General features: G+C 38.0%; 199 protein-coding genes, 2 tRNA genes and 1 riboswitch (2 of these 202 only partly in view). Of the genes, 86 read left to right on the forward strand and 115 right to left on the reverse strand.

Features of this window, described 5'->3' with window-relative positions; translation table 11 throughout:
* On the reverse strand, positions 1–211 hold the 5' portion of the coding sequence (gene recF / locus HQN86_RS14165; RefSeq protein ID WP_172661876.1) for a DNA replication/repair protein RecF. It extends 893 nt beyond the left edge of the window; only the first 211 of its 1,104 coding nucleotides appear in the window; its start codon is at positions 209–211; its stop codon lies off the left edge, out of view.
* A 226-nt stretch (positions 212–437) separates the two neighbouring features.
* On the opposite strand from recF, the gene HQN86_RS14170 reads away from it, so the two are divergent.
* The 6 genes from HQN86_RS14170 (at position 438) to HQN86_RS14195 (ending at position 4,890) form a co-directional block, all read left to right on the forward strand.
* Entirely contained in the window at positions 438–1,106 is a 669-nt protein-coding gene (locus HQN86_RS14170; protein ID WP_172661565.1) for a tetratricopeptide repeat protein, read from the forward strand.
* A 109-nt stretch (positions 1,107–1,215) separates the two neighbouring features.
* Entirely contained in the window at positions 1,216–1,707 is a 492-nt protein-coding gene (gene ribH, locus HQN86_RS14175; protein ID WP_172661566.1) for a 6,7-dimethyl-8-ribityllumazine synthase, read from the forward strand.
* A gap of 217 nt (positions 1,708–1,924) precedes the next feature.
* Positions 1,925–2,257, forward strand: coding sequence for a bacillithiol system redox-active protein YtxJ (ytxJ, locus tag HQN86_RS14180; RefSeq protein ID WP_099440663.1), 333 nt, complete (start codon positions 1,925–1,927; stop codon positions 2,255–2,257).
* Positions 2,258–2,513: 256 nt separating this feature from the next.
* Positions 2,514–3,392, forward strand: coding sequence for a lipoyl synthase (gene lipA, locus HQN86_RS14185; protein ID WP_108205081.1), 879 nt, complete (start codon positions 2,514–2,516; stop codon positions 3,390–3,392).
* A 66-nt stretch (positions 3,393–3,458) separates the two neighbouring features.
* Positions 3,459–4,010 (forward strand): RNA polymerase sigma factor, encoded by a 552-nt coding sequence (locus HQN86_RS14190; protein WP_172661567.1) that lies wholly within the window; start codon positions 3,459–3,461, stop codon positions 4,008–4,010.
* A gap of 1 nt (position 4,011) precedes the next feature.
* Entirely contained in the window at positions 4,012–4,890 is an 879-nt protein-coding gene (locus tag HQN86_RS14195; protein WP_172661568.1) for an anti-sigma factor, read from the forward strand.
* Positions 4,891–4,895: 5 nt separating this feature from the next.
* On the opposite strand, the gene HQN86_RS14200 is transcribed toward HQN86_RS14195, so the two are convergent.
* From HQN86_RS14200 to HQN86_RS14215, 4 genes are all read right to left on the reverse strand, one after another.
* Positions 4,896–5,831 carry an NAD(P)H-hydrate dehydratase gene (locus HQN86_RS14200; protein ID WP_172661569.1) on the reverse strand — a complete coding sequence of 312 codons (936 nt, stop codon included), beginning with the start codon at positions 5,829–5,831 and terminating at the stop codon, positions 4,896–4,898.
* Positions 5,832–5,835: 4 nt separating this feature from the next.
* Complete coding sequence (gene uvrA / locus HQN86_RS14205) at positions 5,836–8,679, reverse strand: excinuclease ABC subunit UvrA (protein WP_172661570.1); 2,844 nt, start codon at positions 8,677–8,679, stop codon at positions 5,836–5,838.
* Positions 8,680–8,769: 90 nt separating this feature from the next.
* Complete coding sequence (locus HQN86_RS14210; protein ID WP_317171711.1) at positions 8,770–9,813, reverse strand: ferredoxin--NADP reductase; 1,044 nt, start codon at positions 9,811–9,813, stop codon at positions 8,770–8,772.
* 103 nt (positions 9,814–9,916) lie between these two features.
* Positions 9,917–10,705, reverse strand: coding sequence for a lytic transglycosylase domain-containing protein (locus tag HQN86_RS14215; protein WP_172661571.1), 789 nt, complete (start codon positions 10,703–10,705; stop codon positions 9,917–9,919).
* 328 nt (positions 10,706–11,033) lie between these two features.
* Here HQN86_RS14215 and HQN86_RS14220 point away from each other — a divergent pair, with 328 nt between their 5' ends.
* Complete coding sequence (locus HQN86_RS14220) at positions 11,034–12,503, forward strand: pseudouridine synthase (RefSeq protein WP_172661572.1); 1,470 nt, start codon at positions 11,034–11,036, stop codon at positions 12,501–12,503.
* A 7-nt stretch (positions 12,504–12,510) separates the two neighbouring features.
* Entirely contained in the window at positions 12,511–13,623 is a 1,113-nt protein-coding gene (locus HQN86_RS14225) for a lactonase family protein (protein WP_172661573.1), read from the forward strand.
* Positions 13,624–13,694: 71 nt separating this feature from the next.
* Here HQN86_RS14225 and bshA read toward each other — a convergent pair whose 3' ends face one another.
* The 3 genes from bshA to tilS form a co-directional block, all read right to left on the reverse strand.
* Positions 13,695–14,840 (reverse strand): N-acetyl-alpha-D-glucosaminyl L-malate synthase BshA, encoded by a 1,146-nt coding sequence (gene bshA / locus HQN86_RS14230; RefSeq protein ID WP_172661574.1) that lies wholly within the window; start codon positions 14,838–14,840, stop codon positions 13,695–13,697.
* Positions 14,841–14,937: 97 nt separating this feature from the next.
* Positions 14,938–15,420 (reverse strand): hypothetical protein, encoded by a 483-nt coding sequence (locus tag HQN86_RS14235; RefSeq protein ID WP_172661575.1) that lies wholly within the window; start codon positions 15,418–15,420, stop codon positions 14,938–14,940.
* Positions 15,421–15,505: 85 nt separating this feature from the next.
* Positions 15,506–16,831 carry a tRNA lysidine(34) synthetase TilS gene (gene tilS, locus HQN86_RS14240; RefSeq protein WP_172661576.1) on the reverse strand — a complete coding sequence of 442 codons (1,326 nt, stop codon included), beginning with the start codon at positions 16,829–16,831 and terminating at the stop codon, positions 15,506–15,508.
* Positions 16,832–16,914: 83 nt separating this feature from the next.
* On the opposite strand from tilS, the gene HQN86_RS14245 reads away from it, so the two are divergent.
* Positions 16,915–19,209 (forward strand): OstA-like protein, encoded by a 2,295-nt coding sequence (locus tag HQN86_RS14245; RefSeq protein ID WP_172661577.1) that lies wholly within the window; start codon positions 16,915–16,917, stop codon positions 19,207–19,209.
* On the opposite strand, the gene rdgB is transcribed toward HQN86_RS14245, so the two are convergent.
* The gene (gene rdgB, locus HQN86_RS14250; RefSeq protein WP_216854428.1) at positions 19,181–19,762 is read right to left on the reverse strand and encodes an RdgB/HAM1 family non-canonical purine NTP pyrophosphatase; all 582 of its coding nucleotides are present in this window, start codon (positions 19,760–19,762) and stop codon (positions 19,181–19,183) included. The genes HQN86_RS14245 and rdgB overlap by 29 nt on opposite strands.
* Complete coding sequence (locus tag HQN86_RS14255; RefSeq protein WP_172661579.1) at positions 19,762–20,334, reverse strand: DNA polymerase III subunit psi; 573 nt, start codon at positions 20,332–20,334, stop codon at positions 19,762–19,764. Before HQN86_RS14255 ends, rdgB begins: the two co-directional genes overlap by 1 nt.
* Positions 20,335–20,444: 110 nt before the next feature.
* On the opposite strand from HQN86_RS14255, the gene HQN86_RS14260 reads away from it, so the two are divergent.
* The 3 genes from HQN86_RS14260 to HQN86_RS14270 all read left to right on the forward strand — a co-directional run bounded on the left by HQN86_RS14260 (position 20,445) and on the right by HQN86_RS14270 (position 23,431).
* A complete protein-coding gene (locus HQN86_RS14260) occupies positions 20,445–21,035 on the forward strand; it encodes a hypothetical protein (protein ID WP_172661580.1) in 591 nt (196 codons plus the stop codon).
* A 63-nt stretch (positions 21,036–21,098) separates the two neighbouring features.
* Positions 21,099–22,463: a peptidylprolyl isomerase gene (locus HQN86_RS14265; RefSeq protein WP_172661581.1), complete on the forward strand. Its 1,365-nt coding sequence runs from the start codon at positions 21,099–21,101 to the stop codon at positions 22,461–22,463.
* A gap of 5 nt (positions 22,464–22,468) precedes the next feature.
* Positions 22,469–23,431 (forward strand): AAA family ATPase, encoded by a 963-nt coding sequence (locus tag HQN86_RS14270; RefSeq protein WP_172661582.1) that lies wholly within the window; start codon positions 22,469–22,471, stop codon positions 23,429–23,431.
* Position 23,432: 1 nt separating this feature from the next.
* Here HQN86_RS14270 and HQN86_RS14275 read toward each other — a convergent pair whose 3' ends face one another.
* The 7 genes from HQN86_RS14275 to mutL form a co-directional block, all read right to left on the reverse strand.
* The gene (locus tag HQN86_RS14275) at positions 23,433–24,317 is read right to left on the reverse strand and encodes a glycerophosphodiester phosphodiesterase family protein (RefSeq protein WP_172661583.1); all 885 of its coding nucleotides are present in this window, start codon (positions 24,315–24,317) and stop codon (positions 23,433–23,435) included.
* A 104-nt stretch (positions 24,318–24,421) separates the two neighbouring features.
* Positions 24,422–25,279: a nuclear transport factor 2 family protein gene (locus HQN86_RS14280; RefSeq protein ID WP_172661584.1), complete on the reverse strand. Its 858-nt coding sequence runs from the start codon at positions 25,277–25,279 to the stop codon at positions 24,422–24,424.
* A 78-nt stretch (positions 25,280–25,357) separates the two neighbouring features.
* Complete coding sequence (gene cysS / locus HQN86_RS14285) at positions 25,358–26,818, reverse strand: cysteine--tRNA ligase (protein WP_172661585.1); 1,461 nt, start codon at positions 26,816–26,818, stop codon at positions 25,358–25,360.
* A gap of 18 nt (positions 26,819–26,836) precedes the next feature.
* Positions 26,837–27,949 carry an endonuclease/exonuclease/phosphatase family protein gene (locus tag HQN86_RS14290; RefSeq protein ID WP_172661586.1) on the reverse strand — a complete coding sequence of 371 codons (1,113 nt, stop codon included), beginning with the start codon at positions 27,947–27,949 and terminating at the stop codon, positions 26,837–26,839.
* A gap of 33 nt (positions 27,950–27,982) precedes the next feature.
* The gene (locus HQN86_RS14295; RefSeq protein ID WP_172661587.1) at positions 27,983–28,843 is read right to left on the reverse strand and encodes a rhomboid family intramembrane serine protease; all 861 of its coding nucleotides are present in this window, start codon (positions 28,841–28,843) and stop codon (positions 27,983–27,985) included.
* Positions 28,836–29,579, reverse strand: coding sequence for a rhomboid family intramembrane serine protease (locus HQN86_RS14300; RefSeq protein WP_172661588.1), 744 nt, complete (start codon positions 29,577–29,579; stop codon positions 28,836–28,838). Before HQN86_RS14300 ends, HQN86_RS14295 begins: the two co-directional genes overlap by 8 nt.
* A 6-nt stretch (positions 29,580–29,585) precedes the next feature.
* Entirely contained in the window at positions 29,586–31,472 is a 1,887-nt protein-coding gene (gene mutL / locus HQN86_RS14305) for a DNA mismatch repair endonuclease MutL (protein WP_172661589.1), read from the reverse strand.
* A gap of 192 nt (positions 31,473–31,664) precedes the next feature.
* On the opposite strand from mutL, the gene HQN86_RS14310 reads away from it, so the two are divergent.
* Both HQN86_RS14310 and HQN86_RS14315 read left to right on the forward strand, forming a co-directional pair.
* Entirely contained in the window at positions 31,665–33,482 is a 1,818-nt protein-coding gene (locus HQN86_RS14310; RefSeq protein WP_172661590.1) for a serine hydrolase domain-containing protein, read from the forward strand.
* A gap of 124 nt (positions 33,483–33,606) precedes the next feature.
* On the forward strand, positions 33,607–34,173 hold the full coding sequence (locus HQN86_RS14315; protein ID WP_172661591.1) for a DUF1579 domain-containing protein: 567 nt from the start codon (positions 33,607–33,609) through the stop codon (positions 34,171–34,173).
* 86 nt (positions 34,174–34,259) lie between these two features.
* On the opposite strand, the gene HQN86_RS14320 is transcribed toward HQN86_RS14315, so the two are convergent.
* On the reverse strand, positions 34,260–35,222 hold the full coding sequence (locus HQN86_RS14320; RefSeq protein WP_172661592.1) for an isopenicillin N synthase family dioxygenase: 963 nt from the start codon (positions 35,220–35,222) through the stop codon (positions 34,260–34,262).
* A 246-nt stretch (positions 35,223–35,468) separates the two neighbouring features.
* On the opposite strand from HQN86_RS14320, the gene msrA reads away from it, so the two are divergent.
* Positions 35,469–36,068, forward strand: a complete 600-nt coding sequence (msrA, locus tag HQN86_RS14325) for a peptide-methionine (S)-S-oxide reductase MsrA (RefSeq protein WP_172661878.1) — start codon at positions 35,469–35,471, stop codon at positions 36,066–36,068.
* Positions 36,069–36,157: 89 nt separating this feature from the next.
* On the opposite strand, the gene HQN86_RS14330 is transcribed toward msrA, so the two are convergent.
* Positions 36,158–37,141: an outer membrane beta-barrel protein gene (locus HQN86_RS14330; protein ID WP_172661593.1), complete on the reverse strand. Its 984-nt coding sequence runs from the start codon at positions 37,139–37,141 to the stop codon at positions 36,158–36,160.
* Between the two features lie 223 nt (positions 37,142–37,364).
* Here HQN86_RS14330 and HQN86_RS14335 point away from each other — a divergent pair, with 223 nt between their 5' ends.
* Positions 37,365–37,997 (forward strand): NAD(P)H-dependent oxidoreductase, encoded by a 633-nt coding sequence (locus HQN86_RS14335; protein WP_172661594.1) that lies wholly within the window; start codon positions 37,365–37,367, stop codon positions 37,995–37,997.
* A gap of 198 nt (positions 37,998–38,195) precedes the next feature.
* On the forward strand, positions 38,196–40,916 hold the full coding sequence (locus tag HQN86_RS14340; protein ID WP_172661595.1) for a carboxypeptidase-like regulatory domain-containing protein: 2,721 nt from the start codon (positions 38,196–38,198) through the stop codon (positions 40,914–40,916).
* Positions 40,917–40,922: 6 nt separating this feature from the next.
* On the opposite strand, the gene HQN86_RS14345 is transcribed toward HQN86_RS14340, so the two are convergent.
* The 4 genes from HQN86_RS14345 to HQN86_RS14365 all read right to left on the reverse strand — a co-directional run bounded on the left by HQN86_RS14345 (position 40,923) and on the right by HQN86_RS14365 (position 46,688).
* The gene (locus tag HQN86_RS14345; protein ID WP_172661596.1) at positions 40,923–42,470 is read right to left on the reverse strand and encodes a PspC domain-containing protein; all 1,548 of its coding nucleotides are present in this window, start codon (positions 42,468–42,470) and stop codon (positions 40,923–40,925) included.
* Positions 42,470–42,835 carry a PadR family transcriptional regulator gene (locus HQN86_RS14350; RefSeq protein ID WP_048907523.1) on the reverse strand — a complete coding sequence of 122 codons (366 nt, stop codon included), beginning with the start codon at positions 42,833–42,835 and terminating at the stop codon, positions 42,470–42,472. Before HQN86_RS14350 ends, HQN86_RS14345 begins: the two co-directional genes overlap by 1 nt.
* A gap of 407 nt (positions 42,836–43,242) precedes the next feature.
* Positions 43,243–44,385, reverse strand: coding sequence for a putative sensor domain DACNV-containing protein (locus HQN86_RS14360; protein ID WP_172661598.1), 1,143 nt, complete (start codon positions 44,383–44,385; stop codon positions 43,243–43,245).
* A 23-nt stretch (positions 44,386–44,408) separates the two neighbouring features.
* Positions 44,409–46,688 carry a TonB-dependent receptor gene (locus tag HQN86_RS14365; protein ID WP_172661599.1) on the reverse strand — a complete coding sequence of 760 codons (2,280 nt, stop codon included), beginning with the start codon at positions 46,686–46,688 and terminating at the stop codon, positions 44,409–44,411.
* Positions 46,689–46,809: 121 nt separating this feature from the next.
* On the opposite strand from HQN86_RS14365, the gene HQN86_RS14370 reads away from it, so the two are divergent.
* Genes HQN86_RS14370 through HQN86_RS14380 form a run of 3 tightly spaced genes read left to right on the forward strand, consistent with a single transcriptional unit; the run spans position 46,810 to position 49,093 of the window.
* Positions 46,810–47,478 carry a metal-dependent transcriptional regulator gene (locus HQN86_RS14370; RefSeq protein WP_172661600.1) on the forward strand — a complete coding sequence of 223 codons (669 nt, stop codon included), beginning with the start codon at positions 46,810–46,812 and terminating at the stop codon, positions 47,476–47,478.
* A 10-nt stretch (positions 47,479–47,488) separates the two neighbouring features.
* Positions 47,489–48,775 (forward strand): DUF2130 domain-containing protein, encoded by a 1,287-nt coding sequence (locus HQN86_RS14375; protein WP_172661601.1) that lies wholly within the window; start codon positions 47,489–47,491, stop codon positions 48,773–48,775.
* A 9-nt stretch (positions 48,776–48,784) separates the two neighbouring features.
* On the forward strand, positions 48,785–49,093 hold the full coding sequence (locus HQN86_RS14380; protein ID WP_172661602.1) for a hypothetical protein: 309 nt from the start codon (positions 48,785–48,787) through the stop codon (positions 49,091–49,093).
* Between the two features lie 6 nt (positions 49,094–49,099).
* On the opposite strand, the gene rlmF is transcribed toward HQN86_RS14380, so the two are convergent.
* On the reverse strand, positions 49,100–50,044 hold the full coding sequence (gene rlmF / locus HQN86_RS14385) for a 23S rRNA (adenine(1618)-N(6))-methyltransferase RlmF (RefSeq protein WP_172661603.1): 945 nt from the start codon (positions 50,042–50,044) through the stop codon (positions 49,100–49,102).
* Positions 50,045–50,147: 103 nt separating this feature from the next.
* Between rlmF and HQN86_RS14390 the strand changes: the two genes are divergently transcribed.
* The 11 genes from HQN86_RS14390 (at position 50,148) to HQN86_RS14440 (ending at position 60,276) form a co-directional block, all read left to right on the forward strand.
* Entirely contained in the window at positions 50,148–50,495 is a 348-nt protein-coding gene (locus HQN86_RS14390) for a diacylglycerol kinase family protein (RefSeq protein ID WP_172661604.1), read from the forward strand.
* A 3-nt stretch (positions 50,496–50,498) separates the two neighbouring features.
* On the forward strand, positions 50,499–51,224 hold the full coding sequence (gene recO, locus HQN86_RS14395; RefSeq protein ID WP_172661605.1) for a DNA repair protein RecO: 726 nt from the start codon (positions 50,499–50,501) through the stop codon (positions 51,222–51,224).
* Between the two features lie 114 nt (positions 51,225–51,338).
* Positions 51,339–51,416: transfer RNA gene (locus HQN86_RS14400), tRNA-Val, on the forward strand.
* A gap of 75 nt (positions 51,417–51,491) precedes the next feature.
* Positions 51,492–51,569, forward strand: a tRNA-Val gene (locus HQN86_RS14405).
* Positions 51,570–51,795: 226 nt separating this feature from the next.
* Positions 51,796–54,522 carry a TonB-dependent receptor gene (locus HQN86_RS14410; RefSeq protein ID WP_172661606.1) on the forward strand — a complete coding sequence of 909 codons (2,727 nt, stop codon included), beginning with the start codon at positions 51,796–51,798 and terminating at the stop codon, positions 54,520–54,522.
* Positions 54,519–55,280 carry a GLPGLI family protein gene (locus tag HQN86_RS14415; RefSeq protein ID WP_172661607.1) on the forward strand — a complete coding sequence of 254 codons (762 nt, stop codon included), beginning with the start codon at positions 54,519–54,521 and terminating at the stop codon, positions 55,278–55,280. The genes HQN86_RS14410 and HQN86_RS14415 overlap by 4 nt, the downstream gene beginning before the upstream one ends.
* 232 nt (positions 55,281–55,512) lie before the next feature.
* Positions 55,513–56,763 carry a hypothetical protein gene (locus HQN86_RS14420; protein WP_172661608.1) on the forward strand — a complete coding sequence of 417 codons (1,251 nt, stop codon included), beginning with the start codon at positions 55,513–55,515 and terminating at the stop codon, positions 56,761–56,763.
* A 42-nt stretch (positions 56,764–56,805) separates the two neighbouring features.
* Positions 56,806–57,264 carry a lipocalin family protein gene (locus HQN86_RS14425; protein WP_172661609.1) on the forward strand — a complete coding sequence of 153 codons (459 nt, stop codon included), beginning with the start codon at positions 56,806–56,808 and terminating at the stop codon, positions 57,262–57,264.
* Between the two features lie 8 nt (positions 57,265–57,272).
* Complete coding sequence (locus tag HQN86_RS14430; RefSeq protein ID WP_172661610.1) at positions 57,273–58,115, forward strand: helix-turn-helix domain-containing protein; 843 nt, start codon at positions 57,273–57,275, stop codon at positions 58,113–58,115.
* A gap of 130 nt (positions 58,116–58,245) precedes the next feature.
* A complete protein-coding gene (locus HQN86_RS14435; RefSeq protein ID WP_246269615.1) occupies positions 58,246–58,848 on the forward strand; it encodes an ankyrin repeat domain-containing protein in 603 nt (200 codons plus the stop codon).
* A gap of 9 nt (positions 58,849–58,857) precedes the next feature.
* Positions 58,858–60,276 (forward strand): amidohydrolase family protein, encoded by a 1,419-nt coding sequence (locus tag HQN86_RS14440; RefSeq protein WP_172661612.1) that lies wholly within the window; start codon positions 58,858–58,860, stop codon positions 60,274–60,276.
* Positions 60,277–60,283: 7 nt separating this feature from the next.
* On the opposite strand, the gene HQN86_RS14445 is transcribed toward HQN86_RS14440, so the two are convergent.
* Positions 60,284–61,108, reverse strand: coding sequence for an NHL repeat-containing protein (locus tag HQN86_RS14445; RefSeq protein ID WP_172661613.1), 825 nt, complete (start codon positions 61,106–61,108; stop codon positions 60,284–60,286).
* A gap of 179 nt (positions 61,109–61,287) precedes the next feature.
* On the opposite strand from HQN86_RS14445, the gene HQN86_RS14450 reads away from it, so the two are divergent.
* The 8 genes from HQN86_RS14450 to HQN86_RS14485 all read left to right on the forward strand — a co-directional run bounded on the left by HQN86_RS14450 (position 61,288) and on the right by HQN86_RS14485 (position 70,464).
* On the forward strand, positions 61,288–61,662 hold the full coding sequence (locus HQN86_RS14450; RefSeq protein ID WP_172661614.1) for a transmembrane 220 family protein: 375 nt from the start codon (positions 61,288–61,290) through the stop codon (positions 61,660–61,662).
* 11 nt (positions 61,663–61,673) lie between these two features.
* Positions 61,674–62,384: an EboA domain-containing protein gene (locus HQN86_RS14455; protein WP_172661615.1), complete on the forward strand. Its 711-nt coding sequence runs from the start codon at positions 61,674–61,676 to the stop codon at positions 62,382–62,384.
* Between the two features lie 10 nt (positions 62,385–62,394).
* Positions 62,395–63,381, forward strand: a complete 987-nt coding sequence (locus HQN86_RS14460) for a TatD family hydrolase (protein ID WP_172661616.1) — start codon at positions 62,395–62,397, stop codon at positions 63,379–63,381.
* 11 nt (positions 63,382–63,392) lie between these two features.
* Positions 63,393–64,280, forward strand: coding sequence for a UbiA-like protein EboC (eboC, locus tag HQN86_RS14465; RefSeq protein ID WP_216854408.1), 888 nt, complete (start codon positions 63,393–63,395; stop codon positions 64,278–64,280).
* Between the two features lie 16 nt (positions 64,281–64,296).
* Positions 64,297–65,475, forward strand: a complete 1,179-nt coding sequence (locus HQN86_RS14470; RefSeq protein WP_172661617.1) for a 3-dehydroquinate synthase — start codon at positions 64,297–64,299, stop codon at positions 65,473–65,475.
* 2 nt (positions 65,476–65,477) lie between these two features.
* The gene (gene eboE, locus HQN86_RS14475) at positions 65,478–66,686 is read left to right on the forward strand and encodes a metabolite traffic protein EboE (protein ID WP_172661618.1); all 1,209 of its coding nucleotides are present in this window, start codon (positions 65,478–65,480) and stop codon (positions 66,684–66,686) included.
* A 1-nt stretch (position 66,687) separates the two neighbouring features.
* A complete protein-coding gene (locus HQN86_RS14480; protein ID WP_172661619.1) occupies positions 66,688–68,040 on the forward strand; it encodes an alkaline phosphatase family protein in 1,353 nt (450 codons plus the stop codon).
* A gap of 72 nt (positions 68,041–68,112) precedes the next feature.
* Positions 68,113–70,464 carry a phosphocholine-specific phospholipase C gene (locus tag HQN86_RS14485; RefSeq protein WP_172661620.1) on the forward strand — a complete coding sequence of 784 codons (2,352 nt, stop codon included), beginning with the start codon at positions 68,113–68,115 and terminating at the stop codon, positions 70,462–70,464.
* On the opposite strand, the gene HQN86_RS14490 is transcribed toward HQN86_RS14485, so the two are convergent.
* Positions 70,461–70,778, reverse strand: a complete 318-nt coding sequence (locus HQN86_RS14490) for an isoleucyl-tRNA synthetase (protein WP_216854409.1) — start codon at positions 70,776–70,778, stop codon at positions 70,461–70,463. The genes HQN86_RS14485 and HQN86_RS14490 overlap by 4 nt on opposite strands.
* Before the next feature lie 158 nt (positions 70,779–70,936).
* Between HQN86_RS14490 and HQN86_RS14495 the strand changes: the two genes are divergently transcribed.
* The 4 genes from HQN86_RS14495 to HQN86_RS14510 all read left to right on the forward strand — a co-directional run bounded on the left by HQN86_RS14495 (position 70,937) and on the right by HQN86_RS14510 (position 72,841).
* Positions 70,937–71,278, forward strand: coding sequence for an ArsR/SmtB family transcription factor (locus tag HQN86_RS14495; RefSeq protein WP_172661621.1), 342 nt, complete (start codon positions 70,937–70,939; stop codon positions 71,276–71,278).
* Positions 71,265–71,750: an SRPBCC family protein gene (locus HQN86_RS14500; protein WP_172661622.1), complete on the forward strand. Its 486-nt coding sequence runs from the start codon at positions 71,265–71,267 to the stop codon at positions 71,748–71,750. Before HQN86_RS14495 ends, HQN86_RS14500 begins: the two co-directional genes overlap by 14 nt.
* Positions 71,751–71,860: 110 nt before the next feature.
* Positions 71,861–72,130: a hypothetical protein gene (locus HQN86_RS14505; protein ID WP_048907616.1), complete on the forward strand. Its 270-nt coding sequence runs from the start codon at positions 71,861–71,863 to the stop codon at positions 72,128–72,130.
* Positions 72,131–72,361: 231 nt separating this feature from the next.
* Positions 72,362–72,841, forward strand: coding sequence for an FKBP-type peptidyl-prolyl cis-trans isomerase (locus tag HQN86_RS14510; protein ID WP_172661623.1), 480 nt, complete (start codon positions 72,362–72,364; stop codon positions 72,839–72,841).
* 301 nt (positions 72,842–73,142) lie between these two features.
* Here HQN86_RS14510 and HQN86_RS14515 read toward each other — a convergent pair whose 3' ends face one another.
* Entirely contained in the window at positions 73,143–73,865 is a 723-nt protein-coding gene (locus HQN86_RS14515; RefSeq protein WP_172661624.1) for a peptidase associated/transthyretin-like domain-containing protein, read from the reverse strand.
* 355 nt (positions 73,866–74,220) lie between these two features.
* Between HQN86_RS14515 and HQN86_RS14520 the strand changes: the two genes are divergently transcribed.
* Positions 74,221–74,811 (forward strand): GIN domain-containing protein, encoded by a 591-nt coding sequence (locus HQN86_RS14520; RefSeq protein ID WP_172661625.1) that lies wholly within the window; start codon positions 74,221–74,223, stop codon positions 74,809–74,811.
* 9 nt (positions 74,812–74,820) lie between these two features.
* On the opposite strand, the gene HQN86_RS14525 is transcribed toward HQN86_RS14520, so the two are convergent.
* The 3 genes from HQN86_RS14525 to HQN86_RS14535 form a co-directional block, all read right to left on the reverse strand.
* Positions 74,821–75,645 carry an SGNH/GDSL hydrolase family protein gene (locus tag HQN86_RS14525; RefSeq protein ID WP_172661626.1) on the reverse strand — a complete coding sequence of 275 codons (825 nt, stop codon included), beginning with the start codon at positions 75,643–75,645 and terminating at the stop codon, positions 74,821–74,823.
* Between the two features lie 166 nt (positions 75,646–75,811).
* Entirely contained in the window at positions 75,812–76,618 is an 807-nt protein-coding gene (locus HQN86_RS14530) for a phytanoyl-CoA dioxygenase family protein (RefSeq protein ID WP_172661627.1), read from the reverse strand.
* A 252-nt stretch (positions 76,619–76,870) separates the two neighbouring features.
* Entirely contained in the window at positions 76,871–77,650 is a 780-nt protein-coding gene (locus HQN86_RS14535; RefSeq protein WP_172661628.1) for an SDR family NAD(P)-dependent oxidoreductase, read from the reverse strand.
* 43 nt (positions 77,651–77,693) lie between these two features.
* Here HQN86_RS14535 and HQN86_RS14540 point away from each other — a divergent pair, with 43 nt between their 5' ends.
* Positions 77,694–78,548 carry a PAS domain-containing protein gene (locus HQN86_RS14540; RefSeq protein WP_172661629.1) on the forward strand — a complete coding sequence of 285 codons (855 nt, stop codon included), beginning with the start codon at positions 77,694–77,696 and terminating at the stop codon, positions 78,546–78,548.
* Between the two features lie 55 nt (positions 78,549–78,603).
* Here the strand turns inward: HQN86_RS14540 and HQN86_RS14545 are convergent, their stop codons facing one another.
* From HQN86_RS14545 to HQN86_RS14590, 11 genes are all read right to left on the reverse strand, one after another.
* Positions 78,604–81,231 carry a zinc-dependent metalloprotease gene (locus HQN86_RS14545; RefSeq protein WP_172661630.1) on the reverse strand — a complete coding sequence of 876 codons (2,628 nt, stop codon included), beginning with the start codon at positions 81,229–81,231 and terminating at the stop codon, positions 78,604–78,606.
* Between the two features lie 232 nt (positions 81,232–81,463).
* Complete coding sequence (locus tag HQN86_RS14550; RefSeq protein ID WP_172661631.1) at positions 81,464–82,036, reverse strand: thermonuclease family protein; 573 nt, start codon at positions 82,034–82,036, stop codon at positions 81,464–81,466.
* A gap of 41 nt (positions 82,037–82,077) precedes the next feature.
* Positions 82,078–82,902 (reverse strand): universal stress protein, encoded by an 825-nt coding sequence (locus HQN86_RS14555; protein WP_172661632.1) that lies wholly within the window; start codon positions 82,900–82,902, stop codon positions 82,078–82,080.
* A 163-nt stretch (positions 82,903–83,065) separates the two neighbouring features.
* On the reverse strand, positions 83,066–83,935 hold the full coding sequence (locus HQN86_RS14560; protein WP_172661633.1) for a DUF4397 domain-containing protein: 870 nt from the start codon (positions 83,933–83,935) through the stop codon (positions 83,066–83,068).
* A gap of 18 nt (positions 83,936–83,953) precedes the next feature.
* The gene (locus HQN86_RS14565) at positions 83,954–86,722 is read right to left on the reverse strand and encodes a TonB-dependent receptor (protein WP_172661634.1); all 2,769 of its coding nucleotides are present in this window, start codon (positions 86,720–86,722) and stop codon (positions 83,954–83,956) included.
* A gap of 80 nt (positions 86,723–86,802) precedes the next feature.
* Positions 86,803–87,759: a cytochrome-c peroxidase gene (locus HQN86_RS14570; RefSeq protein ID WP_172661635.1), complete on the reverse strand. Its 957-nt coding sequence runs from the start codon at positions 87,757–87,759 to the stop codon at positions 86,803–86,805.
* 21 nt (positions 87,760–87,780) lie between these two features.
* Positions 87,781–88,446: a YceI family protein gene (locus HQN86_RS14575; protein WP_172661636.1), complete on the reverse strand. Its 666-nt coding sequence runs from the start codon at positions 88,444–88,446 to the stop codon at positions 87,781–87,783.
* 76 nt (positions 88,447–88,522) lie between these two features.
* Positions 88,523–89,266, reverse strand: a complete 744-nt coding sequence (locus HQN86_RS26745) for a peroxiredoxin family protein (RefSeq protein WP_216854410.1) — start codon at positions 89,264–89,266, stop codon at positions 88,523–88,525.
* On the reverse strand, positions 89,158–89,832 hold the full coding sequence (locus HQN86_RS26750) for a hypothetical protein (RefSeq protein ID WP_216854411.1): 675 nt from the start codon (positions 89,830–89,832) through the stop codon (positions 89,158–89,160). The genes HQN86_RS26745 and HQN86_RS26750 overlap by 109 nt, the downstream gene beginning before the upstream one ends.
* A gap of 24 nt (positions 89,833–89,856) precedes the next feature.
* A complete protein-coding gene (locus HQN86_RS14585) occupies positions 89,857–91,173 on the reverse strand; it encodes a peroxiredoxin family protein (protein WP_172661637.1) in 1,317 nt (438 codons plus the stop codon).
* 516 nt (positions 91,174–91,689) lie between these two features.
* A complete protein-coding gene (locus HQN86_RS14590; RefSeq protein WP_172661638.1) occupies positions 91,690–92,826 on the reverse strand; it encodes a cysteine desulfurase family protein in 1,137 nt (378 codons plus the stop codon).
* An 84-nt stretch (positions 92,827–92,910) separates the two neighbouring features.
* Positions 92,911–93,022, reverse strand: a riboswitch (SAM riboswitch).
* A gap of 322 nt (positions 93,023–93,344) precedes the next feature.
* On the opposite strand from HQN86_RS14590, the gene HQN86_RS14595 reads away from it, so the two are divergent.
* Complete coding sequence (locus HQN86_RS14595) at positions 93,345–94,568, forward strand: sterol desaturase family protein (protein ID WP_216854412.1); 1,224 nt, start codon at positions 93,345–93,347, stop codon at positions 94,566–94,568.
* An 87-nt stretch (positions 94,569–94,655) separates the two neighbouring features.
* On the opposite strand, the gene HQN86_RS14600 is transcribed toward HQN86_RS14595, so the two are convergent.
* From HQN86_RS14600 to HQN86_RS14615, 4 genes are all read right to left on the reverse strand, one after another.
* Entirely contained in the window at positions 94,656–97,028 is a 2,373-nt protein-coding gene (locus HQN86_RS14600; RefSeq protein ID WP_172661639.1) for an ABC transporter permease, read from the reverse strand.
* A gap of 207 nt (positions 97,029–97,235) precedes the next feature.
* Positions 97,236–97,940: a DUF3823 domain-containing protein gene (locus HQN86_RS14605; RefSeq protein WP_172661640.1), complete on the reverse strand. Its 705-nt coding sequence runs from the start codon at positions 97,938–97,940 to the stop codon at positions 97,236–97,238.
* An 18-nt stretch (positions 97,941–97,958) separates the two neighbouring features.
* Positions 97,959–99,983, reverse strand: a complete 2,025-nt coding sequence (locus HQN86_RS14610; RefSeq protein WP_172661641.1) for a RagB/SusD family nutrient uptake outer membrane protein — start codon at positions 99,981–99,983, stop codon at positions 97,959–97,961.
* Positions 99,984–100,004: 21 nt separating this feature from the next.
* Complete coding sequence (locus HQN86_RS14615) at positions 100,005–103,130, reverse strand: SusC/RagA family TonB-linked outer membrane protein (RefSeq protein ID WP_172661642.1); 3,126 nt, start codon at positions 103,128–103,130, stop codon at positions 100,005–100,007.
* 180 nt (positions 103,131–103,310) lie between these two features.
* Here HQN86_RS14615 and HQN86_RS14620 point away from each other — a divergent pair, with 180 nt between their 5' ends.
* Complete coding sequence (locus HQN86_RS14620) at positions 103,311–105,851, forward strand: Kelch repeat-containing protein (RefSeq protein WP_172661643.1); 2,541 nt, start codon at positions 103,311–103,313, stop codon at positions 105,849–105,851.
* Between the two features lie 3 nt (positions 105,852–105,854).
* Here HQN86_RS14620 and HQN86_RS14625 read toward each other — a convergent pair whose 3' ends face one another.
* Both HQN86_RS14625 and HQN86_RS14630 read right to left on the reverse strand, forming a co-directional pair.
* Complete coding sequence (locus tag HQN86_RS14625) at positions 105,855–108,086, reverse strand: GH92 family glycosyl hydrolase (RefSeq protein WP_172661644.1); 2,232 nt, start codon at positions 108,084–108,086, stop codon at positions 105,855–105,857.
* Positions 108,087–108,217: 131 nt separating this feature from the next.
* Positions 108,218–108,766: a GNAT family N-acetyltransferase gene (locus tag HQN86_RS14630; RefSeq protein WP_172661645.1), complete on the reverse strand. Its 549-nt coding sequence runs from the start codon at positions 108,764–108,766 to the stop codon at positions 108,218–108,220.
* A 217-nt stretch (positions 108,767–108,983) separates the two neighbouring features.
* On the opposite strand from HQN86_RS14630, the gene ileS reads away from it, so the two are divergent.
* From ileS to HQN86_RS14655, 5 genes are all read left to right on the forward strand, one after another.
* A complete protein-coding gene (gene ileS / locus HQN86_RS14635) occupies positions 108,984–112,376 on the forward strand; it encodes an isoleucine--tRNA ligase (protein WP_172661646.1) in 3,393 nt (1,130 codons plus the stop codon).
* 5 nt (positions 112,377–112,381) lie between these two features.
* Positions 112,382–112,765 carry a TraR/DksA family transcriptional regulator gene (locus tag HQN86_RS14640; protein ID WP_068891888.1) on the forward strand — a complete coding sequence of 128 codons (384 nt, stop codon included), beginning with the start codon at positions 112,382–112,384 and terminating at the stop codon, positions 112,763–112,765.
* Positions 112,765–113,367, forward strand: a complete 603-nt coding sequence (locus HQN86_RS14645; RefSeq protein WP_048907639.1) for a lipoprotein signal peptidase — start codon at positions 112,765–112,767, stop codon at positions 113,365–113,367. The genes HQN86_RS14640 and HQN86_RS14645 overlap by 1 nt, the downstream gene beginning before the upstream one ends.
* A gap of 86 nt (positions 113,368–113,453) precedes the next feature.
* A complete protein-coding gene (locus HQN86_RS14650; protein ID WP_048907640.1) occupies positions 113,454–114,158 on the forward strand; it encodes an SIMPL domain-containing protein in 705 nt (234 codons plus the stop codon).
* A 110-nt stretch (positions 114,159–114,268) separates the two neighbouring features.
* Complete coding sequence (locus HQN86_RS14655) at positions 114,269–114,583, forward strand: hypothetical protein (protein WP_048907641.1); 315 nt, start codon at positions 114,269–114,271, stop codon at positions 114,581–114,583.
* 78 nt (positions 114,584–114,661) lie between these two features.
* Here the strand turns inward: HQN86_RS14655 and serS are convergent, their stop codons facing one another.
* Positions 114,662–115,933: a serine--tRNA ligase gene (serS, locus tag HQN86_RS14660; RefSeq protein ID WP_172661647.1), complete on the reverse strand. Its 1,272-nt coding sequence runs from the start codon at positions 115,931–115,933 to the stop codon at positions 114,662–114,664.
* Between the two features lie 77 nt (positions 115,934–116,010).
* Here serS and rsmI point away from each other — a divergent pair, with 77 nt between their 5' ends.
* The 3 genes from rsmI to lnt are packed head-to-tail and all read left to right on the forward strand — an operon-like array spanning position 116,011 to position 119,045.
* On the forward strand, positions 116,011–116,721 hold the full coding sequence (gene rsmI, locus HQN86_RS14665; protein ID WP_172661648.1) for a 16S rRNA (cytidine(1402)-2'-O)-methyltransferase: 711 nt from the start codon (positions 116,011–116,013) through the stop codon (positions 116,719–116,721).
* A gap of 48 nt (positions 116,722–116,769) precedes the next feature.
* Positions 116,770–117,426, forward strand: coding sequence for a PH domain-containing protein (locus tag HQN86_RS14670; protein WP_172661649.1), 657 nt, complete (start codon positions 116,770–116,772; stop codon positions 117,424–117,426).
* Positions 117,426–119,045, forward strand: a complete 1,620-nt coding sequence (gene lnt / locus HQN86_RS14675) for an apolipoprotein N-acyltransferase (protein ID WP_172661650.1) — start codon at positions 117,426–117,428, stop codon at positions 119,043–119,045. Before HQN86_RS14670 ends, lnt begins: the two co-directional genes overlap by 1 nt.
* On the opposite strand, the gene HQN86_RS14680 is transcribed toward lnt, so the two are convergent.
* A complete protein-coding gene (locus tag HQN86_RS14680) occupies positions 119,046–120,686 on the reverse strand; it encodes an NAD+ synthase (protein ID WP_172661651.1) in 1,641 nt (546 codons plus the stop codon). It lies immediately after the preceding gene.
* Positions 120,687–120,724: 38 nt separating this feature from the next.
* The gene (locus HQN86_RS14685) at positions 120,725–121,387 is read right to left on the reverse strand and encodes a porin family protein (RefSeq protein WP_172661652.1); all 663 of its coding nucleotides are present in this window, start codon (positions 121,385–121,387) and stop codon (positions 120,725–120,727) included.
* Positions 121,388–121,449: 62 nt separating this feature from the next.
* On the opposite strand from HQN86_RS14685, the gene gldB reads away from it, so the two are divergent.
* Together gldB and HQN86_RS14695 are read left to right on the forward strand one after the other, a co-directional pair.
* The gene (gene gldB / locus HQN86_RS14690; protein WP_172661653.1) at positions 121,450–122,493 is read left to right on the forward strand and encodes a gliding motility lipoprotein GldB; all 1,044 of its coding nucleotides are present in this window, start codon (positions 121,450–121,452) and stop codon (positions 122,491–122,493) included.
* Between the two features lie 6 nt (positions 122,494–122,499).
* The gene (locus HQN86_RS14695) at positions 122,500–123,291 is read left to right on the forward strand and encodes a patatin-like phospholipase family protein (protein ID WP_172661654.1); all 792 of its coding nucleotides are present in this window, start codon (positions 122,500–122,502) and stop codon (positions 123,289–123,291) included.
* Here HQN86_RS14695 and HQN86_RS14700 read toward each other — a convergent pair.
* The 7 genes from HQN86_RS14700 to HQN86_RS14730 are packed head-to-tail and all read right to left on the reverse strand — an operon-like array spanning position 123,275 to position 130,189.
* The gene (locus HQN86_RS14700; protein WP_172661655.1) at positions 123,275–124,003 is read right to left on the reverse strand and encodes a 2-phosphosulfolactate phosphatase; all 729 of its coding nucleotides are present in this window, start codon (positions 124,001–124,003) and stop codon (positions 123,275–123,277) included. The genes HQN86_RS14695 and HQN86_RS14700 overlap by 17 nt on opposite strands.
* Before the next feature lie 16 nt (positions 124,004–124,019).
* On the reverse strand, positions 124,020–125,099 hold the full coding sequence (gene gcvT / locus HQN86_RS14705; protein WP_172661656.1) for a glycine cleavage system aminomethyltransferase GcvT: 1,080 nt from the start codon (positions 125,097–125,099) through the stop codon (positions 124,020–124,022).
* Between the two features lie 40 nt (positions 125,100–125,139).
* Positions 125,140–126,342, reverse strand: a complete 1,203-nt coding sequence (locus tag HQN86_RS14710; protein ID WP_172661657.1) for a glycosyltransferase family 4 protein — start codon at positions 126,340–126,342, stop codon at positions 125,140–125,142.
* A gap of 18 nt (positions 126,343–126,360) precedes the next feature.
* Entirely contained in the window at positions 126,361–126,972 is a 612-nt protein-coding gene (locus tag HQN86_RS14715) for a ribonuclease HII (protein ID WP_172661658.1), read from the reverse strand.
* A gap of 34 nt (positions 126,973–127,006) precedes the next feature.
* Entirely contained in the window at positions 127,007–128,098 is a 1,092-nt protein-coding gene (locus HQN86_RS14720) for an ABC transporter permease (RefSeq protein WP_172661659.1), read from the reverse strand.
* Positions 128,098–129,234, reverse strand: a complete 1,137-nt coding sequence (locus HQN86_RS14725) for a glycosyltransferase family 2 protein (RefSeq protein WP_172661660.1) — start codon at positions 129,232–129,234, stop codon at positions 128,098–128,100. Before HQN86_RS14725 ends, HQN86_RS14720 begins: the two co-directional genes overlap by 1 nt.
* Positions 129,212–130,189 (reverse strand): hypothetical protein, encoded by a 978-nt coding sequence (locus HQN86_RS14730; protein ID WP_172661661.1) that lies wholly within the window; start codon positions 130,187–130,189, stop codon positions 129,212–129,214. The genes HQN86_RS14725 and HQN86_RS14730 overlap by 23 nt, the downstream gene beginning before the upstream one ends.
* Before the next feature lie 43 nt (positions 130,190–130,232).
* Here HQN86_RS14730 and ruvC point away from each other — a divergent pair, with 43 nt between their 5' ends.
* On the forward strand, positions 130,233–130,799 hold the full coding sequence (gene ruvC / locus HQN86_RS14735; protein WP_172661662.1) for a crossover junction endodeoxyribonuclease RuvC: 567 nt from the start codon (positions 130,233–130,235) through the stop codon (positions 130,797–130,799).
* On the opposite strand, the gene HQN86_RS14740 is transcribed toward ruvC, so the two are convergent.
* From HQN86_RS14740 to HQN86_RS14785, 10 genes are all read right to left on the reverse strand, one after another.
* On the reverse strand, positions 130,789–131,652 hold the full coding sequence (locus HQN86_RS14740) for a DUF4349 domain-containing protein (protein ID WP_172661663.1): 864 nt from the start codon (positions 131,650–131,652) through the stop codon (positions 130,789–130,791). The two genes, ruvC and HQN86_RS14740, sit on opposite strands and share 11 nt — an antisense overlap.
* Positions 131,653–131,817: 165 nt before the next feature.
* Positions 131,818–132,033: a hypothetical protein gene (locus HQN86_RS14745; RefSeq protein WP_172661664.1), complete on the reverse strand. Its 216-nt coding sequence runs from the start codon at positions 132,031–132,033 to the stop codon at positions 131,818–131,820.
* 84 nt (positions 132,034–132,117) lie between these two features.
* Entirely contained in the window at positions 132,118–132,999 is an 882-nt protein-coding gene (atpG, locus tag HQN86_RS14750; RefSeq protein ID WP_172661665.1) for an ATP synthase F1 subunit gamma, read from the reverse strand.
* Between the two features lie 26 nt (positions 133,000–133,025).
* Positions 133,026–134,600, reverse strand: coding sequence for a F0F1 ATP synthase subunit alpha (gene atpA, locus HQN86_RS14755; RefSeq protein WP_172661666.1), 1,575 nt, complete (start codon positions 134,598–134,600; stop codon positions 133,026–133,028).
* Between the two features lie 62 nt (positions 134,601–134,662).
* Positions 134,663–135,211 (reverse strand): ATP synthase F1 subunit delta, encoded by a 549-nt coding sequence (gene atpH / locus HQN86_RS14760; protein ID WP_172661667.1) that lies wholly within the window; start codon positions 135,209–135,211, stop codon positions 134,663–134,665.
* A gap of 34 nt (positions 135,212–135,245) precedes the next feature.
* Complete coding sequence (locus tag HQN86_RS14765; protein WP_172661668.1) at positions 135,246–135,740, reverse strand: F0F1 ATP synthase subunit B; 495 nt, start codon at positions 135,738–135,740, stop codon at positions 135,246–135,248.
* Positions 135,741–135,832: 92 nt separating this feature from the next.
* Positions 135,833–136,045, reverse strand: a complete 213-nt coding sequence (gene atpE / locus HQN86_RS14770) for an ATP synthase F0 subunit C (RefSeq protein ID WP_048907663.1) — start codon at positions 136,043–136,045, stop codon at positions 135,833–135,835.
* Positions 136,046–136,086: 41 nt separating this feature from the next.
* Positions 136,087–137,208, reverse strand: a complete 1,122-nt coding sequence (gene atpB, locus HQN86_RS14775) for a F0F1 ATP synthase subunit A (RefSeq protein WP_172661669.1) — start codon at positions 137,206–137,208, stop codon at positions 136,087–136,089.
* Positions 137,209–137,225: 17 nt separating this feature from the next.
* Positions 137,226–137,612 carry a hypothetical protein gene (locus HQN86_RS14780; RefSeq protein ID WP_172661670.1) on the reverse strand — a complete coding sequence of 129 codons (387 nt, stop codon included), beginning with the start codon at positions 137,610–137,612 and terminating at the stop codon, positions 137,226–137,228.
* A 53-nt stretch (positions 137,613–137,665) separates the two neighbouring features.
* The gene (locus HQN86_RS14785; protein ID WP_172661671.1) at positions 137,666–137,884 is read right to left on the reverse strand and encodes an AtpZ/AtpI family protein; all 219 of its coding nucleotides are present in this window, start codon (positions 137,882–137,884) and stop codon (positions 137,666–137,668) included.
* 106 nt (positions 137,885–137,990) lie between these two features.
* Here HQN86_RS14785 and porW point away from each other — a divergent pair, with 106 nt between their 5' ends.
* From porW to uvrC, 3 genes are read left to right on the forward strand one after another with little or no spacing between them, the layout of a single operon-like run.
* On the forward strand, positions 137,991–140,768 hold the full coding sequence (gene porW / locus HQN86_RS14790) for a type IX secretion system periplasmic lipoprotein PorW/SprE (RefSeq protein ID WP_172661672.1): 2,778 nt from the start codon (positions 137,991–137,993) through the stop codon (positions 140,766–140,768).
* Between the two features lie 2 nt (positions 140,769–140,770).
* Positions 140,771–142,993 (forward strand): penicillin-binding protein 1A, encoded by a 2,223-nt coding sequence (locus tag HQN86_RS14795; RefSeq protein WP_172661673.1) that lies wholly within the window; start codon positions 140,771–140,773, stop codon positions 142,991–142,993.
* Between the two features lie 24 nt (positions 142,994–143,017).
* On the forward strand, positions 143,018–144,814 hold the full coding sequence (uvrC, locus tag HQN86_RS14800) for an excinuclease ABC subunit UvrC (protein ID WP_172661674.1): 1,797 nt from the start codon (positions 143,018–143,020) through the stop codon (positions 144,812–144,814).
* Positions 144,815–144,939: 125 nt separating this feature from the next.
* Here uvrC and porN read toward each other — a convergent pair whose 3' ends face one another.
* The 6 genes from porN to HQN86_RS14830 all read right to left on the reverse strand — a co-directional run bounded on the left by porN (position 144,940) and on the right by HQN86_RS14830 (position 151,559).
* Positions 144,940–145,821, reverse strand: a complete 882-nt coding sequence (gene porN, locus HQN86_RS14805) for a type IX secretion system ring subunit PorN/GldN (protein WP_172661675.1) — start codon at positions 145,819–145,821, stop codon at positions 144,940–144,942.
* Between the two features lie 6 nt (positions 145,822–145,827).
* Positions 145,828–147,366 (reverse strand): type IX secretion system motor protein PorM/GldM, encoded by a 1,539-nt coding sequence (gene porM / locus HQN86_RS14810; RefSeq protein WP_172661676.1) that lies wholly within the window; start codon positions 147,364–147,366, stop codon positions 145,828–145,830.
* Between the two features lie 46 nt (positions 147,367–147,412).
* Positions 147,413–148,225: a type IX secretion system motor protein PorL/GldL gene (gene porL, locus HQN86_RS14815; protein ID WP_172661677.1), complete on the reverse strand. Its 813-nt coding sequence runs from the start codon at positions 148,223–148,225 to the stop codon at positions 147,413–147,415.
* Positions 148,226–148,265: 40 nt separating this feature from the next.
* The gene (gene porK, locus HQN86_RS14820; RefSeq protein WP_172661678.1) at positions 148,266–149,633 is read right to left on the reverse strand and encodes a T9SS ring complex lipoprotein PorK/GldK; all 1,368 of its coding nucleotides are present in this window, start codon (positions 149,631–149,633) and stop codon (positions 148,266–148,268) included.
* Positions 149,634–149,794: 161 nt separating this feature from the next.
* Complete coding sequence (locus HQN86_RS14825) at positions 149,795–150,565, reverse strand: uroporphyrinogen-III synthase (protein ID WP_048907674.1); 771 nt, start codon at positions 150,563–150,565, stop codon at positions 149,795–149,797.
* Between the two features lie 16 nt (positions 150,566–150,581).
* A complete protein-coding gene (locus HQN86_RS14830; RefSeq protein ID WP_172661679.1) occupies positions 150,582–151,559 on the reverse strand; it encodes a DUF4271 domain-containing protein in 978 nt (325 codons plus the stop codon).
* A 278-nt stretch (positions 151,560–151,837) separates the two neighbouring features.
* Between HQN86_RS14830 and HQN86_RS14835 the strand changes: the two genes are divergently transcribed.
* Positions 151,838–152,647, forward strand: a complete 810-nt coding sequence (locus tag HQN86_RS14835; protein WP_172661680.1) for a helix-turn-helix domain-containing protein — start codon at positions 151,838–151,840, stop codon at positions 152,645–152,647.
* A gap of 207 nt (positions 152,648–152,854) precedes the next feature.
* Here the strand turns inward: HQN86_RS14835 and HQN86_RS14840 are convergent, their stop codons facing one another.
* Positions 152,855–153,751, reverse strand: coding sequence for a LysR family transcriptional regulator (locus tag HQN86_RS14840; RefSeq protein WP_172661681.1), 897 nt, complete (start codon positions 153,749–153,751; stop codon positions 152,855–152,857).
* A 132-nt stretch (positions 153,752–153,883) separates the two neighbouring features.
* On the opposite strand from HQN86_RS14840, the gene HQN86_RS14845 reads away from it, so the two are divergent.
* Genes HQN86_RS14845 through HQN86_RS14855 form a run of 3 tightly spaced genes read left to right on the forward strand, consistent with a single transcriptional unit; the run spans position 153,884 to position 156,284 of the window.
* Positions 153,884–154,867 (forward strand): c-type cytochrome, encoded by a 984-nt coding sequence (locus HQN86_RS14845; protein WP_172661682.1) that lies wholly within the window; start codon positions 153,884–153,886, stop codon positions 154,865–154,867.
* Positions 154,868–155,329 (forward strand): DsrE family protein, encoded by a 462-nt coding sequence (locus HQN86_RS14850; protein WP_172661683.1) that lies wholly within the window; start codon positions 154,868–154,870, stop codon positions 155,327–155,329.
* 34 nt (positions 155,330–155,363) lie between these two features.
* Complete coding sequence (locus HQN86_RS14855) at positions 155,364–156,284, forward strand: molybdate ABC transporter substrate-binding protein (RefSeq protein ID WP_172661684.1); 921 nt, start codon at positions 155,364–155,366, stop codon at positions 156,282–156,284.
* An 18-nt stretch (positions 156,285–156,302) separates the two neighbouring features.
* On the opposite strand, the gene HQN86_RS14860 is transcribed toward HQN86_RS14855, so the two are convergent.
* The 3 genes from HQN86_RS14860 to HQN86_RS14870 are packed head-to-tail and all read right to left on the reverse strand — an operon-like array spanning position 156,303 to position 161,059.
* The gene (locus HQN86_RS14860) at positions 156,303–157,784 is read right to left on the reverse strand and encodes a family 43 glycosylhydrolase (protein ID WP_172661685.1); all 1,482 of its coding nucleotides are present in this window, start codon (positions 157,782–157,784) and stop codon (positions 156,303–156,305) included.
* 33 nt (positions 157,785–157,817) lie between these two features.
* Positions 157,818–159,362 (reverse strand): glycoside hydrolase family 172 protein, encoded by a 1,545-nt coding sequence (locus HQN86_RS14865; protein ID WP_172661686.1) that lies wholly within the window; start codon positions 159,360–159,362, stop codon positions 157,818–157,820.
* A 14-nt stretch (positions 159,363–159,376) separates the two neighbouring features.
* Positions 159,377–161,059: a hypothetical protein gene (locus HQN86_RS14870; RefSeq protein ID WP_216854413.1), complete on the reverse strand. Its 1,683-nt coding sequence runs from the start codon at positions 161,057–161,059 to the stop codon at positions 159,377–159,379.
* 151 nt (positions 161,060–161,210) lie between these two features.
* On the opposite strand from HQN86_RS14870, the gene HQN86_RS14875 reads away from it, so the two are divergent.
* The 7 genes from HQN86_RS14875 to HQN86_RS14905 all read left to right on the forward strand — a co-directional run bounded on the left by HQN86_RS14875 (position 161,211) and on the right by HQN86_RS14905 (position 170,474).
* Positions 161,211–163,703, forward strand: coding sequence for a glucosidase family protein (locus HQN86_RS14875; protein ID WP_216854414.1), 2,493 nt, complete (start codon positions 161,211–161,213; stop codon positions 163,701–163,703).
* A 158-nt stretch (positions 163,704–163,861) separates the two neighbouring features.
* On the forward strand, positions 163,862–165,805 hold the full coding sequence (locus HQN86_RS14880; RefSeq protein WP_172661687.1) for a prenyltransferase/squalene oxidase repeat-containing protein: 1,944 nt from the start codon (positions 163,862–163,864) through the stop codon (positions 165,803–165,805).
* Entirely contained in the window at positions 165,795–166,991 is a 1,197-nt protein-coding gene (locus HQN86_RS14885) for a site-2 protease family protein (protein ID WP_172661688.1), read from the forward strand. Before HQN86_RS14880 ends, HQN86_RS14885 begins: the two co-directional genes overlap by 11 nt.
* Positions 166,992–167,036: 45 nt before the next feature.
* On the forward strand, positions 167,037–167,195 hold the full coding sequence (locus HQN86_RS14890) for a hypothetical protein (RefSeq protein WP_172661689.1): 159 nt from the start codon (positions 167,037–167,039) through the stop codon (positions 167,193–167,195).
* Positions 167,196–167,271: 76 nt separating this feature from the next.
* Positions 167,272–168,480, forward strand: coding sequence for a carboxypeptidase-like regulatory domain-containing protein (locus HQN86_RS14895; protein WP_172661690.1), 1,209 nt, complete (start codon positions 167,272–167,274; stop codon positions 168,478–168,480).
* 59 nt (positions 168,481–168,539) lie between these two features.
* Positions 168,540–169,685 carry a radical SAM family heme chaperone HemW gene (gene hemW / locus HQN86_RS14900; protein WP_172661691.1) on the forward strand — a complete coding sequence of 382 codons (1,146 nt, stop codon included), beginning with the start codon at positions 168,540–168,542 and terminating at the stop codon, positions 169,683–169,685.
* A 3-nt stretch (positions 169,686–169,688) separates the two neighbouring features.
* Positions 169,689–170,474, forward strand: coding sequence for an SDR family oxidoreductase (locus HQN86_RS14905; RefSeq protein ID WP_172661692.1), 786 nt, complete (start codon positions 169,689–169,691; stop codon positions 170,472–170,474).
* Positions 170,475–170,595: 121 nt separating this feature from the next.
* Here HQN86_RS14905 and HQN86_RS14910 read toward each other — a convergent pair whose 3' ends face one another.
* Positions 170,596–173,754 (reverse strand): glycoside hydrolase family 2 TIM barrel-domain containing protein, encoded by a 3,159-nt coding sequence (locus HQN86_RS14910; protein ID WP_172661693.1) that lies wholly within the window; start codon positions 173,752–173,754, stop codon positions 170,596–170,598.
* A 148-nt stretch (positions 173,755–173,902) separates the two neighbouring features.
* On the opposite strand from HQN86_RS14910, the gene HQN86_RS14915 reads away from it, so the two are divergent.
* On the forward strand, positions 173,903–175,216 hold the full coding sequence (locus tag HQN86_RS14915; protein ID WP_216854415.1) for a DUF3472 domain-containing protein: 1,314 nt from the start codon (positions 173,903–173,905) through the stop codon (positions 175,214–175,216).
* Between the two features lie 40 nt (positions 175,217–175,256).
* On the opposite strand, the gene HQN86_RS14920 is transcribed toward HQN86_RS14915, so the two are convergent.
* Positions 175,257–176,522, reverse strand: a complete 1,266-nt coding sequence (locus HQN86_RS14920; protein ID WP_172661695.1) for a DUF1501 domain-containing protein — start codon at positions 176,520–176,522, stop codon at positions 175,257–175,259.
* Positions 176,523–176,541: 19 nt separating this feature from the next.
* Positions 176,542–178,425, reverse strand: a complete 1,884-nt coding sequence (locus HQN86_RS14925; RefSeq protein WP_172661696.1) for a DUF1800 domain-containing protein — start codon at positions 178,423–178,425, stop codon at positions 176,542–176,544.
* A gap of 288 nt (positions 178,426–178,713) precedes the next feature.
* On the opposite strand from HQN86_RS14925, the gene HQN86_RS14930 reads away from it, so the two are divergent.
* The 6 genes from HQN86_RS14930 to HQN86_RS14955 all read left to right on the forward strand — a co-directional run bounded on the left by HQN86_RS14930 (position 178,714) and on the right by HQN86_RS14955 (position 185,565).
* On the forward strand, positions 178,714–179,595 hold the full coding sequence (locus tag HQN86_RS14930; protein ID WP_172661697.1) for a cupin-like domain-containing protein: 882 nt from the start codon (positions 178,714–178,716) through the stop codon (positions 179,593–179,595).
* A gap of 152 nt (positions 179,596–179,747) precedes the next feature.
* Positions 179,748–180,629: a cupin-like domain-containing protein gene (locus HQN86_RS14935; RefSeq protein ID WP_172661698.1), complete on the forward strand. Its 882-nt coding sequence runs from the start codon at positions 179,748–179,750 to the stop codon at positions 180,627–180,629.
* A 96-nt stretch (positions 180,630–180,725) separates the two neighbouring features.
* The gene (locus HQN86_RS14940; RefSeq protein ID WP_048907737.1) at positions 180,726–181,823 is read left to right on the forward strand and encodes a vWA domain-containing protein; all 1,098 of its coding nucleotides are present in this window, start codon (positions 180,726–180,728) and stop codon (positions 181,821–181,823) included.
* Between the two features lie 31 nt (positions 181,824–181,854).
* Entirely contained in the window at positions 181,855–183,354 is a 1,500-nt protein-coding gene (locus HQN86_RS14945; protein ID WP_172661699.1) for a sigma 54-interacting transcriptional regulator, read from the forward strand.
* Between the two features lie 22 nt (positions 183,355–183,376).
* Positions 183,377–184,654, forward strand: a complete 1,278-nt coding sequence (locus HQN86_RS14950) for a metallophosphoesterase (RefSeq protein ID WP_172661700.1) — start codon at positions 183,377–183,379, stop codon at positions 184,652–184,654.
* A 23-nt stretch (positions 184,655–184,677) separates the two neighbouring features.
* On the forward strand, positions 184,678–185,565 hold the full coding sequence (locus tag HQN86_RS14955; RefSeq protein ID WP_172661701.1) for a UbiA prenyltransferase family protein: 888 nt from the start codon (positions 184,678–184,680) through the stop codon (positions 185,563–185,565).
* Positions 185,566–185,572: 7 nt separating this feature from the next.
* On the opposite strand, the gene HQN86_RS14960 is transcribed toward HQN86_RS14955, so the two are convergent.
* Genes HQN86_RS14960 through HQN86_RS14970 form a run of 3 tightly spaced genes read right to left on the reverse strand, consistent with a single transcriptional unit; the run spans position 185,573 to position 189,876 of the window.
* Positions 185,573–186,262 carry a response regulator transcription factor gene (locus tag HQN86_RS14960; RefSeq protein ID WP_172661702.1) on the reverse strand — a complete coding sequence of 230 codons (690 nt, stop codon included), beginning with the start codon at positions 186,260–186,262 and terminating at the stop codon, positions 185,573–185,575.
* Positions 186,263–186,305: 43 nt separating this feature from the next.
* Positions 186,306–187,973, reverse strand: a complete 1,668-nt coding sequence (locus HQN86_RS14965; RefSeq protein ID WP_172661703.1) for a sensor histidine kinase — start codon at positions 187,971–187,973, stop codon at positions 186,306–186,308.
* Positions 187,974–187,983: 10 nt separating this feature from the next.
* Positions 187,984–189,876 (reverse strand): S9 family peptidase, encoded by a 1,893-nt coding sequence (locus tag HQN86_RS14970; RefSeq protein WP_172661704.1) that lies wholly within the window; start codon positions 189,874–189,876, stop codon positions 187,984–187,986.
* A 315-nt stretch (positions 189,877–190,191) separates the two neighbouring features.
* Between HQN86_RS14970 and HQN86_RS14975 the strand changes: the two genes are divergently transcribed.
* Genes HQN86_RS14975 through rfbC form a run of 3 tightly spaced genes read left to right on the forward strand, consistent with a single transcriptional unit; the run spans position 190,192 to position 192,881 of the window.
* Positions 190,192–192,000, forward strand: a complete 1,809-nt coding sequence (locus tag HQN86_RS14975; protein ID WP_172661705.1) for a tetratricopeptide repeat protein — start codon at positions 190,192–190,194, stop codon at positions 191,998–192,000.
* Positions 192,001–192,015: 15 nt separating this feature from the next.
* Positions 192,016–192,318 (forward strand): DUF4286 family protein, encoded by a 303-nt coding sequence (locus HQN86_RS14980; RefSeq protein WP_172661706.1) that lies wholly within the window; start codon positions 192,016–192,018, stop codon positions 192,316–192,318.
* Positions 192,319–192,326: 8 nt separating this feature from the next.
* A complete protein-coding gene (rfbC, locus tag HQN86_RS14985) occupies positions 192,327–192,881 on the forward strand; it encodes a dTDP-4-dehydrorhamnose 3,5-epimerase (protein WP_172661707.1) in 555 nt (184 codons plus the stop codon).
* A gap of 86 nt (positions 192,882–192,967) precedes the next feature.
* On the opposite strand, the gene HQN86_RS14990 is transcribed toward rfbC, so the two are convergent.
* The 20 genes from HQN86_RS14990 to HQN86_RS15085 all read right to left on the reverse strand — a co-directional run bounded on the left by HQN86_RS14990 (position 192,968) and on the right by HQN86_RS15085 (position 213,022).
* The gene (locus HQN86_RS14990; RefSeq protein WP_172661708.1) at positions 192,968–193,810 is read right to left on the reverse strand and encodes an OmpA/MotB family protein; all 843 of its coding nucleotides are present in this window, start codon (positions 193,808–193,810) and stop codon (positions 192,968–192,970) included.
* A gap of 85 nt (positions 193,811–193,895) precedes the next feature.
* Positions 193,896–194,558: a DUF2461 domain-containing protein gene (locus HQN86_RS14995; RefSeq protein WP_172661709.1), complete on the reverse strand. Its 663-nt coding sequence runs from the start codon at positions 194,556–194,558 to the stop codon at positions 193,896–193,898.
* A complete protein-coding gene (locus tag HQN86_RS15000) occupies positions 194,555–194,953 on the reverse strand; it encodes a DUF983 domain-containing protein (protein WP_172661710.1) in 399 nt (132 codons plus the stop codon). Before HQN86_RS15000 ends, HQN86_RS14995 begins: the two co-directional genes overlap by 4 nt.
* Positions 194,937–195,191, reverse strand: a complete 255-nt coding sequence (locus HQN86_RS15005) for a hypothetical protein (protein WP_172661711.1) — start codon at positions 195,189–195,191, stop codon at positions 194,937–194,939. Before HQN86_RS15005 ends, HQN86_RS15000 begins: the two co-directional genes overlap by 17 nt.
* A gap of 56 nt (positions 195,192–195,247) precedes the next feature.
* Positions 195,248–195,820 (reverse strand): DUF420 domain-containing protein, encoded by a 573-nt coding sequence (locus HQN86_RS15010; protein ID WP_172661712.1) that lies wholly within the window; start codon positions 195,818–195,820, stop codon positions 195,248–195,250.
* 21 nt (positions 195,821–195,841) lie between these two features.
* Complete coding sequence (locus tag HQN86_RS15015) at positions 195,842–196,549, reverse strand: SCO family protein (RefSeq protein ID WP_172661714.1); 708 nt, start codon at positions 196,547–196,549, stop codon at positions 195,842–195,844.
* A complete protein-coding gene (locus HQN86_RS15020; protein WP_172661715.1) occupies positions 196,549–196,908 on the reverse strand; it encodes a cytochrome C oxidase subunit IV family protein in 360 nt (119 codons plus the stop codon). Before HQN86_RS15020 ends, HQN86_RS15015 begins: the two co-directional genes overlap by 1 nt.
* A gap of 20 nt (positions 196,909–196,928) precedes the next feature.
* Positions 196,929–197,636 (reverse strand): cytochrome c oxidase subunit 3, encoded by a 708-nt coding sequence (locus HQN86_RS15025; RefSeq protein ID WP_099440523.1) that lies wholly within the window; start codon positions 197,634–197,636, stop codon positions 196,929–196,931.
* Between the two features lie 30 nt (positions 197,637–197,666).
* Positions 197,667–198,257: a cytochrome c oxidase subunit 3 gene (locus HQN86_RS15030; protein WP_172661716.1), complete on the reverse strand. Its 591-nt coding sequence runs from the start codon at positions 198,255–198,257 to the stop codon at positions 197,667–197,669.
* A 6-nt stretch (positions 198,258–198,263) separates the two neighbouring features.
* A complete protein-coding gene (gene cyoE / locus HQN86_RS15035) occupies positions 198,264–199,142 on the reverse strand; it encodes a heme o synthase (protein WP_048907755.1) in 879 nt (292 codons plus the stop codon).
* 11 nt (positions 199,143–199,153) lie between these two features.
* Complete coding sequence (locus HQN86_RS15040; protein WP_172661717.1) at positions 199,154–200,218, reverse strand: COX15/CtaA family protein; 1,065 nt, start codon at positions 200,216–200,218, stop codon at positions 199,154–199,156.
* A gap of 85 nt (positions 200,219–200,303) precedes the next feature.
* A complete protein-coding gene (locus HQN86_RS15045; protein WP_172661718.1) occupies positions 200,304–202,193 on the reverse strand; it encodes a cytochrome c oxidase subunit I in 1,890 nt (629 codons plus the stop codon).
* Between the two features lie 20 nt (positions 202,194–202,213).
* Positions 202,214–203,455 (reverse strand): cytochrome c oxidase subunit II, encoded by a 1,242-nt coding sequence (locus HQN86_RS15050; protein ID WP_172661719.1) that lies wholly within the window; start codon positions 203,453–203,455, stop codon positions 202,214–202,216.
* A gap of 68 nt (positions 203,456–203,523) precedes the next feature.
* Entirely contained in the window at positions 203,524–204,738 is a 1,215-nt protein-coding gene (locus HQN86_RS15055; RefSeq protein WP_172661720.1) for a quinol:cytochrome C oxidoreductase, read from the reverse strand.
* Between the two features lie 14 nt (positions 204,739–204,752).
* Positions 204,753–205,343, reverse strand: coding sequence for a c-type cytochrome (locus HQN86_RS15060; protein WP_306413930.1), 591 nt, complete (start codon positions 205,341–205,343; stop codon positions 204,753–204,755).
* Positions 205,336–205,872, reverse strand: coding sequence for a DUF3341 domain-containing protein (locus tag HQN86_RS15065; protein WP_048907761.1), 537 nt, complete (start codon positions 205,870–205,872; stop codon positions 205,336–205,338). The genes HQN86_RS15060 and HQN86_RS15065 overlap by 8 nt, the downstream gene beginning before the upstream one ends.
* Positions 205,873–205,874: 2 nt before the next feature.
* Positions 205,875–207,347: an NrfD/PsrC family molybdoenzyme membrane anchor subunit gene (gene nrfD, locus HQN86_RS15070; RefSeq protein WP_048907762.1), complete on the reverse strand. Its 1,473-nt coding sequence runs from the start codon at positions 207,345–207,347 to the stop codon at positions 205,875–205,877.
* Positions 207,348–207,370: 23 nt separating this feature from the next.
* The gene (locus tag HQN86_RS15075) at positions 207,371–210,448 is read right to left on the reverse strand and encodes a TAT-variant-translocated molybdopterin oxidoreductase (protein WP_172661723.1); all 3,078 of its coding nucleotides are present in this window, start codon (positions 210,446–210,448) and stop codon (positions 207,371–207,373) included.
* Positions 210,449–210,495: 47 nt separating this feature from the next.
* Positions 210,496–211,788 carry a c-type cytochrome gene (locus HQN86_RS15080; RefSeq protein ID WP_246269619.1) on the reverse strand — a complete coding sequence of 431 codons (1,293 nt, stop codon included), beginning with the start codon at positions 211,786–211,788 and terminating at the stop codon, positions 210,496–210,498.
* Positions 211,789–212,041: 253 nt separating this feature from the next.
* Positions 212,042–213,022, reverse strand: a complete 981-nt coding sequence (locus tag HQN86_RS15085; RefSeq protein WP_172661725.1) for a deoxyhypusine synthase family protein — start codon at positions 213,020–213,022, stop codon at positions 212,042–212,044.
* A 279-nt stretch (positions 213,023–213,301) separates the two neighbouring features.
* On the opposite strand from HQN86_RS15085, the gene HQN86_RS15090 reads away from it, so the two are divergent.
* Positions 213,302–214,432 carry a BamA/TamA family outer membrane protein gene (locus HQN86_RS15090; protein WP_172661726.1) on the forward strand — a complete coding sequence of 377 codons (1,131 nt, stop codon included), beginning with the start codon at positions 213,302–213,304 and terminating at the stop codon, positions 214,430–214,432.
* Here HQN86_RS15090 and HQN86_RS15095 read toward each other — a convergent pair.
* Complete coding sequence (locus tag HQN86_RS15095) at positions 214,429–215,229, reverse strand: O-methyltransferase (protein WP_246269621.1); 801 nt, start codon at positions 215,227–215,229, stop codon at positions 214,429–214,431. The genes HQN86_RS15090 and HQN86_RS15095 overlap by 4 nt on opposite strands.
* Before the next feature lie 17 nt (positions 215,230–215,246).
* On the opposite strand from HQN86_RS15095, the gene HQN86_RS15100 reads away from it, so the two are divergent.
* The gene (locus HQN86_RS15100; RefSeq protein ID WP_048907765.1) at positions 215,247–216,116 is read left to right on the forward strand and encodes a transglutaminase-like domain-containing protein; all 870 of its coding nucleotides are present in this window, start codon (positions 215,247–215,249) and stop codon (positions 216,114–216,116) included.
* Position 216,117: 1 nt separating this feature from the next.
* Here HQN86_RS15100 and HQN86_RS15105 read toward each other — a convergent pair whose 3' ends face one another.
* The 3 genes from HQN86_RS15105 to HQN86_RS15115 form a co-directional block, all read right to left on the reverse strand.
* Complete coding sequence (locus HQN86_RS15105; RefSeq protein ID WP_172661727.1) at positions 216,118–217,032, reverse strand: alpha/beta hydrolase; 915 nt, start codon at positions 217,030–217,032, stop codon at positions 216,118–216,120.
* 2 nt (positions 217,033–217,034) lie between these two features.
* A protein-coding gene (gene prfB, locus HQN86_RS15110; RefSeq protein WP_152542455.1) for a peptide chain release factor 2 occupies positions 217,035–218,109 on the reverse strand; the annotation gives its coding sequence in 2 pieces (ribosomal slippage) (positions 217,035–218,048 and positions 218,050–218,109; 1,074 coding nt in all).
* Between the two features lie 77 nt (positions 218,110–218,186).
* Positions 218,187–218,690, reverse strand: coding sequence for a DUF937 domain-containing protein (locus HQN86_RS15115; protein ID WP_172661728.1), 504 nt, complete (start codon positions 218,688–218,690; stop codon positions 218,187–218,189).
* 169 nt (positions 218,691–218,859) lie between these two features.
* On the opposite strand from HQN86_RS15115, the gene pgi reads away from it, so the two are divergent.
* Positions 218,860–220,509, forward strand: coding sequence for a glucose-6-phosphate isomerase (gene pgi, locus HQN86_RS15120; RefSeq protein ID WP_172661729.1), 1,650 nt, complete (start codon positions 218,860–218,862; stop codon positions 220,507–220,509).
* Between the two features lie 166 nt (positions 220,510–220,675).
* Positions 220,676–221,221, forward strand: a complete 546-nt coding sequence (locus tag HQN86_RS15125; protein WP_172661730.1) for a DUF4251 domain-containing protein — start codon at positions 220,676–220,678, stop codon at positions 221,219–221,221.
* Between the two features lie 13 nt (positions 221,222–221,234).
* Here the strand turns inward: HQN86_RS15125 and HQN86_RS15130 are convergent, their stop codons facing one another.
* The 8 genes from HQN86_RS15130 to secA all read right to left on the reverse strand — a co-directional run.
* A complete protein-coding gene (locus tag HQN86_RS15130; RefSeq protein ID WP_172661732.1) occupies positions 221,235–222,341 on the reverse strand; it encodes a glutaminyl-peptide cyclotransferase in 1,107 nt (368 codons plus the stop codon).
* On the reverse strand, positions 222,322–222,684 hold the full coding sequence (locus HQN86_RS15135; RefSeq protein ID WP_172661734.1) for a YraN family protein: 363 nt from the start codon (positions 222,682–222,684) through the stop codon (positions 222,322–222,324). The genes HQN86_RS15130 and HQN86_RS15135 overlap by 20 nt, the downstream gene beginning before the upstream one ends.
* A complete protein-coding gene (dnaG, locus tag HQN86_RS15140; RefSeq protein WP_172661735.1) occupies positions 222,684–224,657 on the reverse strand; it encodes a DNA primase in 1,974 nt (657 codons plus the stop codon). Before dnaG ends, HQN86_RS15135 begins: the two co-directional genes overlap by 1 nt.
* 46 nt (positions 224,658–224,703) lie before the next feature.
* Entirely contained in the window at positions 224,704–225,369 is a 666-nt protein-coding gene (locus HQN86_RS15145; protein ID WP_172661737.1) for an SGNH/GDSL hydrolase family protein, read from the reverse strand.
* 54 nt (positions 225,370–225,423) lie between these two features.
* On the reverse strand, positions 225,424–226,368 hold the full coding sequence (locus HQN86_RS15150; RefSeq protein WP_172661738.1) for a hypothetical protein: 945 nt from the start codon (positions 226,366–226,368) through the stop codon (positions 225,424–225,426).
* Between the two features lie 175 nt (positions 226,369–226,543).
* Positions 226,544–227,731, reverse strand: coding sequence for a M20 metallopeptidase family protein (locus tag HQN86_RS15155; protein ID WP_172661740.1), 1,188 nt, complete (start codon positions 227,729–227,731; stop codon positions 226,544–226,546).
* The gene (locus HQN86_RS15160) at positions 227,715–228,167 is read right to left on the reverse strand and encodes an SPOR domain-containing protein (protein WP_172661741.1); all 453 of its coding nucleotides are present in this window, start codon (positions 228,165–228,167) and stop codon (positions 227,715–227,717) included. Before HQN86_RS15160 ends, HQN86_RS15155 begins: the two co-directional genes overlap by 17 nt.
* 68 nt (positions 228,168–228,235) lie before the next feature.
* Positions 228,236–230,686 carry the 3' portion of a preprotein translocase subunit SecA gene (gene secA, locus HQN86_RS15165; RefSeq protein WP_172661742.1) on the reverse strand. It continues 864 nt past the right edge of the window, so the window shows 2,451 of its 3,315 coding nt (coding positions 865–3,315); its start codon lies off the right edge, out of view; its stop codon occupies positions 228,236–228,238.

Genomic DNA, 230,686 nt, shown 5'->3' on the forward strand with positions numbered 1-230,686 from the left:
GTATTAAAAAAAGATCCTCGGCTGTTTTAATCTGTTGACTGTCAATTGGATTAAAATAACCCTTACAAAGGCATAAATAATGTATTGCATCCAGCAAATTAGTTTTACCGGCGCCATTGTTTCCCACAAACGCATTTACTGTTTTGGAAAAACTAATACTAGCATCTGCGTAGTTCTTAAAATTTAGGAGTGTAATATTCTTTAACCACATATTATCTGAAGCCAAAGTTACCGTTTAGCTTTGTTAAATCGGGTCGATACATGCCTATTTATTTACCCACAAACTTTCCCCATTTTGATGGCAGTTTAACATGCCTCAGCAACATATTGGTTCTAATTAACGCTCAGTTCATTAAACTTTATTTAAATACTCAAAAAAGAGGTTGATACTTTAATGTAAAAATGTATTTTTGCAGTCCTTAATTTTTTTAAATAAAATGTCCACAACAGAAAAAGAAATAAATCAACAGGTAAGAAAGGGTTCTTTTTTACAAGAAAACTCAAAAAGCCTTTTGTTCATTGCAGGTGCTATCATTGTACTAATTGGAATTTACATCTGGTATCAGAATGTTTATTTAAAAAACAGAGCGGAAGAAGCCTCAGCTAAAATGTATAAAGCAGAGCAATTCCTTGGTGTAGACTCATTAGCCAACAAAGCTATAAACGGCGAAGGTGGTTATCCAGGATTTGAAAAAATTGCTGATGAATACGCGAATACTAAATCGGCCAACCTTGCTAACCTTTATTTAGGCGGCATCTATTTACGTAAAGGTGAATACAAAAAAGCAATTGAATCTTTAGGTAAATACTCTGATACAGGAAGCCCTGTTGCTGATCCTTTAGCATTAGGTTTATTAGGTGACGCTTACAGCGAACTAAAAGACTACAAGCAAGCCATCACTTATTATAAAAAAGCTGCTGATAAAGCAAGCAACAAATTCACCTCTCCATTGTTCCTTAAAAAACTAGGTTTAGTTTATGAAGTTCAAAAAGACTACAAAGGTGCTGCTGATGCTTACAACAAAATTAAAACACAGTATCCTCAAAGTCAGGAAGCTCAAATGATAGACGAATATATTGCACGTGCAGAAGCACAGGTAAAATAAGATATTATAACATTATAGTAAAAGGCCGGTACATATGTACTGGCCTTTTTTGTGCACTTCCTTACTTTTCAATTAAAAATCTTTTATGATTTTTCCCTAGCTTTGCCCCATGGCAACACAATTAAAGAACCTGTCTGATTTTTCTCATACAACAGTACCAAACGGAAGCGCTTTTAAGATAGCTATAGCAGTAGCAGAATGGAACGCAGAAATTACCGGAAGCTTATACAATGGCGCTTTGGAAACACTAACTAAACATGGTGTTACCCAAGAGAATATCCTATCAATTGCAGTACCGGGTAGCTTTGAACTAACATCCGCAGCTGATCTGCTTTTACAAAAACATAAGGACCTTGATGCGGTTATTTGCCTTGGCTGTGTAATACAGGGAGATACCAAACACTTTGACTTTATTTGTGATGCAGTTGCAAACGGTATCACTCAGGTAAGTGTTAAACATAGTAAACCTGTAATATTTGGTGTATTAACTACCAATGATCAGCAACAAGCTATAGATAGAGCCGGTGGTAAACACGGAAATAAAGGTGATGAGGCCGCTATTACCGCTTTAAAAATGGCTGAGCTTTTGGCAACAGTCTAAAATTACTTTGATACTTTCTTCGAAAAGCTGTAGATTAGAAGAATATATCAATTAAAGATCATACAGATGAAGAAAGTAGCTATTTTATTACTTGGCGTATTTTTTGCCATATCTGTTTTAGAGGCATGTTCTAACAGGCTTTGTCCGGCTTACAATTCGTATCCGGAAGGCAAGAGAAGAAGATGATAACTAAGGCTAAACTTTAGAAAGATATTAGATGCAGTGGAAAAACATTACTGATTTAACTCAAATCAGCGAAATAAAACAAAAAGAAGGTTACAGTTTAATTTTTAAACACAGTACCCGCTGTTCGGTTAGCTCTATGGCTAAGCGACGTTTTGAATTGGACTGGGAAGTATTACCAGCTGATACTTCACTGTATTTTCTTGACCTGATCAGCTATCGCGACATCTCTGCAGAAATAGCTGAAATTTTTCAAGTGCACCATGAATCTCCTCAAATACTTTTGATCAAAGATGGAGATTGTATTCTGGATGCTTCTCATAGTGACATCTCTGCAGACGAAGTTGCAGAAGTGATCAACAACTAGCAAATCTACTTTAGAAGTTAAAAGAAACCCTTTTCCGGGCAGGCTAACGCATGCCTTATATTGCCGTTACACATTGTTTATCAACAATTTACACATCGTTTATACAATCTTTTATTGCTTAAGCATTGTATAAGCATTGTATAAACCCCAATACAAATCTGATTATCAGATATTTATGTAGGGTTAAAAAATAACATTACACCAGGTAAACATTTCATTTTTGCAACAATTCAAACCTATTGCTTAACTTTGTACCATGATCGCACTTCCGGTTGTTTCAGAAAACCCAGTACAACGTAAACCAGATTGGCTTAGAGTAAAGCTTCCTGTTGGTAAAGAATATGCACAAGTTCGTAGTCTTGTAGACACTCATAAGCTACATACGATCTGCGAAAGCGGTAATTGCCCCAATATGGGCGAATGCTGGGGCGCAGGCACGGCTACCTTTATGATCCTGGGAAATATTTGTACACGTTCTTGTTCCTTCTGTGCTGTAGCCACAGGCCGACCTTTAGCCGTTGACCTTGACGAGCCAAACCGTGTGGCCAATTCAGTTAAACTGATGCAGGTAAAACATTGCGTTATTACTTCGGTAGACAGAGATGATTTAAAAGATGGTGGCTCTATTATCTGGGCAGAAACCCTACAGGCAATTAGAAGAGAAAGTCCTGAGACTACTCTTGAAACACTTATTCCGGATTTCAGAGGGGTATGGGACAACTTGTACCGTGTACTGGAAGAAAGACCTGAGGTGATGTCACACAATGTTGAAACGGTTAGACGTTTAACCAAACAAGTGCGTATCCAGGCAAAATACGATAGAAGTTTAGAATGTCTGAAACGCATTTCGGAATTTGGATTAAGAACTAAAACAGGCATCATGCTTGGTTTAGGTGAAACAGAAGATGACGTTTTAGAAGCAATGGATGACCTAGTAGCTAATGGAGTTCATATTTTAACACTGGGCCAGTATCTGCAACCTACACGTAATCATCACCCTGTGATAGACTGGATTCATCCAGATCAGTTTGCTAAATACAAAGAAATAGGATTGGCTAAAGGATTAAGGTATGTAGAAAGCGGCCCTCTGGTACGTTCTTCTTATCATGCAGAGAAACACTTATTTGATTTTTAACTCCCGGTTAATTAAAAACAAATTCTCCTTTCATCTTGTTGTAGTTTCTGTATATTAGCAAAACCCTTGGGAACTACAAAAAAAATATCGCTATCTGAAGAAGAGCTGGTTAGTAAACTGAAAAGTCGGGATACTATAGCTGTTCAGGCATTGTATGACATGTACTCTGGTGCATTGCTAGGTGTTATCTCAAGGATTATTCTACAAACTGAAGTAGCTGAAGATCTGTTACAAGAAACCTTTATAAAAATCTGGAACTCTGCAGATAGCTACGACAGCTCTAAAGGCCGACTATTTACATGGATGATGAACATTGCACGCAACTTAGCTATAGACAAGTTACGCTCAAAAGATTTTAAAAATTCAGGTAAAAACCAAGATATAGAAAATAACGTAGATTTCATTGACGCACAAAAAGAGGTTACCTTTAATGCGGATATTCTGGGGATAAAAGATATGGTTACCGCGCTTAAACCCGAATTTAACGATGTATTAAATATGGTGTATTTTAAGGGGTACACACACGTAGAAACGGCAGAAGAATTAAATTTACCATTAGGTACTGTAAAAACACGTATCAGAATGGCTATTATGGAATTAAGAAAGCATTTTAACTAAAGTGGAAGAAGTAAAAGCATATATTGAATCAGGCATACTTGAACTTTACGTTCTGGGGCAATTAAATGCTCAGGAGCAGAAAGAAGTTGAAGCAATGGCATCAAAATATCCTGAAGTAAAACAGGAAATTGAAGCCATTGAGATTGCTATGGAACAATATGCGCTTGAAAATGCGATAAGTCCTTCTATTGATCTGGAGAGCAAAATTCTTGAAAAAATAGGCGTTACTAAAAGTCCGGAAAAAACCGAGTCTTTACCAGAGCCTGTTAAAGTAGTTGAACCGATAAAAGATGCGGTAATTGTACCATTGAACACCGCTCCTTATGAGTCTAAAATAAAATCTTTACGAATTGCACTTGTAGCATGTATTGCGCTTTTAGCTGTAAGTATTGTTGCGCTTTACTCTGCACACAATCAATTAGGCGATGCCAAAGATCAGATTGCTGCCTTAAACCTTAACAACGAGAAATTTACAAGTACTGTTAATTTCATGAAGCAAAGCAATGCTGATCTGCAAAAGATCATTGATATGAACAATGATCCGGATTGGAAAACCGTAAAACTAGCTGGAACTGTTATGGATCCGAAAGCGAAAATGACTGTTTACTGGCATGCAAAAGGTAAACATGTAATGGTCGACAATTCTAAAATGGATTTACCTGCCAATGATCAGCAACATCAATATCAACTTTGGGCTATTGTAAATGGCAAACCTGTTGATTTAGGTGTATTTGACGTTAAAGCAGATTCTACTCATATTCTTGTGGCCATGAAAGAAATTGGCTCTGCTGCTGCATTTGCAGTAACGCTAGAGAAAAAAGGTGGCAGCGTAAGCCCTACCATGAATCAAATGATTGTAATAGGCAACGTTTCGATCTAACAATTTTAACCCAGAAAATCTTTTACAGTTTTTGGAAGTTGCATTGCAACCTGTGATGCAGTTACATTAAAAACATCTGCAGCCAAATCATCGCCTGCTTTGCCATGAAAATAGCATCCTAATATTGCGGCATCCTTTGCAGGATAACCTTGTGCAACATATGCGGTAATTATTCCGGTAAGCACATCACCCATACCACCCTGTGCCATTGCAGGGTTACCAGTGGAATTAATAAGTACTTCACCTCGCTGGCTCACAATAAAAGTATATTGATTTTTAAGAACAATCACTATGCCTAGCTGTATCGCTTTTTTTCGTGCAGTCTGTAGCCTGTCCCACCAATTCGTATGCTTGCCAAATAAATTATCAAATTCCTTTAGGTGGGGTGTTATTATGGAGTGTTTTTCTATTACAGCCAACAGATCCGGACGCGAAGCTAATATATTTAAGGCGTCTGCATCTGCAATAAAGTCTCTTTTTAGGGCAAATAACTGCGCCAGTGTCTGTTCAGCTTTTGCTCCTTTACCTAAACCAGGGCCTATAGATATGGCATTATACTTAGTTAGTGCTTCATTTTTTAGCAGTGCCTTCCTTTTTACAAACATTACTTCCGGTAGGGATGTATTCAACGCCACCAGGCCGCTTTCGGGCATTGAAGTGGTAGTCAGCCCTGCTCCTGCATAAAGGCAGCCCTTAGAGGCCAGCAACGCAGCTCCCATAGTTTGGGGAGCACCTGCAATAATTAATGCATGCCCATAAGTGCCTTTATACGAAAATGCTGTTCTTTCTTTAAACAACTTTTTGATATCATCAGGCTGTATAAGGCGATATGGAGATGTTTCTTCTTCTTTAGTATTTTGTTTACCCAGACCCGTTCCTACCACCTGCACTTTGCTGTGCGGATCTGAGTCTGGAATGAAAGAATCTAAAAAGATAGCCATATGCTTAAAGTCCCATTTCTTTTTTCAAAAACTTACCGGTAAGGCTTATTGGGTTTTGAATTAATCCTTCTGGTGTGCCCTCAAAGATAATTCTGCCTCCACCTATACCGCCTTCTTCACCAAGGTCAATAACCCAGTCGGCAACTTTTACAACATCCAGGTTATGTTCAATAACAAGTACTGTATTTCCCTTTTCAACCAATTCGTTTAGTACACCTAACAATACATTGATATCTTCAAAGTGCAAACCCGTAGTTGGTTCATCCAGAATGTAAAAAGTTCTTCCTGTATCTTTTTTAGAGAGTTCTGTAGCCAGTTTTACACGCTGCGCTTCTCCTCCCGATAAAGTTGTTGATGATTGCCCCAGGGTGATATATCCTAAACCAACATCTTTAAGTGTTTTAATTTTGCGATAAATAGAAGGCATGTTCTCAAAGAAGTCGCATGCCTCTTCTATACTCATGTCCAATACGTCGCTGATAGATTTACTTCTGTAACGTACTTCCAGCGTTTCGCGGTTATATCTTTTTCCTCCACACTCTTCACATGGCACCTGTACATCTGGCAGGAAGTTCATCTCTATAACCTTCATTCCTCCACCCTGACAGGTTTCGCAACGCCCCCCCTTTACATTGAAAGAGAAGCGGCCAGGCTTATAGCCTCTTATCTTGGCTTCAGGCAGCTGAACGTACAGATTTCTGATATCTGAAAATACACCTGTATAGGTGGATGGATTAGAACGTGGCGTACGACCAATAGGTGCCTGATCTATTTCGATTACTTTATCTATTTCTTTTAAGCCGTTAATCCTTTCGTACGGAAGCGGATGTTTTTTTGCTCTAAAGAAGTGATGGTTTAATATGGGATACAGTGTTTCAGTAATTAAACTTGATTTGCCACTGCCAGATACTCCGGTAACTGCTATAAACTTGCCTAATGGAAAATCAACCGAAACATCTTTTAAATTGTGGCCGCTTGCCTTAATGATGGAAAGCTTGTGTCCATTTCCTTTTCTGCGTTTGGCAGGCACCTCTATCCCCTTTTTACCATTTAGATAAGCGGCAGTTAAGGTATCCGATTTCAGGATTTGAGCTGGTGTTCCCTGCGCAACAATTTGGCCACCATGGGCTCCTGCAGCAGGGCCTACATCAATTACATGATCTGCTTCCAGAATCATGTCCTTATCGTGTTCAACAACCAACACCGTATTACCAAGATCCCTAAGATTTTTAAGGGCTCCTATTAAACGCTCATTATCACGCTGATGCAAACCAATACTAGGCTCGTCCAGAATATACATTACATTCATTAACTGCGACCCGATTTGGGTAGCTAACCTGATTCTTTGTGCCTCACCGCCAGAAAGTGTACGTGCAGTACGATCTAACGACAGGTAATTTAAACCAACATCTGTAAGGAAGCCTAATCTGGCGCGTATCTCTTTAAGAATTTCTTTGGCAATAATGTTTTGCCGCTCGGTAAGTCTGCTCTCTACATCTACATACCAGTTTTTAAGGCTGATGATGTCCATTTCGGCAAGCTCAAATATGTTCTTACCATCAATTTTAAAGTTCAGGCTCTCTTTCTTTAAACGCGCGCCATTACATACAGGGCAGGTTTTTAGTTTCCGGAAGCTCTCCATATCATCAACTCCTCCCTCACCCTTCCGCTCTTGCTGCTCTTCTAACAGCTTAATAATTCCATCAAATGAGATTTGATAGTTCTGAACGTTCCATTTATTATACTCTACGGCTACACTTAATAATTCGTGAGTACCATTTAGAAGAATATTAATATTCTCTTCTCCAAGTTTTTCAAGTGGAGTTGAAAGCGAGAAATTATATTTTTTTGCAAGTGCCTTTAAAACCTGAAATACCCATACTTCCCGGTATTCGCCTAACGGGGCTAATCCTCCATTTAGAATACTTAGTTTAGGATTCGGCATCACCGACTCTTTATCAATTACAAATATGTATCCTAAGCCGTCGCAATTCTCGCAAGCTCCATAAGGAGAGTTAAAAGAAAAACTATTTGGCTGTGGCTCATCGTAAGAGATGCCCGTTGTTGGGCACATTAAAAAACGACTGAAATGAGACACATTGTTTGCCTTATCACTTATTTTGATGATTCCCTTTCCTAAACGCATAGCGGTTTGGAGTGAATCCTGAAGTCGTTTTATATCTTTCCGGTCTATTACAAGCCTGTCTACAACAATTTCAATGTCGTGGATCTTGTACCTGTCAACCTGCATTTTAGGTGTAATATCCTGTATATCGCCATCGATACGCACTTTAACGTATCCTTGTTTACGGATTTGTTCAAAAAGTTCCCGGTAGTGGCCCTTACGACCTTTAACAACGGGTGCCAGGATATTTACCGGCATGTCATCAAACTTATTGAATATGTTATTAAGGATCTGATCTTCGCTCATACGCTCCATCTTCTCACCTGTATTGTAAGAAAAGGCATCAGCTGCGCGGGCATAAAGTAAACGCATAAAATCATAGATCTCAGTAATTGTTCCTACAGTAGATCTTGGGTTCTTACTTGTCGTTTTTTGTTCAATTGCAATAACCGGACTTAAGCCCGAGACTTTATCTACATCAGGTCTTTCCATCCCCCCCATAAACTGGCGCGAATAGGCACTAAAGGTTTCCATATACCTCCGTTGTCCCTCGGCATAAATGGTATCAAATGCCAACGAGGACTTGCCGCTTCCACTTAAGCCTGTAATTACAACAAGCTTATTTCTGGGAAAGGAAACATCTATATTTTTAAGGTTATGCACCCTGGCACCATACACTTCTACATCTTTTTGCTCGCCCAGGTCAATGGTATTTTTGCTCATATATATATTAAAAACAATATGGATATCTGATGATTAAGATAACAATTTTAAAGGCACAAAGGTAAGCCATTATAAGGAAAGATTATCTATTTACCAAACTATGGTTGTGTCATTTTCTGTAGGATGGCCTGTACAGACCAGCACCCTGCCCGCCGCAATTTCATCATCCATTAAAATTTCGTTATAATCCATACGTACACCGCCTTTGACGCAATTTGCAGTACATGTACTGCAGATTCCAGCCTTACAACTGTACGGCACATCTATATTTTGTTCAAGAGCGGCATTAAGTATCGTCTTATTATAGGGCACCGAAAGTCTGTATTCCTGCCCTCTAAGGTTCAAAACCACAGAGTAGGTATTTGTATCTTTTACTTCCTTTTCCGTAGTATCGTCTTCATCTACTTCATCCTCCGGCATTACAAAAGTTTCTCTTTTGATCTGACTGATATCGAATCCCAGGTTAAGCAGGGTAATGCGGCAGGTAACCATATAGTCTATTGGCCCGCAGGTATAGAATAAAGCGTCTCTTTCATTAAACTCCATGTATTCCTTAACTATTTTTTCTATAAGAAACACATTTAACCTGGCCATCATCAGATTCTGCGATTGGCTTGATACGTAAATAATCTTAAACCTATCGGGATAGTTTTTCTCCAGCTCATTAAGCTCATCGTAAAAAAGTGTTTCAGCTGGCGAGCGACTACTATATATAAGGATGAGCTTCGAACGGCTTTCTTTTACCAGAGCCGTTTTAATAATAGCGAAAAGCGGTGTAATACCTACCCCTGCGCCAAAAAGGAAAACAGTTCTTTTTAGCTCATCTTGCGGCGGGTAAGTAAACAAACCATTGGGTTGCATAGCATACAAGATATCTCCAACTGCTGTTCTATGATGCAATAGTCTCGATATTTCACCGTTTTCTACCCGTTTTATAGCAATAGCAAGTGGTTCATCAACATCAGGAGAACTACATAGAGAATACGACCTCCTAAGCGCTCTTCCTTGAATATCAAAAACTAATGTTAAAAATTGGCCGGCTAAGTATTTTGGTTTTAATCCATCCAAAACATCGAATGTAAGAACCAGTGTTTCCCCCGGCCCATACTTCATATTTTGTATACGCAATTTCATCGCTCCCATCATAGGGCAGTAAATTAGTAATTTTCATATAAAACAAAAAGCCGTTCCAATAATTTGGAACGGCTTTCCCCATTTGCACGTGTCTTTTCTCTTTCTAATTTATAGAACTTTGGGCATTACCCCCGTTCAAAGCTAATAATGCTCTTGGAGCTCTATAGCCATGACGAACAGGATCTTCCACTATCTCTTTCATGGAAATCAATTTATAAACATAACCGCCTGTTTCACGGTTTAATTTCATTTTGAAATAATTATCCTGATTTTGTCTGTCTATTTGTCTTCTCATGTGGCCATCACCTACATTATAGGCTGCTGCCACAAGCGTCCAGCTATCAAAAATACCATAAAGCTCTTTGATGTATTTAGCCGCTGCTATAGTTGATTTACGTAAATTCTGACGCTCATCTACTCTTGAGTTAACTTTTAAACCGTATGTACGGGCAGTTGCAGGCATAAATTGCCAAAACCCTGAGGCACCTTTTGGTGACACACCCGCTTTTAATCCTGATTCTACTAAAGGAACATATTTAAAATCCTCTGGAATGCCGTAAGCGGCAAGGATTGGTTCTATCACAGGAAACCATTCTGCCGCTTTTCTATGCAGGCGATTGGTCTGTAAATTGTCGAAGCTAAATTCTGCTAGAATTCTCTTCATTTTGCGTTCCACTTTGGCATCCCCTAGTGGTAGTGTTTCTTCTGCGAAACTCAATTTAGCCATCAGAGATAATGGCTTTTCATTTTGTGTTACTGTTGTATCTTTTTTTGTTGTTTTTTCTTCTTTTGAAAGACTTTTTGCTGCTTGGGGCATGTTGTAAGCAAACACTTTTGCCATAACCAGTAATGAAATTATTACCGTACATGTTATTATGTGTTTCTTTATCATTTTCCTCCTTTTTTTGGTTAATAATATAAAACGCCTGCAAACATACAACATATTGACCTAATTATCAAGCTTTTATGAAAAACACTTCCAAAATCAAGGTTTAAACTGCCGTGAGGCTAGATTTTTTTGGTTCAGGTTACGCAAGAGAAAAAATGCGAAAAACTAAGCATTTTCGATTCCAAAACCAGTCAGTAAAACCTCCAAAACCAACCTATAAAGGAGCTCCGCATTTTCTGAAATATTACGGTTTATCTACACTTAAAATTGTGAATTAGAGCAATTTTAAGTAAGTTTGCACCCGCATAAATTATGCGGTTAAAAGCGTATCATGATAAAAAACAACAACAGGAACAGTCGGGATGACAAGTCCAAACCGGGAAACCGAAGCACAACTGGCAAAAGACCAAGTGGAACAGAGAGTTCTTACAAAGGAAAAAGCAAGTTTGATGATAGAGAAGGAAAAGATAATAAATTTGGTGCGTCGAAAGACTTTAAGCCAAGAACACCAAGAGACGGAGACAGCAACAGAGATTATAAGCCAAGAGAGGGCGACAGAAAGGATTTTAAACCTAGAGGAGGAAAAGACGGAGACTCTAGAGGCTTTAAACCAAGAACTGAGAACGACTCAAAAGATTTCAAATCAAGAGGCCCAAGAACATCGGGTAGTGATTTCAAACCAAGAACACCAAGGGATGGTGATTCAAAAGGATTTGCCCCTAGAGGTACAGCAGGTAAAGACTTTAAGCCAAGAACACCAAGAGACGGAGACAACAGAGACTACAAGCCAAGAGCTTATAAAGAAGGTAGCTCAAGAGAAACTCCTCCAGGCGAAAAAACTCGCAGTTACATAAAGAAAGATAATTTTAGTCCTGCTGGCGATAAGCCTTTCAGGAAGTTCGATGATAAAAAAGGACAATCGTCTAGAAGTACTGACAGCAGACCATTCAGAAAAAGAGAAGGAGATGGCGCGAAATCTGACTTTCAATCTCGCCCTGATCGTGCAGAGCGCGGCGGACGTCCAGAACGTTTCGATAAAGAAACGGTTATGCGCAGCAGGAAATCTCCTGTTATAAAAGATGACGGCTTAATCCGTTTAAACAGATACATCGCAAATTCAGGAATTTGTTCCCGTCGTAAAGCCGATGAGCTTATTGCTGCCGGCGTAGTTTCTGTTAATGGAGTAGTTGTTTCTGAATTAGGTCAGAAAGTTGATCCTTCGAAAGATGAGATCCGCTATAATGGTGAATTGTTAAAACGTGAGAAAAAGGTTTATGTGCTTTTAAACAAACCTAAAGATTACATCACCACTACTGATGATCCACAAGAACGCAGAACTGTGATGCAACTTGTTGAAAAAGCAAGTAGAGAACGTATTTATCCTGTTGGAAGATTAGATCGCAATACTACTGGTTTGTTATTAATGACAAACGATGGTGATCTTGCCGACAAACTATCTCACCCTAAAAATGGCATTACAAAAATCTATCACGTTGAATTAAGCAGGAGTTTAAGTCAGGGCGATTTGAATAAAATTCAGTTTGGGATTGAACTTGAAGATGGTATAATTAAACCAGATTCAGTATCTTACGTTGCCGGTGGCACCAAACGCGAGGTTGGTATCCAGATCCATAGTGGTAAAAACAGAATTGTGCGCAGGATTTTTGAACACCTGGGCTACGATGTTGTTAAACTGGATAGAGTTGTTTATGGTAATTTAACCAAGAAGGATCTTCCACGTGGAAGATGGCGTTTCCTTGAAGAACATGAATTAATCCAGATCAAACATCTGATTAAATAATTTAAACATGAGAAAATCTTTCCTTTTACCCATTATCCTTTTAGCGATGCAAAGTTGTGCACAGAAAAATGATTACAATTTAATAATTGGAACATATACCAATACGGGTAAGAGCGAAGGAATTTATACTTATGATTTTGACACCAATACTGGTGAATCTAAACAGTTAAGTGTTACAAAAGGTGTTGAAAACCCAAGTTACCTTACCTTAAGTGCAGATAACAAATTTGTTTACGCTGTAAACGAAACTGGAAAAACAAGCGCGGTAAGCGCATTTAGTTTTGACGCTGCAAAAGGTGACCTTAAGTTTTTAAACAAACAGGCTACGAATGGTGATGATCCTTGTTATATTGTTGCCGATGAGAAAAATGTAATCTCTGCCAATTATTCTGGAGGTAATGCTTCTGTTTTCGGCATTGAAAGCAATGGCTCATTGGGTGCATTAAAACAAATTGTTCAGCACTCTGGAAAAAGCGTTAATAAAGACAGACAAAATAGTCCTCATGTGCACATGGCGTTTTTTACACCAGATCATAAATATTTAATTATTAATGACCTTGGAACAGATAAGGTTTACTTATATAATTACAATATCAATGGTACTAATGATGTTCTTACTCCTCATGATAGCGTAGCAATAACACCCGGTGCCGGACCAAGACACATCACCTTTAGTAAAGATGGTAAGTACGCGTACCTGATTCACGAAATGGATGCCGGAATAACAGTTTTTAGCTATACTAACGGATCACTAGAAAAAATACAGGAAACTAAAATAACTGAAGAGGGGTTTAGCGGGGAAAATGGTGCGGCAGATATTCATATCTCTCCGGATGGCAAATTCTTATATGCAACTAACAGAGGAAGCGAAAACAACATCACTTTCTTTGCTATTGAAAAAGGAGGCTTGCTGAGCAAAAGAGGTCAAATCAGCACTTTGGGTAAAGGTCCAAGAAATTTTTCGATTGATCCTACCGGAAAGTATCTGTTGGTTGCTCATCAGTATACAAACGATGTAGTGGTATTTGAACGCAATACACAAACCGGCGAATTAAAAGATACAGGAAAGAGAATTGCTGTTGGAGCTCCGGTTTGTTTGGTTTTTGCACCTAAGAAATAAAATCATTAAAAGAGGGTGATCATTATTCATGATATACCCTCTTTTACTTTTCAAGCTACTTCTATAATTAATTATACCGCTTTTAGTTTATGCTGCGCCTCAATAACCTTGTTATAATAGTTAATATAAGCTGGCAATATTTTCTTAAGATCAAAATCTTTCGCCCTTGTTAAAGCGTTTTCTTTGAACTGCTTTAATACATCATCATTTTCCAGGATATGAATTGCTTTTGAAGCCATATCATCAATATCACCAACATTACTCATATACCCGCAAAAGCCGTCAATATTTAATTCCGGTAATCCACCCGCATTTGAAGTAATAGCAGGGACTTTGCAAGCCATAGCTTCAAGTGCTGCCAAACCAAAACTCTCAGACTCTGAAGGCATTAGAAACAGATCAGAAACAGAAAGAATTTCTTCTATTGCATCTTGCTTTCCTAAGAATCGAACGTGTTCACAAATCCCAAGGTTTCTGCAAAGCTGTTCATCATATGCGCGTTCGGGCCCATCACCTACCATTAATAATTTTGAAGGAATTTTAGCCTGAATCTTTTGAAACATTCTAATCACGTCAGCCGTACGCTTTACTTTTCTAAAGTTCGAGGTATGAATTAATATACGTTCGTTGTTAGGGGCAATTGCTTTTTTAAAATGATCTTTTGGCTTTAAACTAAATCTCGAAAAATCAATGAAGTTCGGAATCACCTGAATTTCATTAGTAATTTCGAAATGCTTCTCTGTGTCATCTTTTAAGCTTTGTGAAACAGTTGTAACCCCATCTGATTTGTTGATAGAAAAAGTAACTACCGGTTTATAGGTTGGATCTTTACCAACAAGTGTAATATCTGTACCGTGCAGCGTGGTTACAAATGGAATGTTAATGCCGTAAGTTTCTAAAATTTGCTTTGCCATAAACGCAGCGGATGCATGTGGAATTGCATAATGAACATGCAAAATATCCAGTTTTTCGAAACGCACTACATCCACCAGTTTACTGGCCAATGCTGATTCGTAAGGTGCATAATCAAATAATGGATAATCTCTAACTGATACTTCGTGATAGAATAAGTTTTCAGAGAAAAAGTCTAGCCTGGCTGGCTGACTATATGTGATGAAATGTACCTGATGACCTTCGTCGGCAAGCGCCTTGCCTAATTCAGTAGCAACTACACCACTACCTCCAAAAGTCGGGTAACAAACGATACCTATTTTCATGAATATTTTTTTACGATGCAAAGTACACTACTTAAATTGAGCTTTGTGTTAAACAATTGCAATTATTTAAGTTTTTGATCGGCTCAAAAGATTTGATTTAAGATTTCATCTCGGCTTGTATCACGAGATACATTTCATTAGGTCTTTGCGTACCAATGTAATATTCAAATCCATCAGTATCTGTAAGCACAACAGCGTCTTTCCCGGATGAATAAAAACGAATACTTCCCTTCCGGTGAAGGTTATAAACAGGGTTATTGAATAAGTAATTACTATAAGTATCTTTTCTTACTTTAACTATTGAATTCAGATCTATTTCTACTCTTTTAGCAGACCACAAGCCGTCTATTATGATTTTTTTATGCTCAATAATGGTTTTGTATTGAATTAGAAAAAGCAACGCTATTGAAACTCCAATGATACCAAATCCAACTACAAGAAATAAATCCTGGGTATTATCTCTATCTCGTTCATATACATAGGCAGCGAAGCAAAATGCAGCCATAACTAACCTGATACAGATCCTGATATAGTCACGTCCTATGTACTGTTTTTCAAAAAAAGCGTAGCGATTGCTCATTTATGTAAATTTCAATAAAGTTACTTTTTTTTTATTTCCGTAGTACCCCTATCTCTGTTAAGATTGTTTAAAAAATGTAATATGATTATTTCAGATCGAATATAGCCACTTTTTTTGTGGCCGATGTCACCTTGTATCTATCATCTTGCCGCATACCACCCAGCCAAATAATTTCGCCGTTTCCGTTTATCAGAATAGGGACACCAGCCTTCTCTGCAAGCGGGATTTTCTCATCAATAAAAAAATCGCTTAAGTTTTTAAAGAACTTCATACCTAGCGGCATAAACTTATCGCCAGATTGCCAGGGTCGCACCACTAAAGGAAACATGAGCTTATCAGCATCTACAAATGCCCTTTTGGTACTCTTTTCAAAATATGGTTCATCTATGAATGACATTAATATCTTATGCTGCGACAGATTTACGCTTTGATCGTTAACATGAATAAATGCCAATTGCTGATTTTCTTCAACAATAGGATTTAATATCAAATCATCCCTATCGATGGTAATTCTATGAGAACTGCTATAGAAAGAGGTCCCACTTTGCTTGTTTAGCGCCTGCAGCAGTTCTATCACTACAAGTTCCGAGAAACCAAAGGGCCTAAGCAGTTCAAAAATTAACAACCGCTGCGGCTTCAATGCTTTGACCTTGGCAATTGACAAGTGCAGGCTATTTTGTTTTTCGACAAGCAAGTCCTCCCTTAGTTCGGAAACTGCTTTTTGCAACACAAGCTCCGTTTCAGAAAACCGCTGAATATTTTGTTCAAATGTTTGCTCCAGATTAGGATTAATCTCTTTAAGATGAGGGATAACCTTTAGGCGAATTTTATTGCGGGCATAGTCTACAGATAAATTTGAACTATCTTCTACAAAATCAATATTATGCTCTGCTATTAATTCATTAATTTGCTCACGCGAAAGAAATAGCAGGGGCCTGATGAGCTTATCTCTTTTAGGGAAAATGCCATGCAACCCGGCTATCCCTGTTCCCCTCGTTAAGTTTAACAATACGGTTTCCATGGCATCATCCTGGTGTTGTGCAAGAGCGATGAAATTATAGTTATTAGATTCCCGTATCTCTTCGAACCAATTGTACCGCAAATCTCTGGCGGCCATTTGGGTAGATATTTTATGCGCTGCAGCGTAATTTTTAGTTTTGAAGTGGGTTACATAAAATGGCACTTCCAGGGAGTTGGCGAGCATTCGTACAAAGCTTTCGTCTCTTTGAGACTCATCTGCCCTTAAATTAAAATTACAGTGTGCTATACCAAAATCAAAACCAGCGAGTTTAAAGAGATGGGCCATTAAAACAGAATCCTTCCCACCACTAACGGCAAGCAGTATCTTGTCGCTAGCAATGAAGAGTGAATTATGGCTTATAAAATCTTTAAAGTTTTGAATGGGTAACATCTTTCAAAAATATTTAATTAAAATGGTAAGCAAAAAACTAACTTTGTAAAGTGCAGAAAATACGCTTTTTCATTATCTTTTTCATGTTTCCTTTCTCTTTGCTAGCGCAACAGAGAACCAAGATTATTTTGAAGGATGCCAGAATAGGAAATACAGATGGAAAGAAAAACATTTCTTATCTGAAGTATCCAGTATTTATTCATGAAAATGCTACGTTAACTTGTGACAGTGCTGTTTTTTATCAAAACGACAATGTTTTTGAGGCATTTAAAAACGTCCATATTAATCAGGGAGATACCATAAATATCTACTCTGATCATTTAACATACAATGGAAATACTAAAATTGCCCACTTAACCAGTAATGTGCGTATGATCGACAAGGAGTCTGTTCTTACCACTAATGTGCTTGACTACAATATGGCCACCAAGGTTGGAACATATGTAGAAGGAGGCAAAATTGTTAATAAAGATGTGACCTTAACGAGTAAAAACGGCTACTACTTTTCTAATAGCCGAGATTCTTACTTTCGTTATAATGTTGTAGTGGTAACACCACAAAGCACAATTAAATCAGACACATTAAGGTACAATACCCTTACCAACTGGACCTATTTTTATGGCCCTACAAATATAAAAGGTAAAGAAGATAACCTATATACCGAAAATGGCGCATACAACACCAAAACTGAATATGCTTATTTTGGCAAGAAGAACTTATACACCAATGGGACTAAATCTTTAAAAGGAGATAGTTTATACTATGATGGTATAGCAGGATATGGTAAGGCTGTTAGGAATATCATCTTTAAAGATACTGCCGACAAAACGGTTCTTTATGGTCAATTGGGTTATTACTACAAAATAGACGAGCGTACTGTTGTAACCAAAAATGCGTATGTAGGTATGGGGACAAAAGACTCCATAACAGTAAACAACAAGTTACAGCCAGATAGCTTATGGTTGGGTTCGGATACATTAGAAACTCAAATGGTACTTCAAAAAACTTTGAAGTTAATTGAATCACCGGTACTCAAACAAAACAATGAATTGGGTGATCCTGAGAAACCACAGAAGAAAGGTGAATCACAAGCACCCGGTATGACGGCCGAGGAAATTGGAATAGCAAAGAAATCGGAGAAAAAAGAAGCAAAAGAAAAAGCGAAAACTGCTAAAAGAGATAACAAAAATACAAAACCTGTTGATTCTACGGCAATTAAAGCAGCTAAAGATAGCCTGCTAGCAAAGGTTTCCTTACCCAAGGATAGCCTTTCTAAGGATAGTATTGCTCAAAAGAAACCCGATACTTCATTAATTAAGGATTCTTTAAATGCGGCAAAAGACCCAGTTAAACCTATAAAGGCAGCGATTTCAGGTAAAAAACCTGATAGTCTAAGTAAAAAAGCCGATAGCCTGGCAAAATCAGGAAATGTAGTGAAGAAGATTAACGCGGCCATTAAAACCACGGATAGTTTAGTAAAGAAAAATATTAAGGATTCAATACCACCTAACCCTTTGGATACGGTAAAAACACGTTCCATTAAAGCTTATCATAATGTAAGGGTTTACAAATCCAATATGCAGGCTAAAGCAGATTCTCTATTTTATACAAGTGCCGATTCCACTTTAAGGTGGTACGGAGACCCTATTTTATGGTCGCAGAACTCTCAACAAACCGGAGACACTATTTACCTTCGCTTAAAAAACAATAAGCTTAATACGTTACAGGTAATTGATAATGCATTTCAGGTGAATGTAAATGCGGATTCCGCAAGGTTTAATCAGATAAAAGGAAAACTCATTACTGCTTTCTTTAAAGATGGAGAATTAAGCACCATGTTTGTGGATGGAAATGCAGAAAGTGTTTATTATAACAGGGGAAAAGACAGTGTATACACCGACATGAACCAAACTGTAAGCAGTAGAATAAAGATCTTGTTTAAAGACAAAGAAATAAGTCATATTCTTACTGTTAAAGAACCCGAGGGAATCAGGGTGCCTATTACTGAACTAAAAGAAGATGTTTTGTTAACAGGATTTACATGGAAACCTGAACTTAGACCGCTTTCTAAAAAGGAAGTAATAAGTGGGAAACCTAAAACAAAACCTGCTGCATCTAAAAGCCCGGCAGCAGGGGCAAAAAAACCTGGAAGCCCGACAGGCAAAGCACCCAATAAAGCTGAAGTAGCCAAAAAAGGATTAATTAAAACTGCTTCAAAAGAACTTGTTAAGGCTGCCTCCAAAATTGATTCAGCCGCAATAGATTCAGCAAAAGCTATTATTGCTCCAATTAAGAATATCTTACCCTTAAAGCCCGATACCAGTAAGAAACCTGATACTGCTAAAAAAATTACACCTGCTCCTTTAAAAAAGCAATAAGCTTTTTCATCGCAATTGCCCTGTGACTGATCTCATTCTTTTCCGTCATGCTCATTTGCGCAAAGGTCCTATCGTAGCCAATAGGCATAAATATTGGATCATAACCAAATCCTTCATCTCCTATTGGAGTTTGTGTAATGTTGCCATAAACAACCCCTTCAAAAAGATAGTTCTTATTATTTTGGTTTAAAGAAATAACGGTTTTAAAATGGGCCTTTCTATTCGTTTTACCTTCCATCTTTTTTAGTACAAGATTAAGGTTTTCAAGATCATCTCTAACTCCTGAGTACCTGGCCGAATAGATTCCAGGTTCATTGTCTAATGCCTCAATCTCCAATCCGCTATCATCAGCAAAACAATTCAACTTAAAATTATCAGTTACATAACTGCTTTTAAGCTCTGCATTCTCTGCAAATGAGTTCCCTGTTTCAGGGATATCAACATCACAGCCAATATCTTTAAGATTTAAAACTTTATATTGATTTACAAGGAGTTTACCAATTTCTTCTGTCTTATGCTTATTGTTGGTAGCAAACACCAATTCAGGTAGCATCATAGTCCCAGTTGTTTCAAACTACCCCATAATACTTTCTTTCCATTTGCATCTTCATCCAGTTTTTGGAGCGCCGAAGAAAAGATAAGCTTTACTTCTCCTTCAGTTACTACTGTGTTTTCAGGATGCTGCTTTAATCCAAGTTGCTGAGATGAAACACCAAATGCAAATACAATGACACTCGAAAAACGAGCCTTCAATTGCTCATAGCTTGCTTCTTTATACTTGGCGTAATTAAGCAACGCGAAATCACTAGCGGTTAGATTTATTGATTTTACGATCTTTCTTAACAATTCCCTACCCCTTTCATCACTAACGTCATTATGCTCATCGTATACCAAAATCAGTATATTACGGTTATTATTACCTAAAAATTTAAACTCAGGTTGTACTTTAACTAAGGGAATTATTGGTTCATTAACAATTAAAGGCTGAGCAGGTGAAGATGCTTCATCTTTTACATAAACTTGCACTTCTTCATTTAACGTCCCCTCAGGCTCTTTAACCAGGTAAATATCATCCGTAAAAAATAAACGCAGACCTTCTCCGTCAGTTGTAAGTTGGCTCACCATTAATGATAATTTTATTGAAAATCTTTTTTCTGTTAAAATTAGTTAAATATCTCATTATAGTACCTTTATTTATTACTTTTATGCCTTAAAATTTATACCATAAGTCTTTTGTGAGAAAAGTTTACTGTTCCATTATCATCAGTCTTTTTATTACCGGTGCATTTGCTCAAAATGTGGCTGTAGTTAATGGAAAACCAATAAGCAATAAAGAGTTTATGTGGGTATATAAGAAAAATCATTCCGGCAACGGAAATGCGACGGCTGAAGATTTACATGCTTATCTAACCTTATATGTAAACTTCAAACTTAAGGTTACTGAAGCCAGAGAGTTGGGTCTGGATACGGACACAGGCTATCTTGCCGAGGTAAAAAACTATGAACACGCATTGCGTACACAGAAAAGAATATCGAAAACAAAACCAGAATATCTTTTCATAATGAATGAATATAAAGAAGCGGTTTTAATGTTTAATATCTCTGAAATAAAGGTATGGAACCAGGCGCAGAATGATGAAAATCAGCTCCGCATTTTTTATGATAAAAACAAAAGCGTTTATTTGCAAAGTTCTTTTGATGAGGTTAGAGGGCAGGTAGTCACAGATTATCAGCAGGAACTGGAGAATGAATGGATAAAAGCACTAAGAAAAAAATATCCTGTAAAGATTAATCAGGACGAGATAAGAAAATTGGCTAAGCCATGAGCTTCACGCCAATAGCACAGATAATATTAGATTTGCAAAAGAATATAATTGAACAACCATAGAATGAGGAAATTTTTAGTAACAGCAAGCGGATTGATTTGTTTGTTTTTCAACGTACAGGCTCAAAAGAAAAATATAGATAAAGTTGTTGCTGTATTAGGTAATAACATCATTTTACTATCAGATTTAAATCAACAATATGCACAATACTTAAATTCAGGAAATCCTGATGATGATAAAGTAAAGTGCTATATATTGCAACAAATGCTTGCTCAGAAACTACTTAAACAACAAGCAGAAATTGACTCTGTTGTAGTTGAAGAAGCCCAGGTTGATGAGGAAGTTGAAAAACGTATGCGTTATCAGATCCAGCGCGCAGGTGGACAAGAAAGATTGGAACAGTTTTTAAATCGCTCTGTTCTTCAGTATAAAGATGAGATCAGACCTGACATTAAAGAGCAGTTGATCTCTAATAAAATGCAGCAAAAAATAACTCAGGATGTAAACATTACACCGATTGAGGTTAAACGTTATTTTGATTCTTATAAAAAAGATAGTCTTCCTGATATTCCTACTGAATTTGAAGTTGGAGAAATTGTACTTCATCCAAAACTTACAAAAGCAGAAAAGCAAAAATTCTATGATAAAATTGATGCATTAAGGTTAAGAGTGAAAAGTGGTGAGGATTTTGCATTCCTTGCTAAATCTTATTCTGAAGATACAGGTTCAGCTGCTGAGGGTGGTGACCTTGGATTCTTCGATCGTACCAGAATGGTGAAAGAATTTACAGCTTGGGCATTTAAATTAAAACCAGGTGAAATGTCGCCGGTATTTGAATCAGAACACGGCTTCCATATTCTTCAGGTTATTGAACGCCGCGGAGAACAGGTTCAGGCACGCCATATTCTTATACGTCCGGAAACTACACCGGCCAGCTTAGAAAGAACTAAATTACAAGCCGATACCATTTACAAAAATATCGTAGAGAAAAAACTTCCATTCTCTACCGCTGCTTCATTATATTCTGATAACAAGGAATCTCAATATAATGGTGGTATGATATTATATGCAGATAACGTTACTGCCAGAACTACATTTATCCCAGCGGATAAACTAGATCCAAAAGTATTTGTTGTTGTTGACACAATGAAAGTAGGCGAAGTTTCTCAGCCTGTTTCTTTCACAGATCCAGATGGCAAACAAGGATATAAGATTCTTTATTTAAAATCTAAAATCCCGCCACATAAAGGAAACCTGGAACAGGATTATTCTAAATTCAAAGAGAAAGCACAACAGGATAAAATCGATAGAATGCTAAGTGAATGGTTCGAAAAAAGAAGAGAAAACACTTACATCAGAATTGACGAAGATTATGATGATTGTGATGAATTGAAAATTTGGACTAAAAATTCAACTGCTAAAAAATAACGCGTATGCAGTTTGAAAATGATATAAAGGCAGTAGATGCGTTGCATCAAGCTTATAATAACATTAGAACCGAAATAGGGAAAGTTGTTATAGGTCAGGAAGAGGTGGTAAAATCTGTTTTGATTTCCATCTTCAGTAATGGTCATTGCTTACTGGTTGGCGTTCCAGGGCTTGCCAAAACGTTGCTTGTTCAAACTGTTGCAGACGTAATGGATCTTAACTTTAACAGGATTCAATTTACCCCAGATCTAATGCCCAGCGATATTATCGGTGCGGAAATATTAGGTGAAGACAGAAATTTTAAATTCATAACCGGACCTATATTTTCAAATATAGTTCTTGCAGACGAAATCAATAGAACGCCACCAAAAACTCAGGCAGCTCTTCTTGAGGCAATGCAAGAGAAGGCTGTCACAGCAGCGGGACAAAGGCATGTATTACCAAATCCATTCTTTGTGCTGGCTACTCAGAACCCTATTGAGCAAGAAGGCACATACCCTTTGCCTGAGGCTCAACTAGATCGATTCATGTTCAATGTTCTACTCAGCTATCCTACATTCGCTGATGAGCTTACAATAGTAAAGAACACGACCAGCAACAACGACGTTAAGCTTAAAAAGATAATAGACGCCAAACAGATTCAGTATTTCCAAAAATTAGTAAGAAATATTCCTGTTGCAGACAATGTAATCGAATATGCCGTAAAGCTGGCAAGTAAGACCCGTCCTCATACAGCCTTGGCTACTGAAGATATTAATAAATATATAAGCTGGGGCGCAGGCCCAAGGGCATCCCAATTCCTTGTTATCGGAGCAAAATGTCACGCCGCGATATCGGGGAAGTATTCACCGGATATTGAGGATGTTCAGGCTGTTGCTGAAGCTATTTTACGCCACCGTATTGTGCGTAACTATAGAGCTGAGGCTGAAGGATTATCAATTGAACAGATCATTAAAAACCTGTTTTAGGTTAATTTTCTTCCAGTACCTTTTTATAAATATTAGGGTAATCAGTAACAACCCCATCTACGCCCAACCCGATTAGGTACTTCATATCTTTGATTGAATTTACTGTCCATGGTATAATCTTAACACCTGCCTCATGGCAGCGTTCTACCAGTCCCTTACCTACTAATACTGAATAAGGGCTATAAACAGTTGGCTTAAAGCCAAGGTCAGCTATATTCACCTCAAAATCAATCTTTTCATCAATTAGCAAAGCTGTTTTTATTTTGGGATAATTTTCGTGCAGATATTGTAGCGTTCTCACATCAAACGATTGTATGGTTACTCGTTTAGTTAGTTTCTTTTTAATCACGATCTCCATAATCAAGTCAACAAATTCTGCCGGTTCCGGATGGAACTCATTATCTCCTTTAGGAATAGTTTTGGTTTCTATGCTAAAATTAGGTTTTGGCAATTTTTTCTTTTTTGCATAACTCTCTACAGAATCTATGGTCTCTTCCAAAAGTGGTTTATAAGCTTGCATTTTTTCCTGATATGGGAATCTGCTATGTACCTTACTTCCAACATCAAATTTTTTGATATCAGCATAATCCATTTTATACATGTTATAACTCTTTTGGTTTTTGAGGGTTATAGGTTTTCCATCAGGACTAGTACTAATTTCAAAATTAAAATAGGGCTCTTGAGACAGTACTACCTTTTTATCTTTAGAAATCACCACATTCATATTTAGGGTATTAACACCCAGATCCAATGCCCTTAGCATACCAGGGATTGTATTCTCAGGCATTATTCCGCGCGCACCGCGATTACCTTGCAGATCGAATTTCTGCGCCATTGTTTGAAGAACGGTAATTAATATTGCTACTAATAGTATAATTTTTCTCATTTGCTTTACGATATAAAAGAAAAGGTTTCTTAAATCAACTCTTTAAGAAACCCTTTCGTGATAAATATGATTTATAAAATAACGCTTTCTCCCGCTACATGTTGTTAACGTTCTGCAGGTGCAAATACCATTGCAACAAGGTTCCAGTTAAAATCAGCCTGACGTTCATAAATAAATACATAGTTGAAGCTCTCTCTTAAATCAGCTTTATAATCTACTGTTGCAACACCATATGTATAGGCCAAATCACCTCCATCGGCTTTATCCACCTTTGTAGTTTTTAACGACACCTTACTCATCATGCTATTTAAAAATGCAATTGCTTTATCCTTGCCAATAATAGGTTCATAACCTGGAAACAAAACTCTTGCATCCGAATTTAAGAATCCCGCAAAAGCCGATACCCCATAAGATTTAAGGGTAGCACTTAGGGTCTTTTCTGTAGTAGCTATTATATTCGCTCCTGTTGCACGTTCTTTATCATTTAAAAACTTTGGTTTATGAAAATCCTTTGGTTCTATAAACTCTTCTGTTACCTTATTTAATGGTTTATTATGTGTTGTACCAAGGTCTAAGACAAGTTCCCATTTCCCATTAACGGCCTTCCATATTGAAAGGTATTGTCCATAAAGGGTTTCTTTTCCGGCTAAGGTAAAAGGTCCTGTGGTAAACCCCCAGTCTCCACTTCTTGATACTTTTGCGTACACTGGTGTCCAGCTTAAGTCTTTAGTATCGTCTTCAGTTGCATAAAATGTTCTGGCGTTTACAGGGTTGGGTCTGAAAACCAAGCCATCAGCGGCTGAATATGTAGTAAATGCAGTTTTTGCACCATTTTTTGCCAGGTTCGCGGCAAAATCTTTCTCTGCTTTAACAAGTGATTTAGTGCTTCCATCTGATTTTTGAGCGTAAGCACCAATCGTCATGGATGCAACAGCAATTGTATAAAGAAATTTATTCATCATCGTTTTTAAATAGTTTCTGTGCTAAGATAAGGGTTGAGTAATTTTTTCCTTTAAAAAGTAATTAACAATTACACAAAATTAGATTTTATTCCAGGTTGTTCCATCTTTACTGTCTTTCAGTTGGATACCCATGCTTTGTAAACCCAATCGTATCTTGTCTGATGTAGCATAATCTTTATTCTCCTTAGCCCCTTTTCTTATGTCTATAACGAGATCAAGAACTGAGTTTAATTCAGTGTTTGAAGTCTCTTCGTCCTTCAATCCAAAAACATCAAAAACGAAATCATTCATGAGTTTTTTTAGTTTTTCCAGCTCAACCTCAGATATGTTGCCTTTTCCATCATGAACGGTATTAATAATACGTACTGCTTCAAATAACTCCGCAATAACAACCGGACTATTAAAATCATCGTTCATTGCTTTTACACAATTGTTAAATATTGGTTCTATCTCAAAATCACTATTTGCTGAAGGAGTTAGCTTTTCCAATAAATTCACGGCATTCATCAATCTTCTGAAACCTTTTTCAGAAGCATCCAAAGCTTCATTGGAAAAATCCAAAGTACTTCTGTAATGTGCCTGAAGGATGAAAAATTTAACCGTCATTGGGCTAAACCCTCTTTCAAGTAAAGGATGGTTTCCTGTGAATAGTTCCCCAGGTAAAAATCCATTGCCGGCACTTTTAGACATACGTGTGCCATTTACAGTAAGCATATTGGTATGCATCCAGTATTTTGCGGGTTGTTTATGACTGCAAGCCTCCGATTGTGCAATTTCATTGGTATGATGAGTAGCAGCAAGGTCCATACCGCCACCATGAATATCAAATTCATCTCCTAAGTATTTTGCACTCATAGCCGAACATTCTATATGCCAGCCCGGAAAACCAACACCCCATGGTGATGCCCAGCGCATGATTGTTTCAGGCTTAGCTTTTATCCATAACGCAAAATCTAACCTTCCATGCTTTTCGTCCTGCCCACCCAATTCTCTTGTATTGGCAAGCATATCTTCCAGATTTCTGTTGGTTAATATGGTATAATTATATTCCTCACTATATTTTTCTACATCGAAATAAACTGTACCGTTTATCTCATAAGCATAGCCGTTCTTTATGATCTCCTTAATCATTTCAATCTGCTCAATAATATGACCAGTTGCAGTAGGTTCAATACTTGGAGATAGTGTATTAAACATCCTTAATACATCATGGAAACCCAGCGTATATTTCTGAACAATCTCCATTGGTTCCAATTGTTCAAGTTTAGCTCTTTTAGCAAATTTATCATCTCCTTCATCCCTATCCCCTTCCAAATGGCCGGCATCAGTAATATTCCGTACGTAGCGTACTTTATAACCACTGTATTTCAAATATCTGAATATTAGGTCGAAAGATATAAAAGTGCGACAATTCCCTAAATGAACGTCACTATAAACAGTAGGGCCACAAACATACATTCCTACATTAGGGGCATTAAGGGGTTCAAAAAGTTCTTTCTTACGTGATAAGGTATTATAGAGCTGTAAGCCTGTATTCATTTTGCAAATGTAAAAATTTTAAGGGTTTAATCTCAAATCGCTGCGAACGGGAAAATGATCAGATAGTTTAGCATCAATAATGCGGTAATTGATCACTTTAATATCTTTAGTTGTAGCAATATAGTCAATTTGAAAATTAGGGAATTTACCGTTATATGTTCTTCCAAGGCCAGTGCCTTGTTCTTTAAAAGTATTATTTAATGATTTTGTAAGTTGCGTTACTGCGTAAGATGCTGGAGTATCATTAAAATCACCTGCAATTAAGAAAGGGGTTTTACATGTTTCCATGTGATCTTTCATAATATCAACCTGGCCACTTCTCTTAACAAAAGCATTTTTAAGAAGCGTTAAAATTCGTTTCGAAGGCACAAGATCCGCATCCATCTTTTGCGTAACCTTATCTATATAACTATAATCTTGCTTATCGAATGAAATGGACTGCAGGTGCACGTTGTAAACCCTCAGTTTTTGCTTTTTAATCATTATATCAACAAAAATACTGGCATTGCCTCCAAAATTTTCGCCGAAGACAATGGTACCTTTGTCCTTTATGGGATATTTTGAAAATATAGCTAAACCAGTCGCCTCGTAATCGTTCGCAGAAGAAGGCACAAAATAGTAGTATGGTGTTTTTAATATTCTTTTTAAGCTATCAGTGATATCATAAGGGCCTTTACGACGGGTAAAATACTCCTGAAAGCAAATGATGTCTGGATTTTCATTTCTTATAAGTTCCAGCATCTGTTGTTTCACCGATTCAATATTATCTAGCCCATAAGGTTTAAAGCTATGAACATTATAGGTCATCATTCTTACATGCTCAGGTTTCTCTTTGGCTTGTTCACCTGACTTGCCAAAGACCCCTATTGTTGCTGTTAAAGCTCCCCAGCCTACAAAAATCAATACAATCGTTCCAATCGCAAAGGTCCATCGCTTTCTAATACACCACCATGCGATCATGAAGATATTGAAGAGCAGAATAAAAGGATATGCCAAACCAAAGAAGGGAATGTATTTATATTCACGCGGATCAAATCTACCAGCTAAAAAACCAAGCACTAAAGTAATTGCCAAAACAACAGCTGCCAGGCGAACTACTTTATCAATAAATGTTGGTTTATTTTTCTTCATTAATCTATACTTTACCCCTTCTATAAGCCCTATTTAATGTTTACTGGCTTTAAATAAAGTCTCCTTTTCTTCTTTTGTTAATTTATCATATCCCGACTTAGAAATTTTATCTAAAATCGAATCTATTTCTCGTTGATCAACCGATGACTCTTTTTTCTTAATAGATGGTTTGGCTCCATTATTTTTAACCACTCTTAACTTAGGCTTTTTCTTAAAAAGATTACTCCAATCTGTTCCCTTCTGAAGTACTTTAATATATGTAAAACCTATAATCGCTCCTCCAATATGAGCAAAGCTACCACCTGCATTCGCAGAGGTGGTTCCTATTAAATCTAACACGATGTATGCTATTGCAAGATATTTCAATTTAACATCGCCAAATAACAATAACCTAATACTATAATCAGGTACTAGTGTAGCTGTTGCTACAATAATAGCCATAACTGCCGCTGATGAACCAATTATAACTTGTCCGGAAATCCCACTAATAAATACCGGAAAGATATTAAAAGCCAATGCGAACAATATGGCTCCTGCAAAGCCGCCCGCTAAATACACAAAGTGGAATTGACGCGGTTTCAGAAAATCTAAGAAGATTCTTCCAACCCAATACAACCACAACATATTAAATAGCAAATGGAGAAAACCTCCGTGAAAAAACTGATAGGTAAGGATGGTATAAAACCTTACAGGAAGCTTTGCTAATGAAGCAGGAAAACCAAAGTACTCTCCTATTATTGCATCGAAATTAACACCATTGCCCGAAAGAAAAAACGGAACATTTATGATCGCGACAATTACAAAAACAAACGTATTTATACCTATATATAAATACGAAGGATTGCCTGAGTGAAATACTTTGTTCTTTAAATCCTGAAATACACTGTTATTCATAATATCTATAGAATCTATTATTGTCCTTATCTTTCCAAAGCTTAACTAAAATAAAACCTAGCAGTGCACCTCCTAAGTGTGCATAATGGGCTATTGAATCTCCTGGAATTTTTGCCACTCCAAGGGACAACTCCATAATGATGTAAACTGGAATAATGTATTTTGCCTTTACTGGAATCGGGATAAACATAATGTACAGTTCGGTATTTGGATATAACATTCCAAAGGCAACAAGAAGCCCAAAGATAGCACCCGAAGCACCGACCATTGGTCCACCATATATGCCCAGAAGCATGTTGGCTTGTTGTTCTGACAATCCCGCAATGTTTATGTTTCCTTGAATATATCCGCCATTTATACTGAGGTCCGTAATTGGATTATTCATGACGGAACCTGTAATGTGATATACTTCATACGCTTGAACAGCCATTTGCAGAGCAACTGCCCCAAGTGCCGTTATGAGGTAAAAGTTAATAAAACGTTTCGCTCCCCACCTGCTCTCTATAACACCACCAAAGGTGAATAAGGCAAACATGTTAAAGAAAATATGCATAAAATCCCCATGCATAAACATATAGGTGATCAACTGCCAGCCTCTGAACAACTCTGAATCAAAATAAAATACCCCAAATAAGGAGGTTAGATTAATAGATGTTAAAATATACTTAGCAGCAAAGAAAATTATATTGATAATCAACAGGTTCTTTACAACAGGTGGTATATGGATGTTATTCATTCTTTATTATTTATCAAATTTTTTATCAAGTTCTGTTAGTCCAATTGTTTGAATAACCGGCTTTCCACTTATGCTAAAGTTAGGAGTTTTACACGCAAAAAGCTGCTCAATAAGCATATTCATTTCTGCTTGCCCTAATACTGTTCCACTTTTGATAGCACTGTTTCTTGCCATACTTCGTGCCAATGCATCTCTTTTATCCAGCTTCAATTCCTGTTGCGAATTTTTAAACCCCTCTATCAGATGTTCGAATAATTGAGTTTCATTTATATTACTGCTTCCAAGATCAACAGGAATCCCTTCAATAACTAACGTATTTTTACCAAATTCTCTTACCTCAAAACCCAAACTTTTTATGTCATCAAGTAAACTTTTTGCCAACTCATAATCATTAGGGCTTAAAGTAACCGTTTGCGGGAATAAGCTTTGCTGTGATGCCCCTTTTCTATCTTCAAGATGCAAAATAAAACGTTCATACAAAACCCTTTCGTGTGCTGACTGCTGATCTATTAGCATAAGACCAGATTTAATCTGCGATATAATATAGCGGTTATGAAGCTGCATCAGTTGCTTCTGCACAGGAACAAATTGATCATCGCCCTCATTACCAGGCAAATCAAGAGACGACTGCTGAGCAGGATTGTGATTTGCGATTTCATAAAGAGAACCCCAATTTTTTGTACTTGTCGGCATTTTACCACCTCCCGATCCATAGCTTTTAGGAAAACTTGCGTAAGAAGAATCCTGACTATAGGATGAATCTCTTGCTGCCGGTTTATCTGCCGCAAAAGGGTTAAAATCAGGATTAAAGCTAATGCTCGGTGGTACTATTTCTTCGGGCGCTTTATGGGTTATCATACTGCTAAATCCGGTTTCCTGATCAAAATCTATGGTTGGACTTATGTTAAACCGCCCTAATGATCTTTTTACAGCAGAGTGCAAAATCGCATATATCGACTTCTCATCCAGGTATTTAATTTCTGTTTTTGTAGGGTGCACATTCACATCAATCTTTGAAGGATCGATGTCAATAAATAACACATACAAAGGGAAGTTATCATCCGGTAATAATTCTTCATAAGCCCTGTTCACCGCATGATTAAGGTAAGCATCCTTAATAAACCTATTATTTACAAAAAAGAATTGCTCACCGCGTGTCTTTTTAGCAAACTCGGGTTTACCTATAAATCCTTTTAAGTTAATGATAGAGGTTTCCTCTTCAACAGGGATTAACCGTTCATTATAATTATTACCAAATAAATGAACTATTCTTTGTTTTAAAGCAGAAGCTGGCAGTCTATAAATTTCAACGCCGTCATGATGAAGGCTAAAAGCAATACCTGGATTTGCCATTGCTACCCGTTGAAACTCATCAATAATATGACGCATTTCTGCCGGATTACTTTTTAAGAAATTCCTTCTGGCGGGTGTATTATAGAATAGGTTTTTTATACTGATACTTGTTCCCTCAGCCGAAGCCACTGGTTCCTGCTTAATAAAGGTGGCACCTTCAATCTCAATTAAAGTCCCTATTTCATCTTCATGCTTGCGGGTTTTCATTTCAACTTGTGCAATGGCCGCAATAGATGCCATTGCTTCCCCTCTGAAGCCCATGGTCCTGATCGCAAAAAGATCTTCGGCTTTACGTACTTTTGAGGTAGCATGACGCTCAAAGCACATACGGGCATCTGTAACGCTCATCCCGCACCCGTTATCTATAACTTGTATCAATGCCTTTCCGGCATCTTTAACAATCAATTGGATTTTATTAGCTCCCGCGTCTATAGCGTTCTCTAATAGCTCTTTTACTGCCGATGCCGGGCGCTGCACCACCTCTCCTGCTGCAATTTGATTGGCAACACTATCGGGTAAAAGTTTTATTATATCTGACATTTATATTCCTTGGTAAAGGTTGCTAATTTATGCAAAATAAGCCTCATATCGGCTCTTCTTTTCAGATAATTGATGAGCATTGACCAGATATTACCATAAAATTACCATTATATTTACATCGCGATCCGCGCATCAAAAAGTTAAAAATTACGTTTGTAAGAACAAAACTACATTAAGGGAGAAAATACACCTATGAGAAAAAATAACCTGGCAGGTATCATTGCAATTAGTTTCCTCGCCCTATTTACATTCACAGCCTGTGCTCAGGACCATAAACAAAACGAACAAACACTTGCTATTTTAAATAGTATCGAGAGCAACACAACCCTCTTAAATAACCATGAAAATGTAATCCCCCTGCTAAATCTTGACAAAAAAAATATAGCATCTGTTAACCTCGGATTTGCCAGTCAAATTATATTTGACAGTCTTTTAAATAAATACGCCAAAATTACCTCACTCTCTTCTGCCAATTATCAGAATTCAGCCGCTTTAAACGACCTCGAAGATGATCTGAAATATTTCAATATCGTTATTATTTCTCTTCCGTCCGCAGCAGCTAATGACGCCCGTAACATTAATTTCATTCAAAGTTTAAGCAGTAACAAACAAGTTATTGTTTCTTTATTCGGGGATGGACGAGCCCTTTCTTCCCTTGATGCAATTAAAGCCCCAATTGTGTGGACTGATCAAAGCACACCTTTGGCAGCTGCTATTACACCTCAGGTAATTTTTGGAGGAATTGGTGTTACCAAAAAGCTTACCGCCAACTTTTCAGCCAAGTACACTGCAAACTCAGGATTCACGACCCTTCCAATCCGTTTAAAATATACACTCCCGGAAGATGCGGGTATAAATACTGATAACTTAAGAGAGATTGACAATATTGCCAGTGAAGCTATTAATGCACGGGCTACTCCGGGGCTTGTAGTATTGGTAGCTAAAGATGGGAAAGTGGTTTTCAATAAAGGTTACGGGACACACACTTATGATGACAAAAGCACGGATAAGGTTACCGACATATTTGATCTGGCCTCTATAACCAAAATTACAGCAACTACTCCAACTGTAATGCGCCTGTTTGAAGAAAAAAAGCTTAAACTGGATACAAATATAGGAGCCTATATCCCTAAGGCCAGAACAACGCCAATGAACAACATCCAGGTAAGAGAGGTTATGCTTCATCAGGCAGGGTTCATTCCATATATTCCATTCCATGATGCCATCAAACCCACTGATCATAGTCCAGATTCTTCGGCTGCCTATCCAACAAAAGTGGCCGATGGATATTATGTAAGAAAGGATTATTTTAAAGACATAATGTGGCCTAAAATGTTAAATGCCCCAATCAGAACCAGAGGCAAATACGTATACAGTGATATTAGCATGTATGTAATGAAGGATATTGTAGAGCGCATCAGCGGAAAACCGCTAAACGAATACGTTAGCGAGAATTTCTATCAACCCCTCGGCATGCAAACAGCAGGTTTTCTACCTCGAAACAGATTCAGCAGAGAGCAAATCATCCCAACTGAGAACGACACTTATTTCAGAAAAACCTTATTAGTAGGATATGTTCATGATCAGGGGGCGGCATTAGTTGGTGGCGTGTCAGGACACGCAGGTTTATTTGCAAGTTCAAATGATATGGCTATTATGTACCAAATGCTGCTTAACAAAGGCACCTATGGAGGTCAGCAGTATTTTAAACCTGAAACAGTAGATATGTTTACTCAAAGACAATCAGCAGTTAGCAGACGCGGATTAGGATTTGATAGATGGGATCCGGATTTGACAAAGAAATACCCTTCAGAACTTGCATCCTCACAAACTTATGGACATACAGGTTACACCGGTACGTGTGTATGGGTTGATCCATCAAGAGGCCTTGTTTACATATTTCTTTCAAACAGAGTAAACCCTTCTGTAACCGATAAACTAAGCACAATGAAAATCAGAGGAAGAATTGAGGATGCAATAATTAAGGCGGTTGACAAGGGCGTAAAATAGCCAACTAACCTTCTGAATCTCAAATAAATGTATAAATCACTACACAACTTTGTACATTTAAATACCACAGCTCATATAGAGGCGTTTTTTTCGTAAATTAGGTATAACCTAAAATCATATAGTTATGAAAAAAGTATCAATTATTGCGGTTCTGCTAATGCTTATCGCAGTAGGCAGAGCCCCAGCTCAGGACGACGCCATGATGAAAGCCTGGGAGGCCTACATGACACCCGGTGATGTACATAAAATGATGGCCAAAGATGATGGCACATGGAATGCAGAGGTAAGCATGTGGATGAGCCCCGATGCCCCGCCAGCAAAAAGTACAGGCTCTTGCACAAACACCATGATCATGGGTGGACGTTATCAGCAGTCGGCCTTTAAAGGAACCATGATGGGAAAGCCTTTTGAAGGTATGGGACTTATGGGATATGATAATGCAAAAAAAACATTTGTTAGTTCCTGGGTCGATAATATGGGCACTGGAATTATGAATATGGAAGGAACATGGGATGAGGCTACAAAGTCTATTACGCTTAAAGGAAAAACTGCTGATCCAATGACAGGCAAGGACCTGGATGTTCGAGAAGTATATAAAGTAATTGACGATAAAAACCATCTGATGGAAATGTACATGACCACTGATGGCAAGGAAATGAAAACCATGGAGATTAAATTTACCAGAAAATAAGAATTTAATCCGGGTGATATTCCACAATAAGGGCCGGTTTTGCTTTGAAAGATTGCAAAACCGGCCCTTATTGTGGAATATCTAATTTATTTTTTTAATCCAATTTCTCTCAATCTTTCATCAAGATACTCCCCCGCAGTCATGTCATCATAAACCTTGGGATGCTCAGCATCTATGCAGGATTCCAGACTTGTTAAATCCATATCAGAACGAGGATGCAAAAAGAAAGGAACCGAAAACCGCGAAGTTTTCATCAGTTCTCTTGGAGGATTTACAACCCTATGTGTTGTAGAACGAAGTTTATTGTTTGTTAACCTTTGCAGCATATCTCCTACATTTACCACAATATCAGTATGGCCAGCTTTAATAGGCAGCCATTCGTCACTGCGTGTTAACACCTCCAGACCATCTGCACTTGCCCCAATCAACAAAGTGATAAGGTTTATATCTTCATGAGCACCTGCACGAACTGCATCATCCGGTAAAGCATCCGGATCCTGAATAGGAAAATAATGAATTCCTCTTAAAATTGAATTACCATTATGAACATGCTTATCAAAATAATCTATTGGAAGCCCTAGATAAGTAGCAATTGCACGCAACAAATGCTTTCCATTCCCCTCCAGACGCTGGTAGATCTCTCTTGTAACTTCATTAAATTCCGGGATCTCTTCAAGATACTCATTATCCGGATATTGACTTTTAATAGGATCACCATCCATAACCTCCTGTCCAATTTGCCAGAATTCTTTTAAGTCAGCTGTTTTAGCTCCTTTTGCTGTTTCTTTACCGGCGCTGGTATAACCACGTTGACCAGCAAGTTCAACTCTTTCATATTTTTTCTTTTGCTCAACAGAAAGATTAAACATAGATTGTATATTCTTATACAGCTTTTCGATTAATTCCTGACTTACCCCATGATTAGTGATGGTTACAAAACCAGAATCATTAAATGCCCTGCCCAATTCGTCAGAGAATTTTTTACGCTGTTCTTCATTTCCATTGATGTATGAACCAAGGTCCAGACAAGGAATATAAGGTGTTGACATAGTGATTTATTTTTATGAGTAATAACAATCTAATTTAAGAAACAATTGTTAATAAACAGTAAAGGCACATCGGCAACACATATAACATTCTGCAAGTAAATACCTTAAGTTATTCACAAGATCAAGGACAAAATAAGATTATCAGGTAATTGTAAACTTAGAATCAAATCAAATTAATTAAAAACTATGTACCTTCCTGCTACGTAATTTTACATGAAAGATGATTTTCAAAATTGTATTCGAATTATGAGAAATATATTAATTATGGCTATAATCCTTTTGTCGGCAGGCGGTGCCAATGCGCAATCTAAAGGCCTGCAAAAAGCGACATTTGGTATGGGATGCTTTTGGTGCTCAGAAGCGCTATTTCAGCGTTTAAATGGAGTTACAAATGTTAAATCAGGATTTGAAGGGGGTAATGTTGCTAATCCATCATACGAAGATGTATGTACCGGAGCTACTGGTCATGCTGAAGTAATTGAGGTCACTTATGATCCTGCTAAAATAAAATACGATGAACTTCTTGAAGTATTTTGGAAAAGTCATGATCCAACTACCTTAAATCGGCAGGGCGCAGATGTTGGCACTCAATATCGCTCAGTTGTCTTTTATCATAATGAAGAGCAAAAAGCGCTGGCAGAAAAATATAAAAAGGAATTGAATGATACCAAAGCCTTTGGCAAGCCAGTTGTAACAGCTATCAATAAGGCATCTACATTTTATGTAGCAGATGGATATCACCAGGATTATTTTAATAAAAATGGGAATCAACCGTACTGCCGTCTTGTAATTTTACCAAAGGTGGAAAAACTCGAAAAGATATTTAAAGCAAAGCTGAAACATTAAAAAGCTTTTTCTAATAATTGAGGAGAGTGTCCAAAATGTAAGGTCGACATGACGGCAGAATGTCGACCTTACACTGGAATATAGTAATACTATATTCCAATTTTAAGTCCAACGTTTAACCCTAATCCACCAATGTTAATATACGAGCGTAAATCATCTGAAGGTTTAGTAGGATCATAATTAGGCTGTCCTTTAACATTCATTGTAGAATTAATGGTTTTATGATAGTTAACCTCTCTATCTCCTTTTGGTTGATCCTCTAGCGTCAGTTGTTTTGACCCCGCCGGAGTGTTTGTGGCATTAACAACTACAGTTGCTGTTCCATCGTAACTTCTAAGTTCTTTATCTTTACCGCCAACCGAAATATTACGATACTCTATTTCTGAGAATAAACTTATATTATTTCCAATCTTATAATCAAATCCTAAAGCGCTTTGAAATCCTATTGTTGGTTTCGGATTGATGTGCTCTTCTCTTGCCAGAACAAGAGTTGTACGAGTACCCGGAGGAGACACCGTTCCTTGAGAAGCTGCAATCTGACCAGTCTGATCATTAACTGAAGTATTGATTTGTAAATATCCTCCAACAGGAATGATCACCCCAATTTTACTATATGGCTGGAATTTCCCTGTATTCGGAATTCGGAAAACTAATGCTGGTGTTACGTCAAATGCTTTTACTTTACCCACAGCATGCAGACTTAACACATTTGTTCCGTTATTTATTACCGTTTGCCTCAGCATATCCTGCTCTTCACTCTTAAAATAATTAACTCCCACTTCCAGACCAATAATTTTATTAAACTGATAACCGCCAACCAGACCTGCCCTAAAACCTTGTCCAAAAGACCCTGTCAATGCTGTTTCTGAGGTTGTTGTCGTTGCACTTGCACCAGTTCCGGTAACGGTTGTTGTTTTGTCTCTTGCTAATTGCCCGTTTATTGCTGGAAACTCAACAGGAGTAACTTTCATAAAGTAACTACCCGTCGGTTTAATGTAAAAGCCTTTTTCTTGTGCTAATGAAGACAGAGAGGCAGTGGCTAGTAATACTGCTGATAGAAGTAACTTTTTCATAGTAGATTAAATTTGGTATATGCATTCACTTTTATCTATGCATGCATAGTAATTAACGTATGAAACCAGAAAAAAGTTTGTTATCATTTTAAAGTCATAAGCTTCAGTATTTTTTTTTGTTTTGACTAACGTAACTACATTTGCTAACACTGTTATTTTTAAAGCTCATGTTAGAGTTAAAAATAAGTGCTAAACGATAAAAAAATAAACTAAGATTTTCAATATGAGCTCAATAGAAGCCTTAAACTGGCGATATGCCACAAAAAAAATGAATGGTGAAAAAGTTTCACAAGATAAAGTTGATCAGATTCTTACAGCCGCACATTTAGCTCCAACATCGTCAGGCTTACAACCATTTAAAATTATTGTAGTTACCAACCCTGAACTAAAAGAAAAAATTAAGGCCGTAGCTTACGGACAATCTCAGATTACTGATTGTTCTCACTTATTAATCTTTGCTGCCTGGGACAATTACACCGAAGAACGTATCAAAGCGGTTTTTAACCATACCAATAATGAGCGCGGATTACCTGAGTCAGCAACTGCTGACTATGTAAATAAACTGATAGGTATCTATACCTCAAGAACCGAAGAAGAAAACTTTAACCATGCAGCCAAACAATCATACATTGGCTTTGGAGTTGCTTTAACCGAAGCTGCTTTTCTAAAAGTTGACGCTACTCCAATGGAAGGCTTTGACCCTGCAGAACTTGATGAATTATTAGGTTTAAGAGAACGGGGATTACGTAGTACGACCTTACTTCCATTAGGATATAGAGATGCCGGTGGCGATTGGTTAGTAAACCTTAAAAAGGTTCGTACCCCCTTACAAGATTTTGTAATTGAATTCAAATAACATAGTTAAGTTGCGGAATTAGATTCAGCGTAACAAAAAAATTAAGGAGATCCTGAAACCATATTCAGGGTCTTTTTTTTGTCTTAATACCCAGTATTAAATAGCAATGATATGTCAAAATATGTTAAAGATGCACTGTAACTAACCTATTCAATTCATAAATGAATATATTAGCATGATTAACAGCATACCATTTTGATGAGATTCGTAAAATTTGTAATTGCCCTAATATTATTTTCAACTGCACTGCAGCTTTCTTCATATGCACAGCAAGACAGTATTGTTTTAGATAACATCATGAATAAATCTAAAAAACTTGCGGAAGAACGTCCGACAGAAAGGGTTTATGTTCATTTTGATAAACCTTATTATAGCGTAGCTGATACCATATGGTTTAAAACGTATTTAACAATGGAACAAAATCTTCCTTCCATACTAAGTAAAATCGTTTATGTTGATGTAATAAACAGTAGGGATTCTTTAGTTCAAACCATAAAACTACCCGTTGTAAAAGGAGTGGCCGCTGGGAATATACCTCTCACCCCTGGTACTTATAAACAAGGAAACTATTATATAAAAGCATATACTTTATGGATGCTAAACTTTGGAGAAGACTTTTTCTTTAGCAAAACCATCCCTGTAGGTGAGGCAATTGATAAACAATTGATTACTCATTTTAGCTATAAAACTACTCAGACGGATAAAAACCAAAACATTGAAGCAATAGTCCAATTCAAAAACAGTGAGAACATTGCTCAGGCAAATAAAACAGTAAACTGGAAGGTAACTTCTAATTTTGATGTGGTTAGTAAAGGCAAAGGCACAACCGACCAGAATGGGATTTTAAGGATAAAGATTGATTCCCGTAAAGAACCTATTACAAGTGGCGAACTTATAACCGACATGACTTTAAGCGAAACGAATATAGTTACTTCGAACTTTAAGCTTAAACCAGCTAAAAGTGACAACGATGTTCAATTTTTCCCGGAAGGTGGAGATTTAATTAACGGCGTAGCCACAAGAATTGCTTTTAAGGCCATCAACGGATCTGGACTTGGTGTTGAATTAAAGGGTACAATTACCGACAATGGAGGCAATACGCTTACCAACTTTACTTCAAGCCATTTAGGTATGGGCTCCTTTTATCTGAATCCAGAGAATAATAAAGTCTATACAGCAAATGTTACGTTTAAAGACGGTACCACCAAGAGCATTGAATTGCCAAAGCCAGTTGCTTCGGGCATTACACTTCAGGTAAGCAATACAGATCCATTAGCTTTAGGCATCAAAATATTTGCCAACGAAACATATTTTGAAGCGAACAAAGGAAAAATGGTATTTATTGTAGGATCCAATGGTGGAATTGTTTACTACGCAGCAAAAACCAAGTTAAATAGCCTGGTTACAAATGCCAAAATTCCGAAAGACAAATTCCCGGCAGGCATTACTCAAATTACGCTTTTCTCTGAAGCAGGTGATCCAGTTAGTGAGAGATTAGCATTCAATTATCCAAAAAGTACCATAAGCGTATCCTTAAAAACTGATTTAGCAGCCTATAAACCCAGACAAAAGGTAAAAATGACCGTAACAGCAAAGAACGGCGCAGTACCTATTGAAGGAAATTATTCTATTTCTGTTACCGATGACCAAAAAGTTCCTGTTAATGAAGATAATGAAATAACTATTTTAAGCTCACTGTTATTAACCTCTGATTTAAAAGGCTACATTGAAAAACCAAACTATTATTTCAATAAGCCGGATGAGAAAAAGATAAGTGATCTGGATGTACTTATGCTTACGCAAGGTTATCGCCGTTTTAATTTTAAAGATATCATGACCGCGCCGTTCCCACCGCTTACCTTATTGCCTGAACAGGATATGAGAATCACAGGTACATTAAGAGATCGTACGGGTATGCCTGTTAGAAAAGGTGCATTAAGACTAACTGTCACAGGAAGTAAATATTCTGCAGAGGCATTAACCAATAACACAGGTGTATTTGCGTTCCCTAACCTTAACATCCCAGATTCATCAGAAGTAGTAATAAATGCAAAATATAACGCCAATGGCTCAAGCTTAATGATATTGCTTGATGGACAAATGGCCCCTCCTGTTTCCAAAAATCCTAAACAGATTGATGAGGTTGTTAATATAGACAGCGCGTTAGCGCCCTATTTAAATAACAGTAAAAAGCAGTATAGCTACCTCCGCACACTTAAAGAGGTAAAAATTGAGGGTGCTAAGGCCAAAAGGCCAAGCCATGCAGATTATCCATCTTTATCCGGGTTGAGCAATATTACAGGAACAACAATAGATGGTGATCGTTTTCAAGGATGTAACACATTCGCACTATGTTTGCAAACACAGGCAATGGGCCTAACATTTTTTGAGAACAATTTCTATGTAACCAGAGATTATAATCAAGGTAACAAAACACCGGTTCAAATTTTTATTAATGGTACACCTAGCGATTATTTTGCGTTAACTGCTGTTCAATCTTCTGAAGTTGAGTCTGTAGAGATATTTCCAAGGGATGAATTAGGAACAGTAAACAGACTTTATGGCACCAATGGAGTATTAGTCGTGAATATGAAAAAAGCTCCTAAAGGCACAAAAATGAGTTTAGCTGAATTTAAAAAACTTATGCCCGAAGCTAACCTGTTAAAGTTTAGCCCTAAAGGATTTAGTACACAAAGAGAATTCTATTCACCTAAATATGTAAATGCAGCCAGCACCTATAATTTTAATGATTTGCGCAGTACAATTTACTGGAACCCTAAAGTAGTTACAGATACAACAGGGGTATTATCGCTAGATTATTATAATGGTGATGGAAACGGAACCTATAGAGCTGTAATTGAAGGGGTAGACAAAGATGGAAATATATCCCGCTCCGTCTACCGCTATACGGTTAAGTAATTAGGATTATTCCCCGCTGTTTTCTGTCTCTTCGTGTTCGCATTTGATACCGGCGTCGGTCATTTTCCAAACGGTGAACTCACTGTTTGAATCATGATCACAATCCCAATAGCCATAACCATCCAGATAACGGCTAAAGTTTTTGCTTATGTTTAACCTGGTTCCAACAGGAACTTTTAATGTAAGCTCAACCTCTTGTCCGCGCCAATTACCTGCTTTAACAAATTGCAACATTGGGCTAAAGGTTAGCAAAGAATCATGTTGCAGGAAATCGTAGTGGATATTCTGCGCATTTTTTAATGCCATTTCAAAGGTTTTACCCCTCGCTTTATAATATTGGCTTAATGAGGGCTTTCCATTTTCACTTTTCTCAATATTTAACCTGATGTTTCTTGGCGCATCAAAGTTATGATCAAGATCAGTTAAAATTCTGCGTCCATTATAATTTCCTGGATCTATGCTGTAACGTAAGCTGTCTTCTTTTGTAAAGAATCTTGTTCTATCAATATTTAATGTATACGTCTGAAATGGTTTTACTTCACTCACTTGTGTAAATTCAGCACCTTCTTTAAACTCAGACCCAATTTTAACTACATAAAATGAAGTTACTGCTACTCCTGCAAGCCAGATTATCAATAGTCCAAATGAAAGTGACTTATTAACTGGTCTGCTGTTAAAAGCTACCCTAATAGAAAAAAGAACCAGCGCTAAAACCGGAATCATAAAAACCAAAAAGGCTGCAATAGCCGATGCAGTTATATACTCATGATTTATAATGTTGAGCGGGAACATCTGATAAACATTTGAATCCCACATACCTAATAAAGCTGCCAGGGCTACAATAAGGAATAAGATAATTAATGATCCAAAAGCAATAATACCAGCAGCAATAATTTTGAATATAACCTTACCGGTTCCATTAATAAAATTACCCAAAACATCAAGAAACTCAGCTATAAAGCCTCTGGACTGATGCACCAAAGGCTGCAGATAACTATTAGCAAATCCTTTTAAGTTTGCCTCCTCGCCCCTCATTGTCATTTTCTCAGCCTTAGTAACAGCCCTCGGTATCATAATCCACAATACAACGTAAGCTAATATTCCAGATCCACCCAGAAAAATTGTAGCAATAGCGATAAGTCTAACCAAGCGTGATTCTACATCAAGGTAGTGGCTCAAGCCAGAACATACACCAGCAATCATTGCCTGATCAGTATCTCGGTAAAGTTTTTTCACACTAAAATGAGGAGGGCTAGCGTACTCTTGAGTTTCCTCTTCTTCTTCTTCCGACGATTCAAAATCTTTAACTGAACCCATCTGGGCAGTAACTATCTGAACGTCCTGAATATTAATCACCTGCCTTTGCTGATTGGTCAATATTTCTGCAAACATCTCTGCAATTCTATTTTCTATATCAGTTACAATTTCAAAATCATCTGCATTCTTCGCGAAATGCTGTTTTACTTCATTTAAGTAAACTGTAAGCATTTCATAGGCGTCCTCTTCTATATGAATGATGGAGTTGCCAATATTTATGTTGAGTGTCTTCTTCATTACTTATTAATATTTATTTGGTCGTTGGTATCATTATCTGCAACTTTCTTTGAAGTATTTATTGCGTACGACAGTTCCTGCCACGTAGCGTCGAGTTGGCTAAGTATAGATTTGCCTTTTTCTGTAAGCAAATAGTATTTTCTGGGTGGACCAGAGGTAGATTCTACCCAATTATAGCTCAACAAGCCATTATTTTTTAAGCGGGTCAGCAAAGGGTACAATGTCCCCTCAACAACAAGCAATCTTGCTGATTTCAACTCAGCTATAATATCCGAGGCGTAAATTTCACCTCTGGATATGATAAGAAGCACACAGTATTCCAGTATGCCCTTTCGCATTTGCGTTTGCGTATTTTCTGCTATCATAATACAAAGTTATATGTTTTATATAGTAATATGCAATACATAGTACTATATAAAAACAAATTTAAGGTACATCTTTCTGATTTACAGATAAATAATTTTAAAACGAAGAGTAGAATATAACTGAAAAACGGAAAATATGAGTAGAGATATCAACCAAAAATCAAAGTTATTAACATTTTACCCTCTAAGCGCTAATTTGGCTCACAGTTTGCAATAATCAATACATCTACTTGAAAACCATCTATCTATGTTAACAAAAACTTTTTCCTTATTTAATATATTCGCCAGGCGAAAAGAGGAGGCACCCCCTAAAGAATTGACCAGAAAACAATGGATAGATGCAGATCGGATTGTAATGATCGTTCTATTTCTAAGTGTTATTATTGGCGCAATTATTTTTTCTTAATTTACAACAACAGCGTATCTATTCTGTGAGCCTGTACCCTATCCTGATATTCGGACCAGGTATAAATGGTAAAATGACCATCCTGAGAAGCAACTAATGCTGTAGCATCTCTTTGATCATGAACAAATTGAGCAGCTGAAAGATGCCTTGTTCCGCCTACCTTAGAAGGATGGATTACTACGGCATCACCACCGGTTATCGGTTCTGAAAAAGAAATCTCATCAACATTATCCTTTCCTTTTGCCCGTCCTATTTTGGCTCCAAAAGCCAGCAGTTCATATTGATTGCTGATAACAGTTGCTCCATCCACCGCAGTTAAACCCGCAAGATGTTCTACTTCTCTTTTCAATGCAGTTTGCCAGAAAATCTGACTAGCCTCTTTACGATCTTGTTGCAACAACTTGGATAGACCTGTAAAAGACGGCTGCACATAATATTGAATAGGTTTGATAATGGATTGCAACCAATTACTGGTTTCACCTGGCACTACCAGCAAAGTCCCCCCTCTTCCATGTGCCCTCATAGAAACAGCAAGCTGGATTAGTACATTAACAGAATCATTCCAATAAGAAGGGGCGGTAAGATCCAGCAATGATAAAAGCATTGGCGGGCAATCCGGTACACTTGTACTTTGTCCGTCAACCATTTTGACCTGGTCACCCTTAAGAACTGCAATGTTTGTAAATTTTCCAAACCCATAAATCCTTCTATGCTTAATTACAAGCAATGCAGGTTCAGAAACATCAAGTACAAAACAAAAATTAGGAATACTAACGGTAGTTCCCCAAATATAAAGTGCCCCATCCTCTTCCCAAACGCCAAGATGTATCCCCGCACGCTCTATGCCCGGTGCCAGCTTAGTTAAGGTGCCCGGATTTAAAGGCAATCTATTTTTAAATAATAATGGGTTGCCCGCTTGCTGCGGAGGTAAAAATGCCAATGATATTTTTGGAGAATGTCCTTCTTCTTTACGTAAACTTGCCCAAAAAGTCGCATCAATTATAGCTTCAACTATATCTGCTGTAGGTAAAGGTGCGAGATCGTCCTCTCCACTATCTCTGGCAGCAGCAAGATGTGCGGCAAAAATAGCCTCAACTTTAGGGGCAATAATCCGTGCTGCCTGATAGGTAGATTGATAGATCATGCCATAAAGTTAAGGTATTCGATTTATTTAATTGTATATCTAATGCCAAAAAATCCCCGTATTCCTTGATTCGGGCCGTAAACATAACTTGGATCAAAAGTAAGCCCATATGGGTTTTCAGCAGTAACCATTACCTGGCCGTTTTTGTCGAGTTCCACATGTTTATCAAAGGGATCATTAGCTCTCGCAATTATGAAAGGATTGCCTTTGTTTGGAGTCCAGTTTAATAGATTTTTTATTCCACCATATAGTTCAAATCTATTGAATCCACTAAATGTGAATTGAATATTTTGTATGCTCCAGACTGGTGAAAATTCTTTCCTTGGATCAAGATCACTTAGCAATGGTAAACGCATAGGGCTGTAAACATTTCCTGTGTAGTCAATAGCAAGATTAAATGGTTTGATTTTGTATGAAATGGCCCAGTTTCCTGAAAATTTTTCTGTAAGAATTTGTTGCTTCTTAATTCCATGTTCAAAACTGGCAACATCCTGATAAGTTGCCCCAACTATAACCTTCAGTCCGTTGTTAAAAGCCACATCAACATTAGCACTTAATCCTTTACTTACGGCATAACCATCTAAATTATCATAAATAATCTTATTAGGATCTGTATCAAAATCGCCTATGATCCTGTTGTTAAAATAAGTATAAAATGCTGAGCCTTCAAGACCTAAAAAAGTCCCGTTATCTGTATATATTTTCTTTAAATAATTAAGATTTACATTATATGTCTTTTCAGGTTTAAGCTCATTCGGTATCTCTACAGTTCTGGCTCCTGTTAAGGCAGCATGATCTTCAGTAAAGATGTTTACCACTCTAAAGCCGGTCCCTGCATTTAATCTAAGAATATTATTATCATCTATGCTCCATTTATAAGCAACCCTGGGCGTAAAAATATTTCCATGAACAGAATTATAGTCATACCTAAATCCTGCAAGAAATTTATGCTTTGCGCTTAGTGTTATTTCATCCTGAATAAAAATTCCCGGGAGCCAGGTATTTTTTGCAATCTCCTGGTTAAGGCCAGTGGTTGCCGCAGTATTATCATCATAAAAAGTATACCTTAAAGCTGTCCCAAGCAAAAGATCATGATTGTGAATCTTCTTATCCCAGGTAAGTTGGGCAAACCCTATTTTCTGTTCGGCAATATAAGATGTTGTTCCATACCTGCTATCCTGATTATGTTCATTATACGAAAAAGCCAGAAATATCTTCTCTTTTACCGGCAACTGATAATTTCCAATTAATTCCCAGCGTTTGGTATAAATGCTTTCACCATAAACCTGATCTCCTCCCCTAAATGACTTGTTCCATTGCATTTCTCCTCCCCATCTGTCCTCATACATATACCTTGCGCCAAGCGTAAATATTCGTTTGTTTTTCCTTTCAAAACTCCATTTCTGGAATACAGAGATACGATCCTGAAGCGTCACATCTGTGAAGTTATCATGATTGTGATCTACCGGATTGCCATATTTAAAATAATTCACCCCTGTTAATGCGATGGCCTTTTTCCCGAGGTTGAATTTAAATCCAAGATCAGCATTGTATTCCTGATAATCGGTGGCAAAAAAATCTGCAGAGAGCAGCGGTGCATTTTCAGGCTTTTTTGTAATGATATTGATTAAGCCTCCAACTGCCTCGCTACCATATAAAGACGATGCAGGTCCTTTAACAATTTCAATCTGTTCTACCAGTGAATTCGGAATTCCTGAAAGTCCATAAACAGTCGAAAGGCTACTTACTATTGGCATTCCATCAATTAAGATCATGGTATAAGGTCCTTCAAGACCATTAATATGAATATCACCGGTATTACAAATATTGCAGTTTAGCTGTGGCCTTACTCCATTTACGTTCTGGAGCGCCTCAAAAATACTAGGTGTAGGATTCTTTTTAAAGTACCCTGGCGTATAGACTTCTACCGGAACCGGACTCTCCAATCTCTTTACTTCCTTTAAAGTTCCCGTAACTACAACCTCATCTAAATCATTTTGAAGGTTGCTGAGATCAAAATTTAAAACTGATGACTCATCGTTCCTTAATGTAATGGTTTTAACCATTTTCCTAAACCCTATTGCCGATGCCTGAATCCTATAAGTGCCCGATTTAACTTTACTAAGTGTATAATTCCCCATACTATCAGTTTGAGTGATTAGTTGAGTCCCCTCTATCTTAATATTTACGAGAGCTAAGGGTAGCGCTTCAGAAATAATTTTACCACTAATGCTTCCGGTTTGGCCCATGGCATTAATAACAAACAACATAGAAAGAATTGAAAGTAAAGTTTTGCTAAACATATTTTTATATTAATCTAATAGTTAAATAATTTCAACAAAACTAATAAAGTTAGATTAGTCTAACAAATATAATTTGACATTTATTATTTTTATTTCCTTTATAAAGCGATAAGTTTGTACTATGCTATCTTATACAGAAGAAAACTATTTAAAAGCCTTATTAAAACTGAGCTTTCAGAACGAAGAAAGGCCCGAGGCAGGCACCAATGAAATGGCAGCTTATTTAGGTGTTAAACCTGCTACTGCCACAGATATGTTAAAAAAGCTGAAAGAGAAAAATCTGGTTACTTACAAAAAGTATGGCAAAATATTACTTACAGATATCGGCAGAAAAAACGGCATCGCCATTTTAAGAAAGCACAGACTCTGGGAAACATTTTTATATGAGAAACTGGATTTTAGCTGGGATGAGGTCCATGAAGTTGCTGAGCAACTGGAACATATACAATCAGCTAAATTGGTAGATAAGCTGGAAGAGTTTCTTAACTTCCCGGAATTTGATCCACATGGCGACCCAATTCCAAAAGCAAACGGGGACATGCCCGCCATTGCAAAAACGTTATTATCAGAGTTAAATGCTGGCCAAAACTGCAAAGTGGCAGCTGTTAAAGATACTTCTACTCTATTTCTTCAATATTTGGAGAAATTGAAGATAACCATTGGTACCAGGATAAAAGTACTTGAAGTGATTGCTTTTGATGGGTCATTGAATATTCAGATTGAAAACGAAGAGCCCAGAAGCGTATCTATGAAATTTGCAGAAAGTTTATTTATTAACCAACTTCCATAACACCCATTATATGTCAACCGAAATAAAATGTCCTAATTGCGCGCATACTTTTCCCATTGAAGAGGTGATGGCTGAGGAATATAAAAAAGACCTCAGAGAGAAGATGGTTACCTTTACCAAACAAAAGGAAGATGAATTTGCTAAAAAGCAAAATGAATTTCAAGCGTTGCAAAAACAGCAGGAACTTGCTTTTGAGCAGCAGCAAAAAAAACAAGCGGCAGCTTATGAGCAAAAATTAAGCGAAGAAAAAAAGCAGCTACAAACCGTGCTCGAAGAAAGCTTGCGCAAAAGTATAGCAACAGATTTCGAAAACAAGCTGCAAATGCTTGATAATGCCAACAAAGAGAACGAAGAAAAATTAAAATCTGCCCGCGCTAAAGAGCTTGATTTCCTGAAAAAGGAACAGGCAATGAAGCAAAAGGAAGAAGAAATGGAGCTTCAGCTACAGCGTAAACTACAAGAGCAGCGCGCTGATATGACGGAACAGATCAGAAAGCAAGAGGCCGAAAAAAACAGCATAAAAGAGACCGAACATCAACTGAGGGTAAAAGAACTGGAGAAACAGCTCGACGATCAGAAAAAACTGGCAGAAGAGATGAAGCGTAAAGCAGAACAAGGATCTATGCAGTTACAAGGCGAAGTACAAGAACTAATTTTAGAAGAATTACTTAGAAATGCATTCCCTTTTGATCTGGTATCTGAAGTAGGTAAAGGAGTAAGAGGAGCCGACTGCGTTCATCATGTCAGAAATCAATTTGGGCAGGAATGCGGTAAAATTATCTATGAAAGTAAGCGCACTAAAGATTTCTCGATGGAATGGATTGAGAAATTAAAGAAAGACATGCGCAGTATGGGAGTTGATGTTGCAGTTATAGTTACCCAAACCTATCCAAAAGGAATGGACTGTTTCGGCGAAAAAGATGGTGTTTGGATCTGTTCGTTTGATGAAGTTAAAGCCGTTTCCTATATCCTTAGAGATGGAATTGTGAAGCTGTTCAGCGCTTCAAAATCTCAAGAAAACCGTGGAGATAAAATGCATATGCTGTATGATTATTTAACCAGCAATGAGTTCTCTGAGCAATGGAAAGCCATTAGAGAAGGTTTCATGAGCATGAAATTATCTATCCAAAGAGAACGCGATGCTATGGAAAAACTATGGAAAGCCAGAGAAAAGCAACTAGAAAAAGTACTGCTAAATGCAGCACACATCAGAGGTTCAATTGAGGGCATTGCCGGAACAGATAGTATACAGCTAAGCCTTACAGATGACGAAGAGGATCCTTTACTGTTAGAATAAATCTGGCTTATGATATACGCGAAAAAGAAAGTACAACAGACTGCTCATTTGGCCGCCCAAACGGCCAAAATTATTGCAAATGTAAAAGAGCTTCAGGAAAAGAATCTATTAAGGATTGAAGGAAACGAGGTATATGTATATCCTGAAATCCTTAAGGATAAACCAACAGCATTAAATTGGATTAAATGCCTTCATCTGTATTGTATGCTAAAAAAGCGTTTTAAAGAAAGTGATTCACTTTTCTTTAAAGATTATACCACTGGAGAACAAATTGGCGCTTACAAAAACAAGAAGGCGAGCGTCACTATTTTCACTTAAATCCAGTTACAACCATCTGCTTTTGCGCCAGTTTTCTTGTTTCTCAAAATCCATAAACGTCCAGGCCACAAACCGACTGATCTTTTGTCCTTGTGCCATTTCTATTGTTCTAACTTCAAATGCGTTAAAATTCTGAATCGCTTTATAAATAAAAGGAAGGTTACTGCTCTTTGAAACTAAGGTCGAGAACCATAGACATTGATTTGCAAAAGAAGCACTCTCCTCTATCATTTTTCTAATAAATCCGACTTCCCCTCCTTCATACCAAAGCTCTGTATTTTGTCCCCCAAAATTCAGTGTTACCTCTTTGCCTTTTTGCTTACCCAAATTTTGCAATTTCCGTCTTGTGCCAGATTGAGCCTCTTCGGCAGAAGAATGAAAAGGTGGATTACACATGGTGAAATCAAACAGATCCTCTGGCTTGATAACCCCTTTAAAAATATGATGTTTATTGCTCTGTGGCCTGCAAGTTATAGCATTTGTCAGTTCCGGATTTGATGCAATAATTGCTTTAGCCGCTTTTATGGCTCCGGAATCTATTTCGCTCCCCACAAAGCTCCAACCATAGTCCTGATGACCAATAATCGGATAAACACAATTAGCACCCAATCCAATATCTAACCCTCGAACTGATTTTCGCGTTGGTATTATCCCATCATTAACAGAAGCAAGCAAATCTGCCAGATAATGCACATAATCTGCCCTACCCGGTATAGGTGGACAAAGATATCCGGCCGGAATATCCCAATACGAAATACTATAGAAATGCTTAAGAAGTGCTTTGTTAAGACTTTTAACAGCCTCAGGATCAGAAAAATATATAGATTCGTCTCCATATGAATTAACTGCAACATAGTTTTTCAATTCCGGATAGCTTTTAATCAACTCGGGAAAATCGTACCTGAAGCGATGTTTATTTCGTGGATGGAGGGATGTTTTTTCTGCTGACATTCGTATAAAAATTATCCAAAGTTAAGCGTTCTGAGTAAACAATTGGATATATTAGAAAGCATGACGTACTTTGCATGTATAATTTTTCAATTTTGAAGGTACTATGCTAAAGTTTATCAAGGGATTTGGGTATGCGTTTTCGGGTATTGGTTATGCCTTTAAAACACAGCTTAATTTTAAATTTCATATTGCGGCCCTCCTTGTAACGGCCATTGCCGGGTGGTATTTTGCATTATCTATAAATGAATGGCTTTGGATAATTGCCGCTGCCGCTATTGTTTTAATAACAGAATTGTTGAATACGGCTATAGAAGTACTTGTTGATTTGGTTTCGCCAAACTTTAATCCCAAAGCAAAGATCATTAAAGATGCAGCTGCCGGGGGTGTATTGATTGCAGCTATTGGTGCAGCTATAATTGGCTTGATCATCTTTATTCCTAAAATTTTTTAGGTCATGTTGCATAAAACCAGGGGGATTGTTTTAAAAACTACACTCTATAGTGAAAGCAGTGTAGTTGTACAAATCTTTACCGAAAAGTTTGGCATCCAATCGTACATGATCAATGGCGTTAAAAAACCCAGGGCAAAGATCAGAATGAATATGCTCCAGCCATTGCATCTTGTAGATATGGTGGTTTATCATAAAACCAATATTAGTATACAGCGTGTTTCGGAACTCAGGCCATCTCCTGTTTTTAGTAGTATTCCTTATGATATCATAAAAAGTACAATGGCAATCTTCCTAAATGAAGTATTGTACAAGAGCATAAGACAGCAAATGGCAGATGAGCATCTATTTGATTTTATATTTAGTGCTATTTGCTGGCTCGATGAAAACAGCGAAACAAACGTAAATTTCCACCTTGCATTTTTGCTTAAACTATCAAGGTATTTGGGGTTTGCGCCCAGTATGCAAACTAAAAGCGACCAGAGTTATTTTGATTTACAGGAAGGAGAATTTAAGTCGATGCTCCCTGTACACCCCCACTATTTGGAAAAATCTGATGCAATTCTCTTTATTTCCCTGTTTACTTCACCTTTTGAAAAAATAAATCAAATAAAATTAGAAAATAAAACAAGAAGATTCATTTTAGATAAAATATTGATTTACTACACTTTACATACGGCATCTTTTGGAGATATTCGTTCGCATCAAGTTTTAGAGGATGTACTCTCTTAAAATATTACAAAAGTTTTGGAGTTTTAAATTAGAGGTGTATATTTGCACTCCCTAACAATTAGGGATTAATACAGCTTACTCGGCTGGCCTTTTAGCAAAAGAGTAGAACCAAAGGGGAGATTAGCTCAGCTGGTTCAGAGCACCTGCCTTACAAGCAGGGGGTCACTGGTTCGAACCCAGTATCTCCCACCAAAACCTAACGAGGATTCGAAGGTTATTAACAACAGCTTACTCAGCTGGTTTTTTAAACAAAAGAGTAGAACTAAGGGGAGATTAGCTCAGCTGGTTCAGAGCACCTGCCTTACAAGCAGGGGGTCACTGGTTCGAACCCAGTATCTCCCACCATAATGGACAACCTAGATAATTCCGGAGTTGTCCTTTTTTTTTGCCCTCGCAATTCCTTGTTCGCTTTTAAATACCAGAATAAATTAGTGTAAAATCCGTTGGAAGTAACTTTTCTGTGATTATTGATTTATGTTCCATCTAAATGCCTGTAAAGCACATGAATGCATCTGGAAGAATTTTTAAACTTACTTTTTAGTTATATATTGGGTTAACCAAATATGCTCTCATGAAAATTCTGCTCGCATTGCTTGCTGTCTGTTGTATCTTTACTGTTCCCACTGCCGCACAAAATTCCTTTGCCGTTAAAGGTTTGGTTATCGACACGACTACACTTGTTAAAATTCACGAAGCAACAGTTATAGTGCTTGATGATCAGGATTCGATTCTGCAAAATTTCACCTATAGCAATAAGGGAGCTTTTGAACTTAATAACCTAAGGCCGGGTAAATTTCTAATTATGGTTACTTATCCGGATTACGCAGATTTTGCTGAACATTTTACGTTAGATGAAGCAAATCCGGTACACGACTTTGGAAATATCGGGATGATCTTAAAATCGAAACTGCTTAATGAAGTTATTATTAAAGCGAGGGTAGCTGCCATTAAAATAAAAGGTGATACCACAGAATTTGATGCCGCTGCTTACGCAACGCAAAAAAACGCAAAGGTAGAAGACCTGCTGAAACAACTACCAGGAATGAGGATCAATCAAAGTGGTGTTATCATTTTTCAGGGCGAAACTGTAAGTAAGATCCTTGTAGACGGTGAAGAGTTTTTTAGTGACGACCCCTCTCTGGTAACTAAAAATATAAGAGCCGATATGGTAAGCAAAGTACAGGTTTACGATCAGAGAAGTGAACAGGCAAAACTTACAGGTATTGAAGATGGTGTAAAAGTTAAGACGATCAATGTTATACTTACAGAGGATAAGAAAAAAGGCCTTTTCGGTAAAGCCGACGCTGGTTACGGCACGGATGGCTATTATACGGCTCAACTCATGGCGAATAAATTCAGTCCTAAACAGAAGGTCTCGGTTTATGGGAATATTGGCAATACCGGAAAGGTGGGGTTGAGTGGAGAAGATAATAACAAATTTGGCGGTGGTTATAGTCAGGGTGATTATGGGGGCAATGGGATTCCTTTGGCACGTGACGCCGGTGCGCATTACAATAATAAATGGAACAAAGACAAGCAGTCCATCAACGTGGACTATAAAGCAGGTGCATTGACTACCGATGCCCTTTCCAGTACTATAAGTCAAAACAACCTGCCAGGTAATTTTAATACAAGCAGCAGCGATGGCATGAATCACCGTTACAACTTTAACCAGTCCTTCAATGGCAGATTCGATTCTAAAATTGATTCAACAGCAGATCTCAATACTTATATTAATACGTACAGCAACAAAGGCGATAACAAAAGTTATCAAACGGGTTCGACCTTGCGAGGCAATGGTATTCTACAAAATGCAAATACAAATTCAACAATAGGTGAGAACACATTTGAATCCTTTACAGCCAACGCAAAGTATACAAAACGGCTTAAAAAGAAAGGCAGGAGTATTTCCATTAACACTGGGGGCTCATTTGATCGGAGCAATAGCAAAAGCAATCTGAGGTCTGAATTGAGCTATTATAATGAATTGGGTTTATTAGACAGTACAAGTACCATCGATCAGTTTAAGCCCATTGTTTCAAATACAAACAGGCTTTCGGCCGGTTTTTCGTACACTGATATGCTAACTAAAGCTATTTCGATTACCACAGGATATAATTTTTCCAGAAGTATCAACACCAGCGACCGGAGATCTTTCAATCTATCGGATGACAACCGGTACGAAGAGCTTGATTCTGCATTTAGCAGCGATTTTAAGTTGGTAAACCTGACAAGTTTATACAGTTTAAGTGCAAATTATTCATCAGGCAAGTTATCCGCAGGTGCAAGTGCCAGTCTTACAGATGCCAGCTATAAACAGGAGGATCAATTTATTGATTTTGTGATGGATCGCAAGTTCATCAACCTCCAGCCGGGGGCATATCTGTACTATCAGCTAAGCAAGGCGGCGTCACTCTCTTTAAACTACAATGGAAGCACCAATCAGCCCTCTTACTATCAATTACAGCCGCTACGTCAGAATAGTGATCCGCTAAACATAAGTCTGGGCAACCCGGATTTGAAACCTTCCTTCAGCAACCGCTTTTCTTACAATTACCGGGTCTATCAGCCAACCCTAGATCAGGGAATCAACTTTAACGGAAATTACAGCTTTACTACTAATGCAATTGTAAGTAACAGAGTTACTGATTCAGCTGGAGTAAATACTCTTAGTTACTCAAATCTAAGCCAGGGCAGGCCCAATTACTGGAACATGTTCGCTCAACTATATGGACATGCCACAAAGCTTGATTTTATACTTTATATTAGCCTTAACGTTAATGGAAATACCTATTTTAACTATGTAAACAATACGCTGAACAAGACCAGTACGGTAGAATATAAACCACAAATCGACATAGGTAAAAATAGGGCTACATATTCCTATAGTTTTAGTATAGGATCAAATTATGTGGTCAGCTCATCCTCGCTGCAATCTGTGAATAATAACAGGAAAGGTTTTTTTAGCAGTGCCAGCTTTTATACCAAACTTCCCTATGATTTTTTTATAGGAGCAGATGCGCAATACAACTACATGGCCAAAAATCAGTTGTTTAACCGTGATTTTGAGCGGCTTATTGCCAATGCTTATTTTGGAAAGAATTTCCTTAAAGAGGAAAATCTGAAATTGATGATCAGAGGAAATGACTTGTTTAACCAAAATACAGGATATGAACGTTACAGTTCAGCAAATGGCTTTACTGAGTCAAGAAATACAACCATACGCAGATATTTCATTCTATCTTTAACCTGGGACTTTACAAAGTTTGGTAAATCACTTCAAAAACAACAACCATGAAACAGTTAATTATTCTACTGATTTGCATGTTCACTACAAAAAGTATTTCTGCTCAAAATAAACATTTTGTTACCAGCGGAATAATAGAATTTGAACGAACCATGAATATGTTTGCACTGGTCAAAAAGAAAGTGACAAAACACAGTACGGAGAATAAAGTTTACTATGAAAAGTACTTGCAAACTGAGCCTCAATTCAGGGTACTGAAGAGTAGCTTGACGTTTAATACCAGTAGTTCTCTTTTTATGCCTGTGGCCGCAAAAAATGTTCATTGGTGGTATGATACCCCAATGGCTAATCAGGTCAATATTGTATTTTCTGACTTGAAAAATGGAATGAGCACCATTCAAAAGGAATTCTATGAACGTACTTATCTTGTGAAGGATAACTTGCGGAAAATTAAATGGAAGATGACCGAGGAAAAACGAATAATTGCTGGTTATGAATGTCGAAGAGCCAACGGACTGATGCTCGATTCTATCTATGTGGTTGCTTTTTACACAGAAGAGATTCATATACCAGGTGGTCCCGAGTCCTTCAACGGACTGCCTGGAATGATACTGGGTGTTGCTGTTCCACATGAAAATGTGACCTGGTTTGCAACCAAGGTTACAGAAGCTAATATTGATCCGAAAACTATTGAGCCACCAAAAAAGGGCAAGGCCGTAAATAATGAACAAATGCATGATGAGATTATGAAAGCGTTAACGAACCAGGGAGATCATGCAATTGTTCAACTTAAAGGACTTTTGCTATAAAGTTGTAATATTGCATCCATCCTTATCGATTAAACACCCCGTTATCTTTAACAGTACTAAATCCCGATGTGGCTTCATTCAAGTTGCAGTACAAGTCCATGTTTTTATCCGAAAAACATGGACTAGACATGGACTTACCATGGACTCAACATGGACTTTGGAATAATATAACTTATCAATTATTTAGTTGTCATTATTAGTACTTTTACTAATAATAGCGCAACTAGATGAAATGAAAAGAAAACTATCTTTAATTGAAGGGACCATGTATGCAGGCGGCCAAACAGCTGTGAATGTTGTTTCCTCTGTTACAATTAAAGGTACGGTTCAGGAATCTGAATTACATGCCTCACTATTAAAGATTCAAGCCAGGCACCCATTGCTAGGCAGTAATGTTTGGGAAGATGAGGCAGGTATCCCTTATTTTGTTGAACAGAATCCGGTTCAAAGAATCGGCCTCCGCATAGTTAACCGACAAACAGACCAGGATTGGGAAAGGGAATCTATCACAGAATGCCTTACCCCATTTAACACTAAGAATGATACTTTGGTTAGGTTGGTGTGGTTAAAATCAGAAAGTGTTTCTGACCTGATTGTTGTGGGCCATCATTGTATATGTGATGGCAGATCTATCCTGAACCTTATGGATGAAACGTTGTCTTTGTTAGGAGATCCGGAAAAAGAAATAGGTACCTATAAACCCTTTTCCTCTATACAGGATTTTATTCCTCCCGAAATCCGGGAAAGCAAGGCAAACAAATTAAAGATTCAATTATTTTCTAAAGTTGCAAAGCTTGCCTTACTTGCGGTGGCCTTTAAAAAAGAGATTAAAAGAGAAAAACCATTTTTTTTACATTGGAAACTTAGCAAAGAAGAATCTTCCCTAATTATTGAAAAATGCAAATCTGAAGGGGCTTCTGTCCACGATGCACTAAGTGTGGCATTTTTAAGAGGGTTTAAAGAAATTAAACCCATAAAATCGCATTCCAGACTTTATTGCGCAGTAGACATGCGGAAGTTCCTGCCAGAAGTTAAAAGCAATATGCTCTTTGCTTTTCCGGCAATGGTTGGGCTCAATCTTTCGAACAAAAAAACCGATGGTTTTTGGAACCAAACCCGTGAATTTAAAAATGGCCTGGCAAAAAAAATAGATGAGATGAATGTAAATACCGTATTGCTATACAGCGAGTGCCTTTTGCCTTCTTTACCAAGAATGACCAGATATGCCAAGGCTGATAAAGGAGCCCATGATTTTACCCTTTCAAACATGGGAAAAGTAAGCATAAACGAAAAATATGGTGCTCTTGAAATCGAATCTTTGCAATCCCCTTCAACAATTTTTCCGTTCGGTAATCCAACAACTCTGTTTACAACTTATTTTAAAGGTCAAATTGATTTGATATTCACATCTGATGAGCATTTTATAAAACGGGAAGATGTGTTAGCCTTAAAAGAGAGTGCATTCAGTACGATCATAAAATAATTATTTATATTTAAATAACGTTGAAACTAACGAGATCAAACCATGAAACTATTAAAATTAATCATCCTTTCCGCAGTTACATTAGCCTCCTGTTCTGGGCAGACAGAAACCAAAAAATCATCTGAGCAATCTATAAACGGAACCTGGAAACTTATATCCGCAAAAGTGATAACCAAAGGTGATACCGCAAATACTTTTCCTGTAGAAAATCAGGAGATGATTAAAGAATTTAATGATACTCATTTTTCCTTTTTCAAGCATGATGTTAACAAAGGAAAGGGCAAAGGAGCTATTTTCGATGCGGGTAGTGGCACATATACGTTAAATGGAGATAAATACGAAGAACATCTTCAATACTGCAGCTTTAGAGATTGGGAAAATCTGAAATTCAGTTTTACATTAAAAATAAGTAATGATACATTGGTGCAACGTGGTATTGAAAAAATAGATAGCCTGAATGTTAACCATGAGATCGTAGAAACCTACGTTAAGTTACACTAGGATAAGGTATGTTATTACCTACGGTGGGCATCGAACAGATCTTTAAACTTCCTTACACAGGGGAAGACTTTAAGTTACTACGCCACGATCCTATTAACATGCCCTCCATTCCTCATGCGCATAAGCATGATTTTTACATGCTCCTTATTATAGATCAGGGTAGTGGCACGCATACCATAGATTTTAAAGAGCATATCGTTCATAACAAAATGGTGTTTTTCCTTGCACCCGGGCAGGCCCACCAATGGGAGCTCTCAGAAAAAACATCTGGTTATCAGTTAATGTTTTCGCAGAAGTTTATGCTTCCCGGGAGTCTAAGGTTGCCATTTTTCAATTTGTCGTCCTCTCCTGTTCTGCCCCTTAAAAATAATCAATACCCGGATCTTGTTCAGGAGCTAGAGCTAATATTGAAGGAATTGACTACCCCCAGACAATTTGAAACTGAACTAATTCAAACCAGATTACAAATTGTATTGATTTTATTGAAAAGATGGTATTCAGACTGCTTTGATCTGCAGGACTCTACTACCGACAATCGCCTGATTAACAATTTCCTTGCACTTCTCGATAAGCACTACGCTGCGCATAGCGAGGTATCATTTTATGCTGCAGAGCTACACGTTACTGCTAATTATCTGAATCAGATTTGCAGGAAAAAATCAGGAATAACTGCCGGAGACCTTATTCGAGAGCGCATTTTGCTCGAAGCAAAAAGAATGCTAACGTTAACAAACCTTGATATTAAAGAGATTGCCTATTCTCTTGGGTTTAACGACACCTCTTATTTCTCCAGATTTTTCAGGAAAAATACGAGTGTTAGTCCTCAGCAATTTCGGAAAACAAATAATTAGTACCCTTATTATGATAATCAGTCCTATTTAGCTGAGGCTTTAAGAACTAAATTTGCATATGAATTTCCGAATCTTATCTGTCATAATCCTTACTTGCATTGCGATGAATGCTTGTTCGCAGAAAAAAAACATGGAGCAAAACGAATTAGAGGTTTTCAAAATCATAGCGGCAAACGACAGCACTAAGCTATCGCAATGGCTTTCTGTAAATAAGAACGTTGAGCTGCGAAATAGCAAAGGGGAAACACCTTTAATGAATGCTACTTACAGCAATCGCATTACGCTGGCAAAAATGCTGATCGATGCCGGAGCTAATGTAAACCAGCAAGACAATATGCTAAACAGCCCTTTTCTATACGCCGGCGCTTCCGGTTATCTCGAAATACTTCAGCTTTGCTTAAAAGCGGGAGCTAACTATAAAGTATTTAATCGGTATAATGGTACTGCATTAATACCTGCATGCGAAAGGGGTCATATTGCAATAGTTACTGAATTACTAAAAGACAAAAACTATCCTATTGACCATATTAACCGATTAGGGTGGACAGCATTACTGGAAGCCGTTATTCTTGGTGATGGAAGCGATAAGTATATAAAAATTGTTCAGCTTCTGGTAAATGCCGGCTGCGACATTAGTATTAAAGATAAAGAAGGCGTTGATGCACTTAGCCACGCCAAAAAAAGAAATTTTAAAGAAATAACAGCTGTCCTTGAAGAAGCAGCTAAGAAATAATACTTCCTAATGAAAAAACTAATATTCTCTATCCTCTTCTGTTTATCGGCCTCTGGTGTATTCTCACAGAAAAAAGACGCTGATATAATTATCAAATCTGCAAATATCATTGATGTTAAAACAGGCAAAATAATTTCCGGAAAAGCCGTAGCTATTAAAGATGGGAAAATCATTAACGTATTTAATGAAAAGCTGATCAGCGGATACAATTCAAAACAAATATTGGATGCAAAAGGCAAGTATCTGATGCCTGGCCTTTGGGATATGCATATGCACTTTGGTGGTGGCGATTCTTTAATCAATGAAAATAAGAACCTGTTACCGCTATTTCTGGCTTATGGCATTACAACCATACGTGATGCAGCAGCTGACATTAGCCCTAGTGTATTACAATGGAGAGATGAAATTGCAGCAGGGAAACTACTTGGTCCATCCATTTTCACCTCTGGACCTAAACTAGAAGGGTATAAATCTGTTTGGAAAGGTGATATTGAAGTAGGAAATACTAAAGAGATAGAGCAAGCCCTGGATTCTTTACAAAAAATGCGTGTCGATTTTGTTAAAATAACAGATAATACGTTAAAACCCGATCTCTTTTTAGAAGCTATAAAACTAGCGCGTAAGCGTGGATATCGGGTGTCGGCACACATCCCAAGTGCCTTAACAATGGAACAAATAGCAAATGCAGGTTTAAGTTCTGTTGAGCATTTGGGCTATGCACTTAAAGCCGGATCAAAAGTAGAAAAAGAGATCTCAGCTGAAGTTGCAGCAGGCACCCTGAAAGGTAAGGCGTTTAACCAAAAAGTTATGGAAACTTTTGATGAAACCGCTGCCTTATCAACTTACAGAAATATGGCTAAGCATGGCATGTATGTTACGCCAACGCTTTCCCTAAACTATATCCTTACCTATTTTGAGAAAGACAATTATAAAAATGACAGCTACCTGCAGTACATAGGAAAAGGGTTACAAAAAACTTATGAAGGCCGTGTAAAAAGAGTTGAGCAAGATGATGCAGAAGCTATTGCTTTCAGACATCAGCTGTTTGAAAAAACCGTAACCACACTCCCGCTTCTGGAAAAAGCAGGTGTAAAAATATTAGCCGGTACGGATGCAGGTTATCTAAATTCTTACGCTTACCCTGGTATTGGTCTCCATAAAGAATTAGAATTGCTTGTGAAATATGGTTTAAGCCCATTACAGGCTTTACAGGCATCTGTTATCAATTCACCAGATTTTCTTGGCAAAAAAGAGTATGGTAGTATTGCTGAGGGGAAAAAAGCAGATTTACTATTATTAGACGAAAATCCTTTGAGCAATATAAGTGCTACTCAAAAGATCTTCGCTGTGATAACTGCAGGCAAAGCACTTGACAGAAAGACACTTGATGATATGCTTGAACAAGTTAAGCAATTAAGTACACAATAGAAGGAATCTATTTTAACTGGTAAGCCATTATGCTCTTCTTGTAAAAAGTAGGGATATAAACTATTTTTTTAACCGGATCGTATCCAATATCAGCAGTGTTTTTCTTTTCCAGATGCGTATCCAACAATAGTTCGGAAGTGCCATTGGCAGATACATAATAGATATAACCACCCCAACATGAGAATAAGAAATCGCCATTGCCAATTGGCTCAATTCCGTCTCCACCAAAAGGCAGTCCTGCAATCTTGATCATCTCTTTCTTTGCATTGGCCTTTAAAAGGTTCTTGCCCCCACCAGCGATATAAAGATCGTCGCCAACTGCTTTGAGTCCATTAACACCATCTATATTTTCCATATAAACAACGTCTTTATTGTTAATGATCTGATGGATTCTTTTTGTCCGGGAATCTGAAACATACACCACGCCTTTATCGCTAACCGTAACGTCATTTAAGAACTTAGATCCTTCTATTGGTATAGTCAGCTCAACTTTACTTGTAGGGATGTCGATCACTACCACATCAGTCAAATCAGCAACATACATTTTGCTGCCATGTATTGCAAGCCCTTTTGGGGAGTTAAGTCCGGTAATCCAATCCAGATTAATCACCTTTCCGTTCATATCCAGTTTGCCTACCCCACCTATTCCATCCTTATTATCGGGGCTATTTCCCATTATTGACACATACAATACTCCGGCCTTAACATCAGGCAATACAGATTCAGGCAGATTAATTATACTGTCTGTTTCCCATATTTTTTCCAGTTTGTGCTGTGCATTAACACATAGAGCCAGCAACATTACAAAAGATAAACTCAAAAAATTCTTCATAACAATTTCCTTAAAATAGAGACTTTACCAATGAAATTACATAAAAACCAACACATTGAAAGTAATATTTTTGTGTACCCTATTTCTTTTTTTACAATACGACCTTATTAAATCGAGTTAATTATCTGTTTATTTGTATTTGTTAATTAAATACACACACAAATTTAATCTTCATTGTTATGCTACTTAGCATTTTAAACTCTATTTTTTGCATCGCGTTTATACTATTTGCGTATGTAAACCTTAATGACAAAGACTCATGGCTTTGGGTGCCTATCTATATGGTGGCTTCCATTTGTTGTGGATTTGCCATTTTTAATCTTTTTTATCCCATCGTATATCTTGTTGCCATATCTTTCTATCTTATTTACGCAATCATCCTCTTTTTTGCAAAAGACGGAGTGCGTGACTGGATAATGAAGTACCGAAGCCCAAGCTTAGTTGAGAGTATGCAGGCCACCAAGCCTTATATAGAGAAAACCAGAGAGTTCTTTGGTCTTCTGATTATAAGCGGTGCACTTGCCATCAACTATTTTGTAGCTGTCAATTTATAAAAAAGAACATCATGCTTTTGATAGATATAGAAGGGATAAAAAGCCTTAATGATCTTTTTCTGCAAATCATTAAACAAAACCTTAGCAGTGATGCCTTGTTGTGGTTGGAGAATAAGATTGAATTGATTAAGACAGAAGAAAAATCAATGCAATTAAACCTCGCCTTTTCGCATCTGCCACGTTTGGCCGGAAAAAAGCCGATAGAGGTACAGACAGAGGATGAGGAAAAAATAGATGGGCTACTACCCGGTTTTTCGTTAAATGGGTGGACTGCCGACAGGCTTTCTCGTGTTTGGCTATTGATGCAGGTTCCAGATGAGCATAAAGAAACCTATATCAAAAAGATAAACGGGTTGTTTATTGCCTCTGAAATGAACGAGCAAATTGCACTTTATTCTGCCTTGCCATTTTTAGCTTATGCTGAAGAATGGGTAGCCAGATGTGAGGATGGAATACGCAGTAATATTGGCACCGTATTGGAAGCCATTATGTACCACAACCCATACCCTGCTCATTTCCTTTCAGAAGGAGCATGGAACCAATTGGTGCTGAAAGCATTTTTTACAGAGAAAGACGTTAATCACATCATTGGATTAAAAGAGAGATCCAACCAGGCATTATCGGATACTTTAAGCGACTATGTACAAGAACGTTTAGCCGCTCACAGAACTGTTAATCCGGAGATATACAAATTGATAGAACAAAAAAATCAGAAAATATAAATTTTGAATTATGTGCTGTAATGATAATTTTCAGGAAAGAAATGAAGGAGAAAAAATTCAAACTTCTCTTGATTTAAATGACATCAGCGGGATGAAATTTTTTGACCCGCATGTACACATGACCTCACGTACTACAGATGATTACCAGGCTATGGCCGATGCAGGTATTGTAGCTTTAATAGAGCCGGCTTTTTGGCTGGGTCAGCCGCGTACAGGAGTAGACAGTTTTACCGATTATTATAGCAGCCTTATTGGTTGGGAAAGATTCAGGTCGTCACAATTCGGTATTAAGCATTATTGCACCATAGGCTTAAACTCTCGTGAGGCCAATAACGAAAAACTGGCAGAACAAGTAATGGAAATACTTCCTCACTTTATTTTTAAAGAAGGGGTAGTTGGTATTGGCGAAATTGGTTTTGATGATCAGACTGCTGCCGAAGAAAAATATTTCCGTTTGCAATTGGAACTGGCAAAAGAATCAGGGTTGCCTGTGCAGATTCACACACCACACAGAGATAAGAAAAAAGGCACGCAACGTAGTATGGATATTGCGATAGAACATGGACTTTCTCCATATTCGGTAATTGTAGATCATAATAACGAGGAAACTGTTAAGGAAGTTCTGGACAGAGGCTTTTGGGCCGCATTTACCATTTATCCTTTTACCAAAATGGGCAATGAGCGCATGGTAGAGGTGGTAAAACAATATGGATCTGAAAGAATCATGATCAATTCAGCAGCAGACTGGGGCATTTCGGATCCACTTGCAGTACCTAAAACTGCGGCATTAATGAAAAAATCGGGAATTAGCCTTACTGATATTGAACTGGTTAGTTACAGAAATGCTATAACAGCATTTGCACAAAGTGGACAAATTGATGAGAACGATTTTATTTCAGTTAAAAACATCGATCAAAGTCAGAAATTTGAAAGCAATTCGATTTTGCGTGGGGGGCAACAACCAAGAATAGATAAAAATTCTATCATCATTTCCTAATTAGGTATACATTGAAAAAACTATTAGGATATATAAGGCTAATGCGGCCTGCAAATGTTGTTACTTCTGTTGCAGATGTACTGGCGGGCATAGCTATTTCGGGTTCCTTTTCATTAACGGGATGGAGCACTTTACAGCTACCTGTTATACTGCTTTGCATCTCAACAATAGGTTTGTACAGTGGCGGCATTATCTTTAATGATGTTTATGATGCCGATCTGGATAAGATAGAACGTCCGGAACGCCCAATCCCAAGTGGATTAATAAGCAAAAAAGCAGCAACTATTTTTGGCGCAGTATTCTTCTTTATAGGAATTGCGGCAGCCAACCTTTTTGGCACCACAACATCAGTACTTGCAGTGTCTATTATGATTGCATGCCTTACTTATAACAGATGGGCTAAACATCATTCCATATTAGGCCCATTAAATATGGGGTTATGTCGTGGATTAAACCTATTGCTAGGCGTAAGTATTATTAGTTCTCAGGTGCAACAATGGTGGTTTTTAGCCCTTGTACCTATTATCTATATTGCGTCTATTACCATGATTAGCAGAGGTGAAGTACACGGAGGAAGTAAAAAGATGCTTTATTTTGCTGCGGTACTTTACGCTATTGTAATTGCCAGCATTCTTTTTTTCGCCACCACAAAAGGCGATATACGCATCACATTGGCATTTATTGTACCTTTTGCTTTAATGATATTCATGCCTCTGTTAAAAGCCATACAAAATCCAATAGGCCCAAACATAGGCAAAGCAGTAAAAGCAGGTGTTATTGCATTAATATTAATGAATGCTGCCTGGGCTAGCGTCTTTGCCGACTGGAAAGTAGCCCTATCAATTGTTATTTTATTACCATTATCAATATTACTAAGTAAAGCATTCGCTGTTACTTAGTCAGGAATTTTCAACTATGAGTTATTTAGAACAGTCGTTTAGTGTAAAATTTGAGTATAAAATATACTTCACTGCTTCGCTATTTGATACAGGCAATCCTATCTTGGCAAACTTCTTTAAGGAGAAGCCTTCAGAGGCCTTGCGCAAAATATTTTTCGTATTGGACAAGGGTGTTGCCGATGCTCATCCTGACCTTGTACCGTCAATTAAAACTTACTTTGAACAACATAAAGATGTGCAGCTGATTAAGGACATCATGATTGTTCCGGGCGGAGAAGCATCAAAAAATGATACTGCACTTTTTGACCAACTGGTTGAAGCAGTGAATGTTTATGGAATTGACAGACATTCGTACATTGCTGCCATTGGAGGAGGCGCTGTACTTGATCTTGTTGGTTATGCGGCTGCAGTTTCGCACCGCGGTATTAAACATATCCGTATCCCTACAACTGTACTCTCGCAAAACGATTCTGGTATTGGTGTTAAAAATGGCATCAATTACAATGGTAAAAAGAACTTTCTTGGCACTTTTGCGCCGCCATCGGCAGTATTTAACGATGACCAGCTTTTGCTTACGTTAAGTGACAGAGATTGGCGTTCGGGTATTTCTGAAGCAGTAAAAGTTGCCCTTATCAAAGATCCCGAATTCTTTTACTGGATTGAAGATAATGCGGCACAACTGGTTGCACGGGATATGGATACGATGAATTACCTGATCAAACGTTGTGCTCAATTGCATTTAAACCATATTGCCGGTGATGATCCATTTGAAACAGGATCGGCCAGGCCACTAGATTTTGGCCACTGGAGTGCGCATAAACTGGAGCAGCTAAGTAATTTCAGCGTTTTACATGGTGAAGCTGTGGCAATGGGTATTGCTTTAGATAGCACCTATTCTTTCCTGACAGGAATGCTAACAGAAGAAAAATTACAGCGCATATTAAGTGTACTGCTTCACCTGTCTTTTGATATTTCTAATCCATTTATCCAGATTAACGATACTGAATCTCCAATACTTCGTGGATTGGCAGAATTTCAGGAACATCTTGGCGGCAAACTTACCATTACCCTGCTTACTGATTTGGGTACCGGGAAAGAGGTACATCAGATGGATCACCAGTTATTGATAGAAGCGAGCAACTATGTTTTAAACTTTACCAGTACACACGCTGGTTTACCTATAAGTAACCAATAATAATGAAAGTCAACACTGGCCATTTAACCTATTGCACAAACATACATCCGGGCAAAAACTGGGATGATGATTTTAAAGCGTTACAAGAGAATTTCCCTGTGATCAAACAATCTGTTTCACCAAACGGACCACTTGGACTAGGACTTAGATTGTCAAATATCTCTAGTCTTGAATTGATTAAAGAAGATGCTTTGGCTGAATTTAAGCAGTGGCTTAAGGAAAATGCCGCTTATGTTTTTACCATGAATGGTTTCCCTTACGGAGAATTTCACCGCACAGTGGTTAAAGAAGATGTACATACACCTGACTGGACAACAGACGCGCGCAGAGAATATACTATCAGACTTTTTAATATACTCCAATCTCTATTACCTGAAGGTATGAATGGGGGGATTTCAACATCGCCACTTAGTTACAGGCACTGGTTTAAAACTGCTGACGATTTTGCACAGGCAAAACGCACTGCTACCTTGAATGTAATAGAGGTTATAAAAGAACTTATTAGAATTAGCGAGCAAACAGGCAAAATCATGCACCTTGATCTGGAGCCTGAGCCTGATGGCATACTTGAAACCGGAAGAGAATTTATAGACTGGTTTGAGAATGATTTGCTGCCACTTGGCATTCCGGCAATTGAAAGTTCATTTAATGTTGCTGGCATTGAAGCCGAATCATTAATTAAAAAACACCTTTGCCTTTGCTATGATGTTTGTCACTTTGCTATAGGCTATGAAGCTCATGATGAGGTTCTAAAAGAACTTGAAGCAAAAGGCATTAAAGTAGGCAAAATACAGATCAGTGCTGCTTTAAAAGCAAATCTTGATAAATCAGAAGCAGATAGAGAAATCATAAAGAACAGCTTTCAGACGTTTAATGAGCCAACCTATCTGCATCAGGTAGTTGCCTTAAAGAAAGATGGTGGGCTGATTCGTTATTCGGACCTTACTCCTGCTCTTGAAGACTTTGAGAACCAGGAAGCCACACAATGGAGGGCACATTTCCATGTACCAATATCAATTAAAGAGATCGGATTATTACAATCTACTCAGGATGATATTACCACTGTTCTGGAACTTCAAAAGAATGCCCCTTTTACTGACCATTTGGAAGTAGAAACCTATACCTGGGAAGTATTACCGGAGCAATTAAAATTACCGATTGCCCAATCTATCAGTAATGAACTGAACTGGGTAATTAAAACAAATGTTTAAGATGAAGAAAACTGTAGTAATAGATGTTGTTGGCTTATCCTCGAACCTTATTGGCAAGCATACCCCCTTTTTAGAACAATACATAAAAGATAAAAACCTTGGTGCAATAGCACCAATGCTACCGGCTGTAACTACCAGTGTACAATCAACTTATTTAACAGGAAAACAGCCAACAGAACATGGTGTTGTCGGGAACGGATGGTACGACCATATGGATTCGGAAATCAAGTTCTGGAAGCAATCAAACAAGCTTGTGCTTGCAGAGAAGATCTGGGACAAGGCAAAAAAAGAAGATCCTAATTTTACTTGCGCCAATATGTTCTGGTGGTACAACATGTATTCAAATGCTGACTACAGTGTAACTCCACGTCCAAACTATTTAGCTGATGGCAGAAAACTTCCTGATTGTTATTCAGAACCGGCAGAACTACGCGATATTTTACAGGATAAATTAGGTCAGTTTCCGCTTTTTCAATTTTGGGGACCAGGTGCAAATATAAAGTCTAGCCGATGGATTGCTGATGCATCTATGATTACTGAGGATCTTTACAATCCTACCCTTACCTTAATATATTTGCCACATCTGGATTATTGTCTGCAAAAATTCGGCAGTGACTTTGATAAAATCAGCAAAGAACTGGGCGAGATAGATGAATTGGTAAAGGACCTGGTAACATTTTATGAAAAAAAAGGAGCCAATATCATTATTCTATCCGAATACGGGATTGTTCCGGTAAGCAAACCGATTCACCTAAACAGAATCTTTAGAGAAAACGGGCTGTTGCAGATTCGTGTAGAGCGAGGTTTAGAATTATTAGATGCGGGTGCTTCTAAAGCATTTGTGGTTGCGGATCATCAGGTTGCACATGTTTACATCAATGATCCGACGGTAACCAACCAGGTAAAAACTATTCTTGAAAAAACCCCTGGCATTGCTATGGTTTTAGATAAGGAAGGCAAAAAGAAATATGGAATGGACCATGAAAGGGCGGGCGACTTTGTATTGGTTGCTGAACCGGCAAACTGGTTTACTTATTATTTCTGGCTTGACGACGCAAAAGCTCCTGATTATGCCAGGTGCGTAGATATTCATAAAAAACCAGGGTATGATCCTGTTGAAATGTTCATGTCTTCTAAACCGCGTGCGGCATACAAGCTATTAAGAAAAAAAGCAGGTTTCCGTTATGTAATGGATGTTATTCCATTAGATGCCACCTTAATTAAGGGCTCACATGGCAGCATCAACACACCTGCAGAGTTTCACCCTGTTTTAATTACGGATCAAAAGCTAAACAACAGCAATGTACAGGCGACGGAAATTCATGACCTGATCTGGAAAGCACTAAAGGGGTAATTCTATCGGTTACCAACTTATTTCTATTCTTATTACATTTGGTTCAAACACACAACATACAAATGAACCACTATGAACTCAAGAAGAGACTTTCTTAAAAAAGCTGCCCTATTATCTGGAGCAGTGGGTTTACCCAATGTAATTCCTATGTCTATCCAAAAGGCAATGGCAATCGAAGCAGATCCCGGATCTACATTTTATGATGCAGAGCATATTGTAATCCTGATGCAGGAGAACCGCTCTTTTGATCATATGTTTGGTAAGCTCAAAGGTGTTCGTGGCTTTAATGATCCAAGAGCTTTTACACTTCCTGATAAGGATAAGGTCTGGTTACAAAAAGATAATGAGGGTAAAACCTATGCCCCGTTTCATGTAGACATTAATAAAACAAAGATTACCTGGCAAGGTGGGCTGCCTCACTCCTGGTCGGACCAGCTTGCTGCCCGAAACAACGGCAAGTATGATAAATGGGTACCTGTAAAATCACTTATGTCTTTAGGATATTATGACAGGACAGATATTCCTTTTTATTATTCAATGGCCGAAGCCTTTACAATTTGTGACCATAATTTTTGCTCATCTCTTACCGGCACTACTCCAAACAGGTTATTTTTCTGGACAGGTAACATTCGGCCTGAATTAAACGGGAGTTCGGTAGCAGCTGTAAACAATTCTCAAGCAGAATCAAGAGACGGTGCTTTTGTAGACTGGGATACATTTCCAGAGGTATTAGAAGATAATGGCATTGATTGGAAGATCTACCAAAATGAAATATGGACAGCAGATTTACAAGGTGACAATGTAGATGATTGGTTAGGTAATTACGGGGACAATGCAATTGAGTATGTAAAACGCTACAACGTTAAGCTTGCGGCATATTTCAGAAAGAATGGTGATTCGACAAGTAAGCCTGCCCTCACTGCAGCACAGGTAACCGAAAAATACAATAAGCTATCTACCCGTGAAAAGAATTTAATAGACAAAGCATTTGCCAGCAATATAAATGCGCCGTTTAACTATCTGGAACTTGCTCCATTTACCTTTACTAATGACCAGGGACACGAAGAAACCATCAGCATCCCGAAAAACGATATCTTCCATCAGTTTCGCTCTGATGTTGACAATGGCAAACTACCCACCGTTTCATGGCTGGTAGCTCCGCAAAGATTCTCTGATCATACCAGTTCACCGTTGTATGGAACGTGGTATGTATCTGAAGCGCTTGACATTTTAACAAAGAACCCCGAAGTATGGAAAAAGACAGTTTTCATCCTTACATATGATGAAAATGATGGATACTTTGATCACATCCCTCCATATGTAGTTCCAAAACCTAACGACCCATCGAGTGGAAAAGTTTCTGAAGGAATTTCTGTTGATGCCGATTATGAGCTAGAAAAAGATAGCCCTATTGGATTAGGTTATCGTGTGCCAATGATCATTGCCTCTCCCTGGAGCAAAGGAGGCTATGTAAATTCGCAAGTTTTTGACCACACCTCTTCACTCATGTTTTTAGAAAACATACTTAGCAAAAAAACCGGGAAGAAAATTCGCAGTAATATGATTAGCAGTTGGAGAAGAGTAATTTGTGGCGATCTGACATCAGCTTTCAGGCCTTCAACAGGGATGTCATCTGTTGCACCAGCACCTTTAAAAAGAGAAGAAGTTGTTACCAATATTCAAAATGCAAAAAATAAGCCGGCACAGGTTAAGCCAAATCCTTTATCAAAAACTGAAATAGCTTCAGGGGCTTATTTACCTCAACAAGAACGAGGAACAAGTAAGGCTTGCGCTTTACCGTATCAACTCTTTGCAGAATGTAATCTTGATAGTTCTAAAACCAAAGTAGAACTTTGGCTAGAAGCAGGCAGAGGCAATTTCGGGCAAAAAATATTGCCTGTTGGAGCACCCTTTAATGTATACACCACTAATCTATACAACGGGCAGGCAGGAAAGACCTGGGCATATGCAGTAAAAAATGGAGACAAAATTTTAGACCGCCTAACGTTGCAAAATTTTGGGGATGGGCAATATGATTTATGTATAAGTGCTCCTAATGGTTTTTTCAGAGCGTTTAAAGGTGATAAAAATGACCCTTCGCTAAAGGTTAACTGCCATTATGAGGTTAAAGGGTTTTTAAGTAAAAAGCCAAGTGGCAACATTGAACTTATTCTTGAAAATGAGGGTGATCAGGATTTAAAGATAAATTTAATCGACAATGCTTATAAAAGCGATGCCACCAGATCGATATCATTAGGTACGAAAAGTAAAAAAACTTTAATTATTGACCTTCAAAAGAGTTCAGGTTGGTATGATTTTACAATTCAATTAGAGGGTTACAATGCATTTTCAAAGCAATATGCAGGACATGTTGAAACAGGAGAAGATTCGATAACGGATCCATACATGGGTGGGGTGGTTTAAGCCTCTCCCATTTTTTCGTTTACCACAACTTTTTCAGTTACAGGTTCTTCAGTTGTGGATACTTGTGCCTCTGTTGCAACCATTTCTTCTTGTATTTCAGGATCAAGTTCTACACACCCTTCTTTATCTTTTTTTGCAAAAAGAATTGGATAGATGAGCATCAATGCTCCTGCGATAAATAAAATGCCTGCAAACGACAACATGTAATTACTTGATTCCACTTTGTTCACACTCATCACTTTATAAGCAATTAGCGCCAGTATGCCCAATATAAAGGCAATTACTGCTTTCTGAAGTTTTAGCGTTTTAATCATGACCAGAGGGTATTAAAATAGTTTTAAATAGTGGACAAAAATCAAACCATTTTCATAAAGCATCTAAAAAGGTAAGGTCGTCGCTTTGAATTTATTTTTTCAAAAATATTTGCGCAATCAAATGATTGCATCTATATTTGCAACCATATAGTTGCAAAATGATAACAAGAAGAGATGTATTTCAAGCCATCGCTGATCCTACCCGCCGCGAAATTATTCAAAGAATAGCACAAGAGCCTTTGAATCTCAACGCTGTAGCTGAGGCTTTCAATATTAGTAGACAAGCAATATCCAAACACATACAAATCCTCACTGAATGTGGATTAGTAGTAATTAAGCAGGTAGGCAGAGAACGATTTTGTGAGCCTCAGCTTGATAAACTAAATGAAGTGGCTGACTGGGTTGAGCAATCCAAGAAACAATGGGTCAGCAAATTTGAAAAACTAGACAATTACCTACAAACAATACAAACTAAACAGAAAGAAGATGGGACAATCTAAAAAAGAACTTTTCATTACGCATCTTTTTGATGCCCCACGTGAACTTGTATTTAATGCCTGGACAGATCCAGAGCAATTAAAACACTGGTATGCACCTGATGGCTGTACCATCGAATTCAAGTACATCGATGTTAAGGAGGGTGGTACCTTTCACTCCTGTATTCATGATCCTATACATGGAGATTGTTGGATAAAGGGCGTCTACGATCAGGTTATATTTCCCGAAAAACTAGTTTTCTCAATGATTCTTACGAATGAAAACGGCGAGTCAATAGCATCTGTTGCTGCCGGAAAACCTGAAGACTGGCCAGAAGAAACCATTACTACAGTGACTTTTACCTCAATTGGAAATCAGACAAAATTAGCTATCCATCAAACTGTTTCTGAAGAGGACGCGAAACAAACAGGTGCTTATCAAAGCTGGATCAAAATGTTTAATAAATTAAATGATCTAATCGCGATTAAAAAGTAAAAGCATAAGGATTTATAGAAATATAACATTTAGCTGTCACAATGCAGCTATAAATGCCTATTTATCATAGCAATAGATATATTCTATGTATCTTGTGCGTTATTCAAAATATGAGCGAAATTATAAACGAAACGCAGGTAGGAACTACTGACAAGAAAAAACTGGCTTTTGAAGAAAAGCTTCAAGAGATTGATAATAAATATTCTAGATGGTTTGGTACAAAGAACAACCCATTTACCGGAGCACCGGATAAGATTAACAACTATTTTCGTTATTTCTATACCGCTGAAGGTGAAATTCAACTTTACTTAAAAGATGGATTACCTCTGGAAATAGGTAAAGATTGCAGAAATGCATTCAAAGCTGTTTTTAACAACTAATACCCTAAAATCTAATTCACAGCTTTATTTTTTTAACGCTGAGACAATATCAATGATATTTCATCCGGCTCTGGTTTCACCAGGGCCGTTATTTTAAATCCATTTTTTTATAACTCGTTCCAGCTCTCTGATCAAAGTATTTATCAAACAGTTAAAAGACCGATATTTGCTTTTGCTAAAACGACTTATTAACTTCAAGTAATGATTTAAAAAAACATATATTTGATTATCATGACCAAAATAAACCATTTATTACTTTTCATCTGCATGGCAGGATGCCTTGTAGCTTGCAAAAAGGATTTCCCCGAGGACGACCGTGATCCGTATGCTCAACTTGCATTAGATACTGTAGCCATAAGAGCCTTTATTATAAAAAACAATATTAATGCACAAAAAGACTCAGAAACAGGAGTGTTTTATCAAATTATTGAGAGAGGAACAGGTAATATTACCTATAAGGATACAACAAACATAACAGCAAATTATATAGGCAGATTATTAGATGGAACAGAATTTGACACCAAAACAGGTGCTAAATTTAAACTAAGCGATGCAATCTATGGCTGGCAAGTGGGCATTAAGCAAGTTCAAAAAGGTGGTAAAGTCAGAATACTCATTCCTTCAATTTATGGTTTTGGAAATATACAGAATGGTCCGATCCCTGCAAATTCCATATTAGATTTTACCATGGAAATCACAGATCTAAAATAAAACCAAATATTAAAATATTTATCAAATCATTAAAAGGAGGCTATGGCCTCCTTTTTTATGCATAGAATTATCATAGTATTGTCATTTGAAAAATTACTTAGTGTATTTATTACACTATCTAAAAATAATTCTTACATTTGTATTGTTAATACAGCGTAGCTGATTATTAAACGATTAAAACAGACAATGGTGCGATTATTGTCTTAAAGAAAAAGATCCCGTTCATACTGGGTTTATATTTGGTTAAAAAGAGGTAGTGCTTGGATAAGACTACCTTTTTTTTGTGCCTTATTTTTAAGGTTTAGTTCTTCTTTTCTTTAAACGTCTTCAAATCCGACTTGATCTTCAACATCAAATTGTAATCAGATAGCTCCAATAACTCTTCTTTAGTCGGCCTGTATCGTTCTATAAATAAATCAAGAGAATCGCTCTCGAGCTTAGTAAGCGATGAAACAAAAGACTTTCCAAATCTTGAATCTATGTAAGCCTTTTTTTCATCTTCATGAAGTCTTTTCTTTAGCTTATTCTGAATATCATTTTTCCGCCCTAATAACCTTACCAATTGCAATACGTCAATCTTTACAAACTCAAACCGGCCCCTGGGTTGATAAGAATTTATAAAAACATCTTTAATACCAATAGGTTTATAATTGAACTCTCTTGCAAAATCTTTCCTTAGTTTTAGTGAATCTGCTTTGTGATTCCGTTGACCAAAAATAACAACTTCTTCAAGGTCTAAAGAAGTTGGTTTAAGTCCAATTGTCATTAGAGGAGACTTCCAATCTTTTACAAGAACATATCTTCTTTCATAGCCTATTCCTGAAAACCATACAGTATCTGCTGCAGAGGCAATTAATGAAAAATCACCAGTAGCGCTACTTATCTTTTTTGCATATTTTAATTGTATTGAAATACCGCCGAGCGGGCGTTCTGTTTGGATATCTATTACTTTACCTTTTATTAGCTGCGCAAAAACACCCTGACATAACAACATGAAAAACAAAAAGATAGAACTTCTTAGCATTACATTTTCCATTTATAAACGAAACTAATACATTCTGTAGAAACAGGTAAAATTTTAACAGTATTTAACTGATGACAATTCCATGATAAATAAGTGTTTAAACATTTATTACATTTGCCCCCGAGAGCGTTAATTTAAAGGGGGTAAGTCGAAAGGCCTATCCCCTTTTCTTATTTTAAACCATTTCTGGTCGCAAACAATTCTATAATTTTCTTTTCTAGTTGGTCGATTCCTTTTGACCGTTCGTCGTATTTTTAATGCCCCATGGTATAAAACAGATAATAGCTGTGCAACTTTTTTATTGACGGATGCATCTTATTGATAAATAATCAAAGAATCTTAAATACACACCGTCATGAAAACCCTTACAAAAACTCTATTTGCTTCTGCGTTTACAGCAATCATTTTAACATCTTCCGCTATCTCAACTTTTGCTGCAAATCCCAGTCCTCAACTACTTTCATTTAAAACAGGCACGATTACGTTTAACAAGGTTGTTATTAGTGGAAATGTAAAAGTCATTTTAGTGAAAGGCCCGGAGGAAGAAGTCAGAATTGACGAATACTATAATTCCTCGAAAACCACAATCGCCAGAAAAGGTTATAATCTACTAATCAATTCTACCGATAGGTATCCTGTTACCATTATAGTTACAGTAAAAGATTTAAACAGAATTCAGGCATCAGGTAATGCATCAGTAGTTACCAGAGGTGAACTTAATCTTACTTGCTTGCAAATCTTTTTAAATGATAATGCTACCGCCAACGTAAGAACCAATGCGAACAGCATGTATACCATTCTTAAAGGAGAATCGACTTTAAAATTAAGTGGTACTGCAGATTCACATACTTATATAGCTAATAAGATCGAAAACATAAGCTTTGAAAACTTTGTTTGCCAGAAAACAGACAGGCTAACTAACGAGTTAATAGCTTCTAAACAATAAATTGGCCTTTTAATATTTCTTCATGATTTTAACTAGCATATCCGCTATGATCTGATAACCTTTATCTGAGGGATGTAAGCCATCGAAAGTATTGTCACTTGCTTCTATCGGATAAGGGTATTCATCAGTATCAGGATTAAAAGGAATATCCTTAAAATCAGGATAGCTATAATTCTTATAAACTCCTGTTTCAGGATCTTTTAATCTTTTATACTTTACCAGGGTTTTTAACTCCATGCCACTTTTATTATATAAGTCCACTACTTTATAATGTTCATGACGGCCAATTTCATTAACAGCATCTGCAAACTGCGATAGCATCTGTCCTTTTTTCTCCTTATAAGAGCCCCATGCGTTATTGTGACTATTTGCTATGTATACAAAATCTACACGTTGCATTGGAGTAATCAGAATAATTTTGGCATCAGGATTAAGGGTTTTAAGCTTGTTAATAATGATGCGATACGAACCGTAAACTGTTTTGAGACCAGTGCTATTGATATAGTCATTTAAAGTTCCTAATGGTTGGCCTGACCACCAATCGTTTGTACCTAAAAAAACTGAATATACATCGGATTTCTGGAGGCCAAGATTTTCGATTTCCTTGGCAATACCAACAGCTGTCCAACCATTATGGCCCTGATTAATGTAACGAATATTAGGCAACTTGCTTACCACCCTGGTCATGTAACCGCTGGTAACCCGGTTACCCGTTTCGTCCTGATGTTCATTTAAATAGGTAATGGAGTCACCAATAGCAGTCCATGTAATTTCCTTCTTGGTAAAAGATCCAAGAGTAACAACAATGGTAAGCAGCAATAATATTCTTTTCATTTGAGATCAAATTAACATTTACTTTATAGTAAACATAAGAATAAAATACGATTGCAATCTATCTTGCTATGCTTCTTTTATATACCGTTTTTACAAACAAAATAGGCTTATCCAGTCGGCCCGACCTTATCAAATAATTTATGATGATTAAGAATAACATGACTACTTATTTAACAATACCTGCAAAACGCTGGTAAAACACGGTTGGACTATTTTCATTTTTAGGAGCATATTTGCCTGCAATAATTGGAATGTAAATTACCCTTCTACGACTTTGCTCACCAATTACTGTAGATTGTGCAACACGATGCCATAATCTTCCATCGTGGATAGTAAGATCGCCCACCTCAGGTACCACTGCAATTTCTTCAGCATCTTCATCGTGGTCAAGAAAATATTTTTTTCTGAAAAGCATTTGATAAAGTCCTTGCTTGTGCGTACCTGGAATTATTCTTAAACCTCCATTTTCAGGTTCCAGATTATTCAGATGTATTCCCACATTAAGCATCGGATTTAGCTTTTGCCCATAAAAAACATCTCTTAAGCCATCAGTGTGCCACCCCATTTTTGTGAATTTACTATCCGGGCCATTTACATAATGATTAAAAACCATTCCGTCTTTTTCGCTTTCGCCTAATCTGGCACCTGCACCAGCAAGTTCAAGTAAACCATTTAGTCTTGGATCAAGTAAAAGACCACTAAAGGCCGAATGATGCTGGTTAATAAATGCAAATCGTTGCACTATAGAAGAGCCATCGAGATCACGCCCATATTTAATTGGAACGCCATTAACTTTACTTACATCCTTTTCTAACCATTTTTTTTGCACTTCCAGAGAAGCATCTACAATTGATTTTACAGTTTGAGGTGTTATAAAGTTTTTGAAATGAATAAAGCCGTTTGTATTAAAAAAGTCTTTCTGCTCAGCGGTTAAAGTTTCAGCTAATGAAAACTTTGGATATGAAGTTGCCATAGGTATATTTTATAAAAAATTAAAAGAAGGTATTATTTGAAATCAGAGGTGGGTGCATGCGACCCTAAGAAATTAACAGCAACAACACTGCATGGGCTTCATGATCTGAAGCATTGCCATGGGGTGATTTAATGAAAAGTTGTTATCTGTTTTAATAGACATAGTCTATGTGTTTAGTAGTTTATTTTACAAACATATAAAATATATTGAATACCAAGCATTTATTTTTAAAAAATATTTTCTGATTCCGGATTATTTGATTTTATAGATGCCGGCTGTTATCTTCTCAATAAGTGATTTTGGTAAAACTCTATTCGCATATGCCGATATAATATTAGTGAAACCAGGTATTACTTCTGCTTTCCGATTTAACATCGCTTTAACCGCAATCTCCGCAACAACATCTGCATCCATATTAAATTTTTCGGCGATATCGTTAATAACTGAGAGTCCTGCCCTCTCGGCAAAACCAGTTCCAACAGGCCCCGGACTAATACACGTTACTGATATGGATGAATCTTTAAGTTCATACCTAATGGCCCTGCTAAACGACAAAACATATGATTTAGACGCCGCATACATCGCCAATGTAGGCACTGCCTGATACGCTGCCGTACTAGAAACATTAAGCACATAACCTTGCTGGTTTTGTCTTAAAATTGGAAGCATATAATAAGTAAGTTCGGTGAGTGCCGTTACATTAAGTTGTAACATATTTAACTGTTCATCTATAGAAAGGCTTTCAAATTTGCCCCAAACGCCAAAACCAGCATTATTAACAAGGGCTGAGACAGGAAAAGCATTGTCAGTACACCATTCCGTTACGCGCTTTGCAGCTCCGTGTACAGACAGATCTAATGCGAAAACTTCCACACTAACATTATACTGGCTGGAAAGTTCCAGTTTAAGTGCATTAAGTTCAGGAGCCGACCTTGCCACAAGTAAAAGATTAAACTTTCTTTTGGCTAACGAAATGGCTATTGACCGTCCTATTCCTTTACTTGCTCCTGTTATTAATGCGAATTGATTCATAAGGCTAAAAATGTAAATTTACAATAAATCAGCTCTAATTATTTTGAAAAACAACGCACTAATCAGAATCGTCATCACTTATCTAATTTTAGGTGGAACATGGCTACTTATAGGTTCGCAATTTATCGGTTGGCTTGATCGGCAATACCCGGCAACTGATTTAAGGAACTTATACTACCTTAAAAACTTTATATTTTTAATTGGCACTGCTATAGCGGCAGTAATAGGCTTAAACTACCATTATAGTAGCCTTTTAAATACAGAAAGAAGATATAAAAATGAACTTATTGCACATGAGAAACAGTTAAACGATCAAGTCCTCCTATACAATACGGTTACCAGGGCCACCAATGATGTGATATGGGATTATGACATAGCCAATGACAAATTAACCTGGATGAGTGGGTATAAAGAGATCTTTGGGCATGAAGACAATGAGGTTATTCACAATTCCTTCTGGGCTATGTCGCGGGTACATCCCGACGATCAGGCCCGTATCATTTATGAATTTGAGAAAATCATAAAAACAAAGGGGAACAAGTGGAAAGCAGAATACAGATACCTTTGTCAGGATGGCAGTTACAAACATGTTTTTGATCGCGGCTATCTAATCTTTGATGATTCCGGCAACCCGCTTAGAATGCTTGGAGCAATGCAGGATATAGATGTAAGGGTAAAACATGAAGAGCAGCTCATAGCTCAGAATGAAAAGCTAAGAGAAATTGCCTGGCACAACTCTCACGAAGTAAGACGACCTCTATCTAATCTGCTAGGACTTATCCCTTTATTAAAGGATTCAATTGGCGACCAGGAGACCCTTACGGGCTTAGTTAATTTTCTAGAAATCTCGGCAGGAGAATTGGACAATGCTGTATTGAAGATCAATGACCAAATTTAATAAAGAAGCCTGCACCGATATCGGCGCAGGCTTCTTTATTAAAGCAATTACAAATTTATTTAACTGCCAAAGCTTTATCAATTAAAAAAGTCAGGTTTGTACGGTGAGCTTTAGTTTGTTCATTTGTTGAAACCGCACCACCAAGCTGGGTTTTTACCTTTTTTAAGGTAGATAATGCCGCAGCTTTACTTGCATTATCATATCCTCCAGGTGAAGAAACGATGCTTGCTGAAGCTTTTATAAATTCAGTCTGTAGGTTTTGACGGAATAGATTCACATTCGATTTAAGATCTGCAGCAAAAATATCATTCGCCAAATCGTTCATTACACTTGCTACAGAATATGTGTTACCATAAAGCCCACTATTGTTTATTCTCGTCAACGTATTTGGATGTAGAATTTGGGCAAGCGTACTTAACTGTATAGACATGAATGTATTCTGAGGCTTAAAGTCCTCATTACTTCCAAAAAATCCAAATCCACGTCTCTGAATTTGAAGATAAGGGAATAGTGGGCTATCTGCATCAAAAGCATTAGGAGCAAACACATATTTACCCAACAGTGCCATTGCCTTTTTTTGATAAGCAACAGGAACAGGCGTAAATGGGGCAACAGTAGTTTTCTGTCCCACAAAACTTCTATCTACATAAACACCGCCAACGAAACGGCTTATCGCCGCTGCAATACTTGCGCGTTGTCCGTTAAGCTGCTGATAGCGTAAGCGTAACTCCTGATAGCTCTGACCAGTTCTGCTAAAACGAGACTTCAGCTTTGGCATCATTGTGTTAATCAATTTAAACCTATCCTCTCCGTAAGCAACCATGTCATTAGTCTGATCATTAACATTCACTCTTGGATCGATACCACCTCCAGGGCTTCTCATGTCATCTGCATCATTACCAAAGGCAAGCTGTGGATCTGTACTGCGGCTTAAAATCTTATTTAGTCCGGCCTCTTCTTCCGACTCGCTAAATGGAGTATAGCCATACTCTATTGCCCATAAATCATATGGACCCGCTTTAGTGGTATAATAATCACCTTGTTTACTACGATCGCTGCTTACATTGATAGCAGGATAATCCATTACAGATCCTTGCAATCCAATTTTACGGGTAAGCGCTACATCATTCATTTGAGCAGGGGTTAACATTTGACTGGCTTTCATATTGTGATTAAGTCCAAGCGTATGTCCCATTTCGTGCATGATAAGATAGTATAAGAATTGTTTGTGCATTTCACGGACAGTTTCTGCTCTTTTTGCTTCTGGAACATCAGCATCCAACGCTTCAATTGCTGTTAAACCAGTCTGATACTGCATACTTAGCTCCTGGGCCAATGTACAAGAAGCCATATGGTTTTTATCGAAACTATGCCCTTGACCTGATTTTGAAGAAGCAGCCTCAATAGGATTTTCCCAAGGCAGCTTTAAAGCAGAATTTCCACCGTTATAAAGATCGTCTGTAATAATTGTACCTGCTCCAGAGCGCCATTCAACAGTAATGTCGGCGCCTAAAATCTGGCCAGTTAATGGGTTATAAAAACTTGGGCCTATTGCACCATAAGAAGGATATGCCGAAGATACCCAACGGATTACGTTGTAAGCAATATCTGCCGGATCCCAGCTAGCCGTATCAGGCATTTCTTTCATTACAACAGCATTCTTGAAACCCGCTTTCTCAAATGCTTCATTCCATTTCTCACCTGCCTCTTTTATAATCGGGCGATACTCCAGCGGGGTAGTATTCTCAATCCAAAATACAATTGGTTCTACCGGTTCGCTTAATGCCGCCGACGGATCTTTCTTTTTAAGGTTCCAGCGGCTAATAAAATCTTTATATGGTGCAGGTGATAAAGAAGTCAGGTTATCTACTTCGGATCCAAAATAACCTACCCTTGGATCATCACGACGGGCGCGGAAATCATTCTTAGGAACTTCAAGAAAAGAATGCTGCATTTTAACCCTTACATAGCGGGCATCAGTAATGTCTTTTCCTCCCCCGTTTAAAGGCACAGGGTTATCATAAGCAAGTTCCACAACTACGTCTGTATTTCCCGGGAATGAGCGTATCTTTTGGTACTTTGATTTAGAGGTATTTAGGTTTCCAAGATTAAATACAGCTCCCGGAGGCAAAGTTGGAGGAAAAACCGGTTTAACGGGATCCAGTTTGTCTCCAAGAAAAAGACCGTCTACAGCAATCAGGTAGCCTAAAGAATCTTGTGCAGCTACCTTATCACTATAAAAAACTGCATCTGATACGTCAACATCTGCTGATTTACTTACCGGATTTGCCTTATCGTAGTAAAAATTAGTATTCTTTTGAAGAAGCTCAATTTTATCATCAGATTTCTGGATATAAAACAACCAGGTAGTTCTGATCATATTTTGGTTAAGAAACAAAGTTGTTGGCCCACCCATCGAGAAACTTTGATAAATGTAATTCTTGCCTAACTGATCTTTCTTAATATACATCTGAAGGCTACCCGTTACGGTATCTCTATACATCGAAAAAAGACCGTCAATCTTTTTACTTGATTTTATTTTGTCATTTATTGTTGGTTTAGCAGGCTTGGCCATCGCTTTTTTTAGCGAATCAGCGGCAAGCTCTTTTTTCTTCTTTTTTTGGGCAAAAGCGCCCCCTGCCAAGAATAATACCAGCGTGAGCAGTGTAATGGTTCTTTTCATATGAAATAATAGTTTGTTTTTGTTACGAATTTATCTTGTGTATGATGCTTTCACGCAATAAATGTTACTAAAAATATGAATTTTCAGGCAAAAAGAATATGTCAAAATCGCTTTTCAGAAAATTAATCTACTTGTTCTTTAAACGAGGTATTAAAAAAGGCATGTTTGTTCCTTAATTAAACAATCTTAAATTATCCTGTTAGTTGTATGCCTGACAAATAAATCTCGATCACTAAGCTCTTAAACGATAATTAATACCCAGAATAATGAACATTATAACAAGCCCACCAATTACATAGCGGTTCTCATATAGGTCTATTTGGGTAATGTTGCTTATAGGAGTAGTTACTGGAATATTTTGGGGTTCGTTTCTTTCGGCTTCAGTATACTTCCACATTCCCAGCAACTGATCTTTTGCTTCGGCTTCAGCATCAGTGTACACCGCAGCTCGGTCAAAACGAAACTTAAGTAAAGCGTAAGCATATCCTTCACGGATCATTTGCTCATTTATATCCACTCCACTAAGCACAACATATCTCAACAATCTCGAGTATCTGTCTCTGTCTTTTGACTTATGGTCGCTTGTTAGTTCAATATCTCTTCCTTCAATCAGCTCTGCTAAGTGTTCCTTTGCTTCAATGCCATAAAAATCCTTCATTTCAGGCGCATTTATACCTATTAACCTTACCCGCTCGCCTGATTCAGTTACGAAAGTATCACCATCAACAACACGCTTAACCTTTGTGAATTGTCCAAAGCACAGACTATGGCTTGCAACAATTAAAAACAGAATTATATACTTCATTTGAAGCGGCAATGATAAGCATAAAAAAATTCTGATTCAACTTAGGAAATTGGGAGCGAAAGCAAGGGTATTTTTAATCCTGAAGCCATTATGCGTGTTTTACTCCGGTGAATAATAGAAGCCCAGAACCCATATTTTTTTGGCACCATAATCAATAGATCAGCTCTGAAATCGATAATTTCTTTTTCTATTTCCTTGATCACCGCATTGGAATTTACGTTCTTATAATAGTAAGAAATGCCTTCAAGTCCATCATCAATGGCACTTACTTCCGGTAAAGAAGCGTTTAGTGTTTTTAATTCTTCAACCTTCTGACTTACATTAAAAACTTCAACCTCGGCGTTCAGTGCTATTGCCAGTTCTTTAATATTGGCAAGTACTTTTTCTGATATACCTCGCAACACATCACAAGCAAAAAGCACATTTTTGGTGCCCTCAAACCTGGCTCCCAGCGGAACAGCCATAACCGGCAGATTGAGTTTCTTAATTGCCGATGTTGTGGTGTTACCCCAAAGATCCTGCTCCAAAGTTTTAGTATTCATCCCCAATACCACCAGGGCAGCCTGATGCTTGTCTATTAAGCTTTTCAGCGCCTCCTGAACAAAGGAGAGGTTTGATTCATGTTCTACCTCTATATCGTAATCGATAGATAGAGATAGTGCTCTTTCAATTAAGCGAATCTCATTATCCGTTATCAATTTTTGTATGCTGGCTGCCGGCAAAAGGGTATTTGCAGCATGAGTAGGAATTACAAAAGAATTGTAAAGGATAAGCTTTGCATTATTATGTTTGGCAATGGCAGCGGCATATTCTACAGCGTTCTCAGCTACTTCCGAAAAATCTGTGGCTACAATCAGGGGGTTCATATATAAAGTATTAATTCTTTATAAATTTAGGCATATACTACTTTATAAAACAGCCCGAACCCAGGTTAAACCGTTATTTTACTTTAATCTTAGATTTCAATTGTAACATAGCAATGACGGAGTGCACTAGCACACTCCGTCATTTCGACTGCTTTAACCAATGTTACTTGCTATGTGTAATTATGGTTGCACTTAGCCCGGCTCCGCCAGGGCTTCCATTTATAAAGATGGTGTATATCTTTCCGGCCTCAAAAGTTATGTTAGATAACCCACTGCCTGCAATAGGTAATACTGCCTGAGTCGTATTGTTCTTAACCTCAAGATTCTTAGATGCAACAGCATCAATTTCCTTAAAGGGGCCAAGCGTTTTCCAACTCAAACCCGGTATGGTGGCCGGAGCCTTCCCATTTGCATCATAGGTTATAATGGTCTGATCGCCAAAATTGCCATATGCAACATTTGAAAAAACTGCACCACTACCTACTAAAACTAAATCTACATTCGGTGCATCAGGAGAAAAGTTTGCAAACCGCACTTTTGCCTTACCAGAAACCGGCGCTGTTAAATCATCATACACCAATACCAGACTATCCCTATTTCCAGGATTCAATTTACTGGGCTTACGTTTGGCAACCGCGAATAAAGTATGATAATAGCTCGCAATAGGACCATTAGGAGCTGCAAAAGAAGCTTTATCAGTTTCCTGTACAAAAGTGGCACTCCCTCCAAATACATATGATGATTTATAGCTCGTGTTACTCCCCTCGGTAGTATTGTATTGTACTTTTCCATATTGGGTGTCCACATAATTGGTTGCCGCATTATGAACAATCAAAGTGGTATTTATCTGCCTTGTAAAGTCAAGAAAGTTAATAGGTGCTGTAATAGACAATGCATTTACCAGTTTAACTTTAGCACTTAGAGGTGGCCTGTCGGCATTATCCGAATCCAGGTATTCCGTTTTTTTGCAGGATGTAGACACGATAGCAATTACACCCAATATCCCTGCGAACTTTATATTTAAAAATTTCATGATCTCTGTATTTTATAATTAGAACTTAGCCGATAATCTTACAAATGGCTGTATACCTGTATTTGTTCCAGCTTGTGTACCACCTGGGCCCGGATTGCGTGTAATATTGCTTCCTGGCGCAGGAATACTATAATCACCCAGAACATTGAATAAGTTATTGGCACCCACAGTTGCCTGTATGGTAGGGGTTATTCTATATCCCGCAGATATATCTGCTATCCAGATCGGACTAAAAACCTGATAGTAGTAATCTGGTTTAGGGAAGTTAGCATTAAGCTGGGATACCGATGTTACCGATCCAAAATACACTGCCCGCACTAAAAAATTAAACTTATCAAGGTTATAAGTTCCCTGCAAGGTTATTTTCTTCGATGGGATATTGTTTGTTACCCTTGCTTTCTCCGATTCATCAAAAATTATATATCGGTAAGCTTCCAATCCTTTTGGTGTATTTACTTTGGTCAGCTTAGTATCTAAAAAGTTTGCACTGGCAAGGAAAGTAGCATTTGCCCCATTATTGAACAGGAACTTGTAGCTTCCGGTTAGCTCAATACCCTTTGTACTGGTGCTAAATGAATTGTAAAAAAACTTTGCCTGTATGGTACCTGTTTGTACAAATAAGGCCCTAACATCGGCAGGCAAATTGGTATCAGTTGCCGAAAAGCGCCCGGTATTACCAACTCTGTCTTTAATATCAATCTGGTATGCATCTACAGTAAGTTCCACATTTGGTATTGGCGATGCGGTTAAACCGGCCGTATATCCCTTAGATCTTTCTGCTTTTAGTTCCGGAATCCCCAATGCTTTTGTAGCCGGATTTACATTGTTTGCGGTAACCTGATCTATGGCTACGCCATTTTGAAAAGTTGTAGAGGTTTCAGTATAATAAAACTGCGCAAGGTCAGGCGCCCTAAATCCAGTGTTTATTGATCCTCTTACCCCAAGCCAGTCGGTAACACTATAGCGTGTTGCACCTTTATAAGTAAACACACTTCCAAAATCTGAATAATTCTCGACACGTACCGCACCAGAAAGTAACCATTTTGAAGTAACATTTAACTCCAAATCTAAATACCCTGCAGAAATAGATCGGTTTACGTTCACCTCATTCGATGGGCGAAAACCTGCATGGATCTGCGAACCTGGCGATAGGCCGTTTAGTGGCGTTAACCCTAAAGAAGTGGTATAAGGAATACCACCCGCTGTTGTATCTACTCCATAAATTGCCCTCAAATCTCCTTTTGAATATGAGGCTTCCTCACCAGCAATGATCTGATAGCTCTCTACACGGTATTGACCGCCAAATGCCACATTAAGCCCTTTTAGCACTTTTTCAAAATAGCGACTAAAATCCAGACTGGTTGTATTCTGGCTGGCGTTATAACTACCTGCATCAAACTTACGGGGTGTACGCTGGCCCAAACTTGCGTTCAAAGAGTTGCTGATCACATTCCCAAAATCATTAATGCCATACACATTTGAAATGTCAACTTTCCAGTCTTTTACCTTTGCTTTTACGCCCAGGGCAAACGACTTATCAGAAATGATGTTATCCATTGCCGGTAAAAACCCATCGGGATATATAAAGGTATTGTTGCGCTCAGTCCAACCCGGCAAACGGTACACCGCTGTAAACTGTGAATTACGGTGGCTAATACCTCCAAATGAGTACAACTCCACATCTTCCTTTAAAGGAACAGAAGCATTAAAGAAAAGTAATCCATCTATGGCTTTATTTGTACTGCCACGCTGATCAAAATAATGCCTGTCAATACCTCTGCTGGCTATTATGGCATCATCAATTTCTTTTGTATAGATCTGATCAAATCCCCTTGTATTGGCACCACCACCATAGGCAGGCCCTATATATAAGCCTGCATCATCGTTTCCAACAGGCAATGATACTGCCTGGGTAGCAAACTCTCCGGTTACGTTCAAAAAGCCGCCTTTATTTCCTAGCTTAACCCCATAATTACTGCTGGTCCTTGTGGTTAATCCATCTCCCCGTCTGCGCGCACTTGCAGTTGAGCTGAGCGACAGCTGATCAGTACTTTTCTTTAAAACTATATTAATAACGCCGGCAATAGCATCAGAACCATATTGGGCCGCAGCACCATCACGCAGTATTTCAATTCTTTCAATAGATCCTGTCGGAATGGAATTAAGATCATAGCCCGTTGCTCCATTCCCTAATCCACCCCAGCTGATGTTTGAACTTTTATGTCTTCTTTTTCCATTAATCAATACCAATAACTGATCTACACCAAGCCCCCTAAGCTGCGCTGTTGATGTTGCCGAAGCGGCATCTCCCCCACCTGAAACAGAGGAGTGGAATGATGGGGATACATACTGCAATAATTGGGTAACGGTTACCTGCGGTGCCGATTCCTGAAGTGCCTTTATATCAATAATATCTACAGGGTTTGCTGAGGTAAGCTTAGTTCTGTTTGCATTGTTTGAACCAACAATATTTACCTCACTCAGTGAGCTTGATGAAGGCTTAAGACTAATATTTATCACCTCCTTGCCATCAATTTCTGCCTCTTGTGTTTCATATCCGATGTAAGAAAAGATCAATATCCGACCATTCTTAATAGTAACCTGGTAACTTCCATCCTCTTTTGTGGCAGGCCCCTCATCAAGCCCTTTTACCCTTACCGAAACTCCGGGTATAGGCAAATTATCGTCTGCTGAGGTAACTACCCCCTTGATTATGCGCCTTTGCGCATATAAATTTTGCCCATAAAAAAAGCTAAAGAACAACAGTACCGGTATAATTTTTTTCATTATGATTTAGTTAAGTTTAGACAAAAGGATACCCCCTACATGCATTTAAGCATATATTACATTTTGTCAGTTATATGTTTTTACTTGTTCAACAGGAACCTGTCGTCGGTAAGCGCACCCAGAAAAGCTACAATATCATCCATTTCCTGGCCTGATAGATTCAAGGGTTTATCCAATGATAAATCCCTGTTAATACCATCTTTAACCACTACCGACGGATTGTTGTAGTATTCTACTACGCTTCGTAAAGTTTTAAATTTGCCGTTATGCATGTATGGAGCTGTTAATGCCACATTACGTAAACCGGGTATTTTAAACTCTCCCAATACAGTACTGTCCTTTGTTATGCTGAACCGGCCGGCATCATTCAAAGTTTTTCCGTTATACAAGCCGATATTTTTAAACCTATCGGCTGTAAAATCTTCACCTGAATGACAGTTGTTACAATTCCCCTTACCTATAAACAGAAGTCGTCCGCGTATAGCGGCTTCTGACATGGCGTTGTCATCTCCATTTATATATCGGTCATAAGGGCTATTGTTTGTTTCCAGCGTCCGTTCAAAAGCAGCCAGTGCTTTCAACAAATTATCTTTATTTGGCGCTGTTTTAAATACTTTTTTAAAAGCGTCTGCATAGAATTTATCGTTATTAAGTCGTTCAATTGCCTCATCAATGGTTAAGCCCATTTCATCAGGCGATGTTATTGGCCCTAAAGCCTGTTCCTCAAGCGATGAGGCACGGCCATCCCAAAAAAAATGAGTACGGCCAGATAAGTTGGTTAATCCCGGAGAATTCCGGGATGTAAGTTTTCCTCCAATACCTTTACTAAATACTGCAGTATCAGCAAAAGCAAATTCCGGTCTGTGGCACGACGAACAATTAATTGTCCGGTCTTTCGATAATATGTTATCAAAAAACAGCTTACTGCCAAGTTGCTCCCGGGTCTGTATCTCGTCGCTACCCGACATGAAACTTAACTGGGTTATCAACAGGAAAACAAAGGCTATCAGTATAAGTATGGTATTTCTTTTTTTCATGATTATTGTAAAGTCATGCAATTATTGAGCATTGGCTACTAGTGCCACGTCGATATCAAAATCATCATAGATCACTTTATCGCCAAGGTTTTCGAAGAAGTTTTTAGAGCGGAACTTAATGTCGTATTTGGTACGGTCTATAGTTATCTTGGCATTAGCAGTTAACTTTTTACCATTTACTGCAATTGTTGCCGGGAAACTCACATCGTTGGTTATCCCTTTAATGGTTAGTTTGCCCTTAACATTGTACTGGTTACCTGTAGTTTTGGTGGCAGAGCTGATTACAAAATTTGCTTTAGGAAACTTCTCTGCACTAAAAAAGTCCTCACTTTTAAGATGTCCAACCAATTTTGCATTTGCACTTTCATCAGTAAGGTCAGCATTGGTTATGGTACGGGTATCAATGTCAAAGCTCCCCGCTTTTAAAGTATTATTCTCTACTGTAAAACTACCGTTGCTTACTTTAACAGATCCACTATGTTCGCCTGTAGCCTTTTTTGCCAGCCAGGTTAATTTACTGCCTTCATTGTCGACTTTAAACACCAATGCTTTAACAACAGCGCCTTTTCCAGGCACCATTTTTTTAGCAGATAAAATTGTTTTGTTAGCGTTTGTTGGTTTTACAGCTCCTGTAAGAACCAATAATGAAGTTGCAGTAATTGCAGAAAGAGTTAGTATTAATTTCATATTCTTTGTTTAATTATTTAGTGGTTTTAAATCCCCTGGTACAAACCTTAGTCTGCACCAGGGGGAGGGATTTCTATTATTTTCCTTTTAAAGTATCATTAGATTTTGCTGATGCATTCGAAGGCACTTCTTCTGCAATCAGTACATCCAACAGATCATTAAACTTCTTTTCGTACTCTTTATAGTATTTACCGGTTACTGTGCCCGTATATCCTGTATAGATCTCGCGCACTTCACCTTTTCTATCTATAATTATGGTAGTTGGAAAAGCAATGAATTTGTTCAGCGCAGGCAGTTTCTGAGATACCACCTTTTTATCTGCAAGGCCACCAAATAAAATGTCATATTTAACATCATACTTGTCTCTTAATTTACCAAGTGTATACTGTGCATATTGCAAGCTATCTTTTTGCTCAAAACCAATAGCAATAGCCTCTACGCCACGCTTTTGATTTTTATTAAACCATGGCGAAAGAAATATAGTCTGATCAGTACAGTTAGGGCACCAGGTACCAACGATCTCAACAATAACCACTTTGCCTTTGTATTTATCATCACTTAAGGATACAGGTTTACCTGTCAGATCAGGAAAAGTAAAGTCAAGCTTTTTATACCCTTCCTTTAAAAAGGTAAGCTTATATGGATCGGGCAATTCAGCCTTATCATCCTTTACCCCATCAAACTTGGTATTGTCGTAAATCCCTGCCGATATTACACCACTGATTGTGCCATCAGCATTAATTTTACCTTTATAAATTTTAGGGCTTGGACCCGTAAAACCCGACAAAACAAATTCATCGCCTTGTACGGTGCCTTCCAATTCACGACTATCGCCTGTAAAATTACACCGGTAAGTTTGTTTCCATTTTGCTTTAACAAGGCCACCTTATTAGGAACCTGCTCTTTAGAATAAAACTTCAGTTCCCATTTACCACTAATGTTTGCAACCGGTGCAACGTCCTTACCAGGTTCAACAAAGCGGTAATTCTTACCATGTTCTGCTGTAAATGGTAACGAGTTACCTCTAAAACCCGGCACCAGACTTCGGTACTCTCCACTTAGTGTTCCATCATCTTCTATTTTGGCAACAAGTGCTGCATCATAGGTATTCATTTTAATAAAAATCGAATCCTTACCCAGCCGGGTTACATGGAAATCATCGCGTCTGGTTCCATTTAATAGTGTAAATGTACCGTGCTCCAGATCTTTCCCTTTAAATTCGAAATTAAATGGTACCTGAGTTTCACTAACATTAAAAACACCCCGCCAAACTCCCTCTTTAATTACTTTCCCCGCATGGTTCTTATCTAAGGCCCATACAGATACGCCTAAAAGCAAGCCCAGGGAGAGTAATAATAATTCTTTAAAAAAATTGCGCTTATTCATCGTTTAAGTTTTATGGTTATACTATTATTTACCTTTTAAGGTGTTACTTGTATCCGTGGCTTGTGCCGTTGGTTCAGGTTCAGCCAATAATTCGTCTAGCACTTTATTAAATTTCTTCTCATAATCATCGTAATACTTACCTGTTACAGTACCAGTATATCCGGTATAAATTTCTCTTACCTCACCTTTTCTGTCTATGATTATAGTAGTAGGAAAAGCAATGAACTTGTTAAGTGCAGGGAGTTTTTGAGCTACCAACTTTTTATCGGCAAGGCCACCAAAAAGTATGTCATACTTGATATCATATTTATCTCTCAGTTTTCCCAGCGTATATTTAGCATACTCCAAACTGTCTTTCTGTTCAAAGCCTATTGCTATGGCTTCTACACCACGCTTTTGGTTTTTATTAAACCATGGCGACAAAAACACTGTCTGATCTGTACAGTTAGGGCACCAGGTACCAATAATCTCTACAATAACTACCTTGCCTTTATACTTGTCATCGCTTAGCGAGACAGATTTACCGTTCAAATCAGGAAAAGTAAAGTCAAGCTTTTTATATCCTTCCTTTAAAAACGTTAGTTTATAAGGATCTGGTAAATCGGCAACATTGTTTTTGGTTGCATCAAATTTGATGTTCTTATAAATTCCAAAACCCTGCTCTCCGGAAAGGGTTCCATCTTCATTTATTTTTCCTTTAATAATGAAAGGGCTAGGGCCTGTAAAACCAGATAAAGCAAATTCATCACCTTGTACAGTACCTTCAATTTCGCGGCTATCGCCAACAACGGTCATTATCACGCCGGTAAGTTTATTGCCCGATTGCTTTAATACGGCAATAGAAGCCGGAACTGCTTCTTTACTATAAAGCTTAAGCTCCCATTTACCGCTTAAATCTGCTTTTGGCTTCACGTCTTTTCCCGGCTCAACAAAGCGATATGCCTTGCCATATTCTGCAGTAAAAGGAAGTGCATTTCCTCTAAAATTAGGCACCAAACTTCTGTATTCGCCAGTTAGCCTTCCATCATCTTCTATTTTGGCTACTAAAGCAGCATCATAGGTGTTCATTTTAACGAATATGGAGTCTTTGCCAATTAGCTGTACATGGAAATCATCGCGACGCGTGCCATTTAAAAGGGTAAACACTGCATGCTGAGGGTCTTTTCCTTTTAGTTCGAAATTAAAGGGAACCTGCGATTCGCTTACGGTAAATACGCCGCGCCATACGCCTTCTTTAATAAATTTTGCAGGTTCAGGTTTAGTTCCTGCAAGTGCTGCACCACTCAATAAAATACCTGCCGACAGGCATTTAGCTTTAAATAGATAATCTTTTAAGTTCATTGTATAGGGTTTTTTAGGTTGTTTAAGAGAATTTTGGGCATAACGATTCCTGCCTCAATAGCCTGGCTATTAGATTCTGACGAATAAATTCAAGAAAATCAATCAGGGAATGCTGTAGAAACTACATGCACATACAACAACAGAATTTTAAATTTTTCATATCACTAGTTAATTTATATTTCTAAAAATCATTTTTTAGAAAACTTTATAAATCATCTATTAATGGTGGAGTTACTAGATGTTGGCAATAAAAATCATCTACTAAGGGGTGGAGCTTTATTAGATTGATGTAAAGGTAATGCTTAGAAATAACAATTCAAAAAAAATCTACTAATTTAGTAGTATTTATTTTTTATGTTATAATTGGCCCTTCTATTGGCCGTTATTGTATATTGTTAAACGTTTATTAATTAACATCCCGGCGTGTTGCAGAAAGCGAGCTGAATGAACTTTCCACCATTGCATAAAGCCACGCAATCTACACAGCCAGGATGTTAATTTTTACCATTAAGCTCATTATATGGTTACCACATTATAAATTGCAGCGAGCCTTTCAACGGTGTAATCTATTTCTTCTATGGTATTATACTTACTAAATGAAAAGCGAACCGTATGACGGGATGGATCTGCATTAATTGCTTTGAGCACATGCGATGCCGACCCTGTAGAGCAGGCACTTCCTCCAGACACAGAAATATTATTCAGGTCCAGATATCCCAGTAAGTCATCAGCACCTTCATGTTGTGGCAGGCTAACACTTAAAACGGTGTAAAGGCTCTTACCCGCATCGCCCGAATTTCCATTAAACTGTACCCCTTCAATTTCGGCCTTCAATTTAAAGATCATCCTGTCTTTTAGTTTCTGTATATACCTTGCGTGTTCATCAATATCACGATATGCAATTTCCAAAGCTTTTGCCAGGCCAATAATTCCATGAATATTTTCAGTTCCTGCACGTAGCCTGCGTTCCTGAGATCCGCCATGGATTAACTTCGAAAGCTGGATCCCATTTTTACAGTAAATAAATCCTACACCTTTTGGCCCATGAAATTTATGTGCTGATGCAGCTATAAAATGTGCTTTCAATTTTGACAGATCATGGCGATAGTGTCCAATGGTCTGAACCGTATCTGAATGAAAAATAGCGTTGCTGCTACAACAGAGCTCGCCAATTAATTCAATGTTGTTTAAATTCCCGATTTCGTTATTGGCATGCATTACCGATACCAATGAGCGTTCCTTATTTTTTAATAGTTGTTGTAGATGTTCAATATCAAGGTTTCCCTTATCATCCGTATTTATAAAGCTTAGGCTTATCTCGCCACGCTTTTTAAGTGCTTCTAATGTATGCAGAACTGCATGATGCTCAAATGGAGTAGTAATTACATGTTTAACCTGCTCAGAATACACACTTGATAATATAGCTGTGTTGTCGGCCTCAGTACCGCCACTTGTAAAAATAATTTCATTAGGTGCAGCATTTAAAAGATCGGCTATGGTATTTCTGGCATTTTCAATAGCGCTTTTTACAATCCTTCCATCTTCATGATGTGATGATGGATTGCCAAAATACTCTAACAGGTAAGGGATAATTTCCTTATAAACCTCTTTGTCCAGTTGGGTGGTTGCAGCATTGTCTAGATAAATTCTCATTTCTTCCTCCTCTTTTTTAATTAATCGTTTATAATTAATCATTCTGTGATGTCAGCTTATGCAGAAGAGGTACAACTCTTTACCATTTTATCTTTCTCCGCATTAGCGGAGCAGGAATTAGCACCTTTTACAAGCAAAGCTGGTACAGGTTGCTAAGACGTCGTAGGGCCTTTCCCTCTGTCTTTCTGGATAAGTAAATTACAAGAACAACTATTGAGTCGCAAATGTATAAATAAAAACTACTAATTTACTAGACTTTATTAAAATAAATTTTAATCCTTGATATTGGCCTGCTTAACCTCAAAAAAAGGCTACTTCTAAAGCGCTGATAATTAAGCTATTATTAGGGTTCGTACAATGCTTAAACAATCGTTACACAATGGCAAAACAATAGATATACAATTTTGGAATGTATAAACCTTGCATAAGGAAACTGAATGGTTCGTTAAAATATAGTTTAAAATAAATACTACCAATTTAGTAGTATTTATTTACATTTGGCTAAGAGGAATTAAATTATGATTAGTCATTTTAACTATTTAGCCTTTGCTATCCCAGCTTTTTTTGTGTTTCTTTTTTTAGAGTATGGGATCGCTGTAAAGCTAAAAAAGGCGCATTTGTTCAAATATGAAAGTTCCATTTCCAACCTCAGTATAGGTATTGCCGAAAGGCTTCTCAATCTCTTTATATCAGCAAGTTTCTACAGCTTGTTCTTTTGGATTTACACCAACTATGCACTTTTCAGCATACCCAATGTTTGGTGGGTATGGGTATTACTGATCCTGGTTACAGATCTTGTTTGGTATTGGTACCACAGACTCGGTCATGAGGTAAATATCCTTTGGGCAGCCCATATCGTACATCATCAAAGCGAAGAATTTAACTTTACAGTATCCGCCAGGATTACCGTTTTTCAAGCCCTGATCAGAAATCTTTTTTGGTGCGTTATACCGCTGCTGGGATTTCATCCTACCATGGTGATCGCTATTCTTGTTGTTCATGGGGCCTATTCCTTCTTTACCCATACTCAGCTGATCAGAAATTTAGGCTGGCTGGAATATATTCTGGTTACACCTTCCATTCATGGGGTTCACCATGCCAGCGATGAGAAATATCTTGATAAGAACTATGGAGATGTATTCGTTTTCTGGGACAAAATCTTTGGAACATTCCAAAGGGAAGAGGAACCACCTAAGTATGGCCTTACACATCCTGTAAAAAGTTATAGTTTCTTATGGCAGCACTTCCATTACTACCTCGAAATTTTAGCGGCGTGTAAAAAGGTACCCGAGGTAAAGACCAAATTAAAAATCATCTTTGGTCACCCTTCCAGACTGGATCAGGAAATCAGGCCAATGCTTGAAAAGAGATACCTGCAACACAAAGCATCCTCTTCTTATCGTTTTAAATTCAGAGGTTATTTAAACATACAAATAATTGTCAGCGTAATTCTGTTAACGTTCATTACCGGCTTATATCCCTACTTTGAGACCGTAGATAAGTTGTTTATTGTTATGTTTGTTCTGCTTACATTGATTAACTGCGGAGCCTTAATGGAACAAAGAAAATGGATTTACTACCTAGAGTATACCCGCCTGTTAACTGTATTTATCTATGTTTTCTGGAAGTCGGACCATATGGAATTACTGCTGCCTTTAGTAGTGCTGCTATTCATTGCAGAGCAACTATTTCGGATTAGTCATTTGTACCGTCACTATGTGCTTAGGTACGATAAAGTTTAAGCGGCATGTTAAAAATACAAAAGGGCCGTCGTCATCTCTCCTATCGTCGAGATGACGGAACAATGTTTGTTGAACTTGTTTCAGAACTTACTCATATTTTAATGCATCAACCGCATTTGCCTTTGCAACCTTGACGGTTTGAAAGCTTACTGTAAGTATGGCAATAAATACAGACAAAAATAAAGCAATTAAAAACGGCCAGGCAGTCATGGCAACTTTATAGTCATATTTCTGCAGCCACCTTACCGCAATAATATAAGCAGCTGGAATAGCAATCATATTTGATAGAATAACCAGTTTTATAAAATCCTTGTTCAATAGAACAAGAATACTTTTCAAATCGGCACCAAGAACCTTTCTGATACTGATTTCTTTACTTCTCTGCTCCGCAATATATAAAGCAAGCCCTAGCAGGCCTAAACAAGAGATAAAAATAGCAAAACAACCAAACAGATTAGAAAGCACACTGAGCAATCGCTCTGTTTTTAGCTTCTGCTGCATACCCTGGTTAACGAACTGGAGATCTGCGGGATAAGAAGGATTAAGTCGAAGGCTAATGTCTTTGATAGACTGAACTGATTTGCTTAGCGATTGATCCGGATTAAGACGAAGCAGCAATACTTTGCTTTGAGCAATGTTGCAATAAAATACGGTAGGTTTTGACTTTGCACCCAGCTGTTCGTTTGTATAATCTTTAACAACACCAATTACATTTAGCGATTGATCGCCCCAGGTAATTTTAGAGCCCACCGGATTTTTAAGCCCCATCGTTCTCACGGCACTTTCATTTAGCAGTAATGATGTTGCTGTATCAGCAACAAATTTAGGTGAGAAATCCCTTCCCATCACCATAGTCGTACCTATCGTTTTTACAAAATCGAAACCTGTACTTCGATAATCTATTATAGAATTATCATTTGCCGCCTTACCTGGCCAGCTAATATCTCCGGTTATGGTGCCTCCCTGAGTAAATGAACTTGCAAATTCTGTTGCCGAAACAATCGCGCCAGCATTTTTTAGCTCCGCTTTAAAGATCTCCAGCTTCTGCAGCTTTAACCACTCGCCTTCCAGATCCAGTTGCACCAGGTTATTCTCGTTAAACCCTAACGGCTTATTTTTCATGAATTGGATTTGGGAATAGATCACAATAGCACAAACGATCATACAAATTGAGATGGTAAACTGCACCACAACAAGTATTTTGCGCATCGGCAATGAGGACTTACCTATTCCGGTAAAGCCTTTTAATACCTTTACAGGTGTAAAAGATGACAAATAAAACGCGGGATAGCTTCCTGCAAGCACACCTGTGAATAAGATTAGCGAGAGTAGTGTTACCCATGTGTAGGGTGACTTGTAATTGATTTGGATAGAGATATCCAGCAGATTATTAAAATAGGGCAGCACACCCTCTAGCAGTACAAATGCAATCAAAATACCAATTAATGAAAGCACAAGTGACTCCATTACGAACTGACCAATCAGCGTTTTTCTGGAAGCGCCAAGTGCCTTGCGCACTCCTACTTCTCTTGCACGTTTTTCTGATCGTGCAGTTGAAAGGTTCATATAATTAATGCAGGCAATTAGCAGAACACAGAACGCCAGAAAAATGAACAGCCTTACCTGATCAATCCTTCCTCCAGCTGACTTACCATTTTCAAAATGATCATAAAGATGGTATTTGCCAAAGGGAAAAAGAAAAGCCTGGAGAGTAGTCTCCTTATCATTTTTCTTAATCAACTGTCTTACTCCAGCATCTGTAACCTCGAAGCTAGCTTTGTCTTTTAACTTGAATAAAGTAAAGCAGGTAATGCTTCCCCAACCATTGTCCTTCTCTCCGGGATGTTCCTGCTCAAAAAATGACCAGGGTTGCAGTGCTTCGAATTGATGGGTCATGTTCTTTGGCAGATCTTCTACTACCGCAGAGACCTTCAGGATCTTACTATTATCCCACTTTACGCTGCTGCCTAAAACGTTCACACTTCCAAATAGCCTCTTAGCCGCTGAGGCAGTAAGTAAAACCGAATTGGGTTCGCTTAAAGCTGTTTCGGGGTTTCCCTGAATAAACTTGTAATCAAATATCTTCAAAAAGCCAGGGTCAACATTTAGGGTAGTCAACTTAAAATTGTTATTGGCAGTACCAAATAATTTCGTTGACTCGCCCATAGCTATCCTACTGGCAGTTTCTACCGAGGGCAAGCTTACCAAAGCAGCACCTGCAAGCTTATTTGGGGTTGCGTCTGTTGTTAAAAGTTTCCCATTTACATTTAGGGTAAGTTTAGCAGCATATATACGGTCTATATCCTTAAATTGTTTATCATAACTCCATTCGTAACCCACATACATCAGGAGCATTAAACAACAGGTCATACCAATGGCTAACCCTCCAATGTTGATCAGAGAAAAACCTTTATTTTTCCAAAGGTTTCTTAAAGCTATTCTAAAGTTGATTAAAAACATATCCGGGGTTTTTCATCTCTTACGCCAAAGATATGCCATTCTCAGAAACAACTCCATACACCTAAATATCGGCCATTTATATTTATGCCGGCGATTTATTGTTCATTTCCGTACAATCTATGTACATAAATGTACAGTTAGGTTTTAAATAAGAAAAGCGGCTCAGGAAGCCAAAGCCCTCGCCGCTTAACTAACTAACCTAATAAATTATGGGGTTACTGTTATCTCTTTTACTGTGGTATAATTGTACTTTTTGAAATTATCATTTACCCTTACGCCTACCCTCACATAGTAAGTAGTGGCATATTTCATTGCTGCATTTGTGGTGATGGCAACTTCGGTATTTTCATTTGGGATAACGGTTACCAGACCATTTGCAGGATCGAAATTATTGTTGCCTACATACTTTGTAGTTGACACGAACAACCTGTAATCAGCAACGGTAGGTTTGGTTTGTCCGGCTGGCGCCTCATTTCTGTTAAACTTAAATTTAGCAGAGATCTTTTTGTCGGCGGTAACTACCAGATCACCCACCCATTCTACAACTACATACGGCACTACATGAAAATCGTGGGTTGTTGTACCCTTGACATCAATTTCCTCTGCTGTTACCGGATAAAAGGGACCCTCAATTGGGCTAATGCGATATTTGCCGGCAAATAACTTGTTGTTTATATAACTACCATCTTGTTTAATATTTAAAAACATGGGGGTTGGTGTACTGCTCCAGCTCAGTTCTTCCATTCTGATTCTGGTGTTCCCCTGGCCTTGTTCAGCCTGTAAACCCTGTCCTTTATCGTCAAGGATTGTTCCTTGCAATACTGCCGAAGGAGCCTCATAATCGTCAATTTTACAGGAATGCAATGCTGCCACTCCTGCAAAAAACAATAACATAAATAATATCTTTTTCATACCTGATTTCTGTAATGGTTAATACTGTTCGTTTTGTTTTAGCTTAGGATTTGCTGCAATCTCAGCACCCGGAATAGCTTCATAATAATATTTAGTAGCCACGGTAAATCTTGAATTGCGCTCTTCCAGTCTGGCATCAAAAATATACTTGCCCTTTACATAATCTGGCGCTTCAGGAACCGATCCTTTAGCAAACAGGAAGGGATTAAGCTTTCTCCAGATTCTCGAATTAACTTCCAGATCGGCAGTTCTCCATCTCAGCATGTCCCACCAAAGCTTATGCTCAAAAGCAAGTTCCTTTCTGCGCTCTATCCTTACAAGCTGCAATCCTCTTGTTGGCGCCAGTACATATGACCCAACACCGGTTCCCGGTGCAAGTGCCGCACCTGCAGAAAGCTCGCCCTGATCTGTTAACAATACCGCTCCTGCCCGCTCACGAATGGCATTGATTTGTACAAAAGCATCATTTTGAAGGTCAACACCGTCTAAGTTATTTACACCATGCTGTGCAAGTTCTAACGCTGCTTCGGCACGGTTTAGCAATACTTCTGCATATCTGATTTCAATCCACGACTGAGTAGACTCATGGAGTTTGGTAAGCGCCGCTGAAACATTTGGATTTAGATATTTACGTCCATGAAAACCGGTAACGGTGGCATTGTTTGAAGAAGTTGGGCCATCCAGACCAGTAGGGTTAATTGACTGCCCAGTAGACAATACAATTGGCACCTGACTATTCCATGTTCCTGCCTGTTTTACGTTTGGATTATAAAATGGATTGGAAGAATAAGCTGCTGTTGAACCCTCTGGCACCAACTTTTGTATAGGGGTGGCCGGATCTATACTTTCGATAAATGTTCCGCGACGAAGATCGGTACGTAGTCCTTTAAAAGCCTGGCCCGGCAATAAAACTGTGCCTCTTAACCTTGGCTCGCAATTTTCAAAAAGCTGTTCTACATAATCATATACGATATAGGTTCCATCAGGCTTAGTGGTCTGTATCTCGCCACGTGAATTCTTTGGCAATCCATCAAAAAGCTCTACATAATCCAAAGTAGGATTAAAACGATCGCCATAAGTTGAAGTCATGTGTGGCGGCGAATAAACTGCATCGAAACTATGTACATTTTCTACAAAGGAATAACCTTTTGAGAAGATCGTTTCGGGACTCTCCGTGTCCAGAAAAAGTGCAGCATAATTATTTGCAGAAGCAATTTTATCTGTGGGCGACCATGTTTTTTTATAAAGAGAATACTTACCTTCAATCATTTTTGCAGCCTGAAAGCTTAATTTAAAATAATCATTGGCCTTTGCCGCCGGAATGCCATTAAGCATTATGCCATCAACAACATATTGAGTACCATATCTGGCCTTTGAACCGGCAAAAAGTGCAACGCGCGATTTAAATGCCGCAGCAATATTCTTATTTACACGTCCCTTTTGCTCACTTGCCTCATTCATGTTTGTAATGGCATAATCAAGATCTGCCAGTATAAAATCATAAACTTCCTGTTCACTGCTTCTTGGAATCTGCAATTCTTCTACGTTGGCATTTAAAGCCTGAACCTGACTTGTAATAGGTACTCCTCCGTAACGCTTTACCAAAGCAAAATATGTAAAAGCACGAATAAAACGTGCTTCAGCTATCCATTTATCAACCTTTGGCTGTGTTAGTGACGCGGCATAAGCAGGTAAATTTTCGATCAGATAGTTGGAATAGCGAATAACCTGGTAACCGCTTTTCCAGTACCCTCTGGCAGGATTTACAAAACCTCCGTTGTTTCGATTGGCATTTTCTCCGGTATTTAACATGGGTAAGGCGATTTGATTCCAGGTATTAAACCCTTCTGTGCCATCGCCGGCACTGTATTTAAAATCCTCAATAGGCATGCGGCTATAGAGAGCGGCCATATAGGCCTGCATTCCCGCATCTGTGAACAGATCCTTATCCTGTACAATATTTACAGGGGCAATGTCCAGTTTATTACAAGCGCATACTGCTCCAAAAAGAAGCATAAATGCTATATATTTTAATTGTTTCATAATCATTTGTCTGGATCCTTATTAAAAGCTAATGCTTGTTCCGAAATTAATTGTACGGCTGATTGGATAGATGTACCCATAAAGTTCTGAAGGGCGCTCGGGGTCTAATCCTTTAATCTTCGTAATGGTTAGCAGGTTGTATCCGTTGGCATATACGCGTAATCCTTGTATCCCTATTTTTGTAAGTATTTTTTTAGGAAGTGAATAACCAAGCTCAGCGCTCTTTAAACGCATATAAGCACCATTTTGAATCGCCCTGCGCGAATTGTCGTTAATAACCGTTCCCGTATAAGCGTAGTATCCTTGTACCCATTTATTGGCGGGATCATAAGGATCTGCTTTGGGATCAACAGGATGCCATCTGTCCATAAACATATCCAGCGCATTTCCATCGAAGGCCAATGGCTCTCTAAAGGCTTCAGGATAGGAAACATAAGACATTGCGCCGCCCTGGAAAAGCAGGTTCAGATCAAAACCCTTGTAATCGAAACCAAGGTTAAGCCCAAAATTTAGCAATGGATAGTTATGCCGGGCATCGTTTCCATCAGCACTGGTACTGTTTGGATTAATGGCAGTAGCAACTGGATAACGGTCCAGATCATCAAAAGTCCCGTCGCCGTTCCAATCCTCGTAAATGTAATCGCCAGGAAGTGTACCTCTACCGGTAAACTGGTTATAATTGGCAATCTGCTCAAATGATTGAAACTGTCCTACATACCCAAAGCCAAACCATACATCATTATAGCGGTTGAGTTTGTTGTTTCTCCAGTTTTCCTGTGAATTTCCTGCACGTCCAAGTTCTTCATAAATAATTTTAGTACGTGTTAACGATACATTTCCGCTGATGTTATAGCCCAGCTCTCCGAACCTATTTCTGTGACTTAATGCAAGTTCAAGCCCGCGCGTTTCATCACTATTCAGGTTTTCCTGTGGCATATTTGCACCAAATGAACCGGGTACAGTTACCAAACGGTTGCCTAAAAGTCCATCCCTGCGGCGTTTAAATGCATCAAATGTAATCCCAAGTTTGCCTTTCCACAATTCAGCATCTAACCCGATATTGGTTGTTTTAACCTCTACCCATGTGAGGTCTGGATTTGGTACTGCTCTAAAGCCAACTGAGTTAACAAAACCGCCATCAAACATATAACCCCCACCAAGTGCTTCTCTGTTTCCATTAAACGGATAATCGTAGCCCGAAAGGAACTGATACCTTACGTTTCCATCATCGCCCATAATACCATATGACGCCCTGATTTTCAGGTTATCGATAAATGACAGTGATGAATTATTTTTCATGAAAGATTCTTCAGATATGCGCCATCCAACAGAAGCACCCGGAAAGAACCCAAATTGTTTCTTATCAGAAAACCTCGAAGAACCATCATAACGAAAGCTAAACTCGGCAAGGTATTTCCCTGAAAAATCATAGTTCAATCTGCCTATTACAGCTCTGGTTGCTGTTTCAGATACACCGTCAATATTGGTATTTGCCACCTGGCCTAGTGCTTTTCCGGCAAATAGGTATTCAACAGGCAAGGCAAGATCACGCTGTGCAAAAAAATTATCGGCACTCGAAGTACCTTCTTCGTAGAGTACTAAGGCGTTTATGTTATGTTTCTTTATACTTTTTACATAATTCAACGAGAGTTGCAATAATGAGTTAGGTGTTGTGCTATACCTTCTAAGCAACTGATCGGGACCATTCTTATTATAGGCGGTATAAGAATCGCTTGCTGCATTATAATCATATACGTTATAACCTTTTCTATAATCCTTAAAATTGTTATTTCTGGCATCGTACGAGAACAATCCCCTTGCGGTTAATCCATCAAGATATGGCACCTGATAGTCTAATGAAAACTGGCTCTGTAACCAGCTGTTCTGGTCTTTTTGGTAACCCGATAAATCACTATCTGAATTTGCTCCGGGATGTTCGAAAACTGGCTTATACAGATAATCAGGATTATTATTTGCATAATAGGTTTCGTTTGGCTGTGCTCTCCATAATTGCGAAAACAGCTGCCAGGAAGGAACTTTAGGATTCATTTTATTCTCTAAAATACCGTTAAGTTTTAAAGAGGCTTTTAAACGATTAGAGATCTGGGCGTTTAAGTTAGAGCGCAGATTATACCTGTCATATTTTAAGGAATTGCTTTTCCAGATTCCTTCTTGCCTGGCATAACCAAGGTTAATGAAATAATCTATCTTAGTATCACCTGAACTGCCACTGGCACTAAGGTTTTGCTGGAACTGAGGTGCAAAATCACGCATTGTCATGTCATACCAGTTGGTACCTGTTTTTGTTCCATTACGATAAGGGGCAAAATCTTCATCGTTATACGTTAGTACAGGTCCATCAACTCTATGCATGGTCTTCTCGTTCATTAGCGTGAAACGGTCAATTACACCTACAGGCTCAGGCAATCCGATTGGTGTTTGCTGACCATAATAAGCAGCATAAGTAATTTCCGGCTTGCCAGATTTCCCTTTTTTGGTGGTTACGAGTACAACCCCATTAGCAGCTCTTACTCCATACACCGCAGCAGCTGCATCTTTTAGAACTGAAATACTCTCGATCTCATTAGGATCAAGACGAGTAATATTATCGCGCGGTACCCCATCAATAACAATTAACGGATTACCAAAGCCCCGGATATCAAATTGATTGGTAAAAACACCAGGCTCTGATGTTCTTTGTACAACACGAAGCCCGGGAACTTTACCGGTTAGCATGTTCTGTACGTTCTGTGTTTTGGTTGTTGAGATCTCGGCATTGGAAACAGAGGCAATGGATCCGGTAAGGGTGGCTTTTTTCTGTGTACCATACCCTACAACAACCACTTCTCCAAGGCTGTTACCGCTGTCAGAAAGTATAATATTTAATGGCCCGCCGCTTGTAACCTGCACTTCTTTAGGTTGAAAACCAACAAAGGAAATTAACAGAGAAGAACCTGTGGGAACAGAGATAGAAAACTCTCCGTTATTGTCGGCTGAAGTTCCTCCTGAACTTCCCTTCACTTTTATCGCGGCACCAATTAAAGGCCCGCCGGCGGCATCCGTAACCTTACCTTTTACGGTAATGTTCTGCGCATATGTATAGGTTGTAATACAACATGCGAGTAAGAAAAATAGTAGTCTTTTCATACTTAGTTTTGGTTTAATATTTGGTTTATTTAAACACTAAGTAATTTAATAGCCTTAAAAAAGGCTTAAAAATGTCTTAGTTGGAGAAAAAATCTTAGAAAAAATTTCATATTCCACATAGAAGCTATATTGGAAGGGGATTTGCCAAATTTGCTTATCTTAGCGAGACCAGATATGACTATGGGATTAAAATTCTACCTGACTTGTTTTGCCTTTCTTTTTATAACTCCGAAGATCACAAATGCACAGTATTATGGCCTTTGTTTTACGGGGCATGAGACTATACAGGAAAAAAGAACAGGACTGGACCTGACCGCTGCTGATCCACTATGTTTCAATAACACCTTTGAGCTATCGTTCGATTTTTCTTTTATGACAGGCCATACCGATTACTTTGGTTATATATTCCGAATTGTAGATCAGGAAAAACGAAACATCGACCTTATATACGATAAAAGCCTGGAGGCAAAAAACCATCTTAAGTTGGTTATAGGTGATAAGATGTCGAACATTGAGTTCGATATAAAACTAGACAAGCTGTTTAAAAACTGGTACAACATAAAGCTCAAGTTTGATCAGGAAAACCAGGAACTGGTTCTTACCGCTGATGGCAAAGTTTATCGTGAGAAAATCCCCTTAAAAAAGAATTGTTACAGAATCTGCTTTGGTGCCAATAATTATAAGGAACATGAAGTGAAGGATGTGCCGCCAATGAAGATCAAAGAGATAAAAATAACTGAGGATGACAAGCTAACACATCACTGGCCATTAAATGAATATACCGGATTAAGTGCAACAGAAAAGATTAAAGGAAAAAATGCCGGAGTAATTAATCCGAACTGGATTAGAAAAATGCACATTGAATGGGAACTCGTTAAATCTGCTGAGGTTGCAGGATCGGCAAGTGTTGCCTTTGATGCTGATCGCGAACGGGTATTTGTAGTAACTGAAAAATCCTTGCAGACTTACGATGTAAAAACGGAAAAAACAACTATCGCCGATTATAAATCCGGATTGCAGCCAATGCTTTATGGAAATCAATCTATTTATCAAAATGAACTGGGGCTATTAAATTTCTATGTAGATTTTTCACTAATGAGTGGGTTCAATTTTAGCAATAACACATGGGATAGCAAGTATACTGGCGAAAACGTACCTACAAATTTCTGGCATTTAAACAAGTTCTACTCTGCAAATGACAACAGTCTGTATTTTATTGGGGGCTATGGACATTATAACTATAAACGAGATGTTCAGCGCTATCATTTTAAAGATAAAAAACTAAGTTCGGTTAAAACAAGCGGAGATTTTACTCCACGCTACCTTGCTGCACTGGGTGCAACGAAAAACGGCGCTTACATACTTGGAGGATATGGAAGTACGACCGGTCAGCAGATTCTGAATCCAAAGAACCTCTACGACCTCAGCTTTTATGATGTTGAACACAAAACTTTCAAAAAGCTATTTGAGCTGAATCCCGGAAAGGAAGAATTCGCTTTCGCAAACTCCATGGTTATTGATGAGAAGGAACAATCTTTTTATGCCCTCACGTTTGTAAACCACATATTTAATTCTTCTTTGGCTATGATCAAGGGATCGCTTAAAAATCCTTCCTATGAATTTGTAGGCAGCCGCATTCCTTATACTTTCCACGACATATCATCGTTTGCAGACTTGTATTATTGTAAGGTTAGCAAAAAGTTTGTAGCCGTATTGCTTTATTATGATCAGAAAGCAAACAGTTCCTCCGTTAAGATCTATACTTTACATGCCCCTCCCGAAATACAACAGGCAGTGCACAATACCCCACCCCGTTTTACAATAAACTGGTATATGGTAATTTCAGGAGCGCTAATTCTGTGCATGTTATATTTAGGATACAAACGAATCAGAAACAAAAAGACATTAGCTAAGCCCTCAGTTAAAGTACCGGTAATAACCCTTAAAGAACCTGAACTGGTAAACATAAAGCAAGAAAATACTGATATGCCTGATGATATAAGAAATACCATGTTTCTGTTTGGCGACCTTCAGCTATTTGACAGAGAAGGAAAAGATATTACCAAGCTCTTTACCCCAGTAATAAAAGAGCTTTTCCTGCTAATATTATTGTTTACCGTGCGCTGGGGACGAGGCGTTAGTTCAGAAAAACTGGAAGAGATTTTATGGGCCGACAAGTCTGTTGGCAGCGCCAGGAATAACAGATCTGTTAGTATTGCAAAGCTGAAGCTGCTTCTGGAAAGCATGGATAGCTGTGAGATATCTAAAGAGACCGGTTACTGGAAAATGCTGATCGATTACGACAAGATCAGAATAGACTATAAAGAATATCTGAATATTGTTAAAAGCAAAACCGACATCAACAAAAACAAGATCATAGATCTTACAAAAATTGTATCTCGGGGTGGGTTTCTTTCAAATGCAGAATACAGCTGGCTGGATCCTTTGAAGTATGAAATTTCAAACGAGATCATCGATACTTACCTCCATATGGCGGCAAGCATGAAGATCTCGGATGATCCTGAATTTTTAATATCTTTAGCGGATTGTGTATTTAACTTTGATCCGGTAAATGAAGAAGCCATGGCAATTAAATGCCAGGCTCTTGTATTTTTAGGTAAGCACTCTCTGGCTAAATCTATATTCGAGAATTTCAATAAAGAATATAAAGCCATTTATGCAGAAAGCTTTAATAAAACCTTTCAGGAAATACTGGGGTAATGGTTATTTGCCGTAATTATAGTTTGGCTTACTTCCCATTGTAATTTTTAGTGTACCACCTTTCATAATATCGGCATGCTGTAAATAGCTTTCCTCATATTTTTTCCCGTTCAATAGAATGCTTTGGATATAAATATTCTTGTCGCTGTTGCTTACAGATTCAACAATGAATTTTTTTCCGCCCTCTAAATTAATTGTGGCTTTGTCAAATAACGGACTCCCGATGGCATAAGTTCCAGAGGCCGGAAATACAGGGTAGAACCCTAAAGACGAAAATACATACCATGCCGACATTTGTCCGCAGTCTTCATTTCCGATGATGCCATCTGGACGATCATGATACATTTCTTTTAAAATATGTCTTACCTTTTCAGCCGTTTTCCATTGCTGTCCACCGTAGTTGTACAGATAAGGAATGTGGTGCCCAGGCTCATTTCCATGAGCATACTGCCCAATCAGCCCCGTCATATCCTCCAACCCTCCCTCGTCCTGAAATGGTAGTGTAAAAAATTGATCAAGCCGCTGATTAAAGGCTTCTTTACCGCCCAGCAAACCGATTAAACCGTTTACATCCTGAGGAACAAGCCAGTTGTATTGCCAGGCATTTCCTTCTGAGTAAAGTACGTTTTTACTTTTAAACGGATCAAAGCCAGGAGTCCAGCTGCCGTCTGATAGTTTTCCTTTAAAGAATTTATCAGCCGGATCAAAGTATAGCTTATAGTTCTCAGCACGTTTTTTGAAGTTGTTATACTCATTTCCCTTTCCCATTTTTTGCGCCATTAGTGCAATACTTCCGTCCCCTATTGCATATTCCATTCCTTTGGCGGTTGAAGCTCCTTCTTTATCACTAGGTATTACCTGAAAGTTTTTAGCATACTCCAGGCCAAGTAAATTCACTTCTGAACTGTTTGTTAAAGCTTCAAAGGCCTTTTCGCCATCAAATTTTATCCCCTTAAGATAGGCCTCGGCAACAATCTGTCTGCTTGCCATACCTACCATTGTACCTGTTTCATTTCCCATAAGGTGCCAGATTGGTAAATGCCCTTGCTGATCATAAATGGCCAGCATTGAATTTATCATATCAGCAGCACGTTTAGGCTGTGTAAGTACATAGAGCGGATGAGCTGCCCGATAAGTATCCCAGGTTGAAAAAACACTGTAATTAGCGAACGAGCCACTTTTATATACCTTTTTATCGGCGCCACGATAATCGCCATTATGATCATTGAACAATGATGGGTTGATCATAGTGTGATACATCGCTGTATAAAAGATTTTCTTTTCTGTGATGTTCTTAGATTCAACCGTAAGCCTGGATAGTTCCTTGTTCCATTTATCATCTGCTTGTTTTACGATCTGCTCGAAGTTCCATTTTGGGATTTCTGCAGTGATATTATCAAGTGCATTTTCTGAACTTACAGGCGATATTCCAACCTTAAGTTCTAAAAGAGCAGGTGCCTGATCAAAATTAAAGAGCCCCTTTATTGCTTTACCAGTTGCCTCCTTATCTTTTAAAAGCGTATTGTTATTGTATAATGCAAAGTTCTTTATGGCTACTGACGATTTTATGGCAAAATAGATCCATTGATCTTTAGCCCAGCCAGATGATTTACGATAACCTTTGAATGTAAAATCATCAACCTGCTCAATATGGGTATCGGTAGACTGATCATTAATACCTTCTTTTAAATCGATGATCACATGTGCCTCTTTTCCTGCAGGAAAATGATACCGATGATAACCTACCCTCTCGGACGCGGTTAACTCTACATTGACGCCGTTTCCCAGTTTTACCGAATAGAAACCTGGTTTTGCTTGTTCATTCTTATGGGAAAAAAGTGAAGCATAGCCACTTCCCGGAACCTTTTCCTGGCCCTTATCTGTTTTAACACTTCCTGTATAAGGCATAATGGCAATATCAGAAAGATCGCCTATTCCGGTACCGCTTAAATGGGTTTGCGCAAAGCCTCTGATTACGCTATCCTGATAATTGTATCCCGAACACCAGTCCCAGCCTTTATAAAAATTATCGGGGCCAATTTGCACGCCTCCAAAAGGAACACTGGCTCCAATAAAAACGTGTCCGTGTGAGCCCGACCCAATAAATGGGTCTACAAAATCCGTTAACTTTTGACTGTTTTTACTTTGTGCACTGGCTATGTCAGTTATTCCGAAAAGTGCAAGGACTATACAAATACTAAGTTTCGTTCTCGTTCTGCAATAAAAAAAATTCATGAATTCTAATTGATGGTTTATTAATAGGTTTACATTTGGTGAACTACACAAATAAAGCATCGGGGATTAATTACATCATAATAAATCCTTAATTGTAATAGAATAATGAAAAATTTATACCAGTTTTTGAGTTATTCTGGCAATGTTAAAGAAAACGTAACCACATTATCTACACTATCGCCGTGCGAATTCGGATAGACTTTGTTATCTCTTTTAAAACCAGCCATCTTTAAAACTTTTACTGAACTGATATTATTTGCTGAAGGGAAAGCTGTTATTGTTTTTACTTTCAATTCTTCAAATCCGTACTTTATCACAGCAGTAATAGCCTCTCTCATAAATCCTTTTCCCTGAAAATCGGGAAGCAGCTCGTAACCAATCTCTGCAATGGCATTTTCAGCATCAAAATTCCAGAGGCAGATGGTTCCGATTAAAGAAGGGTTGTCAAGTAAAGAAATTGCCCAGTAAATACTGGCATTGTTCTCTATGAGTTTTCCAATCTTATAAATATGAGCCATGGCATCTTCTATACCAGTAGAAGGTGTTCTGCCAGTCATGGCCGCAATTTTAGGATCAGACCGCAGCATGTGAATTTGCAGGGCATCTTGGGCAGCTAATTCTCTAAGTAAAAGACGGGAGGTCTTTATTACGGGAAAAATAGAAAAATCAAGGTTTTTCATGAGTAAATAGGGATGTTGTATTATTTTAATAACTGCGAAAATGCAAATTTATTTTCTTTAAGGTACTTTTTGCGAACAAGGTAAACCGAGCAAATACCGAAACACCCGCCAGGAGCTATCAAGATGCACTAGGCTGTTTAAAAGCTTTAAACAACACTTCAATTTCTCATTCTAATAACTTAACTTTGCATCCTTAATTTTTGGAGATACTTGATTGATGTATAGGGAATTTAAACAGTTAGAACTAGCGAAAATAGGAAAAGAGATACTTGATTTTTGGAAAGCGGAGAACATCTTTGAAAAAAGCATTTCGACCCGATCAAAATCAAACCCATTTACTTTTTACGAAGGGCCGCCTTCTGCAAATGGAATGCCTGGTATTCACCACGTAATGGCGCGTGCTATTAAAGATATTTTCTGCCGTTATAAAACTATTAAAGGATTTCAGGTAAAAAGAAAAGCAGGATGGGATACTCACGGACTTCCTGTAGAACTGGGAACTGAAAAGGAACTTGGCATCACCAAAGAAGATATAGGAAAGACCATTTCAATTGAAGAGTATAACGAGGCTTGCAAAAGAACCGTAATGCGTTATACAGATGTATGGAACGACCTTACCGAGAAAATGGGCTATTGGGTGGATATGGATGATCCATATATTACTTATAAGTCGAAATATATGGAATCGGTTTGGTGGCTTTTGAAACAGATCTACGATAAAGGTTTATTATATAAGGGCTATACCATCCAACCTTACTCTCCAAAAGCGGGAACAGGATTAAGCTCACATGAGGTAAATCAGCCGGGAGCTTATCGTGATGTAACCGACACTACCATAGTTGCCCAGTTTAAATCGTTACCTGATACATTACCTGCTTTCCTGACAGGGTTTGGAGATATACATTTCATGGCATGGACAACAACGCCATGGACTCTACCATCGAACACAGCGCTGACCGTAGGTCCAAAAATAGACTATGTACTGGTAAAAACCTTTAATCAATATACTTACCTTCCTGTAAATGTAATCTTAGCCAAGAACCTGGTAGGAAAACAGTTTAATAAAATATACTTTGAAAGCACTGCTGAGGAAGATTTCAGTAATTTCAAAGAGGGTGACAAAAAGATCCCTTATCAAATTTTAACGGAGTGTAAAGGCGCAGACCTGGTAGGTGTTAAATATGAACAGCTTTTACCTTATACTTTACCATACCAAAATCCTGAAAATGCTTTCCGTGTGATCTCCGGAGACTTTGTGACTACAGAAGATGGAACAGGTATTGTACATACAGCGCCCACCTTTGGTGCCGATGATGCTAAAGTAGCTAAAGAAGCCACACCTGAGGTCCCTCCGATGCTGGTTTTGGATGAGAATGGATCTCTGGTTCCATTGGTAGACTTGCAGGGAAGATTTACTGCTCACGTAGGTGATCTGGCAGGGAAATATGTAAAAAATGAATATTACAACGAAGGTGAGGCTCCTGAGAAATCAGTAGACGTAGAAATTGCTATCCGCCTGAAAGAAGAAAATAAAGCGTTTAAGGTAGAAAAGTATGTTCACAGTTACCCGCACAGCTGGAGAACTGATGAACCGTTATTATATTACCCTCTGGATTCCTGGTTCATCAAAGTAACTGACATTAAGGACAGGATGTTTGATTTGAACGAGACCATCAACTGGAAACCAAAGTCTACAGGAGAGGGCCGTTTTGGAAACTGGTTAAAAAATGCAAACGACTGGAACCTTTCGCGCTCTAGATATTGGGGAATTCCCTTGCCAATCTGGAGAACGGAAGACAAAAGAGAAGAAATATTAATTGGCTCTGTTGAAGAGTTATATAATGCCATAGAAAAGTCGATAGAAGCGGGCTTTATGAAAGAAAATCCTTTTAAAGGATTTGAGATCGGCAACATGTCTGAAACCAATTATGATTTAGTAGATCTGCATAAGAATGTAGTGGACGGAATTATATTGGTTTCACCTTCGGGAAAACCTATGAATCGTGAAAGTGACCTGATCGATGTATGGTTTGACTCTGGCGCAATGCCTTACGCGCAATGGCATTATCCTTTTGAAAATAAAGATAAAATTGATGAGCAAAAAGACTTCCCTGCTGATTTTATAGCCGAAGGAGTTGACCAGACTCGTGGATGGTTCTATACCTTACACGCTATTGGAGCATTGGTTTTTGATAAAATTGCCTATAAAAATGTAGTTTCAAATGGATTGGTACTCGACAAAAACGGGCAGAAAATGTCTAAACGCCTGGGCAATGCAGCTGATCCGTTTAAGACATTGGAAGAGTACGGCCCGGATGCTACGCGCTGGTATATGATATCTAATGCAAATCCTTGGGATAACTTAAAGTTCGATATTGAAGGAATTGCAGAGGTACGCCGCAAGTTCTTTGGAACGCTTTACAATACCTATGCGTTCTTTGCCCTTTATGCAAATATTGACAAATTTGAAATAGACCAGGACAAGCTCACTCCAGTTGCTGAACGCAGTGAGCTTGACAGATGGATTCTATCTTTACTGCAAACATTAATTGCAGAGGTGGATGAAAGCTATGCTGCTTATGAGCCTACAAAAGCTGCAAGAGCAATTCAGTCATTTGTGGATGAACACTTGAGTAACTGGTACATCCGTTTATCACGCCGCCGCTTCTGGAAGGGCGAAATGACTGCAGATAAGAAAGCTGCGTATGAAACTTTATATGCTTGCTTAACCGGTATCTCGCAACTGATGTCGCCTATAGCTCCTTTCTTTGCTGACTGGTTATTCCAGAATTTAACTGCAGGAGATGCTGCTAATAATGTTGAATCTGTACATCTTGCCCTACTTAAGGAAGCTGATCAGAGCTTGATTGACACAGAACTGAATGAACGCATGCATCTGGCACAAGACATATCGTCGATGGTATTGTCGCTGCGTAAAAAAACAAGTATCAATGTTCGTCAGCCTTTGGCTAAAATCCTAATCCCGGTACTTGATAATAAATTTGCTGAAAGGGTTGAATTAGTTAAAGAATTAATCCTATCAGAAACGAATATTAAGGATATTGAGTATATTACCGACACTGCTGGCTTCATTACCAAAAAGATCAAACCTAACTTTAAAGCGCTAGGCCCTAAGGTTGGTAAAGACATGAAAATGGTTGCCGAAGTAGTAAACAACTTGACACAGGAACAATTGAGTCAGTTTGAAAATGAAGGGAAATATCAAATTACTGGCACTAATTATGTTATCGAGTTGAGCGACGTTGAAATCATTGCTGAGGATATACCAGGATGGCAGGTAACTAATATGGGTAACTTAACTGTTGCTCTTGATGTTACGATAACTGACGAACTGAAACAGGAAGGATTATCGCGTGAACTAATTAACAGAATTCAGAATTTAAGAAAAGAACTTAATTTTGAAGTTACAGATAGAATTACTGTGACTTTACAAAACCATAATTTAGTAGCTGCAGCTGTAGCTCAAAATAAAACATACATTTGCTCGGAAATTTTAGCGGATGAGGTTAAATTAACAGAAAGTTTAGATAATGGAAACAAAATAGTAATCGATGATGTTGAATTACAAATTTCGATTGCCAAACAATAATTATTATGGAAAAAGCTACAAAAACAAGGTACTCTGACAGTGAACTTCAAGAATTTAAAGAATTGATTCAGGAAAAATTACGTATGGCCAGAGAAGAGTTTCTTGATTTAACGAACTCTCTAAGCAGTCCTAATTCTAACGGAACAGAAGATACCTCTGGCACTTACAAAACGCTTGAAGATGGTTCTGCAACTCTTGAAAAAGAACAATTAAACCAACTGGCTGCACGTCAGAAAAAATTCATTGAGAATTTAGAGGCTGCATTAGTGCGTATTGAGAATAAAACTTATGGTATCTGCAGAGAAACAGGTAAACTGATTCAGAAAGAACGTTTACGTGCTGTACCGCACGCAACTTTAAGCATGGAAGCTAAACTGAAGCAGTCGTAATGAAAGGCTATACAAAACCTTTATTAATAATTTTCCTGGTTTTGCTTGCCGATCAGGTTTTAAAAACCTGGATCAAGACCAATATGTTTATGGGTCAGGAGTTCAAGATCATTGGCAATTGGTTCATTATTCATTTTACCGAAAATAACGGGATGGCCTTTGGGCTTGAGTTTGGCGGGGAGTTTGGTAAGCTTGCCTTATCATTATTCAGAATAGCAGCCGTTGCCGGTATCGGTTATGGATTACATTACCTGATCCAAAGGAAATACCATCGTGGTCTTATCTTAAACGTGGCATTGATATTTGCAGGTGCACTAGGAAATATTATAGATTCAGTACTTTATGGCGTAATATATGGTTATGCAGGATGGTTCCATGGAAGAGTGGTAGATATGTTCTATTTCCCCATCTGGGAAGGTCATTTTCCTTCGTGGTTTCCAATATGGGGCGGAGAGGATTTTATCTTTTTCAGACCGGTATTTAATATTGCAGACGCGGCCATCTCTGTTGGTGTAATCATCATACTTGTGTTCCAGAAAACTTATTTTAAGGAAGAATTTAAAGAAGAAATTGGCCCTAATAATGAGATAGTTGAAGAATAATTTTATGATTTGTGCTAATGATTTGTGGAATTGGTATGGTAATTTCATCTAACTATTAAATACACAAAAGAAAAACATTTATCATTATGAAAAAGTTATTAACCCTTGCCTTCGTTTCCTTATTAAGTATAAGCGCTATGGCTCAACAAGTAGATTTAAGAAAAAAGATTAGTGTTAGCGGTTCTGCGGAAACCGAAGTTACTCCAGACATTATTTACATCAGTATCTCTTTAAAAGAATATTTAAAAGATAACAACAGTAAGAAAAAGGTGGAGATCACTACTTTGGAAAGCCAGTTGTATGCTGCTGTTCAAAAAGCAGGTATCGACAAAGAAAACCTAACCATCAACAATTTATCAAGCTATGCTATTGTTACGGAGAAAAAGAAAAACCCTGATTATCTGGCTAGCAAACAGTATCGCTTAAAAGTATCTGATTTGAATAAATGGAATGATATCATTGGTTCTATTGATCCTAAAGGAATCGCTTATACCAACGTTGACAGTTATGATTATTCAAAAATTGAAACACTTAAAAAAGAACTAAAAATTAAAGCACTACAGGCTGCTAAAGAAAAAGCGTCTTACCTGGTTGAAGCCCTTGGGGATAAATTAGGTAGTGTAATTGACATCCAGGAAGTGAACAATGAACAATATCCACAGCCAATGTATCGTAATGTAATGATGATGAAAGCTGAAAGTGCTGATATGGCAGGAGCTGCTGCACCGGAGATTGACTTTAAAAAAATAAAACTGAACTATATAATGAATACAGTATTCGAAATTAAATAGTAGTAGTGACTACTTGAGTATACAGTTTTAAGGAAATACCTTTAAAAAACCTACCAATAACTTTTGGTAGGTTTTTTGTTATTTAGATAATATCACAAAATTCAAATCGTATGAAAAGATTAATTTACTCTTTAGTGCTAGTTTTCACATTGGCAATCAGCGCAAACACAGTTTCTGCCGCAGGAAAGACAGACAAGATTAAAACTGAGATGACTGCCGAGCAGCAAATTCAGCTAAAACAGATCACTGACCGTGTTCAGGAGATCCGTTCAATGGACAAATCTCAGTTGTCAAAAACTGAGAAGAAAGAGTTACGTAAAGAATTGAGAGGATTGAAAAAACAAGCAAATGCGTTAGGTGGCGGTGTTTACCTTTCTGTTGGTGCAATCATCATCATTATTTTATTATTAATTCTTATTCTATAGAATACCTTATTTACATCTACCTATAAAAAAAGCTTCCCAATTGGGAAGCTTTTTTTGCTTATGAAGTTTTGATCTTATTTAATCAATGTATTCAAAACCTGTATATTTTACCAAAGCTTCCGGAATTTTAATTCCTTTTTCAGTTTGGTTATTTTCCAGAATAGCGGCAACAATACGAGGTAGCGCCAGTGCACTTCCATTTAATGTATGTGCCAATTGCGTTTTACCAGAAGCACCTTTAAATCTTAATTTAAGTCTGTTACTTTGGTATGTTTCAAAGTTAGATACTGAAGATACCTCTAGCCAGCGTTGTTGCGCAGCACTCCATACTTCCATATCGTAAGTCATTGCAGAGGTAAAGCCCATATCGCCACCACATAAACGCAATACACGATAGTGTAGACCTAGCTCCTGAAGCAACGATTGAACATACGCACTCATGTCTTCCAGAACATCATAAGATTTATCCGGATGTACAACCTGTACTATTTCAACTTTATCGAACTGATGCAAGCGGTTTAATCCACGTACATGCGCGCCGTATGATCCTGCTTCTCTGCGAAAACACGGCGTGTATGCTGTGTTTTTTATGGGAAGCTCTTCTTCCTTTAAAATCACATCACGATAAAGGTTAGTTACAGGCACCTCGGCTGTTGGTATAAGGTATAAATTATCTACTCCCGCATGGTACATCTGTCCTTCTTTATCAGGTAACTGTCCGGTACCAAAACCTGAGGCTTCATTAACTAAATGAGGCACTTGCATTTCTCTGTATCCCTTTTCTGTTGCGTGGTCCAAAAAGAAATTAATAAGTGCTCTTTGCAAACGCGCGCCTTTGCCTTTATATACAGGGAAACCTGCGCCGGTTATTTTTGTACCAAGCTCAAAATCTATAATATCGTATTTAGCAGTCAATTCCCAGTGTGGCAGTGCACCTTCCGGTAAATCGGCAGGATTGCCGTGTTCATAAACAACTTCATTGTCTTCAGCTACACTCCCTGGTTTTACAAGGTGATGAGGTAGGTTTGGTAGCTGTACAATCAAACCATATAAGGCGTCTTCCACTTCTGTTAACTGATCTGAAAGGTTCTTATGCTCTTCCTTATTTGACGTAGTTTCTGCTTTAAGTACCTCTGCTTCTTCTTTCTTTCCGCTACGCATTAGTTCACCAATCTGTTTTGCAGCTGCATTGGCTACTGCGGAAAGGTTATCCAGCGAGGTTTGAACTTGTCTTCGTTCTTCGTCAATTTTAATAATTTCATCAACCAGTTCTGGGTGCTTAAAATTACGTACACTTAGTCCTTCTAAAACTTTCTCTCTATTTTCGCGGATATAGTTAACTTGCAGCATTATTTTATTTTTTAAACAAAGATAATAACTTAACTCGTCATTGCGAATGCAGTAGCACAATACGAGACCTAATAATTATGGAAGGTAAACTATTTCTTGTGCCCACCCCTATTGGAAATCTTGAAGACATGACCTTCAGGGCAATCCGAATTTTAAAAGAAGCTGATGTGATCCTTGCAGAGGATACCCGTACCAGCGCCCCTATGCTGAAGCATTTCGGGATTGATAAAAAAGCATATTCACATCACCAACACAATGAACATCAGGCAACCTCAGAAATCATTAAGTTTTTGAAAGAAGGTAAAATGGTAGCTTTGATATCAGATGCCGGAACACCTGCAATATCCGACCCTGGCTTCTTTTTGGTTAGGGAAGCAATAAAAAATGATTTGGCAGTAGAGTGCTTGCCTGGAGCTACTGCCTTTGTGCCTGCCCTGGTAAACTCAGGATTGCCTTCTGACGCCTTTGTTTTTGAAGGCTTTTTGCCCGTAAAAAAAGGACGACAAACACGTTTTAAAAAACTGGTTGAGGAAGAAAGGACAATAGTTTTGTATGAAAGCCCGCATCGGTTACTTAAAACACTTGAGGAATTTGCACAGTATTTGGGTGCAGATCGTCAGGCATCGGTAAGTCGTGAGTTAACCAAACTTTATGAAGAAACTGTGAGAGGTACTTTAACCGAAATTAAATCACATTTTGAAAACAATATATTAAAAGGAGAATTCGTAATTTGTATTGCGGGAGCTGAAGAAGTAAAAAAGAAAGCTAAGTATGATCGCGACAATTAGGGTTCAATTTTTGATAGCTCACTACTGAAATTATTATAAGAAAATAACATGATATTAATAGATAGATTTTTAAGTGACGAACAGGATCCTAAAGCTGTAGAAAAAGTTTTAGGTAAATTAAATGATATGTTAACCAGCAATGAGGAACTGATTTACATGGCTGTACAAAAAAAGCCGGCGGTAAATCTTTTACCTGATTGCATTGCAGTAAGTAACAAGCGTATCTTCTATTGTGAGCCTGGCAATTTTGGAATTACCATGAATTTTAAAGACATTTCCTGGAAGAGCATTAAAGAAGTTTCCTTTAAAGAAGAATTATTTGGTTCTAAATTCATTTGCGTGCCTTTACATGGCGAAAATATCATCACAGAATATATCCCTAAAGTGCAGGCCCGCAAGTTATATCAGGCTGCATATGAGCAATTAGAAAGTTTTAAAGAGCAACAAAGACAACTTGATCTGGAAGAAAGAAGATCATCCACATCGCCAGTAACTGTAAATACATTGCCCGCTCCGGAACCAGTGGAAGAAGACGAGCCACAAGCATTCTTTTCTCCACCCCCTGCTGCGCCTGCAATACCGGTAGAAGAACCAGAAGATGAAACTACATTAAAGCTAAGAAAACTAAAAAGCCTGTATGATAAACACCTTATTACGCAGGAAGAATATGAAGCTAAAAAAGCCGATATTTTAGACAGCTTATAATGAAATTCAGAAACACTGCTCTCCTTGCTTTACTAAGTGCGTTTTTAATGTGGCTGGCGTGGCCTCCTATTAAGTTTACCACTCCATTATTACTGGTTGGTCTTGTTCCATTACTTATTGCTTTAGAAAGAATTAAACAAAGCGAAAATCCTAAAAAAGGTAAGCGTATTTTCCTAACAGCAGGATTAACCTTTCTAATTTGGAATACCGCATCTATTTATTGGGTGTATAATGCCATAAGTTCAGTAAATGGCCCTGTGGTATCTTTCTTTGTTTCGCTTATCCCTTATGGCTTAGGAGCACTGCTCATGACTTTTGCTTTCTGGCTATATTACAGACTAGGCAGACTGGTAAATAAATACATTGCCTATTTGGGGCTAATATGCTTTTATATTGCAATGGAGTTTTTGCACCAGAGCTGGGATCTTTCCTTTCCATGGATGAATTTAGGGAATGGCCTATCGGGCATGCATCAGCTTGCGCAATGGTATGAATACACTGGTGTTTATGGCGGTTCATTCTGGATACTACTAAGTAACATTATTGCTTATGAGGCCTTTAAAGCACTTAAACCGGGTACTGCTATTGGCTTTGCCCGATTTAAATTTGCACTTCTGTGGGTTGTGATTATTGCAGCGCCGATTGCATTGTCCCTAACCTTATACTACGAGTACGAAGAAAAAGAGGTTCCTGTTAACGTAGTAGTTGTACAACCCAATATAGATCCTTACAAAAAATTTGGTGGTATTTCTTCAAGTGAGCAGCTTAAAATCCTTACTCATTTATCCGACTCCGTTGCTCAGCCAAGTACCGAATATTTTATATGGCCTGAAACAGCAATTTCAGATCGCTCTGATGAAGATAGAATCCGCACCAATTCTGAATTCCTGGATGCTCAGAAATTCCTTGAAAAATACAAAAATGGCAGTATTATTAGTGGCATTGAGAGTATTAAGTTCTACAACGACAAACAAACGCCTTCGGCCAGACAATATGATAATAGCACCTATGTTGATGTTTTTAATGCCGCATTACAGATAGAGAACTCTGCTAATGTACAATTCTATCACAAATCTAAATTGGTACCAGGAGTAGAGAAAATGCCTTTTCCCACAGCATTATCAGTATTAGCACCGGTTTTTGAAGGTTTTGGAGGAACAGTAGGTGGTTATGGCTGGCAAAAAAACCCTCAAGTATTTTATTCGTATGGTGGGGTAGGTGCTGTACCTGTAATTTGCTATGAATCGATCTGGGGAGGTTGGGTGGCCCAAGCTGTTAAGAATGGCGCACAGTTTATTGCTATTGTAACCAATGATGGCTGGTGGGGAAATACATCAGGAAAGGACCAGCACTTGTTATATGCCAAACTAAGAGCTATAGAAACCCGCAGGTATGTTGTAAGATCAGCCAATACGGGTATTTCTTGTTTCATTAACCAGAAAGGCGATATTATACAGCAAACCAAATGGTGGACCAGAACAGCCATTAAAGCAGATATCAATTTAAATGATGATCTTACTTTTTATGTAAGAAATGGCGATTTTATTCCTAAAATTCTATCTGTATTGGCTGGCTTGCTCGCACTAATTATTCCTTACAGAAAGTGGGTTAAAAAGTAACTAAGAAAGGTACTTTCCAACTATGGGCATTCTGCGGCCCATACCAAATGCTTTTGGAGAAACCCTTAATATCGGCGGTGTTTGATAACGCTTGAACTCTGCCGTATTTACCATTTTAATGATCCTTCTTACCAGCGCATCATCATAGCCTTGTGCAATGATTGCTGATGAACTTTGCTTTAGCTCTATATATTGAAACAGTATCTTATCAAGGATATCGTAATCAGGTAATGAATCTGAATCTTTTTGGCCTGGCCTAAGTTCTGCCGACGGTGGTTTAACAATGGAATTTTCTGGTATTACCACTCCGTCTTTATTAATATAATTAGCCAGTTGGTAAACCTGGGTTTTGTATACATCTCCAATTACGCCAATTGCGCCACACATATCACCATATAGTGTACCATACCCTACCGCGCATTCACTTTTGTTTGATGTGTTTAGAAGGATATAGCCAAACTTATTAGACATCGCCATCACAATGATCCCTCTGCATCTTGCCTGAATATTCTCTTCTGTAAGGTTAAAAGGTAATCCTTTAAAAGCAGACGCCATCATATTGTCAAACGCATTGGCCGCCTCTTTAATTGGAATGATTTCATGCTGACAACCAATGTTTCTAACAAGATCAAGTGCATCCTGAATAGAATGGTCAGACGAATATTTTGAAGGCATTAACACCGCCATTACATTTTCCGCTCCTAAAGCCCTACATGCCAGGGCGCATACAATAGCCGAATCTATACCTCCTGAAAGGCCTAACACTGCTTTTTTAAAGCCCGACTTTACAAAGTAATCTTTAATACCCAAGACTAACGCTTCGTAAATCTGCTCTATGTCGGTAATAGTTCTATGTATTTTGGGCGTATATCCTTTAATTAAATCACCTTCAACTTCATAGATCTTTAACTCTTCTTTAAAATAAGCCATTTCATCCAGAAGATTACCTTCTTTATCAAATGCCAGTGAACCGCCATCAAATACGATTTCAGTTTGCGCACCTACCTGATTAACGTACAATAAAGGAAGTTTATATTTTTTAGCATTATCTGCCAGAACCACTACCCTTTCATCATCATGGCAATATGAAAATGGCGACGCCGCAATATTAATCATCAGATCAGGGTTTTGCTTAATCAATTCATCCATCGGATTGGAAACATACAATGGATTGTTGTTGATGTTCCATAAGTCTTCGCAAATGGTTAGGGCTATTTTACGGCCCTTAAAAGTTATGCATTCGAATTGAGTGGCAGGTTCAAAATAACGGTATTCGTCGAATACATCGTAATTTGGAAGCAATGCTTTTTTTGCAATGGCTTTTACCTCTCCTTCCTCTATGAAATATGCCGCATTGTATAAATCTTTTCCTGCAAGCACCTCGTTTTTAACAGGCAAACCTACAATACAGGCAATCCCTTTACAATGAGCTGCAATTTCTTGTGCAGCAGTTTCGCACAGACCAATAAACTCATCAAATTCTAAGAAATCACGTGGTGGATAACCACAAATAGACAGCTCAGCGAATACAACCAGGTCGGCTCCTTTATCTTTTGCCAACTGAATGTTGTCGATTATTTTTTTTGTGTTGTATTCAAAATCACCAATGTGATAGTTGAGTTGCGCCAGTGCTATATTCATGAGCTTGTAATTGTAGAAAGTACTACTAAGTAAGTTTATTAAAAGAAAACGCCAAAATTAATACCAAGATAATGATTGCGGATATTATTATTTTTATCGGTGGTAATGTCGGTAAAGCCATTGTTATACGTTAGTCCTGCTGCAATACTTGTATTTCCACTTAGCTCAAATTCTGCTCCTGCACCTAATATCAGACCGGCACGATATAGCTTAATTGTTTTCGAAATATTCTCATCGCGCAAGCTTGATTTTCCTGCGGCATCGGCATCCTGTTTGGCTCCGATATTAAAATCATTTGATAAACCAAATTGACCATACCAGCGGATATCATTAATTTTAACAGTTTTTAGTTTAACTGTAAGTGGCACTTCGATATATTGAAGCTTATACTTAAGTTCATAGGGTATTTGAGTTGGAGGAGTAGTTTCTTCAGTAATTATCTGCGTGCTTTTACCATTAATTGTAGTGATGGTAACACCCGTTGCAAAACTATAGTTCTCAGCAAAATTAAAGTCGCCCATTAAACCATAGGAAAATCCAAGAGCAACTCCATTACTTTTACCCACCTGTGGTTTTACCCAACCTATTGTTGGATGAGCGGTTAATCCAAGTCTGAAACCGTAATATGGAGATGAAGAATCTTGTGCAAAAACGCTTCCTGTTACAAACAATAATAATATCGCGATAAATGTGTGTTTCATATAAATATATTTTCCTTTAATGCCTATGAAGCTTGAATAAACTTACTTTATATTTGTTTACAATGATATATAACGTAAAATTCCACCAAAGCTATCTATTTTTTCTATTTGTGTCGGCTTTTTTTTCGTCACTACTTGTTTCGTGTACCCAAAGTACTAAACCTGATGTTAGCGCAATACATTTAGATGTCAAAATTGCCCGGTTCGATAGAGATTTATATGCCGGAAAATCTAAAAATCTAAGTGAGACCAATGCGTTCCTAACAAAGAAATACGGTACTTTTTACGATGACTATGTGCATAGGATGGTTGGTAATTTTGACTATACAAATCAAGAGATCTTAACCACCCTATACCAGGATTCTGCGTACTCAGATTTAAACAAAGAGGTGGATAGTGTTTTTAAAGACATAACACCAATAGAAAAAGACTTATCTGAAACTTTTAAATACGTCCTTTACTATTATCCTAAAGCAAAAGTTCCTCAGTTTATATCATTTGTTTCTGGTTTTGCTGTGCAGACGCCAATTGGCGATAATTACATGGGCATTGGGTTGGATATGTTTATGGGAAAAAACAACCAATTTTACAAAGCCATAGTGCAAAGTGTACCAACTTACCTTTCCCGACGTTTTACTCCTGAATACATTGTTCCGCGAATAACTGAGACTTATGCACGAGAAGAACTATTTCATGAACGGGACGAAGACAGAACCTTACTTTCAAAGATGATTCATAACGGAAAAATTTTATACTTTATGGACAAGGTGCTTGATGAGAAAGTTCCGGATTCAGTTAAAATAGGATATACTCAAAAACATATAGACTGGTGTAAGACTTTTGAAAGCGACATTTGGGCCTATTATCTACAGAACAACCTATTATTTGAAACCGATTACCAGAAGATACAGGTGCTTTTGAGCGAAGGCCCTTTTACGCCCGGACTTGGAGAGAAGAACGAGTCGGCTCCTAAATTAGGTATCTGGACCGGATGGCAGATTATAAGAAAGTACATGCAGGAAAATAAAGATGTTACCTTACAGCAATTGATGGCTGAACAGGATGCTCAAAAAATATTAAATTTATCAAAGTACAAACCTAAATAATGCTAAATGACTAAAATAGGAATCGTATTATCTGGTGGCGGAATCAGAGGAATTGCACACCTGGGTGTTTTAAAGGCATTTGGAAATGCCGGCATTAAGTTTAGTCACATTAGCGGAACCAGTGCAGGTTCAATTGCAGGAGCCTTATTTGCTTCAGGCATCGATCCTGAAGATGCTTTAAATATTTTTATAGAGACCAAACTCTTAAAATTCCTTCGACCTGCGGTAGGCTCACTAGGCTTAATTAATATTGAAAATACATCAAGCTTATTTAAAGAATACTTTCCTGATGATAGAATTGAAAGCCTAAAAATCCCACTTACCATTGCTACAACTAATTTCAGCAAAGGAGAATTGGTATACTTTGACAAAGGGCCCCTGATCAGGACCATACAAGCATCTAGCTGCATTCCGGGCATATTTAAACCGATTATGATAAATAATGAGATGTATGTTGATGGCGGCATTTTAAATAACTTCCCGGTTGAACCTTTATTAAATAACTGCGATTTCATTATCGGATCGTCATGCAACCACTTAAAACCCGTTGAAAAAATCACCAAGATTACGGCGTTAATGGCAAGAGCGGGGCTGATGTCTGTAAATAAAGATATGGAAGAAAAGGCCGCCTTCTGTAATGTGCTAATCGAGCCAAAAGGAATGGGTGAGATCAGTACTTTTGACATGAAAAAAGCCGAAACTATCTATTGGCTCGCATATGAAGAAACGTTGAAAACCATTAAAAGTAACGAAAGTCTAAAGAATCTGATAAAGGTTCCGATTAAAGAACTGGAGTAGCTTTTAAAGAAACTAAAGCATCACCATCCATAACTGGAATCGCCTGACAAAGGTTTAACTGCAAGCAGAACCTTACATCTTCTTCTATATTTAATTCAGCTAGTCTGTGGCTATGGGAAGATTTATGAAGATAACTTCTAAGGTCATCTTTGGCCAGTTTATATAAGTCTTCTGCAGCTACAGAAGAATCATCGAAATGAGTAAATTCCTTACGCAATTCAGCAACTACAGCTCCGGCAAACAGGGTATCTTCCAGATTGAATTTATCTTTCCATCCTGCACAAAGTAACAAAACACTTTTATCCTGAATTTTAAGCCAGTTGCATAGGGCCTGTAGATTTAAAAAAGAGCCCATCACTACCTGATGCGCTCGTTTTCTCGCCATATGAAGGGCTTTTGTACCATTAGTAGTTGTAAGCACTACAGTTCTGCCACCAACCTTTTCAGTTGTATAGGAGAAAGGTGAATTCCCGAAGTCATATCCTTCTACCACTTGTCCGTCACGCTCTGCTGCCAGTAAAAATCCTTTATCAGAATAGTTAAGACAATCTTCTACGTTTGCTACCGGTATAATTGCAGTTGCGCCGTTATCTATTCCATACACGATGGAAGAAGTCGCTCTGAGCACGTCAATAACTACCACAATGCTATCTTCAATAGCATACAGATCTAATAATGCGGGCGTTAAACAAACTTCTATACTTTTTTGCATCGACAGGATATGGCTTTTATTTATAAAAAGGGAATTTAACTACTTTGGCTTTAATTTTATTATTACGGATATTGATAAAAATCTCGGTTCCTTCTTTATCCATGCCTTTTGAAATGTATCCCATTCCTATTGCCTTTTGTAAAGACGGAGATTGAGTACCAGAAGTAACCTTACCTATTACGTTCCCTTCGGCATCCACTATTTCATAGTCATGACGAGGGATCCCCCTGTCAATCATTTCAAATCCTATTAGTTTACGCGCAATACCAGCTTCTTTTTGAGCTAATAAAGCATCAGAGTTGGTAAATTCCTTAGTGAATTTAGTGATCCATCCTAACCCTGCTTCAATTGGAGAGGTAGCGTCATCAATATCATTTCCGTATAAACAGAAACCCATTTCTAAACGCAAAGTATCACGGGCACCTAAGCCAATAGGTTTCATATTGAAAGGTTTACCTGCTTCAAAAATAGCATCCCAGATTTTATCGGCGTGTTCGTTATCAAAATAGATCTCAAAACCTCCGGCACCAGTATAACCAGTTGCAGAGATCACAACATTATCAACACCTGCAAATGTACCTTTTACGAAGTTGTAATATTCCATAGAAGCGAGATCAACATCAGTTAAACCTTGCAATGCTTCGGCCGCTTTAGGTCCTTGTATCGCAAGTAAAGATGTTTTATCAGAAATATTATGCATTTCTACACCTTTATCATTGAATTTCTGAATCCAGTTCCAGTCTTTATCTATGTTAGATGCATTAACAACCAGCATATAGGTTTTTTCATCTATACGATAAACCAACAAATCATCAACAATGCCTCCGTCTTCGTTTGGAAGGCAAGAGTATTGTACTTTTCCATCATAAAGTTTTGAAGCATCATTACTGGTAACACGTTGAATTAAGTCTAACGCATTCTCGCCCTTTAAAATAAATTCGCCCATATGGCTAACGTCAAAAACGCCAACGCCGTTTCTAACCACAGCATGTTCTGCATTTATACCGTCGTACTGAACTGGCATATTATAACCTGCAAATGGCACCATTTTAGCCCCTAAAGAGATGTGTTTATCTGTTAATGCGGTATTCTTCATATTATATATCTGTAAAAACGTGGGCAAAGGTATATAAAATTTAAGCACTTACTAACTTTTGGTAGATATTCAACATCCTTTTAGAGATGGAAAAAAAGTCGTGATCACGCTCTACCGTTTTTCTCGCATTTTCACCTATTTCACGCCATTTTTTAGGGTTGGTGATGCATTGCAGTATAGACCTGTAAAACTCGTCGGCAGTATTGGCTATAAGAATATCTTTACCATGTTCGCACTTGATTCCTTCGGCGGCCATGCTTGTTGCAATGATACATTTGCTCATGGCCATACCTTCGATAATTTTTACCCGCATCCCACTGCCAGACAACAGCGGAACTATCATAATCGCTTTAGAATTAATAAATTCTATTGCGTCAAAAATTTCACCTTCTACTACCAGGTTTTCAGAGTCATACTCAAAAAACTCTCTGGGCATGTTTTTTCCAGCGATATAAAATCGCAGCTCACTACTCAATTTTTCTATATCCGGCCATATTTCATCAAGAAACCATTCCAATCCCTCTTTATTTGGTCGCCAATCCATAGCCCCTAAATGAAACAACGTAGGAAAGCTGGTTTTAGAGGGGTCGGTAACATATTTTTTAAAGTCTAGTGCTACCGGAAAAACTTCAAGAGCTGTTTCACAACCAAACCGAAGAATACTTTGCCTGTCTTGCTCGCTTATAGCAAAAACCTGGTGAAACCTGTTCATCTGTTCGGTTTCATAAACCTTTAAACGACGCGCAAGAAATTGTAAATACATCCGTCTTGGTGTAAACTTTTCGGTTCTTGCAATACGCTCCCAAACATCAAACTCTATATTATGCGCCCTATAAACCACTTTGGCCTTACTATTCGCTTTAACAATATCCAGATAAGGCACCACAAACAGCCCCTCGAATTGAATAATATCAAATTCATTTTCCCTTAAAATATCTTCAAGCAGTTTAGCCGCCTCATCATCAAAATATCTTGAAACGTTATAAGACTGATTAGAGAAAACATTAAATAACGCTCCCCAAACATTAACCTCGGTATCCAAGCTAAAGGAATGGAATTTTATGCTGTCAAAAACAGGGTCATAAATATCATCCACATCAACTCTGTGTTTATTAGTGTTGATGCTAAATAAGGTTATTTCGAGGCCAAGTTGTAGCAACCCCTTAATAGTGTTATAAACTACTATGGGATATCCACTATTTGGCGGAAAGGGGACCCTATTTGTCAGAATTAATATTTTCAAATCACGTGAAAATACTAATTATCCTTCGTTTTCGGAAAATAGGGCTAGTTGCGGATTGCTAATTGTGAAAGTTTTACGGTGAAATGGCGACAAGCCGTGCTCTAAGGCAGCCATCCGATGTACTATTGTAGGATACCCTTTATTTTGATGCCACTGATAATGAGGATATTGGATCGATATATTTTCCATAAATTCATCTCTATGGGTTTTAGCAAGAATAGACGCTGCTGCAATATTTAAATATTTACCATCTCCTTTCACAATGCAGGTATGAGGAATGTTTGGGTATGCTTTGAAACGGTTTCCATCTATGCTCAGATATTCTGGCTTTATGGCTAACTTTTCTACTGCTCTATGCATTGCAAGAAAGGATGCATTGAGGATATTAATCTTATCTATTTCCAGGTGATCAACTTCTGCTACAGCCCAGGCAATTGCTTCCCTTTCTATAATTACCCTTAAATTACAACGCTGTTTATGAGTAAGCTTTTTAGAATCAGTTAACTCTCCGGCAATAAAATCAGGAGGTAAAATTACAGCAGCAGCAAATACTGGCCCTGCCAAACAACCTCTCCCTGCTTCATCACATCCGGCTTCTAATAATTCATTCTGGTAACAGTTCAATAGCATATTACAACAAAGTTAGTAAATTTAATAGTTGTGCCTATACAGAGATATTTTGCGACTTTACATCAAATGCATCTCTTAGTCCAATAGCTAATAAATTAAACGCATATACGGTAAGCATAATTGCAAGTCCAGGTAGAATAGCCAGATAGGCAGCATCCATAATAATATATCCGTAATGCTCCTTTATCATACCTCCCCAGCTAGCCATTGGAGGTTGTGCCCCAAAGCCTAAAAAGCTTAATCCTGTTTCTAAAAGTATTGCCGAAGCGAAATTCGCAGAAGCAACCACAAGTATTGGACCGGCAATATTAGGTAGGATGTGCTTTATGATGATTCTTGGAGTAGAATATCCAAGTGCTTTTGATGCTTCTACAAATTCTACCTCCTTTAATGCAATTACCTGTCCGCGTACCAAACGGGCAACATCTACCCAGGTAGATAACCCAACCGCTATAAATATTTGCCAGAATCCTTTACCGAGGGCAAACGAAATTGCAATGACCAGTAATAGGGATGGTAGCGACCAGATCACATTTATAAACCAGCTGATTGCAGCATCAGTTTTACCTCCAAAATAACCTGCCAAGGCCCCTAAACTAACTCCAATAAAAAGGGAAATAAGTACAGCCATTAACCCTACCGACAATGACACGCGAATCCCCAGGATCAATCTGCTTAACAGATCTCGTCCATAAACATCAGTGCCTAGCCAAAAAGTCTGCGTATAGCGGTTAGTACCTTTAACTAAAGGGAAACTTGTTTCCTCCGCTTGCTCATCATCGCCAATATATTCTCTTGCATAAACTTTGCCCTGGCTTTCACGGTAAGAAGTGATAGGTACACTCTTAAAGTCTGCCTCCTGGCCATAAAGCATCTTCTCAAAGAAATTAACTTTCCTAATGTTCTTGTTTTTACTGACAATTAAAAAATCAAAGGTTCTTCCTGGTTTTTTATTTGTAAGCTGAAGATGCATGGTATTCGCATTCGGGGTTTGATCGGGAGTAATTGCATAACCAAGAATACCCATAATGATAAGCGTAACAATAAATAACAACCCACCAAAGGCTAGTTTATTCTTTCTAAACCGTTTCCAGACTTTTCTTGAAGGGCTATTGTTTGCTTCCACTACTTTACCATTCTCCCTTTCCAGTTATATTTTCCGGAGTTGCCGGCAATACCAATATAAACGATGTATATCATGTGCAATATGTTTAACACAGGCAGCAGAAGCAATAATTTTCGCCTTCTTGCAAAACCAGTTACATCATATAAAAATAAGAATTCGACTATTATTTTTGCCAGTATTTGAAAGACAGCCAATTTAAAATAGAACTCTATAAATAAACCAATACCCAAGTTCATAAGTACACTTAGATTGAACAACCATATGCAAACACCAAGAACAATGATCGACTTGTTTTTGTATCTGGTGCTTTTTGAAGCCCAACGTTTCCTCTGCTGAATGAATTCCTTTAATGTGGGCTTCGCATGGGTATAAACGATAGCATCTCTATTCTTCAAAAATCCAACATTGTTATCAAAGCGAGCTGCTATTTTATGCAAAAGTAATTCATCATCACCAGAAGCGAGATCATCAATTCCTTTAAATCCACCTACTTCATAAAAGGCTTCCTTCTCATAGGCCAAATTGGCACCATTGCAGGTAGACGGTTGTTTGTTCCCTATGGTTGAAGCACCCAATCCTATTAAATAAAGAAACTCCAGCGATTGTGCCCGCTCAAAGAAACTTTTTTCCTGAAAATAAGCAACAGGTGAGGAAATCATTTTATAATTTCCCGCCTCATAAAACTGGATTATCGTTTTTAACCAGTCTGGCCCCATTCTGCAATCAGCATCAGTAGTAATTATCAATGTACCGGTCGACTGTCCTATAGCTGTTTGTATCGCCTTTTTTTTATAGGAGTTTAAAGCTTGATCCTCATTAAGGCAAATTAATTTTACACCTCTGCTTGCATACGATCTTATAATTTCAGCGGTTCTGTCTGTAGAATGATCATCGATGAAGATAATTTCCGTGAGTTCCTTATTATAATTTTGAGCAAGCAGGTCATCAATAGTATTTGAAATATTTGTTTCTTCATTACGTGCGGCTACCAAAATGGACACCCTGGTTTTTCCTTCACCCTCAGAAGTCTTAAAATATATAAGGCTATGCCACCCTTTAATAAAGGCTATAACCACTATTACATATAAAATAGTTAAGAAAGAGGAGAGGTAACTAACTGCGCTGAATATTTCCAAAGAAATTAAGTTTAAAAACGAAATAAGTTCCTAATATAGCAGGAATTATAATATTTATTAGCCAGATACCAGCAGTGCACGCTATAACTGCAATATTCTGATCTGTTATGAAGCCAAAAAAGTACGATGCCGTAACACTCCTAACCCCTATATCAAAAAGATCAAGAGAAGGTAAAGTCGATTGCACAAAAAACAGAATACTCACCATCATCATGATATCAAGATAATGTAATTCAGGTATTAGCCAATAGAAAAGGATAAAGTATTGGGTACTAAACACAACGTATCTTGACAAGCAAAACAACAATATGTTTAGCAGCTCCCTTTTCTGATATCTTGCAAGAATCCCATAGAATCTTTTGTATTTACGTGTAAAACGCATGGACACCAAAATTCCATTTAACCATTTTATATTAAAATAAAAAATGATAAAAAACAAGCAGAACATTATTGAAAGGATTACCAGGGCATAAAACAAGCGGTAATCTATATTTACAAACTTGTAGATGAAAATACATAGTGCTATTGCGCCAAACACGTTGGTAAGTACCATTTGGCCTATATTCCCAACCGCCATGGCCACTACACCTACAATCCTTCTTTTAGGCGACAGGAAGAAGACCCGGCCACCATATTCTCCAATTCTGTTGGGTGTGAACACTGCCCAGGTTAATCCACAGAATACAGATTCAATAGATCTCCAAATGCTAATTTTCTCTATCCCTGAAACTAACCTTCTCCATTTTAGCGCTTCCAGCCCCCAGTTCAAAAGCATAAGAACAATAACCGTAGTCATCACCAGGATAATTTCTGATTCAGGAATTTGCTTTAATAAATTTTTAAATGAGTTTAAATTCTCATTATTAGACAGTTTGTTGTAAATGATCCAAAAGGCAAATACAACAATTGCTGTTTTAATAAAGTAGGAAAGTATTTTTTTGTACCGCGATGTCAACTTTTTTGTATTTACTATCTGCAAATATGCTTAATATTGTTTTATGTTGGCTGAAAAAAAGGAAAGGGTGATCATGGGTATAGACCCGGGAACTTCAATAATGGGATATGGAGTAGTGTTAGAGAAAGGAAGTAAAATTGAATTAATCACCATGGGGATCGTTAAAATGGATCATATGGACGATCACTTTTTGAAATTACAGCGCATTTTTGAAAAAACCATTCTCCTTTTGGATGAGTTTAAACCCGATGTTCTGGCACTTGAGGCTCCTTTTTATGGGAAAAACATTCAGGTTATGCTAAAATTAGGTCGGGCACAGGGTGTAGCAATGGCAGCTGCCCTATCCAGAAATATCCCCATTGCAGAATATGCACCCCGGAAAATCAAACAATCCATAACAGGCAACGGAAATACCAGTAAAGAACAGGTAGCCGCCATGTTACAGCGACTATTAAATTTTAAGGAAACACCCGAATTTCTAGATGCAACCGATGGTCTAGCTGTTGCTGTTTGCCATTCTTTTCAGAGGGTAAGCACCAGCGGAGCAGGTAAATCCTACTCCGGCTGGGAAGCATTTGCCAAAGACAATAAAAAACGTCTTAAGCAGTAACCTGATTTGCGTTAACTACTTTTCTTTTACGATAATATTTAAAGCCGAAATACGCTGCTGTTCCAATTAATATCCAAACCCATAAGTTCATTGCAACAAGTATAACTTCTTTAAAGATGTACCATCCGTTCTGAAAGCTTAATCCCAATCGGGTAAAGAAATTTGGACGATAGCTATACAAATCATCATTTCCAACAAGAATGCTCTTAACAGTATTGTCCTGATAAAAATTAAGGGTAATTGTACTGTACTGAACTTTACTGTCAATCATCAGATTCTCTATCTTTTTATCTACGTAATCATCTTTAAGAGATAGCGAGGTTTCTACATTATTACTTTTCTTATTGGCATGCTTATTAAGTTGTTCTACAGCCTCAACCCTATTTTCATTCTTTAATTTATTGCTCAAATAGACAATGCTTTGATCGTCCATTTTAAGCGATTGCTGATCTATAAAAACAGCAAACTTTGCTACTTTATTGGTGAACTCATCCAGCTTATCTGAAGGAACCTTTGCTATTATAAATCCTTCCGTGCGGTAGGAAGTAAGCTCCAATAATGAGTCTGTAGAATATTTTACCTTTTCTGTTTGTTGGATATTGCTTTGAACCGTGAACTCTGCAATGGTTCCTCCTTCGGCTTTTATTGCTGAGCTCAATTTCTCTTTCGTATTCTGAACGTCCTTAACCCTGAAACGCATATCTGCAGTCTTGATGATCTTTTCAGCTAGAAGTGAATCTGTTGCCTCCAGATTGGCACTTGCGGAGTCAGAATTTTCTAATTTTGAATCTTTATTACTGTTGCACGAAAACATGGCTATTGCGAATACACAATAGATTAAATATTTTTTCATAGTATTAATGATTAGGTTTTTTCCTTAATACCAAATATTAAATTAGGTAACCTAAAAATTTCAGTAAATAAGATCAATTTTAATGTAAATCATATAAACGTTACAAAAAAAAACGTCCTCACCAGCTTTTGCTAATGAGGACGTTTCTAAAAAAATATTTTTATACTATGCGTCTAATATTTTGAATACACCTTTACAAGCGATTATAGAACCGATTAAAAGTATTGCCCATGAAATAATAGACAATGTTGTAGAGTCACCAGCAAAGCGTAAAAATACGCCCAAAATACCAACTAAAATCCCAACGGTCATCAACTTATAAATTGAGATCTCGTTAGCTCTTTTCATGCTTTCTGTATTGTGTTTTGGTGTCTGTTCCATTTTACTGTTTTTATGTACTGCGCAAAAATAATATTTTTTAAACTAATACAGCATATAACGCTGATCTTTTTATATCACTCAATTCTACCCATTCAAAGCAGCTGCACCACTTACAATTTCTGTAAGCTCTGTGGTAATTGCAGCCTGACGAGCCTGGTTGTACGAAAGCTTTAAAGCTTTCAACAAGTCGCCTGCATTTTCAGTTGCTTTATCCATTGATGTCATACGGGCACCATGTTCAGAAGCATGAGAATCCAATACAGCTTTGTATAATTGAATTTTAATTGACTTAGGAATTAACTGCTCAACTATTTCTTCCTGAGAAGGCTCTAAAATATAGTCTACGTTAGTAGATTTCTCTTCTGTAGCATCCTGGCCATTAGTTAATGGAATTAATTGTTCAGTAGTTAAAATTTGAACAGCAGCATTTTTAAATCTGTTGTATACCAGTTCAACTCTATCATACTCACCTTTGGCAAAGCCTACCATGATAGCATCAGTGATTTTGGTAACATTTTCGAAAGTAAGTTCAGAATACACCTCGTTATTGTTTCCAATTACGTTGTAGTTACGTTTCTCAAAGAAATCCTGAGATTTCTTACCTATAGCTACAATACTTACATTACCATTTTTCAACTGTTCGCTATACTTCTCGGCAATCAAATTATTAGTAGCTTTAATTACGTTCATATTAAACGCACCAGCTAAACCACGGTTAGAAGAAACCACAACGATCAAAACCTTGTTAGGTTCACGCTCTTGTATAAAAGGTGACGATGATCCCTCTAAACTAGCTGAAAGATTTCCTAAGATCTCTTTTAGCTTGGTAGCATAAGGACGTAACTGTATGATAGCATTAGTTGCACGCTTCAACTTAGCGGCCGAAACCATTTTCATGGCTTTGGTAATCTGCTGAGTAGATTGTACCGATGCTATTCGAATTCTTACTTCTTTTAAATTAGCCATTCTTCTTTATCTTCAGTTCAGCTTTATTAGTATTTACTTGAAAGCTCTTTAGCCACAGTTTCTAATACTCCAGTGATTGAATCATCAAACTTACCTGCTTTTAAAGCTTTTAACGTTTCTGGATGACGCAATTCTAATTGCTGTAAATATTCAGCTTCAAATTCTCTTACTTTATTTATAGGAACTGAACGCATTAAGTTTTTAGTACCGATATAAATGATAGCAACTTGTTTCTCAACAGTTACAGGAGAGAACTGACCTTGTTTCAAAATCTCAACGTTACGTGCACCTTTATCAAGAACTGATTTAGTAGCAGCATCTAGGTCTGAACCGAATTTAGAGAACGCCTCTAACTCACGGTACTGAGCCTGATCCAATTTTAATGTACCAGCAACTTTTTTCATTGACTTGATCTGAGCATTACCACCCACACGTGATACCGAGATACCTACGTTAATGGCCGGACGAATACCCGCATTGAACAAGTTACTTTCTAAGAAGATCTGACCATCAGTAATTGAAATTACGTTGGTAGGGATATATGCAGAAACGTCACCCGCTTGAGTTTCAATAATAGGCAATGCAGTTAATGAACCGCCACCTTTAACGATACCTTTTAACGATTCCGGTAAATCGTTCATCGCTTGTGCAATCTCATCATTCGAGTTGATCTTTGCAGCACGCTCTAACAAACGACTGTGAAGATAGAACACGTCACCTGGATAAGCCTCACGACCGGGTGGACGACGTAATAACAATGACACCTCACGGTATGCAACAGCTTGTTTAGATAAATCATCATAAACAATTAAAGCTGGTCTTCCAGTATCACGGAAAAACTCACCTATTGCTGCACCTGAGAAAGGAGCATAGAACTGCAATGGAGCAGGTTCAGCAGCAGAAGCAGCAACAACTACTGTATATGGCATTGCACCGTTCTCTTCAAGAGTACGAACAATGTTTGCTACAGTACTTGCTTTCTGACCGCAAGCTACATATATACAGAATACAGGATTACCTGCTTCATAAAATTCTTTTTGGTTGATAATGGTATCAATACATACGGCTGTTTTACCAATCTGACGATCACCAATAACAAGCTCACGCTGACCACGACCAATAGGAATCATCCCATCGATAGCTTTAATACCAGTTTGTAAAGGCTCAGTTACCGGCTGGCGATAAATTACACCTGGTGCTTTACGCTCAATCGGCATTTCGTAAGTTTCACCTAAAATAGGTCCTTTACCGTCGATTGGCTCACCAAGCGTATTAACAACACGTCCCAGCATACCTTCACCAACTTTAATAGAGGCAATTTTCTTAGTACGTTTAATAGTATCACCCTCTTTGATTTTGTCTGAAGGGCCCAATAGAACCACACCAACATTATCTTCTTCAAGGTTCAAAACAATACCTTGCAAGCCGGTTTCAAATTCAACTAATTCGCCCGATTGAACTTTAGTTAAACCATAAACACGGGCAATACCATCACCCACCTGCAATACGGTGCCAACTTCTTCAAGTTCTGCTTCTGATTTGAAGCCCGCCAATTGTTGCCTGATAATTGCCGATACTTCGTCTGGTCTTACCTCTACCATAATTTTATATTATTTCTTTTGTAAATTCAGTATTTATTATCTCTTATTATTTCATCTCAGGATTAAACAATTCCCTGAGCAAATTCCTTTTTAAGTTTATTTAAACCACTTGAAATACTTGCATCAAATTGTTTATCTCCAACTTTTAAAATAAAGCCGCCAATTAATTTGTCATTAACTTTTTCTTTAACAACAACTTCATTCGCACCTATTTCCTTTTTAACAATAGCTACAATTTCAGCTCTGCTTGCAGGTGTAAGTTCAACAGCTGACGTTACATCTGCAGTAACAATACCTTTAATAAAGTTGTATTGAGCAATAAAAGCTTTTGCTGTACCAAATAAAATCGCAGAACGACCTTTGCTTACAACCAATTTCATAAAGACTTTTGTAACCTGATGAACCTTAGAACCAAATATGTTTTCTAAAATCCCTGCTTTTTTATCTAAAGGAACTATAGGGTTTTTAAGGATAGCTTCTAATTCAGAATTATCATTAATTACTCGTTCTAAAAGAACCATATCATTTTTGATTTCTTCCAAAGCATTTTGCTCTGTAGAAAGATCTATTAATGATTTGGCGTATCTCGATGCTGCTTTATTTTCTGACATTTTCTTTGGTATATCTAGCTAAACAAACTATCAATTAGTTTAATTCAACATCTTTTAAAAGATTAGCAACTAAATCCTGCTGTTTTGCTTTATCTTCAAGCTGGCTACGTAATACACGCTCAGCAATCTCTAAAGATAAAGTTGAAACCTGACTCTTAAGTTCTGCTAAAGCAGCTTTCTTCTGATTTTCAATTTCAATTTTAGCTTTCTCGATTAGCTTAGTACCTTCATTATGAGCTTGTGTTTTAGCTTCATGAACAATACTATCTTTAAGGGCTTTAGCCTCTTTTAAGATATGGTCGCGCTCAGCACGGGCTTCTTTCATCAACTCCTCGTTCTGAGCAGTTAAACGAGCCATCTCATGTTTCGCAAGTTCAGCTTTATTTAAAGCCTCATCAATTGATTGCTCACGTTCATGAATAGCAGCAAGAATGGGTTTCCATGCAAATTTCTTAAGCAATATTAATAAGCAAACAAATGCGACTGCTGTCCAAAAAACTAATCCTATGGTAGGGGTTACTAATTCCATTTTATATAATACTTTTAAACTTATTCTACTTTATTAAGGCAGGTAAATAACCAATCGTTAAATACCTGCCTAAACTTTTTCAGTTTGAGTTATTAAACACCTAAGCCTAATAATGCAACTACCACACCGAATAAAGCAGCACCCTCAATAAGGGCAGCAGCGATAATCATTGCAGTCTGAATTTTTGATGCAGCTTCTGGCTGACGAGCAATACCTTCCATTGCTTTTCCACCTACCTGACCGATACCGATACCGGCACCAATTACTGCTAAACCGGCACCTATCGCCGCGATTGAACCTACCATAACTAATTTAATTTATATAATTTGTAAAAAATAGTTTCTAATTAATGATGCTCTTCTACTGCCATACCAATAAACAAAGCAGTAAGTAATGTAAATATAAAGGCTTGTAAAAATGCAACCAGTAATTCTAATACATCCATAAACAATACGAAAGCAACAGATACCGGCGCAATAGCCAATGTTTTAAAAATAAATATCAATGAGATCAAACTCAACACAATAATGTGGCCTGCAGTAATGTTAGCAAACAAACGAACCATTAATGCAAAGGGTTTAGAAATCACACCTACAACCTCAACTACAACCATAAGCGGCCATAACCAGAAAGGTACGTTAGGTAAAAAGATGTGCTTCCAGTAATATTTGTTACCATTGATATTCACAATGATCATGGTAAACAATGAAAGAACAAATGTTAACGAGATGTTACCAGTTACATTAGCGCCCCCTGGGAAAATAGGAATTAAACCTAAAACGTTATTAATCCAGATAAAGAAAAACACGGTTAACAGGTAAGGCATAAACTTAGCGTGCTTATGTCCGATATTCGGCTTAGCTATATCATCTCTTACGAAAATAATGATTGGCTCAACAAACGACTGCAAACCTTTAGGTGCTTTACCAACACGTTTTTTATATGCACCGGCAACCGATATAAATATGATCAGAATAACTGCTATTGCAACAAACATTGCAGCAACATTCTTGGTGATAGAAAAATCAAGAATTTTAGATGAAGCTGCTTCATCCACCTGACCATCGGCTCCAACAATTTTAATCTTGTCTTCAACCAAACGATAAGTGTTTTTAGATCCGGTATAATCATGCTCACCATGATGAAAGTTACCAGAAGAGAAAAATTCTACACCAGCTGGAGTGTATAATATTACAGGAAGAGGAACTGAAAGGTGACCCCAAAGATGCCACATATGCGAATCCGCAATGTGTTCCATAATTACCTTGGTTGGTTCAAATTTCTTCTCACCATGTTCGGCACCATGAGCACCTTCAACATGAGCCGCAGTTACGGCAGTATCAGCAGAAACAACTGCAGTATCCCCTTGAGCAAAAACCCTAGACGAAACCGACAGAAACGCTAAAAAAAGCGTAAAAACAACAATTAACCTTTTCACTTTAAACTCAAAAACGTGGCTACAATCCATTTAGTCGCAGATTTTTACTATTTATTTTGGTGGCGCAAGTTACGTAACAAAGAGTATATTTCAAAGAAGCTGAACAATAAATATAAAGAAAAAAAATTCAGCACAAAAATCAGCCCCTTTTCCTTAGCATTTAGGCTGTAAATCAGCACAAAAGCCAAAGAAAAAAACATTTTCACTGCGATAGACCCCATAATGGCCATTATTCCAACTTCAGGATTACGTTTAAGGCCTAAATCAGCACAGAAATAAGCGATGTAGGTGATAATGGCAAAGAAGAAATATACCAGCCAAAATTTGCTGGTCAAAATCCGGGTATCAGGAAAAACAACTGGCAACAGATAGGCTATACCAGCCAAAACAATACAATAAAGTAAATAGGAAACGGTAAAACGTGCTAGGCTCAAAATCTATATTTTTTACAAAAGTAGGTATTTACCTCGGCTTAAAATAATCGACTTTAGTTTTTATTCAACTGTTTTACAACCTGATACATAGCTGCCCCAACCCCAATTAAACTAAATATAGCCGTAATAATACGCGTTTTACTTCCTCTGTATTCATCAATTTTATAGCCTATAAATGCAAAAACCCCTATTGTTGCAAGCATTTGAAAACTAATTGAAGAGTATTTAGCAAATGTCTTTAAGCCTTTTTTCTTTTCCTCAGGATCTACCATAAACTGATATATTTAAATAAAATGGGTTTTGTTAAGAAGTTATTGATGAATAAAATACTTTTGTATATATTTTGTTTTTATTAAGTATCAACTTAATCTATATTTTTTGAAAAATTACGCGATCTACAATTTAAAGATAATATTATTTAGCTTATGCCTCTGCATAATATATTCCTGCAGCTCTCAAAAAGATACCGCTTCGAGCAGAGGTATGCAGAACTTAACTGCTCGCTATAATTATATCTATAACGCTAAAGTTCTCTTAATAAATCACCAACAGGAAATTACCGAAACCTATGTTGATAATTACGACCAGATACTCCCGGTTTATTTAGGCCCGGAAACGGATAACAATGAGGTAAGCACCTCCCTGAACCTAAAACCAATGGATGATATTATTAAAAAAGCCCAAACCATCATCCTTGAAAAAAGCTACAGCAACTATATTGACGATGCTTATATATTGTTAGGGAAAGCCAACTTTTTTAATGGCAACTATTTTAACGCTACAGAATATTTTGATTATACCGCTAAAACTTACAAAGGCAATGTAAACAGCCAATTGGAAGCACTCAATTGGAAAGCGCGAAGCCTTATGCAGCTAAAAAGAATCAGTGAGGCCAATAAAGTATTAGACTCACTCGAATCTATCCTTCCGGATATTAAAAAGAAAAGCAACCTTGCCGAACCATTTGCTACACTTGCCCAAATGTGTATTTATCTGGACAACAATGCAGCCGCCATTTCCTATTTAAAAGATGCAATTAAAGCTGGTACTGGAACTGATAACAGAATACGTTGGACCTATATACTTGCTCAGCTTTATGAGCGACAAAAAAATTATCCTGATGCATTAATAAACTATAGAAAAGTAGTAAAAAGTAACGCTCCTTTCGAAATGTATTTCAACGCTAATCTTAATCAGATTAAGCTAAGAACACTTCAGGGAGGCCCACAAAAAGCAAATAAACAGGATCAATTGCTTAGGCTCTTAAAGGACGACAAAAACCTTGATTACAATGATCAGGTATATTTTCAAATCGCAGAAAGCCATGCTGCAGATGAAGAATACACTGAAGCATTAAAATACTATCAGTTATCTATTCAAAAAAGCACTACAAACCAATATCAAAAAGGTCTTAGCTATTTAAGAATCGCCGATTTAAACTTCAAAGTTTTTAAAGATTACCTTAAAGCCAAATCCTATTATGACAGCACGGTTAATACCCTTCCTAAAAATTACCCGGGATACGAGCTTATTCTTAAGAAAAACCAAAACCTGCAATACTTAACCAACAGGTATCAAATTATAAGCGTCGAAGATACCTTACAAAGCATTGCAAAATTGCCAGAGGCAGACAGGGCTGCAAAAATACAACAGCTTGCAACTCCCGTAGCCACAACTCAGCAGTCTGCAAACACCAATTCAGCTTCAACAGCAGGTTACCAACCAAACTATGGCCGTAACAACACTGCCCAGCTACAAAGCTCTTTTTATTTTAGCAATCCAGCTGCAGTAAGTATAGGATTTTCAGACTTTAAAAGAAAATGGGGAAATAGAAAGTTAGAGAACAACTGGCGTCAAAGCATTAGAACCTCGGCTCAGGAAACTTCACAGGAAATTGCGAATAACATTAATACCTCAACTGAGCCCGACGAAGCCGCTCCCGTTGTTAAAGACCCTCAAACCCTGATAAAACAATATACCGATGCGTTGCCTGTTACACCGGAACTTCTTGCAAAATCCAATCAAAAGATCATTGATGCTTACTACGAAATAGCAAGTTTCTACTTACAGGAATTGAATAGCCCTAAAGAAGCAGCAGAAGTTTATCAGTTATTATTGAGTAGATTCCCTACCAACAATCATTTGGCAGCAACCTATTATAGCCTGTTTTTAATTAACAAGGGGGGTGATGAAGCAAAATCTGCAGATTTCAAGAGCAGAGTTTTAAAAGACTTTCCTTCGTCCATGTATGCGAAAATCATTATAGATCCTTCATTCTCATTAAAGCAATCAGAACTTGAAACAGCAACAAACAAACAATACAACGATCTATTTGAGCAGTACTTAAAGAAAGATTTCAATACCGTAATCAATCGTGTAAATGAAATCTCGAAAAATAACACCAGTAGTTTCCTTGCACCACAGTTTGCCTATTTAAAAGCAATTGCAATTGGGAGAACAAACAACGTAGATGCCCTGCTAACCGCTTTTAGTAGCATAACAGAGCAATTTCCAGACGACAAACTGATCACTCCTCTTGTTAAGGAAAATGCAGCTTATATCAATGATCATCTCTCAGATTTTCAAAAAAGGGATACTGCACTGATAGATTTTGATCCTAACGAACCGCCTTTTTTCGGCCCGGCCAAATCAATACCAACCGTTGCCAAAGCACCGGAACCAGTTGCTTCCCAAAAACCAGAACAAACGGCAAAAGTTCAGGAACCGGTTAAGGCTGCATCCCCTCTGCAAGCAGCTCCAGATGTGCCTAAAGCTACCGAAGTAAAGGTCGACGGCCCATTCAGCACAGCAACATCAACAGTTTACTATTATGTAATAGATGTATCCGATGCCTCATTAACACTAAGCTCGTCACGTTTTGGTATTGGTCAGTTTAACCGCGGAAACTATGCCGGAAGTGGTCTGAAACACCAATTAAAAGAATTTGACAATGATCAACTCATTTATGTGGGGAACTTTAGTAATTTTGACGAGGCAAAAACCTATGCATCCGGAATCACTCCACAGCTAAAACAAATCATGAAAGTTCCCGTTAATATCTACACAAGTTTCATCATCAGCAAAGAGAATTTCGAAAAACTTACCAGTAAAGCTTTGCTGGATAAGTACATAGAATTTTATAAAAACAACTATTAAAAATGAGGAAAGCACTTTCGCAGGAAGACATCAGAAAGTATAACTTTACATTATGGAAATTATTAATCGGGGGAATAATTCTCTTTTCCCTGTTTATCATTTGCATCGGATTTGGATTATTTGGAGAGCTCCCATCATTCAGAGATATTGAACACCCTAAAAGTAACCAGGCATCAGAAATTGTAACTGATGATGGAAGGGTTCTAGGCACCTATTTTGTACAAAACAGATCAAATGTTACCTATCCGGAAATCTCAGAAAACGTAATTAATGCGTTAATTGCAACCGAGGATATCCGATTCAGAGAACATTCAGGTATCGATTTCAAACGTACATTTACCATATTTTTTTATGCCCTAATCGGGAAAAAACAAGGGGGTAGTACAATTACCCAACAGCTTGCTTTAAACCTGTTTTCAGAAGAAGGAAGACAAAAAAACTTTGCCAAGCGTATTTTACAGAAATTTCAGGAATGGGTTATTGCCGTAAAACTAGAGCGCAACTATACCAAAGAAGAAATTATTGTGATGTATCTTAACACGGTAGAATTTGGCAACCAGGCATATGGTATCAAATCGGCCGCCAGGGTTTATTTCAACACAACCCCAGATAAATTAACTGTTTCACAGGCAGCAACCCTGGTTGGTATTCTTAAAGGAATCACCAGATACTCACCTACCCGAAACCCTGAACGGTCTTTAGCCAGAAGAAATACAATTATGGGGTTAATGCTAAAAGAAAACCTGCTTACCCAGCAACAATTTGATGCTGAGCAACAAAAACCACTAGGGTTACACTTTAGCGCAGCAACTGTTAACGACGGAATTGCACCATATTTTAGGGCTGTTTTAAAGAATGATATCAGGAGAATATTTGAAGAGCGTTCTATAACAAAACCAGATGGAACTCCATATGATCTTGACAGGGATGGGTTAAAGATAATCACAACCTTAAATTACGACATGCAGGTTGCAGCTGAAGATGCGCAAAAGGAATACATGAAAACTCTTCAGCAGTCGTTTATCAACAGCTGGAAAGGACGAAACCCATTCAAAGGAAAAGAAGCCCAGATAGAACAGGGTGTTAAAAGATCTGACAGATACAGAGCTTTACAGCTTGAAGGTAAATCGGAAGCAGAAATTAAAGAAGACTTTAATACTCCCACCCGTTTAACCATCTTTACCTGGAAAGGAAATATAGATACCTTAATGAAGCCTATTGATTCTGTAAAGTATTACAAAATGCTTTTAAGAAATGCAATGATGGCCATGGATCCGCAAACAGGATATGTTAAAGCCTGGGTTGGTGGTATCAACTACGAACATTTCAAATATGATCAGGTTAAAATGGGTACAAGGCAGGTGGGCTCAACCGCTAAACCATTTACCTATGCCGTAGCAATTGAAAACGGGTATTCTCCATGCTTTTCTGTGCTTAACGAACCGGTTACAATAGAAGTTCCGGGAAGTCCACCATGGACCCCGCGTTCCGGAGGTACCGTTCCGGGCTACCTGACTTTGCAAAAAGGACTTGCACTTTCGCAAAACTATATTGCTGCTTACCTGATGAAACAAGTAGGCCCTACTGCCGTAGCTACACTGGCTAAAAAGATGGGTATTACATCAGAAGTACCGGCTTATCCGTCCATATCTCTTGGTTCATTCGATGCTTCTGTTTATGATATGGTTGGCGCTTACAGTGTTTTTGCTAATAAAGGTATTTGGACAAAACCAACCTATATTCTAAGAATAGAAGATAAAAACGGTGTGGTCTTGCACAGCGAAAAACCAATCCCTGTTCCGGCAATGAACGAAGAAGTGGCCTATGTGATGACCCGTATGCTTAGAGGTGTAGTTACCAACGGGACTGGTTGGAGGCTAGCTGGCAGGTTTGGCATTAAAACTCCAATTGGCGGTAAAACAGGAACAACACAAAACAATTCAGACGGATGGTTTATGGGAATCAGTCCGCAATTGGTTGCAGGTGTATGGACCGGGTGTGAAGACCGTGCATTTCACTTTACCAGTACTGCACAAGGTGATGGAGCTACAACGGCTCTGCCTATTTTTGCAGGCTTCATGAAACGTGTATATGCAAACCCTAAATTAAATATCTCTAAAGCAGATTTCGAACCTCCTAAAAGCGGTGTTTCCATCACTTTTGACTGTAACCAGTATCAGCAGCAGGAGCAAAAAACGGAGCTTGATGAGAAATTAGGTTTTTAACCAACTTAACCTAGCTTAGTGTCAATGAGTGCTTTTGAATATAAAAAGGCTGTTAGTGATATTCCTCATAAACCCGGCGTATATCAGTTTTGGGATACCGAGGGCATTCTAATTTACATTGGTAAGGCAAAAGACCTAAGAAACAGGGTTGGCTCCTATTTCAATAAGGATAATCAGATGAATGGAAAAACAAGGGTACTTGTTTCCAAAATCAGAAAAATATCCTTTACCATTGTTGATACTGAAATTGATGCATGGCTGCTCGAAAACAGCCTCATAAAAAAGCACCAGCCAAGGTATAATATCATGCTTAAGGATGATAAAACATATCCATGGATCATCATCAAAAAGGAAGCCTTCCCGCGTGTATTCTGGACCAGAAAAATGGTTAAAGATGGGTCTACCTATTTTGGCCCTTATGCCTCTGTTGGCATGATGCATACCATACTTGACCTAATTAAAGAAACATACCCGCTTCGTACCTGCAATCTCCCGCTTACCGATAAAAACATTAACGAAGGCAAATTTAAAGTTTGCCTGGAGTATCAGATCGGTAATTGTAAAGGCCCTTGTCAGGCTTATCAAACGCATGACGATTACGACAACAGTATAGAGGAAATCAAGGATATCCTTAATGGAAAAATAGGAAATGTAATACGAGATGTAAAGCAGGTAATTAAAAACTCTGTTGAACAGCTAAACTTTGAATACGCCCATCAATACCAGCTAAAGCTGCAGGTGTTAGAAAAATACCAAAGTAAGTCTACCGTAGTAAACAGTGCAATTACCAATATAGATGTAGTAAGTATTGCTTCAGATGAGCGGTATGCTTTCGTAAATTACCTAAAGGTAATGAATGGCAGTATTATTCAGACTCAAACCATCGAAATCAAGAAACGATTAGATGAAACCGATGAGGAATTACTAACCATCGCCATCACGGAGTTCAGAACAAAATTCCACAGTACATCTAAAGAGATCATTGTTCCTTTTGACATTGTACTTCTCGATACCAATCTGAAGTTCACTGTACCCAAACTGGGTGAGAAAAAAAAACTACTCGAGCTCTCACAAAAGAATGTGCTGTTTTTCAAAAAAGAAAAGTTAAACCAGTACGAAAAGCTCAATCCTGATTTAAGAACTGATCGTATCCTTACGCAAATGCAAAAGGATCTAAGGCTTACTCAATTGCCAAAACATATAGAATGTTTTGATAACTCCAATTTTCAAGGTCAGTATCCGGTATCCGCAATTGTAGTTTTTAAGGATGCCAAGCCATCAAAAAAAGATTACAGACACTTTAATGTTAAAACCGTTGAAGGGCCCAATGATTTTGCCACAATGGAAGAAGCTGTTTACAGGCGATATAAGCGTATGCTGGAAGAAGAAGGAACATTGCCTCAACTTATCATCATTGATGGCGGTAAAGGCCAGTTATCATCAGCTTTAACGAGTTTAAAAAAGCTGGGTATAGACAAAAAGGTTACCGTAATTGGAATTGCCAAGCGTTTAGAGGAATTGTATTACCCGGGAGATTCTTATCCCCTATACCTGGATAAGAAATCTGAGACACTAAAAGTGATTCAACAACTACGAGATGAAGCGCACAGGTTCGGTATCACCTTTCATAGAAAAAAACGAGATCAGGGAACATTAAAAACAGAACTGGAACAAATAGATGGTATAGGCAAAACGACTGCCGATAAGCTGTTAAGGCATTTTAAGTCCGTAAAGAAAATAAAAGAGGCATCAGAAGCAGCCCTTGCAGAAGTGTTAAACAAAAAACAGGTACAGACTCTGCTCAATTATTTTAAACAATAGGATTATACAATATACAATAGGGTATAAAACACGTCATCTCGACTTTAGGAGAGATCTCTTGTTTGTATTGTTCAAGAGATCTCTCCTAAAGTCGAGATGACGAAAAGGTTAAAATAAAATCCGTTCTAATACTCCCAAAGACTCTGTTCAAAATCAGAGATCGATTTCTTTATCCGTTCAGACTCATAAAGCTTTCTAGGATCTTTAGGATCGGTAAGACCTAACATATCCGTAATATTTTTATTTCCCGGATTGGTTTCTTTAACAACATAACTCGAGAACAACCTTCTAACAAAAAAATCATCAAAAGTTAAAGTAGAAGCATCATTACCCGGGTTATTAAGGCGTTTTTTGCTTAACAGCTCACGTGCATCATCATAATAAACCCAAAATACCGGTTGCCAGTGTCCTTCAACCTCTTTCATTGGCGCAATACCAACTATTCTTGGTTCAAAAACAGAGCGCTTAGAATCTAGTATCCAATCTTCCTTTATTCTGTATTTTAAAAACTCATCCGATCTTAATCTTCTTAAAGAAGGTTCGGCAATTTTACCCGTTGCAGAATCAGCTACACCTTCACTTACCCCCCTTGCACTTTGCAAAGCCTCCTGAGCAGTCAAAGCAATGCGAAACGAATCATTATCGTCAAGAATCTTCCCTGCGGTAGTATCTTTATTAGAATATACTGTTAACTCCTCGTTGCCAATCGCTTCTAATAAAATATCAATTAGTTTAGCATCTTCAGCTTTAAGAACCGAGTTAATGGTGTCTCTTAAATCAATTTCACGCCAAATTCTTTTCGCATAATAAACATCCTCTTCCCTTACATCAGCATATGGAACCATCACATTACTATCGATGTCCTTTCTTACGGCAAAGCCATCCTTTGGAGGTGTTTTAATCTTAGTTTTCTTAAGTGAATCCACCTTAGCCGGAGCTGTCGGGACCTGTGCAAATGCACCCATACTTAACAACAATAATGCAACAATACCTAAGACATTTTTCATAATATTCTATTTTGCTACAAATGTAATTCCGTCTAAAACTTTTTGTCTTCCATCTGGCCCTTCGCAAACAATATCCTTAAAGATAACAGTTGCATTTGGCTTAATAGAATTTAAAGCTCCTTTAATCTGTCCGTTAAAACCACCACCACTGCATTGAATGGTAACCGCATCAGCCTTCGGATTAATAAAGGTAGCAGAAAATCTGATCACCCTGAATTTAACATCGAAAACGAAATCTTCAAGCTGTGTCTCAATTCCACCGGCACCTTCCAGCCATTCCAAAGGAACATTACCTCCGGCTTTTCCTTTAACATATGCTCTCGGAGTAGGCAATCCTTTAACTCTGAATTGCTGAGAACCCAGATTTAATGTTTTACCGGCGTTAGTAGCAGAAACATTAATACTTAAAGTTTTGCCAACCTGTCCACCATCAACATTAACAGTGTACTTACCATTACCGCCAGAAATAGATCCTCCTGAAATAGAAGCACGAACGCTTTCTAAAGGAAAACCAGCCGCCGAAACTGAGAATGGATTAGGAATACCGGCATAAATAACATTCATTTTATCTGGTGATACCGTTGCCGAAGGCTTAGCTACCTGATAGCTTTGCTCAGCAGTTGGATATTCTTTAATCTGTCCGTCGGTTTGTCTAACCCGGATAATCCCTTTCCATCTAAAAACACCAACACTGCCGGTGCTACCAGAATAAGTTCCTTTACCCTCTTTAACAGATAAAGCATTTCCGCCAACCGAAATTTCAGGATTAGATCTAGAGTCGCTAGCCGTTAAAAAAACCTGAGCAGTATACGGCTGGCCTTGTACCACATATGAACTTGGTGCAACAGCAACCGCTTCAAACTGATCTAAATTTACAAGGGCCTTATCCATGTTACCGAATAATTTCTTTACAACTTCAGCTTCAGCATTTTTAACATCCGACTGTATCTTGGTCAAAATTGTATTTGCGGCAGTAAGCGGAGTGCCTTCGCTAAAGTTAATATCCTCCCACTTTTTATTGCCGTTAATATTTTTCTCAGCGTCTTTGGCCTCAAGCGTAAAGGTTACACCTGCACGATCTTTCTCATCCAGTAAGGCAATTAATTTCTCACGGGTTTCATTGATCTTAACTTTAAGCTTCTGACCTTCTTTCTGATTAATCATAATGCCCTGTGCAATATCAAGGTTTGCTCTTTCAACAAGATCACCTGTTTCCTCATCAATACCTTTTCCTGCGGCATTAAACTTATCTTTCAGCTTCTGCACATAATTATTCAACTCATCTGCATAGGCTTTGGCTTTGTTGGCCTTATCCCATATTGGTTGAGCCCTTGCCGGCTCATCTTTAAGTTTTGTATTTTGAAATGATGTAAATAATTGTTCAATGCTTGTATTTACGTTAGTTTTTGAACTAACTAAACTATCATTGATATTTTTAAAAGCATTTAATATAGTATCTGATACGTTTAGGGCGAGCATAGCTAACAATACCAAATACATGATATTGATCATCTTCTGTCTCGTTGTCTGTTTTCCTCCGGCCATTCTAAATAGGTCTGTTTGGTTAATTAATAAATAAAATAATTACTAATTATCCGCGTGGCTGGTTCATAGCAGATAACATATTGCCATAAATAGCATTTAACGATGACAGGTTTTTAGCTAATTTACCTACTTCATCTTTAAACTGTTTAGAATCTTCCATTGATTCATTAAAGTTGTTCATCGTAAGCGATAAGTTCTGGTAAAACTTATTCATAGATTTCAAATGAGCACTTGAATCCTGTAGTTCTAATTCATATACAGCATTTAAAGCTGATAAATTTTTAGCCAATGTATTTACCTGCTCATGGTAAGATTTAGAAGCAACATTGCTTTCACCCATTTCTACCAATTGAGAAGTAGCTCTTTCAAATGCACTGTTTAAGCTATCAAAGCTTGCCGAAGCACCTTTAATTTTACCTGTAAATTCAGCTGTTGCAGTTGAAACATCAGCTACATTAGATATAGCAGCAACTTTATCTCCAAAAGTACGTAAACCCGTACCCAGGCTTTCAATCAATTCAGGACCAATTTTAGCGTCTACAAGCATCTTATCTAAGGCCGCAGTTGAAGAAAAACTTGCAGCAGGTGCAGCAACCGGTCTGGCCGAAGCCTTAGGCAGTTCCCCATCAAAATCGTCTCTTAATTCAGGATATACCCTTTCCCATGCTGGTTCAGGGTCAGGTTGAATGAATCCGGTTAGCGCAAAAAGAATTGCTTCTACCCCTAGTCCGGCACCAATCATATAATTACCCCAAACACCACCAAGGTGAAGGATTTTGAAAAGTGCTCCAAGAATTACCACACTAGCACCAAGCGATATAGCTAGGTGCATCTTATCAAATTTTCTATTTGCTGCCATTTTATTAAAATAAGGATTATCGGTTTTGGGTTTTGTTCGTTTAGTTTTTATAAGAAATATCAGTTCCAGGATATGAAGAAATACATCTGAAACCAATATAAGATCTTGCTTCATCCTGATACTCATAAGTACCAACAGAGTTTTGCAGGAAGAAACCTATGTCTTTCCATGAGCCACCCCTTACAACCTTACGTTTTTTGTATTTGCTGTCCGAAGTTTTAGCTACATAAGTAAAATTAGGATTAAAATCGTGTAGCATTGGCGCTGCTGATGGGTTGTAAGCAGTTATAGTCCACTCGGCAACGTTACCAGCCATATTATATAATCCGTAATCATTCGGAAAATACGATTTTACGTTTACGGTATACAAACCACCATCATCTGAATAGTTTCCGCGTCCAACTTTAAAGTTTGCCTGCATACACCCTTTGGTGTTACGCACATATGGCCCTCCCCATGGATATTTGGTTTTCACGTTACCACCTCTGGCAGCATATTCGAACTGAGCATCACTTGGTAATTGATACTCGGGTCTTGAATTAAGCGGTTGTTTTCTTGCTACCGCTACTGATTCATAGAAGCGTGTACGCCATACACAAAATGCAGAAGCCTGCTCCCAGTTTACACCAACAACAGGATAATCATCGTAAGACGGATGGTTAAAGTAAGTTTTAACCATTGGGTCATTCTGCGAATAGGAATAATCTACTTTCCAAACCATCGTATCAGGGTAAACTGGAATAGATGGGTGGTGATTGGGATTAGAAGGATCAGGCAAATCTGTATAAGTAACAATAAAATCCTGTCTCTTTTTAGAAGGATCATTTCTTCCTTCGGCAGCCAGATCAGTGCTTACATAGCTGTAAGCATATCTTAATTTTCTGATATCAATTTCGTTTCTTCCGGGAATCGCATCAGCTCCGCTATAATACATATCGGTTAGCTTACTGCCGTATCCGCCATTTTTATTACTCCACAGTTGTGATCCGTTACCAACTTTTCTCCAGTCGATATTTCTTGTTCCACCAAGAGGAGTTGAGCCTGCCGGTCCTTGTGGTTGTGCCTGAAAATAGTTCGGCGCACCAGAGGGGCCTAAACTGGTTACAGCAATTGAATCTCTAACCCAGTTTACAAATTGCCTGTATTCAGCATTTGTAATCTCGGTCTGATCCATAAAAAATGCACTAAAGGAGGTCATTTTACTAGGCGAGCTCTGAGAGTTATTGATGTCCTCATCAGATATACCTATAAGGGTTCTACCAGGAGGTATGTAAACCATACCCAAGGGAATCCTATTATTTCTGAATTTTTTATTGTATACACCAACCAGTTCGCCCTGGCCGCCCTTTCCACAACTGGAAAGAAATATTGCAACGATAAAAAAACCTAATAAGTATCTGTTTCTCATAATTAGCATCAAGCAATTTCCTAACAATTTTATCAATAATGATTGATATAAACAATTATTGGGGGTAAAAATATGCTTAAAGACTAAAATGAACAGAATTTAGTTCAAATGAACTTAATTATTAAACTTTAAAGAAATAATGCTTAACTGTATGTTAAGCATTATTTGTTAGACTTTTTAATATAATTTTCTATAGCCATAATCATAGAAGGAGCCTCTGGAGAAGGGGCTGCAATGTCTACAATAAGGCCCGCATCCTTAACAGCTTTGTGGGTATTTACTCCAAAAGCAGCTATACGGGTATTGTTCTGTTTAAATTCAGGGAAGTTAGTAAACAACGACTGAATACTTGATGGGCTAAAGAACCCGATCACATCATAAAAAACTTCTGCCAGATCCGAAAGATCTGAAACAACTGTTTTAAATAATACAGCCGGAGTAAAATCATAACCATTCTTCTGCAAGAAATTCATAGTATCCTCAGTAGCCACGTCAGAGCAAGGGTAAAGGAACTTTTCACCTGCGTGTTTTTTCAAAACCTCGGCTAAATCTGCTGCAGTTTGCTTTCCAAAAAAGATCTTGCGCTTTCTATACTGAATGTATTTCTGCAGATATAAAGCAGTAGATTCTGAAATACAAAAATATTTCAGATCGGCAGGAACTTCGTACCTCATTTCTTCACAAATTCTGAAAAAATGATCAACGGCGTTTCTGCTGGTAAATACCACGGAGGTGAAATCACTTAACGTAATTTTGTCCTTTCTAAAATCCCTGGCAGGTACTCCTTCAACATGAATAAATGACCTAAAATCAATTTTCAAGTTATACTTTTTTGCCAAATCAAAGTAAGGAGATTTCTCTGTTTCTGGTTTCGGTAATGTTATTAAGATACTCTTTACCTTACGCAACCTATCTTCTGTCTTTTCTTGCATTTTACAAATTACACGGTTATAATCCTATTGCCTTGATTAAAATTAATATAGGGCAAATTTCGAGGGCACAAAAGTACAAAAACAAATAGACTTTTGAAAATCGATGATGAGATAAAATATTAACCCCTGCCCTTATGAACTGAAAAGCAAAGATCACGCCTAACAGTATAAAAGAGATAGCAATGTAGTATGGGCCATATTTTAAGGGGGATAATGCGAATGCTATAACCAGTGGAATGAAGATTAAAGAGAGGTTAAAATAACTCAAATATAATATTGTAACATATTCATTAACCGGCTTCTGAATGTTAAAAAGGTACCCTAATATCCTTAAAATAACTATTTTCATGATGTATAAAACCACAATAAGTATAGAAATGCTCAGGTAAAACTGGAAACCTGTACCTGGAAAAGAGATGTGATAAAAGCCTGAAACAAGGTAAAAGAACATTCCTATTGTAAAGCCAAACTGAACAAATAAGAGTAAAAAAGGCCACGATGTAAACAGGTTATCTTCCTTATTAAGATTGTTCAAAACCCTGTTACTAAAAAAAGATTGCACAATTGTTTGTAACTGTTTATTAAAGGATATTTTTAACACTGCAAACAAAACCAAAAGCAAAGCTACAATAGCCGGCACCCAAACTGAACCTTTTGGTACTGGTTTGCCCAATCTGTATTTACTTACCTTCATCGTGGTAAGCTCTTTATATCTGCTGATAAGATTAGAACGACCCACAACATTTGCCTTAATTATACTATCCATAATCATGTGTTTATGGACCATTGAATCTGGAAAAAGCCAACTGTGGGTCATTATAGAATCCGTAACAAATTGCTGACGGGCAAGAAAAGCCGGATCTTTTACAAATTTACGTTTGTAAGTTGTTGTTACAACAGAATCAACAGTCTGCGGTACTATCTGTGCATAAGTCCGGCTATAGCCTAAGGCAAAAAATAAGGAGACAATTAGTATAACACGACTCAAATTCATCGCCCCAAATTTAGATAAAACTTTTGAAGATCATGCCAATAGCATCTTTAATGAGACCTAGCTGGATCGCTACTAGTTCGAGACTAGTTCGAGACTGCTTTGAGACTGCTTCGGGTAAAGGTACCATTTTTCCGAAGCAATCTGCTCTCAGTCCTTATTCTGTCTCGATTTTGTCCAAGCCCGGCTACCTCCGTGCATGCTCTGAGTACAGAGCCGGATTATAACTTTTTCTGTAGTATAAAAATGTTTATCTTTAACTAACCCTATATTGGCTAAGTATGGATCCCTACAACTCGGTTGTTAAAAAAACGGCACCAACTGAAGCGCTTCAGGCTTTTGTATCTGAATATGTTTTCAGGATACTTACTGTACCAAAACATGAACCTGTGGTTAAAGCCATGCCCTTACGTGTAATGGGCTCTATTGATTTCTTTTTGGGCGACAGTTTCGAAACGATTAACTGCAATTCTAATCAGACTGAATCTTTTGCAAGATGTACCATTCGTGGTCCGCGTACACATAAAAAATATATCATTGCAATTAGTGGTCATTTTGTTTCGTTCACTATCAAATTTAAACCTGCCGGTTTGTACCGATTACTGGGTATTCCGGCAAATCTTTTTTGCAATCAGGCTATTGATGGACAGCTGTTATTTGCCAGTATATTTAAAGAAATAACCGAAAGACTGATGCCTTGTAGTGACATTAATGAGTGCATTGAAATTGTAGAGCCTTACTTGCTACAAATGGCATTAAAACACGCCAAAATTTACCCCTCTAAAGCGGTAAATCAAATGACAAGCCTGATTTTTAACAATAGAGCACCTGTATTTTTGCCTAAGGTATCGCTATCAGACAGGCAGCTGGAAAGGAATTTCGCAAAAGAAATTGGCACTACCCCCAAATTATATAGCAACATGGTTCGTTTTGAAAACCTGCTGCATTATAAAATTAATTTTCCTGATAAAAGCTGGACCGAAATAGCTTATGAGTTTAATTACTATGATCAGATGCATCTTATAAAATCCTTTAAAAAATTTCTTGATGTTACTCCAAGCGACTTTCGTGCTGGAAACTTTGCTATTTAATCAATTTTGAAACATCATTTTATGCTTAATATTCTAGCAAAGATGTCGTTTTTTTACTATTAAATTCAATTGCGCTGCTTGAAATTTGGATGTGCTTTTATTAAACATCCACCCATGAAAACTCATCAATCGCTATTATTACCAACGCTGATATTGTTGGGATTAGGAATGTTGATGTTGCTTACAGTAGCATCAATACTAAGCTGATCAGATGTTAATATGACCTCTGCAAAAAAGCTTAAATGATTCTATAACTTTTGAAGTTCTGCCATGCAGCTGAATAAACTGGAAAGTGCGAAACATCTCTATTCCTTTGATATCTACAATACTAAGTTCGTTCCTTTTTAGTTCACCAATAATAGTTTGCATGGATAAGAAAGCTGCAGCTTCTGAATGAAGAAGGTATTGTTTAATACTGACATTACTTTCTAGCTGCAGTTCAATTTTGAGGTCTTTTAGGTTTATGCCGACCTCGCTTAGTGCCTTTGATATAACATCCAGTGTACCAGAGCCATGCTCCCTAAGCACCAACGACAAGTCCAGTAGTTGCAGCGGAGTAATTTCGCCCTTGCGGGCTAGTGGGTTGTCAGACTTTGTGACCAAAACCAATTCATCGTCACTAAATTTTTCATAGTTTATCTGTGGATAATGCATCTGCCCTTCTACCATTGCCACATCTATTTTACCATCTATTACCAGTTGTGTAATAGATTCCGTATTCCCTCTGGTAAATGTAAATACGATTTCGGGATAAGCTGTTTTAAATAAAGCAAGGATTTTGGGCATGAAAGTTTGTGCCAATGTTGTGCTTGCCCCTATACGAAGGTTACCCCTTAGGCCATCACTTAACTGAGCCAGGTCGTTTTCGATAAGTAAATAAATTTCAAAGATTTTCGCGGTATGCTTTAATAAAACATTGCCCGCTGCTGTTAAGGAAATATGATTCCCGTTTCGAACAAACAAAGCAGTATTTAGCTGTTTTTCGAGCTCACGAATATGTCTGGTTACGGCAGGTTGCGTAATAAAGAGTTCGGCAGCTGCTTTGGTAAAGCTCAGTTTTAGTGCAACTGTTTGAAATACTTGTAACCTGAAATCGAATATCATAGGCACAATATATAAATATCCATAGAATTATGTAATGACCTTTAATAACTTTTTGTTATGACCTATAACTATAAACATCTTTTGCATTGGCTTCATTAATGCCATCTTTGGATAACACACAAATGAAACCTTATGTTAACTAACCAATTAAAACTCTTCGCTATTATTAGCACCACCGCCTTAATATGCAGTTGTAACGAACCGGGCAAGCACATACAACAGCATAATTTAAGCGAAACAAAACCCACTCCAGTTGTTAAAGATGTATGGCAGGCTCCTGAAGAGCACACTATACCAAAAAATTCCAAGGGCGAAATGATTCGCTATGGTAAAGATTTGATTGTAAATACCTCTGCCTACTTTGGCCCTAAAGGAAGATTGGGTAAATTTACCAATGGATTGAATTGCCAAAATTGTCATTTAGATGCAGGCACCAGGATATTCGGTAATAACTATGCTGCTGTGATGAGTAGTTACCCGAAGATTACTGCTCGCTCAGGGAAAATAATCAGCCCCGCAGCACGAATTAAAGGTTGTTTTGAGCGTAGCCTGAATGGCACAATGCCAGATTCTACATCCAAAGAAATAAGAGCAATGCTGGCTTATATGGAATGGCTTAATCAGGGTGTTAAAGAACCTGAAGGCATGTATGGAAGGGGTACAGAAAAAATAGCCGTGCTGGATCGCCCTGCCGACCCTAAGAAAGGCGCATTGCTATATTCCTTAAAATGCAGAAGCTGTCATGGCGAAAATGGAGAAGGTATTGCTGCAGCTGGAGGCAAGACCTTTGTTTATCCACCATTGTGGGGTAAACTAAGTTATAATGATGGCGCCGGACTTTATCGCCTCTCTAACTTTGCGGGTTTTATTAAGAACAATATGCCTTTTGGTGCTTCTTACAAAAATCCGATATTAACAGACGAGGAATCATGGGACATAGCGGCTTTTGTTAACTCGCAGGCACGTCCTCACAAAGATCAACACAAAGACTACCCCGATTTAAAGAAGAAACCTGTAGATGCTCCATATGGGCCCTACGGAGATCAATTCTCGGAAAAACAACACAAATATGGCCCATATCAACCAATTAAAAATGCACACAAAACAAAAACATAAATGAAAAATCTAACCAAGTACATCTTTGCAATATTTGCAATCTTATTATTCACTGCCATCAAACCGGCCATGGCTCAAAACAGTCAGGAATTTCAACCGGCAAAAAGCAAGAACAAACAATATTATGCGCTTTATGCATTAAATAGCGGTGATGAGCAAAAGATAGCCGGAACATTAAGAAATATTAAAAACGCGTTGGAAGATCCGCGCTTAAAGGGAAAACTTCATATTGAGCTTATTGCCTTTAGCGGAGGCGTAGCAGTGTTCGATAAAAAAGGTCCCTTTAAAGAAACTTTACTCGATTTAAAATCTCGTGGAGTAGATCTTGTTCAATGTGAAAATACAATTAGGGAGCGCAAAATTGAGAAGAGCTCTTTGTATGATTTCATTAACTATGCGCCGAGTGGTAATGGTGAAATTATTTTGCGCCACTATGAAGGATGGGCAATTGTACATCCATAAATATTCTTTAAAATGAAGGTTTAACCCAACAATAATGAGCAAATTAAAACTAATCATATTTATACTAACAATAGTATTTTTTAACAACACTACTGTAATGGCTCAGGATCATCGTTTCGATCCGCCATGGAATACACCTCCCGATGCAAAGGTGCAGTTTACAATTCCCGGGATTGATAATGTCCCTGATATTTATGGCGACATAAATGACCCTCAGCTGGTTGTATTTTTTGCCGGCAACCAGTTTATGGTTATTGATGATTTGATGAAATCATTTAAGCTTAAATACCCGCAGTATACCCGGGTGCTTGCAGAAACCCTTCCTCCTGGTATTTTAGCAAAGCAGATTGAAGCAGGTAGCATTGTTATTGGCAACATGCGGATAACATTAAAGCCAGATGTATACACTGCCGGCAAAAGCAGAATTGATGAAAGTAAGGACTGGTTTAGCAGAACTGGGCTTTATGCTAAAAATAAACTGGCTATAATGACCCGAAAAGGAAACCCAAAGCAAGTAAAAAAGCTGGCTGACCTGGGCCGCAGCGATGTGCGTGTGAGCATGCCTAATCCTGAATGGGAAGGAATTGGAAAACGCATTGAGGAAGCTTCTAGAAAAGTAGGTGGAGATGCGCTTAGAAACACCATAATGGAAACTAAAGTGAAGGATTCGACAACATACCTTACTCAAATTCATCATAGGCAAACACCCATGCGCATTTTATATGAGCAAAGTGATGCAGGGCCTGTTTGGTATTCTGAAGTACATTATCAGAAAATGATTGGTCACCCGATTGAGTACATTGAGATTCCCGAAAACGAGAACATCAAGGCTCAGTACTATGCCGGTCAGCTTAAAAAAGCGCCGCATCCTAAAGCAGCTAAAGATTTTATGGATTTTCTTGTAAGTAAAGAGGCCCGTGCCATTTACAGCAAGTACGGATTTGAACTCCCTTAACCGGGAGTTCAAATTTTATTAATTTTCTTCTTTAAGCGGGCTCACTTTAATGGATTTGAATTTCACTTCACCATGCTTGGCGTAAAACCATAAAAACCCGCCTCTTTGTTCTGGAGTACGGTTTACAATGCATCTTTTGTTGTCAATTGAAACATCTATAATATCGTCTTTCACTATTATATCAAGCTTAATGGTTTTGTTTAAACCGCTAACAGCTCTGATCATTGTATTACCAAGGCTTACGGTTTGATTATTTGGTGAGAAGTTTAGTCGGTAACCAGCCTCTGCTTTTTCGCGTGATCTTAAGTACAGTCCATACTCATCAACCGAACCAGCTGTTTCTATTTCCATAGTAATCCGGCTATTTAATGGAATAGCCGCTGCATGGGCTGCTCCTACTCCATTAGGTGCTTTAATTGAAATACTGTTTTTGCTGACAATAGAAGCGTGCAGATCGGCAACCAGATCAGGTTGAATCTCTGTTCCAGTTTCAGGGATCATCTCGGCCGGGAACTTTGAACTTAGTGTCCCGTCTGCTTCCTGTATAATTTCGCGAAAGATGGCATTGCCGCCAAACCTTTCTCCACCATCATCCTTGTTTTGATCTCTTGAAGGAATCCATGCGGCTGCAATACGTCTGTTGTCTTTAAACTCAGCAGTCTTAACAACATTTGTCCACGACTCATTGATGGTTTGGTAACGAGGCTCTTCCCAAGGGCCATAAGGACTTTTAGATTTTACGTAATAGGTATCTCCATTGTCGCCATATACCAAATAATACCAGCCATTCCATAAGAAATAATCCGGGCACTCTGGTACTGATGATTGTCCGGTTAATACCGGGTCAAGTACAATCCAGTTCTTTAAATCTTTAGAAGTAAGGTGTACCAAAGCGCCTCCGGCGTGCCTCAATACAGAATTCTCTTGCCAGCTGGATACAAATAAATGAAACTCTCCTGTTTTCTCATCAACAAACACCTTTGGGTCCCGGAAATCTCTTTTGCTATAACCCGGAGCTGAGGTATAAAACGGGTTTGGTTTTTGCTTGTCGAAGTTAACACCATCAGGGCTTATTGCGTAACTCAGCTGTTCGTTTACCTGTCCTTCCTTGTTGACTAGCCGTGTTGCATAAAAAGCATAGTATTTATTTTTATAATACACGATGGAACCTGTACAGATGGATTTTTCCCACTCCTCATCAATTCCAAGCACTACTGGATGTTGCTTCCAGGTTTTTAGATCTGTTGTGGTACTTAAAGCCCATTGATGGCCTCCTAATCCTTTAAGGCTTGCATGGTGTGCGGAGTCTAGAAGCCAATAAAACGAGTAAGTGCCGTTTCGCGAAAAAGGCATGCAATCACCAACAAACAAATCGCCTTTAGGCCTCCAGTATTGAAGGTTCTTAGTGCTTTGAATTTTAGGATCGTACCGCACACCAAGCTGTGCCATAAGGCTATTGGCCGCAAAAACGATTAGCATTAATAGTAAACATCTTTTCATATGTGTTGTTTAAAGTAAGGTTCTTATTTGGTTTTACCTAAAGCCATACCAATAAGTTGTAGCAGCACAGTCGGCTTCGCCATGTGCCCAGCCCAACATTTCCAGATCATATTTAAAGTCTGTTTTAAAAGTTACGCCATCAAGATTCCTTGTTCTGGTAAAAGTATTGTGACCATAAGAATCTTCGGTATCGGCCCGAGGTGCATTGGCAAAAGGAGATTGATAAAGCACCACAGGAGCCCATGAAGTATTGTAATAATCTTCGGCTCCTGTGCCAAATTCTGAAGGGAAGGTTTCGCCGTCTACATATAGCTTCTGATCACCCTCACCATACCAGGTATGCATGTGATTGAATACTGCAAAACTATCTCCAAGGAAGATGCCTTTGCCTTTAATTTTGCTAAGCTGCCATTCAATAGCTCCGGATGTCTCATCCCATTTCTTTATCGGAACCTTTTCTGAAAACTTCCAATGTGCATGAAAATACATACTGTTACTATTCCATGAATAAGGCTGACTGATTGCTTTTAATGTGATGGAAACCGACTGATCGCTCTGGTTTTCTAATGATACAGTAGCTGATTTCTGATAAGGCATTGTCCACCTGGATATAATTTTTCCATCGCCAGTAACAGTTCTATACCAACTTTGCAAAGGCCTGCCACCTACTCCTGATCCTGAAAAATCACCTATCGGACATTCAACACTTTGCTCGCCATCAAACTTGATCTTAAGTATGGTTGATCTCAACAGCTTCTCTAGACTTTGATTATCCTGCGTTGAAACTTCAATGCTTAAGAATTTAACTGCATTTGTTCCCTTGGGCAGGTTTACAGATGCCGTTTGCTTTGGCAGAATAGTTTGATTTATTAATGACTGTTTTCCTTTACTAACATTAACAGGATTTAAAAGCTGCGTGTTAACTTTATCTAGTAAAGTGGTTAAACTCCTAGCCTCCTTTAAACTAAATGTTCTGACGGTTGTACTTGGGTCATATTTGCGGAAATTGATTTGATAATATCTGGGTTCCTTTATTTCGGGTTGTGCATCTTCCCAGGTAACCTTACAGTGTTTTGCGTAAGGCATGGGTAGATAAAGTGTACTGCCTCCTTTTTCTAATGGTTGATAACTGGAATGAGGGATTAATAAGGCTGGGCCCGGTTTTAGGTCGATCTTCATCAGATCGTAAGATGGTATAACAATTTCCGGTATGGGATTGTTATCAAAATAAATTCTCAGTTTGCCCGCTCTTTTAAAAGTGGTTAGCCAGAAACGCACCAGTGCACCGGGGCCTTCCTGATCGAGCATAACATATTCTTTATGCCCTTCATTCTGCTCTACCCTTATAAATTGTGAGTTATCGCCATTGGCAAACCATCCTGGTTTATCCGGCGAAATGGAATGACGATCGTAACTGCTGGCCTGCCCTGCACTGTAATAAGGCTTGGGCCAATAAGTAACAGCATTAAAATCTGTCATTTCTTTAAGCAGTGAGGCTGTGGATACCGTTTGTGCGTGTCCAATAAATCCGCCAGCTATCAATAATATTATTAAAAAACCTGTTGTAAATTTTTGCATATGATTAAATCGCTCTACTTTTTACCAGAAAAATCAACCTGCACAGTATTCTTAATTGGCTTTATCCTGAAAACTGTTTTATCATCTGGCTTACTAAAGGTACCTTTAATTGCTGTAATAGAATAGTCCATTCCTTCAAACTGGCAATCAATTTTATTGGCATTGATTGCTTTAAACGGAAGCACAGCATTTTCTGCAGCAGTCATATCCAAGAACCAGTTGATAGGCTTGCCACCTTTAACACTTAATGTCATTTGCCTTTCATCAATATCCATAACCAACGATGCACCCTTGTCTTTTAAAGGCCATATGATGTGTAATTTTCCTGTAGCCGGGCTTTCGATAACAGGATTCCCTCCTTCAAGCAATACTTCTTTGCCATTCTCCAGGGCTTTAAAACGCATACCCGCTATAGTGCCGGGCTTACTCCAGATATAACCGTCTACAAAAGGAAGTGTAAAAAAAGAGCACTCATTAGAGGTTGCTTTATCTTTGGTATAAACAGAAGGGAATTCCTCATTAAACAGGTGAATATCACGAAAGTTTAAAGATCCGTTTTCCCACAATAAGTTAACCCTATAGAACCTGCTGTTGAACCACACAGTTTTCCGGTTGCTTCCCGGAAGGTCTGTATTTACTGTAACAGAAGTTGCCGGGGTTACTTTATAATTATCTTTAAACCACTGTCCGGATTCTGCCAATGTTTCTACTTTTACTTTGTTCTCGTCTCTAAGTTTTGCAATTAACGGTAACTGAATCTGAAAACCTTTTGACATTGCATCCCAGGTAAACGAATTCTCCTGACCCGCCTGAGTGTAGGCAAATTCCATAGATTCTCCTTCAACAAATTCTTTAAAGAACCAGTTTACCCAGGTAGAATCTCCTCCGGCATCAGGATAAACAGGCTCAAGTGTAATTACCCCTTGTCTGTCGGTACCTAAACCATTGTCGTATTGACGGATCGGATCGCTTCCAAGCATTCTGAAAATGGGAACAGGTAATTGGTTCTTTTCATTTTGTGCCGGCATGTACGAATTTATTTTGCTTGGGTAATAAGCCTGATTCCAATAGCCACCCCATAAGGTATAGCCATCTGTACCTACCTGATCTTTACAATTGCTGGAGGCTATAATATGATATTTTTCGTACAGGTAATTTAAGGTATGAGAATCAATGAACCAAGAGCCTACGGATTTAGGATAATATCCAAATATGCTTTTAAAATCGGCCATGTACACATCGGCCAGTTTCTCACGCTCTTCTGGAGAATACCCTGTAGAAAAACCAATATCCGCATGCCAGTCCCAAGGATAACGTCCACGCCATTTCAGTCCGGCTTTCTCTACCATTGGTTGTGGAATTTCCCACCATGCACCAATTTCGAAAGCATCCTTAGGTAGGCTTTTTAGCAGCTTTTGATAACGGCTGTCCATCAGTGCATCATACTGTAATAGGAAAGTCCCACCTAAACGGTACTTCTTCATCATTTCTACTTGCTTAACTACCGTTTGATAAAGCACATCCTCAGTAATCTTTGGATCTCTGGGTTCTAGCAAACGGATAAAATTCACAATATTGATGATTTTTGGTTTTGGTTTTTCTTTGGTATGACCAGAAAATGGACTTGCAATACCTGCAAGGAAGCAAAGTAAAAAAAGGAATCTTGTTCTCATTGGAATATAAATGGTTTTCATCATTACCACAAATTTAACGCTATGAAATCCTTAGCCATCCTGTACTGTTCTGGCCTGATAAGCAAGTATCAAAAAGTATAAAGAAAATGTTCTTTACTATAAAAGCGCTATTTTGATTTACGGTTAGCTTTGATAGATATACCCAAAATTTATAATGATGAGATTTATCCTACTACTTTCCTTTTTTCTGTTCCTTTTTCAAGACACCTGTTTTTCTATTGAAATAGAGAACCGTGATATTAAGCATAATGTTAGTGTCAAAACAATTACAATCACTGTTCCTGATAAAAAAACATCAATTACAATTGATTATTCAAATGGCTGTGTAATTAAACAATTGAGTTTAAATGGGAAAAATACGCTTTCTCCGTCAGGGGTTTATACAGGAATCAGAACCAGTAATGCAACCTTTTCTTCGGCCGATGATAATAAGCATATCACGCTTACTAAAAACGCGAATGGGATAACGTTAAGTGGCATTAGCTATGGAAATGGCACAATTTCAGTGAAAGAAGTGTGGGATTTCAAATTGAATGGCAACAAGATAATTTGGGATATCACACGTGATTACAATAATGCTGCTAGTCTGGAAGATATGGCATTTCCTAAATGGAATTTTACTGACCTATCTGTTTGGAAAGGGGGAATTATGGATAATGGTGGCATGGTTTGGTGTAAATACCTTAAACAGGTAAACGATACGTATGGCGTGCATACAGGCGGAGTAACTTTCTGGAATACCGAATCTGGAGATGCATTGCGTATTACAGCAAAAACTGATAAAGGCAAGGAGATTGCTTCAAAGTATTCGCATAGCGAGAAAAATGAGTTTACCTGTACGCAATTAGTAACAGATACACAACTGAAACAGCGATACGACTTAAGCAGGTTTGTGTCGGGCAAGGCCGATGTATTTGCTCCTTTTGAAGTTAAAAAAGGAAAACTTAAAGTAAGTTTTGAACTGCAATATGTGGATTATAACCGCGAATATTCAAGGGGAACCTTGGCGGGTATTGATGCCGTGGCAGTACGGGAACTGCTAAACACAACCGGGCGATATGGTGTAGTAGATAACAATATAATAGGTGCAAATGGCTGGTTAACGAATTGGAAATGTTTGCATGAGCCTTTCTTTGCACAGATCGGGATGGCGGTAAATGACCCGAACTATACCAACAACATGTCGGCAACACTAGATCAGGAGCGGGACCAGGCCATGCTTGGTGATGGCCGTGTTTTATCGCGCTGGCACAATGCTGCTGGTGATGAGATACCGGGAACATATAATTCTAAGACCGGATATTATGAAGCAATGTGGGGCTATACAATAGACTCTCAAACAGGCTACGTGATTAATACCAGCGAGCAATTTGATTTAAACGGAAATGTTGATTGGTTGCGGTCTCATCAATTGAGTGTAGAAAAAGCCTTGGATTGGCTGATCAAACGCGATTCGAATAATAATGGGATTTTTGAGATGATGAATGATGGCATTGCCGATAAAAAAGCAAGCGACTGGTTAGATATTGTGTGGGCAAGTTTTGAGAATTCTTTTGTAAATGCACAGATGTATGAAGCATTGACCCTATGGTCTAAATGCGAAAGGATATTGGGCAACCAGCAAAAATCAGATCACTATTTGGCCATAGCTTCGCGCCTAAAAACCGCTTTTAACAAGCCGGTTGAGAAAGGTGGATTTTGGTCGGCGGCTAAACAGCAGTATGTATATTGGCGAGACAAAGATGGCTCTGTACATGGCGATAATCTGGTTACACCAGTAAATTTTGCGGCTATAGCGTTTGGTATATGCGATGACCCAAAAAGAATAGCGTTGATCCTTGATCAGATAGAGTACAGGTCTAAAGCTGAGAATCTTTTTCACTGGCCATTGTGCTTTGATTCTTTTAAAAGAGAAGAGGTTAGTGAGGGCAACTGGCCTTTCCCAAAATATGAAAATGGTGATATATTTCCAACCTGGGGATACCTTGGTATAAGGGCTTATGCTAAATACGATAAGGCTATTGCACTTAAATACATCAATAACTTGCTGGACCAGTATAAAAAGGATGGGCTCTCTTCTCAGCGGTATAGCAGAACTACTCAACTTGGATTGGGTGATGATATTTTGGCTGGCATAAGTACAAGTATTACAGCTTTATACAGGGATATTTATGGAGTCAGGCCAAGATGGAACAGGATGGGATTGGAACCGAATATGAGTAGCACGCTAAATGGAACCAAATTCTCTTATACAAACCGCAACACAGTTTATAACCTGGAACTGAGCGTTAACAACTATTTAATGCGCACCAATGGTTTTTCAATAAAAAGCAAAGAGAGCTTTGGTGCAAATAAGGCAGGTAATATACTTACTTATTATCCGCACAATGACGATGTGATGTTGCTTCAGATTAATTCCGCAAGCAATCGTAGCATAAACATGGAGATTAATTCATGGGATGCTAATGCATATTCATGGACCGTTACCTCGCCTGACAAATATCTATTTACAATCAAGGGGCTGGCTCCTGGCAAAAAGTATGAATTAGCTATAAATGGAGTTGCTAAGCATTTTACATCAAAAAATGACGGTAGCTTTTCAATAGAGCATACTTGCAAGTCGACCACTAAATTTGCGGTAAAATAACCTTACATATGTAACAGCATTAAAGTAAAAATACTGGTTTTCAGTGATTGACCAGACAGATCTCACTGATTAAATTTAATTTCTAAAACTTTAGAGCGTAAAAATCCAAATAAATATTACTGGTTTTTACAATTTTCGTTTAAGTCAAGAGTTAAATTATGAGTAAAACTACTGACCAGTTTAGTGAATATGTGAACACGCTTTTCCTAGAAAATGCGACGAAAGAAGCGCTTACTTCTCCGGATTTATATCATTCGCATAGCTTTTATCTTAACTTAATTCCCCTTCTTACAGAGAATGGGAAAAATGATATTAATATACCGGCAGCCAAACTTGAAAAATTAGGCATCGCCAGCTACCTTTATTTTAGGGCACTATTGGTTTATGACCATATGACTGATAGCCAGACGGAAGCGACAGAGAAGAAAACAAATCTTTATCTTTTTTTTAGTTTTTTCGAGAGATCAGCAGCAGAGCTGGGGAGGCTGTACGAGAATAGCAATCCGTTCTGGCAGTACTTTGAAGCCTGCAAACTAGAGTACTTCAGCACCACCTTGTTAGAAAAACAATGGTCACAAAAAAGACCCGCAATTACTGAAGTAGTATTTAAAAAAATTGCTTCCGGTAAGTCTGCAGTATGTAATGCCATTGTTTATGCATTGAATGGATTGATGCCTAAGGATTTTCAGCATACTCCTGATTGGTTAGAATGTCTGCAGCACTTGCATATCGGATTTCAATATCTTGATGATCTCGACGATTTTAAAAAAGACGGAATAGAACAACAATGGACATATACCCACAGCCAGGTTGAGGAAGCAATTAAAGAACAAGGGCATGATCTATCGGCGGTTTCAAGTGACGCTAAATACCGCTATCTCTTTCTTTCAGGCATAGCTGTAAGAAATTTAGAGAATGCCATTGACCATTTTCGGCTTGCAAAAACAATAGCTGCAAAAACACAGCTTCACAGGCTTGTGACATTTATCACAAGCAAAGAAGAAAGATGCCGTAACCAGATACGGGAGATAAGTCTGCTTATTGAGAAAACAAAGGACAAGGCCAAAAAAAGCACCGATCATTTACAGGCCAGAACAATACAGCACTCAACCACTGCAGGAATAGATTTTATGGCGGGCTCCTTACAGGAGGATGGTTACTGGCGCGATTTTCTGACCTCGGCCGGCTTTGGCAGAGATTGGATTACAGCTTATGTTGTTCTGCAGCTTTCGGATATACCCGGGAACGAAGCATTGATAGCAAAAGCATCAGAACAATTACTTTCCCGAACCGGAGCGGCGTATAATGAAAATATCATCGCTGACGCGGACTCTATTAATTTTTTTATATGGATGCAAAATAACAGGGGGGTTAATGTACCGGAGGCGACCGTGGTTAACTGGCGCTCGTTTATGCATAGTAATGGTGGGTGGGCGACTTATAACAATGAATTATCGCTGCGGGAAAAGCTCGGTTTAGACAAAGGTGTAAGCGTTGCAGGTTGGTTAATGCCTCATAACTGTGTGTCGGCTGTAGCTGCCTGTGTATTATCTTTTATGGAAATCAATGAGGCTTATGACGATACAATTGGTTATTTACTCAAACAACAACACGATGAAGGATATATTTCATCGTACTGGTGGACAAGTCCAATCTATGCCACCTCATTTAGCCTAATGGCACTTAGTAAGACAAAGAAACATGCAGATGCTGCGGCAAGGATGGCATGCTGGTTAAGTAATATACAAAACTCAGATGGTTGCTGGTATAATCCTGCCGTAAATGAGCCCAGTGCATTGTATACCGCGCTAGCCATGAAAGCACTACTACAATTCAACGATAAGCACTATACAGAAGAGATACAGAAAGGTGCAGAATGGCTTTTAAGAAACCAAACCGGCGACGGTAGCTGGCCCACCAACCGGGTATTGTTACTTCCGGCAACAAATGTTATCCAGTTAGAAACTGTTGAGCAATGGCGTAAAAGCTCATTTGGCGTGAATGTAATAATAGACGATCATAATCGTGTTTTCACTACGGCTACAGTATTAAATACGTTGCATTTGTACGAACAAAAATATTCCCTGATCCATGCTAGTTAAAGACCTCTCTCTTTCAGAAACAGACAATAGCCGATGGGTATTAAAAACCATGGATGGCCGCCATATGCTGCTTAATCAGGCAAGCGCGACGCTAGTGCAGCTACTTCAGAAACATCATGATTATGAAGCAGCTGTACAGGCCTTTAACCTGCATTTTAATACAGACCTGAGTACCGAAACATTTCGTCAGCTTACAAAGGAAAAGCTGTCTGGCCTTCAAATACTAACAGAAGAAGAAAATGGTAAGGTTCAGAAAAAAGGGAAATACCTGCATCTGCAAGTGCCATTTTTTTCACCTTCGGTAGCAGGAGCTTTGTCGGCCCCCTTTCGTTTCCTGTATTCACCACGTTTATTTTTCGTGTTGATCAGTATACTTGCGGGAGTAATTGCCTGGATATTGATTAGTTATCCGTCGCAGCAGGCCTTCGAATGGACAAATGTCAACCTGTTACTTCTCGCCTGTTTGGTTTATCCTTCGGTGCTTATACACGAACTTGGGCACATCGCGGCCTCTCGTGCAGCGGGCGTGGAACATGGGGAGGTCGGTTTTGCCTTTTATCTTATTTTTCCTGTGTTGTATTCAGATGTAACCAACATTTGGCAGGTGCCTAAAAAGCGTCGTATTATAGTAAATCTGGCGGGTGCAACCAATGAACTCCTTTATGCTGTTTGTCTGTTTCTGATTTTTTATTTTACAGGCAACAAAACCCTGCTAACCGCCTTTTATCTCATCAATCTGAAAATATTGTTCGAACTGAATCCTTTTGTGCGTATGGATGGTTACTGGGTATTTTCAGATATTACCAATACACCAAATCTGCTGCCAAAGGCAAACAAACTGGTGAAGGACGTTTTCGGAGCAGTTTTCTCACGCAGCAAACATCTGCCGGCTGCGTTTAGCCGAACAGATAAATGGCTAATTATTTACGGTATGGCTAACACTGCTTTTATTCTGATTTATATGGGATTTATGCTTGTAAGCCACTTTGATAGTATAATTCATTTTCCGGCTATCCTGTTAGATCTGTTTATGAAAATGATAAGAATGGAACTTTCATTCAACAACTTGAAAAGTGAATATCTTTTTGTATTTATTTTTTATTGGTTAGTGGGGAGGATGTTATACCATTTTATTTTAAAAAACTCGCGGGTTACGTCAGCAAAGCTAGGCCGGGTGGCTTACTGATGTCTATCTAATTTCATCCGGTTTACCTATTAATTATTTACTATTATGAAAAATTCAACCGAAGAATTACAGAGCTATCAGCCAGAGTTGGTTAAAATGTTCGAAGTAGAAGAGCTTGAAGAGAGAATGGAGTTTGCAGCGTGGAGTCTTTCTGCTAAAGCGAGCAATGACGGCTGGGAAGCGAGTGCTACCGTTACCCTTTAGAGGCTAACAACCTACAATAGGAGCATGGTATTGCGCAATACCATTGCTCCTATTTTTATTTCTTATTTTTATCTCTATGCGATTTTATCAGATTCTTATTCTTTATTGCCTTAGTTTTATTTTTTGTACGCCAGCACTTTTTGCCCAGGCAAATCAAGGCATTAAACTGCATGGAACTGTTGCAGATTCAACTAATAAACAGCCCTTGCCCAATGCAAGCATTTACAATGAACAGGCTCAAAATACTACCATAAGTAATGATGAAGGCGGTTTTGAGATTTATGCAGATGCCCTTCCTGTTACATTAAACATATCTTACGTTGGTTATCAAACACAAAAAATTACGGTGACAGATCCCACGCAACAGTTATCGATAGTGCTTAGCCCTGCATCCATCAGCCTTGACACGGTGTTGGTTGGCAGAGACAATGCAGTCCAGCTGATCAGGAAAGCATTTGAAAAGGTGTATGCCCATGCTACCAGGAAGTATTACGGCAAAGGATACATCAGACAGTTCACTAAGGAGGGTGATACCTACACCGGCATGCAGGAAGCTATATTTAACGGCCAATGGCAGAGTTTTGCCATGACTGGCTGGCAACCGTTACAAACAAGGTATGCTAATCTGGAGAAAAGTATGATCAGCTTTACAAACTTTAGCTTCTTTAGCTTTATGTCTACGGGATATTTACCAAGTAATGTGGTACGAAAACCAGTAACGAAAAGACCGGATTCTCTATATGATTGCCGTATCAGCCAATATATAACAGGAAGTAATATGCATGAAATTGCTGTGATTATGTGCACGCCTAAAACTAACAAGACAGATAATATGTTCGTTGGAAAGATATTCATTGATACTGAAAATTACGACGTATTGAAACTTGACGGGAAGATCGTTAACTTTTCATTTGACCTGAGTGGTCCACTAAAATTAAAAGACACAGAAGTAAATACTATAGTGAACTTTAAAAAGACTGCAGATGGTGCTACTGTTCTTGATTTTGCTGATATTAAATTCACCAGCAAAGCTGCATTTGGTTTTGTGACGGCTAAGAAATTGTTTTATGATGCAAAGATCTTAATGTACGATTATGATGATACGCTTTCGAAAGAGAAATACATGACTATCACACCAAAGACCGACGATGTGGGGTTGATGAAGAACATTCCATACAACAGTGAGAAATGGGATGGTAATACTATGATCTCACATACTCCACTGGAAAACGAGATTATACGTTCTTTTGAACGTCGTAAACTAATTAGTAATTACCTTCGCTGATCGTGCCAGATTAATCTCTCTATTGTACACAAGTCATTTTTATACCTTATTTTTGCCAGATGTCCGGCATTTATATCCATATTCCTTTTTGTAAGAAAGCCTGTAGTTATTGCGACTTTCATTTCAGCACCTCTTTAAAATACATTGATGAGATGACTGATGCCATATGCGAGGAAATTATTCGAAAAAAATCCAGGATAACAGATCAGGTCGGCACTATTTATTTTGGGGGTGGAACACCATCAGTACTTCCATCAAAAGGTTTTGAAAAAATATTTAATACCATAACTAAACATTTCTCTGTTTCATCGGATGCTGAGATCACTATTGAGACTAACCCTGATGATCTTGATGCAAAAAAGATCAGCGAATTAAGGCAGTTACCCGTAAATAGATTTAGCATAGGAATACAATCTTTTTTTGATGAGGATCTGATATGGATGAACAGGGCCCATAATGCAGGCGAAGCTGAAACCTGCATAAAACGCAGTCAGGATGCAGGATTTGAAAACCTGAGCATCGACCTTATTTATGGCTATCCTTTACTAACAGACAACAAATGGCTAAGCAATATTAATAAAGCTATTGAATTCCAAACACCACATATTTCGGCATATTCATTAACTGTTGAGCCACGCACTGCACTTGCAAGTGCAATAAAAAAAGGCAAACAAACGCCTGTTAATGATGAACAGAGTGCTTCTCAATTTATTACACTTATTGACAAACTAAAAGAAGGTGGTTTTGAGCATTATGAGATTTCGAACTTCAGCAAACCAGACAAGTACGCCGTTCATAACACCAATTACTGGCGCGGGATTCCTTATTTGGGGATAGGCCCATCTGCTCATGGTTTTAGCGGTAAAACACGATATCTTAATATCGCAAATAATACAGCTTACTTAAGCGAATTGCAAGCTGGAAAACTCGCCGAAACGATTGAAGAGCTTAGTCTTTACGATAGGTTTAATGAATATATTATGACCTCATTAAGGACAATGTGGGGTACAAGTTTAACTAAAATTGAGTCTGATTTTGGCAAGGTGTTCTTAACGGACACTATTAAAAATATAAAGCCTTTTATAGAAAAGAAGTGGTTAGAAAATCAGAGTGACCATCTTGTTTTAACGTTAGATGGGAAATTGTTTGCAGATCATATCGCATCTGAATTGTTTATAACAGAAGATGATCACCTTAAATATTAAGTAATGAATAGTAAAGTTGTTTGGATTACCGGCGCATCCTCTGGAATTGGCGAAGCTTTGGTTTATGAATATAATAAAGCAGGCGCAAGATTGATCATATCCTCACGCAATCGTGATGAGTTATTTCGGGTTAAAACGAACTGCAAGAATCCGGTAAACATTCATGTATTGTCCTTAGATCTTGAAAATACAGCCACCCTAAGCGGAAAAGCCGAAGAGGCTATTCGTATTTATGGTCATATCGACATTCTGATCAATAGCGGTGGAATTAGTCAGCGTGGATTGGCTCTGGAAACCGACCTCGAAACTGAACAACGTTTAATGAATGTTAACTTTTGGGGAACAACCATCCTAAGCAAAGCAGTGCTGCTTAATATGATTGCAAATGGAGGTGGGAATATTGTTTGCATAAGCAGCCTGGTTGGAAAGTTTGGCACAAAGATGCGCTCTGCTTATTCAGCATCGAAACACGCATTGCATGGATACTTTGATTCACTTCGGTCTGAAGTGTATGACAAAAAGATAAACATTACAATTATCTGTCCTGGTTTTATTAAAACGAATGTTACGCTTAATGCATTAACGGCAAATGGTACACCGCAGGGCACCATGGATGCTGCACAGGAAAATGGTATGTTAGCGGAAGATTGTGCCAGGAAGATCGTTCAGGCAGTAAAACTAAATAAGGAGGAAGTGTACATTGGGGGTAAAGAAGTGAAGGGAGTTTTGTTTAAAAGATTGTTCCCTTTAAGATTCTCTAAATACCTTAGAACTGCGAAAGTCACCTAACACTTCACCAGCAATCTGCAAGATGATAAAAATTGCAAACGTTTGCGCAATCATTTCAAAATCAGAACAAAAGGAATAGAAGCTAAAAAAAGGAGCGTAAATTTACGCTCCCTTTTTCTGGTTATTTTATTGGGTTTATCCAGTAAGAATATTCATGTTTTACAAAAGGAACTCGGTATTCCTGTAAAGGCATAGAACCCCAGCTATCGATTCCTTGTACACCACTTTGGATCAAATCCATGTGCATGTAAATTTTATCGCGCTTAACAAGTTCGCCTGAATGATACTGCTGTTTCTCTTCTTCCGGGTCAAGATCATCCAATGAATATGGAAGTGCTGAGAAGCTCAATAAGCTATCGGCCATACCAAAGCTTAACCCTTTTCCTTTTTTATCTGTAAAATTCACCCAGCGTACATCTGTTTTATTACCGCTTTCCTGTGGACGCGCATATGGGAAATACTGCTCATCAACAGTTTGACTATACAGGCCAATAGAGGACCCTGTTTTACGATCCCAATAGGTTTCTCCAGGGCCGCGGCCATAGAAATTTATTTTACTAAACTCTTTGCTTAATTGCAGATCATTACCGATACGCTGCATTAGCGGATACTTTCCTTTAATGGCTGTAAACTTGTTGTCTACTTTAACCACTCCATCTGCCCTTACTGTAAATGTCTGCGTTACAGAAGCATCACCATTTACCAGTTCTTTTGTAAATGTTACAGTCACATCACCCGCCCCATCTTGTTTAAGATCCGCCATACTTAGTTTACCTTCTGTATAAGCATTGCGCCACTTCCTTAAGCTACTGTTAAAACCTGCACCTATATCATTATCTGTAGGTGCACGCCAGAATGCCGGGATTGGTCCTTCGGCAAGCATTTGAACCCCTTTAATACTATAGCTGCTCATAGTACCCGCTGCCATATCAAAAGCTACAGAAAAGTCTTTGCCTTTTACAATAGCTTTACCTGATTCTTTTTCTATCAATAGCTTGCCATTAGCAGTTGCTATTTTAACAGGTTGGGCTGTACCGTTCCATGCAAATTGTTCTGCTGCGATGTTATATCCCGCCGGTAAAAACGGTTCTTCCTTTTTAAGGTTATAATAAATATTTAAAAAGTATTCTGCTCCTTCCTTAACCTTGGTTTTAATTGGTAAGCTGATCTCCTTTTCTGTTCTTGGATCAATATTTAAAGCACTTATATTACCTTTCTCTATAGCCTTACCATTTTCCAGAAGTTCCCATGCCAGCCCAACGTTATCAAGGTTTTTAAAGAAATAAGAATTATTGATGCTGATCTTATTTGACCCGTTATAAGCTGTTTTAATATACTGATATACCTTTTTTACCTCAACAGCCATTGGTGTCATTCCTCTGTAATTGGTAACAACACCTTTTACACAAAAATCATTATCACTAAAATCCTGATTAACGGGACCGCTTAATGGAAAATCTCCACCATATGCATTAATGCGTTTACCATTTTTAACCGTATCAATTGCCTGATCTATCCACTCCCAAATAAAGCCTCCCTGTAAATTAGGCTGGCTTTCTATAACGTCCCAATATTCTTTAAAGTTACCCAAACTGTTGCCCATAATGTGCGCAAATTCACTCATAATAAGGGGTCTGTCTGGTTTGCTGTTAGCATATTCCTTAAGCCAATTCGGATCTGGATACTGAGGCACAATCATATCTGTATTGTAATCTTCTTCTGCGCGTTCATATTGTACCGGCCTGATGTCATTTGACTTTAACCAGTCGTAACCCTCATAAAAATTAACCCCATTTCCCGCTTCGTTTCCAAGCGACCATGTGATTACCGACGAATGATTTTTATCGCGTTCATACATTCTTTTAATACGCTCCAAATGAGGAGCTCTCCATTGTTTATCATTACCCAGTGTATATGCCAGATCGTAATAGCGACCATGAGATTCTATATTCGCTTCGTCAACAACATAAAGACCGTATTCATCACATAACTCCATCCAATATGGATCAGGAGGATAATGAGAATGCCTAACTGAGTTTACATTCAGCTTTTTCATCATCTCCATATCTTTTCTCATATCGGCACGGGTAAGTGCATGCCCTTGGGTTGCATTATGCTCATGACGATTAACACCTTTAAAGAATACCCGCCTACCATTTACCAGAAAGTTATTATTTACCAGTTCTACAGTGCGGAAACCGATGCGCTGAGGAATAACCTCCAGCACTTCTCCTTTTTTATCTTTAAGTGTGATGAATAGTGTATACAGATTTGGTGTTTCTGCAGTCCATGCTGCAACATTTTCTACCTGTGTATTAAAGCTAACCGTACTTTTAAAATTTCCAAGAACTGTTTTAACCCCTTTTGTTTCATCTTTGTAAACAGATTTACCTTTAGGATCTACCAAGTCTAATTCTATAGCGAAGCTATCAGGCTTGCTGTGCATGGTTTTCTTGTCTATTCTGTAATTGTCTATTTCGGCAGTAAATGAAAGAATCCCATTTTTATATGATTTATCCAGTGTTGCAATTGCTTTAAAATCTCTTACATCTAATTTTGGTGTAGCATACAGATAAACATCTCGCTCAATTCCCGAAATACGCCACATATCCTGGCACTCCAAATAACTTCCATCACTCCAGCGGTACACTTGCAAAGCAACCAGGTTTTCTCCGGGCTTTATATACCTGGTAATATCAAATTCTGCTGCAAGTTTACTGTCTTCGCTATAGCCTACTTTTTTACCATTTACCCATATATAAAACGCGGATTTTACAGCCCCAAGATGAATAAATACCTGGCGGCCATCCCAATTTTGAGGCAGACTAAATTTTTTACGATAAGACCCTACCGGGTTATTATCTACTGGAATATCAATAGGAGGATTCATTTTAGCGCCGGTATTTTTACGGCCGGCAAATTCGTATGGCTGATTTACATAGATAGGCAAGCCATATCCATTGGTTTCCCAATTGGCAGGCACTTTAAAATTATCCCATTTGCTATCGTCGAAATCTGTTTTAAAAAAATCATCCGGACGCTTACGCGGGTCCTGTACCCAATTAAATTTCCATTGGCCATTTAAGGTTAAAAAGTAATCGGATTTTTCTTTCTCTCTCTTAGAAGCCAGATTTTTGTTTTCAAAAGCAAAAGCTGATGCTCGCATTGGCATTCTATTAACTGAGACTACTTCGGGGGTTTGCAGTTCAGACGGCAATTGCTGTCCAATTACAGCCGAGGTAGCCAATAATAGAGATAGGGTTGTTAAAAAAGTTCTCATTTGTATTCTTAGATTGTATTATCCACCCTCGAACCTAATTATATTTTGGTTAAAACATTAGCGCAAACGTTTGACTTAAATTTAGTTCAACATTTTAATTATGGTTTTCATACATTTAATTTATAACACAAACCACACATAAATGAACATGAAAAGAACCACCCTGTTTCTGCTTGCATTTCAGTTTTTACTTAGCACAGTTTGCCTGGCAAAAGCCCAAAATAGCGCAGAACCTGAAACCATTACCATACCGCTTGGCGGGAATGGATGGGTAAACGAAAACTCGACAGCCAGCATTAAAAAGGAAGGTATAACCAATTGGTCTGCCGCTAGCGATGTAATTACCATCTATTTTAGAACAGAATCTTCCGGAGAAGCAGAGATTTCTTTAAAACTAAGTGTCCCGGAGGGGGAAAGTAAAATAAGTCTCACTGCCGAGGGCACGACTCTTGTGAAAGAAGTAGGTAATCTGGGCTCTGCTATAGTTAAAATAGGAAGCATTACCATTAAACAGCCTGGATATGTGAAGATAGAGCTAAAAGGACTTTCTAAAACAGGAGGTTTTTTTGCAGAGGTATCTGATTTAATTGTAAGTGGCAGCGAAGAGCTTTTAAAAGGTGCTGCTTACGTTAAAAACGATGAAGGCAATTACTTTTATTGGGGTCACAGAGGCCCATCTGTACATTTGGGTTACAAAATTCCTGCTGAAGCAGAAAACAATACGGAATGGTTTTACAATGAAATTCAGGTTCCGGTAGGTGAAGATAAATTAGGTACGTACTTTATGTCGAATGGCTTTAGCGGAGGATACTTCGGGATGCAGGTAAATTCACCAACTGAGCGTAGGGTTTTATTTTCTATTTGGAGCCCATTCTCCACTGACGATCCTAAATCCATTCCAGACAGCATGAAGGTTGTATTGCTTAAAAAAGGAAGCACAACAAAAACAGGCGAATTCGGCAATGAGGGTTCTGGCGGTCAGAGCTATATGTTTTATCCATGGAAAGCTGGAAAAAGTTATGCTTTTTTAATAAGAGCACAACCTAATAAAGACAAAAAAACGACGATATATACCGCCTATTTTAAGGATTTGGAAAAAGGAAACTGGCAACTTGTAGCCAGCTTTGAACGTCCAAAGTCCGGAGAGTATTTAAAAGGACTCCATTCCTTCTTAGAAAACTTCTCTCCATCAACAGGCGATCAATCCCGCAAAGCAAAATATAAAAATCAATGGGCCATTGATTCTGAAGGTAATTGGCATGAAGTTACCGCAGCAACATTTACAGCTGATGCCACTGCAAGAGAGAATTACAGGAAGGATTATGCAGGAGGAACAGAAGATTCGTCATTCTTTTTAAAGAATTGTGGCTTTTTTAATGATTTCACTCCAATAAAAACTCCTTTACAAAGAAAATCATCTGGAAAAGAACATCCTGAAATTGATTTTAAAAAACTGCCGTAAGGCCTATAAGGGTGTTTAAATTAAGTTTTGGACACCCTTATTAACTCATCACTCCTATTTTTGAGCCACTCCAGTCTGGGAACAGCACCTTATCATTATTAATTCTTAAGTGCTTATCGGCAACCTCACTAAACACAGCTCTAAAATCTGTAGTAACTGCAAGGTCTCTTCCATCTTCAAGGTTTTCAATTGCAAGAGGATTCACTATACCATGTACTAATCCTCCCTTTACTCCATTTCCAAGAATAAAGTTGCAGGAAGCCCTGCCATGATCTGTCCCTCCGGTTCCGTTTTGTTTTACTGTTCGGCCAAACTCAGTCATGGTCATAACCGTTACGTCATCTTGCAGCGTATCTATGTCTGTCCAAAAGGCCATAATACTTTCACTGAGATCATTTACATTTCTTGCAAAAATTCCGGTTTCCCTTCCCTGATTAAAGTGAGTATCCCATCCTCCCGATTCAGCAAATGCCACTTCCATCCCTACATTCATTTTGATTAGCTGTGCAATCTGCTTCAAAGAATTTCCTAAGGCTGAATTAGGATAGATAACTCCATTGGTGGGTTTATAATTTTTCACATCTGTTTTTTGAAGCATTTTTATGGCTTCAAAACTCTCTTTCCCGGTTTCTTTTAATAGACCAGAGGAAGTTTGATCGTAAAGATCTTCAAAGCTTTTAGCAGCCATGTTGGCTCCATTAACATTACCCCTCATTTGAATGTTAAAATCTTGCAGGTTGCTAATGGCTACCGCGGGATTATCACCATAAAAAGATCTTGGTAAGGATGAAGTTAAGCTCACTCCTCTGAGGGGCGTTACTCCGTCGTGCCCAAGCAAGCCAACGGCTCTGTTTAGCCACCCACTTTCAGTACCTTTTTTAAAAGGCGTACCTGATTCCATATAATCCTGTGCGTCGAAATGAGAGCGTGTATTATTTGGAGAACCTATTCCGTGTACTATTCCCATTCTTTTTTCTCTAAATACCTGTTCAAAGGAGCCCATTGAAGGGTGTAACCCAAAACGGCCATCCAAATCTATCAAGGGTTTATTTGCAGAAGTTTTAGCAGCTGACATAAACAGAGACGGTCTCGCAGTCCTTAAATATTCGTCTGTAAAAGGAGTTACCGCCATAAGTCCATCCATAGCTCCCCGCTGAAAAATGCAAACTAGTATTTTCCTTCTTTCAAAAAGGCCTGGTTGCTTTATCCCGGCAACAGCATCGGCCAGAAAACCTGGTACTCCACCCATCCCTATTCCAAATAAGGCAAGTCCTCCTGCTTTTAAAAATCCCCTTCTTGATGTCATGATAGTTTTTTATTTAAATCTATTTACGTTGGAATTCAGGAGAACCAAGAATTACACCTACTACCTGAGCCAATTCTGAATTCTTCACATCTTCTTTTTTAGTTATTCTACCCTTTTTAACGCCTCCCATAACTTCGGTGTTGTCAATATTCGATGCTACGGGCGTGTTTTTCTCAGCAGCTATTTCTACTTTTTTATTTAAATCGGGATCCTTAAGCATAGGTTTCAATCTCTTTATGGTAGCGTCAAGATTACGTTCGGGCATAATGATCTTGCTGTATGTTGTTAAAGCTGCCTCAGCACTCTCGGGTTCATGATTATTGTTTAAAGCCGCCAGGTCAACCTTTATTCCTGGGATGCGCTGAGAAGCAAGTGCCAAACCAAAATTCATTCGGTTTAATAATGCTCCGGTATTAATCCAATATTGACCCCTATCTGGGAATCCTGTTGGAGCCTGATAATAGTACATCTTTTGTCCCATTTTGTTGATCCAGCTAAACAACTGATATGGTTGTGTAATTTGAGCATCTAAACTCCGTACTGCGCTAATGGCAAGTTCAAAAGGCGACTTTGTTTTTTCCCTTAAAGCATCAACCTTCCAGAATTCGGGAGAAGAAACCATGATGATCATTACCTGTTTTATATCTCCGTCTGTTTTAATAAATGTTTTTGCCATTCTATCTATAAGCCGTGGAGATGGTTGATCGCTTACAAATTTTGTTGCAATCTTTTTTGAAATGAATTTTGCCGTAGAAGGATGATGGGCAAGCATGGTTAGTAAGGTTACACCTTCCTCATACCCACCATTGGCAGAGAATCGTTTGCCAAGCACTGTTTTCTCTCCATTATCATGCCGGGTGGGCACAAATAAGAAATCTCCCTGATGCACAAACCCTCTTTTTTCAAGATTAGTTTCCCCAACATTATCCATCAGCTTTTTCATTCCTGCACCATATCCATCTTCGCCCATTGGAGCAATAGTCCAGCCCGTTAATACCCTTGCCGCCTGCGTTACATCGTTCTGGTCATACCCCCCATCCACGCCAAGTGTATGTAATTCCATTACCTCACGGGCATAATTCTCGTTTAATCCCCCTTGTTTCTTTTTAACCTGTGCTTTCCTATTCTTATTGCCACCTTTTGTTTGTACAGAATCATTTCTGACAGCTGCGGGTTGCCCGCTGCTACTAAAATTATCTAAATAGATAAGCATTGCAGGGGACTTAGCCGTAGCCAGCAGCAAATCGTTGAACTTACCAGTTACATTGGGTCTGATCACATCCCGTTCAAAAGCAGGAACAAAAGAAGCGCATTGGTTTTTGGTCAAAGAGACATTAAAGTGATTGAACCAGAAATCGGTAAGTAACTCCCGTAATTGATTATTCGTATAAGCAGCTCTTAAAATTTTCTGGTTAATAAACTGACGATATAGCTCTTGTTGGGGCTTTAGTCCATTCATTTCCATATACTCTTTAATCTGCTTTTTATACGCTGCCTGATTTCCTTTATTTACCGAATCTTTATCTATAGCTCCATCTTTAATGGCCATACGCAATACTCTTGCTGATCTGGGATATTTATTTTCTACATCAGTATTACTTAAATTGATATCATCAAATTGGGCCAACATTTTATCCAGCTCTTCATCTTGTAAGCTGCCTTCCAGCTGTTGTATAAACCATTTCTCTAAACCTATTTTCAGAACACGATCTACGTCTCCAGCCTTGGGGCCGTAAGTAAATCTGCTTAGCATGTGTTCGGCTGCCTGTCGCTCACTTAGTCCTGCTTGCTTGTAAGGGAATTTCAATTTTACAGTAACTGATTCCTTTTGAAAAAAAGAGCATAGGGTAATAAAAAACAAAACAAATACTAAAGAGAAGAGGATCTTAATGGATGTTTTCATAGTTGTTTTGTTGGATTATGTTGGTATGACAATTAAAACGTCAAAAAGATTAATCAGCATATAACTTATTATGAATAGAGAAATCCGTCATTAAGATTTGAACGTATATATGCTTATAAGCGTTGAAAATTTCATTGAAGTAAGACTTTAGGGTGGTGATCAATATGGCCGATGTAATTATAAAGCATCGGCTTTTTTGTTTTGTCAGGGATTTTTAATTTTTGATATCTGCAATTCCCTTCACTATCGTTTTTCTATAATTTTGCTTTGTCTTAATATTGAATTAACATGAAGTTTGACTTATCACCAATCGATATCGTTAATGATATTTCCAAAGAGGAATTCGAAAAGAACTACTTGAACGCCCGCAAACCGCTCATTATAAAAAACATGTCGAAGACATGGCCTGCATACGACAAGTGGAATTTAGACTACATGAAATCTGTTGTCGGCGATAGAACTGTTCCCTTATATGACAGCTCTAAAGCTGATCCTTCAAAACCGATTAATGCTTCAGCAGCTGAAATGAAGTTCGCAGATTATGTAGAATTAATTAGAAACACACCTACCGACCTCCGCATTTTTTTGTTTGACCCCATTAAACAAGCACCTAAACTACTGGATGACTATCGTGCACCGAAAGAATTGATGGGCGGTTTCCTGGACAGCTACCCAAACATGTTTTTTGGTGGAAAAGGTTCCGTTACTTTTTTGCATTATGATATAGACCTTGCTCATATTTTTCATACCCATTTTAACGGTCGCAAACATGTGATCCTTTTTGAAAACAAATGGAAAGAGCGCCTTTATCAAATTCCATATGCTACTTATGCATTAGAGGATTATGATGTTGAAAAGCCAGACTTTAATAAATTTCCGGCACTGCAAGGTGTTAAAGGAGTTGAAGCATTTCTGGAGCATGGCGACACTTTATTTATGCCTACGGGTTACTGGCATTGGATGAAATATCTTGATGGGTCTTTTTCTATTAGCCTAAGGGCCTGGGATAAATCATTAGCGGTAAAAGTAAAAAGTTTATATAATCTTACCCTTCAGCGTAAGTTTGATGATTTTATGAAAGCTAATTTCAAAGAAAAGTACATGACCTGGAAAGAGAATCTGGCTATCAAACGAGCAAACAGAGCGCTCGCCAGTCAGCAACCCTGTTAATAATGATCTAATCTTAATTTATTTGAAATAGCAGCTATGAAATAAATTAAGAATGACGTTATGAAGAGAAGGATTTTTTTATCTAAGTTTGTTCTAAATAAGGTCGGTAAACAGGCATTTCGCCGTTAACACGTATCTTATCATTAAAACTTATGAGTTTTATTTTAAAGCCGGTAGATACCGTTGAGAGCATCAGCCCCGCTGATTTTAAAAAAAATTATTTAGATGCCAGACGCCCTTTGATCATTAAAGGACTGACTAAAACATGGCCGGCAAGAGAAAAATGGACGACCGACTATTTAAAAGAAATAGGAGGAGATCTGAAAGTTAGCTTGATGGACAATTCTAAGGCTGATCCGTCGAAACCGATTAATGCATCTGTAGCAGAGATGAGATTTGGGGATTATCTTGATCTTATTAAATCTAAACCAACAGAACTGAGGATCTTTTTCTTTAATCTGTTTAAACATGTTCCTAACCTGGTAAATGATATTGTTATTCCTAAAGATTTAATGGGAGGCTTTATTGAAAGCATGCCTGCTATGTTTTTTGGGGGATCGAACTCGGTTACCTTTTTACATTACGATATAGATTTACCTCACCTTTTCCATACCCACTTCGGTGGAAGAAAGCACATTATCCTTTTTGATAATAAATGGAAGAAGCGCTTGTACTGTATCCCTAATGCAACCTACGCATTAGAAGATTATGACGTAGCCAATCCTGATTTTGAGAAATTCCCAGCACTTAAGGGGGTTGAAGGTTATGAAGTTTTTCTTGAACACGGTGATACCCTGTTTATGCCTACCGGTATGTGGCATTGGATGAAATATCTTGACGGCTCTTTTTCGTTAAGCCTAAGAGCGTGGGATGCGTCAATTACAAGAAAGGCCCAGAGTGTATTTAACCTTGCTATTAAAGGAGGTGTTGACAGTATTTTAAAAATGGCATTTAAAGCTCCTTACGCTAAGTGGAGAGAACGCCTGGCAATAAAAAGAGCTGAGAGAGCATTGGCAAACGGCAGCCCTAAATAGGCTGCCGAAACTTCTCTGCCTGAGGTATTTTTACAACTGGATAACATTATTAACACCTCAAACTTTTACCTTCGATAATTCGTTTATAATGAATATATGAGAGGTTTCCATTTTTCTAATTTCCAACCCGATGATTTACCGAAAGGTGGCTTTGATGAATTGCTTAAGCTTTTCACCCAGCTTTTGAATTATACTGCAGGCGATGCCGGGGAGGCATTGGCCTGGATGAACGAGCTGGACAAGAAATATAAGTTCACAAATAACGAATATGGGATGGGTGATTTTATTGATGACCTTAAGGAAAAAGGTTATTTGAAAGAGAACCCGGCAAATGGTGACTTAAGCATAACTGCCAAAACAGAGCAAACCATACGTAAATCTGCCCTTGAAGAGATATTCGGCCAGTTAAAAAAAGCCGGAAAGGGTAACCACAACACCAATATATCAGGCATTGGCGAAGAGAAAAATGCAGACAGAAGAGAATTTACTTTTGGTGACAGTTTAGATCAGATAGACATTACCGCGTCAATCCAGAATGCCCAAATAAACCACGGCATTGCTAACTTTACGTTAACAGAGCGAGATCTGGAAGTAGAGGAAAAAGACTATAAGACCCTTACATCGACCGTACTGATGATAGACATATCACATTCTATGATTCTATATGGCGAAGACAGGATAACGCCCGCTAAAAAAGTAGCTATGGCGTTGGCAGAGCTAATTAAAACCAGATATCCTAAAGACACGCTGGATATTGTTGTATTTGGCAATGATGCATGGCCTATATCAATTAAGGATTTGCCTTATTTACAAGTAGGGCCTTACCACACAAATACTTTTGCCGGATTGGAATTGGCAGCCGATTTACTACGCCGTCGTAAAACCCATAACAAACAGATTTTCATGATTACGGATGGTAAACCAACTTGTTTAAAAGAAAACGGCAGATATTACAAGAACAGTATGGGGCTTGACAGAAAGGTGGTTAATAAAACCTTAAATATGGCGGCTCAATGCAAACGACTAAATATCCCAATTACCACGTTTATGATAGCCCAGGATCCTTACCTGCAACAGTTTGTACGAGAATTTACCCAGATCAACGGAGGAAGAGCATTCTATAGTTCCTTAACCGGCCTTGGAGAATACATATTTGAAGATTATATAAAGAACAGACGGAAAACAGTCAGATAAGTTCTAAGCGCTCAATTCGAAAAGATAAGACATGGATTACAACAACATAAAAACACTTGGCCAACTAAAGGCCTCAAGCTATAAATCATTATCTGTAAAAGACGAGCTTCGTAAGAATCTGATTGTTCAGCTTAAAAATAAGGATGCTGGATTTGAAGGCATTTTAGGATATGATGAAACCGTGATTCCGGAATTGCAAACGGCTATTCTTTCGCGCCATAATATTTTATTGTTGGGTTTACGCGGTCAGGCAAAAACACGTATTGCCAGGCTGATGGTAAATCTTTTAGATGAGTATATTCCATACGTAAGCGGAAGTGAGATTTTTGATGACCCTTTGAACCCTATTTCATGGTACGCAAAGCATGAAATATTAATTCATGGCGACAATACCCCTGTTAGCTGGCAGCACCGTAGCGAAAGATATACTGAAAAACTGGCTACTCCCGATGTAACCGTAGCCGATTTGATTGGAGATGTTGATCCAATTAAAGCTGCTACCTTAAAATTAACGTACAACGACGAACGGGTAATTCATTTTGGTTTAATACCCAGAGCTCATAGAAGCATCTTTGTAATTAATGAGCTGCCCGATTTGCAAGCGCGCATACAGGTGGCATTATTTAATATGCTACAGGAAAAAGATATTCAGATAAGAGGTTTCAAGTTACGCTTGCCATTAGATGTACAATTTGTTTTTACTGCAAACCCGGAAGATTATACCAATAGAGGCTCTATTGTGACTCCGCTGAAAGACCGCATAGAAAGCCAAATCCTAACCCACTATCCTAAAACCATTGACATTTCCAGAAAGATAACCTTCCAGGAAGCAAAAATAACAGAAGAGCAAAAAGCGAATATCGAGGTAGATGGCCTGGTTAAAGATCTGATAGAACAAGTTGCATTTGAGGCCAGAAAAAGTGAGTTTATTGATCAAAAGTCAGGGGTTTCAGCAAGGTTAACCATTACCGCTTATGAGAACCTCATTAGTACTGCAGAACGAAGAATGTTGATTAATGGAGAGAAAAGCACATCCATAAGACTTTCTGACCTGGTAGGCATTATTCCAGCAGTAACCGGAAAAATTGAACTGGTTTACGAAGGTGAATTGGAAGGACCTGCAAAGGTTGCGAATACACTCATCGGCAAAGCAATTAAAAGTTTATTTGCTCGCTATTTCCCTGATCCGGAAAGAGCCAAAAAAAGTAAAACCGCTAACCCATACACTAACATAACCGAATGGTTCACAGATGGAAATACACTAGATATAGCCGACTCCCTTACACAGGCAAAGTACGAAAAGCAGCTTAGGGAGGTTAACGGCCTATATGATCTGGTTAAAAAATTCCATCCTAAACTAAGCGAAAACCAAACCTTATTGTTAATGGAATTTGTACTGCATGGTTTGGCGGAATATTCACAGTTAAACAAAAAATATCTTGAAGGGGGATTCGGATTCTCAGATATGTTTGAAAGCTTATTTAACACCGAACTTGGTGATGACGACGACGATGACATTAATTTCAGGTAATCTTATTAATAAAAATACTTAAATGGGACGACTACCCGCACTTATAATTTTATCTGTTTTACTTCTGGCTTTCGATTACTACTGTTATCGGGCAATATTATCCGTATTTAAAAAATGGAAGCCAACTACAAAAAAACTGTTTTCAATAATTTGGTGGACGTACACTGGTATTCTTGTAATAGGCGTGTTTGCAGCGATTTATGTTCCTTCTTACTTACCTTTATATTTAAGCCTTCGATCAGTTATTCTTGTGGCATTCTTTTTAACCTTGGTTTGTAAAATAGTAATGCTGCCGTTTTTATTGATTGATGACATAAGGAGATTAATTGTTAAAATAAACAGGTCCTTCAAAAGAAAAAACACAGCAGTTTTGACTGAGAAAGAGCCCCAAACTATGGTTGGAGAACCTATAAGCAGATCGTCGTTTATTATAAAAGCTGGATTAATCACAGCTGCTATTCCCTTGACCTCTCTTACCTGGGGCATTTCCTCTGGCGCCTACGACTATAAGATAAAAAGGAGGACTTTAGTGCTCCCGAACCTCCCAAAGGCTTTTGAAGGAATCAGATTTGGTCAGATCTCGGATATCCACTCTGGAAGTTTTTATAATAAGAAGGCGGTACAGGGCGGTGTAGAAATGCTCCTGGCAGAAAAACCTGACTTTATCTTTTTCACAGGAGATCTTGTTAATGATATGGCCACTGAGATGCGCGACTATCAGGATCTGTTCAGTAAAGTTAAAGCACCCCTTGGAGTGTATTCCGTACTCGGAAATCATGACTATGGCGATTATCATTTTGGTGGCGCACCATCAGCTGCTAAAGCTAAGAACCTGCAGGATGTAATTAAAACCCATAAAGTAATGGGTTGGGATTTACTGATGAATGAGCATCGCCGGTTAAAGATAGATGGCGAGGAAATTGGAATATTAGGGATTGAAAATTGGGGAATGGGCCGTTTTCCAAAGTATGGCCGGATGGACCTGGCAACTAAAGACACAGATGATCTACCTGTAAAGCTACTACTATCTCACGATCCTTCTCATTGGAGGCAAGAGGTTTTGAAAAAATATCAACAAATAGATGCTATGTTTAGTGGCCATACTCATGGCATGCAGTTTGGCGTCAGAACTGAACATTATCAGTGGAGCCCTATACAATACATATACAAAGAATGGGCTGGTCTTTACAAAGAACAAAATCAACAACTTTATGTAAATGTTGGTTATGGCTTTCTAGGTTATCCGGGAAGGGTTGGAATTTTACCGGAAATAACGATATTTGAATTGAAGCGGGCCTAATTAAATTAACCGCCTCTCTGCAAATGATTAAAAGAATACTTCTTTCTATTCTTGATTTCCTGCTATTCAGCAACCTGTTTATAGGTATTTGTGCGGTTGCCCAGGGCTTGGTAACCTATCATCTTTTACATGTTCCTGCAGATAAATATATACTTGCATTCTTATTCTTTGCTACAGTAGGTCTTTACAACTTTAGTATGTTATTGGCCAAGCCTAAAGACCCCGGAAATTCACCATATATTAGAGTTAGATGGATATTTTCACATCATCGCCTAATCATTTCAATTACACTGATTTGTATTTTGTGTTTAATTCCACTCGGCTTATGGTATTTAAGCTTGGAATCTAAACTGCTGATGGTATTTACCGGATTAATGGCTGTTGGCTACAATGTACCTTTCCTAACACTAAATAAGCAGCAAATCGGTTTAAGAAATATCCCGGGAATTAAGCTATTTCTGATCGCTCTTGTTTGGTCTATAAGCAGTGTATTGCTACCAATAGTTGAACTTGAACGCAGCTATCAGATCAATATCTCCTCGGCTGAAACCCTTTTACTTGTAGCCAAACGCTTTTTATTTATTGCGGCCATTACTGTTCCCTTTGACATCAGGGATTTGTTTCAAGATAAGCTCTATGCACTTAAAACAATCCCTGTAATGCTTGGAGAAAAAAAAGCCTACGTCTTCTGCCAATTTTTACTCGGCCTCTATGTCTTGCTGTTAATTCTATTCAGACAGGCAACAGTAGGAGACATCGTTGCCCTTACCCTAACCATAATCTTAACGGGCTGGCTGATCTTTAAATCCAATATCAAAAAGAATGAATACTACTATTTCTTCTATCTTGATGGAACCATGGTTCTACAATACCTCGCATTACTACTCGTTACCTGGATTACGCAGTTATAAAAATAAGTTACGCTGGGTTAAAGCGATATCCAACACCTCTTACCGTTTGCAGTAATTGCGGATTATCAGGATTAAGCTCTATTTTTTTACGTAAGCGTACAATGTGCATATCAAGAGTTCTGGTATTCACATCAGAATTGTAACCCCAAACAACCAACATAAGTTCATCTCGGTTAATTACCTTATTCGGATTCCTTAAAAAGTAAAGTAAAATCCTGTTTTCAAGAATTGTAAGCTCTATCTTTTTCCCGTTTCTGAATAGTGTATGGATATTAGGGTGATGTTCCATATTTCCGAAACGATGGATCTCTGAACGGTCATTATTAAGCAGATATTTAACCTTACTATCCAACATTGCAACCAGAACATCCATATTAAATGGTTTAGTTACATAATCTGAAACTCCAAAATTATAAGCATCTATCTTATCCACATCCTGAGCTTTAGCTGTCATCATGATGATCAAATTCTCGAACCCCTGTTTTCGTACTTCTTCACAAACTTCGGCACCCTGTTTACCAGGTAACATCCAATCTAAAAGAACAATATCAGGCTGCTCATCTATTATCATTTTTTCGGCAGTTAAACCATCACCAACCTCCAAAACATCATAGCCTTCGGCTTTTAAACGATGTACAACCAGAAAGCGTAAATTCTCGTCATCTTCAACTATCAGTATTTTAATTCCCTTAGACATAATTTTTTATTTATTTGAATATAAATGCAAACGTATAATGGTACTAGTCATTATATGGCAGTACAATTTTAAACTCTGTTCCTTTATCAACTTTACTTTTTACCGTAATCTCGCCACTCATAAAGTTAACGAGTTCCTTACAGAAAGCCAAACCCAGACCAACGCTCCCATTCTGGTTGTACTGGTTTTGTATGCGAAAAAACTTCTTAAATATATTATTAATTTCTGACGAAGGAATTCCTATTCCCTGATCCGCAAACCGGAATACTACTCTTCCCTTAATAAGTCTGGCAGAAATGTGAAGCCGTTTCCGCTCTTGTGGCGAATACTTATAGGCGTTTTCTGCCAGGTTATCAAAAAGACTTCCCAGTAATACCGGATCGGTAACAAATGTTTTGAATCCGTTTACATCAAAAGTAAAATCAAAATCGGGGTGTTTAAGTCTATGTGATTCAACCGTACTTTCAATAAAATCATTAATATTAATTTTCTCGGAGTTTAGCTGTATTGCCTTATTCTCAATCTGAGTAAAGGCAAGTAATTTGTTCATTAAACCATTCAGCTTATCAGCCTCTTCATCAAGAATTTTTCCATAAAGTTTTAATTCTCTTTCGGTTAAACTAGATGCACTTTTAATGTTGTTTCCTGCAATCTTAATTACACTTACCGGAGTTTTAAACTCATGAGTAAGGTTATTCATAAAATCGTACTGCAGTTTAAACATCTTCTGATTAATATTTAAGTTTCTATAGATAAGGAATGCCACCAATACCAAAATACTGTAAAACAGCAATACACCTAAAGCAATCGGAAGGAAATAACTGAGGATTTCCTTATCAATAAAGGATTTAGAAGAGATAAAATAAAGCTTAAAATCTGAAAATGGTCCCGGCAAGGTTATCTCAGTAGTAACATATAATGAAGAGGTTTCAAGGGGATCATATGTTAACGGTTCAATTTTAATATATTGATATAATAGAGGTCTAGAGTTGATGATCTTGATTTTATATGGATCCAATTGAAAAGAAAGCATGTCCTGCTGATAAATCGGCTGTGGATTTAAAGATTTTCTCATCATTGTTTTGTACATCTTAAGATCCTCTATCCTCGGTATATTCAAATAGGTAATCTTGTTAGACCGTACATTACTAAAGTTACTAAACAGTTCATCCTGGCTAGGTAGGCGAGTGGTATCCAAACTCTCAATATACGATACCAGCTTCAATGCTAAGGCATTAAAATCGTCCCCTGCAATGAAATTACGGGTATTATCACTTGAGAATAGCTTAACCGAATCCATTGGAACCAAGCTTCCAAACTGATAAATACTTTTAGGGCCAAAAGAGAACTTTCCGATATTTAAACCATCAGTTACCGGGGTATTTTTAACTTCAGAATCATAAAAGATTACCTTAGATACAAAGGGATATTCCAGCAACACGGTGTCAACAAAGTTAGATGCAGTGGCCGAATCCAGATAACCATTATAATAAGAAACCTCAGGTAGTTTTTTCTGAAAGAAATCATTATATGGCCTAATACTTTGTTCAAGTACGTTTACCTTTTCAGAAACAAATTGGTTTTCTATATACTTTGTACTAAATCTATAGGCTAATAAAAGCGACAACATAAACAGCACCAACATCAAAATGATGAAAGTGAGTATTAATGGAAAATTCTTACGATAACCGCTTTTCTTCTCTGAAGACATGAGGTTGATTTTACTTCTTTTTTAGGTTAACTTCTAAAAACGATTCAAGAGCTGTATATAGTTTTTGTCGTCCCTCATCGTTTTTACTATAGAATGGATCACCATCATTTTCCAAATAAGTCACGCTTATATTTCTCTTTTGGAGATTTTTTACGAACTGTATGGTTTCACCAGCATTTATATTCGGATCCTTGGTGTTTTGAGCAATAAATAAAGGTTTCTCTATCCTATCTACCTGAAACAAGGGAGAAGACTGGCGCATTTTATCTACGTCAGTAAGTGGATTTCCTATAACCTCATAGTACATTTGTAATTTCGGTTTTAAAAATGGTGGTATTGATTTCAAATAAGTGAATAAATTAATCACCGCAGAATTTGAAGCACCACATGCATAAGTCTTATTTTCAGAATATAAACCATTAAGTGCAATGTATCCACCAAAACCAGTTCCATATATTCCAATCCTTTTAGGATCGGCAATTTTTTTACTGATCAGCCACTTAACGCCATCATTAATGTCATGTTGTATTTTACATCCCCACTCTTTAAAACCAGCAGCCATAAAAGCTTTACCATAACCAGTAGACCCTCTGTAGTTTACTTGAAAAACAGCATATCCTCTGTTTGCAAGAAACTGCACTTCTGGATTATAACCCCAAATATCTCTTGCCACTGGCCCATCGTGAGGCAGCACTACAACCGGCAAATTCTCGGCTTTCATTTTTAAAGGTAATGTTAGATATCCCTCTATTTTCATCCCATCTCTTGAAACATAACTGACAGGTTTCATCTCGCACATTTCGTCTTCATTAATAGCTGAATTGAAATCGCTCAATTTTCGAATTTTCCCTGTTTCAGAAAAATAAAGGTAGTAGGACCCTGGATTACGATCGGTAAACGTTCTTACAATAAAAACGGTCTCTGCTTTATCCCTATCAATTATCCTTGTTTCTGTTTTAGGGAGTAATTTATCCAGATTATTGTAAATTAATTTTACCGAATCATCCAGATAATGCTTCTCTTTTTTCCAGGTTTCATAAACAACAAAAGACATTTTCTGCTTTCTCCTTGAATACTGAGCGTCAGTAATATTTATAGTCTCGTCACCAAACAAAACCTTAATCTCTTTCCCGGTCTTACAATCAAGCTCAACCAAGGCCCCTTTATCACGGTTTACATTGGAAATAGCATAAATAACGTTTAGTTTATTTTTAGCAAAAGCAATTGGTCTTAACGTATTTTTAAAGTTATTTGTTACTATCGGCTTAAATGCGTCGTTTTCGCTTTCTCTGTATAACAATGTTTCATTTACACCATCACTGCTTGTTGCCAATCGGAGTTTACCTTCAGAATCTGTGGTCCAGTCTGTAATATTTCCCGGATTTTTTGCAGCCATTTGCATTTCCCCATTACGAACATTTAAACGATAAACATCAAAAACTGTTGAGTCTCTTTTGTTAGACGAGACAAGCAGGTATTTATCGTCCATCAATTGATCATCAAGAACCTTTATTCTGCTCTTTTCGTTATTCGTTAGCTGCCGCTCATTCTTACCATCCTTATTAATAATAAATATATCAGAGAGCCTAAGCGCAGGATCCGTTTCTTTATAATAAATGAGCTCATCCTTACTTACCCAAAAATAGAAGATAATGCTCTTTTCCTTTAATTGAGTTATCTTTTTCCCCTTACCTGTCTCAATATCCTCAACATATAAATTTTGATTCTTGCCCTCTAATTTCAGATAAGACAAGTTCCTGGCATCTGGTGAAACCCTATAGCCTATCCTATTTTGCGATTTAAAAAAATCGTCGATAGGCATAACTCTCACTCCCCCCTTTTGTGTACAGGCTAAAGCAAAAAGTGATAAGAAAAGAAAAAAATATTTTTTAAATACAACCATATCATTTTTCTGCTTACAAAGCTACGGAACCCTACCAGTGTAAATCAGTTTACACCAATATTGTTACCTTAAACCCCCATTTCAATATGCTCAAAATAAATTAAATATTTAACTAATATGAATTATCCGTTCCTTAGAAACAATCTTTAAAACCCGTCAAATCAATAATTGCCTCATAACCAAAGAAAATAAATATTAAATAATAGAAAACATTCCTTGAGTAACATTTAAAATACGCTTTTATGTTTTTACCAATAGAAGGGAAATTAGAATTCAAATCATTATTTTAGGGACTCTATTGATAGTCCATCCCTGATGAAAAAATTAATTCTGATTTTATTATTCTCTTATACAAGCTTTCTTTGCTCAGCTCAAAGCAGCGTTGATGAAGGATTGGCTTTTCAATATTACCAGCAAGGCCAGTATCAGGAAGCCTCTGTTTTACTGGAGAAATTGTTCAATGCGACTAAGAATGATACTTATTTTGACCTCTGGTATACCTCCCTTATTAAGCTCAAAAAACTAGATGAGGCCGAAAAGATTGCCAAAAAACTAATTAAACAAAATCCAAAAAACTTACATTATACAATGGCTCTTGCCCGTGTTTATCAGGAAAAGGGACAAATAGATGCGGCAAATAAGGCATACTCAGAAACGCTGAACAATTTGCCGGCAGATGAGTTTAAGATAAGAGAGGTTGCTAATATATTCTATAGCTTTCAGGCATATGATCTCGCTATATCAACCTTCTTACAAGGAAGAAAGATGCTTAACAATGAAAAGATTTTCACTTACGAACTTTTAAGTATATATCGTTTTAAAAAGGATAAGAACATGCTTGTGCAGGAGTACATTAATGCACTCGCTCAAATGCCTGAATTATTGCCCCAGGCAGAAAGTGTACTCTCTTCTATTTTTGAAGACAACGCCGATTACCTTATTTTACAAGCTGCCTTGTTAAAAAAAATACAGAAGGAACCGCAAACAGAGATTTATACCAAACTTTTAATATGGCAATATCTTCAGCAGCAAGAATACGAAATGGCATTAAGGCAGCTAATAGCGCAGGATAAACGAGTTAAGGATGATGGAGCTATATTATTCAATACGGCCAATACTTTTATTGCTAATCAAGCCTATACTACTGCTATAAAGGCCTTTGAGTACATTGTAAGTAAAGGCAAGGAGAATCCATATTTTTTACCCGCAAAGGTAGAAATGATAGATGCAAAATATCAGCTGGTAATCACCGGTCAATTTGATAAAAAAGCAATTACAGATCTTGCTACAGAATACGGTTCTATAATTGATGAGTATGGAAAAACTGCTCAAACAGTTTTTGCAATGAAGAAACTGGCTAACTTACAAGCATATTATCTTAACGACTTACCTAAGGCTGAAAAAACGTTAGAAGACGCATTAACTATCACTGGCCTTTCTGCAGCCGAAACAGGCCAGATGAAACTCGATCTTGGAGATATTTATATATTGACACAACAACCCTGGGAGGCTTTTTTAATTTACGAACAGGTAGCTAAGCAGTTTGAAAACCAAGCTGTAGGAAACGAAGCTCATTTCCGCTCAGCAAAACTTTCTTTTTATCAGGGCAGTTTCTCCTATGCAAAATCCCAGGCAGATGTTTTAAAGGCATCAACATCTCAATTAATTGCTAATGATGCATTAAACTTGAGTTTAATGATTTCCGATAATCTTCAATCTAAGGTAGACAGCAATGCACTTAAAATGTATGCTGATGCGGAGATGCTTCAGTTTCGAAATCTTCCTGCAAAGGCTCTCATAAAACTGGACAGCATTGCAATCGCCTTCCCAAACAATAGCTTGACTGATGACATATTAATGGCAAAATCCAGAATATATATCAAAACAAATGAAATAAATAATGCCATAAAGGTCCTTAAAGAACTTATAGACCAACAAGGAACCAGTCTTTGGGCCGACGATGCGCTATTTACATTAGCAGACCTATATGAGAAAAACCTGAAGAATAATGAAGAAGCTAAAGCATTATATCAGAAACTGATTAGTGACTATCCAGGTAGTATGTTTACCACAGAGGCCCGTAAGCGTTTTAGGAAACTTCGTGGGGATAATATTGGTACATAGTTCTATCTTTGCACCATGTTATTATACAATGTAACCACAATTATCGAAGATAACTCAGCAGATCGCTGGCTTCAATGGATGCAGGAGATCCACATTCCACAAGTAATGCAAACAGGATTATTTGTATCCAATAGGCTTCTTAAAGTAGTTGACTCTCCAAATGAAGGTGTAACATACTGTGCGCAGTATATAGCCGAAAACATGGATAATTACTTAGCCTACCAGGATAACTTTGCACCTGCTTTACTAGCCGAAGTGAATGAAAATTTTAAAAATCAGCAGGTGTCCTTTACCTCTCTGATGGAATATATCGCTTAATCCTATTTATGAATATTATAGAGACTCCCATTGCTAACCTTCTGGTTATTGAGCCCAAGGTTTGGAAAGACAACCGGGGATATTTTTACGAAAGCTACAATTCAAAGTTGTTTTCAGACGCAGGTATTGATGCTACCTTTCTACAAGACAATCAATCTTTTTCTCAGAAAGGTGCTTTACGTGGACTTCATGCTCAAAAAGCCCCATTTGAGCAAGGTAAGTTAGTAAGGGTTCTACAAGGCAGCGTTTTAGATATAGCAGTAGATATCAGAAAACAGTCTGAAACTTTTGGCCAATATTTCAGTATAGAACTTAGTGGCGATAACCATAAACAATTATGGGTTCCACCAGGATTTTTACATGGTTTTTTAACTCTTGAGGATGATACTATTTTCACCTATAAAGTAACTAATTACTATGACAAGGCTTCCGAAATTGGTGTAATATGGAATGATGCTGATATCAACATCGATTGGAGTAGTAGCATTGCAAAAGAAGATCTGATCCTCTCTGACAAAGACCTGATATTGCCCACTTTCAAAGATTTCGACAGTCCTTTTTAAATCGCCCAAACCTTTAAGAATTTAAGTAAAATGGCCCGTTAAATATTAACGGGCCATTTTTATTTGTGTGCTACCAAGCTTTGAAATTATTGTTTGATCAAATCATACAACTCGTCCAATTTAGGCGAAAGAACGATCTCAATTCTACGATTCTTGCTTCTGCCCTCCGCTGTGGTATTGGCATCCAACGGCTGAAATTCGCCTTTTCCCGTTGCTGTCATACGCACACTCTCAACCTTACTAACTTCTGTGAGGTAGCGCACCACCGATGTTGATCGCAAAACACTTAAATCCCAATTGTCTTTAATTTGTCCAAGGTTAGTTATTTTTTGAGAATCTGTATGACCTTCAACAGCGATGTTAATTTCGGGCTGTTGCTTTAATACATCTGCCAGTTGACTTAAAGCTTGTTTCCCCTTCTCGTCAATAATAATACTTCCAGAAGGGAATAGCAATTTATCAGTAAGAGAAACATATACTTTACCATTTCTAATCTCCACAGTCAAACCGTTTTTAGTAAATCCTAGAAGTGCCTGCTGCAGTTTTTCCTTTAATTGATTGGTAGCCTCATCACGTTTACGTAATATCTCTTCCACTTCTTTTAAGCGTTGCTCACGTGTTTTTAAATCATTCGAAAGCTTGTTGATCTCCGTAGAACTCTTATTCTTTAGTTTAGCATAATTACTATCCATTTCGGAATACTTGTTCTTCAGATCGTTTAATGCACTGCTTAATCCGGTAGTATCTTTTTTTAACCTTGCAATCAGACCCTCCAGATTTTCATTCTTTAATTGCGATTCTCCCCATCCTGTTTTTAATGAATCTTGTGTTGCTAGTAATGATTTATACTTTTTAGGAGACAGAACTACGCACGAACTGAATGCACTGGCAAACAGCCCAACGAATAAGAATAAGCTAATTTTTTTCATTAATGTGTTATTAATTTAGTGATCAGGAAAATTCGCGCAAGCCCATCATTTAGAGCTCTAACCCTATACGCGTTTTTCAATAAGTTTATTGCGCTACTGCGTTTCTCAAAAATAGAATAAAAGGATAAACATTTTCAAAAGCAGTTTTCAACTTATCAACGATTCCTGGTTTTAGGAATTCATCATCCCTTAAAGGACATACTGCTATAAAGCTCTTAAGTTTTAGATATTCTATTTGAGGATGATCAGTATCATAGCCTTTCGGGGCATTTTTTAACGTATCTTCCTGACTTAGCGTAAAAGTATTTTTAAAACTTTTGTTATCAATTATGTTCAGAAATTCGGAAGTATTATAATCTATCTCTTCTCTTATACTTTTTAAAACAGGAGCTTCAGGCATCCAAAATCCAGCGCCAAGGAAACATTCTCCCGGCTGTATATGAAGATAATATCCCGGACCATGTATATTGCTCCCTTTTATACTAAAAGAGATTCCAAAGTTATTTTTATATGGATCTTTATTTTTACTAAAACGAACATCCCTATAAATACGTAACAGACATTTTTTTGCTGCTGTATCGATAGGAAATTCAGGGTCTACAGCTGCTAATTTGGGTATCAGCTGATCAATAAATGCCAATACATCTGTTTTCGCAGTTTCATACCTGCCCTTGTTTTCTGCGAACCATTCCCGGTTGTTGTTTTGAGCTACGTCTTTAATAAAAGCTAATGTTTCTGACTTAATCATGGCTTGTCGTAATAGGCGTTATACTTTATTTTTGGAGAAAGCCAATGTAATAAAATCACCCGGGAATAACGATAATTGAAAGGTGCCAAAATTAAACATCCTGTAAAGATTACAGTAAGATAAAGCCATAAAGATTCAAACTCAAGATTACCTCCTGAAAATACATAAGTAGCTATACCTAATGCAATCATCTCTGCACAATTCATAGCATAGCTCACATACATGGCCGCGTAAAAATAACCTGGCTCAATTTCAAAACGTTGACCGCAATGGCCACAAATGGTATTGGTGTGCTGTACGTTAAAGCCATAAAGACTTCCCGTAAAGATATCGCCTCTCCTGCATTGAGGGCATTTACCGTGGACGAGTGCGTATAACTTAGACGTTTTCTGCATAATTAACAGTTCTTTTGCGATATTTTATATACCACAACACGCCCATTCCTGATATTAGAAGATAAGGAATAGCCAAAAGGTACAAAATACCTGAGTTTAAACCTTTTCCCTGAGTATTACCGTTCTTTACACTTTGTTCAGCACTCACAGTACACATGGCACATTGCGCATTCACATTATTTGACGATGATACTGTGATCAGGATCATAAAGAGGAAGATAACTGCTACCTTTTTCATGTTGCAAATATAAGCAAAGAAACTGTAACACATTTTAAGAATAGTCAGAAACCAGTCTAAAAATTGTAATAAGGTGATATCATTAGGTATACTATTACCCCAGTTACAGCAACATACAGCCATACCGGATAAGCCCACCTAACAATTTTTTTGTGACGTTCCACCTGCATATTAAATCCTCTTAAAAAGCTCACAAGGATTAAGGGTAAAACAACAATAGCAAGAATAATGTGTGTAGCCAGTATAAAGAAATAGATATAACGGGTTGACCCAACTGCGGCCAATTCAATTGCCGACAATACCCCGTTATGATCAACATCTCCATACTTAGTATCTTTTTCATAGAGGTGAAAAACGATATAAAAAAGGAGGAAGATTGCCGAAAGGATAAATGTGATAACATTCGTTACTTTATGGGCCTGGATGTTTTTCTTTTTTATAAAAATTAAAGACACAATAAGGAGTATTGCACAAGTTGCATTAATGCCTCCTATTATATGTGGAAATAGATAGATGAAAGATGGTGTAGGCTCTGGAGGTGGTACTAACTTTAACGCGATAACCACAAGTAACACAACCGCTGTTACAATCCATATTAATCTTAAAAAAAACTTATCATTAAAATTCATATTCTATCTATTTGGAACTTCTTATCTTCCGTCTCTGGAGTTTCTCAACTCCTCTGCCAGCAACACTTTAATTTCATCATCCAGCTTTGTTAAGGCCTCCTGATTTGTGGCCTCATAATAGCCTCTAATGCGACGATGGCTATCAAGCAATACTAGCATATTGCTATGAATAAATTTGTTCTCAGTGCCAATCTTTTCCTGATGGGCATCTAAGGACAATCCTTTTTTTATCAATGTCGATAACTGTGTGCTATCTCCCGTTAGTAAATCCCACTTGCCTGCCTTTGCAGAAAGTGTCTTCGCATAACCTGCAAGTACATCTGGTTTATCAGTTTCAGGATCAATACTGATTCCTACAAAAGTAACTGCTTTATTATGCTGATAGGTTTCATTAAAACCTTTCATAGCCCTGGTTGTCGCTCCAGCACCATTCGCATCTCCTTTGGTATAAAACAGACTTAATATTAAAATGTTGCTTCCATATTTACTCAAACTAACAGAATCTCCATTCTGGTTGATCAGCTTAAAATCATTTACTACATGGTAAATCGTATCGGGAATCTGTGTCCCTCTAACCGAGTGAAATGTAGCAGCAACTTCTTTATGCCCAAAAATAGGAAGCGGTCTGTATCTGTTTTTGCCTTTTTCCTGGAGTAAATAATACAAAAATCCTGGTACCGCTAATATGGTGACCAGGATTAATATTTTTTTTATTGGAGTACCCTTCATTAAACTAAAGGCATATGTAGGTGTAAGTAGCCGCCTTCAATTAACATCAAAACAATAAAGTAAAAGATAAAAACAAAAACGACGGTTAAAGAAACCTGAAGCCCTACCTTCTCATATTTAAGGTGCATAAAGTACGCAACGATATAGAATGCTTTTAATAAAGTTAAGGCAATGTAAACGAAGTTACCTATATGCTGAGGCATGTGGCCACCTGGTATAAGAACCAAAGCAATAATAAACTCAATTACCGTGATTGCAAGCAGGATACCAAATACCTGCCAAATTTTCTTTTTATCTAACCCAGCATGTTCACCATGTGCATGCTCGTCGTGAGAGTGGTCTGTATGTATTTCTGACATAATATTTTAATTGAGAAAGATTAAACTAAATAGAAGAATGTAAACACGAATACCCAGACAAGGTCTACAAAGTGCCAGTATAAACCAACTTTTTCAACCATTAAGTAATGTCCGCGTTTTTCAAAAGTACCATTAATAGTCATGCATAAGATGATGATGTTAATGATCACTCCGCTAAATACGTGGAATCCGTGGAATCCTGTTATTGTAAAGAATAGATTTGAGAACTGAAGTGCAGATACTGTAGATACCTCACCGGTAAACAAATGATGTAGCGTTTCCATGGTTGGAATCTTTCCCCAGCCAAACCCTTCATGGAACAAATGTGTCCATTCTGCAGCCTGACAACCCAGGAACATTAAACCACCTATAATAGTAGCAATCATCCACCACACTACTTCCTTCTTAGAGCGTCTGTGACCAGCCTCTACCGCAAGTACCATAGTTACCGAGCTCATGATCAAAATAAACGTCATAATACCCACAAATACAAGTGGAGCACCACTATCGGTTATGCCTGGAATAGATTGGAAAACCAAATCCGGATCTGGCCATGTAAATTTACTGAAGCGCTGCGCTCCGTAATAGATCAATAATGACGAAAATGTGAATGCATCAGAAACCAGAAAAAACCACATCATTATTTTGCCGTACTCTACTGACCACGGCGAGCGGCCCCCACTCCATGGAGTAGTTTTTACCTGATCTAATTGTGATAATGAACTCATTTTGTAAATAGTAATAGTTTGTTAAAAAATCTAACTGTTCAAAAGTAAAAAAACATACAGATATATCCATAATATATCTATAAAATGCCAAAATATAGAAGCAATTTCCATCCGGTACTTGCGTGTTTCTATCGGCATTTCTTTATAAGCCCCAATTAGGGCATTCAATACAATACATAAACCTGCAAAAATGTGCAGTAAGTGGAAACCAGAAACAACATAAATAACAGAAATAGCAGCATTATTATTTACCATTGCTGCTCCGCTATGGTATAAGCTCGACCATGCTTCTACCTGCAGGTAACCAAATACTAATCCAAGGGCAATAGTAAACCACAAGAACAATCTCTGCTTTTGAATCTGCCCGTTCCTTAGCGCTCTTGATGCCAGGAATAAACAGATACTGCTACCTACTAATGCAGCTGTACTATACATAAAAACATCAGGCAGTACCAAACCGTGGCCTTTACCTTTTGAGGCTGCAAAAACAATGTAATAACTTGTCCAACCTCCAAACATAATAGTTGAGGAAACCACAAACAACCAGATAACAAACTTCTTAGGTTTAGTATCTATAGGTGCTGCAGACTTCATATCCTCTTTATTTAATGTGTGTACCATCTTAAATTATTTAGCTATAAAATCAAAAAATAAAATCACCTGCACTAATGGAAGATAGAAGAAGGAACAAAACATTACCTTCCTTGCACTTGCCAAATCCATATTAACCCACATTTTAAATGCCAGCCATGCAAACACCAATCCCGCAATTAGTGACACTCCAGCTATATAATAGCCACCAAATCCATAGAATGTTGGCAACAAGCTAACCGGAATTAATATTAAGGTGCTGATAAATGTTATAAATGCACTTGCCTTATCTCTTTTAGTAGTAGGCAACAATCTAAATCCGGCCTTCTTGTAATCATCATCAAGTACCCATGCGATAGACCAGAAATGAGGAAACTGCCATACAAACTGTACAAGGAAAAGTATTACTGCAATTTCATCTATCTTTCCGTGAGCTGCCACGTAACCAATTAGTGGGGGCAAAGCTCCCGGAATGGCCCCAACAAATACTGCGATAGGTGATTTGCGCTTTAAAGGGGTGTAAGCAAAAGCATATAAAAATATCGAGAATACGGATAACAATCCTGTTTCGATATTTAATTTCCCTAATAACCACGTGCCAAGCATTCCCATTACTAACCCCGATACCAAACCCTGGCCAGTGGTCATATGTCCGGCAGGCATTGGACGGTCCTTGGTTCTGGTCATTAACTTGTCCAGATCAACCTCTATTACCTCATTGAAACAATTGGCTGCAGAGGTAACCAGGAAGCCCCCAGCTATTAAAATAAGCCATTTGGTCCAGTCTATTCCAGGAACCACTCCAGCGATTTCTACCTGCGACCCAATTAAAAAGGTAACTGATGCAGAAAACACTACCAGAAAGGTAAGTCTGAATTTAATGAGCTTAGAAAAATCTGTTAAAAACTGTTTCAAATTATATATTATTAATGCTCTTGATTGTAAGTATCTGTTTTGTAAACTAACAAGAACAGATAGTATTGCAGACTAAATAGTAAGGTTGAAAATAAAATGTGTAATGCCTGAGCGTAAGGAGGCAATGCAAAGTTCGACAATATTAATCCAGTTACTATCTGAATAATCAAAACTACTGCTATGGAATTGGCTACCATTAAAGCGGTAGCTTTACCATTAAACCTATCTTTAACAAGCTTGTATATAATGATGTTCAATATAAGCACAACCATAGCTGAGTCTCTATGATAAGAAAAAATCTTGCCTACTCTGGTTAACCAGCTTTCGCGGTCATTATACATTAAAGCTTTTGAAACAGCATCAACAGCCTCTCTTACTTCGGTTCCTAAAACAATTTGCAGCACACTTACCACTATAGCTAAAAAGATTAAAACCTTTAACCATACTACCTTAGCCATAACTATGGTTACTGCCTTATGCATCTGCTGTGCGTAGTTATAGGTATAAACCAATATGGCCAGAATTACTAAAGCCAATAACATGTGTACCGTAACAATCCATGGAACCAGATTGGTTGACACAACAATTGAACCTAACCATGCCTGAAAGGCGACCACTACCAGATTCACCCAGCTTAAAACTACTATACGTTTAGCTGTTTTACGATAGGTAAAAGAATAGATAACTAATCCAACTAATAAAAACCCGGTTGCAGCCCCCATCAAACGATTTAAATATTCCGTCCAGGTTTTTGCTACATTAAAAGTCTCTGGTTGTAAGATAGATTCATCATGTCTTATGCTATCTGCAAGATGTCCTTTACCTAACTTATCAAGTGTTTTAGCAAAACGTTCATTCTTTACAACACGTTCAGCTACATACTTTTCTTTGTAGTCTGCAGGTAGTTGCGAAGCCGAGGTTGGAGGAACATATTGATCAAAACACTTTGGCCAATCCGGACATCCCATACCAGAACCTGTACTACGTACTATCCCCCCTGCCAAGATTAGCAATAAGGTTACAACTATCGTTATAAGGTTTAGCCTGATAAATCTCTTCTCAGATTTAGGAACCATGGTTTGTATTAGATTTAAAAAAAATGAGGTATCTGTTGTAAGTATTTACCTACTGCAGATACCCCATCATATTATAAACTATATGCTAGTCTAATTTTGTTCTGCCTGCAGCTTCTTCTTTCTCTTCCCACTCTCTCTGTATACGCTCAGCTTCAGCGTTTCCTTCAAAATCATGTGGCATATTAGAGCTCATAGTTTGAGAGAAAGGCACAGTTTGAGGAATAAAGTCTTCCTCGGCACCTGGCTTGCTATAGTCATATGGCCAACGGTAAACAGTTGGAATCTCACCTGGCCAGTTACCATGTAAACGTTCTACAGGAGTAGTCCACTCTAATGTATTCGCACCCCAAGGGTTTTGAGATGATACTTTGCCTTTGAAAATAGAATAGAAGAAGTTAAATAAGAATGCAACCTGAGCCATTGCAGCAATAATTGCAGACCATGTAACCAAAATGTTTACAGTAACCCATTTCTGCATAAACTCAAACTCAGTAAATGCATAGTAACGACGAGGAACCCCATCAAGACCTAAGAAGTGTAGCGGGAAGAACACTAAATAAGCACAAATAAATGTGATCCAGAAGTGTAAATAACCAAGTTTACTGCTCATTAATCTTCCGAACATTTTAGGGAAGTAATGATAAACACCTGCAAGCATACCAAATATTGCAGCAGACCCCATTACAAGGTGGAAGTGAGCAATAACGAAGTAAGTATCATGCAAGTTAATATCTAAAGATGCATTACCTAAGAATATACCAGTTAAACCACCTGAGATAAAGAATGATACCATACCAATAGCAAACAGCATAGCTGGAGTAAATCTGATATTACCTCTCCATAGTGTAGCTAACCAGTTGAATGTTTTAACTGCCGAAGGAACAGCAATAATCAAAGTAGTGATCATAAACACACCACCCAATAATGGGTTCATACCCGTTACAAACATGTGGTGACCCCAAACGATGAATGATAAGATGGTAATACCGATTAGTGAATAAATCATTGCATGGTAACCGAAAATTGGCTTTCTTGAATTCACAGACATAATCTCTGAAGACAATCCCATTGCAGGCATGATTACAATATATACCTCAGGGTGACCCAGGAACCAGAATAAGTGTTGCCATAAGATTGGTGATCCACCTTCGTTTGGCAATACTTGAGTACCCATAACAATATCAGAAAGATAGAAACTTGTTCCAAAGCTACGGTCAAACACTAACAATACAACACCTGCAACTAATACAGGGAAAGATAAGATACCTAAAACAGCTGTTAAGAAAAATGCCCAGATTGTTAATGGCATTTTCCACAAATCCATTCCCTTAGTACGCATGTTTAAGATAGTACTTACATAGTTGATACCACCCATTAAAGATGATGCAACGAAAAGTACCATACTGATCAACCATAAAGTCATACCTAAACCAGAACCACTAATTGCAGTTGGTAATGCAGATAGTGGCGGATAAACCGTCCATCCCGCACTTGCCGGTCCTGTTTGTATAAAGAATGAACTCATCATGATCACACACGCAGTAAAGAAGAACCAGTATGAAAGCATGTTAAGGAATGGCGATGCCATATCCCTTGCCCCAATTTGAAGAGGGATCAATAAGTTACTAAAAGTACCGCTCAAACCAGCTGTTAATACAAAGAATACCATGATGGTACCATGTATGGTAACTAATGCCAGATAAAAGTCGGGTTTTATCCTCCCACCTTCAGCCCATTTACCTAAAAATGTCTCTAAAAGAGGAAAACTTTTATCTGGCCATGCTAATTGTATACGGAACAATATAGATAAGCCCATTGCTATAACAGCCATGATAATACCAGTTATCAAAAACTGTTTAGCGATCATCTTGTGATCCTGACTAAAGACGTACTTCGTTAAAAAAGTCTCTTTGTGATGACCATGATCATCATGGCTATCGTGGTTATGTGTATCGTGTAATGATATAGTTGACATAATGTGCTATTCCAGTATTGTTATTTTTTTAAAGCTATTTGATTCGTTTTAACTGCAGAAGTATCTTTTGCAGCTGTATCAGCAGGAGCTGCAGCAGCTGGTTCACTTGCAGGAGCCGAAGCTACAGGCAAATTAAATTGCTTCCTTAAATCATCAGTTAGGTATGTTGGCAATTCAGCAACCCATGCGTCATACTCGGCTTGTGAAACAACTTTAACCTCTCTCTGCATTTTGTAGTGACCATCACCACAAATCTTATTACATAAGAACAAATATTTAAACTTAGGATCATTTGTTTTAGCTTTCATCTCCTCAGTAGTAATTGTAGGAGTGAATTCAAAATATGACGTCATACCTGGTACAGTATTCAACTGAACTCTAAAATGTGGCATATAAAAACTGTGGATCACATCTTTACTGGTAAGAATCAAACGAACCGGCTTATTAACTGGAATAACCATTACTTCTGCAAGTTGATCATCCAATGTCTTTTTATCTTTAAAATCAATACCCAAAGCGTTGTCTGAAGTAATTAATTTATAGTTTTTAAGTCCTACCACACCGTCGGCACCTGCGTAACGAATTGCCCAGGCAAACTGAGATGAAGTTATCTCAATACTGATAGGCTTGTTATTAGGATCTTCAACTTTATAGAATATAGATCTCCAGGTAAGGAATCCCATAAGTACAAGAACTGTTAGAACTAACGCCGGAATGATTGTCCAGATACGCTCAATGGTATTGTTATGAGGATAGTAATAAGCTTTCCTTTTTCCGCTGTGTTTGTAGAAATAAGCAAAAGCAAATAGAAGTATGTGTGTAACAATGAAAACGATGGTGGTAAGAATCAATGTAATATTAAACATCTGATCTATCTTTTTACCATGCTCAGAAGCAGCCTCAGGTAAGATCATGTTACCATGAACCGTATATTCCCAATATACACCATATAAACCTACTATAAGGAATAAGGCGAATAAACCTCCGTTTATTGCATCCCAGTTAATTCCTTTTGGTTTATCCTGTGCCTCACGGGTCAATTCATAAACCTTTAATGCCTTACCAACTATTGCTACAAATAAGCAAACCAGTAAAAATGCAAGAACATAGAACGTCGCGGTTTTATAAACCGGCCCCATATCAACAGGTTTCTCTGCTGTTGCAGCGGCAGCCTGCGCAAACGCGCTTGTATTTGCAAATGCAGTTACAATCACTGCTAGTGCCGCTATTGTTTTATTACTTATTAATTTTCTTAGACTCATTTTCTTAAAAGTAGTAACACTGTACTTCTATTATACTATTATTTATTATATCCTATCCAGATCACCTATTATAAATGGTGATTTAAACTTTCTTGTAAAAATGGATGGTTCTTTGCGATCAAAGGTTTTTTACTTAATCCATTTAAAACGGTAAAGGTAAACAAACCTACAAAACCTATCGCTGTACCAATTTCAATGATACCAAAACCATGGTGCTCTTCTACAGTTCCAGGCATGATCATTTGGTAATAATCAACCCAGTGACCACACAATACAATGATCGACACTGTAAGTAAAATATTTTCTTGTCTTTTATTATCTCTGTCCATCAACAGCAATAATGGCGCAAGGAAGTTTAAAATTAAATTCAGGTAGAACCAAAACTCATAGTTATCAAATCTTTTGTAAAAATATACAGTCTCCTCAGGCATGTTTGCATAGTAGATAAGCAAAAACTGAGCGAACCATACGTAAGTCCAGAAGATAGAGAAACCAAAGATAAACTGACCTAAGTTGTGTAAATGACTGTTGTTTACCCAAGCCATGTAACCTGATTTCCTTAACAAGATAAGGATAATGGCAATAGTAGCTAAACTGCTAACCCACATTGCTGCGAAATTATACCAGCCAAACATAGTAGAGAACCAGTGTGCCTCAAGTGACATTACAGTATCAAAAGCAAATATTGGGGTAGTAAATCCATAGATTACAAGAAATACACAAGAATACTTAAAGCTCTTTCTGTAAGAATTTAAGCCCCCTTCTAAATCTTCATTATTAGATAATCTGGCAAGTAATAATGCAAAAAAACTATATACTCCCAGGAAGATTACCTGACGAGCCATAAAGAAAGGCACATTTAAAAATGCTGATTTACCTTGTATTAATTTATCAAAGTTTTCGCTGTTAGGATCTGTTAACCCCGGAGCGTTCCAGTGATGATATAAATTGTGAGTATATAAACCTGCAGCCATAACAGCAATTAAAATAACTACCGCAATTGGTAGTGCTTTAGCCATTGCCTCAGGTACACGTAGTATAGAAGCAGACCAACCTGCTTGTGCTACAAATTGAACAGCTAAAAAGAATGCGCCCGACATGCAGACACAAGCGAAGTAATAAGCCATTAATAACAGGTTAGCAAAAGTACGCTCGTGAAGCGCCTCAGCCGAAAAGCCATAGCCTATAGCCAATAATCCTATTACTATAGCGATTATGCTTAGGTTTTTTGCTTTACCTGTAAACTCAAACTGCTCAGTTAAATTATAATTATGAGTTCCCATTTATTTCTTCTTTTCTATTTTGCTTTTTGTAATTGTTGTACATAAAGTACTACTTTCCATCTCTCTTCTGGTGATAATTGAGATGCGTATGAACCCATCATGTTAACACCATATTTAATTGTATGATAAATCTTACCTGCGGATAGATCTTTCATTAAACCGCCCCTTGAAGAGGTTTTCTCAGGATCATGAAATGATGGAACACCATTAATTTTTTCCAATTTAACAAGGTGACCTTGTCCATCACCTTCTTTACCATGGCAAGGTGAGCAAAATGCATTAAATAAATGCTGACCTTGTAAAAGATTCTGTTCGGTTAATGGCAAACTGTTTATCAATTTAACACCAGCTTCTTCATAACCTTCTTTTGTATTTGGATAAACATCTTCCTCAACAAATCCAACCGGAGCGGTATGTTTCGGTGGAGTTTGTGCGGTTTGTCCATTTGCAAAGTTCTTATTTGCCTGATCCGGGTTATAAGCAATCGGATCATACATATTCCTTGCGTATTCTAAACCCGTACTACGTTTATCTCTGCATGCTGAAAAAATAACAGCAGTGGCAAGAATACAAAACGAGGTTAAAACTACTTTATTCCTATTCATAGCTAACATACTTCCTTTCATTATACTTTACTTCTAAAGCACCAGCTTCTTTTAATAAATCATCTATCTTACTGTGCTCAGCATTTTCTTTTGCATCAATAGCAATAATAAACCTGTCATTTGTTGCTCTTAAATCCATTACTCTTGGAGCTCTTCCCGGAAACAAATGGGTTGAAGCATAGTAAGAACCAACCAGACCAAAAGCACAAAATAAGATGGTAAGCTCAAACGTAATTGGAATAAAATCCGGTAATGCGAAATGCGGTTTACCACCAATGTTAATTGGCCAATCATACGCTGCAGCAAAGTACACAAATGACAACATGGTCATTGTACCAGTAATTCCAAAAAAGAAAGCTGCTATATCCAACCTTGAACGTTTAACACCAAGCTTTGCCTCAATACCGTGGATTGGCATAGGTGTATAAACATCATGTATCTTAATGTTATTATCCTGCAATTTTTGAATTCCATGCATCATTTCATCAGGATCACCAAAACTGCCTAAAATATATTTGATATTATTCATTGTTATATTTTTGCGTAATCTTCTTGTTTAACACTATCAAATTTCTCTAAAGACTCAATGTATTCTGCTACATGTTCTTTTTCAAGATGTCCTTCTTTAATCTGCTCCAGTTTAGCTTGCTCACTTGCACTCTTAAGTAATAGTTTTACCTCTGCTATAGCAATAGAAGGCAATACTCTTAAGAACAATAAGAACAACGTAAAGAACACACCTATTGATCCTACGAACACACTTACGTCAACCCAAGATGGATAGAACATAGCCCAGCTCGATGGTAGGTAATCACGGTGTAATGAAGTTACAATGATTACGAAACGCTCAAACCACATACCTATATTTACTACAATAGATAAGATCCAGGTAGCTGCAATACTGGTACGGATCTTTTTGAACCATAACAACTGCGGAGAAATCACGTTACATGTCATCATCATCCAGTATGCCCACCAGTAAGGTCCTGTTGAACGGTTGATGAAAGCATATTGCTCATATTCAGAACCTGAATACCAGGCAATGAAGAATTCTGTTAAGTAAGCAACACCTACGATAGATCCGGTTAAGATAATGATTTTATTCATCGACTCAATGTGGAACATGGTGATGTAGTTCTCAAGACCTAATACTTTACGTGCAACCAATAATAAGGTTAACACCATTGCAAATCCTGAGAAGATCGCCCCTGCCACGAAATAAGGAGGGAAGATTGTAGTGTGCCATCCTGGAATTACCGAAGTTGCAAAGTCCATAGATACAATCGTGTGTACCGAAAGTACCAGAGGTGTAGAGATACCAGCTAAGATGATAGATACAGCCTCAAATCGTTGCCATGTCTTAACGTTTCCAGCCCATCCGAATGACATGATTGAATAAACTTTACGTCTTAATCCGGTTGCGCGGTCACGAATAGTCGCGATATCAGGTAAAAGACCTGTATACCAGAATAAAAGCGATACCGAGAAATAAGTAGAGATCGCAAACATATCCCAAACTAGTGGAGAGTTAAAGTTAACCCAAAGTGATCCGAACTGATTTGGTAAAGGAAGTACCCAATATGCTAACCATGGTCTACCCATGTGAGATACAACATATGTAGCCGCACAAATAACGGCAAATATGGTCATCGCCTCAGCAGAGCGGTTAATAGAGTTACGCCAGTTCTGACGGAAGAGTAATAATACCGCCGAAATCAACGTTCCTGCGTGACCAATACCTACCCACCATACGAAACCGGTAATATCCCAGGCCCATCCTACTGTTTTATTTAAACCCCATGCTCCGATACCGAACCAAAAGGTATACCCCACAGCTACTACCCAAAGGGTAGCACCGCAAAGTGCAATTATAAATCCAATCCACCATGCCCTGTTAGGCTTATTCTCAACTGGCATTAAAATATCGTCCGTAATTTTTGCATACGTGATATTCTTGCCGGTGATTAATGGTTCTCTTAATATTGATTCGTTATGTCCTGACATAATTTATTTTCTTTAATATCAGCTTACGCTTGTACTGTTGTATCTGTATTTCTAATTTTTGTCATATAACCTATACCCGGTTGTACGTTTATCTCTTCTAAAACATAGTAAATACGTTCACTACGTAATGCTTTAGATACTTCCGAGTTAGGATCGTTGCCATCTCCAAAGATGATTGCATTGGCAGAACAAGCTTGCTGACAAGCCATTTTGATATCGCCATCTTTTAACGGGCGTTTTTCAATTTTAGCTTGTAATTTACCTGCTTGAATACGCTGAATACACATAGAGCATTTCTCCATAACACCTCTTGAACGCGTAGTTACATCAGGGTTAAGAACCAACTGAGTAAATTCATTATTCAAGTAGTTATCGAAGCGTGAATCATTCCAGTAGTTAAACCAGTTGAAACGACGCACTTTATATGGACAGTTGTTTGCACAATAACGTGTACCCACACAACGGTTATAAGCCATGTGGTTCAAGCCATCTGATGAGTGTACTGTTGCCAATACCGGACAAACAGTCTCACAAGGAGCATGATCACAATGCTGACAAAGCATTGGCTGATGAACTACAGAAACGTTATCAAGGTTATCTAAATGAGCAATTTCTTTCTCTTTAGTTACTGAATTGATGCCATTTCCATGTTCGCCATGAGCATGTGCCTCTTCTGCATGACCTTCACCTTCAACATTAAAGCTGTAATAACGGTCAATACGAATCCAGTGCATCTCTCTACGTCTGCGTACCTCTGTTTTACCTACAACCGGAATGTTATTTTCCACGTTACAAGCAACAATACAAGAACCACAACCAGTACAAGCATTCAAATCGATTGCCATAACCCAGTTGTTACCTGGCTTCTCATATTTATCCCACAGATCGTAAGTTTTATGCTTTGCGTGGTCATTACCTGAACCAGCAGCGGGATTCTTTTTATATTCTGTAAAAGTAGCTTCGCGAATAATATTTCTACCCTCAAAAGAGTGGTGAGTTTGCGTTTGAGCCAGCTCTTCAGTTTTTCCTGTTCCAGAAAGCTTAACGGTAGTTGCATACTTAGAAGTACCATTAGTAAAGCTTACAAATGGATAAGCATTTTTTCCAACGTTATCTCCAGCTTTACCAACCTTTGTACGTCCGTAACCTAAAGCAACTGAAGCTGTTCCCTGAGCTTGTCCTGGCTGAATAAGCACAGGTAACTCAATTTCATAACCTTTATCGTCTTTTATCGAAACAATATCAAACTCTTTAAAGCCTAATTCTTTAGCAAATTTAGGTGCTAAGGCAATGTAGTTATCCCAGGTTACTTTAGAAACAGGATCAGGTAGTTCTTGTAAGAATGCATTGTTTGCATGTTTACCGTCTCTCATCGGAATACTTTCGTAAACCTGTAACTCGATATCTTTAGCTAAAGCCTTACTGTTATTTACAATCGAAGGTATTACAGCTGCAAGCGATAAGCTAAATGTATATGTGCCGGCAGGTTTCAATGCCGAAGCAAAAACCCCTGTTTGCAATACATCTTGCCATGTTTTACCTAAAGCAGGTAAAATGCTTTTTTCCCAGTTATTACGTACATACTGATAATATTCTTTAACCGGACCGTTAGACCAGATTAAAAGACTTTCCTCAGCCTGACGTGAGTTAAACACAGGGTTAATGGTTGGCTGTACAATTGAATAATATCCTTCATATGCGTTAGCATCACCCCACGACTCTAAATAGTTATGGTTAATGGCAATTACATTACATAATGTTGAAGTCTCATCTTTTCTGTCAGAGAAAGAAACTTTTAAACCAACTTTAGCTAATCCATCAGTAAATCCTTTAGCATTTGCAACGTCATAAGCAGGGTTGCTATCTAAGAAAAATACTGCAGCAACCTCACCTCTGTTCATTTCGTTGATAAACTCAGCAAATTCTGCGTCATTACCAGCGTAACGTTTACAAGGGTTATCAAGATCTATAGTAGTACCGTAGCTACCAATTGCCGAGTTAATTGCATTTACCAATATTTGGGTAGATACATCATTCGAACCTGAAACTACAAGTGACTTTCCTTTATTTTGTAATAATTCTTTAGCTATTAATTTAAGTGCTTTATCAGCAGTAACATTATTAGGTAAAGCAGCACCAGCTAAAGCGTTTCCGGTAATTGCATTATATAAAGCAATTAAAGCAGGTCCTTCTTCTGATAATTTAACCGGAACACGGGTATCTGCGTTTGTTCCTGTTAAGCTCATACCAGCTTCGAATTGGAAGTGGCGAGACATCTTACCAGCTTTCAAAGATTTGTGATCTCTGTTCGAAACGTACTGTGAAGTAAATTCTTCTCCGCTAATCCAGGTACCTAAAAAGTCTGCTCCGAAACTTACAATCAGATCAGCCTTATCAAAGTTATATTTAGGAATAACAGCTTTACCAAAGCTATTTTCATTTGCTTTAATAATACCTGTATAAGAAACAGCATCATACTGAACATGCTTAGTAGTTGGATAAGCAGTTGTAAAATCAGCAACAACCGCTTTAGTAGAGGGGCTGCTTACTGAAGATGAAACAATACGAATTTTCTTTCCTGAAGCCTGAGCCTTATTTAACTCTGCCTGTACAAACTTATCTATCTCAGCCCAGTTACTCTCTGCATCTTTTAATACAGGAGCTTTAAGTTTTGAAACATCATAAAGATCCAATACAGAAGCCTGAGCCTGAGCATCAGTACCACAATTAAACGTTCCTGCATTAGGATTTGGTTCAATTTTAATTGGTCTTCCCTCTCTTGTTTTAACTAAAACACTTTGTCCGTTAAAACTTGAAACATAATAGTTCGGTATACCCGGAACTACCTCTTCAGGTTTAACCAGGTAAGGAATTGATTTGTGAACAGGAGCAGTTTGACAAGCTGCCAGCGTTACCGCACCCAACCCAAAGCCTAAAGCCTTTAAAAAGTCACGGCGTGGAGTTACTGTACTTAACCCTGCTTCATTTAAAACATCTTCTATTGGAAGTGGCTCAGCAAATTCGTTTTTGTTATTTTCAACAAAATCCGGAGTGTTTTTATACTCTTCTAAGCCTTTCCAGTATTTTTTATTGCTTTCCATTTAAGCTATATTACTGTTTATCGAACGTTCTTTTTATTAAACTCTAATTAATAGTGGCACTTACCACATTCTAAACCACCCAAAGCTGCAGGAGTGATTTTCTCACCTTTCTTGATTTTCTCATGCGCTTCAATGATCTTATCATAGAATGCATTTCCTTTAACTTCAAGTTTGGTGTCTTTATGACAGTTAACACACCATTTCATGGTAAGTGGAGAGTATTGATATATCTCTTCCATTGTATCAACCGGACCATGACATGCAAAGCAAACAGGCTCATTAGGTTTCAAACCTTTCTCTTTTCTGATAGCTTCTTCACCTACAACTACGTGTTGAGAGTGATTAAAGTAAGCGAAGTCAGGAAGGTTGTGAACACGAACCCATTCAACTGGTTTTTCTTTTGAGTGATCATAAGTCATAGTTGCCGGATCATATCCAAGGGCAGTATAGATCTTTTGAATCTCTGGTGAAATCTCGCCATCATATTTCTCTGTTGCCTGCACTGATTTGTGACAGTTCATACAAACATTCAAAGATGGAATGGTTGAGTTTTTCGATTTAAATGCACCAGCATGGCAATACTGACAATCAATTTGATTGGTACCTGCGTGCAGCTCATGCGAGAACTTGATCGGTTGTACAGGTTGGTAACCAGTATGAACACCTGTATCCCACATACCCATCCAGCCAAATGAACCTAAGGTTATAATTAAGCCCAGGATGAAGAAAAATACAAATTTCTTATTCTTAAATAATCTTTTAACACCTGTACCTAAAGAAACGCTATCTTCTTCCGCAAGAACAACTCCTTGTTTTTGAAGTATCAAACGCTCTAACATTTTTATCGCACGACCTAAAACGATCAATACAATAATAGATATCAGGATAATTGCGGCAACCCCTGCGATTGAAAAACTGGAAACACCTTCAGAAGCACTTTCTGTTGCTGCTTTATCTCCTTCTTTCTTAGGCTCACCTGCCTTAGCGTAAGCTATAATGTTTTTAATTTGATCATCAGTCAAACGTGGAAATGTTGTCATCTCCGCAGCTGAGAACTTAGAAGCCTCTATGGCTTGCTTGTCTCCTGCATCAACTAACGCTTTCCAGTTTCTGATCCACTTGATTGCAAAAGCTTCATCAAGCTCATTAAGTTTTGCTGTTAATGCCGGACCAGTACTGTTACGATCTAACTGGTGACAAGAATTACAATTATCCTTAAATAGTTTGCGGCCCTCTACTACATCTTGTGCCTGTGTTGCAGAAACGATTAAAACAGATAGAGCCGTAAACATGAATGCCGACTTCCAAACTCTTCTAACGATCAATGAGATATCCCTCATAATGAGTATTTTATGCTATTTTTTAAAAAACTTTATAAACGCAATTGGCTTTTAAACTTAGGTCCTTCACCAAAACGTCCACAAAAGTAAAATTTATTAACTTACCAATGACAAATAAATGACAGTAAATACAATTTATAATCAATCTAAATAGTTCGTTTTTTATGCTTTAAACGACGAAAATCAGCATTTTTTTAAAAATCACTGATTCCATTTTAAGTCCTACTTTCAAAGCAGGACTTGTTAATTTAAATTACATTTTTAATATCCACGCAAAGATCAGTGGCGCCACTATAGTCGCATCCGATTCTACAATGAATTTCGGTGTATTTATATCCAACTTACCCCAGGTAATTTTTTCATTAGGAACTGCCCCTGAATATGAGCCGTATGAAGTTGTCGAATCAGAGATCTGACAGAAGTAACTCCAAAATGGAATATTCTCCATTTCCAAGTCCTGATACAACATTGGAACCACACATATAGGAAAATCTCCAGCTATACCACCGCCTATCTGAAAGAATCCAATTCCTTTACCATCGCTGTTTTTGATATACCAATCTGCTAACCAGCCCATGTACTCAATACCACTTTTCATGGTAGTTGCTTTAACTTCTGATTTCATCACATATGAGGCAAAGATGTTACCCATTGTAGAATCTTCCCATCCCGGAACAACAATTGGCAAATTCTTTTCTGCCGCTGCCAGCATCCATGAATTCTTAGGATCAATTTCATAATATTGTTCCAAATCTCCGCTTAACAACATTTTATACATAAACTCATGCGGGAAATAACGTTCTCCTGCATTGTCTGCATCTTTCCAGATTTTATAAATATGTTTTTGCAATCTGCGAAATGCTTCTTCTTCAGGAATACAAGTGTCGGTAACACGATTGTAATGGTTCTCTAATAAATCCCATTCATCCTGAGGGCTCAAGTCGCGATAGTTAGGAACTCGTTTATAATGTGAGTGCGCAACAAGGTTCATAATATCTTCTTCCAGATTCGCACCTGTACATGAAATAATTGATACTTTGTCCTGACGAATCATCTCAGCCAGTGAAATTCCCAATTCTGCGGTACTCATCGCGCCAGCTAGCGTGATCATCATTTTACCACCTTCATCTAAGTGCGTTTCATATCCCTTAGCTGCATCCATCATTGCGGCTGCATTAAAATGGAGATAATTGCGCTCCATGAATTGAGATATAGGTCCTCTTGTTGTACTCATTTTGATCTTAATTTTGTTGCCGCAAAAATAGGCAAATAATCTTAATGCCCTAATTGTACTTCACCTCTCCTTAAAAACAGGTACAACTACCTGTCTTATCTAAAGCAAGATTCTATCTTAACAATACAAACAACACGGTTTTTCTTCTTATAACGACCTTTTCTCTTCATGTAAAAATCTAGTTAGGATAAGTTCCAAACTTTAGGATTCAATTTCAAACACTGGCCTTAAAGTTGCTAGGCAGAACTGATAATTAAATTTTTCTACTATTTTAGGCCAATGAAGAGAATTTCCCTGTGCACCGTATTTGTTTTAATAGCCCTAAGTTCAATGGCGCAAAAGAAACTAATAGAGCGCTATCTATCTAATAAAACAGATTCCTCACGCAGGCCTAGTTTTATGCCCGTTCCGGTTTTTAGATATACACAAGAAATAGGCCTTGAATTTGGCATTGGTGCACTCTATTCTACTTATCTAGACAGGAAAGACCTTACAAATCGCAGTTCAAATTTTTCAACTGTGCTTTCTGCATCTACTAAGGGCCAATATAACATCTCCTTGAAAGGAGATGTTTGGACAAAACAAAACACGCATCACTACATTGCTGAAGTGCGCTTTAAAAGAATGCCCTTCGATTTTTATGGTGTAGGCAATGAAACTCTTGAGGCAAACGAAGACAGACTCATTCAAGGCTATGTTAAAGTTGGCCTAGAAGCCGAAAAATTACTCCTACCTCATATGTACAGTGGTTTATCTCTTGGCTTTGAAAACTATCATTTTACCGATAAAGAAGTGGGAGGCATTTTTACCACCGACCAAACACTAATCCACAAAATAGGAGGTTCTGTATTCTATGCAGGAATTTCCCAGACATATGACACCAGAAATTCTAACAACTATACAACCAAAGGCTTTTACGGAAAGGTAACCTATCAATATGCACCAGACTTTTGGGGAGGAGAGAATTTCACAGGAAGTTTAATAAAAGCCAATGTTCGCAATTTTTGGTCCTTATCGCCCAAATTTGTCATCGGGGTAAATGGATTATTCCACTCTGTGCAAGGCAAGAACACCCCCTTCTACTTATTACAACAAATGGGTAACGACGAAATAATGAGGGGCTACTATACCGGGCGATACAGAGAAAGGAATTTACTTGCCGCCCAGGCAGAGTTACGCTATCGTTACAACAACAGGTTTGGCGCTGTCATATTTGGTGGCGCAGGACAAGTATTTGATAATGGCGACCTATCCATCAAAAGTTTTAAACCTTCATATGGAGCTGGTGGGCGTTACTTCTTTGATCCTGAAAAAGGATTAAGTGTACGCGTTGATTATGGTATTGGCGAAAAACGCGCAAATGAAAAACGCCAAACCGGTTTTTACATCAGTTTAGCTGAAGCATTTTAAAACTTTATCTTAAAGTGCTCCTTAGCCTGTCCTTTTCTAAAATAAACCAACCCTATCCAAAACAAATCAATTGTAACAACAACCTCCGGGTGATTCTTAATTTCTTGCCAGGCTTCCTTCATTCCTTTACTCCAATATATATCATCAAATATGAGCAGGGAGTTTTCATGAATCTTAGGTAAGCACCAATTGAAATAATTTAATGTAGCCTCTTTTCTATGATTACCATCAATGTAAACAAAATCAAGCTTTTCTGCTTTAGCTATAACGTCAGGAAGTAATACATCAAAATTTCCAACCTGCAATTCAACATTTTCAAGATCCAGTTCTTTAAAATTATTATGCGCAACTTTTGCAGTTTCCGGACAACCCTCAATTGTAATAACATCTGCTTCAGGACAAGCTTTCGATAAATAAGCCGTAGTTATGCCTAAACAAGTACCAAGTTCAATAATAGTTTTAGGATTATTATCTTTTGCTAAACGATAAATCAATTGAGCCAAAGCAGGATTCTTCAATGCGTTCTTCGCAATCTGACTTACCTTCTTTGTTCGGTTCTTATTTAAATGAGAACCTGCACCCAGATCGGTCACAGTTACTAATGAATCGTCATTGAAAAGTTTTTTTCTCTGCGCTTCAATGCTTTTATATTCACTTTTAGACTTAAAATCGTAAATTACCTCATCCGTAAGTTTATAAACAAATGGGGAATGGGTACCATGCCTGCTTTTTGAGGTAAAGCGATGCTTCAGATAATCACTGATAAAGTTAAAAACCATAGCCGCAAAAATAGGCATTCAAATTTGTATGTTTAATGGAAAACATTAAAGAAATAACTGCTTTAGTAAAACTTCTTGATGATCCCGATCAGGAAATCTATCAACACGTTGAGGGACGACTGCTTGAATATGGCAATGAAGTCATTGACTACCTTGAAAATGCCTGGGAACATTCATTAGATTCTTTGCTTCAACAAAGGATAGAAAATATTGTACATAAGATACAGTTTTCAAATGTCAAGGAAGATCTTAATTTATGGTATCAAAGCGGAGCATTTGATCTGTTACAAGGGGCCTTAGTCATTAACCGCTATCAATATCCTGATCTTGATGAGGATAAGGTGATTCTTCAGATTGAAGAAATCAAAAGAGAAATCTGGTTAGGATTGCAATACGAAATGAGTTCTATTGAAAAGATAAAACTCATCAACCATATCTTTTATAACATTTACGGCTTTAGTGGAAATACAAAAAACCACCACGACCCACAGAATTCATATATAAACCAAGTACTGGAAAGTAAAAAAGGCAATCAGATTTCGCTTGCCATCATCTATTCTACACTTGCGCAAAAACTGGATATCCCTGTATATGGCGTAAACCTGCCTCAGCATTTTATTTTAGGATATATAGACGAAAGTAAGCGCGAAGAACAGGAATTTGGAGTTCTTTTTTACATTAACGCATTTAACAAGGGGGCCATATTTGGTAAACACGACGTTGATCAGTTTCTCCGACAGCTAAACCTCGACCCTCTTCCAGGATTTTACGCACCCTGCAGCAACGTAGAGATCATCAGGCGTGTTATCCGCAACCTGATATCTGCTTATGAGAATCTGGGTTCAAAAGAAAAGGTTGAAGAGCTTAAGGAATTACAGGATATTCTGGCAAATACTGAGCTTTAAATTATAGAAACTTATTACTTTTCATCCAATTCGTCAGCCGCTCAAACCAGTCGTCTGATGTGGTTTTGTTATTCAAACCAAAACCATGTCCGCCACCTTGATATAAATGCATCTCTGCCTTAACCTTGTTAGCCACCAATGCCTGATTAAAAATAATACTATTTTGTACCGGCACACCGTTATCATCATTAGCATGAACTAAAAATGTTGGTGGTGTTTGTGGCGTTACATGTTTCTCATTGGAAAAATATTCTTTTTGTGCCTGCGTTGCATTAGCACCTGCCAGATTATTTGCAGAACCTGTATGTGGTGATTCAATAAATGAAATAACCGGATAAATTAAGATAGAAAAATCTGGTCTCAGGCTAAGCTTCTCTTTATTCTCAATTTTCACATCATTGTAGTGAACTGTTAATGTCGAAGCAAGGTGGCCACCTGCAGAAAAGCCCATAATACCAATTTTTGCTGGATCAACGTTCCATTTCTTAGCTTGCCCCCTTACCAGATAGATAGCCTGTTCTGCATCCAGCAATGGCCCAAATGATTTATCAACCATTATTGCATCATTAGGTAAGCGATACTTCAGCACAAATGCAGCTACACCTATATCATTAAATCGCTTTGCAACATTATACCCCTCATGATTAATAGCCAAAATACCATAGCCCCCGCCCGGGCAAATGATAACAGCTGCTCCAGTAGCCTTTTCCTTTGAAGGTAAAAATACAGTAAGCGTTGGTTCAGATACTTTACTGATCCGTATAATTCCGTCATCTCCAACAGGAGCGGTCTCTTTAAAATCTGCAGGTGCTGGTTTTGATCCCGGTATTACGCCGGGATATAATTTAACTATTTCCTGAGCATTCAAATTAGCTGTACACATCAGTATCATTAATAACGAGGTAAAATATTTCATCTTTAAAATTCCATTAAGTATGCTTTTAAAAAGTTGTTTATATCCCCATCCAGCACAGCCTGCGGGTTTGAGGTTTGGTAATTGGTCCGATGATCCTTCACCCTCCTGTCATCCAGCACATAACTCCTGATCTGCGAGCCCCACTCTATCTTTTTCTTACTTCCTTCTACCAAGGCTGTAGCTTCCATACGCTTGCGCATCTCGATCTCGTAAAGTTGCGATTTCAATAAGCGAATAGCATTTTCTTTATTCTGAAGCTGTGAACGCGACTCCTGATTCTTAATAATGATTCCCGAAGGTTTATGATATAAACGAACTGCAGTTTCTACCTTGTTTACATTCTGGCCCCCGGCACCACCCGACCGGAACGTTTCAAACTCTATCTCCGAATCCTTTACTTCAATTTCTATGGTGTCATCAACCAGTGGATATACATAAACCGAGGCAAAAGAAGTATGTCTTCTCGCATTGGAATCAAATGGAGAGATTCTGACAAGGCGATGTACCCCATTTTCTCCCTTTAAGTACCCATAGGCGAATTCACCCGAGATTTCAATTGTAACTGTTTTAACACCCGCTACCTCACCTTCCTGGTAATCCTGCTCACTTACCTTGTATCCATTTTTCTCAGCCCACATTAAGTACATACGCATTAACATATAAGCCCAATCGCAGCTTTCTGTACCTCCGGCACCCGCGGTAATCTGCATTACTGCATTCAGCTGATCTTCTTTGGTTTTGAGCATATTTTTCAGCTCCAGATCTTCTATGGCATTTACACAGAGATCAAACTGTTCCTGCATTTCTGCTTCAGTGGCATCTCCGCTCTGCCAGAAGTCGAAAAGCACTTGGGTATCTTCCATCAGGCTGTTGGCGTGCTGCCAGCCATCAGTCCACACTTTTTTCGAATTGATTTCAGCAATATGTTTTTCTGCTTTCTTTGGGTCGTCCCAAAAATTTGGTTGCAGGGTAAGCTCCTGCTCAATACGAATATCTTCTAATCGGTTTTCAACGTCAAAGGTACCTCCTCAGCGACGCTACTCTGTCCCTTAAATCCTGAATTTGTTCTTTAGTCATAATCACAAATATATAATATAAAACACAAATGGCTACTTAAACAATGTTTAAATAGCCATTTGTGAAAAGAGGGAGAATTAATTAAAAAGCCCCTTTAGTTTATCTACAATTCCATCTCCTTTACCCTCTGCCCCAGTCGCACCATCATTATTTCCTGTAAACATTCCTGTAATATCCGACAGATCGAATTTACCATCCGGCCCTGCAAGGTTACCTAATACGTCTTTAATATTAAATGAACTATCATTTGGATCGTTAGTTTTATTTACAAATTTTTCCATTATTGTAGGAATAATAGAAGCAGCAATACTTTTTGCAGATTCCATGTTGATACCCAACCCCGCCAGTTTTTCTGTAAAACCGGATGACGCCTGATCAACAACTGAACCTGTACCTCCATTTTTAAACGTATCTACTAAACCTCCAATATCTCCTGATGACAGCTTTTCTTTAAGCGCATCAATAATAGAACCTGATGCGGCTTCAATTGCTGCGTCATTTTGCTCATTCGGAACTGCACTATTATTCACAATAGCGTCCTGAACATTTTCTGTTACCAATTGTTTTAAATTTTCAATCATAGCTAGTTTTTTTATGGCAATGGATTGCCTATTATATTTAAATATAGCTAAAATAATTCTCTTGTATGAACTTCCGATGAAACTATGTTTATCATTAAAATATTAAATCTCTGCAATCAAATTTTGTGAAATAAAATAAACCGCTACATTTACAAAAACACTAATTATTATGCTTCCAACAGTAAACTTTACAGAAACCGCCGCTTACAAATACCTGGCCGACCACTTTATTAACATCAATGAAAAAAGCTTAAAACAGCTATTTGCAGAAGATGAAGGCCGATTTGAGAAATTCTCCTTAATATTTGAAGATATCTTGGTCGACTATTCGAAGAACCGAATTGACGATACCACTATAGCTCTGCTCATTCAATTAGCCAGAGAATGCAAATTAGATGAAGCAATAAAGGCAATGTTTAGTGGAGATAAAATTAACCAGACAGAGGGCAGACAAGTATTGCACATCGCATTACGCGAACCTGCCGACGGTGAAATTTTAGTAGATGGCAAAAACGTTGTTAAGGACGTCCATCAGGTGCTTTCAAAAATGGAAAAATTCAGTAATGCCATCATTTCCGGAAGCTGGAAAGGCTATACTGGCAAAGCGATAACTGATGTTGTTAATATTGGTATCGGAGGTTCTGATTTAGGCCCTGTAATGGTTACCGAAGCTTTAAAGGCATACAAAAATCATTTAAACATGCATTTTGTATCAAATATAGATGGCACCCACATTGCAGAAACTTTAAAACAGGTTAATCCTGAGACTACATTGTTCCTGATTGCCTCAAAAACGTTTACTACGCAGGAAACCATGACCAATGCAAATACTGCAAGAAGCTGGTTTCTGGAAAAAGGTGCAAAAGCTAATGACATTGCAAAACACTTTGCTGCCTTATCAACCAATGCAAAAGACGTTTCTGCTTTTGGAATTGATACTGAAAACATGTTCGAATTCTGGGATTGGGTTGGTGGAAGATATTCTCTATGGAGTGCAATCGGATTACCAATTTCATTGAGTATAGGTTTCGATAACTTTAAACAATTATTAGCTGGAGCACATTCCGCAGATCAACATTTTGAAACTTCAGAATTTGAGATCAATATCCCCGTTTTATTAGGTCTTATAGGCGTTTGGTATATCAACTTCTTTAATGCCGAAACTCAGGCCATTTTACCTTACGATCAATACATGCACCGCTTTGCGGCTTATTTCCAACAAGGCGATATGGAAAGTAACGGTAAACATGTAGATCGAAATGGAAATGATGTAAACTATGAAACCGGCCCAATCATTTGGGGTGAGCCTGGTACGAACGGTCAGCATGCCTTTTATCAATTAATACACCAGGGAACACGCTTAATCCCTTGCGATTTTATTGCCCCTGCACAAAGTTTAAACCCTATCGGCGATCATCATCCAATTCTTTTATCGAATTTCTTTGCTCAAACAGAAGCTTTAATGAATGGAAAAACCAAAGAGCAGGTAGTTTCAGAACTTAAAAAAGAAGGTAAGTCAGACGAAGAGATTGACAAACTGGCGCCATTTAAAGTATTTGAAGGTAACAGACCGACCAACTCTATCTTATTAAAGAAAGTTACGCCATTTAGCTTAGGAAGTCTTATAGCTATTTATGAGCATAAGATCTTTGTACAAGGCATTATATGGAACATCTTCAGCTTTGATCAGTGGGGTGTTGAGCTTGGTAAACAATTAGCAAAAAGTATTTTACCTGAACTGCAAGACAATAATGATGTTTCTTCTCATGATGGATCTACAAACGGATTGATCAATCAATACAAAGCCTGGAGAAGTTAAGTATTGAACACTTAGTTTGTGTATTTACTTAAATGATCACATTAAACCTTTTAATGTTAATTTATTCTAACCCAACAGAGTAGCATGATCATATTTTATGATTAAAAAGGTTTAATGCTATTTTATTTGTAAATTGAGATATAAAACACATTTAAAGTAAATCATCATGAAAACGCTTAAAAACACATTACTGTTGGTTATCATGTTCATCGCGATACAGGTTTCTGCCCAAACGGATAAAGAAACCACCGCAAAACTGGTAGAAGCCAAAACTTTGGTATTTAACGCTACAACAGCATTACCAATGGCAAATATGGATCTTAATAAGGTTCTCCAAAGATTTCCGGGAGGGCAGGGAAGCGGAGCAATTCAGCTTAGTGGATCCCAATATACGCTAACAATAGCTAAAGATAGTGTAGAAGCATATTTACCTTACTACGGCAGGGCATACAGTGCAAATTTAAATCCTAACGACTCAGGCATTAAATTTAAATCTAAAGATTTCACCTACAAAACCGAGAAAAGGAAAAAAGGTGGCTGGCTAATAACCATTAGACCAAAAGACACCAAAGATGTACAATCACTTACGCTAAGTGTTGGAGAAAAAGGATACGCAGTGCTTAACGTAACCAGTAACTACAGACAAGCCATTGCATTCAACGGCTTCATTAGCGAGCCCGTTGCAAAGTCTAATAATGCACCTGCTAAATAATTAAAGAATAGCGTTAGTTCTTTTTTACAGGAACTAACGCTATTTCAAATAACTTCGGCCATTTCTTTCCTGTAACAAATAGACGCTTATCTTGTTTATCCCAGGCTATACCGTTTAAAACATCATTTAAAATACTATCTTCTGTTTTAAAGTATCCCTTTGGCAACAATCCGCTCAAGTCTATTTTCTTCTCAACAATCCCTGTATTAGGGTCGATTACTACTAAATAATTGTATTGATAAATATTTGCGTAGATTTTTCCGTCTATATATTCAAGCTCATTAATAGAATCAACTGCCCCAAGGTTATCATAAACATCAATTACACGTTCATCTTTATAGGTATCCTTATTCATGAAATAAAGTCGGTTTGTACCGTCAGACATGATCAACTGCTTACCATCATAACATAAACCCCAACCCTCTCTGCTGGTTTGATAAGGAAATGTTCCAATTTGTTTAAAGGTCTTGGCATCATATACAAACCCGGAATTCGCTTTGTAGGTTAACATTACAATCTTATCGTCTACAAGTGTAGATCCTTCTCCAAAATATTGCTTGTCAAGATCTATCTTTTGCACAGCCTTGCCAGTTGCTAAATCTACCCATCTTAATGTCGAGAAACCGTTCTCACCAGTACTTTCCAGTAATCTCCCATTATGGTATTCCAGTCCCTGAGTATATGATGAAGTATCGTGCGGATAAGTCTTAACAATTTTATAAGTTAGCAGCTCAGGGTTTAATCCCGACCTTAACACAATATTAATTGTCGAAGTATCTTTTTTACTCCCGTCATCAGTTATTGCTGTAATTATCTTATATCCTACGGCCAGTCCTTTTGTTTTTATACTTATGGCCTCTGTGCCGTTCTTTGTTTCAACAGTTTTACCATCTACCTGGTAAGTAACTGATTTAATCTGGTTGTCTTTTGGAACATCGAGTTCCACTTTTACCTCATCACCCAAACCAAACATTTGCCCTTGTTCGGGTGCTTTAAACCCAACTACAGAAACAGAAGGTTCATTCTTACAAGAAAAGATAAATGAAACGCTAAATAGTAGAGAAAGGATTGGTATTACCTTAAAGAAATTGGTGTTATTTTTAACTTGGCCAGAATGCATCTTCAATATGATTAATTTTATAAAGGTGTTTATTTTCAAAAACAATTGCAATAATATCGAAACGAATTTCACCTTGGTTGTTATTCATTTCAATGTAGGCAGATGAAGCATACTCAAGTTGTCTTTCCTTCTTAATGCTTACAAAATCTTCAGGCTCACCATAATCTGTCGAACTTCTTGTTTTTACTTCAACAAAAATTATTGTCCCTTCCTCATTAGCTATAACGTCAACCTCCGCTCTACCGTACATCCAGTTCATTTTTAGTATCCGATAACCCAGATTTTCTAAATACTCTTTAGCAATATCTTCTCCTCGTTTACCTAAATCGTTGTGACTGGCCATTACTTTAATATAACAGTTCCAAGGTACTTAGAAATATCCCGCTCTACACCCTTTATCATCATGTGGCGCTGCATCAAAATCTCCTGGTTTACCGGGTCGGTTTCACTTGCAAGTTCTTTTGTAATATCGGTAAGCATCTTGCCAATTTTGTTCTTTTTAAGATGATAGAGCCCACCAAAAATTGTTGCTTTTAAGTTTATGCTCTCATCTCTAACATAAATATTATGTCTGTTTTCCCAATTCTCGCTTAGTGAATAGGGTGAGGTTGATAATGTGATGGCAAGATCAACAATCCGCCTGTCTCCACTTTTAATAAACTGACTGGCAACCGGCAAATGACCGTTCTCTATTTCTTCTCTGTATGTGTCAATAATGAGTTTACATATCTCATCCTCAAAAGTAACATCAGCTAAGTTCTGTATAATAAAAGAACCAATATACATATTGTCAATCTTATCCCAGGTAACCAGCTCATGACCAAATGCCAGTAGTAGCCGAATGATCTCGCGTTCCTGTATTAGATTTGTATCCGCTGTTTCTACCTGCTCTGCAGGTCCGGCCGACTCTCCAGGGTTCTCAAACAGATTATCAGGCGGCCCATCTTGCTGATATGGGTTTTGTTGGTATTGCGACTGCTGAGGTTGGTTGCCCCCACTTGTTTTTTTAAATTTGGCGGCCCTGATTTTATTCAGTTCAGAAAGCAATATCCTTTCTTCAACCTGCAACAAACCACTGCATTCTCTAATAAAAACAGAAGCTTTAATGTCGTCAGGTATTTTAGCGATACTTTCTACAATATCCCTAATAATACCTGCCCTTTTTATAGGATCAGTCCCAGCCTCTTTTAACAGGATGCTGGCTTTATACAGAATAAAATCCTTACGGTTATTTTCTATGTACTTTTTAAACTCTCCCGAACCAACATGATGCATGTAAGAATCAGGATCATGCCCATCCGGAAAAAGCACAACCTTAACGTTCAATCCTTCTTCAAGGATCATATCTAAACCTCTCAGAGAGGCTTTAATACCCGCAGCATCACCATCATAAAGAATGGTAACATTTTCCGAGAACCTACCAATCAGCCTTATTTGTTCGGTAGTTAATGATGTTCCCGACGAGGCCACCACGTTTTCTATGCCGGCTTGGTGAACAGCTAAAACATCTGCATAACCTTCAACCAGATAACAGTTATCTGCATCTCTAATTGCCTTCTTTGCATGAAACAAACCATAAAGCACGTTAGATTTATGGTAAATATCGCTTTCCGGTGAGTTTACATATTTAGGAACATTTTTATCTGTTTTTAATGTCCTGCCTCCAAAACCAATTATCCTTCCGGTAAAATTATGAATTGGGAACAGCACCCGACCTCTGAAACGGTCATACAGCCTGCCTTTATCATTCCTGATTGCAAGGCCCGTTTTCTCCAGATATTCTTCTTTATGACCTGCTCCAACAGCACTCTGGATCAAAGCATCCCAGGCATCGGGCGAATAACCCAATTGGAATTTCTTTAAAATATCCTCTCTAAAACCACGCTCCTTAAAATAACTTAAGCCAATTGCCCGGCCATCCTCACCTGTCCACAGCTCATTGGCAAAGTAATTTGCAGCGTACTCAGAAACGATGTACAAGCTCTCGCGGGCATTCTGTGCTTCTATATTTTGAGGCGACTGAACAGTCTCCTCTACTTCGATATTATATTTATTGGCCAGAAATTTAAGTGCCTCCGGGTAGGAGTACTTTTCGTGGTCCATAATAAAGTGAACAGAATCGCCCCCTTTACCACACCCAAAACACTTATAAATCCCCTTGGCCACCGACACGTGAAACGAAGGGGTTTTCTCATTGTGAAATGGACAATTTCCAATTAAACTTGAGCCACGCTTCTTTAGAGTCACAAAATCACCAACCACCTCCTCAATACGAGCGGTTTCCGTGATTTTGTTTATGGTATCCTGATCAATCATTCCCTATTATTTATCCTCTCTTCCAAATGCAGCAAAATGCTGAAATCTATTTTACCAATGGCAATAACTTTTCTGCTAAAGTCTGATTGCCCTTTTCATTCAAGTGCACGCCATCAGAAGTTAAAATTCCTTTGTCTTTATCTTCGGTATTATGCTCAGCGTTATAAGTCTTAAATATTGCTCTCAAATCACAAAGTGGGAGGTTATTCTTAGCAGCGAGTTCTCTTATAGCACCAGAATACTTATCCAAATCTCCATCCATCTCATTTACGCCATTCTTTTTCTCACCAATTACTGCCGGGGTACAAAGAACAACCTTGGCACCATTTGCCTGAATCTTATTTATCAATGCCTGATAGAACTTAATAAACTTATCGTAATCTGTTCCTGTTCTGCTCGACTGCTTGTGCCATACATCATTAACCCCTATGTAAATTACTACCAGATTTGGTTTTTTGTTCAGCACGTCTTCTTCCATTCGAAGATAAAGGTCATATACCTTATTACCACCAATGCCTGCACCTATAACCTCGTATTTTGCAGGGTCAAGCGCCTTTTTTATTAGGTCAACGTACCCACCCGGCTCAACGCCGGCCTGAGTAATAGAATCTCCAAAGAAGATGATCTTTTTGGGTTTATTATTCATAGCAGAGAAAAGTAATACCATAAGAAATGCAGAAAGTAACGTCAGTGATTTGAAGTAAGTTTTCATTGTTATAATCTTTTAAAAATAAAAGCTTAAAGAGCTTCTTACGAAGTTAAAAAATTACTTTCCTTTTCCAAGGTGATAATCCTTATGTACAATTAAAAAGCTGGCGCGTTCTTCCTTTTTTAAAGGATAGTCCCAATTCCCCTGATAAGAGATTTTGGTGGGCAGTTTCTCGTCGCCGAAATAACTGGTTTCGATATTCATCTGCACATTAAAATCAAACAGCATATTGCTGTATTTCATATCTACATAACGGCCCAGTATTTCGAAAGTGCGCTTATCAAAAATAGTAGTAAGCTCCTTTATCATTAGGCCTTCTTTGGTTCCGTTGCTTAAATCCTTCTTCACCGTCACCTTAAAACGGTATACCGGAATTGAATCCAGATATGTCCCGCTGTAATAGCTGTAATCGTAATACTGTCGCATATTAACAGTAAAAATTTCTGTTTTACTACCAATAAAAGGCAAGCCTTTAATTGGTTTTCCCGGAGCAAAGATCAATGTTTTTAATTTATCCTTATACCCTGCATTTGCACCATCTGCCTTTCCTCCCTTTGAATCTTCTTCCGAAAATTCAGTTTTGTAAGCATTCATAAAGATGTAGTCAAACATTTCAATCGTATACAATTGGTATTTGCCATTCTTTCTGTACACCTTTCCGGTATCCTGTTTTGCAAGGTATACCATCTTTTCGGGGCCTTCATTAGTATGTTTGATCTTGCGATAGATCCGCCCGTCTACCTTATTTTTCTTATTATAAGTATAGATGTTGTTCTCTGCAATGAAATTATACTTCTTCATATTTCTGAAAGCCTTATAAAAGCTTTCATCAGTAATAATGGCGTTAATAAAAGTCTCTACACCAAATTTCTGAGCAGAGATATTTACGGCCGAATCAAGCTGTATGGTTTTAATAGTATCTGGATTAAAACGATCTATTTCCTGAGCAGATCCTTTTAAAGTAATTCCAACTAGTACAGCTAACCAAAGTATTTTCTTCATCTATTCTAATTATGTAGTCGATCGTCAAGCGTTCGTAATCCTGGTTTGGTAAGCGCTCGTCATTCTGAATTTATTTCAGAATCCCGTTTGAGCAGGTTTTGAGTAGTATGTCCGAGATCCTGAAATAAATTCAGGATGACGAGTGCACTAGGATAACGCATATAACATGATACTATTAATTACCCAGCTGCTTAAGCGCAACATAAGCCATCAATCCTGTAGATGTCTTTAGTGCATCTTCATCAATATCAAAATTAGGCGTATGAACAGAATAGGTAGTTCCTTTTTCTTTATTTCCTGTTCCTAATCTGTAAAAGCAAGCGTCTGTAACTTGCGAGTAATACGCAAAATCCTCTGCAGCCATCCATATATCCAGGTCAACCACATTCTCTTTACCTAAATAATCTTCAGCAAAAGCACGCGCATTAGCTGTTAACTTCTCTTCATTTATTAAATAAGGATAGCCGTCCATAATTCTAAAATCACAGCTTCCACCCATACTTTCGGCAATTCCTTCAGCCATTTTTTTCATTAAGCGCTTTGCTTCTTTGCGCCATTCTTCGTTTAATGTTCTAAAAGTACCTTCAATTTTCACCTCATTAGGGATAATATTCGTTGCCCCGTTGGCTTGTACTTTTCCAAAAGAAAGGACAGAAGGTAATCTTGGATCTGCATTTCTGCTCACAATCTGCTGCAATGCAATAATAATATGAGAAGTGATCAATACAGGATCTATATTTTGATGTGGCTGTGCACCATGCCCGCCCTTTCCATGGACCGTTACATACAATTCATCGGTAGATGCCATATAAATACCTGAACGGAAGCCTACTTTACCGGTATCAATTAGAGGCATCACATGCTGCCCAACTATCGATTGCGGCTTAGGGTTTTCAAGCACCCCCTCCTTAATCATAATACTTGCACCACCGGGCAAAACCTCCTCGGCAGGTTGAAATATCAACTTAATAGTACCTCCAAATTCAGCCTTTAAGCTATTCAGGATATAAGCACTACCTAATAAAGAAGAACTATGTACATCGTGTCCGCAAGCATGCATTACGCCGGGATTTTTAGAAGTATAAGGTTTCTCATTAGCTTCCAATATAGGCAAGGCGTCCATATCAGCACGCAATGCAATGATGTTATCAGATGGAAGATCTCCCTTAATAATTCCTACAACTCCTGTATTGGCCATATCAGAAAAAGGAATACCCCAATCTGTTAAATGCTTTTTAATATATGCTGAAGTTTCAAATTCCTTAAAGGAAAGTTCCGGGTTGGAATGAAGGTGCTGACGGTAGCCAACAACCTGTTCAAAAATATCATTTGAAAGTGCCTGTATCTTATCTTTCTGGATCATCGTTGTATTCTAAATTAGGTGCATTAATCTTTTCCCTGAATATAAATAGCGTAGGAAAATTACTTCTTAGTTCGTTCATAAATCGCTGAGCTTCCAGGCGCGTCCGGAAATCTCCTACCCTTAAATAGTAGTTAGGCTCTTTATAAGTGATGTAAGTATTAACTGCTGGGTAAAGTGAATTAAATCTTGATTGCTCATTAAAAACCTGTCTTCTGTCTGATCCATAAAATGCCTGAACCCTATATCCCATCTGCGATACCACTGGCCCCGGCTTATAGGGTACAGTCCCCGTCCCTGGCTGCTTTGTATTTAACGCAATGCGTTTTGCTATTAAGCTATCTATCATTGGGTCCTTAATTATAGTTACCTGACCCCTGGTTTGAGCAAACAGACCAAAATAGGAACAACAGAATAACGCAGCAAATAGTAGTTTCATGAACAAGGCTTTAAAAAAAGAATGCCGATTTTTTTACAAAAATCGGCATTCTTTATCTTTATTACAAATTACAATCCTGCACCGTGACAGTTTTTGTATTTCTTACCACTTCCACAAGGGCATGGTTCGTTTCTTCCTATTACCGTATCCTTACGGATAGGCTGCTGAGGCACGTGTTCACGTGTATCCTCCATCTGAGCAACATCAGCTGAACTTGTAGCCTGATTAAATTCAGGTTTAGACATTTTCAATCTGGTTGGTGCTGGTCTTGGAGCCTGAGCTTCCCTTACATCATTAGGATCTGTCTGTACCGGAATTCCACCTTTATACAAGAAACTAACCACCTCTTTATTTACCGCATTTAACATGTTTTTAAACAAGTTAAATGCTTCCATTTTATAGATGATCAATGGATCTTTTTGTTCGTATACCGCATTCTGTACAGATTGCTTTAACTCGTCCATTTCACGTAAGTGCTCTTTCCACGACTCATCAATAAGCGCAAGTACAATTGTTTTCTCAAAAGATCTGGTAACCTCACGACCACCGTTATCAATTGCCTTTTTCAAACCTACAGGAACCTGTACACTACGTACACCATCAGTAAAAGGAACAACGATTTGCTCTATCTGCTCACCACGCTCCTGATATACCTGAGTTAATACCGGCATAGCCTGAGCAATAATTGCATCAGATTTTCTTGCATAGAAAGTAGTTACTTCCTCAAATAATTTATCTGTTAAATGATGAACGCCTTTTGAGCTGAACTCAGCTTCATCAATAGCTGTATCTGCAGAGAAGTTTTTAATTACCTCAAGCTTAAAGCCTTCGTAATTTCCTTCTTCTTTGTATTCAGTTACAATATCTTCCGCAACATCAAATACCATATTGCTCATGTCAACATCTAAACGCTCGCCGAACAAAGCATTTTTACGTTTAGCATAAATAACCGAACGCTGAGAGTTCATAACATCATCATATTCAAGCAAACGCTTACGAATACCGAAGTTATTTTCTTCTACTTTTTTCTGTGCACGCTCAATAGATTTGGTGATCATTGAATGCTGAATTACCTCACCATCCTCAATACCCATTCTTACCATGATGTTAGAGATTCTTTCAGAACCAAATAACCTCATTAAGTTATCTTCTAATGACACGAAGAACTGAGATGAACCCGGATCTCCCTGACGGCCTGCACGACCACGTAACTGTCTGTCTACACGACGAGACTCATGACGCTCCGTCCCAACAATTGCCAAACCACCAGCATCCTTAACGCCTGGGCCTAATTTAATATCCGTACCACGACCAGCCATGTTGGTTGCAATGGTTACCTGACCAGGTTGTCCTGCTTCAGCAACAATATCAGCTTCTCTCTGGTGCATCTTCGCATTCAGGACATTATGTTTAATACCTCTCAGTTTCAACATACGGCTAAGTAATTCCGAAATCTCAACCGAAGTTGTACCCACCAATACCGGGCGGCCTGCTTCAGTTAATTTTACGATCTCTTCTGCTACTGCATTATATTTTTCACGAACAGTACGGTAAACATAATCCTGATGATCTTTTCTTGAAATAACTCTGTTTGTAGGTATCTCTACTACATCCAGTTTATAGATAGACCAAAACTCGCCAGCCTCTGTAGTAGCTGTACCCGTCATACCGCAAAGCTTGTGGTACATACGGAAAAAGTTTTGCAAGGTAACGGTAGCATAGGTTTGCGAAGCATCTTCAACTTTTACATTTTCCTTTGCTTCGATTGCCTGGTGTAAACCATCTGAATAACGACGGCCATCCATAATACGACCAGTCTGCTCATCTACAATTTTAATTTTACCTTCATCAATGATGTATTCAACATCGATCTCAAATAAAGTATATGCTTTCAACAACTGGTTTACAGAGTGGATACGCTCTGCCTTAATAGAGTAGTCGCGCATTAAAGCATCTTTCTGAGCTATTTTTTCTTCACTGGTTAATGATGATTTTTCGATATCAGCAATCTCAGTACCTACATCAGGTAACACAAAGAAATTGTGGTCTTCACCAGATTTCGTGATCAGCTCGATACCTTTCTCAGTTAGTTCAACCTGGTTGTTTTTCTCATCAATATAGAAGAACAATTCCGAATCTACTTTAGGCATATTCTTAGACTGATCTGCCATATAATGGTTTTCAGTTTTCAATAAGGTTTGTTTTACACTACCCTCACTTAAGAACTTGATCAATGCTTTATTTTTAGGCAAACCACGGTGCGCGCGTAAAAGTGCTAAACCACCTTCGCCCTCTTCTGTACCGGTTTTACCATCATTAATTAATTTTTTTGCTTCGTTTAAAGCTTTGGTAACATATTCTTTCTGAGCAGTAACCAAACGCTCAATACGTGGTTTTAGCTCATGAAATTCATGCTGATCACCAAAAGGAACAGGTCCTGATATAATTAATGGCGTACGGGCATCATCAATTAAAACTGAATCGACCTCATCCACCATTGCAAAATGTAGCTTGCGTTG

Origin of the sequence: Pedobacter panaciterrae, assembly GCF_013204795.1 — a bacterium.
In the GTDB taxonomy this organism is placed as follows: domain Bacteria; phylum Bacteroidota; class Bacteroidia; order Sphingobacteriales; family Sphingobacteriaceae; genus Pedobacter; species Pedobacter panaciterrae.

Bases quoted from the DNA above. Each gene is read 5' to 3' on its own strand.
- HQN86_RS14170 (WP_172661565.1), top strand. From the start codon at position 438: ATGTCCACAACAGAAAAAGAAATAAATCAACAGGTAAGAAAGGGTTCT.
- ribH (WP_172661566.1), top strand. From the start codon at position 1,216: ATGGCAACACAATTAAAGAACCTGTCTGATTTTTCTCATACAACAGTA.
- ytxJ (WP_099440663.1), top strand. From the start codon at position 1,925: ATGCAGTGGAAAAACATTACTGATTTAACTCAAATCAGCGAAATAAAA.
- lipA (WP_108205081.1), top strand. From the start codon at position 2,514: ATGATCGCACTTCCGGTTGTTTCAGAAAACCCAGTACAACGTAAACCA.
- HQN86_RS14200 (WP_172661569.1), bottom strand. From the start codon at position 5,831: ATGGCTATCTTTTTAGATTCTTTCATTCCAGACTCAGATCCGCACAGC.
- uvrA (WP_172661570.1), bottom strand. From the start codon at position 8,679: ATGAGCAAAAATACCATTGACCTGGGCGAGCAAAAAGATGTAGAAGTG.
- HQN86_RS14210 (WP_317171711.1), bottom strand. From the start codon at position 9,813: ATGAAATTGCGTATACAAAATATGAAGTATGGGCCGGGGGAAACACTG.
- HQN86_RS14215 (WP_172661571.1), bottom strand. From the start codon at position 10,705: ATGATAAAGAAACACATAATAACATGTACGGTAATAATTTCATTACTG.
- HQN86_RS14220 (WP_172661572.1), top strand. From the start codon at position 11,034: ATGATAAAAAACAACAACAGGAACAGTCGGGATGACAAGTCCAAACCG.
- HQN86_RS14225 (WP_172661573.1), top strand. From the start codon at position 12,511: ATGAGAAAATCTTTCCTTTTACCCATTATCCTTTTAGCGATGCAAAGT.
- bshA (WP_172661574.1), bottom strand. From the start codon at position 14,840: ATGAAAATAGGTATCGTTTGTTACCCGACTTTTGGAGGTAGTGGTGTA.
- HQN86_RS14235 (WP_172661575.1), bottom strand. From the start codon at position 15,420: ATGAGCAATCGCTACGCTTTTTTTGAAAAACAGTACATAGGACGTGAC.
- tilS (WP_172661576.1), bottom strand. From the start codon at position 16,831: ATGTTACCCATTCAAAACTTTAAAGATTTTATAAGCCATAATTCACTC.
- HQN86_RS14245 (WP_172661577.1), top strand. From the start codon at position 16,915: ATGTTTCCTTTCTCTTTGCTAGCGCAACAGAGAACCAAGATTATTTTG.
- rdgB (WP_216854428.1), bottom strand. From the start codon at position 19,762: ATGCTACCTGAATTGGTGTTTGCTACCAACAATAAGCATAAGACAGAA.
- HQN86_RS14255 (WP_172661579.1), bottom strand. From the start codon at position 20,334: ATGGTGAGCCAACTTACAACTGACGGAGAAGGTCTGCGTTTATTTTTT.
- HQN86_RS14265 (WP_172661581.1), top strand. From the start codon at position 21,099: ATGAGGAAATTTTTAGTAACAGCAAGCGGATTGATTTGTTTGTTTTTC.
- HQN86_RS14270 (WP_172661582.1), top strand. From the start codon at position 22,469: ATGCAGTTTGAAAATGATATAAAGGCAGTAGATGCGTTGCATCAAGCT.
- HQN86_RS14275 (WP_172661583.1), bottom strand. From the start codon at position 24,317: ATGAGAAAAATTATACTATTAGTAGCAATATTAATTACCGTTCTTCAA.
- HQN86_RS14280 (WP_172661584.1), bottom strand. From the start codon at position 25,279: ATGATGAATAAATTTCTTTATACAATTGCTGTTGCATCCATGACGATT.
- cysS (WP_172661585.1), bottom strand. From the start codon at position 26,818: ATGAATACAGGCTTACAGCTCTATAATACCTTATCACGTAAGAAAGAA.
- HQN86_RS14290 (WP_172661586.1), bottom strand. From the start codon at position 27,949: ATGAAGAAAAATAAACCAACATTTATTGATAAAGTAGTTCGCCTGGCA.
- HQN86_RS14295 (WP_172661587.1), bottom strand. From the start codon at position 28,843: ATGAATAACAGTGTATTTCAGGATTTAAAGAACAAAGTATTTCACTCA.
- HQN86_RS14300 (WP_172661588.1), bottom strand. From the start codon at position 29,579: ATGAATAACATCCATATACCACCTGTTGTAAAGAACCTGTTGATTATC.
- mutL (WP_172661589.1), bottom strand. From the start codon at position 31,472: ATGTCAGATATAATAAAACTTTTACCCGATAGTGTTGCCAATCAAATT.
- HQN86_RS14310 (WP_172661590.1), top strand. From the start codon at position 31,665: ATGAGAAAAAATAACCTGGCAGGTATCATTGCAATTAGTTTCCTCGCC.
- HQN86_RS14315 (WP_172661591.1), top strand. From the start codon at position 33,607: ATGAAAAAAGTATCAATTATTGCGGTTCTGCTAATGCTTATCGCAGTA.
- HQN86_RS14320 (WP_172661592.1), bottom strand. From the start codon at position 35,222: ATGTCAACACCTTATATTCCTTGTCTGGACCTTGGTTCATACATCAAT.
- msrA (WP_172661878.1), top strand. From the start codon at position 35,469: ATGAGAAATATATTAATTATGGCTATAATCCTTTTGTCGGCAGGCGGT.
- HQN86_RS14330 (WP_172661593.1), bottom strand. From the start codon at position 37,141: ATGAAAAAGTTACTTCTATCAGCAGTATTACTAGCCACTGCCTCTCTG.
- HQN86_RS14335 (WP_172661594.1), top strand. From the start codon at position 37,365: ATGAGCTCAATAGAAGCCTTAAACTGGCGATATGCCACAAAAAAAATG.
- HQN86_RS14340 (WP_172661595.1), top strand. From the start codon at position 38,196: ATGAGATTCGTAAAATTTGTAATTGCCCTAATATTATTTTCAACTGCA.
- HQN86_RS14345 (WP_172661596.1), bottom strand. From the start codon at position 42,470: ATGAAGAAGACACTCAACATAAATATTGGCAACTCCATCATTCATATA.
- HQN86_RS14350 (WP_048907523.1), bottom strand. From the start codon at position 42,835: ATGATAGCAGAAAATACGCAAACGCAAATGCGAAAGGGCATACTGGAA.
- HQN86_RS14360 (WP_172661598.1), bottom strand. From the start codon at position 44,385: ATGATCTATCAATCTACCTATCAGGCAGCACGGATTATTGCCCCTAAA.
- HQN86_RS14365 (WP_172661599.1), bottom strand. From the start codon at position 46,688: ATGTTTAGCAAAACTTTACTTTCAATTCTTTCTATGTTGTTTGTTATT.
- HQN86_RS14370 (WP_172661600.1), top strand. From the start codon at position 46,810: ATGCTATCTTATACAGAAGAAAACTATTTAAAAGCCTTATTAAAACTG.
- HQN86_RS14375 (WP_172661601.1), top strand. From the start codon at position 47,489: ATGTCAACCGAAATAAAATGTCCTAATTGCGCGCATACTTTTCCCATT.
- HQN86_RS14380 (WP_172661602.1), top strand. From the start codon at position 48,785: ATGATATACGCGAAAAAGAAAGTACAACAGACTGCTCATTTGGCCGCC.
- rlmF (WP_172661603.1), bottom strand. From the start codon at position 50,044: ATGTCAGCAGAAAAAACATCCCTCCATCCACGAAATAAACATCGCTTC.
- HQN86_RS14390 (WP_172661604.1), top strand. From the start codon at position 50,148: ATGCTAAAGTTTATCAAGGGATTTGGGTATGCGTTTTCGGGTATTGGT.
- recO (WP_172661605.1), top strand. From the start codon at position 50,499: ATGTTGCATAAAACCAGGGGGATTGTTTTAAAAACTACACTCTATAGT.
- HQN86_RS14410 (WP_172661606.1), top strand. From the start codon at position 51,796: ATGAAAATTCTGCTCGCATTGCTTGCTGTCTGTTGTATCTTTACTGTT.
- HQN86_RS14415 (WP_172661607.1), top strand. From the start codon at position 54,519: ATGAAACAGTTAATTATTCTACTGATTTGCATGTTCACTACAAAAAGT.
- HQN86_RS14420 (WP_172661608.1), top strand. From the start codon at position 55,513: ATGAAAAGAAAACTATCTTTAATTGAAGGGACCATGTATGCAGGCGGC.
- HQN86_RS14425 (WP_172661609.1), top strand. From the start codon at position 56,806: ATGAAACTATTAAAATTAATCATCCTTTCCGCAGTTACATTAGCCTCC.
- HQN86_RS14430 (WP_172661610.1), top strand. From the start codon at position 57,273: ATGTTATTACCTACGGTGGGCATCGAACAGATCTTTAAACTTCCTTAC.
- HQN86_RS14435 (WP_246269615.1), top strand. From the start codon at position 58,246: ATGGAGCAAAACGAATTAGAGGTTTTCAAAATCATAGCGGCAAACGAC.
- HQN86_RS14440 (WP_172661612.1), top strand. From the start codon at position 58,858: ATGAAAAAACTAATATTCTCTATCCTCTTCTGTTTATCGGCCTCTGGT.
- HQN86_RS14445 (WP_172661613.1), bottom strand. From the start codon at position 61,108: ATGAAGAATTTTTTGAGTTTATCTTTTGTAATGTTGCTGGCTCTATGT.
- HQN86_RS14450 (WP_172661614.1), top strand. From the start codon at position 61,288: ATGCTACTTAGCATTTTAAACTCTATTTTTTGCATCGCGTTTATACTA.
- HQN86_RS14455 (WP_172661615.1), top strand. From the start codon at position 61,674: ATGCTTTTGATAGATATAGAAGGGATAAAAAGCCTTAATGATCTTTTT.
- HQN86_RS14460 (WP_172661616.1), top strand. From the start codon at position 62,395: ATGTGCTGTAATGATAATTTTCAGGAAAGAAATGAAGGAGAAAAAATT.
- HQN86_RS14470 (WP_172661617.1), top strand. From the start codon at position 64,297: ATGAGTTATTTAGAACAGTCGTTTAGTGTAAAATTTGAGTATAAAATA.
- eboE (WP_172661618.1), top strand. From the start codon at position 65,478: ATGAAAGTCAACACTGGCCATTTAACCTATTGCACAAACATACATCCG.
- HQN86_RS14480 (WP_172661619.1), top strand. From the start codon at position 66,688: ATGAAGAAAACTGTAGTAATAGATGTTGTTGGCTTATCCTCGAACCTT.
- HQN86_RS14485 (WP_172661620.1), top strand. From the start codon at position 68,113: ATGAACTCAAGAAGAGACTTTCTTAAAAAAGCTGCCCTATTATCTGGA.
- HQN86_RS14490 (WP_216854409.1), bottom strand. From the start codon at position 70,778: ATGATTAAAACGCTAAAACTTCAGAAAGCAGTAATTGCCTTTATATTG.
- HQN86_RS14495 (WP_172661621.1), top strand. From the start codon at position 70,937: ATGATAACAAGAAGAGATGTATTTCAAGCCATCGCTGATCCTACCCGC.
- HQN86_RS14500 (WP_172661622.1), top strand. From the start codon at position 71,265: ATGGGACAATCTAAAAAAGAACTTTTCATTACGCATCTTTTTGATGCC.
- HQN86_RS14505 (WP_048907616.1), top strand. From the start codon at position 71,861: ATGAGCGAAATTATAAACGAAACGCAGGTAGGAACTACTGACAAGAAA.
- HQN86_RS14510 (WP_172661623.1), top strand. From the start codon at position 72,362: ATGACCAAAATAAACCATTTATTACTTTTCATCTGCATGGCAGGATGC.
- HQN86_RS14515 (WP_172661624.1), bottom strand. From the start codon at position 73,865: ATGCTAAGAAGTTCTATCTTTTTGTTTTTCATGTTGTTATGTCAGGGT.
- HQN86_RS14520 (WP_172661625.1), top strand. From the start codon at position 74,221: ATGAAAACCCTTACAAAAACTCTATTTGCTTCTGCGTTTACAGCAATC.
- HQN86_RS14525 (WP_172661626.1), bottom strand. From the start codon at position 75,645: ATGAAAAGAATATTATTGCTGCTTACCATTGTTGTTACTCTTGGATCT.
- HQN86_RS14530 (WP_172661627.1), bottom strand. From the start codon at position 76,618: ATGGCAACTTCATATCCAAAGTTTTCATTAGCTGAAACTTTAACCGCT.
- HQN86_RS14535 (WP_172661628.1), bottom strand. From the start codon at position 77,650: ATGAATCAATTCGCATTAATAACAGGAGCAAGTAAAGGAATAGGACGG.
- HQN86_RS14545 (WP_172661630.1), bottom strand. From the start codon at position 81,231: ATGAAAAGAACCATTACACTGCTCACGCTGGTATTATTCTTGGCAGGG.
- HQN86_RS14550 (WP_172661631.1), bottom strand. From the start codon at position 82,036: ATGAAGTATATAATTCTGTTTTTAATTGTTGCAAGCCATAGTCTGTGC.
- HQN86_RS14555 (WP_172661632.1), bottom strand. From the start codon at position 82,902: ATGAACCCCCTGATTGTAGCCACAGATTTTTCGGAAGTAGCTGAGAAC.
- HQN86_RS14560 (WP_172661633.1), bottom strand. From the start codon at position 83,935: ATGAAATTTTTAAATATAAAGTTCGCAGGGATATTGGGTGTAATTGCT.
- HQN86_RS14565 (WP_172661634.1), bottom strand. From the start codon at position 86,722: ATGAAAAAAATTATACCGGTACTGTTGTTCTTTAGCTTTTTTTATGGG.
- HQN86_RS14570 (WP_172661635.1), bottom strand. From the start codon at position 87,759: ATGAAAAAAAGAAATACCATACTTATACTGATAGCCTTTGTTTTCCTG.
- HQN86_RS14575 (WP_172661636.1), bottom strand. From the start codon at position 88,446: ATGAAATTAATACTAACTCTTTCTGCAATTACTGCAACTTCATTATTG.
- HQN86_RS26750 (WP_216854411.1), bottom strand. From the start codon at position 89,832: ATGAATAAGCGCAATTTTTTTAAAGAATTATTATTACTCTCCCTGGGC.
- HQN86_RS14585 (WP_172661637.1), bottom strand. From the start codon at position 91,173: ATGAACTTAAAAGATTATCTATTTAAAGCTAAATGCCTGTCGGCAGGT.
- HQN86_RS14590 (WP_172661638.1), bottom strand. From the start codon at position 92,826: ATGAGAATTTATCTAGACAATGCTGCAACCACCCAACTGGACAAAGAG.
- HQN86_RS14595 (WP_216854412.1), top strand. From the start codon at position 93,345: ATGATTAGTCATTTTAACTATTTAGCCTTTGCTATCCCAGCTTTTTTT.
- HQN86_RS14600 (WP_172661639.1), bottom strand. From the start codon at position 97,028: ATGTTTTTAATCAACTTTAGAATAGCTTTAAGAAACCTTTGGAAAAAT.
- HQN86_RS14605 (WP_172661640.1), bottom strand. From the start codon at position 97,940: ATGAAAAAGATATTATTTATGTTATTGTTTTTTGCAGGAGTGGCAGCA.
- HQN86_RS14610 (WP_172661641.1), bottom strand. From the start codon at position 99,983: ATGAAACAATTAAAATATATAGCATTTATGCTTCTTTTTGGAGCAGTA.
- HQN86_RS14615 (WP_172661642.1), bottom strand. From the start codon at position 103,130: ATGAAAAGACTACTATTTTTCTTACTCGCATGTTGTATTACAACCTAT.
- HQN86_RS14620 (WP_172661643.1), top strand. From the start codon at position 103,311: ATGGGATTAAAATTCTACCTGACTTGTTTTGCCTTTCTTTTTATAACT.
- HQN86_RS14625 (WP_172661644.1), bottom strand. From the start codon at position 108,086: ATGAATTTTTTTTATTGCAGAACGAGAACGAAACTTAGTATTTGTATA.
- HQN86_RS14630 (WP_172661645.1), bottom strand. From the start codon at position 108,766: ATGAAAAACCTTGATTTTTCTATTTTTCCCGTAATAAAGACCTCCCGT.
- ileS (WP_172661646.1), top strand. From the start codon at position 108,984: ATGTATAGGGAATTTAAACAGTTAGAACTAGCGAAAATAGGAAAAGAG.
- HQN86_RS14640 (WP_068891888.1), top strand. From the start codon at position 112,382: ATGGAAAAAGCTACAAAAACAAGGTACTCTGACAGTGAACTTCAAGAA.
- HQN86_RS14645 (WP_048907639.1), top strand. From the start codon at position 112,765: ATGAAAGGCTATACAAAACCTTTATTAATAATTTTCCTGGTTTTGCTT.
- HQN86_RS14650 (WP_048907640.1), top strand. From the start codon at position 113,454: ATGAAAAAGTTATTAACCCTTGCCTTCGTTTCCTTATTAAGTATAAGC.
- HQN86_RS14655 (WP_048907641.1), top strand. From the start codon at position 114,269: ATGAAAAGATTAATTTACTCTTTAGTGCTAGTTTTCACATTGGCAATC.
- serS (WP_172661647.1), bottom strand. From the start codon at position 115,933: ATGCTGCAAGTTAACTATATCCGCGAAAATAGAGAGAAAGTTTTAGAA.
- rsmI (WP_172661648.1), top strand. From the start codon at position 116,011: ATGGAAGGTAAACTATTTCTTGTGCCCACCCCTATTGGAAATCTTGAA.
- HQN86_RS14670 (WP_172661649.1), top strand. From the start codon at position 116,770: ATGATATTAATAGATAGATTTTTAAGTGACGAACAGGATCCTAAAGCT.
- lnt (WP_172661650.1), top strand. From the start codon at position 117,426: ATGAAATTCAGAAACACTGCTCTCCTTGCTTTACTAAGTGCGTTTTTA.
- HQN86_RS14680 (WP_172661651.1), bottom strand. From the start codon at position 120,686: ATGAATATAGCACTGGCGCAACTCAACTATCACATTGGTGATTTTGAA.
- HQN86_RS14685 (WP_172661652.1), bottom strand. From the start codon at position 121,387: ATGAAACACACATTTATCGCGATATTATTATTGTTTGTAACAGGAAGC.
- gldB (WP_172661653.1), top strand. From the start codon at position 121,450: ATGATATATAACGTAAAATTCCACCAAAGCTATCTATTTTTTCTATTT.
- HQN86_RS14695 (WP_172661654.1), top strand. From the start codon at position 122,500: ATGACTAAAATAGGAATCGTATTATCTGGTGGCGGAATCAGAGGAATT.
- HQN86_RS14700 (WP_172661655.1), bottom strand. From the start codon at position 124,003: ATGCAAAAAAGTATAGAAGTTTGTTTAACGCCCGCATTATTAGATCTG.
- gcvT (WP_172661656.1), bottom strand. From the start codon at position 125,099: ATGAAGAATACCGCATTAACAGATAAACACATCTCTTTAGGGGCTAAA.
- HQN86_RS14715 (WP_172661658.1), bottom strand. From the start codon at position 126,972: ATGCTATTGAACTGTTACCAGAATGAATTATTAGAAGCCGGATGTGAT.
- ruvC (WP_172661662.1), top strand. From the start codon at position 130,233: ATGTTGGCTGAAAAAAAGGAAAGGGTGATCATGGGTATAGACCCGGGA.
- HQN86_RS14740 (WP_172661663.1), bottom strand. From the start codon at position 131,652: ATGAAAAAATATTTAATCTATTGTGTATTCGCAATAGCCATGTTTTCG.
- HQN86_RS14745 (WP_172661664.1), bottom strand. From the start codon at position 132,033: ATGGAACAGACACCAAAACACAATACAGAAAGCATGAAAAGAGCTAAC.
- atpG (WP_172661665.1), bottom strand. From the start codon at position 132,999: ATGGCTAATTTAAAAGAAGTAAGAATTCGAATAGCATCGGTACAATCT.
- atpA (WP_172661666.1), bottom strand. From the start codon at position 134,600: ATGGTAGAGGTAAGACCAGACGAAGTATCGGCAATTATCAGGCAACAA.
- atpH (WP_172661667.1), bottom strand. From the start codon at position 135,211: ATGTCAGAAAATAAAGCAGCATCGAGATACGCCAAATCATTAATAGAT.
- HQN86_RS14765 (WP_172661668.1), bottom strand. From the start codon at position 135,740: ATGGAATTAGTAACCCCTACCATAGGATTAGTTTTTTGGACAGCAGTC.
- atpE (WP_048907663.1), bottom strand. From the start codon at position 136,045: ATGGTAGGTTCAATCGCGGCGATAGGTGCCGGTTTAGCAGTAATTGGT.
- atpB (WP_172661669.1), bottom strand. From the start codon at position 137,208: ATGGATTGTAGCCACGTTTTTGAGTTTAAAGTGAAAAGGTTAATTGTT.
- HQN86_RS14785 (WP_172661671.1), bottom strand. From the start codon at position 137,884: ATGGTAGATCCTGAGGAAAAGAAAAAAGGCTTAAAGACATTTGCTAAA.
- HQN86_RS14795 (WP_172661673.1), top strand. From the start codon at position 140,771: ATGAGGAAAGCACTTTCGCAGGAAGACATCAGAAAGTATAACTTTACA.
- uvrC (WP_172661674.1), top strand. From the start codon at position 143,018: ATGAGTGCTTTTGAATATAAAAAGGCTGTTAGTGATATTCCTCATAAA.
- porN (WP_172661675.1), bottom strand. From the start codon at position 145,821: ATGAAAAATGTCTTAGGTATTGTTGCATTATTGTTGTTAAGTATGGGT.
- porM (WP_172661676.1), bottom strand. From the start codon at position 147,366: ATGGCCGGAGGAAAACAGACAACGAGACAGAAGATGATCAATATCATG.
- porL (WP_172661677.1), bottom strand. From the start codon at position 148,225: ATGGCAGCAAATAGAAAATTTGATAAGATGCACCTAGCTATATCGCTT.
- porK (WP_172661678.1), bottom strand. From the start codon at position 149,633: ATGAGAAACAGATACTTATTAGGTTTTTTTATCGTTGCAATATTTCTT.
- HQN86_RS14825 (WP_048907674.1), bottom strand. From the start codon at position 150,565: ATGCAAGAAAAGACAGAAGATAGGTTGCGTAAGGTAAAGAGTATCTTA.
- HQN86_RS14830 (WP_172661679.1), bottom strand. From the start codon at position 151,559: ATGAATTTGAGTCGTGTTATACTAATTGTCTCCTTATTTTTTGCCTTA.
- HQN86_RS14835 (WP_172661680.1), top strand. From the start codon at position 151,838: ATGGATCCCTACAACTCGGTTGTTAAAAAAACGGCACCAACTGAAGCG.
- HQN86_RS14840 (WP_172661681.1), bottom strand. From the start codon at position 153,751: ATGATATTCGATTTCAGGTTACAAGTATTTCAAACAGTTGCACTAAAA.
- HQN86_RS14845 (WP_172661682.1), top strand. From the start codon at position 153,884: ATGTTAACTAACCAATTAAAACTCTTCGCTATTATTAGCACCACCGCC.
- HQN86_RS14850 (WP_172661683.1), top strand. From the start codon at position 154,868: ATGAAAAATCTAACCAAGTACATCTTTGCAATATTTGCAATCTTATTA.
- HQN86_RS14855 (WP_172661684.1), top strand. From the start codon at position 155,364: ATGAGCAAATTAAAACTAATCATATTTATACTAACAATAGTATTTTTT.
- HQN86_RS14860 (WP_172661685.1), bottom strand. From the start codon at position 157,784: ATGAAAAGATGTTTACTATTAATGCTAATCGTTTTTGCGGCCAATAGC.
- HQN86_RS14865 (WP_172661686.1), bottom strand. From the start codon at position 159,362: ATGCAAAAATTTACAACAGGTTTTTTAATAATATTATTGATAGCTGGC.
- HQN86_RS14870 (WP_216854413.1), bottom strand. From the start codon at position 161,059: ATGATGAAAACCATTTATATTCCAATGAGAACAAGATTCCTTTTTTTA.
- HQN86_RS14875 (WP_216854414.1), top strand. From the start codon at position 161,211: ATGATGAGATTTATCCTACTACTTTCCTTTTTTCTGTTCCTTTTTCAA.
- HQN86_RS14880 (WP_172661687.1), top strand. From the start codon at position 163,862: ATGAGTAAAACTACTGACCAGTTTAGTGAATATGTGAACACGCTTTTC.
- HQN86_RS14885 (WP_172661688.1), top strand. From the start codon at position 165,795: ATGCTAGTTAAAGACCTCTCTCTTTCAGAAACAGACAATAGCCGATGG.
- HQN86_RS14890 (WP_172661689.1), top strand. From the start codon at position 167,037: ATGAAAAATTCAACCGAAGAATTACAGAGCTATCAGCCAGAGTTGGTT.
- HQN86_RS14895 (WP_172661690.1), top strand. From the start codon at position 167,272: ATGCGATTTTATCAGATTCTTATTCTTTATTGCCTTAGTTTTATTTTT.
- hemW (WP_172661691.1), top strand. From the start codon at position 168,540: ATGTCCGGCATTTATATCCATATTCCTTTTTGTAAGAAAGCCTGTAGT.
- HQN86_RS14905 (WP_172661692.1), top strand. From the start codon at position 169,689: ATGAATAGTAAAGTTGTTTGGATTACCGGCGCATCCTCTGGAATTGGC.
- HQN86_RS14910 (WP_172661693.1), bottom strand. From the start codon at position 173,754: ATGAGAACTTTTTTAACAACCCTATCTCTATTATTGGCTACCTCGGCT.
- HQN86_RS14915 (WP_216854415.1), top strand. From the start codon at position 173,903: ATGAAAAGAACCACCCTGTTTCTGCTTGCATTTCAGTTTTTACTTAGC.
- HQN86_RS14920 (WP_172661695.1), bottom strand. From the start codon at position 176,522: ATGACATCAAGAAGGGGATTTTTAAAAGCAGGAGGACTTGCCTTATTT.
- HQN86_RS14925 (WP_172661696.1), bottom strand. From the start codon at position 178,425: ATGAAAACATCCATTAAGATCCTCTTCTCTTTAGTATTTGTTTTGTTT.
- HQN86_RS14930 (WP_172661697.1), top strand. From the start codon at position 178,714: ATGAAGTTTGACTTATCACCAATCGATATCGTTAATGATATTTCCAAA.
- HQN86_RS14935 (WP_172661698.1), top strand. From the start codon at position 179,748: ATGAGTTTTATTTTAAAGCCGGTAGATACCGTTGAGAGCATCAGCCCC.
- HQN86_RS14940 (WP_048907737.1), top strand. From the start codon at position 180,726: ATGAGAGGTTTCCATTTTTCTAATTTCCAACCCGATGATTTACCGAAA.
- HQN86_RS14945 (WP_172661699.1), top strand. From the start codon at position 181,855: ATGGATTACAACAACATAAAAACACTTGGCCAACTAAAGGCCTCAAGC.
- HQN86_RS14950 (WP_172661700.1), top strand. From the start codon at position 183,377: ATGGGACGACTACCCGCACTTATAATTTTATCTGTTTTACTTCTGGCT.
- HQN86_RS14955 (WP_172661701.1), top strand. From the start codon at position 184,678: ATGATTAAAAGAATACTTCTTTCTATTCTTGATTTCCTGCTATTCAGC.
- HQN86_RS14960 (WP_172661702.1), bottom strand. From the start codon at position 186,262: ATGTCTAAGGGAATTAAAATACTGATAGTTGAAGATGACGAGAATTTA.
- HQN86_RS14965 (WP_172661703.1), bottom strand. From the start codon at position 187,973: ATGTCTTCAGAGAAGAAAAGCGGTTATCGTAAGAATTTTCCATTAATA.
- HQN86_RS14970 (WP_172661704.1), bottom strand. From the start codon at position 189,876: ATGGTTGTATTTAAAAAATATTTTTTTCTTTTCTTATCACTTTTTGCT.
- HQN86_RS14975 (WP_172661705.1), top strand. From the start codon at position 190,192: ATGAAAAAATTAATTCTGATTTTATTATTCTCTTATACAAGCTTTCTT.
- HQN86_RS14980 (WP_172661706.1), top strand. From the start codon at position 192,016: ATGTTATTATACAATGTAACCACAATTATCGAAGATAACTCAGCAGAT.
- rfbC (WP_172661707.1), top strand. From the start codon at position 192,327: ATGAATATTATAGAGACTCCCATTGCTAACCTTCTGGTTATTGAGCCC.
- HQN86_RS14990 (WP_172661708.1), bottom strand. From the start codon at position 193,810: ATGAAAAAAATTAGCTTATTCTTATTCGTTGGGCTGTTTGCCAGTGCA.
- HQN86_RS14995 (WP_172661709.1), bottom strand. From the start codon at position 194,558: ATGATTAAGTCAGAAACATTAGCTTTTATTAAAGACGTAGCTCAAAAC.
- HQN86_RS15000 (WP_172661710.1), bottom strand. From the start codon at position 194,953: ATGCAGAAAACGTCTAAGTTATACGCACTCGTCCACGGTAAATGCCCT.
- HQN86_RS15005 (WP_172661711.1), bottom strand. From the start codon at position 195,191: ATGAAAAAGGTAGCAGTTATCTTCCTCTTTATGATCCTGATCACAGTA.
- HQN86_RS15010 (WP_172661712.1), bottom strand. From the start codon at position 195,820: ATGAATTTTAATGATAAGTTTTTTTTAAGATTAATATGGATTGTAACA.
- HQN86_RS15015 (WP_172661714.1), bottom strand. From the start codon at position 196,549: ATGAAGGGTACTCCAATAAAAAAAATATTAATCCTGGTCACCATATTA.
- HQN86_RS15020 (WP_172661715.1), bottom strand. From the start codon at position 196,908: ATGTCAGAAATACATACAGACCACTCTCACGACGAGCATGCACATGGT.
- HQN86_RS15025 (WP_099440523.1), bottom strand. From the start codon at position 197,636: ATGAGTTCATTATCACAATTAGATCAGGTAAAAACTACTCCATGGAGT.
- HQN86_RS15030 (WP_172661716.1), bottom strand. From the start codon at position 198,257: ATGGTACACACATTAAATAAAGAGGATATGAAGTCTGCAGCACCTATA.
- HQN86_RS15040 (WP_172661717.1), bottom strand. From the start codon at position 200,218: ATGGTTCCTAAATCTGAGAAGAGATTTATCAGGCTAAACCTTATAACG.
- HQN86_RS15045 (WP_172661718.1), bottom strand. From the start codon at position 202,193: ATGTCAACTATATCATTACACGATACACATAACCACGATAGCCATGAT.
- HQN86_RS15050 (WP_172661719.1), bottom strand. From the start codon at position 203,455: ATGAGTCTAAGAAAATTAATAAGTAATAAAACAATAGCGGCACTAGCA.
- HQN86_RS15055 (WP_172661720.1), bottom strand. From the start codon at position 204,738: ATGGGAACTCATAATTATAATTTAACTGAGCAGTTTGAGTTTACAGGT.
- HQN86_RS15060 (WP_306413930.1), bottom strand. From the start codon at position 205,343: ATGAATAGGAATAAAGTAGTTTTAACCTCGTTTTGTATTCTTGCCACT.
- HQN86_RS15065 (WP_048907761.1), bottom strand. From the start codon at position 205,872: ATGAATAATATCAAATATATTTTAGGCAGTTTTGGTGATCCTGATGAA.
- nrfD (WP_048907762.1), bottom strand. From the start codon at position 207,347: ATGTCAGGACATAACGAATCAATATTAAGAGAACCATTAATCACCGGC.
- HQN86_RS15075 (WP_172661723.1), bottom strand. From the start codon at position 210,448: ATGGAAAGCAATAAAAAATACTGGAAAGGCTTAGAAGAGTATAAAAAC.
- HQN86_RS15080 (WP_246269619.1), bottom strand. From the start codon at position 211,788: ATGAGGGATATCTCATTGATCGTTAGAAGAGTTTGGAAGTCGGCATTC.
- HQN86_RS15085 (WP_172661725.1), bottom strand. From the start codon at position 213,022: ATGAGTACAACAAGAGGACCTATATCTCAATTCATGGAGCGCAATTAT.
- HQN86_RS15090 (WP_172661726.1), top strand. From the start codon at position 213,302: ATGAAGAGAATTTCCCTGTGCACCGTATTTGTTTTAATAGCCCTAAGT.
- HQN86_RS15095 (WP_246269621.1), bottom strand. From the start codon at position 215,229: ATGCCTATTTTTGCGGCTATGGTTTTTAACTTTATCAGTGATTATCTG.
- HQN86_RS15100 (WP_048907765.1), top strand. From the start codon at position 215,247: ATGGAAAACATTAAAGAAATAACTGCTTTAGTAAAACTTCTTGATGAT.
- HQN86_RS15105 (WP_172661727.1), bottom strand. From the start codon at position 217,032: ATGAAATATTTTACCTCGTTATTAATGATACTGATGTGTACAGCTAAT.
- HQN86_RS15115 (WP_172661728.1), bottom strand. From the start codon at position 218,690: ATGATTGAAAATTTAAAACAATTGGTAACAGAAAATGTTCAGGACGCT.
- pgi (WP_172661729.1), top strand. From the start codon at position 218,860: ATGCTTCCAACAGTAAACTTTACAGAAACCGCCGCTTACAAATACCTG.
- HQN86_RS15125 (WP_172661730.1), top strand. From the start codon at position 220,676: ATGAAAACGCTTAAAAACACATTACTGTTGGTTATCATGTTCATCGCG.
- HQN86_RS15130 (WP_172661732.1), bottom strand. From the start codon at position 222,341: ATGCATTCTGGCCAAGTTAAAAATAACACCAATTTCTTTAAGGTAATA.
- HQN86_RS15135 (WP_172661734.1), bottom strand. From the start codon at position 222,684: ATGGCCAGTCACAACGATTTAGGTAAACGAGGAGAAGATATTGCTAAA.
- dnaG (WP_172661735.1), bottom strand. From the start codon at position 224,657: ATGATTGATCAGGATACCATAAACAAAATCACGGAAACCGCTCGTATT.
- HQN86_RS15145 (WP_172661737.1), bottom strand. From the start codon at position 225,369: ATGAAAACTTACTTCAAATCACTGACGTTACTTTCTGCATTTCTTATG.
- HQN86_RS15150 (WP_172661738.1), bottom strand. From the start codon at position 226,368: ATGAAGAAAATACTTTGGTTAGCTGTACTAGTTGGAATTACTTTAAAA.
- HQN86_RS15155 (WP_172661740.1), bottom strand. From the start codon at position 227,731: ATGATCCAGAAAGATAAGATACAGGCACTTTCAAATGATATTTTTGAA.
- HQN86_RS15160 (WP_172661741.1), bottom strand. From the start codon at position 228,167: ATGAAACTACTATTTGCTGCGTTATTCTGTTGTTCCTATTTTGGTCTG.